Annotated in this window: 207 protein-coding genes, 1 tRNA gene and 10 pseudogenes (2 of these 218 cut by a window edge); 90 read left to right on the forward strand and 128 right to left on the reverse strand. The window is 71.7% G+C overall.

Annotation, left to right across the window (positions count from 1 at the left end; all coding sequences use genetic code 11):
- The 6 genes from QUE38_RS06730 to QUE38_RS06755 all read right to left on the reverse strand — a co-directional run.
- Nucleotides 1-582 carry the 5' portion of a LolA family protein gene (locus QUE38_RS06730; protein ID WP_286310933.1) on the reverse strand. Its footprint begins 684 nt before the window's first position, so 582 of the gene's 1,266 nt are visible here — the first part of the coding sequence; the start codon lies at nt 580-582; its stop codon lies beyond the left edge, outside the window.
- A gap of 62 nt (nt 583-644) precedes the next feature.
- Nucleotides 645-1,667 carry a glucose-6-phosphate dehydrogenase (coenzyme-F420) gene (gene fgd / locus QUE38_RS06735; protein ID WP_286310936.1) on the reverse strand — a complete coding sequence of 341 codons (1,023 nt, stop codon included), beginning with the start codon at nt 1,665-1,667 and terminating at the stop codon, nt 645-647.
- Complete coding sequence (gene cofC / locus QUE38_RS06740; protein ID WP_286310937.1) at nt 1,664-2,338, reverse strand: 2-phospho-L-lactate guanylyltransferase; 675 nt, start codon at nt 2,336-2,338, stop codon at nt 1,664-1,666. The genes fgd and cofC overlap by 4 nt, the downstream gene beginning before the upstream one ends.
- Nucleotides 2,335-3,177: a coenzyme F420-0:L-glutamate ligase gene (locus QUE38_RS06745; protein ID WP_286310938.1), complete on the reverse strand. Its 843-nt coding sequence runs from the start codon at nt 3,175-3,177 to the stop codon at nt 2,335-2,337. Before QUE38_RS06745 ends, cofC begins: the two co-directional genes overlap by 4 nt.
- The gene (locus tag QUE38_RS06750; RefSeq protein ID WP_286311692.1) at nt 3,174-4,145 is read right to left on the reverse strand and encodes a TIGR03557 family F420-dependent LLM class oxidoreductase; all 972 of its coding nucleotides are present in this window, start codon (nt 4,143-4,145) and stop codon (nt 3,174-3,176) included. The genes QUE38_RS06745 and QUE38_RS06750 overlap by 4 nt, the downstream gene beginning before the upstream one ends.
- A gap of 192 nt (nt 4,146-4,337) precedes the next feature.
- Nucleotides 4,338-5,108, reverse strand: coding sequence for a GntR family transcriptional regulator (locus tag QUE38_RS06755; RefSeq protein ID WP_286310940.1), 771 nt, complete (start codon nt 5,106-5,108; stop codon nt 4,338-4,340).
- 111 nt (nt 5,109-5,219) lie between these two features.
- Here QUE38_RS06755 and QUE38_RS06760 point away from each other — a divergent pair, with 111 nt between their 5' ends.
- Genes QUE38_RS06760 through QUE38_RS06775 form a run of 4 tightly spaced genes read left to right on the forward strand, consistent with a single transcriptional unit; the run spans nt 5,220 to nt 8,435 of the window.
- A complete protein-coding gene (locus QUE38_RS06760) occupies nt 5,220-5,813 on the forward strand; it encodes a DUF6328 family protein (protein WP_286310942.1) in 594 nt (197 codons plus the stop codon).
- Between the two features lie 10 nt (nt 5,814-5,823).
- On the forward strand, nt 5,824-6,666 hold the full coding sequence (locus QUE38_RS06765) for an exodeoxyribonuclease III (protein ID WP_286310945.1): 843 nt from the start codon (nt 5,824-5,826) through the stop codon (nt 6,664-6,666).
- A 9-nt stretch (nt 6,667-6,675) separates the two neighbouring features.
- On the forward strand, nt 6,676-7,536 hold the full coding sequence (locus QUE38_RS06770) for a hypothetical protein (RefSeq protein WP_286310946.1): 861 nt from the start codon (nt 6,676-6,678) through the stop codon (nt 7,534-7,536).
- Nucleotides 7,533-8,435: a hypothetical protein gene (locus tag QUE38_RS06775; protein WP_286310948.1), complete on the forward strand. Its 903-nt coding sequence runs from the start codon at nt 7,533-7,535 to the stop codon at nt 8,433-8,435. Before QUE38_RS06770 ends, QUE38_RS06775 begins: the two co-directional genes overlap by 4 nt.
- Nucleotides 8,436-8,495: 60 nt before the next feature.
- On the opposite strand, the gene QUE38_RS06780 is transcribed toward QUE38_RS06775, so the two are convergent.
- The 7 genes from QUE38_RS06780 to QUE38_RS06810 form a co-directional block, all read right to left on the reverse strand.
- Nucleotides 8,496-9,968, reverse strand: a complete 1,473-nt coding sequence (locus QUE38_RS06780; protein ID WP_286310950.1) for a hypothetical protein — start codon at nt 9,966-9,968, stop codon at nt 8,496-8,498.
- Nucleotides 9,965-10,849, reverse strand: a complete 885-nt coding sequence (locus QUE38_RS06785) for an aldo/keto reductase (protein ID WP_286310951.1) — start codon at nt 10,847-10,849, stop codon at nt 9,965-9,967. Before QUE38_RS06785 ends, QUE38_RS06780 begins: the two co-directional genes overlap by 4 nt.
- 59 nt (nt 10,850-10,908) lie before the next feature.
- Nucleotides 10,909-12,939: a hypothetical protein gene (locus QUE38_RS06790; RefSeq protein ID WP_286310954.1), complete on the reverse strand. Its 2,031-nt coding sequence runs from the start codon at nt 12,937-12,939 to the stop codon at nt 10,909-10,911.
- A gap of 8 nt (nt 12,940-12,947) precedes the next feature.
- A complete protein-coding gene (locus QUE38_RS06795; RefSeq protein ID WP_286310956.1) occupies nt 12,948-13,880 on the reverse strand; it encodes a carbohydrate ABC transporter permease in 933 nt (310 codons plus the stop codon).
- Nucleotides 13,877-14,758: a carbohydrate ABC transporter permease gene (locus tag QUE38_RS06800; protein ID WP_286310958.1), complete on the reverse strand. Its 882-nt coding sequence runs from the start codon at nt 14,756-14,758 to the stop codon at nt 13,877-13,879. The genes QUE38_RS06795 and QUE38_RS06800 overlap by 4 nt, the downstream gene beginning before the upstream one ends.
- 61 nt (nt 14,759-14,819) lie before the next feature.
- Nucleotides 14,820-16,097, reverse strand: coding sequence for an ABC transporter substrate-binding protein (locus QUE38_RS06805; protein WP_286310959.1), 1,278 nt, complete (start codon nt 16,095-16,097; stop codon nt 14,820-14,822).
- A gap of 156 nt (nt 16,098-16,253) precedes the next feature.
- Nucleotides 16,254-17,294 carry a LacI family DNA-binding transcriptional regulator gene (locus QUE38_RS06810; protein WP_286310961.1) on the reverse strand — a complete coding sequence of 347 codons (1,041 nt, stop codon included), beginning with the start codon at nt 17,292-17,294 and terminating at the stop codon, nt 16,254-16,256.
- Nucleotides 17,295-17,429: 135 nt separating this feature from the next.
- On the opposite strand from QUE38_RS06810, the gene QUE38_RS06815 reads away from it, so the two are divergent.
- Nucleotides 17,430-18,014, forward strand: coding sequence for a sugar O-acetyltransferase (locus QUE38_RS06815; protein WP_286311694.1), 585 nt, complete (start codon nt 17,430-17,432; stop codon nt 18,012-18,014).
- Between the two features lie 123 nt (nt 18,015-18,137).
- Here QUE38_RS06815 and QUE38_RS06820 read toward each other — a convergent pair whose 3' ends face one another.
- The 4 genes from QUE38_RS06820 to QUE38_RS06835 all read right to left on the reverse strand — a co-directional run bounded on the left by QUE38_RS06820 (nt 18,138) and on the right by QUE38_RS06835 (nt 27,835).
- Nucleotides 18,138-24,530: a DUF4832 domain-containing protein gene (locus QUE38_RS06820; RefSeq protein WP_286310964.1), complete on the reverse strand. Its 6,393-nt coding sequence runs from the start codon at nt 24,528-24,530 to the stop codon at nt 18,138-18,140.
- A gap of 56 nt (nt 24,531-24,586) precedes the next feature.
- Nucleotides 24,587-25,426, reverse strand: coding sequence for a carbohydrate ABC transporter permease (locus tag QUE38_RS06825; protein WP_286311696.1), 840 nt, complete (start codon nt 25,424-25,426; stop codon nt 24,587-24,589).
- A gap of 59 nt (nt 25,427-25,485) precedes the next feature.
- A complete protein-coding gene (locus QUE38_RS06830) occupies nt 25,486-26,433 on the reverse strand; it encodes a carbohydrate ABC transporter permease (RefSeq protein ID WP_433996953.1) in 948 nt (315 codons plus the stop codon).
- Between the two features lie 73 nt (nt 26,434-26,506).
- Nucleotides 26,507-27,835 (reverse strand): ABC transporter substrate-binding protein, encoded by a 1,329-nt coding sequence (locus QUE38_RS06835; RefSeq protein WP_286310969.1) that lies wholly within the window; start codon nt 27,833-27,835, stop codon nt 26,507-26,509.
- A gap of 291 nt (nt 27,836-28,126) precedes the next feature.
- Here QUE38_RS06835 and QUE38_RS06840 point away from each other — a divergent pair, with 291 nt between their 5' ends.
- The 6 genes from QUE38_RS06840 to QUE38_RS06865 all read left to right on the forward strand — a co-directional run bounded on the left by QUE38_RS06840 (nt 28,127) and on the right by QUE38_RS06865 (nt 34,756).
- Nucleotides 28,127-31,012, forward strand: coding sequence for an alpha-L-rhamnosidase (locus QUE38_RS06840; RefSeq protein WP_286310970.1), 2,886 nt, complete (start codon nt 28,127-28,129; stop codon nt 31,010-31,012).
- A complete protein-coding gene (locus QUE38_RS06845; RefSeq protein WP_286310973.1) occupies nt 31,009-32,031 on the forward strand; it encodes a LacI family DNA-binding transcriptional regulator in 1,023 nt (340 codons plus the stop codon). The genes QUE38_RS06840 and QUE38_RS06845 overlap by 4 nt, the downstream gene beginning before the upstream one ends.
- A 194-nt stretch (nt 32,032-32,225) precedes the next feature.
- Nucleotides 32,226-33,491, forward strand: a complete 1,266-nt coding sequence (locus QUE38_RS06850; RefSeq protein ID WP_286310975.1) for a serine/threonine-protein kinase — start codon at nt 32,226-32,228, stop codon at nt 33,489-33,491.
- Nucleotides 33,488-34,027 (forward strand): hypothetical protein, encoded by a 540-nt coding sequence (locus QUE38_RS06855; RefSeq protein WP_286310976.1) that lies wholly within the window; start codon nt 33,488-33,490, stop codon nt 34,025-34,027. Before QUE38_RS06850 ends, QUE38_RS06855 begins: the two co-directional genes overlap by 4 nt.
- Nucleotides 34,028-34,073: 46 nt before the next feature.
- Entirely contained in the window at nt 34,074-34,367 is a 294-nt protein-coding gene (locus QUE38_RS06860; RefSeq protein ID WP_286310978.1) for a hypothetical protein, read from the forward strand.
- Nucleotides 34,337-34,756, forward strand: a complete 420-nt coding sequence (locus tag QUE38_RS06865; protein ID WP_286310979.1) for a hypothetical protein — start codon at nt 34,337-34,339, stop codon at nt 34,754-34,756. Before QUE38_RS06860 ends, QUE38_RS06865 begins: the two co-directional genes overlap by 31 nt.
- Before the next feature lie 30 nt (nt 34,757-34,786).
- Here QUE38_RS06865 and QUE38_RS06870 read toward each other — a convergent pair whose 3' ends face one another.
- The 3 genes and pseudogenes from QUE38_RS06870 to QUE38_RS06880 form a co-directional block, all read right to left on the reverse strand.
- Nucleotides 34,787-36,163, reverse strand: coding sequence for a glycoside hydrolase family 3 C-terminal domain-containing protein (locus QUE38_RS06870; protein WP_286310981.1), 1,377 nt, complete (start codon nt 36,161-36,163; stop codon nt 34,787-34,789).
- 299 nt (nt 36,164-36,462) lie between these two features.
- A pseudogene (locus QUE38_RS06875) lies at nt 36,463-37,221 on the reverse strand (glycoside hydrolase family 3 N-terminal domain-containing protein); the annotation flags it as partial.
- Nucleotides 37,160-37,996: an SDR family NAD(P)-dependent oxidoreductase gene (locus QUE38_RS06880; protein WP_286310983.1), complete on the reverse strand. Its 837-nt coding sequence runs from the start codon at nt 37,994-37,996 to the stop codon at nt 37,160-37,162. The gene QUE38_RS06880 and the pseudogene QUE38_RS06875, both read right to left, overlap by 62 nt.
- A gap of 165 nt (nt 37,997-38,161) precedes the next feature.
- Between QUE38_RS06880 and QUE38_RS06885 the strand changes: the two genes are divergently transcribed.
- The 6 genes from QUE38_RS06885 (at nt 38,162) to QUE38_RS06910 (ending at nt 43,756) form a co-directional block, all read left to right on the forward strand.
- Entirely contained in the window at nt 38,162-39,031 is an 870-nt protein-coding gene (locus tag QUE38_RS06885) for an ABC transporter ATP-binding protein (protein WP_286310986.1), read from the forward strand.
- Nucleotides 39,032-39,135: 104 nt separating this feature from the next.
- A complete protein-coding gene (locus QUE38_RS06890; RefSeq protein WP_286310988.1) occupies nt 39,136-40,155 on the forward strand; it encodes an aliphatic sulfonate ABC transporter substrate-binding protein in 1,020 nt (339 codons plus the stop codon).
- A gap of 154 nt (nt 40,156-40,309) precedes the next feature.
- The gene (locus tag QUE38_RS06895) at nt 40,310-41,149 is read left to right on the forward strand and encodes an ABC transporter permease (RefSeq protein ID WP_433996968.1); all 840 of its coding nucleotides are present in this window, start codon (nt 40,310-40,312) and stop codon (nt 41,147-41,149) included.
- 106 nt (nt 41,150-41,255) lie between these two features.
- Nucleotides 41,256-43,193 carry an acetate--CoA ligase gene (acs, locus tag QUE38_RS06900; protein ID WP_286310992.1) on the forward strand — a complete coding sequence of 646 codons (1,938 nt, stop codon included), beginning with the start codon at nt 41,256-41,258 and terminating at the stop codon, nt 43,191-43,193.
- Nucleotides 43,194-43,250: 57 nt separating this feature from the next.
- Complete coding sequence (locus QUE38_RS06905; RefSeq protein WP_286310994.1) at nt 43,251-43,502, forward strand: type II toxin-antitoxin system Phd/YefM family antitoxin; 252 nt, start codon at nt 43,251-43,253, stop codon at nt 43,500-43,502.
- Nucleotides 43,499-43,756: a type II toxin-antitoxin system RelE family toxin gene (locus QUE38_RS06910; protein ID WP_286310996.1), complete on the forward strand. Its 258-nt coding sequence runs from the start codon at nt 43,499-43,501 to the stop codon at nt 43,754-43,756. Before QUE38_RS06905 ends, QUE38_RS06910 begins: the two co-directional genes overlap by 4 nt.
- On the opposite strand, the gene QUE38_RS06915 is transcribed toward QUE38_RS06910, so the two are convergent.
- Nucleotides 43,744-44,172 (reverse strand): hypothetical protein, encoded by a 429-nt coding sequence (locus QUE38_RS06915; RefSeq protein WP_286310998.1) that lies wholly within the window; start codon nt 44,170-44,172, stop codon nt 43,744-43,746. The two genes, QUE38_RS06910 and QUE38_RS06915, sit on opposite strands and share 13 nt — an antisense overlap.
- A 377-nt stretch (nt 44,173-44,549) precedes the next feature.
- Here QUE38_RS06915 and QUE38_RS06920 point away from each other — a divergent pair, with 377 nt between their 5' ends.
- Nucleotides 44,550-45,941 (forward strand): DUF6421 family protein, encoded by a 1,392-nt coding sequence (locus QUE38_RS06920; RefSeq protein WP_286311698.1) that lies wholly within the window; start codon nt 44,550-44,552, stop codon nt 45,939-45,941.
- A gap of 74 nt (nt 45,942-46,015) precedes the next feature.
- A complete protein-coding gene (locus QUE38_RS06925) occupies nt 46,016-46,663 on the forward strand; it encodes an SDR family NAD(P)-dependent oxidoreductase (RefSeq protein WP_286311000.1) in 648 nt (215 codons plus the stop codon).
- A 100-nt stretch (nt 46,664-46,763) separates the two neighbouring features.
- On the opposite strand, the gene QUE38_RS06930 is transcribed toward QUE38_RS06925, so the two are convergent.
- Together QUE38_RS06930 and QUE38_RS06935 are read right to left on the reverse strand one after the other, a co-directional pair.
- Nucleotides 46,764-47,384, reverse strand: coding sequence for a hypothetical protein (locus tag QUE38_RS06930; protein WP_286311002.1), 621 nt, complete (start codon nt 47,382-47,384; stop codon nt 46,764-46,766).
- Nucleotides 47,385-47,456: 72 nt separating this feature from the next.
- Nucleotides 47,457-48,671: an MFS transporter gene (locus QUE38_RS06935; protein ID WP_286311700.1), complete on the reverse strand. Its 1,215-nt coding sequence runs from the start codon at nt 48,669-48,671 to the stop codon at nt 47,457-47,459.
- A 266-nt stretch (nt 48,672-48,937) separates the two neighbouring features.
- Here QUE38_RS06935 and QUE38_RS06940 point away from each other — a divergent pair, with 266 nt between their 5' ends.
- Genes QUE38_RS06940 through QUE38_RS06950 form a run of 3 tightly spaced genes read left to right on the forward strand, consistent with a single transcriptional unit; the run spans nt 48,938 to nt 51,888 of the window.
- Entirely contained in the window at nt 48,938-49,783 is an 846-nt protein-coding gene (locus QUE38_RS06940) for a PIG-L family deacetylase (RefSeq protein WP_286311005.1), read from the forward strand.
- Nucleotides 49,784-49,828: 45 nt separating this feature from the next.
- Nucleotides 49,829-50,713, forward strand: coding sequence for an ABC transporter ATP-binding protein (locus tag QUE38_RS06945; RefSeq protein ID WP_286311007.1), 885 nt, complete (start codon nt 49,829-49,831; stop codon nt 50,711-50,713).
- Complete coding sequence (locus QUE38_RS06950) at nt 50,710-51,888, forward strand: ABC transporter permease (RefSeq protein WP_286311008.1); 1,179 nt, start codon at nt 50,710-50,712, stop codon at nt 51,886-51,888. The genes QUE38_RS06945 and QUE38_RS06950 overlap by 4 nt, the downstream gene beginning before the upstream one ends.
- 62 nt (nt 51,889-51,950) lie before the next feature.
- Here QUE38_RS06950 and QUE38_RS06955 read toward each other — a convergent pair whose 3' ends face one another.
- Nucleotides 51,951-52,373 carry a VOC family protein gene (locus QUE38_RS06955; protein ID WP_286311011.1) on the reverse strand — a complete coding sequence of 141 codons (423 nt, stop codon included), beginning with the start codon at nt 52,371-52,373 and terminating at the stop codon, nt 51,951-51,953.
- Nucleotides 52,374-52,579: 206 nt separating this feature from the next.
- Between QUE38_RS06955 and QUE38_RS06960 the strand changes: the two genes are divergently transcribed.
- Nucleotides 52,580-52,975: a PPOX class F420-dependent oxidoreductase gene (locus QUE38_RS06960; RefSeq protein WP_286311013.1), complete on the forward strand. Its 396-nt coding sequence runs from the start codon at nt 52,580-52,582 to the stop codon at nt 52,973-52,975.
- A gap of 76 nt (nt 52,976-53,051) precedes the next feature.
- Here QUE38_RS06960 and QUE38_RS06965 read toward each other — a convergent pair whose 3' ends face one another.
- From QUE38_RS06965 to QUE38_RS06985, 5 genes and pseudogenes are all read right to left on the reverse strand, one after another.
- Nucleotides 53,052-55,949, reverse strand: coding sequence for a glycosyl hydrolase 53 family protein (locus QUE38_RS06965; protein WP_286311018.1), 2,898 nt, complete (start codon nt 55,947-55,949; stop codon nt 53,052-53,054).
- A gap of 89 nt (nt 55,950-56,038) precedes the next feature.
- Entirely contained in the window at nt 56,039-56,965 is a 927-nt protein-coding gene (locus QUE38_RS06970) for a sugar ABC transporter permease (protein WP_286311021.1), read from the reverse strand.
- On the reverse strand, nt 56,965-58,605 hold the full coding sequence (locus QUE38_RS06975) for an ABC transporter permease subunit (RefSeq protein WP_286311024.1): 1,641 nt from the start codon (nt 58,603-58,605) through the stop codon (nt 56,965-56,967). The genes QUE38_RS06970 and QUE38_RS06975 overlap by 1 nt, the downstream gene beginning before the upstream one ends.
- Nucleotides 58,606-58,693: 88 nt before the next feature.
- Entirely contained in the window at nt 58,694-59,926 is a 1,233-nt protein-coding gene (locus QUE38_RS06980; protein ID WP_286311027.1) for a sugar ABC transporter substrate-binding protein, read from the reverse strand.
- Nucleotides 59,927-60,077: 151 nt separating this feature from the next.
- Nucleotides 60,078-62,081 (reverse strand): annotated as a pseudogene (locus tag QUE38_RS06985) (beta-galactosidase); the annotation flags it as partial.
- Between the two features lie 177 nt (nt 62,082-62,258).
- On the opposite strand from QUE38_RS06985, the gene QUE38_RS06990 reads away from it, so the two are divergent.
- From QUE38_RS06990 to QUE38_RS07005, 4 genes are all read left to right on the forward strand, one after another.
- Entirely contained in the window at nt 62,259-63,275 is a 1,017-nt protein-coding gene (locus tag QUE38_RS06990) for a LacI family DNA-binding transcriptional regulator (RefSeq protein ID WP_286311029.1), read from the forward strand.
- Between the two features lie 55 nt (nt 63,276-63,330).
- On the forward strand, nt 63,331-64,428 hold the full coding sequence (locus QUE38_RS06995) for a threonine aldolase family protein (RefSeq protein ID WP_286311032.1): 1,098 nt from the start codon (nt 63,331-63,333) through the stop codon (nt 64,426-64,428).
- A 228-nt stretch (nt 64,429-64,656) separates the two neighbouring features.
- Nucleotides 64,657-65,013: a hypothetical protein gene (locus QUE38_RS07000; protein WP_286311034.1), complete on the forward strand. Its 357-nt coding sequence runs from the start codon at nt 64,657-64,659 to the stop codon at nt 65,011-65,013.
- Between the two features lie 114 nt (nt 65,014-65,127).
- Nucleotides 65,128-65,718 carry a nitroreductase family protein gene (locus tag QUE38_RS07005; RefSeq protein WP_286311036.1) on the forward strand — a complete coding sequence of 197 codons (591 nt, stop codon included), beginning with the start codon at nt 65,128-65,130 and terminating at the stop codon, nt 65,716-65,718.
- Nucleotides 65,719-65,781: 63 nt separating this feature from the next.
- On the opposite strand, the gene QUE38_RS07010 is transcribed toward QUE38_RS07005, so the two are convergent.
- Entirely contained in the window at nt 65,782-66,249 is a 468-nt protein-coding gene (locus QUE38_RS07010; protein WP_286311038.1) for an aromatic ring-opening dioxygenase LigA, read from the reverse strand.
- A 110-nt stretch (nt 66,250-66,359) separates the two neighbouring features.
- On the reverse strand, nt 66,360-68,525 hold the full coding sequence (locus QUE38_RS07015; RefSeq protein ID WP_286311701.1) for an ATP-dependent Clp protease ATP-binding subunit: 2,166 nt from the start codon (nt 68,523-68,525) through the stop codon (nt 66,360-66,362).
- A gap of 309 nt (nt 68,526-68,834) precedes the next feature.
- Between QUE38_RS07015 and QUE38_RS07020 the strand changes: the two genes are divergently transcribed.
- On the forward strand, nt 68,835-70,010 hold the full coding sequence (locus QUE38_RS07020; protein WP_286311041.1) for an aspartate aminotransferase family protein: 1,176 nt from the start codon (nt 68,835-68,837) through the stop codon (nt 70,008-70,010).
- A gap of 65 nt (nt 70,011-70,075) precedes the next feature.
- Entirely contained in the window at nt 70,076-70,513 is a 438-nt protein-coding gene (locus QUE38_RS07025; RefSeq protein ID WP_286311044.1) for a nitroreductase family deazaflavin-dependent oxidoreductase, read from the forward strand.
- Nucleotides 70,514-70,523: 10 nt separating this feature from the next.
- On the opposite strand, the gene QUE38_RS07030 is transcribed toward QUE38_RS07025, so the two are convergent.
- The 3 genes from QUE38_RS07030 to QUE38_RS07040 all read right to left on the reverse strand — a co-directional run bounded on the left by QUE38_RS07030 (nt 70,524) and on the right by QUE38_RS07040 (nt 73,020).
- Nucleotides 70,524-71,033 (reverse strand): hypothetical protein, encoded by a 510-nt coding sequence (locus QUE38_RS07030; RefSeq protein ID WP_286311047.1) that lies wholly within the window; start codon nt 71,031-71,033, stop codon nt 70,524-70,526.
- A 56-nt stretch (nt 71,034-71,089) separates the two neighbouring features.
- On the reverse strand, nt 71,090-72,277 hold the full coding sequence (locus QUE38_RS07035; protein WP_286311051.1) for an AI-2E family transporter: 1,188 nt from the start codon (nt 72,275-72,277) through the stop codon (nt 71,090-71,092).
- A 71-nt stretch (nt 72,278-72,348) separates the two neighbouring features.
- On the reverse strand, nt 72,349-73,020 hold the full coding sequence (locus tag QUE38_RS07040; protein ID WP_286311054.1) for a GAP family protein: 672 nt from the start codon (nt 73,018-73,020) through the stop codon (nt 72,349-72,351).
- A 146-nt stretch (nt 73,021-73,166) separates the two neighbouring features.
- Here QUE38_RS07040 and QUE38_RS07045 point away from each other — a divergent pair, with 146 nt between their 5' ends.
- The 3 genes from QUE38_RS07045 to QUE38_RS07055 all read left to right on the forward strand — a co-directional run bounded on the left by QUE38_RS07045 (nt 73,167) and on the right by QUE38_RS07055 (nt 76,292).
- Nucleotides 73,167-73,562 (forward strand): SHOCT domain-containing protein, encoded by a 396-nt coding sequence (locus tag QUE38_RS07045; protein ID WP_433996954.1) that lies wholly within the window; start codon nt 73,167-73,169, stop codon nt 73,560-73,562.
- Between the two features lie 97 nt (nt 73,563-73,659).
- Nucleotides 73,660-74,022, forward strand: coding sequence for a heavy-metal-associated domain-containing protein (locus QUE38_RS07050; protein ID WP_286311058.1), 363 nt, complete (start codon nt 73,660-73,662; stop codon nt 74,020-74,022).
- Between the two features lie 29 nt (nt 74,023-74,051).
- Nucleotides 74,052-76,292, forward strand: a complete 2,241-nt coding sequence (locus QUE38_RS07055) for a heavy metal translocating P-type ATPase (RefSeq protein ID WP_286311060.1) — start codon at nt 74,052-74,054, stop codon at nt 76,290-76,292.
- A gap of 3 nt (nt 76,293-76,295) precedes the next feature.
- Here QUE38_RS07055 and QUE38_RS07060 read toward each other — a convergent pair whose 3' ends face one another.
- The 12 genes and pseudogenes from QUE38_RS07060 to QUE38_RS07115 form a co-directional block, all read right to left on the reverse strand.
- Nucleotides 76,296-76,805: a DUF2017 family protein gene (locus tag QUE38_RS07060; RefSeq protein WP_286311062.1), complete on the reverse strand. Its 510-nt coding sequence runs from the start codon at nt 76,803-76,805 to the stop codon at nt 76,296-76,298.
- Nucleotides 76,802-77,098, reverse strand: coding sequence for an ATP-dependent Clp protease adapter ClpS (gene clpS, locus QUE38_RS07065; protein ID WP_286311064.1), 297 nt, complete (start codon nt 77,096-77,098; stop codon nt 76,802-76,804). Before clpS ends, QUE38_RS07060 begins: the two co-directional genes overlap by 4 nt.
- A gap of 45 nt (nt 77,099-77,143) precedes the next feature.
- Nucleotides 77,144-78,394, reverse strand: coding sequence for an FAD-dependent oxidoreductase (locus QUE38_RS07070; protein ID WP_286311067.1), 1,251 nt, complete (start codon nt 78,392-78,394; stop codon nt 77,144-77,146).
- Nucleotides 78,379-79,098, reverse strand: a complete 720-nt coding sequence (locus QUE38_RS07075; protein ID WP_286311068.1) for a class I SAM-dependent methyltransferase — start codon at nt 79,096-79,098, stop codon at nt 78,379-78,381. Before QUE38_RS07075 ends, QUE38_RS07070 begins: the two co-directional genes overlap by 16 nt.
- A complete protein-coding gene (locus QUE38_RS07080; protein ID WP_286311071.1) occupies nt 79,095-80,240 on the reverse strand; it encodes a type III polyketide synthase in 1,146 nt (381 codons plus the stop codon). Before QUE38_RS07080 ends, QUE38_RS07075 begins: the two co-directional genes overlap by 4 nt.
- 129 nt (nt 80,241-80,369) lie before the next feature.
- Complete coding sequence (locus tag QUE38_RS07085) at nt 80,370-81,491, reverse strand: class I SAM-dependent methyltransferase (RefSeq protein ID WP_286311073.1); 1,122 nt, start codon at nt 81,489-81,491, stop codon at nt 80,370-80,372.
- A gap of 351 nt (nt 81,492-81,842) precedes the next feature.
- A complete protein-coding gene (locus QUE38_RS07090; RefSeq protein ID WP_286311075.1) occupies nt 81,843-82,262 on the reverse strand; it encodes a heat shock protein transcriptional repressor HspR in 420 nt (139 codons plus the stop codon).
- 33 nt (nt 82,263-82,295) lie between these two features.
- The gene (locus QUE38_RS07095) at nt 82,296-83,297 is read right to left on the reverse strand and encodes a DnaJ C-terminal domain-containing protein (RefSeq protein WP_286311077.1); all 1,002 of its coding nucleotides are present in this window, start codon (nt 83,295-83,297) and stop codon (nt 82,296-82,298) included.
- 54 nt (nt 83,298-83,351) lie between these two features.
- Nucleotides 83,352-84,065: a copper resistance CopC family protein gene (locus QUE38_RS07100; RefSeq protein ID WP_286311081.1), complete on the reverse strand. Its 714-nt coding sequence runs from the start codon at nt 84,063-84,065 to the stop codon at nt 83,352-83,354.
- 10 nt (nt 84,066-84,075) lie between these two features.
- On the reverse strand, nt 84,076-84,807 hold the full coding sequence (locus QUE38_RS07105) for a nucleotide exchange factor GrpE (RefSeq protein WP_286311083.1): 732 nt from the start codon (nt 84,805-84,807) through the stop codon (nt 84,076-84,078).
- A 3-nt stretch (nt 84,808-84,810) separates the two neighbouring features.
- Nucleotides 84,811-86,696: pseudogene (gene dnaK, locus QUE38_RS07110) on the reverse strand (molecular chaperone DnaK).
- Between the two features lie 236 nt (nt 86,697-86,932).
- Nucleotides 86,933-88,288, reverse strand: a complete 1,356-nt coding sequence (locus tag QUE38_RS07115) for an MFS transporter (RefSeq protein WP_286311703.1) — start codon at nt 88,286-88,288, stop codon at nt 86,933-86,935.
- A gap of 235 nt (nt 88,289-88,523) precedes the next feature.
- Here QUE38_RS07115 and QUE38_RS07120 point away from each other — a divergent pair, with 235 nt between their 5' ends.
- Nucleotides 88,524-90,026 carry a M1 family metallopeptidase gene (locus QUE38_RS07120; RefSeq protein WP_286311085.1) on the forward strand — a complete coding sequence of 501 codons (1,503 nt, stop codon included), beginning with the start codon at nt 88,524-88,526 and terminating at the stop codon, nt 90,024-90,026.
- A 43-nt stretch (nt 90,027-90,069) separates the two neighbouring features.
- Here QUE38_RS07120 and QUE38_RS07125 read toward each other — a convergent pair whose 3' ends face one another.
- Entirely contained in the window at nt 90,070-90,714 is a 645-nt protein-coding gene (locus QUE38_RS07125; RefSeq protein ID WP_286311087.1) for a pyridoxamine 5'-phosphate oxidase family protein, read from the reverse strand.
- A gap of 76 nt (nt 90,715-90,790) precedes the next feature.
- Here QUE38_RS07125 and pdxR point away from each other — a divergent pair, with 76 nt between their 5' ends.
- The 7 genes from pdxR (at nt 90,791) to QUE38_RS07160 (ending at nt 99,714) form a co-directional block, all read left to right on the forward strand.
- Nucleotides 90,791-92,314: a MocR-like pyridoxine biosynthesis transcription factor PdxR gene (gene pdxR / locus QUE38_RS07130; protein ID WP_286311090.1), complete on the forward strand. Its 1,524-nt coding sequence runs from the start codon at nt 90,791-90,793 to the stop codon at nt 92,312-92,314.
- Nucleotides 92,315-92,403: 89 nt separating this feature from the next.
- On the forward strand, nt 92,404-93,831 hold the full coding sequence (locus QUE38_RS07135; RefSeq protein WP_286311092.1) for a DUF2252 domain-containing protein: 1,428 nt from the start codon (nt 92,404-92,406) through the stop codon (nt 93,829-93,831).
- Nucleotides 93,832-94,052: 221 nt separating this feature from the next.
- Nucleotides 94,053-94,859 (forward strand): serine protein kinase RIO, encoded by an 807-nt coding sequence (locus QUE38_RS07140; RefSeq protein WP_286311093.1) that lies wholly within the window; start codon nt 94,053-94,055, stop codon nt 94,857-94,859.
- Nucleotides 94,860-94,943: 84 nt separating this feature from the next.
- Nucleotides 94,944-96,338, forward strand: coding sequence for an MFS transporter (locus tag QUE38_RS07145; protein WP_433996969.1), 1,395 nt, complete (start codon nt 94,944-94,946; stop codon nt 96,336-96,338).
- A 134-nt stretch (nt 96,339-96,472) separates the two neighbouring features.
- Nucleotides 96,473-97,030 carry a hypothetical protein gene (locus tag QUE38_RS07150; protein WP_286311095.1) on the forward strand — a complete coding sequence of 186 codons (558 nt, stop codon included), beginning with the start codon at nt 96,473-96,475 and terminating at the stop codon, nt 97,028-97,030.
- Nucleotides 97,031-97,241: 211 nt separating this feature from the next.
- Nucleotides 97,242-99,140 carry a vWA domain-containing protein gene (locus QUE38_RS07155; protein WP_286311098.1) on the forward strand — a complete coding sequence of 633 codons (1,899 nt, stop codon included), beginning with the start codon at nt 97,242-97,244 and terminating at the stop codon, nt 99,138-99,140.
- 67 nt (nt 99,141-99,207) lie between these two features.
- Nucleotides 99,208-99,714 (forward strand): MarR family winged helix-turn-helix transcriptional regulator, encoded by a 507-nt coding sequence (locus QUE38_RS07160; protein ID WP_286311099.1) that lies wholly within the window; start codon nt 99,208-99,210, stop codon nt 99,712-99,714.
- A gap of 62 nt (nt 99,715-99,776) precedes the next feature.
- Here the strand turns inward: QUE38_RS07160 and QUE38_RS07165 are convergent, their stop codons facing one another.
- Together QUE38_RS07165 and QUE38_RS07170 are read right to left on the reverse strand one after the other, a co-directional pair.
- On the reverse strand, nt 99,777-100,547 hold the full coding sequence (locus QUE38_RS07165) for a cache domain-containing protein (RefSeq protein ID WP_286311101.1): 771 nt from the start codon (nt 100,545-100,547) through the stop codon (nt 99,777-99,779).
- Nucleotides 100,544-101,272 carry a FadR/GntR family transcriptional regulator gene (locus QUE38_RS07170; RefSeq protein ID WP_286311103.1) on the reverse strand — a complete coding sequence of 243 codons (729 nt, stop codon included), beginning with the start codon at nt 101,270-101,272 and terminating at the stop codon, nt 100,544-100,546. The genes QUE38_RS07165 and QUE38_RS07170 overlap by 4 nt, the downstream gene beginning before the upstream one ends.
- A 96-nt stretch (nt 101,273-101,368) precedes the next feature.
- On the opposite strand from QUE38_RS07170, the gene QUE38_RS07175 reads away from it, so the two are divergent.
- The 6 genes from QUE38_RS07175 to QUE38_RS07200 all read left to right on the forward strand — a co-directional run bounded on the left by QUE38_RS07175 (nt 101,369) and on the right by QUE38_RS07200 (nt 111,024).
- The gene (locus QUE38_RS07175; RefSeq protein ID WP_433996955.1) at nt 101,369-102,463 is read left to right on the forward strand and encodes an ABC transporter ATP-binding protein; all 1,095 of its coding nucleotides are present in this window, start codon (nt 101,369-101,371) and stop codon (nt 102,461-102,463) included.
- Nucleotides 102,464-102,530: 67 nt separating this feature from the next.
- Nucleotides 102,531-103,715: an extracellular solute-binding protein gene (locus QUE38_RS07180; protein ID WP_286311106.1), complete on the forward strand. Its 1,185-nt coding sequence runs from the start codon at nt 102,531-102,533 to the stop codon at nt 103,713-103,715.
- 90 nt (nt 103,716-103,805) lie between these two features.
- Nucleotides 103,806-104,735, forward strand: a complete 930-nt coding sequence (locus QUE38_RS07185; protein ID WP_286311109.1) for an ABC transporter permease — start codon at nt 103,806-103,808, stop codon at nt 104,733-104,735.
- Nucleotides 104,736-104,745: 10 nt separating this feature from the next.
- Entirely contained in the window at nt 104,746-105,546 is an 801-nt protein-coding gene (locus QUE38_RS07190) for an ABC transporter permease (RefSeq protein WP_286311111.1), read from the forward strand.
- 196 nt (nt 105,547-105,742) lie between these two features.
- A complete protein-coding gene (locus QUE38_RS07195; protein WP_286311112.1) occupies nt 105,743-108,955 on the forward strand; it encodes an ExeM/NucH family extracellular endonuclease in 3,213 nt (1,070 codons plus the stop codon).
- Nucleotides 108,956-109,122: 167 nt separating this feature from the next.
- Entirely contained in the window at nt 109,123-111,024 is a 1,902-nt protein-coding gene (locus QUE38_RS07200) for a glycosyl hydrolase family 28-related protein (protein ID WP_286311114.1), read from the forward strand.
- Nucleotides 111,025-111,092: 68 nt separating this feature from the next.
- Here the strand turns inward: QUE38_RS07200 and QUE38_RS07205 are convergent, their stop codons facing one another.
- Entirely contained in the window at nt 111,093-111,449 is a 357-nt protein-coding gene (locus QUE38_RS07205) for a TetR family transcriptional regulator C-terminal domain-containing protein (protein WP_433996956.1), read from the reverse strand.
- Nucleotides 111,347-111,745, reverse strand: coding sequence for a TetR/AcrR family transcriptional regulator (locus tag QUE38_RS07210; RefSeq protein ID WP_286311116.1), 399 nt, complete (start codon nt 111,743-111,745; stop codon nt 111,347-111,349). Before QUE38_RS07210 ends, QUE38_RS07205 begins: the two co-directional genes overlap by 103 nt.
- A gap of 73 nt (nt 111,746-111,818) precedes the next feature.
- On the opposite strand from QUE38_RS07210, the gene QUE38_RS07215 reads away from it, so the two are divergent.
- A complete protein-coding gene (locus QUE38_RS07215; protein ID WP_286311118.1) occupies nt 111,819-112,739 on the forward strand; it encodes an alpha/beta fold hydrolase in 921 nt (306 codons plus the stop codon).
- Here QUE38_RS07215 and QUE38_RS07220 read toward each other — a convergent pair.
- Both QUE38_RS07220 and QUE38_RS07225 read right to left on the reverse strand, forming a co-directional pair.
- Nucleotides 112,703-113,902: a glycosyltransferase gene (locus tag QUE38_RS07220; protein ID WP_286311119.1), complete on the reverse strand. Its 1,200-nt coding sequence runs from the start codon at nt 113,900-113,902 to the stop codon at nt 112,703-112,705. The two genes, QUE38_RS07215 and QUE38_RS07220, sit on opposite strands and share 37 nt — an antisense overlap.
- Nucleotides 113,899-114,576 (reverse strand): arsenate-mycothiol transferase ArsC, encoded by a 678-nt coding sequence (locus tag QUE38_RS07225; RefSeq protein WP_286311121.1) that lies wholly within the window; start codon nt 114,574-114,576, stop codon nt 113,899-113,901. Before QUE38_RS07225 ends, QUE38_RS07220 begins: the two co-directional genes overlap by 4 nt.
- A gap of 109 nt (nt 114,577-114,685) precedes the next feature.
- Between QUE38_RS07225 and QUE38_RS07230 the strand changes: the two genes are divergently transcribed.
- From QUE38_RS07230 to QUE38_RS07245, 4 genes are read left to right on the forward strand one after another with little or no spacing between them, the layout of a single operon-like run.
- The gene (locus tag QUE38_RS07230; RefSeq protein WP_286311123.1) at nt 114,686-116,716 is read left to right on the forward strand and encodes a glycosyltransferase; all 2,031 of its coding nucleotides are present in this window, start codon (nt 114,686-114,688) and stop codon (nt 116,714-116,716) included.
- Nucleotides 116,713-117,852, forward strand: a complete 1,140-nt coding sequence (locus tag QUE38_RS07235; RefSeq protein WP_286311125.1) for a glycosyltransferase family 4 protein — start codon at nt 116,713-116,715, stop codon at nt 117,850-117,852. Before QUE38_RS07230 ends, QUE38_RS07235 begins: the two co-directional genes overlap by 4 nt.
- Before the next feature lie 17 nt (nt 117,853-117,869).
- Nucleotides 117,870-120,065 (forward strand): glycosyltransferase family 4 protein, encoded by a 2,196-nt coding sequence (locus tag QUE38_RS07240; protein ID WP_286311127.1) that lies wholly within the window; start codon nt 117,870-117,872, stop codon nt 120,063-120,065.
- Nucleotides 120,062-121,186, forward strand: a complete 1,125-nt coding sequence (locus QUE38_RS07245) for a glycosyltransferase (protein ID WP_286311129.1) — start codon at nt 120,062-120,064, stop codon at nt 121,184-121,186. The genes QUE38_RS07240 and QUE38_RS07245 overlap by 4 nt, the downstream gene beginning before the upstream one ends.
- Here QUE38_RS07245 and QUE38_RS07250 read toward each other — a convergent pair.
- The 5 genes and pseudogenes from QUE38_RS07250 to QUE38_RS07270 all read right to left on the reverse strand — a co-directional run bounded on the left by QUE38_RS07250 (nt 121,183) and on the right by QUE38_RS07270 (nt 126,205).
- On the reverse strand, nt 121,183-122,142 hold the full coding sequence (locus QUE38_RS07250) for a glycosyltransferase family 2 protein (RefSeq protein ID WP_286311130.1): 960 nt from the start codon (nt 122,140-122,142) through the stop codon (nt 121,183-121,185). The genes QUE38_RS07245 and QUE38_RS07250 overlap by 4 nt on opposite strands.
- Nucleotides 122,139-122,990 carry a glycosyltransferase family protein gene (locus QUE38_RS07255; protein ID WP_286311132.1) on the reverse strand — a complete coding sequence of 284 codons (852 nt, stop codon included), beginning with the start codon at nt 122,988-122,990 and terminating at the stop codon, nt 122,139-122,141. The genes QUE38_RS07250 and QUE38_RS07255 overlap by 4 nt, the downstream gene beginning before the upstream one ends.
- 331 nt (nt 122,991-123,321) lie before the next feature.
- A pseudogene (locus QUE38_RS17505) lies at nt 123,322-123,960 on the reverse strand (glycosyltransferase family 2 protein); the annotation flags it as partial.
- Entirely contained in the window at nt 123,957-125,051 is a 1,095-nt protein-coding gene (locus QUE38_RS07265; RefSeq protein ID WP_286311135.1) for a glycosyltransferase family 4 protein, read from the reverse strand. The pseudogene QUE38_RS17505 and the gene QUE38_RS07265, both read right to left, overlap by 4 nt.
- A complete protein-coding gene (locus tag QUE38_RS07270; protein ID WP_286311137.1) occupies nt 125,048-126,205 on the reverse strand; it encodes a glycosyltransferase WbsX family protein in 1,158 nt (385 codons plus the stop codon). The genes QUE38_RS07265 and QUE38_RS07270 overlap by 4 nt, the downstream gene beginning before the upstream one ends.
- 41 nt (nt 126,206-126,246) lie before the next feature.
- Between QUE38_RS07270 and QUE38_RS07275 the strand changes: the two genes are divergently transcribed.
- Nucleotides 126,247-127,353 carry an acyltransferase family protein gene (locus QUE38_RS07275; RefSeq protein WP_286311139.1) on the forward strand — a complete coding sequence of 369 codons (1,107 nt, stop codon included), beginning with the start codon at nt 126,247-126,249 and terminating at the stop codon, nt 127,351-127,353.
- Between the two features lie 17 nt (nt 127,354-127,370).
- Here the strand turns inward: QUE38_RS07275 and QUE38_RS07280 are convergent, their stop codons facing one another.
- Both QUE38_RS07280 and QUE38_RS07285 read right to left on the reverse strand, forming a co-directional pair.
- Nucleotides 127,371-128,423, reverse strand: a complete 1,053-nt coding sequence (locus QUE38_RS07280) for a glycosyltransferase family 2 protein (protein ID WP_286311140.1) — start codon at nt 128,421-128,423, stop codon at nt 127,371-127,373.
- Nucleotides 128,423-129,931, reverse strand: coding sequence for a tyrosine-protein kinase domain-containing protein (locus QUE38_RS07285; protein ID WP_286311142.1), 1,509 nt, complete (start codon nt 129,929-129,931; stop codon nt 128,423-128,425). The genes QUE38_RS07280 and QUE38_RS07285 overlap by 1 nt, the downstream gene beginning before the upstream one ends.
- 69 nt (nt 129,932-130,000) lie before the next feature.
- Between QUE38_RS07285 and QUE38_RS07290 the strand changes: the two genes are divergently transcribed.
- The gene (locus QUE38_RS07290) at nt 130,001-131,173 is read left to right on the forward strand and encodes a hypothetical protein (protein ID WP_286311146.1); all 1,173 of its coding nucleotides are present in this window, start codon (nt 130,001-130,003) and stop codon (nt 131,171-131,173) included.
- Here the strand turns inward: QUE38_RS07290 and QUE38_RS07295 are convergent.
- Genes QUE38_RS07295 through QUE38_RS07325 form a run of 7 tightly spaced genes read right to left on the reverse strand, consistent with a single transcriptional unit; the run spans nt 131,130 to nt 138,457 of the window.
- Nucleotides 131,130-132,515 carry an O-antigen ligase family protein gene (locus tag QUE38_RS07295; RefSeq protein ID WP_286311148.1) on the reverse strand — a complete coding sequence of 462 codons (1,386 nt, stop codon included), beginning with the start codon at nt 132,513-132,515 and terminating at the stop codon, nt 131,130-131,132. The two genes, QUE38_RS07290 and QUE38_RS07295, sit on opposite strands and share 44 nt — an antisense overlap.
- A 49-nt stretch (nt 132,516-132,564) precedes the next feature.
- Nucleotides 132,565-132,831: a PqqD family protein gene (locus QUE38_RS07300; protein WP_286311150.1), complete on the reverse strand. Its 267-nt coding sequence runs from the start codon at nt 132,829-132,831 to the stop codon at nt 132,565-132,567.
- Nucleotides 132,831-133,664: a nucleotidyltransferase family protein gene (locus QUE38_RS07305; RefSeq protein WP_286311153.1), complete on the reverse strand. Its 834-nt coding sequence runs from the start codon at nt 133,662-133,664 to the stop codon at nt 132,831-132,833. The genes QUE38_RS07300 and QUE38_RS07305 overlap by 1 nt, the downstream gene beginning before the upstream one ends.
- Nucleotides 133,665-133,711: 47 nt before the next feature.
- Nucleotides 133,712-135,523 (reverse strand): ABC transporter ATP-binding protein, encoded by a 1,812-nt coding sequence (locus tag QUE38_RS07310; RefSeq protein WP_286311155.1) that lies wholly within the window; start codon nt 135,521-135,523, stop codon nt 133,712-133,714.
- Nucleotides 135,524-135,571: 48 nt separating this feature from the next.
- Nucleotides 135,572-136,684, reverse strand: coding sequence for a glycosyltransferase (locus tag QUE38_RS07315; RefSeq protein WP_286311157.1), 1,113 nt, complete (start codon nt 136,682-136,684; stop codon nt 135,572-135,574).
- Nucleotides 136,681-137,286 carry a dCTP deaminase gene (dcd, locus tag QUE38_RS07320; RefSeq protein WP_286311159.1) on the reverse strand — a complete coding sequence of 202 codons (606 nt, stop codon included), beginning with the start codon at nt 137,284-137,286 and terminating at the stop codon, nt 136,681-136,683. Before dcd ends, QUE38_RS07315 begins: the two co-directional genes overlap by 4 nt.
- 28 nt (nt 137,287-137,314) lie before the next feature.
- Nucleotides 137,315-138,457, reverse strand: a complete 1,143-nt coding sequence (locus QUE38_RS07325) for a polysaccharide pyruvyl transferase family protein (RefSeq protein ID WP_286311161.1) — start codon at nt 138,455-138,457, stop codon at nt 137,315-137,317.
- Between the two features lie 48 nt (nt 138,458-138,505).
- Between QUE38_RS07325 and QUE38_RS07330 the strand changes: the two genes are divergently transcribed.
- The 4 genes from QUE38_RS07330 (at nt 138,506) to QUE38_RS07345 (ending at nt 141,711) form a co-directional block, all read left to right on the forward strand.
- Nucleotides 138,506-139,888 (forward strand): Coenzyme F420 hydrogenase/dehydrogenase, beta subunit C-terminal domain, encoded by a 1,383-nt coding sequence (locus QUE38_RS07330; RefSeq protein WP_286311163.1) that lies wholly within the window; start codon nt 138,506-138,508, stop codon nt 139,886-139,888.
- A gap of 110 nt (nt 139,889-139,998) precedes the next feature.
- Nucleotides 139,999-140,072, forward strand: a tRNA-Gly gene (locus QUE38_RS07335).
- A 185-nt stretch (nt 140,073-140,257) separates the two neighbouring features.
- Entirely contained in the window at nt 140,258-141,256 is a 999-nt protein-coding gene (locus QUE38_RS07340; RefSeq protein WP_286311705.1) for a TerC family protein, read from the forward strand.
- 89 nt (nt 141,257-141,345) lie between these two features.
- Complete coding sequence (locus tag QUE38_RS07345; RefSeq protein ID WP_286311165.1) at nt 141,346-141,711, forward strand: DUF2200 domain-containing protein; 366 nt, start codon at nt 141,346-141,348, stop codon at nt 141,709-141,711.
- Between the two features lie 22 nt (nt 141,712-141,733).
- Here QUE38_RS07345 and QUE38_RS07350 read toward each other — a convergent pair whose 3' ends face one another.
- Complete coding sequence (locus QUE38_RS07350) at nt 141,734-142,462, reverse strand: phosphatase PAP2 family protein (protein WP_286311166.1); 729 nt, start codon at nt 142,460-142,462, stop codon at nt 141,734-141,736.
- Entirely contained in the window at nt 142,449-143,234 is a 786-nt protein-coding gene (locus QUE38_RS07355) for a phosphatase PAP2 family protein (RefSeq protein ID WP_286311168.1), read from the reverse strand. The genes QUE38_RS07350 and QUE38_RS07355 overlap by 14 nt, the downstream gene beginning before the upstream one ends.
- Nucleotides 143,235-143,371: 137 nt before the next feature.
- Between QUE38_RS07355 and QUE38_RS07360 the strand changes: the two genes are divergently transcribed.
- A complete protein-coding gene (locus QUE38_RS07360; RefSeq protein ID WP_286311170.1) occupies nt 143,372-144,982 on the forward strand; it encodes an FAD-dependent monooxygenase in 1,611 nt (536 codons plus the stop codon).
- Nucleotides 144,983-144,989: 7 nt separating this feature from the next.
- On the opposite strand, the gene QUE38_RS07365 is transcribed toward QUE38_RS07360, so the two are convergent.
- From QUE38_RS07365 to QUE38_RS07380, 4 genes are all read right to left on the reverse strand, one after another.
- Complete coding sequence (locus QUE38_RS07365) at nt 144,990-146,156, reverse strand: DUF3179 domain-containing protein (protein WP_286311173.1); 1,167 nt, start codon at nt 146,154-146,156, stop codon at nt 144,990-144,992.
- On the reverse strand, nt 146,156-147,076 hold the full coding sequence (locus tag QUE38_RS07370; RefSeq protein ID WP_286311175.1) for a cytochrome c biogenesis CcdA family protein: 921 nt from the start codon (nt 147,074-147,076) through the stop codon (nt 146,156-146,158). Before QUE38_RS07370 ends, QUE38_RS07365 begins: the two co-directional genes overlap by 1 nt.
- A gap of 3 nt (nt 147,077-147,079) precedes the next feature.
- A complete protein-coding gene (locus QUE38_RS07375) occupies nt 147,080-147,571 on the reverse strand; it encodes a redoxin family protein (protein WP_286311177.1) in 492 nt (163 codons plus the stop codon).
- A gap of 120 nt (nt 147,572-147,691) precedes the next feature.
- Nucleotides 147,692-148,081, reverse strand: a complete 390-nt coding sequence (locus QUE38_RS07380; protein ID WP_286311179.1) for a nuclear transport factor 2 family protein — start codon at nt 148,079-148,081, stop codon at nt 147,692-147,694.
- 109 nt (nt 148,082-148,190) lie between these two features.
- Here QUE38_RS07380 and QUE38_RS07385 point away from each other — a divergent pair, with 109 nt between their 5' ends.
- Nucleotides 148,191-148,619, forward strand: a complete 429-nt coding sequence (locus QUE38_RS07385; protein WP_286311181.1) for a MarR family winged helix-turn-helix transcriptional regulator — start codon at nt 148,191-148,193, stop codon at nt 148,617-148,619.
- A 6-nt stretch (nt 148,620-148,625) separates the two neighbouring features.
- On the opposite strand, the gene QUE38_RS07390 is transcribed toward QUE38_RS07385, so the two are convergent.
- Together QUE38_RS07390 and QUE38_RS07395 are read right to left on the reverse strand one after the other, a co-directional pair.
- Nucleotides 148,626-149,801: an endonuclease/exonuclease/phosphatase family protein gene (locus tag QUE38_RS07390; RefSeq protein ID WP_286311184.1), complete on the reverse strand. Its 1,176-nt coding sequence runs from the start codon at nt 149,799-149,801 to the stop codon at nt 148,626-148,628.
- A gap of 65 nt (nt 149,802-149,866) precedes the next feature.
- Entirely contained in the window at nt 149,867-151,168 is a 1,302-nt protein-coding gene (locus QUE38_RS07395) for a serine hydrolase domain-containing protein (RefSeq protein WP_286311185.1), read from the reverse strand.
- Between the two features lie 205 nt (nt 151,169-151,373).
- Here QUE38_RS07395 and QUE38_RS07400 point away from each other — a divergent pair, with 205 nt between their 5' ends.
- Nucleotides 151,374-151,781, forward strand: a complete 408-nt coding sequence (locus QUE38_RS07400; protein ID WP_286311188.1) for a DUF4383 domain-containing protein — start codon at nt 151,374-151,376, stop codon at nt 151,779-151,781.
- A 5-nt stretch (nt 151,782-151,786) separates the two neighbouring features.
- Entirely contained in the window at nt 151,787-152,344 is a 558-nt protein-coding gene (locus QUE38_RS07405) for a hypothetical protein (RefSeq protein ID WP_286311190.1), read from the forward strand.
- A 93-nt stretch (nt 152,345-152,437) separates the two neighbouring features.
- On the opposite strand, the gene QUE38_RS07410 is transcribed toward QUE38_RS07405, so the two are convergent.
- Nucleotides 152,438-153,739: an ATP-dependent DNA helicase gene (locus QUE38_RS07410; protein WP_286311193.1), complete on the reverse strand. Its 1,302-nt coding sequence runs from the start codon at nt 153,737-153,739 to the stop codon at nt 152,438-152,440.
- 181 nt (nt 153,740-153,920) lie between these two features.
- Between QUE38_RS07410 and QUE38_RS07415 the strand changes: the two genes are divergently transcribed.
- Nucleotides 153,921-154,940, forward strand: a complete 1,020-nt coding sequence (locus tag QUE38_RS07415) for a hypothetical protein (protein WP_286311195.1) — start codon at nt 153,921-153,923, stop codon at nt 154,938-154,940.
- Nucleotides 154,941-154,989: 49 nt separating this feature from the next.
- On the opposite strand, the gene QUE38_RS07420 is transcribed toward QUE38_RS07415, so the two are convergent.
- The 15 genes from QUE38_RS07420 to QUE38_RS07490 all read right to left on the reverse strand — a co-directional run bounded on the left by QUE38_RS07420 (nt 154,990) and on the right by QUE38_RS07490 (nt 168,642).
- Nucleotides 154,990-156,981, reverse strand: coding sequence for a cytochrome c oxidase assembly protein (locus QUE38_RS07420; protein WP_286311197.1), 1,992 nt, complete (start codon nt 156,979-156,981; stop codon nt 154,990-154,992).
- A 118-nt stretch (nt 156,982-157,099) separates the two neighbouring features.
- Nucleotides 157,100-157,387, reverse strand: coding sequence for an HU family DNA-binding protein (locus QUE38_RS07425; protein ID WP_281883780.1), 288 nt, complete (start codon nt 157,385-157,387; stop codon nt 157,100-157,102).
- 235 nt (nt 157,388-157,622) lie between these two features.
- Nucleotides 157,623-157,928, reverse strand: coding sequence for a 30S ribosomal protein S14 (rpsN, locus tag QUE38_RS07430; RefSeq protein WP_286311202.1), 306 nt, complete (start codon nt 157,926-157,928; stop codon nt 157,623-157,625).
- A 3-nt stretch (nt 157,929-157,931) separates the two neighbouring features.
- Nucleotides 157,932-158,099: a 50S ribosomal protein L33 gene (gene rpmG / locus QUE38_RS07435; protein WP_021760158.1), complete on the reverse strand. Its 168-nt coding sequence runs from the start codon at nt 158,097-158,099 to the stop codon at nt 157,932-157,934.
- A complete protein-coding gene (gene rpmB, locus QUE38_RS07440) occupies nt 158,099-158,335 on the reverse strand; it encodes a 50S ribosomal protein L28 (RefSeq protein WP_136708936.1) in 237 nt (78 codons plus the stop codon). Before rpmB ends, rpmG begins: the two co-directional genes overlap by 1 nt.
- 166 nt (nt 158,336-158,501) lie before the next feature.
- The gene (locus QUE38_RS07445; RefSeq protein WP_286311235.1) at nt 158,502-159,215 is read right to left on the reverse strand and encodes a hypothetical protein; all 714 of its coding nucleotides are present in this window, start codon (nt 159,213-159,215) and stop codon (nt 158,502-158,504) included.
- Nucleotides 159,216-159,231: 16 nt separating this feature from the next.
- Entirely contained in the window at nt 159,232-160,626 is a 1,395-nt protein-coding gene (locus QUE38_RS07450; RefSeq protein WP_286311237.1) for a glutamate decarboxylase, read from the reverse strand.
- Nucleotides 160,627-160,922: 296 nt separating this feature from the next.
- Nucleotides 160,923-161,822 (reverse strand): glycine betaine ABC transporter substrate-binding protein, encoded by a 900-nt coding sequence (locus tag QUE38_RS07455; protein ID WP_286311238.1) that lies wholly within the window; start codon nt 161,820-161,822, stop codon nt 160,923-160,925.
- 79 nt (nt 161,823-161,901) lie between these two features.
- Complete coding sequence (locus tag QUE38_RS07460; RefSeq protein WP_286311240.1) at nt 161,902-162,801, reverse strand: ABC transporter permease; 900 nt, start codon at nt 162,799-162,801, stop codon at nt 161,902-161,904.
- A complete protein-coding gene (locus QUE38_RS07465; RefSeq protein WP_286311242.1) occupies nt 162,798-164,198 on the reverse strand; it encodes a quaternary amine ABC transporter ATP-binding protein in 1,401 nt (466 codons plus the stop codon). The genes QUE38_RS07460 and QUE38_RS07465 overlap by 4 nt, the downstream gene beginning before the upstream one ends.
- A gap of 376 nt (nt 164,199-164,574) precedes the next feature.
- On the reverse strand, nt 164,575-164,994 hold the full coding sequence (locus tag QUE38_RS07470) for a Fur family transcriptional regulator (protein ID WP_286311244.1): 420 nt from the start codon (nt 164,992-164,994) through the stop codon (nt 164,575-164,577).
- Nucleotides 164,991-165,833: a metal ABC transporter permease gene (locus QUE38_RS07475; protein ID WP_286311246.1), complete on the reverse strand. Its 843-nt coding sequence runs from the start codon at nt 165,831-165,833 to the stop codon at nt 164,991-164,993. Before QUE38_RS07475 ends, QUE38_RS07470 begins: the two co-directional genes overlap by 4 nt.
- Nucleotides 165,830-166,750 (reverse strand): metal ABC transporter permease, encoded by a 921-nt coding sequence (locus tag QUE38_RS07480; RefSeq protein ID WP_286311247.1) that lies wholly within the window; start codon nt 166,748-166,750, stop codon nt 165,830-165,832. Before QUE38_RS07480 ends, QUE38_RS07475 begins: the two co-directional genes overlap by 4 nt.
- 34 nt (nt 166,751-166,784) lie before the next feature.
- Nucleotides 166,785-167,528, reverse strand: a complete 744-nt coding sequence (locus tag QUE38_RS07485; RefSeq protein WP_286311250.1) for a metal ABC transporter ATP-binding protein — start codon at nt 167,526-167,528, stop codon at nt 166,785-166,787.
- A gap of 4 nt (nt 167,529-167,532) precedes the next feature.
- Complete coding sequence (locus QUE38_RS07490; protein ID WP_286311251.1) at nt 167,533-168,642, reverse strand: metal ABC transporter substrate-binding protein; 1,110 nt, start codon at nt 168,640-168,642, stop codon at nt 167,533-167,535.
- A 146-nt stretch (nt 168,643-168,788) separates the two neighbouring features.
- Here QUE38_RS07490 and QUE38_RS07495 point away from each other — a divergent pair, with 146 nt between their 5' ends.
- Nucleotides 168,789-169,361: a GNAT family N-acetyltransferase gene (locus QUE38_RS07495; RefSeq protein WP_286311253.1), complete on the forward strand. Its 573-nt coding sequence runs from the start codon at nt 168,789-168,791 to the stop codon at nt 169,359-169,361.
- Nucleotides 169,362-169,382: 21 nt separating this feature from the next.
- Here QUE38_RS07495 and QUE38_RS07500 read toward each other — a convergent pair whose 3' ends face one another.
- The 4 genes from QUE38_RS07500 to QUE38_RS07515 form a co-directional block, all read right to left on the reverse strand.
- Nucleotides 169,383-170,693, reverse strand: coding sequence for a dihydrolipoamide acetyltransferase family protein (locus QUE38_RS07500; protein ID WP_286311255.1), 1,311 nt, complete (start codon nt 170,691-170,693; stop codon nt 169,383-169,385).
- Nucleotides 170,694-170,774: 81 nt separating this feature from the next.
- Nucleotides 170,775-171,740, reverse strand: coding sequence for an alpha-ketoacid dehydrogenase subunit beta (locus tag QUE38_RS07505; RefSeq protein ID WP_286311707.1), 966 nt, complete (start codon nt 171,738-171,740; stop codon nt 170,775-170,777).
- A 173-nt stretch (nt 171,741-171,913) separates the two neighbouring features.
- Nucleotides 171,914-173,014, reverse strand: coding sequence for a thiamine pyrophosphate-dependent dehydrogenase E1 component subunit alpha (locus QUE38_RS07510; RefSeq protein ID WP_286311708.1), 1,101 nt, complete (start codon nt 173,012-173,014; stop codon nt 171,914-171,916).
- 49 nt (nt 173,015-173,063) lie between these two features.
- Complete coding sequence (locus tag QUE38_RS07515; RefSeq protein WP_286311257.1) at nt 173,064-174,164, reverse strand: histidinol-phosphate transaminase; 1,101 nt, start codon at nt 174,162-174,164, stop codon at nt 173,064-173,066.
- Nucleotides 174,165-174,254: 90 nt separating this feature from the next.
- Here QUE38_RS07515 and QUE38_RS07520 point away from each other — a divergent pair, with 90 nt between their 5' ends.
- Nucleotides 174,255-174,641 carry a phage holin family protein gene (locus QUE38_RS07520; protein ID WP_286311259.1) on the forward strand — a complete coding sequence of 129 codons (387 nt, stop codon included), beginning with the start codon at nt 174,255-174,257 and terminating at the stop codon, nt 174,639-174,641.
- A 34-nt stretch (nt 174,642-174,675) separates the two neighbouring features.
- On the opposite strand, the gene QUE38_RS07525 is transcribed toward QUE38_RS07520, so the two are convergent.
- Together QUE38_RS07525 and QUE38_RS07530 are read right to left on the reverse strand one after the other, a co-directional pair.
- Nucleotides 174,676-176,130: an alpha/beta hydrolase family protein gene (locus QUE38_RS07525; protein ID WP_286311261.1), complete on the reverse strand. Its 1,455-nt coding sequence runs from the start codon at nt 176,128-176,130 to the stop codon at nt 174,676-174,678.
- A complete protein-coding gene (locus QUE38_RS07530) occupies nt 176,121-176,480 on the reverse strand; it encodes a hypothetical protein (RefSeq protein ID WP_286311263.1) in 360 nt (119 codons plus the stop codon). The genes QUE38_RS07525 and QUE38_RS07530 overlap by 10 nt, the downstream gene beginning before the upstream one ends.
- 104 nt (nt 176,481-176,584) lie before the next feature.
- On the opposite strand from QUE38_RS07530, the gene QUE38_RS07535 reads away from it, so the two are divergent.
- Together QUE38_RS07535 and purB are read left to right on the forward strand one after the other, a co-directional pair.
- Nucleotides 176,585-177,115, forward strand: a complete 531-nt coding sequence (locus tag QUE38_RS07535; RefSeq protein ID WP_286311265.1) for a low molecular weight protein-tyrosine-phosphatase — start codon at nt 176,585-176,587, stop codon at nt 177,113-177,115.
- Between the two features lie 61 nt (nt 177,116-177,176).
- Nucleotides 177,177-178,490, forward strand: a complete 1,314-nt coding sequence (purB, locus tag QUE38_RS07540) for an adenylosuccinate lyase (RefSeq protein WP_286311710.1) — start codon at nt 177,177-177,179, stop codon at nt 178,488-178,490.
- On the opposite strand, the gene QUE38_RS07545 is transcribed toward purB, so the two are convergent.
- The 3 genes from QUE38_RS07545 to QUE38_RS07555 all read right to left on the reverse strand — a co-directional run bounded on the left by QUE38_RS07545 (nt 178,451) and on the right by QUE38_RS07555 (nt 180,162).
- On the reverse strand, nt 178,451-178,804 hold the full coding sequence (locus QUE38_RS07545; protein ID WP_286311267.1) for a hypothetical protein: 354 nt from the start codon (nt 178,802-178,804) through the stop codon (nt 178,451-178,453). The two genes, purB and QUE38_RS07545, sit on opposite strands and share 40 nt — an antisense overlap.
- Nucleotides 178,801-179,412 carry an HdeD family acid-resistance protein gene (locus QUE38_RS07550; protein WP_286311269.1) on the reverse strand — a complete coding sequence of 204 codons (612 nt, stop codon included), beginning with the start codon at nt 179,410-179,412 and terminating at the stop codon, nt 178,801-178,803. The genes QUE38_RS07545 and QUE38_RS07550 overlap by 4 nt, the downstream gene beginning before the upstream one ends.
- A 273-nt stretch (nt 179,413-179,685) precedes the next feature.
- Nucleotides 179,686-180,162 carry an ATP-dependent zinc protease family protein gene (locus QUE38_RS07555; RefSeq protein WP_286311271.1) on the reverse strand — a complete coding sequence of 159 codons (477 nt, stop codon included), beginning with the start codon at nt 180,160-180,162 and terminating at the stop codon, nt 179,686-179,688.
- A 25-nt stretch (nt 180,163-180,187) separates the two neighbouring features.
- On the opposite strand from QUE38_RS07555, the gene QUE38_RS07560 reads away from it, so the two are divergent.
- Nucleotides 180,188-181,378, forward strand: coding sequence for a RimK family alpha-L-glutamate ligase (locus QUE38_RS07560; protein ID WP_286311273.1), 1,191 nt, complete (start codon nt 180,188-180,190; stop codon nt 181,376-181,378).
- Between the two features lie 34 nt (nt 181,379-181,412).
- On the opposite strand, the gene QUE38_RS07565 is transcribed toward QUE38_RS07560, so the two are convergent.
- The 3 genes and pseudogenes from QUE38_RS07565 to QUE38_RS07575 all read right to left on the reverse strand — a co-directional run.
- Nucleotides 181,413-182,786 carry an NAD(P)(+) transhydrogenase (Re/Si-specific) subunit beta gene (locus QUE38_RS07565; protein WP_286311712.1) on the reverse strand — a complete coding sequence of 458 codons (1,374 nt, stop codon included), beginning with the start codon at nt 182,784-182,786 and terminating at the stop codon, nt 181,413-181,415.
- Nucleotides 182,783-183,106, reverse strand: a complete 324-nt coding sequence (locus QUE38_RS07570; protein WP_286311714.1) for an NAD(P) transhydrogenase subunit alpha part 2 — start codon at nt 183,104-183,106, stop codon at nt 182,783-182,785. The genes QUE38_RS07565 and QUE38_RS07570 overlap by 4 nt, the downstream gene beginning before the upstream one ends.
- Nucleotides 183,107-183,143: 37 nt before the next feature.
- Nucleotides 183,144-184,307: pseudogene (locus QUE38_RS07575) on the reverse strand (Re/Si-specific NAD(P)(+) transhydrogenase subunit alpha); the annotation flags it as partial.
- Between the two features lie 223 nt (nt 184,308-184,530).
- Between QUE38_RS07575 and QUE38_RS07580 the strand changes: the two are divergent.
- Nucleotides 184,531-184,902, forward strand: a complete 372-nt coding sequence (locus QUE38_RS07580) for a hypothetical protein (protein WP_286311274.1) — start codon at nt 184,531-184,533, stop codon at nt 184,900-184,902.
- 12 nt (nt 184,903-184,914) lie between these two features.
- Here QUE38_RS07580 and QUE38_RS07585 read toward each other — a convergent pair whose 3' ends face one another.
- Nucleotides 184,915-186,087 (reverse strand): aminotransferase class I/II-fold pyridoxal phosphate-dependent enzyme, encoded by a 1,173-nt coding sequence (locus QUE38_RS07585; protein WP_286311277.1) that lies wholly within the window; start codon nt 186,085-186,087, stop codon nt 184,915-184,917.
- 21 nt (nt 186,088-186,108) lie between these two features.
- Entirely contained in the window at nt 186,109-188,460 is a 2,352-nt protein-coding gene (locus QUE38_RS07590; protein ID WP_286311278.1) for an excinuclease ABC subunit UvrA, read from the reverse strand.
- 165 nt (nt 188,461-188,625) lie between these two features.
- Here QUE38_RS07590 and QUE38_RS07595 point away from each other — a divergent pair, with 165 nt between their 5' ends.
- Nucleotides 188,626-189,798: an MFS transporter gene (locus QUE38_RS07595; protein ID WP_286311282.1), complete on the forward strand. Its 1,173-nt coding sequence runs from the start codon at nt 188,626-188,628 to the stop codon at nt 189,796-189,798.
- 21 nt (nt 189,799-189,819) lie between these two features.
- Here the strand turns inward: QUE38_RS07595 and QUE38_RS07600 are convergent, their stop codons facing one another.
- Nucleotides 189,820-190,239 carry an SRPBCC family protein gene (locus QUE38_RS07600; protein ID WP_286311284.1) on the reverse strand — a complete coding sequence of 140 codons (420 nt, stop codon included), beginning with the start codon at nt 190,237-190,239 and terminating at the stop codon, nt 189,820-189,822.
- A gap of 76 nt (nt 190,240-190,315) precedes the next feature.
- On the opposite strand from QUE38_RS07600, the gene QUE38_RS07605 reads away from it, so the two are divergent.
- From QUE38_RS07605 to QUE38_RS07615, 3 genes are read left to right on the forward strand one after another with little or no spacing between them, the layout of a single operon-like run.
- Nucleotides 190,316-191,134 carry a helix-turn-helix domain-containing protein gene (locus QUE38_RS07605; protein WP_286311716.1) on the forward strand — a complete coding sequence of 273 codons (819 nt, stop codon included), beginning with the start codon at nt 190,316-190,318 and terminating at the stop codon, nt 191,132-191,134.
- 59 nt (nt 191,135-191,193) lie between these two features.
- On the forward strand, nt 191,194-191,772 hold the full coding sequence (locus tag QUE38_RS07610; protein WP_286311285.1) for a hypothetical protein: 579 nt from the start codon (nt 191,194-191,196) through the stop codon (nt 191,770-191,772).
- A complete protein-coding gene (locus QUE38_RS07615; protein ID WP_286311287.1) occupies nt 191,769-192,716 on the forward strand; it encodes a hypothetical protein in 948 nt (315 codons plus the stop codon). Before QUE38_RS07610 ends, QUE38_RS07615 begins: the two co-directional genes overlap by 4 nt.
- Nucleotides 192,717-192,756: 40 nt before the next feature.
- Here QUE38_RS07615 and QUE38_RS07620 read toward each other — a convergent pair whose 3' ends face one another.
- On the reverse strand, nt 192,757-193,173 hold the full coding sequence (locus tag QUE38_RS07620; protein WP_286311289.1) for a hypothetical protein: 417 nt from the start codon (nt 193,171-193,173) through the stop codon (nt 192,757-192,759).
- Between the two features lie 121 nt (nt 193,174-193,294).
- On the opposite strand from QUE38_RS07620, the gene QUE38_RS07625 reads away from it, so the two are divergent.
- Together QUE38_RS07625 and QUE38_RS07630 are read left to right on the forward strand one after the other, a co-directional pair.
- Nucleotides 193,295-194,077, forward strand: coding sequence for an HAD-IIB family hydrolase (locus tag QUE38_RS07625; RefSeq protein WP_286311291.1), 783 nt, complete (start codon nt 193,295-193,297; stop codon nt 194,075-194,077).
- Nucleotides 194,078-194,109: 32 nt separating this feature from the next.
- Nucleotides 194,110-195,081, forward strand: coding sequence for a squalene cyclase (locus QUE38_RS07630; protein WP_286311293.1), 972 nt, complete (start codon nt 194,110-194,112; stop codon nt 195,079-195,081).
- Here the strand turns inward: QUE38_RS07630 and QUE38_RS07635 are convergent.
- The 5 genes and pseudogenes from QUE38_RS07635 to QUE38_RS07655 all read right to left on the reverse strand — a co-directional run bounded on the left by QUE38_RS07635 (nt 195,078) and on the right by QUE38_RS07655 (nt 198,673).
- A complete protein-coding gene (locus QUE38_RS07635; protein ID WP_286311294.1) occupies nt 195,078-195,365 on the reverse strand; it encodes an RNA polymerase sigma factor in 288 nt (95 codons plus the stop codon). The genes QUE38_RS07630 and QUE38_RS07635 overlap by 4 nt on opposite strands.
- Before the next feature lie 174 nt (nt 195,366-195,539).
- Nucleotides 195,540-196,297, reverse strand: a pseudogene (locus QUE38_RS07640) (RNA polymerase sigma factor); the annotation flags it as partial.
- A 2-nt stretch (nt 196,298-196,299) separates the two neighbouring features.
- Nucleotides 196,300-196,662 (reverse strand): YciI family protein, encoded by a 363-nt coding sequence (locus QUE38_RS07645; protein WP_286311297.1) that lies wholly within the window; start codon nt 196,660-196,662, stop codon nt 196,300-196,302.
- Nucleotides 196,663-196,781: 119 nt separating this feature from the next.
- The gene (locus tag QUE38_RS07650; protein ID WP_286311299.1) at nt 196,782-197,594 is read right to left on the reverse strand and encodes an ABC transporter permease; all 813 of its coding nucleotides are present in this window, start codon (nt 197,592-197,594) and stop codon (nt 196,782-196,784) included.
- Nucleotides 197,591-198,673 (reverse strand): ATP-binding cassette domain-containing protein, encoded by a 1,083-nt coding sequence (locus QUE38_RS07655; RefSeq protein WP_286311301.1) that lies wholly within the window; start codon nt 198,671-198,673, stop codon nt 197,591-197,593. Before QUE38_RS07655 ends, QUE38_RS07650 begins: the two co-directional genes overlap by 4 nt.
- A gap of 62 nt (nt 198,674-198,735) precedes the next feature.
- On the opposite strand from QUE38_RS07655, the gene QUE38_RS07660 reads away from it, so the two are divergent.
- Nucleotides 198,736-199,722, forward strand: coding sequence for a helix-turn-helix transcriptional regulator (locus QUE38_RS07660; RefSeq protein WP_286311303.1), 987 nt, complete (start codon nt 198,736-198,738; stop codon nt 199,720-199,722).
- 12 nt (nt 199,723-199,734) lie between these two features.
- Here QUE38_RS07660 and QUE38_RS07665 read toward each other — a convergent pair whose 3' ends face one another.
- From QUE38_RS07665 to QUE38_RS07685, 5 genes are all read right to left on the reverse strand, one after another.
- Complete coding sequence (locus QUE38_RS07665) at nt 199,735-200,604, reverse strand: oxygenase MpaB family protein (protein WP_286311305.1); 870 nt, start codon at nt 200,602-200,604, stop codon at nt 199,735-199,737.
- Nucleotides 200,605-200,674: 70 nt separating this feature from the next.
- The gene (vapC, locus tag QUE38_RS07670; protein WP_286311307.1) at nt 200,675-201,085 is read right to left on the reverse strand and encodes a type II toxin-antitoxin system VapC family toxin; all 411 of its coding nucleotides are present in this window, start codon (nt 201,083-201,085) and stop codon (nt 200,675-200,677) included.
- Nucleotides 201,070-201,285 carry a type II toxin-antitoxin system VapB family antitoxin gene (locus QUE38_RS07675; RefSeq protein ID WP_286311308.1) on the reverse strand — a complete coding sequence of 72 codons (216 nt, stop codon included), beginning with the start codon at nt 201,283-201,285 and terminating at the stop codon, nt 201,070-201,072. Before QUE38_RS07675 ends, vapC begins: the two co-directional genes overlap by 16 nt.
- 64 nt (nt 201,286-201,349) lie before the next feature.
- Nucleotides 201,350-202,111 (reverse strand): MBL fold metallo-hydrolase, encoded by a 762-nt coding sequence (locus QUE38_RS07680; protein ID WP_286311309.1) that lies wholly within the window; start codon nt 202,109-202,111, stop codon nt 201,350-201,352.
- A gap of 59 nt (nt 202,112-202,170) precedes the next feature.
- Nucleotides 202,171-202,818, reverse strand: coding sequence for an IMPACT family protein (locus QUE38_RS07685; protein ID WP_286311311.1), 648 nt, complete (start codon nt 202,816-202,818; stop codon nt 202,171-202,173).
- Between the two features lie 77 nt (nt 202,819-202,895).
- Here QUE38_RS07685 and QUE38_RS07690 point away from each other — a divergent pair, with 77 nt between their 5' ends.
- From QUE38_RS07690 to QUE38_RS07700, 3 genes are all read left to right on the forward strand, one after another.
- Entirely contained in the window at nt 202,896-204,116 is a 1,221-nt protein-coding gene (locus QUE38_RS07690; RefSeq protein ID WP_286311313.1) for an MFS transporter, read from the forward strand.
- A 175-nt stretch (nt 204,117-204,291) separates the two neighbouring features.
- Nucleotides 204,292-204,948: a fasciclin domain-containing protein gene (locus QUE38_RS07695; protein ID WP_286311315.1), complete on the forward strand. Its 657-nt coding sequence runs from the start codon at nt 204,292-204,294 to the stop codon at nt 204,946-204,948.
- A gap of 524 nt (nt 204,949-205,472) precedes the next feature.
- Nucleotides 205,473-206,642 carry a molybdopterin-dependent oxidoreductase gene (locus QUE38_RS07700; RefSeq protein WP_433996959.1) on the forward strand — a complete coding sequence of 390 codons (1,170 nt, stop codon included), beginning with the start codon at nt 205,473-205,475 and terminating at the stop codon, nt 206,640-206,642.
- On the opposite strand, the gene QUE38_RS07705 is transcribed toward QUE38_RS07700, so the two are convergent.
- The 4 genes from QUE38_RS07705 to QUE38_RS17510 are packed head-to-tail and all read right to left on the reverse strand — an operon-like array spanning nt 206,639 to nt 208,308.
- Entirely contained in the window at nt 206,639-207,148 is a 510-nt protein-coding gene (locus QUE38_RS07705; protein WP_286311316.1) for a hypothetical protein, read from the reverse strand. The genes QUE38_RS07700 and QUE38_RS07705 overlap by 4 nt on opposite strands.
- A gap of 22 nt (nt 207,149-207,170) precedes the next feature.
- On the reverse strand, nt 207,171-207,308 hold the full coding sequence (locus QUE38_RS07710; protein WP_286311317.1) for a hypothetical protein: 138 nt from the start codon (nt 207,306-207,308) through the stop codon (nt 207,171-207,173).
- Between the two features lie 59 nt (nt 207,309-207,367).
- Nucleotides 207,368-207,559, reverse strand: a complete 192-nt coding sequence (locus tag QUE38_RS07715) for a dodecin family protein (protein ID WP_286311319.1) — start codon at nt 207,557-207,559, stop codon at nt 207,368-207,370.
- Nucleotides 207,560-207,570: 11 nt separating this feature from the next.
- Nucleotides 207,571-208,308, reverse strand: coding sequence for a TetR/AcrR family transcriptional regulator (locus tag QUE38_RS17510; RefSeq protein ID WP_350227602.1), 738 nt, complete (start codon nt 208,306-208,308; stop codon nt 207,571-207,573).
- 131 nt (nt 208,309-208,439) lie between these two features.
- Here QUE38_RS17510 and QUE38_RS07725 point away from each other — a divergent pair, with 131 nt between their 5' ends.
- Complete coding sequence (locus tag QUE38_RS07725) at nt 208,440-208,883, forward strand: DUF6326 family protein (RefSeq protein WP_286311322.1); 444 nt, start codon at nt 208,440-208,442, stop codon at nt 208,881-208,883.
- Nucleotides 208,884-209,002: 119 nt separating this feature from the next.
- Here QUE38_RS07725 and QUE38_RS07730 read toward each other — a convergent pair whose 3' ends face one another.
- Nucleotides 209,003-211,978 (reverse strand): M14 family metallopeptidase, encoded by a 2,976-nt coding sequence (locus QUE38_RS07730; RefSeq protein WP_286311325.1) that lies wholly within the window; start codon nt 211,976-211,978, stop codon nt 209,003-209,005.
- A gap of 361 nt (nt 211,979-212,339) precedes the next feature.
- Here QUE38_RS07730 and QUE38_RS07735 point away from each other — a divergent pair, with 361 nt between their 5' ends.
- From QUE38_RS07735 to QUE38_RS07750, 4 genes are all read left to right on the forward strand, one after another.
- Nucleotides 212,340-213,008 (forward strand): phosphatase PAP2 family protein, encoded by a 669-nt coding sequence (locus QUE38_RS07735; RefSeq protein ID WP_286311327.1) that lies wholly within the window; start codon nt 212,340-212,342, stop codon nt 213,006-213,008.
- A gap of 130 nt (nt 213,009-213,138) precedes the next feature.
- Complete coding sequence (locus QUE38_RS07740; protein WP_286311329.1) at nt 213,139-213,498, forward strand: Pr6Pr family membrane protein; 360 nt, start codon at nt 213,139-213,141, stop codon at nt 213,496-213,498.
- A 19-nt stretch (nt 213,499-213,517) separates the two neighbouring features.
- Entirely contained in the window at nt 213,518-214,132 is a 615-nt protein-coding gene (locus QUE38_RS07745; protein WP_286311330.1) for a hypothetical protein, read from the forward strand.
- Entirely contained in the window at nt 214,057-214,662 is a 606-nt protein-coding gene (locus tag QUE38_RS07750) for a phosphotransferase (protein WP_350227604.1), read from the forward strand. The genes QUE38_RS07745 and QUE38_RS07750 overlap by 76 nt, the downstream gene beginning before the upstream one ends.
- A gap of 55 nt (nt 214,663-214,717) precedes the next feature.
- On the opposite strand, the pseudogene dnaB reads toward QUE38_RS07750, so the two are convergent.
- The 6 genes and pseudogenes from dnaB to QUE38_RS07780 all read right to left on the reverse strand — a co-directional run bounded on the left by dnaB (nt 214,718) and on the right by QUE38_RS07780 (nt 219,885).
- Nucleotides 214,718-216,093 (reverse strand): annotated as a pseudogene (dnaB, locus tag QUE38_RS07755) (replicative DNA helicase).
- A gap of 500 nt (nt 216,094-216,593) precedes the next feature.
- Nucleotides 216,594-217,043 carry a 50S ribosomal protein L9 gene (gene rplI / locus QUE38_RS07760; protein WP_281883650.1) on the reverse strand — a complete coding sequence of 150 codons (450 nt, stop codon included), beginning with the start codon at nt 217,041-217,043 and terminating at the stop codon, nt 216,594-216,596.
- A gap of 17 nt (nt 217,044-217,060) precedes the next feature.
- The gene (gene rpsR / locus QUE38_RS07765) at nt 217,061-217,315 is read right to left on the reverse strand and encodes a 30S ribosomal protein S18 (RefSeq protein ID WP_281883648.1); all 255 of its coding nucleotides are present in this window, start codon (nt 217,313-217,315) and stop codon (nt 217,061-217,063) included.
- A gap of 78 nt (nt 217,316-217,393) precedes the next feature.
- Nucleotides 217,394-217,908, reverse strand: a pseudogene (locus QUE38_RS07770) (single-stranded DNA-binding protein).
- Nucleotides 217,909-217,912: 4 nt separating this feature from the next.
- Nucleotides 217,913-218,284 (reverse strand): 30S ribosomal protein S6, encoded by a 372-nt coding sequence (gene rpsF, locus QUE38_RS07775; protein WP_286311334.1) that lies wholly within the window; start codon nt 218,282-218,284, stop codon nt 217,913-217,915.
- A 168-nt stretch (nt 218,285-218,452) separates the two neighbouring features.
- Nucleotides 218,453-219,885: pseudogene (locus tag QUE38_RS07780) on the reverse strand (CCA tRNA nucleotidyltransferase).
- Between the two features lie 78 nt (nt 219,886-219,963).
- On the opposite strand from QUE38_RS07780, the gene QUE38_RS07785 reads away from it, so the two are divergent.
- From QUE38_RS07785 to QUE38_RS07815, 7 genes and pseudogenes are all read left to right on the forward strand, one after another.
- On the forward strand, nt 219,964-222,168 hold the full coding sequence (locus QUE38_RS07785; RefSeq protein ID WP_286311336.1) for a DUF6049 family protein: 2,205 nt from the start codon (nt 219,964-219,966) through the stop codon (nt 222,166-222,168).
- The gene (locus QUE38_RS07790; RefSeq protein WP_286311338.1) at nt 222,155-222,427 is read left to right on the forward strand and encodes a hypothetical protein; all 273 of its coding nucleotides are present in this window, start codon (nt 222,155-222,157) and stop codon (nt 222,425-222,427) included. Before QUE38_RS07785 ends, QUE38_RS07790 begins: the two co-directional genes overlap by 14 nt.
- Nucleotides 222,343-223,776 carry a murein biosynthesis integral membrane protein MurJ gene (gene murJ, locus QUE38_RS07795; protein WP_286311340.1) on the forward strand — a complete coding sequence of 478 codons (1,434 nt, stop codon included), beginning with the start codon at nt 222,343-222,345 and terminating at the stop codon, nt 223,774-223,776. The genes QUE38_RS07790 and murJ overlap by 85 nt, the downstream gene beginning before the upstream one ends.
- A 133-nt stretch (nt 223,777-223,909) precedes the next feature.
- Complete coding sequence (gene trxB, locus QUE38_RS07800) at nt 223,910-224,875, forward strand: thioredoxin-disulfide reductase (protein WP_286311342.1); 966 nt, start codon at nt 223,910-223,912, stop codon at nt 224,873-224,875.
- Between the two features lie 49 nt (nt 224,876-224,924).
- Nucleotides 224,925-225,248: a thioredoxin gene (trxA, locus tag QUE38_RS07805; protein ID WP_286311344.1), complete on the forward strand. Its 324-nt coding sequence runs from the start codon at nt 224,925-224,927 to the stop codon at nt 225,246-225,248.
- 129 nt (nt 225,249-225,377) lie between these two features.
- Complete coding sequence (locus QUE38_RS07810) at nt 225,378-226,733, forward strand: aminotransferase-like domain-containing protein (RefSeq protein ID WP_433996960.1); 1,356 nt, start codon at nt 225,378-225,380, stop codon at nt 226,731-226,733.
- A gap of 22 nt (nt 226,734-226,755) precedes the next feature.
- Nucleotides 226,756-227,561: pseudogene (locus QUE38_RS07815) on the forward strand (D-alanine--D-alanine ligase family protein); it runs 156 nt beyond the window's last position.

Here is a 227,561-nt window from a genome sequence, read left to right on the forward strand (position 1 = left end):
GGGCATGTCGGCGGATGCCTCGAGCTCGTCGCCGTGCTCGGCCGTCCACGCCTCGGACTGCGCGTCCTTCCACGCCTCGAGGCGAGCGAGCTCGGCCTCGGACGGCGGTGTCACGTGGGTCGCGGTCTCCTCGCGCGAGTCGGTGAACCAGACCTCGTCCGGGCCCGCGATGACGTCGCGCTGGCCGAACCCGTCGAGCACCTGCAGGCGCGCGAGGTCGCCGTCGAGGTAGACGCGCATGGTGTGCGAGCCGGTCGCGAACTCGAGCAGGTCGTCGATGCTCGGGCCGGCGTCGCCCGCCCCGTCGCCCCCGCCCGACGGCCCCATGCCACCGGTGAGGCCCGAGAGGTCGGGCAGCCCGAGGTCGGACGTCTGCTCGATCGTTCCCGAGAGCTCGCGCACCTCGCTCGACTCCACGAGCTCGAGCAGCTCAGAGGGCTCGAGGTCGGGCAGGTCGATCGCCGCGTTCGCCGAGACGGGCGCGAGCAGCACGCCAGCGGCGATCACCGCGGGCACCGCGACCGCGGGCGTCCAGGCGATCAGTCGCTGCTTCCGGCGCGAACCGGCATCGTTCGAGCGCATGCCCCAAGGCTACGCCCGCTTCCTGTGAGCGCGGCCGCCTTCAGGGGCATCCGCTCCCCGGGTCAGGCGGCGCGGGCGCGCAGGCGAGGGGCGAGGTCGCGCTCGAAGAGCTGCATGAAGCGGGCCTGGTCGTGGCCGGGGGCGTGGAACACGAGGTGGTTCATGCCCCAGTCGACGTACTGCCAGATCTGGTCGACGACCGCGTCGGGGTCGGTGCCGACGATCCAGCGCTTCGCGATCTGCTCGATCGGCAGCGCGTCGGCGGCCCGCTCCATCTCGACCGGGTCGGTGATGTCGTGCTTCTGCTCCGCCGACAGCGACAGCGGCGACCAGAAGCGCGTGTTGTCGAGCGCGGCCTCCTCGGTCTCCTCGTACGAGAGCTTGATCTCGATCATTCGGTCGACGTCGTCGAACGAGCGCCCACCGGCATCCGCCCCCTCCTTCACGGCGGGGATGAGCTTGTCGACGTAGAGCTCCTGTCCCTTGCCCGAGGTGCAGATGAAGCCGTCGCCCGCGCGCCCCGCGTACTTCGCGACGGTCGGGCCGCCGGCGGCGATGTAGACGGGGATGCCGCCCTCGGGCACGTCGTAGATCGACGCGTCGTGGGTCGAGTAGTACTCGCCCTCGAACGAGACCCGGTCGCCCTTCCAGAGCGCGCGCATGAGGCGGACCGACTCGCGCAGGCGCGCGAACCGCTCGCGGAACTCGGGCCACTCCTGCTCGCCCGCGCCGCGGAAGCCGGTCGCGACCTCGTTCAGCGCCTCGCCGGTGCCGACGCCGAGGAAGATGCGGTCGGGCGCGAGGCAGCCCATGGTCGCGAACGCCTGCGCGATCACCGCCGGGTTGTAGCGGAACGTCGGCGTCATCACGCTCGTGCCGATGCGGATCGTCGACGTGCGCTCGGCGACGGCGGCCATCCACGCGAGGGAGAACGGCGCGTGCCCGCCCGTGTGGCGCCACGGCTGGAAGTGGTCGCTCACGGCGACCGACTCGAAGCCGTGGCCCTCAGCGGCGACGGCGATCTCGACGAGCTCGCGCGGGCCGAACTGCTCTGCGGAGGCCTTGTATCCGAGGGTGAGTGTCACGATCTGGTTCCCTTTCCGATGGTGGTCCTGCGGTGCGGCAGCGCGCCGTCGGCGAATGCCGCGACCGCCTCCGCGGTGTTGGGGCCGACGCCGAGCTGCAGCGCGACCTCGAGCGATTCGGCGGTGTCGACGTCGCGTCGGAGGCCGACGACCCCGTCGACGTCGAGCGGCACGAAGCCCTGCTCCGCGTGGGCGGCGGCGGATGCCCCGCCGAACGCGGGTGCGAACGGCACGTCGATGCCCGCGGTCGCGAGCACGGTGCCGTGCTCGTCGGCGTCGGGCAGGAACCCGAGCGGATGCATCGCCGCGGCGTTCAGCGCACCGTCGAGCTCGTCCGGGCGCATCGCGGGCAGGTCGCCCAGCAGCACGGCCGTCCAGCCGGCCCCGGTCGCGCGGGCGTGCGCGATGCCGAGCTCGATGGCGGCGGGCAGCCCGTGCGCGCGCCCGTCGTCGATGAGCTGGATGCGCGCCGGCCCCGGCTCGATCGCCAGCTCGGCGTGCGTGACGACCACGACCCGGTCGACCGCGGGCGTCGCCGCGGTCGCCGCGATCGTGTCGAGTGCGAACGCGCGGGCGAGCGCGGCACGCGCCTCGGGCGGCACGTCGGCCCCTAGGCGCGACTTCGCCTTGCTCGGCTCCTTCACCGGGATCACGACGGTCCAGTGCGTCATGCCTCGGCCCTCCCCTCGTCGAAGCCGGCGGCGTACCCCTCGTCGAAGGTCCCCCCGCCACCGGCACCGGCCGCGGCGACCCCCGCCGCGTACCCCTCGCGCCTGCCCTGTTCGAGCGCCTCCTCGGTGCCCAGGCGGAACATGTCGCGTTCGCTCGGGCGCACGATCGAGCGCGCACCCGGAAGATCGAGCGGGCCGACGAGGCGGCCCATGCCGCGGACGACCGCCACGGGGCATCCGCTCGCCTTGCCCTTCACGAGGTCGCCGGCGGCGGCGAGCTCGTCGGCCACGCACGGCAGCGTGACCATGAGCGGCTTGCCCGCCGCATCGGTCTGCCCGCGCAGGTCGTCGACGACGTGCACCCCGGCGGCGCCGATGGCCACGTCGGTCTGCCCCTCGCGCCACGGCCGGCCGAGCGTGTCGCTCACGATCACGCCGACCTCGGCGCCGAGCCGCTCGCGCAGGCCCGCGGCGAGCGCGCGCGCCGACGCGTCGGGGTCGACGGGCAGCAGCAGCACGGTGCCGTCGTCGGTGTTGCTCGCGTCGACGCCCGCGGCCGCGGCGACCATCCCGAGGCGGTTCTCGACGATGCGCGTGACGCCGCCCGGGTACCCGCGCGTCGCCACGACGCGCACGGTCTCGGCGGTGATCGCGTCCTCGCGGTCGACGGCCGCGACGATGCGACCCTCGGCCTTGGACACGATCTTGGAGGTCACCACGAGGATGTCGCCGGCGGCCAGCGTGTCGCCCGCGGCATCCGCCACCAGCTCGACGAGGTCGGCACCGGGCCGCACCTCGGGCAGGCCGCCCAGCGCCCAGACCTGCATCGCCGCGCTCATCGGGTCACCTTCGGCAGCACCTCGCGCCCGAACACCTCGAGCCACTCGGCCTGGTTTCGGCCGACGTTGTGCAGGTAGACGCGGTCGAACCCGAGGTCGAACGCGCGCTGGATCGCGGCGCGGTGCACGTCGGGGTCGGAGCTGATGGTGAGCCGGTCGGCCAGGTCCTCGGGGCGCACGCCGCGCGCGAGCTGCTCGAACTCGAACGGCGAGCGGATGTCGCCCTTGCCGATGCGCATGCCCGCGATGGGCCACTCGCGCATCGCGTTCGCCATGGCCTCCTCGTCGGTCGGCGCCCACGAGAGGTGGAACTGCAGCACCTTCGGCATGCGCCGCGCGTCGCGGCCCACCTCGCGGGCGCCCTCGGCGAAGCGCGCGAGCAGCAGCTCGAGGCGCTCGGGCGGGGCGTCCATGGTGATGAGGCCGTCGACGGTGCGACCGGCGCGCTTGGCCGTCACCGGGCCGCCCGCGGCGACGAGGATCTCGGGCGGGGTCTCGGGCATCGTCCAGAGCCGGGTCGACTCGAGCTTGAAGTTCGGGCCGGAGTGGCGCACGTCGCGGCCGGCCGCCGAGGCCGCGAACAGCTTCCTGATCACGTCGACGGCCTCGAACATGCGGTTGATGCGCTCGGGCGCCTCGGGCCAGTAGCGGCCGACGATGTGCTCGTTGAGCGCCTCGCCCGAGCCGATGCCGAGCCAATGCCGGCCGGGGTACATCGCGGCCATGGTGGCGCTCGCCTGGGCGACCATCGCGGGGTGCCAGCGGTAGGTGGGCGTGGTCACGCCCGGGCCCACGTCGCCCGTGGTGCGCTCGGCGATCGCGGGCAGCACGCTCCAGACGAACGCCGACTGCCCGTGGCGCGGCAGCCAGGGCTGGAAGTGGTCGGCGGCCATCACCCCGCGGAAGCCGTGCGACTCGGCGAGGGCGGCGAGCTCGACCGCCTCGGATGGGGCGAAGCGCTCGAGCATCGCGGCGTAGCCGATGTGCACTGACACTCCTCCATCCTTTCACCGGTCGTCTGCGGTGCGACCGTGGCCGCCGCAGCCAGTCTGTCGGATACTGGATCCAAAAAGCAAGAAGGGCGAGCGGATGCCTCGCGCGAGGCGCCCGCACACGGCCCGGACGGGCAGCGGCCACCCGCGCATCGCGCGTCGCGCCGACTACGCCCCGACGCGCTCCTGCGCCTCGGTCTCGAGCAGCGCGAGCACGGCGTCGCGCACCGACTCGAGGTGCTCGCGCAGCACGGCGAGCGCGTGGTCGACGTCACCCGCCTCGACGGCGTCGATGAGGTGCTCGTGCGAGTGCGAGTGCTCGGCACCCTCGTCGCCGACCAGCCGCCAGCCCAGCACGTACCGGCCGACCTTGAGCTTCAGCTGCTCGATGGTCTCCCACAGCACCGGATGCCGCTCGGCGTCGTAGAGCACCGCGTAGAACTCCGTGCGGGCGTCGATGAACCCGCCGCCCTCCTGCTCGGCGTCGACGGCTCGGCTGAGCTCGCGCATGCGCGCGAGCCGCTCGGGCGTCATGTGCGCCATCGAGCGCCGCAGCGCCTCGAGCTCGAGCAGGGTGCGGATGTCGTACACCTCGCGCGCCTGCTCGACCGACACCGACTTCACGACCGCGCCACGGCGGTCCTGCAGCTCGACCAGGCCATCGGCCTCGAGCTGGATGAGCGCCGAGCGCACGGGCACGCGCGAGACGCCGATGAGCTCGGCAAGCGTCTCCTGCCGCAGCTTCTGCCCCGGCAGCAACGCACCGCTCAGGATCGCGTCGCGGATGATGTCGTAGGCCATGACCCCGACCGACCGGTAGCCGGACGAGTGCTGTCCGGCGAGGCGCCGCAGCGCCTCCGCGCCGCCATCGGAGCTCGTCGCCCCCGCGGCATCCGTCGCCTGATCGCCCGCCTTCGCCTGCCCTGCGCGTGCATTCATGCTGCGACCGTACCGGACTCGAGGCGATTCTGTATCCAATATTCATCGATTCGACGGATCGGTCGCGTCAACCCCTTGAGCCCGCACCCGGTCGCGGAGCACGATTCGACCATGACGGCGGCAGACCACGCACGCGACGGGGAGCACGACGAGCGCGGCCCGAGGGCATCCGATGCCGACTCCCGTGACGCGGAGCGCGACGAGACGCGCACCGAGCGGCTCGACCGCAACTGGGGCGACATCCTCCAGGAGGTGCGCGTCTCGCTCACGGGCACGCAGCTGATCGGCGGGTTCCTGCTCGCGGTCGCGTTCCAGCAGCGGTTCACCGAGATGGATGCCGCGCAGCTGGCGCTCTACCTCGTGCTCGTCGCGCTCTCCGGGCTCGCGACCGTGCTCGGGCTCGGCGTGGTCGCGGTGCACCGCGCGTACTTCGGCAAGCGGGTCAAGGACCACGTCGTGCGCATCGGCAACCGCTACCTCGTGGCGCACCTGGTGGTCGTCGCGCTGCTCGTGCTGGGGGTGACGACGCTGCTGTTCGACTGGACGCTCGGGCGGGTCGCCGGCGCCGTTGCGCTCGTCGCGGGCGCGATCGGCCTGGCCCTGTTCTGGCTCGTGCTGCCGCGGCTCGGCATGCGGCGCGGGGAGGCTGGGGGACGGCACGGCGAGGTGCTCGCGCAGGCCGACGAGGTCGGTCGGCGCGCCTAGGCTGGAGCCCATGCGCATCGCCACCTGGAACGTCAACTCGATCCGCGCCCGATCGGGTCGCGTCGTCGACTGGCTGGTCCGGGAGGACGTGGACGTGCTCGCCATGCAGGAGATCAAGTGCAAGCCCGAGCAGTTCCCGATCGAGGCGTTCGAGGCCGCGGGGTACGAGCTCGCGATCCACGGGCTGAACCAGTGGAACGGGGTGGCCATCGCCAGCCGCGTCGGGCTCGACGACATCGAGACCGAGTTCCCCGGCATGCCCGGCTTCCAGAAGGGGCACGAGGGGCCGGACCTGCCGCGCGAGGCGCGTGCCATCGCGGCGACGGTCGACGGCGTGCGCGCCTGGAGCCTGTACGTGCCGAACGGCCGCAGCCTCGCCGACCCGCACTACGTCTACAAGCTCGACTGGCTGGCCGCGCTCACCGAGCACACGCGCGCCGAGACCGCCGCGCACCCGGAGCGGCCGTTCACCCTCATGGGCGACTTCAACATCGCCCCGTTCGACGAGGACAACGGCGACCCCGCGGTCGTCGAAGGCGCGACCACGCACGTCTCGCCCGCCGAGCGCACGGCCTTCGCCGAACTCACCGGCGCCGGCGTCACCGACGTCGTGCGCCCGCTCGTGCCCGAGGGCTACACCTACTGGGACTACAAGCAGCTGAAGTTCCCGCGCAACGAGGGCCTGCGCATCGACTTCGTGCTGGGCTCCGAGGCGTTCGCCGACGTCGTCACGAGCGCCTCGATCCACCGCAACGAGCGCAAGGGCGACGCGCCGAGCGACCACGTGCCGGTGCTCGTCGAGCTCGACCTCGACTCCGGGGGCGACGACGACGTCCCCATGATCTTCGGATAGGACCAGCGCATGTCGGGGGGCAGGGCGGTTCGGGTCGCGGGGGCGGCGGCTGTGCTCGCGGTGGCGCTCGTCGGGTGCACCTGGCCGGGCGACGAGCAGGTTCCGGATGCCACGCAGGAGCCGCTCCCGGCGGTGCAGACCGCGTCCGCGGCCGACGTCGCGGTCGTCGATCAGGCGGACCCGGCCGAGGCGGCCGCCGCCGCGAGCGCGGCGTTCTTCGCCTCGTCGCCCGTCGCGGTGCTCGCCGGGCCGGACCTCGACGACCAGGTCGCGGCCGCGTCGATCGCGGTGGCGCTCGGCGTGCCGATGCTGCTCGGCGACGCGGCGACGGATGCCGCTGGGTCGACGGATGATGCCGGATCGACGGATGCCCCTGAGGCCGAGCCCTCCGCTTCGCCCGACGCGACCGCCGACGCCGGCGCTCCCGCCGCCCCGGCAGGCGCGGAGCTCGACCGCCTCGGCGCCACCTGGGCCGTGACCGTGGGCGCCGCCGCGCCCGGGGGCGACATCACCACCGTCGACGTGGACCCGGCGGACCCCGACGCGGCCGCGGCGGCGCTCGGCATCGTCCTGGAAGCCGCACCGGTCGACGGCGACCCGCTCGATGCGGTCGCCGCACTCGACCCGGGCGGCTCCGCGCTCCTCGCCGAACCGGGCACGCCCGCGTCACCGGCGCCCACGGCCACCGACGACGCTGGGGCGCCGCCCACCCTCCCCGACGTCACGCGCGCCGCGCCGCTCGACACCACGACGCTCGTCGCGATCGACGACGACGCGCAGCTGCCCGCGGTGGCGAACGCGCGCGCCTCCGGGGCATCCGTCGCCCTGCTCCCCCGGACGACCCGCGACTGCTCGCGTCAGGTGCGGTGATCGAGCAGCTCGCTGCGACGGGCGGTCCGGTCGTGCTGGCCAGTGCGGCGTTCGCCGCGCAGGAGTCGCTCGAGTGGCAGGTGCGCTCCGCGCGCACCGGGGAGCAGTTGCCGGGCGGAGGCCAGCTGCTGTTCCCCGAGCACATGCTCGTGCTGGAATACGGGCTGCCCGGCGAGCCCGTGCTCGGCATCCTCGGCGAGCAGGGCCTCGAGGAGTCGATCGCCCGCGCCGAGGGACTCGCGGCGGCGTACGAGCCGCTCACCGACCGCACGGTCATGCCCGGGTTCGAGATCATCACCACCGTGGCATCCGGCTCGCCCACCGACGACGGCGACTTCTCGAGCGAGCCCGACGCCGAGGGCCTGCGCCCGTGGGTGGAGGCGGCCGGCGAGGCCGGACTCTACGTCGTGCTCGACCTGCAGCCCGGGCGCGACACGTTCCCCGCGCAGCTCGCGCAGTACGAGTCGCTGCTCGAGTACCCATGGGTCGGCCTCGCGCTCGACCCCGAGTGGCGGCTCGAGCCCGACCAGCGGCACCTCGTGAACATCGGCCAGGTCGAGGCCGCCGAGGTCAACGACGTCATCGACGAACTCGCCCGCATCTGCGACGAGCACGACCTGCCGCCGAAACTGCTCATCCTGCACCAGTTCCGGCTCGACATGATCCTGAACCGCGACGACGTCGACACGACCCGGCCCGAGGTCACCGTGCTGATCCACGCCGACGGCCAGGGCTCGCAGCCGGCGAAGCAGGCGACCTGGCGTGCGCTCCACCAGAACGCGCCCGAGGGCGTCTTCTGGGGCTGGAAGAACTTCATCGACGAGGATGCCCCGATGCTCACGCCCGAGCAGACGATGCAGCAGGTCGACCCGGTGCCCGACCTCGTCTCGTACCAGTAGGCCGCCTCGATCGACGCGGGCCGGCCGCACCCGGCCGCTCTCGGGGTCCGACCTGCTGCTTCACCAGGCCAGCTCGTACCGTGGCGCGTCCTCACCCGGCGGTCCCAGGCGGGGCTGCGCACGCAGGATGTCCACCCCTCCACCGCCCATCGGGCGCGAGAGGACGTCCGGGCCGAGGTATCTCACCTTGCGACCGTCTTCCAGGAGCGTCTCGCTCGGCGTGCGGTCCGTGACGATCTCGCAGGTCGGGGACGTGGGACGAAGCTCCAGGCGACGGCCACCGAAGCGACCTGCGTGGAGGGTGACGGTACAGGCTCTGCCCTCCGGCCCGCCGAGGAGGCGCAGTACCCAGCGGTCTTCGGAACGCTCGAGGCGAACGCGCCAGGCACCCCCGGACGTCTCGACGTCGATGTCGCCGGCATGCAGCAGGTCGATCGAGACCCCGCCGTCCTCGGCCCGGGCGGTCGACTCCCGCGCCTCGGACAGGCCGACCGCGCCGCGCATGGTGCAGCACCAGCGGGCGTCGGGGTGGATCACGGCGATGACCGGGTCTTCGGGCGTGGCGATGCGGTCGAGGCCGAAGCTGCCGTCGTCCCGCTGGGCGAAGCCGAGTGCGCTGTGCTCGATGCGCTCCGCGTCGCGGAGGTAGTCGTCGTCTCCCGTGATGCGCCAGAGCGCGAGTGCGAGGCCGAGGGCGTCGACCATCGCACACGGTTCGGTCCAGGAGTCGGGGCGCCCGAACCAGTTGAACGTCGCGGCATTGAGCGTCCTGGCCGAGCCCGCGTATGCGGCGTACACCTGTCGGGCAACGTGCAGCGCACTGGCGTCCCCGCGATGCTCCGCCAACTGGGCGAGTGCCCTCGCAGCGGAGAGCGTCGCATGCAACTGGGCGCCCTCCGCCACGACGTCGAGTCCGTCCACCAGGAGCTCGAGTCCGGTGATCGCGCCCCGGATGTCCGCTCGCTCGGTCGCCAGATAGGCCGGCACCAACGCGTTCAGGGCCAGCAGCACGCACCAGGTGTCGGTGGAGACGCGCCAGCCGTCGCGCCCGTCGATCAGGTGGCCGGATGCCGCCCCGTCGGTCGTCGAGCGCCGCCCGCGCGGGTACGTGTCGAGTCGAGCGAGCGCGGGAAGCAGCAACGTGTCCACGATGCGAAGCGCTGCCGCCGTTGCTCGCGGCTCGGAGCGCTGAAGCAATCCGGACACGACCCACCCGTGGCAGGCGACCTGCTGCTCGTCGATCGTGTCGCCCAGCGGAGCGCCGAAGCAGCCGTACGGGTCGAGCGCCTCCAGAATCGCCTCGCAGAGTTCCGCAGCCCGCTCGGCGGTGGGGGCGCCGAGCCGCTCGAGGCGGCTGAGCGCGAGCAGCAATCGGCCGGCCACGTCTCCCGGCCAGTCGCTGGCCAGCGACTCGCGGATGACCGCGTCGACCGCATAGTCGTCCGCGAGGAGGCGCGATACCGATGCCGCCAGCGCACGGTCGTCGGAGGGGTTGGGAGCGAACGTTGGCGGGGCGAAGCGCACGTCTGTCATGGGAGCCAGTCCCCTGGCACGGCCTCGGCGTCGAGCACCGCCGCCTCGGCATCAGACAGTTCGATGCCGATCGCATCGGCGATACCGGCGCCGTACCTCGGCCGGCCGGCACCGGGGATCGGGATGATCGCGTCGTTCCGGTGCAGGAGCCAGGCGAGCACGAAGACGTGCAGCGGAATCCCGAGTTCGGTGGCCAGTGCCCGGGTGTTCGGCAGGGAGTCGAGGAAACGGCCGGAGCGGCCGCGTCCTCCGAAGGGCGAGTGCGCGAGATACGAGAGACCATGCTTGGCCGCATACTCGACCACCGGCTGATCAGCCAGCCGCAGCGGCGAGTATGCGTTCTGCACGGACGCGATCGCGGCGACCGAGCGCGCTCGCTCGAGTTGCTCGAGATCGAAGTTGGAGACTCCGATGTGCTCGACCAGCCCGTCGCGCTGGAAGTCGGCCAGCGTGCCGACGGCCTCTTCCACGGGGACCTGCGGATCGGGGTGATGGAGCTGGTAGAGCCCGATGCGCTCGACCCCGAGCGTCCGCAGGCTGGTCTCCAGGTGTCGCCGCAGGGTGCTCCGGTCGTTGGAGATGCGCATGCCGTCCGGTGTGCGCCAGTGCCCGCCCTTCGTGGCGACGAGAACCCGTTCGCGGTCGGGATGCGCGGCGAGCGCGGTCGCCACCATGCGCTCGTTGTGCGACTCCTCGTCGAGGGTCGTGTACGCGTGAGCGGTGTCGATCAACGTGATGCCCGCGTCGATTGCAGCGTGGATCGTCGCGATCGACCGCGCCTCGTCCGGTTCATCCACCAGTGACCACTGCACGCCGCCGAGGCCGACGGCGCTCACCTCGCTCTCGCCGATCCGGCGGGTCTTCACGCTCGTGCCGTTCATCTTTCTCCTTCGATGGTGCATGCGATTCAGGTCGGGTCGCGACACGCGCCGGGCATCCGTCACTCGACCCGGACTCCTCGGCGGTCGTGCAGCTGCATCCAGATCACGAGGTGCCAGTCCTGATCGTTCGCGAGCGGATCAGGACTGTGGGCGGCCACGCCGTCGACCGCGGTCGGGAGGACGAATGCGCAGGTGGCGCTGCCGTCCGGGAAGAAGCTGCTCATCCCGCCGTGCAGGATGGAGCGCATCGTGTCGTCGAGCTCGGGCGTGCGCAGCTCGACCGGGAGTTCGGCGATCGCCGCCGCCGTGAGTGCGCTCCAGTGATGCGGGAAGACATCGCCCCAGAGCCGGCGCGTTCCGAACCAGAACCCGTCCCAGTGGCGGATCGCGACCCGGAAGAGCCTGGCATACGGCTGGGGCCCGCTGAAGGCGAGCAGCTTCGGCAGGTCCGTACGGAGGGCGGCGACGACGTCCTCATCGCCTGTGATCCGGTGCGCCTCCGCCAAGAGCGCCACCAGGGGCGCCGCCATCGACTGCTCGTAGCTCACCTCGTGGGCCGGGATGTCGGCGCCCCGCGCGAGGAAGTGTCCGGCGCTGGCCACAACCTCGGTCCGCAGGCGCGCGGCGTCCCCGCTCCTCCCGACGCGATCGAGCTCCGCAGCCAGGTCCGCGCAGACCTCGGGCAGGCCGATGGCGAGATAGGTGCCAACGCCCAGTTCGAAGGCGCGCTCCATGATGGCGAGCGCGTCCGCCAGGTCGCCGGGCTCACCGGTCCACCGGTACCGCTCCAGGAAGAACCTGGCCAACCACGGGGTGTCGTAGAGTCGGGGACCGGTGTGGTCGTTGGATCCTCGGCGAGGCGTGTGCCGTTCGTCGAGCAGGTGCGACCGGGCGAACGCGGCCCAGCGCGCCAGGACGTCGTCGACGTCTGCGTCGAGCCATCCCAGCCGGCGCCCCAGTTGGAGCATGATCGCCATCCCGATGCGCTCGGACCCGTCCGACCAGTCCGACCAGCCGTTCCCGGTCTGCGTGAGCCGCGTCGTCGTGTCGACGGGCACGAGCGCATCGCCGAGGAGTCCGGGGCGTTCCACGCTGCGCTGATGACGGAGGATGTAGGCGGCCCGCTTGCGCACGACCTCGGCCAACGGCTCATGGAAGCCCACCTCGGTGTGGGCCGCCTCCCCGATCCGCAGCGGGAAGACCCCCGCGCACCGGCTGGAGACCGCATAGCCACCGTCGACGGGCCGCACCTGCACGGTCGACGCGGTCGACCGCACCGCCTCGCTCGAGCGCACGACGATCTCCGACGTGGTGCTCGACATCGGGTTCGGAATCTCCGCCGGCCCCCGCACGGCGGAGAGGAACGCCGCCTCGTCCGGGTACCAGTCGAGTTCCCACTCCAGCTCGTACCGTTCGCCCGGTGCGATGGCGATGACGGGCTGCCCACCGAAGGCGGAGGGGTTGCGGGCCGCGTCGGTCACGTGCAGGAGGATGTGTCCACGCGCATTCGAGGAGGTGTTCTGGTTCCTCGACTCGATCGAGTACCCGTTGAGTTCCCCACGCCGCACGATCAGGCCGAGCCGCATGCCGACACCCGACATCGGCTCGGCGAGCACCCATGCCCAACTGCCGCCAGTGAACACGTGCGCGTGCACGGCCCGGGCGACCGCGTTCGCGGCATCCTCGTATATGTCTGCGAACGGCGTCTGGATACCGAGGCTCGTGATCCGGATCTCCTGGGCCGAGGTGTTCTGCCACGTGTAGCGCTCACGGAACCCGTCGTCGAAGTCGCGTGCGACTGTGAGGCGGAGGCCGGGCAGCGGACGGAACGACGACTCGACCCGGTCCTCGGTGATGTGGAGGGTCTCGGGCGCGTTCCACCGGCCGGATCCGGATTCCGCGACCACGAAGCCGCTGCCCCACTGGTGTTCGACCGAGTGCCAGAGCACGTCGTGGTCGAGCAGGTACCGACGGTCGGGATCGGCCGGCGTGGAGAACTGCACCGGCGCACCGCTGACGGGGTCGAGCTGCACCACCCCGCGCCCGAACCGGTGGTGAAGACGGTCGGCGACCGCTGATGGCGAGGTCATGTGATGTGTCAACCCTTCAGCGAACCGGAGACGCCGCCGATGATGTGGCGCTGCATGACGAGGTAGAAGATGAGCAGCGGCAGTACGCCGAGAACGAGCATCGGGAACAGTGAGGTCCAGTCGGTCGTGAACTGGCCCACGTTCCGGCTGATCTGCTGGGTGATGACGGCGTTGTCGGACCCGCGGAGGAAGTACAGCGGTCCCATGAAGTCGTTCCAGACGTTGAGGGTCGTGAGGATGGCCACGGTTGCGACGATCGGCCGCAGCAGCGGGAACACGATCGTGAAGAAGGTGCGGAGAATCCCCGCGCCGTCGATGTGGGCCGCTTCCTCCAGTTCGATGGGGATCGTTCGCGTGAACGCGTAGAAGAGGAAGATCGCGAACGGGAGGCCGGTCGAGGCGTTGATGAGGATGACCGCCAAGTGGGTGTTCATGATCCCGAGGCGGAGCACGACGTCGTAGAGTCCGAGAATCGCCATCTGGTACGGGAACATGAGTCCGGCGAGGAACACGAGGAAGACGAAGCCCGCGAACCTGCTCCGAGCCTTCCGGCTGAGCGCGTACCCCGCCATCGATGCGACCAGGATCGTGCCGGCCACGGATCCGACCGTGATGACGGCCGTATTCAGGAACGCACGCGGGTAGTCCATCTCGACGAAGGCGTTGACGTAGCGGCTGAAGTCGATGGTCGTCGGCAGGCCCAACGGCGACTCGGCAGCCTGCTGCGTCGTCTTGAACGTGTTCACGAGCAGGTAGTACATGGGCAGCAGCACCAGAACCGCGAGGATCGAGAGCGCCGTGAATGTCAGGGCCACACGGCGCCGCGTGCCTCGGATGCGCGACCGTCGGCGCGCCGGCCGGGCCGACGTGGTGGTGGAGGACGTGTCGGTGTCGGGTTCGAGCGCCGCTGTGATCGCGGGCGGGGAGGCGTGGACGGTCATGAGAGGCGAGCCTCGATTCGGCGGGAGAGTGCGAGCAGTGTCATGGTGACGAAGAGCGTGACGAGCAGGAAGAGCACGCCGTAGGCGGCGGCGTAGCCGTAGGTGCCCGCACCGAATGCGCGGTAGAGGAGGGTGAGCACGGTCTCGGTTGCGTCGCCTGGACCGCCACCCGTCAGTGCGTAGACGATGTCGAACACCTTGAACCCGGAGATGAGCCCGGTGACGACGCTGAACTGGATGGCAGGGAAGAGGCCGGGGAGCGTGATGCTCCAGAACTGCTGCCAGCCGCTCGCCCCGTCGATCGACGCGGCCTCGTACAGGTCTGGATTGATCGCCTGGAGGTTGGCGAGGTAGATGACCATCGAATAGCCGAACCATTGCCAGACCTGAGTGAGGATGATCGACCACATCGCGATGTCCGGGTCACCGAGCCAGTTGACCGGCGGGATGCCGACGAGCGCCAGGCCGGAGTTGATGAGTCCGTACTCGTTCGAGGAGAGCAGGAAGCCCCACAGGTAGCCGACGACCAGCACGCTCAGGACCGCTGGGCTGAAGAAGATCGCCCGGAAGCCGTTGCGGAACGGGATCCTGGCATTCAGGGCGACCGCGACGGGGATGGCGAGCATGTTCACCAGCACCAATGACGCGAGCGCGTACCAGAGCGAGTGCCCGATCGCGCCGAGTACCGAATCGTCGCTGAGTGCCCTGGCGTAGTTCTCGAGTCCCACGGTGGTCGTCTCGGGCCGGAAACTGCTGTCGTCGGTGAAGCTCATCGCCACGGTGCGCGCGACCGGGAAGATGAAGAAGACCGAGAACAGCAGGGCGGCCGGGACCACCATCAGGATGTAGGCGCCGTTCCGGCGGAGTGTGGTGCGCATGTGTTCCTCGTGCTCGGAGGGAGGAGAGCGCCCGAAGGCCGCGGACGCTCGCCTCCACGGGTCAGAACCGGGCGGTGTCGGCGACCTTGTCGACGTTGTCCGTGAACTGCTCCGGTGTGATCTCGCCGAGGATGAGCTTCTGCAGCTGCGAGATCACCTCGGTCCCGACGGTGCCCGAGTTGAGGCCGGCGTCCCATCGCGCGAGCGGGAATGCGACGTTTCCCTGCTCGAGCATCGGCAGGATGAGCTCGTACTCCGCCGGCAGGTCGGGGGTGACGCCCTGGAACGAGGAGAATGAACCGGGGTTCGCATCGACGAGCGCCTTCTGCACGTCGACCTGTGCGAGGGCGGCGAGCGCCGCGAAGGCGGCATCCGGATGCTCCGTGTTGGCGTTCACGCCGATCGGCTCGCCGGGGCCACCCACGAGCCAGCGGTTGTCGGCATCGGCTCCCACGTGCGAGAACACGCCGAAGGGCACGCCGGATTCCTTGAACTGCTCGTAGTGCCACGGACCGGTGATGATCATCGCGGCGCGTCCGGTCTGGAAGGCCTCGAGCGCCTGCTGCTCGGGGATGCCGAGCATCTCGGGCGTGAGGACTCCCTGGTCGATGGTCGCGGACCATTCCTCGACGGACGGCCCCCAGATCTCCCCGAGGCTCTTCTCACCGAGCGCGAAGGCGACATCGTCCTCCGCGCTCCCGGCCCCGTTCTCGTAGTACGAGTTGTTGAGGTAGCCCTCGAGCGAGTGCATCGCGCGGTCGTTGCCCTGCGCGAGGCCGAATGCGATCGGGGTGATGTCGTTGTCGAGGAAGACCTGGTTCACGTCCGTGAGCTCTTCCCATGTGGTGGGCGGCTCGACGCGGTTCTGCTGGAACAGCTCCGTGTTGTAGAAGTAGGCCGAGAACCAGCCCCAGGTCGGGATGCCGTATACCTGGCCGTCGTCATCGGTCGCCTTGAAGAGGCCTGCCTCATTGAAGCCCTCGTAGATGGAGGCGTCCTCGATGGGGAGCAGGGCCCCGGTGGTGATGAGGCTCGGGAAGTTGCCGGACGGCGTGAGGTCCGGGCCCCCACCGGACTCAATCTGCGTGTTGAGGAACGTGTTGTACTGCTCGAACTCGACGTACTCGTACTCGATCTGGACGCCCTCGGACGCCAGGTCCTCATTGGCCAGTTCGAGGCCGGCCGCGACCGTCTCCTCGGGCCACCACGCGGCGAACGTGACGGTGACCGGACCGTCCGCGGACGATTCGGAGGCGCCGCATCCGGTCAGGCTCGCGACCGCGAGTCCCAGGACCGTGACGGCGCCGAGCGTGTTGGCGAGTACTCGTCTGTGAGTCAATGTTCTTCCATTCGTCGGCGTTGACGGGATGCCGGCCGACCGCGCTGCGGGTGCCGGGAAGCGAATCGGGCTCGCGTCCCGATGACGGTAGCATACGTATCGGTTCAACTACCGATACGTATCGATAACATTCCGGCAACGCCGAGGACCAGGTCCTCAGGAGATGCGAGCGGTCGTCTCCCGCCGCGTGATCCGACGGAGCTCGACGAGCTCGCGGCGCCCGGGGTGGGCGTCGCCTCCGATCCGGTCGAAGAGGATCCGCATGCCTCGCTCGATGAGCTCGGCGGGTTCAGCGGACACGTTGGTCACGTGCGTCTCCCAGCCCGTCGCTCGGGCGTCGGTGCACATGCTCACCAGTGAGACGTCGCGGCCGACTCGCAGCCCCTCGACATCCAGCAGCTGCAGCATCCATTCGGTCACCTGTGCGGTGCGCGCGATCACGCCGAGTCCCTCGGAGCGCTCGGCGAGTATGCGCGGTCCTGCTTCGCGGATGCCCGCCCAACCCTCCTTCGCACGATCGACGACCGTGAAGCCGATCCCCCGATCGACGGCTCGCCGACGTGCCGCCTCCTGGAACTTCGCGATGAACGGAAGTTCGGCGATCTCCTCGGCAGTCTCCCCGACGACCACGACGTGGCGGTGCCCCGTGTCGGCGAGCTCGTCCACGAGCAACTCGGAGGCGTGCGCCGTGTCGAAGTCGACCGCGTCCAACCCGTACGCCTCGGCGGGGAAGCCGACCAGCACCACAGGGAGCCCCAGCGCCGCAGCGACGGGAACACGTTCGTCGTCGCGCCGGATATCCATGAGCACGAACGCGTCGCAGACCCGGCGCCCCGCTAGGCGGCGGATCCCTTCCGGCCCTTCGTCCGCCGTGCTCAGCACCACCTCGTAGTCGCGCCGACGCGCCTGCTCGACGACCGCCTCGATGTAGGGCAACGTCTCCGACAGGTCGGCGTCCGCGCCGAGGTGGACGACGAGGGCGATGACGTTGGTCTTGGACCCACGGAGTGCACGCGCACCGGCATTCGGCTGGTAGCCGAGTTCGTGCATCGCCTGCTCGACTCGCCGGCGCGTGTCCGCGGCGATGGCCCGCTTGCCCGACATGACGTACGAGACCGTGCTCTGCGACACGCCGGCGAGCTTCGCGACATCCTTGCTCGTCGGCAGCCCGCGCGGCTCTCCGTGGTTCTTGTTCATGGCGCGCCCAGCCTAGTCAGCCACGCCACGCTTCCGTCCCGCATGATGCAGCCACCCGTCGGCCAGTGCTCCCGTGCTGACCCGTCGACGATCACGGCCACATCCCGATGCGTGCGGCCTGCGAGACTTGCTGACATGCACGACTACTTCGCCGGCGACCCTCGTACCAATCGCGAGCGCATGCTGGCGGGCGATCTCTACATCGCCGATGATCCCGAGAGCTTGCGCATCATGCACCGGGCGATGACACTCACTCGCGACTACGCAGCCGCGCTCGTCGACGACATCGACTCCGCACGCAGCATCCTCTCCGATCTGCTCGGAAGCGTCGGCGACGACGTGTTCGTGCGACCGCCCCTGCACGTGGACTTCGGCGAGAACATCCACCTCGGCGACCGCGTCTCGATCAACTTCAACCTCACGGCGCTCGACGTCGCCGACATCCGTATCGGGGACGACGTGCTGATCGGCCCGAACGTCCAACTGCTCACCGCAACCCATCCGGTCGATCCGCGACCGCGGCGCGACAAGCTCGAGTCGGCGAAGCCCATCACCATCCATGAGAACGTCTGGATCGGCGGTGGCGCCATCATCGGCCCGGGCGTCACGATCGGCGAGAACTCCGTCATCGGCGCCGGCGCCGTCGTCCTCAAGGACGTGCCCGCGAACGTCATCGCGGCGGGCAACCCGGCGCGCATCCTCCGCGAGATCCCCGATTGAGCGAGGCCGGCATCGCAGTCGGACACTCGAGGCACCTCGGAGTCGGTTCCTGCCCGTCAGCACCACGCCTGGGATGCTCTTGGTGGGCGTAGATCCACCAAGAGCATCCCCGTCCGACGTCGGCTACCCGGCGGTCGGTCCGTATGCCGCGACGAACGTGAAGTAGCTCGCAGCGTCGTTCGTGTTCGCGTTGTTGCCGCCGAGCGTGACGGAGTCACCTGCGCCGACGCCCTTCGAGAAGAGCACCATGTTCGCGAGCGACCCGTCCGCCACGATCGCGCGCAGGTCGGTCTCCTCGAAGCCCTGGGCGGCGACCCACTCGGGCCACCAGGTCCCACGACCGCGTGCGTCCAACGCCACGTAGACCACGGAGTCCTTCTCGACGGAGAACTCGAGGTAGTCCGTGCCGCCGGACACGCGCTTGTCGTCGTTGGCTCCCGGGATCAGGACCGCGCCCTCCAACGCCTCCGGATAGCTCGCGAGCGGGTAGGTGCGGTCGGAGTACGGCATCACGCCGTCCTCGACCGGCCGCACCGCCTGCAGCTTCGCGGGGGCGACGACAGTGACATCCGTCGTCTCGATCGACATGGCGTCCACATCGATCGTGAACGGATCACCGGCGACCGTGACCCGCAGGCCGCTCGCGGGGTCGTCGAACTGCGCCTCCACGCTCAACTGCAGCGTGCCGTACGCGCCGCCCGAGCGGATGACGCGCCACGTGGCCGCGACGGTCTCGCCCGGGTCGAGCGACTCGACGCCGGTGTCGGTGAGTGCCTCGGCGGTCCACCCGTCGGGAAGACGCGGGGCGAGCACGAGGTCCTCGACCGGAGCCGAACCCGCGACGCCCTCGTGTGCGAAGTTCGCCGTCACGTCGACTGATCCGCCCATCTGCGGACCGACGAACGGCTCGACGGCGACCGAGACCGGTGTGCGCTGGACCTGGAGGTGGTATACGACCGTCTGGATGTCGAGGCCATGGCTGAGGTTCACCGCCACGTAGTGCCGGTCGCGGTACCAGTGCTGATCGTCGTCGAGCGTGATCGGTGCGGTCGTGAAGGTGCCGTCCGCCTCGATGGTCGCCGCGATCGGGGACGTGTCGCGGTCGACGTAGACCCGCAGCTGTCCCTGCTCCGGGAAGTCCGGATGATCGGCGAGATCGACCTTCCCTGTGATGGTGACCACGTCCCCCGGGACCGTGTGCACCTGGCCCGGCGCCGATGCGTCGGCCGCCGTGATCGAGATCGGCTCGACGCCCGGCACCGCGACAGCGGTCTCGTCGAGGAGGTCCAGCGGCGTGGTGTCGTACGTCGAGATCGCCCCCGTCGAGCGATTCACGAACGCCGCGTCCTCGACCACGAAGTCCGCGATGAACTTGTTGCGGTTGAATGCCGCCGCCGGATTCTGCGTGGAGTGCAGCACGAGGTCGCGCACGTGCACGTTCGCGACCGGAGACCGGGACACGGAGCTGGAGAAGCGGAACATCTGCGGGTTCCGGGAGGCGGGGAGGAGCTCCTCCGACGTCGAGATCCGGTCGAACCAGACGTTCCGGATCGTCGGGTCGAACGCATCGGCGTGCTCGAGGGACACCGTCTCCGGGTAGTCCGCATCGAACTCGACGATGGTCCAGTTGACGTTCTCGAAGACGCTGTCGCGCGCGTACCAGTTCTCGATCCCGCCACCGCGGTTCGAGTTCGTCTTCAGCTTGAACCCCATGATCAGGCCGTCACCGCCGAAGATCAGGTCGTGGGCGAACACGTCGCGGATGCCACCGGACATCTCGCTGCCCGCCGACACCCCTGCCGAGTTGCCGCCGTCGTTCCGGAACTCGCTGTTCCGGATGATCACGCCACTCGTCGGTTCGCGATGCTCGCGTCCGTTGGTGTTGCGACCCGCCTTGAGCGCGACGCCGTCATCGCTCACCGTGACGTGTACGTCCTCGATGACGACGTTGGTCGTGGACTCCGGGTCGATGCCGTCGTCGTTGTTCCAGCCGGACGCCTGGTACCCGGTCGTCTTGTTGCTGTAGATGTCGATGCCACGGACGAGCACGTTCTCCGAGTTCATCGGATGCACCTGCCAGAACGGCGCGTTCCGGAGCTTCACGCCCTCGATCAGGATGTTGCTCGAGTGGTTCGGCTCGATGAAGTGCGGCCGGAACGACGACGTGAGCACCGTGGCATCCGCCGGTGTGTCGATCTGCACCACCTCACCGTCGCGGATCACGGGGATCGTCGCCGGCCGCGACCCGTCGTCGGTGAAGATGCGCGTCTCGACCGGGGTGTCGTCGAAGTTCATCTGGGTGAGGACGCCCTGCTGGCCGTAGTCCGCGTCCAGCGAGCGATCCTCGACGTCGAGTTCGCCCCAGTACCCCTTCTTCCACGGACGCCAGTTCCACATGTCCTCCTGGGCGTCGAGGGTTCCTCCGCCGGTGACGGCGATGTTCTCCTGCCCGAGCGCTCGGATGAACGACGCGAAGTTGTAGATGTCCGTGCCCTCGTAGCTCGTGAGCGTGACCGGGTAGTACTCGTTGGTCTTGTTGCGCATGAACTTGACGGTGGCATCCTCCTCGATGAGCAGGTTGACGTCGCTGAGCAGGTTGATCGACCCCGAGTAGTACGCCTCGTCGGCGTTCTCCGACTCACCGGCGGGGATGCGGACCGTGCCGCCACCCGCGGACGAGCAGTCCTCGATCGCCGCGTTGATCGCGTCGCCGTAGTACCAGACGGTGCGCTCGCGGTAGACGAGCGGGGAACCCGTGTCGGCCGCGGAGCCGGACTCGTTCCCGTCGGCGTACACCTCGGTCGCCTCGCGCACCTGGTCCGCGTAGTCGTCGTCGGTGATGACGCACTCCCGCTGCGGGAACGTCGGCGTGCCGGCGTTCACCGCGCTGTCGATCTCGTCGTACCGCGCGGCATCCCAGTACTCGCCGTCCGCCGCCTCGGCATCCGGGTCATGGATGGCGACGGCGTACGAGCCCGTCGCCTTCCCGTTCTCCGCCGTCACGCCGAGCCGGTCGCCCTCGAGGACGGTGCCGATGCGTTCCGCGCCCGCGCCGTCGAGCACGACCCGGACCTGGTCCGACCCGTCCGATGCGCGCAGTTCACCGAGTATCGACGCGGCCGAGCTCCCCGGCTCGACGGTGATCGTCTTCGTGCCGACGTTGCGCACGGCTGACGTCTCGTCGGCCGCGATCACCACCGTGCCGGTCGACAGGCCCTCGATCGCGGGGTCGTCGATCGGGCCCACCAGGTGCCACGCGTCGCGCTTCTTCGCGGCGCCCGGCTCCTGGTTGCGGGTCCACCACTTCGCCTCCCAGACGTTCCCGTCGTGCACTGCACGGTCACCGGCGAGGTACACCCACGACGCCGTCCACTCGCGGATCATGCCGTGCGAGGTCTCGACCTCGGCACCGATCTCCATCCACGAGCCGTACGGGTCGCCGGGGACCTGGTTCCGGGTCCACCACTGGGCCACCCAGGTGGAACCGCCGAACTGCACCTCGTCACCGGTGAGGTAGACGAGCGAGGGGTCCCACTCGGGGATCGGCGCCTCGTCGACGGACACGTCGACGGACGTCGCGAGCGACAGGTCGTCGGGGTTGGCGACAGCTTCGGGGAGCGTGACGAGGCCGTCGACCGTGAACTGCTGCGCCGCCTCCGAGGCCGGCTCGTACGAGCTGTCCTCGACGTTCCACGCGACGTCCGCCTCCACGGTGCCGGTGGTCGTCTCGACGACGACCTGCTCGGGGAGTCCCAGCGCCACCGCGGTCTTCTCGGTGCCGTTCGGCACGCCGGTGATCGCATCTGGTGCCTGGACGGCGACGAATCGCGCCTCCTCGGGCTCCGCCTCGGTGATGGTCACGTCGTCGAAGCTCCACGTGCTGCCGTTCGCGCCGACGCCCGCGTACCCGTAGCGGTAGGTGGAGTCCTCGGCCTCGATGATCGGTGTGTCCTGGTGGTCGATGTACACCTGGATGAGGTCACCGTCGGTGACGACCTTCAGGTGATGGGGAATGCTCCAGTCGGTGTCGACCTGGGCGGTCCCCAACCGGGTGATGCTGGATCCCGCACGGTCGAGCTCGATGAGCCCGCCGTGGTTCCACGCGACGAAGTAGCCGCTGTGGTTGATGGTGTCGCTCTGCCGCGCCTTCCGGAACAGCAGCGCCGCCCAGTTCTGGCCCGACCCGTAGGAGATGTCGGCCTCGTAGGTCGCGTCCTCCCAGATCTTGTCGCTGATGGTCGACTGGTAGCGCCAGGAGTTGCTGCCGGAGCCTGCGGACTGGGTGTACCGGCCGTCGGCGGCCGACCACGAGCCGGTTCCCGGCGTCCAGTCGCCCGCTCCGTCGGCGAAGTCGTCGAAGAAGTCGCCCCCGGTGTCGAGGTCCATCGTCAGGTCGAGAGCGGTCGTCTCACCCTTGGCGACGGCGACGTCCGCGACCTCGAGGGGGACGTAGTGCTCCTTCTCGGCGGTAAGGGCGTAGCTGCCCGACAGCGCGTTCTCGATCACGTACGCGCCGTCGCCGTCGGTCGTGGCCGAGTAGCCGCCGCCGCCGGAGGCGATCGCGACCTCGACACCGGAGACGGCATCGCCGTCGCTCGTCGTGATGCGTCCGTGGATGTTGCCGACGTCGTCGGACACCTCGATCGTGAACGGCTCGCTGGTGACCCCGTTGTAGGTCGCGGTGACGCCCACGAAGCCGACGTCGACGGGCGAGAGCATGCTGCCGTCGAGCGTCGCCGACGATCCGCCGGTCGCGATGTTCCACTCCACCGCGGCGGCGTCCATGCCGTGCGGCTTGCCCTGGGCGTCGCGCCCCGCGACCAACAGGTTCTCCAGGTCGTACCCGGTGCCGCCGATGGCGAGCAGCGGTGCGTCACCCGAGAGCTCGAGCGAGGCGAGCGCGTTCGCCGCCTGCTCCTGCTCGTCGGACGTGTAGTAGCGCAGGCTGACGTCCACGCCGGGGTCGTCGAACGATGCGGGGTCGATCTCGGTGGTCGCGGGCGCCTGGTTCACGCCGACGTAGCCCATCGGGTGGTAGCCGCCCTCGGTGTAGTTCTCCATCGCGAACCGCAGGCTCGGCACGTCGCCGCCCGGGTCGAGCACCGCGAGCTGGACGACGTAGTCCTTCGTCGGGAGGGTGTCGGGAACGGTGAACGTCCCGGACTCGGTGTGCGGCTCCGGCGCGGTCTCGTAGTCGAGCACGCCGTTGCTCCAGTTGCCGTCCTTCCGGCCGTTGAACGACGCGAAGCCGCTGCCGGGCTGCCACTCGGTGATGTGGACGTCCTCGAACGTGTCGGCCCAGACCACCTCGTCGGTGTCGGGGTCGCGCAGGCTCACCTGCACGGGCCAGTCGTAGTACATCGGTGCCGAACCCGTGTTGGTGACGGTGAAGGAGACGTCGAAGGGGTCACCGGGCACGACCTGCTCCGGGTAGCTGAACTCCGACATGACGTACCGGTAGCCGAGCTCGCGCTGGATGACCTCGGCGCGGGAGTCGATGAGCGCCTTGTTCTCCAGGTAGGCCTCGCGACCCCCGGTGGCGTCGTCAGCCGTCCACCGAGAGCCGTAGCTGTAGTCGCCGACCCATGTCAGGTACGTGGCGTGGGTGTCGCGGATGGTGTTGGCGGTGTTGTGGGTGAGGTCCTCGTCGAGGTAGGTCTCCCGCACCAGCGACCCGTGGATCACGGCACCGGCGTAGTCGTAGGCCGGCTCGCCGCCGATCGCCTTCGTCGCCCAGTTGTCGGCGGTGTTCCGGTTGCCGATCGTGTCGTTGTAGTGACCGAACTGATCGGGGTTCTCCCACTGCCCGGTGTGGTGGTACCGCACCTGCACCTGCTTGTTCTGGAAGTACTCGCTGAAGTATTGCTCGATGTGCTCGGGCTCGGCGGTGCCGTGCTGCTCGCCCCACGTGCCGAAGACGCCCATCTGGATGTAGGCGACGCGGGGGTCGTCGTCCCACAGCTCGGCGAGGCGCTGCACCATGCGCTCGAGGCGGGCGTCGAACTCCGCACTTCGGAAGTCGCCGTCGGCGAGGTCGTCGGGCCAGTGGTCGCCGCCGAGCCCGTAGAACGACCCGGTGTTCCCCGACGTCTCCGCCGGGAAGCGCAGGTAGAGCCGCGGGATGACCTTGATGTTGTACTCCTCGTAGGAGCGCCAGACGCCGTCCGCGTCCTTGCCGCGCCAACGCTGGTCGAGGTAGTCCGCGATCTTGTCGATCGAGTCGCTCTCGTCGTTCTCCAGGTGGTCCCACGGGATGTACGTCATCGCCAGCGAGCCCCACGGCATGTAGTCCAGGGTCTGGTCCTCGGGGCTGGCGGGGTCCGTGGTGTTGACGAAGAAGTCCTTCTCCGACATCCCCATGAGTGGGTTCTTGATCGCCCCCGCATATTCGGTCGGGTTGACGACGGCGATGCCGGGTTCGACCTCCTCGGCGACGGCGGCGGGAGCCACCACCGCGGACAGGAGGAGTGCGCCGAGCGCGCTCCAGGCGGCGGTACTGCGGGCACGGATGCTCATGAGCGTCCTTTCATCGTTGAAGGGTCGTGCGGAGGGTGTTGCGTCGGTCGGTTCGGTCAGCCCTTGATCGCGCCGCTGGTCATGCCGGCGACGATCTGGCGGTTGAAGAAGATGAACATGATGAGCGGGGGGATCGTGATGAGCAGGATGTCCATGAAGAGGAGGTTCCACTGGTTCAGCGACTGGCTCTGGAAGTTGTAGAGCGTGAGCTGCACGGTCGCGTTCTCCTCGCCGGGGAGGAAGTAGAGCGGGCCGACGAAGTCGTTGAAGACGGTCACCGCCTGGACCACGATCACGGTGACGATGACGGGCTTCAGCAGCGGCAGCACCACGGTGAAGAACAGCCGCAGGGGCCCGGCGCCGTCGATGATCGCGGCCTCGTCGAGCTCCCTGGGGATCGTGGCCACGAATGCCCGGAACAGGAGGATGCAGAAGGAGAGGCCGAAGGTCGCCTCGATGAGGATCATCCCGGTCATGGTCTTGAAGAGCCCGATGCCCTGGAGCACCCAGATCGTCGGAACGACCGCGGGCGGGACGATCAGTCCGGCCAGCACGAAGAAATTGATGACGTGGTTCCAGCGCGAGGGGCGGCGCTGGAGGACGTATCCGACCATGGCGGCGAAGACCACCATGATCGCGACGCTGATGACCGTGAGCGTGATGCTGTTCACGAAGGCGCGGGCGAGCACGTAGTCGCGCGCCTCCCAGACCGCGATGAAGTTCTCCCACAGGAACCACCCCTGCTGCGGCAGCGAGAACTGGAGCAGCGAGGCCTCCTGTGGCGACTTCGCCGCGGTGAGGAAGATGAACGCGAAGGGGACGATGAAGACGACAACGGATGCCACGATCGCCGCGATCCCGATGAGATAGCGCTGCGAGAACCGGCGCAGTGACATGGGCCGTCGTGCGGGGCGAGTGGCCGCGCCGTCCGCCGTGGTGAGGGTTCGAGTGAGCGTCATGCTTCCACCTGCCGGCGGTTGAGGATGTAGAAGATCGGGACGATGATCGCGGTGACGACGAGGAAGAGCACCACGTTGCCCGCGGTCGAGAGGCCGTAGAACCCTGCCTGGTACTGCTTGTAGATCACCGAGGCGATGACATCGCTGGTGAAGCCCGGCCCGCCCTTGGTCATGGCCCAGATCAGTTCGAACGAGCGCAGGCCACCGATCAGCGAGAGCAGGATGACCGTCGCGGTGGCGGGCTGCACGAGCGGCAGGGTGATGTTGCGGAAGCGGCTCCAGGCACCGGCGCCGTCCATCTTCGCGGCCTCGTAGTACTCCTGGGGGATCGCGACGAGGCCCGCGATGAAGATCAGCGTGGCGATGCCGACGCCCTTCCACACGTCCACGAGCGCCACCGAGAACAGCGCCCAGGCCGGGTCGGTGAGCCAGGCCGGCCCGTCGATGCCGATGACGGCGAGCGCCTGGTTGATGAGCCCGTCGAACGGGTCCATCAGCACCTTGAAGGTGATGCCGACGCCGATCGTGGAGACGAGCACCGGGAAGAACATGGTCGCCCGCAGGTAGCCGCGTCCGAGAAGCGGAATGGTGAGCAGCAGCGCCAAGGCGAGTCCGAGCACGACCTTCAGCGCGGAGGTCGTGAACCCGTAGACGAAGGTGTTCGTGAAGCCCTGCACGAGCATGGGCTCGTTGAAGAACGCGACGAAGTTGTCGAAGCCGATGAACTCGACGTCGAACAGGGTCCAGCGGGTGAGGCTGAAGTAGAACGACGCGAAGGTCGGGATGGCGAAGAGCACGATGTACAGCGCCGCGGTCGGGATGTAGAACCAGCTCGGGTAGTGGCTCTTCATCCGTCGCCGACGGGCTCGTGCCGACGTCCTCGGCGCGTCCGGCGCCTGCTCCGGTGCCCGCGCGGGGGCCGGAGGCGTCGCAACGGTGGTCATGCGATCTCCCTCGTCGTCGTGGGGTGGGGTCGCGCCGCCCGTCGAGCGGCGCGACCCCGAGGCATCCGGCTGCCTACCAGCCCTCGATGCCCAGCTGCTGGGCCTGCTTCTTCACGTCCTCGTCGTAGAGGGCGGCGCCGTCCTCGGCCGAGCGGATGCCCGAGCCGACCTCGACCGCGAAGTTCTCGAGGCTCGGTCCCTTGATCGGGGAGAGGAACTCGAGGGCGGGTGCGGTCGCACCGGTGTCGAAGTAGGACTGGATCTCCGCGACCATCGGCGCCGAGTCCGCCGGGACCTCGCAGTTGCTGGTCACGAACGGACCGGCCGCCGTGCCCTGCGCGTTCTGGATCTCGCAGCCCTGCTCGGAGTTGATGAACGCCACGAGCTGCTTCGCCGCTTCGAGCTCTGCACCCTCGGTCGTGTTGGGGATGTAGACCGCGTTCGGCTGCCAGACGGTCAGCGCGGTGTTCGCCGCGTCGTCGGCCGGCAGGGCGAAGATGCCCACGTCGCCGACCGCGTCGGGAAGGTTCTGCTGGATGTTCGGGAGCGCCGCGCCCGAGAGCATCGGGTACATCGCTGCGGTGCCCTCGCCGACCGCGCGGATCGCCTCGTCGTTGGTCGCCGAGGCGAAGTCCTCGTTGAGCAGACCGGCGTCGTGGACCTCCTGCAGGTGCTGGAAGCCGGCGAGCGCGGGCTGGTCGGCGTACTTCGCGGCGTTCGCGGTGTAGTCGTCGGCCCAGTCGGGGTCGGCGGTGTTCACGTTGGCGAAGTCGGCCAGGATGAACAGCTGGCTCGTCCAGGTGTCACCGAAGGCCTGCTGGACGGGAACGACCCCGTCGCCCTCGGCCTTGATCTGCTCCGCCACCTCGAGGAACTCGGACCAGTCGGTCGGCACCTCGAGCCCGAGCGACTCGAAGACGGGCTTGTTGTAGATCACGCCGCCGGCCTGCGAGGTGCTGACCGGCGCGCCGTAGAGTCCGTCATCGGTCGAGACGACGCGCTTGAAGTCGTCGGTGAGGCTGTCGACCCACTCCTCGTCGGAGAGGTCCACGAGCGTCTGGCTGGGGTTCAGCGCCTGCAGGAGCGAACCGCTGTTGTAGTAGAAGACCTCGGGCATCTCGCCGGTCGCGAGCTTGGTCTTGATCAGGTTGTCGCCCTCGGTGCCGCCGGGCTGCGCCTCGTGCGTGACGGTGATCTCGGGGTACTCGGCCTGGAAGGCCTCGATCATCCCGGTCGCGAGGTTCACGGTGACCTCGTCGTTCGGCGTCAGCCAGGTGATCTCGACGGTGCCGTCGGATGAGGCGCCGCCGCCGTCGGTCGCGCATGCCGCGAGCGATCCGGTGATGAGGGCCGCGCTCGCGAGGGCGATGCCCGTGCGCAGCAGTCGGGTGCGTGAGTGCATTGCTTACCTCCTTGTAAGAAGTTCGGTACTTGGTGCTCGAGTGGAACCGCCGACCCTCGGGTTGATGATCAAATGAACCGTTCCATTTCGATCGCTGACGCTAGCACCCGACGACCGATCGGTCAACTGTGAGCCGATCAAGTCTGCGTTTTGGCGCCTCAATGCGACGGCCCACTCCTGAGACCTCATGGATCGGCTCATTTGACACGGACTCGTGGAGCACGCATTATGAAACCGTTCATTTGCGTGTTCATCATCCACGCACCGGTCGCGATCCGTCGAAGGAGATGCATGAGCACGACCGCCACGGTGACGAGCCTGCGCCCGGAGTACGGGGGACTCGGTCGATGGACTCCGACCGCGCGCCCGCGCCTGAGCTGGAAGACCACGACCGCCGCCCGCGGGTGGGTGCAGAACGCCGCCCAGGTCGCCGTCCTCCGAGATGGCGTCGAGCACGTCCACGGGTTGCACGGGAGCGACTCCGTGCTGGTCGCCTGGCCGTTCGCACCGCTCGCAGCCCGTGAACAGGTGCAGGTGCGCGTCCGGGTGCACGGCACCGACGGCTGGTCCGACTGGAGCGATCGCGTGGAGCTGGCAGGCGCGTTCCTGCCCGACGGCGAGTGGTCCGCGCAGATGATCGGCGCCCCGGAGGGCCCGCCGAAGCAGCCGGCGCTGCTGCACCGCGAGTTCACCCTGAGCCGGCCGGTCGCGCGAGCGACCCTGTACGCGACCGCGCGAGGTGCCTACCAGGTCAGCGTGAACGGCGTCGCCGTCGACGACCAGGAGTTCAAGCCCGGCTGGACGAGCTACCGCTGGCGGCTCGTCCACGACACGACGGATGTCACGCAGATGCTCGCCGACGGGCCGAACGCGATCGGCATCGAGCTCGCCGGCGCCTGGTTCACCGAGAGCTACGTCTCGACCACGCCGGGCCGCGGGCACTTCGGCGACCACCCGTCCGTCGCCGCCCAGCTCGTCATCGAGTACGCCGACGGCACCGCCGAGACGGTGGCCACCGACCACGCGTGGTCGTGCACGACGCGCGGCCCGCTCCTGACGAGCGGGATCTACCACGGCGAAGACTACGACGCACGACGCGATCTGGACGACTGGGCGCGTCCGGGCCTCGACGCCTCGTCCCCGGACTGGACGCCGGCTCGGGTCTTCGACGACCGTGCGCCCGTGCCCGTGGCACGGACCGGGCCGCCCGTACGGGCCACCGCGAAGCTCCCGGTGGCGGAGGTCCTCACGACTCCAGCAGGGCGGGTCGTCCTCGACTTCGGCCAGAACCTCGTCGGCCGTGTCCGCTTCCGGGTCCGGGGTCCGCGCGGCACCCGCATCACCCTCCGCCACGCCGAGGTGCTCGAGCACGGCGAGCTCGGCACCCGACCCCTGCGCGGTGCACGGGCGACCGACACGTACACGCTCGCCGGCCACGAGGGCGGCGAGGTGTCGGAACCGCGCTTCACGTTCCACGGCTTCCGCTACGTCGAGGTCGAGGGATGGCCGGGCGACGTCTCCCCGCACGACTTCACGGCCGTCGTGCTCGGTTCGGACATGGAACGCACCGGCTGGTTCGAGAGCTCGAATCCGCTGCTCGACCGCTTCCACGAGAACGCCGTGTGGGGCATGCGGGGCAACTTCCTGTCGGTGCCGATGGACTGCCCGCAGCGCGATGAACGGCTCGGCTGGACGGGGGACATCCTCGCCTTCGGGCCCGCCGCCACCTTCCTCTACGAGTGCAACGGCTTCCTCGCGTCGTGGCTCGAGGACGTATGGATCGAGCAGGCGCAGAACGGCGGCGTCCCGCCGTTCGTCGTGCCCAGCGTGCTCGAACTCGATCCCGCCGCCGCGTGGGGCGATGTCGTGACCGTCCTGCCCACGGTGCTGCGCGAGCGGTTCGCCGACACCACCCTGCTCCGCCGCGCGTACCCGGGGATGCGCGCCTGGTGCGGCCGGATCCTTGCGCTCGCCGGCGACAACCATCTCTGGGAGGACGGGTTCCAGTTCGGTGACTGGCTCGATCCGGATGCCTCCCCGGACCACCCCGGCGACGGCAAGACCGACCCGGACCTCGTCGCCACCGCGTTCCTGCACCTCTCCCTGCGCCTGACCGCCGACGCCGCGCTCGAGTGCGGCCTCGATCGCGACGCCGACCGGTACCGCGAGCAAGCCCGTGCGGTGCGGTCCGCCTTCCTCACGACGTTCTCAACCGCCCGTGGGCGCCTCATGTCGGACTCCCCCGCCGCGTACGCCATCGCGATCGCATTCGGCCTCCACGCCGACGAGCGCCAGCGACTCGACTTCGGCGACCGGCTCGCGCACCTGACCCGCGCGGGCGGCTACCGGATCCGCACCGGCTTCGTCGGCACGCCCCTGATCCAGGATGCCCTCACGGACACGGGTCACGCGGCGGCGGCCGCGCGCCTCATGCTCCAGACGGAGCACCCGTCGTGGCTCCACCCGGTGACCCTCGGCGCGACGACGATCTGGGAGCGGTGGGACTCGATGCGCGACGACGGCAGCATCAACCCCGGCGAGATGACCTCGTTCAACCACTACGCCCTCGGTGCCGTCGTCGACTGGATGCATCGCCGGTTGGCCGGTCTCGCGCCTGCGGAGCCCGGGTACCGCACGCTCCGGATCGCGCCGCTCGTCATCGACGGGCTCGACCACGCCCGTGCCGCCCACGAGACCCCGTACGGCCGGGCCGAAGCCGGGTGGACCCGCGCAGGGGACGACGTGACCGTGACCGTGGTCGTGCCGCCGAACGCCATTGCCGAGGTGCTGCTCCCCGACGGCCGGAGCGCACGCGTCGGATCCGGTACCTCCGCATGGACCGTTCGCGTCGCTGGCGCGAATGACGAGTCGCCACGCCTGCACCTCGACAGCCCCCTCAGCGAATTGATCGACGACTCCGAGGCGTACCAGTACGTGCGGCGGGTCGTCGAGGCACACGCTCCCGGCGAGCTGGACGAGTACGTGCACCACACCAAGTGGACGCCGGGTCGTCGCATCCGCGACGCCTTCCGCTACGCGCCGCTCGACTTCGTCGACACTCTGGGCGACGCGCTCCGACGGTTCCGCGCAACGGACGACGCGATTCGCACGGACATCGCGACGGTGGAATCGGCCCGCACGACGGGTCCCGTACCTGCGATGCTGGAGACCTCATGAACGCGAAGATCGGCATCCGCGAGGTCGCGGCGCACGCGGGCGTCTCCCTCGGCACGGTCTCCAACGTGCTCAACGGTCTGCCGAGCGTGACCCCGCGCAACGCGGACAAGGTCCGTCGCGCGATGGACGAGCTCGGGTTCGTGCCGAACGCCAACGCGCGCCAGTTGCGCGCGAGCAAGACCAACTCGATCGGCATGGTCGTGCTCAACATCGCCAACCCCTTCTTCGCCGAGGTCGCGCACGACGCCCAGGGCGTCGCGGAGTCGCACGGCACGGACATCGTCATCGCCAGCAGCGACCAGGAGCAGTCGCGCGAGGACCGCTACCTCGGCATGTTCGAGGAATCGCGCGTACGCGGCCTCATCGTCGCACCGGTCAACGGCGTCACCCAGCGGATGCAGCAGGTGGCCGCGCGTGGAACGCCGATCGTGCTGCTCGACGAGCACGTCGATGCCGCACGCTTCTGCTCGGTCTCGCTCGACGGCACGGTCGGCGGCTACACCGCCGCTCGACACCTCATCGACCTCGGGCGCCGGCGCCTGGGCTTCGTCGGCGGGCCACTGCTGCAGGTGGCCGACCGCGTCAGCGGCGTGGGCAAGGCCATCGCAGAGTCGCCCGGCGCGATCCTGGCCATGTTCGAGACCCCGGACCTGACGGTCGAGCAGGGCCGCGCCGCTGCCCACCGCATCGCCGCCCTGCCGGAGCGCGACCGCCCCGACGGCGTGTTCGCGGGCAATGACCTCGTCGCGCTCGGGCTCCTGCAGGGGCTCGCCGAGCAGGGCATCTCGGTTCCCGACGACATCGCCCTCGTCGGCTACGACGACATCGACTACGCCCGCACCGCGGCCATCCCGCTCACATCGATCGCGCAGCCGCACTCCCGCATCGCCGAGGAGGCGATCCGACTCCTCCTCGAGGAGGAATCGGACTCCGGCGGCGCCCATCAGCATCAGGAGGTCCGCCTCACGCCCGAGCTCGTCGTTCGCGCGAGCACGGTCTCGCGACCGACCCCTCGGTGACGCTCGCCGACACCCCGCCAATGCACGGTGACGAGGGGATCGTCATCCTGGCCGCTAGCCCGAACGGGCAAGTGTAAGCCCGATCTGGGCTCGCCGCCGTCCGCAGTCCGCGTGCTGCCGAGGCGCCGCAGCAGGTCGGACAGCCGCTGTCCACCCCCTGCCGATTCTCGGGTTCGCGGAGTAGCTTCGCGCTGATGACCTCCCCAGGACCCGTCGACACGGCGCACGCCGCCGGCGACGAACCACTGCTCGACGGGCGCTACCGCGTCGGGCCGCTGCTCGGCCGTGGCGGTATGGCCGCCGTGCACCGCGCCGACGACGTCATGCTCGGCCGCACGGTCGCGGTCAAGCTCTTCGACGCGGTCGCCGGCGGCATCGACGACGCGCAGCGCCGCGAGTCCGAGATCGCGCTGCTCGCAAGCGTCACCCACGCCCACCTCGTCACGTTGTACGACGCCGGCACCGACGTGGCCACCGGCCGCGAGTACATCGCCATGGAACTCGTCGACGGCGTCGACCTCGCGACGGAGCTGCAGTCGGGCCCGCTCGCGGCCGACGACGCCGCGCGCCTGCTCACCGACATCGGCGAGGCCCTGCACGTGATCCACGGGCGCGGCATCGTGCACCGCGATGTGAAGCCGGCCAACGTCCTGCTCGACCGCACCGCGCTGCCCCCGCGTCGCTGGCACGCGAAGCTGGCCGACTTCGGCATCGCGCGGCTCACGGATTCGTCGCGCGTGACGAGCACGGGCGCACTCGTCGGCACGGCCGCATTCCTCAGCCCCGAGCAGGTGCGCGGCGAGGTGCCCGGCCCGCCGAGCGATGTCTACGCGCTCGGCCTCGTGGTGCTCGAGGCGCTCACGGGCACGCGCGCCTACCCCGGCGACGCGCTCGAGTCGGCCGCGGCGCGGCTGCAGCGCGATCCGGTGGTGCCCGACGAGCTCGGCGATGAGTGGGTGGCGTTGCTGCGGTCGATGACCGCGCGCGAGCCCGCCGGGCGGCCGTCGGCGGCCGAGGTGGCACAGGCGGGCTCGGCCCTGGCATCGTCGATCGCCGAACGCGCGGACGCGGTGGCCGACCCGACGGGGAACCCACCTGCCGGGGGCGGTGCGGATGCCACTGAGGCCCAGCCGCTCCCGACGACGGCGATGGCTTCGACGACGGATGCCACGCGCACACCTGCCACCGACGACCCGATCGCCACGCGGGCGCTCCCGCCGATCGCGGGCGAACCGGATGCGGCGTCGCGGCGACCCGCGCGCGGTCGGCGCCGCAGGCGGCAGCTGCGACCGTTCCTCTGGGCGGGTGTCGCCGCCGCGGTCGTCCTGGTCGGTGTGGTCTCCGCCCTCGTCCTGACCCGGCCGGCGCCCGAGGCGACGCCCGCAGCGCCGGACCTCCCCGCGATCGAGGGCGATCTGGGCGTGCACCTCGAGCACCTGATGGACACGGTGACGCCATGACCCGGATGCACGCACGCGGCGTGGCCGCATTCCTGGCGACCGGTGCGCTGGTCTGGGTGCTCGCGGGCTGCGCGCCCACCCCCGCCCTCGACTCGGCGACCGGCGAGACACTCCAGACCGGGGTCGTCGAGATCGCCGCGCGCGCCGACGCGGGCGACCTGAGCGGGGCGCTCGCCGAACTCGACCTGTTCGAGGAGGAGCTCGCCGCGGCGGCCGATACGGGGAGCATCGACGCCGAGCGCGAAGCCGAGGTGCGCGAGGCCATCGCGATGGTGCGCGCCGACCTCGAGTCCGCGCTCGCCGAGCAGGAGGCGGCCGAGGCGGATGCGGCCGCCGAGGAGTCGGCGGACGCCGAGCCCGCGAGCGGCGACGGGGACTCCGGCCAGGGCGCCGCCACCGAGCCCGACGTCAGCGGGCCCGACGACGGCGAGTCCGGCAACAGCGGGCCCGGCAACAACAACGGCAACGGCAACGGGAACAGCGGTTCCGGCAACAACAACGGCAACGGGAACGGGAACGGCAACGGCAACGGATGAGTTCGCCCCGGCTGCGCAGGTGCACGTCGACGGTTAACCTCGAACGGTGACGTCCGAGACCGAGGAGCCGGAGGGCGCTGCGGATCCGGCCACGACACCCCTGCCGGCGCAGGACGCCGCCGGTGCGGAGGCGGACGCCCCGACGCAGCTGCTGCCCGGGTTCTGGACCGAGGGCATGGACGAGCCACCGGCGGCCGACCCCGCCGCTGCGGCCGGCGCCGCGACCCGTCGCGAGGCGCGTTCGGGCGAGCGCCGCCGACGCGCACTCGTGGTCTGGGGGCGGCGGCCGGCGTCGCGCTGCTGGTCGTCGTGGGCTCGATCCTCGCCGTGCCCGCGCTGATCGGTTCGGTCGGCATCTCCGAGGCCGAGGGCGTGCGGGGGACGATCGGCAGTTCGGGATCCGTCCCGACCCCGACGCCCGAACCCACTGCGGAGGACGAGCCGGCCGGCGATCAGGCAGAGGCGCCGTCGGACGGACCCACCGAGCCGACGGACGACCCCGCGGATGCCGACACCGACCCGAGCACGGGCACGGGCACCGGCGGCGACGCCGGCACCGGCGGTACGGGCGACACCGGCGGCGCCACCGGCGGCTCGGGCGGGGGAACGACCGATCCCACCCCCACCACGGCGCCGGACGAACCGGCCGACGACGAACCGGGCAACAACGGCAACGGCAACGGGTGGGGGCCCGGCGGCAACCCCGACAAGGGCAACGGCGGCGGCTGAGTCGGCACCGCTCCGGGCGCGCGATCCGCGTCAGCCCAGGTCGACCTCCACCTCGTGCCGCAGGTCGCCGCGCGAGAACCCCACCTGCACGGTCAGCGAGCCGGTCGGATGCCGCATGGCGCCGCCTGAACGCGTCGCCAGCGCCGCGGTGTCGACCTCGACCGCGACCGTGCGCCGCTCGCCCGGTTCGAGTCGCACCGCCGCGAAGCCGGCGAACGCGAGCGTCTCGCCGTGCGCGGGCCGCGCGTAGAGCTGCACCACGGCCTTGCCGCCCCGATCGGGACCGCACGTCAGGTCGACGTGCACCGAGCGACCGACAACGCGCGCCCCGGGGCTGCCGATCGTCGCGTAGCCGAGGCCGTGCCCGAACCAGTAGGCGGGCTCCGCACCGACCCGCTCGAAGCCGCGGTACCCCACGTCGACGCCCTCGAGCAGCTCGAGCACGCCGTCGGCGTCGACGCGCGACTGCGGCAGCCCGGCCCGGCCGGCCGGCCACGTCACCGGCAGCCGCCCACCGGGCTCGTCACGCCCCGACAGCACGCGCGCGAGCGCCGGGGCGAACCGCTCTCCGCCGTGCCCGACGTGCAGGAGCGCCGACACCCGGTCGCGCCACGGCGCGTCGATCGGGCCCGAGCCGTGCGTCACGACCACGACCGGGCGGCCGGTCGCGACGGCCGCGGCGATGAGGTCCTCCTGGCCGGCGGGCAGGCGCAGCCCGTCGGAGTCCATGCCGGCACCGGTGGCGCGGCCCGCGAGTACCACGACGGCATCGGCAGCGGATGCCGCCTGCGACACCGCCCGCACCGCGGGCTCCCACGGCGTCACGCCGAGCGACAGGTGCGGCACCATGCCGATGGGCGGCAGCACGAACGCCGGCCCGCTGCGGTACCGCACCACCAGCATCCGCTCGCGGTCGGATGCCGGGATCGCGACGCGCAGGACGAACGCGGGCCCAGCCAGCAGCGGCGAGGCCTCGCGCACCCCCGACGCGACGACCTCCCCGTCGAGCAGCACGTCGGCCACGCCAGCGAACTCGAGCGCCGCGACGGCGGGCCCGAGCTGCGGCGGCAGCACCGCCGTCAGCTCCGCGCTCCAGGGCGCATCGGGGTCGTCCGGATCGGTCGTGAGCCGGGCAGCGTCGAGGTCGAACTCGCGGCGCCCCGAGGCATCCGTCACCACCGCCTCGAGACCCACGCAGTCCTCGGCACGCAGGGCCGGCAGCGGCACGTCGGGCAGGCCGCCCGCGTGCGACGACACGAGGAGACCCTCGGCGGCGAGGCACGCGTCGAGGTCGGGCAGCCGCCCATCGTCGAGCGCGACACCCGCCGACCCGCCCACCACGAGCCGGTGGCGCACCTCCTCGCCGCCGATGAGCGCGATGCGCGTGCCGCGCGCGAACGGCAGCACCCCGTCGTTGCGCAGCAGGGTCGCCCCCTCGACGGCGATCGTCTCGGCGGTGTCGAGCGCCGCCGGCGTACCGAGACCCGACGCATCGACTCCCCGGTCGCCGGACGCAGCCCGACCTGATCGGCCGCGGCACGCACGTGCGCGCCGATGCCGGCGACGAGTTCGTCTGACGCGGCCGACACCATCGCGGGGGTGCGCTCGGCGAGCGGCGGCGGGCCGGGCAGGTCGATCGCCGGCAGATCGATACCTGCGGCGAGCGCCGCCTCGGCATCACGCACTGCGAAGAGGAAGTCGGGCATCAGCGCACCGGCGAATCCCCATTCGGTGCGCGGCACCCGCAGCAGTTCGGGCGACTGGCTGCAGTACTCCCCGTTGACGCGCACATACGAGGCGAGCAGCATTGCGACCCCGTGGTCCTGCACCGCCCGGCGGAACGGCTCGAGGTGCACCTCGTGCAGCGCGCGCTCGTCGATGCGCACGTCGCGTGCGTCGGTGCGCGCACCGTACGGCCCGTCGCCGGTGCGGAGGGTCTCGCGGTCGTGGGCGGCGAAGTGCTTCCCGACGGCGATCGCACCGTACGCGTGCACTCCGCGTGCGATGCGCCCGCCGAGCGCACCGACGAGCAGCGGCGCCTCGCCCAGGCACTCGCCGTTCCGCCCGCCGTGCGGGTCCCGCACCACGTCGAGCACGGGCCCCAGCAGCACGTTGCAGCCGGCCGCGCGCAGCTCCGCGCCGAGCACGTCGCCGTACCGTTCGGCGAGCTCGGTGTCGAAGGTCGCCGCGAGCGTGATGCCGCTCGGCAGTGCGGTGGCGCCCTCGACCCCGCGGATGCCGCAGGGCCCGTCGGCGTACACGAACGGCGTCAGGCCGCCGCCGGCGAAGTCGTTCAGTGCGAGTCGGCGATCCTCATCGATGCTCACGGGCACCTCCCGGTTCCGGACAGCGTAGCGACCGGATGCCGCGGTCCGCACGCCCCCGAACAGGCGGCGAGCGGGCTCAGCCGCGCCCGGTGAACCGCTCCATCGAGGAGTACACGCCGAACCCGTCGCCGATGACACGGTCGAACACGCGCACCGGCAGCACGGCCCGCAGCACGCGCGAGAGCCCGACGCTCCACGGCAGCTGGACGAGCGGGCGGCCTGCGATCATGCCCTTCCAGACCCGATCCACCACGACGACGGGCGCGAGCACCGGCGCGAGCAGCGGACCGCGGGCACCGGCGAACATGCCGGTCGACACGTAGCTCGGCGTGACGGTGGTCACTCGTACGTGGTCGTGACCGGCCTGCTCCAACTCGATGCGCAGCGAGTCGCTCCAGCCGATGACCGCCGCCTTCGACGCCGCGTAGACCGCCATGCGCGGGTTCGCGAGCGTGCCCGCCGCCGACGCGATGTTCACGATGCGCGCCGGGCGCCGGGACGCGATCATGCCGGGCAGGAACTCGCGGGCGATGTACATGGGCGCGAGCGTGTTCACCCGCATGGTCGCGCGGGTGTCGTCGCCCGAGTCGGTCTCCCAGAAGTAGCGGTTGCCGCGCACGATGCCGGCGTTGTTCACGAGCACGTCCGGCGTGCCCGCTGCCCGGCGCACCTGGTGCGCGGCCTTCGCGATCGCGCCCAGGTCGCCGACGTCGACCACGTACGAGCGCACCTGCGTGCGACCGCGCGCGACGGCCCCGAGCTCGCGCGCCGTCTGGGCGAGGGCGGCCGAGTCGCGGTCCCAGAGGGTGACGGATGCGGCGCGTTCCGCGATCGCTCGCGCGGCGTACATGCGCCCCATGCCGCCCGCGGCTCCGGTGATGAGGATGTGGGCTCCGCGCGCGGTTCGAGGCATCCCCCATTCTGCCGCCGGATCGGTGCACCGGGCGCGCCCGCGACGACGAGGCATCCGCCGCATACCCCTGGCGTGTGTTACGTCGTGTTCCGGGCCGGCCTGACACGGGCGGGCCCCGCGTCTACCTTCGAAGATGTCCCGATCAACGACCTGCGGAGCCACACCATGAGCACCTCGACCGTCGCACCGATCGCCGGTCTCGGCGAGGTGCCCAACCACGCGTACGGCGTGCGGTTCGACGACCTCGGCCGGGCGTTCCCGGCGGCGGGAGGCGAGCAGCGCCAGGTGCTCCGCGACGTCGAGATCGAGGTCGAGCCGGGCGAGATCCTGGCGATCCTGGGGCCGAGCGGATGCGGCAAGTCGACGCTGCTCCGCATCGCCGGCGGGCTCGACGCGCCGACGTCCGGTTCCGTGACCATCGACGGCGTTCCCGTCGACCGCTACGACGCCCGCTGCGCCGTCGGCTTCCAGGAGCCGCGGCTGCTCCCCTGGCGCAGCGTCGCCGCGAACATCGCGCTCGGCCTGCCCCGCGGCACCGCCAAGGCCGAGGGCCGCGCGGTCGTCGAGCGCCTGATCGAACTGGTCGGCCTGGCCGACTTCGCCGACCACCGCCCGCGCGAGATCTCGGGCGGCATGGCGCAGCGCACCTCGCTCGCCCGTGCGCTCGCGCGCAACCCCGGCGTGCTGCTGCTCGACGAGCCGTTCGGCGCACTCGACGCGCTCACGCGCCTGAAGATGCAGGACCTCCTGCTCGACGTGCACGCGGCCGCCCCGACCACGGTGCTGCTCGTCACGCATGACGTCGACGAGGCGCTCCAGCTCGCCGACCGCATCATCCTGCTCGGCAACGACGGCGGTGCCCCCGGCGCCGACATCCGCCAGACCGTCGTCGTGCCGGGCCACCGCCCGCGCGACCGCGGCTCGGCCGAGCTCGCAGAACTCCGCGGCCGTCTCCTCGACGGCCTCGGCATCGACCGCCACGGCTCGGCCCGCGGCGTCGAGGTCACGAAGACCATCCCGCACTACCCCTACTGACCCGCACCACCCCACCGACCGGCGATGGAGCCGCGGGCGATCCCCGCTGCATCCGGCCGAGACGACCACACAGCACACCTGCACCCAGAGAAGGAAGCACCCCCATGGCACGCACGAAACTCCTGACCCTCGCGGCTGCGGCCGCGGCATCCGCCCTGCTGCTCACCGGCTGCGTCGCGGGCGAGAACAGCGGCTCCTCCAGCGAGGGCACCGGCGACGGCTTCGAGGGCCAGAGCCTGAACATCGACTTCGCGACCTACAACCCGCTGAGCCTCATCATCAAGGACCAGGGCTGGCTCGAGGCCGAGGGCCTCGACGTCACGTGGATCCAGTCCGCCGGCTCGAACAAGGCCAACGAGGCGCTCCGCGCGGGCGCCATCGACGTCGGCTCGACCGCCGGTTCGGCCGCGCTGCTCGCCCGCGCCAACGGCTCGACCATCAAGCTCGTCGACATCTACTCGCAGCCCGAGTGGTCGGCGCTGGTCACCCTGCCCGACAACGGCATCTCGAGCGTCGAGGACCTCGTCGGCAAGAAGGTCGCCGCGACCAAGGGCACCGACCCGTACTTCTTCCTGCTCCAGTCGCTCGAGGCCGAGGGCGTCTCGATCGACGACATCACGGTCGAGAACGTGCAGCACGCCGACGGCTGGGCCGCGCTCCAGAACGGCTCGGTCGACGCGTGGGCGGGCCTCGACCCGATCATGGCCGGTGCCGAGGTCGACGGCGCGGAGCTGTTCTACCGCAACGTCGACTTCAACTCCTACGGTGCGCTGAACGCCACCGAGGACTTCATCGAGAACCGTCCCGAGCTGCTCCAGCTCGTGATCGACGCCTACGAGTCGGCACGCGTCTGGGCGCAGGAGAACCCGGAGGAGACCGCCGAGATCCTCGCCGAGGTCGCGAGCCTCGACGTGTCGATCGCGCAGAAGGTCATCGACGAGCGTTCGAACCTCGACGTCTCGGGCATCCCCGGCGACGCGCAGCTCGACCTGTTCGCGAAGATCGGCCCGGTGTTCGTCGAGCTCGGCGACGTCGCCTCGCAGGACCAGGTCGACGAGGCACTCGCCACGCTGATCGACGCGTCCTTCGCCGAGGCCGCCGACTCGAGCCGCTTCGGCGGCTGACGCCAGCTGGCATCCTGAGGAGCGCCGAGCGATGACCACCACGACGACGACCGACCGGGCACGACCGGACGACCGCGACGGGGAGCGTCATCGCTCGGCGCATCCGCGCACCACCCCCGAACCCACCACGACCACGACCGCGAGGAGCGCCGGCATGACACAGCAGACGACGGATGCCCCGAGCCGGCCCGCGCCCGCAGCCGCGCGCCCCGCTGCGCCGACGCTCGGCCGCCGACTCGTCGACCGCAAGTGGTTCGTGATCGTCGGCGGGGCGATCATCCCCGTCATCGTGCTGCTCACCTGGCACCTGGTGTCGGAGAACGGCATCGTCCCGACCTCCCAGCTGCCGAGCCCGACGATGGTCTGGCTCGCGCTCATCGACCTCATCGAGCGCGGCCTGTTCTGGCAGTACGTCGCGATCTCGACCCAGCGCGTGCTCATCGGCTTCGCGATCGGCGCGACGCTCGGCCTGCTGTTCGGCGCGATCGTCGGCCTGTCGAAGCTCGGCGACATCCTGCTCACCCCGACCCTCGGCGCCCTGCGCGCCGTGCCCAGCCTCGCCTGGCTGCCGCTGCTGATCCTCTGGCTGAAGCTCGGCGAGGAGTCGAAGATCACGCTGATCATCATCGGCTCGTTCTTCCCCGTCTACACCGTCGTCGCGAGCGCGCTGCGCCACGTCGACCGGCAGCTCATCGAGGCCGCCCGCGCGTTCGGCCTGCACGGCACGCGCCTGTTCGGCACCGTGCAGCTGCCCGCCGTCATCCCCGAGACCATCGCGGGCCTGCGCCTCGCGCTCGCCCAGGCGTGGCTGTTCCTCGTCGCCGCCGAACTGCTCGGCGCGTCGATGGGGCTCGGCTTCCTGTTGACCGACTCGACGAACACGGGCCGACTCGACCGCACGTTCCTCGCGATCATCCTGCTCGCCGTGATCGGCAAGCTCTCCGACTCGCTCATCGGCGTGTTCGAGCGCTGGGCCGTGCGCCGGTGGACCTGATCGCCGCACCCGCACCACGCACCGACAGGACCCGCATGACCCTCGACGCCCTGCTCCACGAGGAGCGTCGCTTCGCGCCCCCGCACCGTTCGCCGACGCGGCGAACGTGACCGCCGCCCACGCCGACGCGCTCCACGCCGCGGCCGCCGCCGACCCCGTCGCGTACTGGGCCGAGCAGGCCGCGCGCCTCGACTGGGCGGAGCCCTGGCACACGACGCACACGTGGCATCCGGCCGCCCCGACCGCCGACGGCGGGCTGACCGTGCCCCGCGCCGAGTGGTTCGCGGGCGGGCGCCTGAACGTCGCCGTGAACTGCGTCGACCGCCACGTGGCCGCGGGTCGAGGGGAGAAGGTCGCGTTCCACTTCGAGGGCGAGCGCGGCGACCGCCGCACCCTCACCTACGCCGACCTCGAGCGCGAGGTGAAGCGCGCGGCGAACGCCCTCACCGCGCTGGGCGTCGAGCGCGGCGACCGCGTCGTGCTCTACCTGCCGGTCATTCCCGAGACCGTGATCATCACGCTCGCGATCGCGCGCATCGGCGCCGTGCACTCGCTCGTGTTCGGCGGGTTCTCGGCCGAGGCGCTGCGCTTCCGCGTCGAGGACACGGGCGCGAAGCTCGTCGTGACGACCGACGGGCAGTTCCGCCGCGGGGCCGCCGTGCCCGTGAAGCACGCTGCCGACGAGGCGGTCGCCGGCGTGGCATCCGTCGAGCACCTGCTGGTCGTGCGCCGCACCGGCGACGAGACGCCCGACGTGCCGTGGACCGCCGGCCGCGACGTCTGGTGGCACGACGTCGTCGACACCGCGTCGGCCGAGCACGAGGCCGAGGCGTTCGACGCCGAGACGCCGCTGTTCGTGATCTACACCTCGGGCACGACCGGCAAGCCGAAGGGGCTCGTGCACACCTCGGGCGGGTACCTCACCCACGCGTCGGCGACCCACTGGGCGGTGTTCGACGCGAAGCCCGACGACGTCTACTGGTGCACCGCCGACCTCGCGTGGGTGACCGCGCACTCGTACGTGCTCTACGGCCCGCTCTCGAACGGCATCACGAGCGTCATCTACGAGGGCACGCCGAACACGCCGCATCCGGCCCGCCACTTCGAGATCATCGAGCGCTACGGCGTCACGACCTACTACACGGCGCCGACGCTGGTGCGCTCGCTCATGACCTGGTTCCCCGAGGGGGTGCCGGCAGAGCACGACCTGTCCAGCATCCGCCTGCTCGGCTCGGTGGGCGAGGCGATCAACCCCGAGGCGTGGGTGTGGTTCCGCGAGCAGCTCGGCGCCGGCACCGCGCCGATCGTCGACACCTGGTGGCAGTCCGAGACCGGCGCCGCCGTCATGGCGCCGCTGCCCGGCGTCTCGACGCTGAAGCCCGGCTCGTCGCTGCGCGCGCTGCCGGGCCTGCGCACGCGCGTGGTCGACGACCGCGGCGACGACGTGCCCCGCGGCTCGGGCGGCTACCTCGTGATCGACGGCACCTGGCCGGGCATGGCCCGTACGGTGTGGGGCGACCCCGAGCGGTATCGCGACTCGTACTGGGCGCGCTTCGCCGATCGCGGCTACTTCTTCTCGGGCGACGGCGCGAAGGTCGACGCCGACGGCGACATCTGGCTGCTCGGCCGCGTCGACGACGTCATCAACGTGTCGGGCCACCGACTCTCGACCATCGAGATCGAGTCGGCGCTGGTCGCGCACCCCTCGGTCGGCGAGGCCGGGGTGGTCGGGGTGTCGGATCCCACGACGGGCGAGGCGGTCGCGGCCTTCGTGGTCGCCTCCGACGGGCTGACGGGCGGGGCGGATGCCTCCCCCGAGGCATCCGCTCGCATCGCCGCGCTGCGGGCGCATGTCGCCGCAGCGATTGGCCCGATCGCGAAGCCGCGCGACGTCGTGCTCGTGCCCGACCTGCCGAAGACCCGCTCGGGCAAGATCATGCGCCGCCTGCTGGTCGACCTCGCCGAGGGCCGCCCGCTCGGCGACACCACGTCGCTGCAGGACGAGGCCGCGCCGGCCCGCATCGCGGAGCTGCTCGCCCGCTGAGAGGCGGCCACGAGCTGGTTCGTGTACATCTGAGATGTGCAGATGTACACTTCGGGCATGTTCAACGTCAGCGTCGCGGACGCCCGCAGCCACCTCTCCGACGTGATCAAGCGATCGCAGCGCGAGGCGGTCGTCATCGAGCGACGCGGTCGGCGCGCCGCGGTCGTGGTGAGCCCCGAGCAGTACGACCGCATGCTCGAGGCGCTCGAGGACGCCGAGGACGCCGCCGCCTTCGACGAGGCGATGGCGGAAGAGGGCGAGAACATCCCGTGGGACCAGGTCAAGCAGGACCTGGGCTGGGAGTCGTGACCTACCGGATCGAGCTCCGGCCCGCCGCCGTCCGCGCACTGAAGCGCGTCGACCACCAGGACCGCGACCGCATCCGCGGCGCGATCGCCCTGCTCGGCACCGACCCCCGACCACCCGGGGCGAAGGCGCTTCGCGGCCGGGATGGGCTCCGCGTGCGCGTGGGCGACTACCGGATCATCTACACGATCCGTGACGACGTACTGCTCGTGGTCGTCGTCACCCTCGGTCACCGCCGCGACGTCTACGACCGCTGAGCCAGCTCACGCGTCGGAGTCGCCTCGTCGGCCTCGGCGTCCGGGGCATCCGACGCGGCGGGCTCGTCGTCGTCCCAGACGTAGTCGTCGGCCGCGTCGGCCTCGTCGACCGGCACAGGCTCCACGGCCGCGCCGCGCAGCGCGCCGAAGCCGACGAGCACCGCGAGTGCGGAGATCGCGACGACGGTGCCGATGATGCCGGCGCCGAGCACGGCCGCCCAGACGACGACCCACGACTGCCCGCCGTACACGTCGGCCGCGGTCGCGGCGCCCGTGTCGAGCGCGGTCGTGAGGGCGCCCATGGTGCGCGCGGTCATCAGCGCGCCGTACGCCAGCACGGCGATCGAGCCGGCGAGGCCGATCAGCGGCAGCGCGAGCTTCGCGGGGGACACGGGGCGTGCGGGGGTTGCGGACATGCGGGAACCTCGGCTCTCTCGGGGACTGTTGCGGCCACGGTAGGCAGCGATCCCATGAGCGGGCTATGCCTCGCACCGGCGCCCGCTGTGAGTCCGCGCGCTCCCTGCACGGAGCACGGGCACCCACCGCCTCGGACGCCGAACGGCGCAATGCTGCGCAGGCCCGCGAACTCCACCGCGGCTGGCCGCGCAGCCGCACGATACGTGCGTCAGATCGCAACCAATCGCCGCGATCTTGCGCCTAGCCTTGCTGCAAGCGGCAGATCCGCCGCTTCGCACCCTGGCCGACGACGGCCGCGAGATCGGAGGCAACCGTGTCGCAGACCCAGCTCGACCCCCGCATCGACACCGCCGACGCGCCCAGCACGGCCGCCGGCATCGAACTCGCGCACGGCGTCGAGCACGACCCCGCGTGGCTCGACCTGAAGCAGGCCGCAACGGCCCTGCAGGCGCTCCAGGCGAAGGACGGTTCCGTCCCCGAGGAGGGCGACCACCCCGAGGCATCCGCTCTCGTCGACCGTGTCGCGAACGCCGTCGACGCCCTCGCGCCGCGCTTCCCGCACGACGCCGACTACCTCGCCCAGCTGCCGCGCGACCTGCGCCGCTGGCGCGACGAGGGGCTCGGCGTGCCCGACTTCCTCGACTCGCTCGTCGCGTTCCAGCCGCAGCGGCACCGCATCGACGGGCTGCGCCACCTCGTCGTGTTCCCGATGCTCACCCAGAACGGCTCCGCCGACCGGCACCTCGAGGCGCTCGTCGTCGAGACGATCTGGCCCGAGTCGATCGCGCACCTCGAGGCATCCGACTACGGCAACGCGCTGTTCGTGAGCCTGCGCCTGGTCGACTTCACGCCCGGCTACGACACGAACTCGGCCGTGCTGTTCCCCGAGACGGTCGCGATGCGCGAGATCCCGCCGTTCACGTGGGGCGCGATCTTCCAGGACCGCGAAGCCGCGCGCTACCGCCGCGTCGTGCGCGCCGCCGCCGACATCACGAAGCTCGACCTGCCCGCCGACGCCGCCCGCATGCTCGACGACCAGCGCCTCACCGAGCGCGTGTTCGTGATGTGGGACCTCATCCACGACCGCACGCACATGCGCGGCGACCTGCCGTTCGACCCGTTCATGATCAAGCAGCGCATGCCGTTCTTCCTCTACTCGCTCGAGGAGCTGCGCTGCGACATGACCGCGTTCCGCGAGGCGGTGCGCATCCAGCGCAGGCTCGAGGCCAGGGCGGCGGATGCCTCGGGCGAACCGCTCACCGACGTCGAGGCGTACGTGCTCGACCTCGCCCGCCTCGTGCAGTACGCGGTGATCTTCGACCGCATCTTCCGCTTCGCCATCACGGGCACGCGCGTGCGCAACTACGACGGGCTCGGCGGGCAGCTGCTGTTCGCGTGGCTGCACCAGCGCGGCGTGCTGCACTGGACCGACACGAAGCTCGCGTTCGACTGGGAGGGCGTGCCCGACGCGGTCGTCGCCCTCGGCGACGCGATCGACGAGCTGTACTGGCGCTCGATCGACCGGCCGAAGACCGCGCACTGGCTCGCGGCGTACGAGCTCGTCTCGGGCGTGCTCGAGCCGAATCCGGCGTCGCAGTGGGCGCGCGGACTGCCCGACGAGGTGCTCGCGGGCGCCCCGCGCGGCTACACCGACCTCGTCATGGACGACGAGTTCCCGCTGTCGATGTTCTACGAGGCGCTCGAGAAGAAGATGCGCGACGTGATCGCCTCGACCGTGGGCATCACCGGCGCGACCCCCGACGCCTGATCAGGGGCTGGCCGACCGGGCCGCGATCGGGCAGGCTCGAAGGACGACGCCGGCCCAGGCGAGGGGAGACGCACGTGAGCACGGACGGACGCACGGTACTGATCGCGGGGGCGACGAGCGCGTCGGGGCGCGCGGTCGCGCGGGCGCTGCTCGCCGACGGGGCGCGGGTCATCGCGGTCGGCTCGAACCGGGGCCGACTCGACGAGCTCGAGGCATCCGTGCCCGGGGTGATCACCGAACTCGCCGACCTGACCGTCAAGTACGACGTGCTCGAGCTGTCGATGCGCGTGCACGCCCGCATCGGCGACGTCGACGGCGTCGTGCACCTGGTCGGCGGCTGGCGCGGCGGCGGGGGCATCCCCGGGCAGACCGACGACGACTTCCGCGCACTCGAGACGAGCTTCACGGCGCTGCGGTTCATCAGCCGCACGTTCTGGGACGACCTCACCGCATCGGATGCCGGGCGCATCGCGATCGTCTCCTCCACCACGGTCGAGCAGCCCACGGCCGGCAGCGCGAACTACAGCGCGGTCAAGGCCGCGAGCGAGTCGTGGATGCGCTCCCTCGCCGACGGCTTCGCCAAGGCCGGCGACACGGGCGCGGCGACGATCTTCCGCGTCCGCTCGCTCTCGGGGCTCGAGGGCACGCTCGCCGACGCCGTGGTCGGGCTGTGGGCAGCGGATGCCACTGAGCTGAACGGCCGCACCACGACCCTCGCCTGAGCCGGGCCGGCGGGCCCGCGCCTCCGCGCAACGATCACCCCTGAGGGCCGAATCTCGCACGGAGGGCCGGAGCTTCAGCACTCAGGCCGAGAATCGGCCCTCAGACGGTTCCCGCCATCTGCTTCGCTGCGGACGCCTTCCGCACGCCCGCGCGCCGCGCGAGTTCGAAGCACCACACCGAGAGCGCGAGCAGCACCACCCCGGGCGCGACCAGCCAGCCGGGCCCGCCGGCGAGTCCGGCCACCACTGCGGCGAAGCCGAGGTCGAACACCACGCCGACCCACCACCACGCCGCACCGCCCAGCACGACCGCCCCCGCGATCGCGGAGCCCGCGACGACCGCAGCCACGAGCACGACTCCGACGATCGCCAGCACGACGAGCGTCGCACCGAGCGCGTCGGGCCCGTCATCGAGCAGCATGAACGGCACCGCGCCGAACAGCACGAAGAGCACCCCGACGCCGATCAGCACGGTGAGCCCCATGGTCCACGCGGTATGTTCGCGCACGCGGCCCAGCACGTCGGTCTGCGCCCTGTCGAGCACCCCCGACCACGTGCCCCACACGGGCCAGAACACCGCGATGAGCACGAGACCCGACATCAGGATCGCGGCTCCGACGTTCCGATCGCCGACTCCCGCCTCCGCGACGCCGAGGACGATCGCTCCCACCACGAACAGCCCGAGCCCGGTGAGGGCCGCACCGCCGAACACCCGATTCACGCGTCGGAGGGTCCGGACCCGTCGCAGCGATCGCATGCGGTGGAGGAATCGGGCGCGGCTCACCCGCACACGTTACCCGTCGTCGCGGCGCTCCGCGGTCGTCGCCCGGTCGGCGGGGTGGTGCTCGCGCGCGCTCAGCGCGAAGAACGGGATCGCGACGGCGTGGATCACGCCGCCGATGGCCAGCGACGCGCCGTAGCTCCAGACGTCCGCCGCGCGACCGAGCGCGGGCTGCACGACCGCGCCGCCGGCGCTTCCGACGAGCGAGGAGAAGGACAGCACGGTGGCGCGCTGCTTCGAGGGGATCATGTCGTTGAGGTACGCCTGGCGGATCGGCATCTCGGCGGCGAAGAGCACGCCCCAGAGCGCGATGAGCACGAGCGCGACCCAGAAGTTCTGGAACAGCCACATGGCAACGAGCACGAGCGAGGTGGCGCCGGTGATGAGTATCAGCGCGCTCGTGCGCCGTCGCACCAGCCGCCGCACGAGCGGGGCGGCGAGGCCGCCCACGACCTGGGCGCCGGCGACCAGCGCCGCGGCGAGCCCGGCGATGGAGTAGGCGTCGTCGTCGCCGAAGAGCTCGAGCAGGTAGGGCTGGAGGGCGTAGAACGCGTAGAAGCCGACCCCCGACGTGAACACGCCCGCGAGCATGATCCAGCGCACGGGCCGGTTGCCGAGCCCGTGCCGCAGCGATTCGCGCAGGATGGTCCTCGTCGCGCGGATCGGCCCCTCGCTGCGGTCGGGCGTGAACCCGAGATCGCGCATCGCGACGAACGCGAGCACGAACATCGCGACGAGGATGCCGGCGCGGACGAGGAACGGCACGCCGAGGTCGGTCAGCTGCGCGATCACGCCGCCCAGCACCGACCCGACGAGCATCGCCACGCCGGAGACGACGACGCCGCGCCCGATCACGCCCTCGAGGGTTCCGGTGTATCCGGTCGCGGCGAGCGCATCGACGAGCCACGCCTCGACCGCCCCCGAGAAGAACGTGAAGCCGAGGCCGAGCAGCATCGACGCGAGCGCCCAGGCCCAGAACGGCGACTGCCAGAGCCACATCAGCCAGTAGAGCGCGGTGGTGACGGCGAGCGTGACGGTGCCGAGCAGGTACGACGCGCGCCGACCGACGGTGTCGGCGATGACGCCGGTGGGCACCTCGAACACGAGCATGCCGAGCAGGTAGAAGCCGTTCGCCGCGAACGCCTCGAGGTTCGACAGCCCCGCATCGAGCAGGAACAGGGTGTTGATGCCCCAGATGAACGAGGCCGCGAGCGTGTTGCCCAGCATGAGCGAGAGGTAGACGCCCTGCACCCGCCGTGCGGTCGTCACCGCGCGTTCCCCGTCGCCGCTCCCGCCGCCGAACCCACCCTCATCATGCGCCCACCGGGCGTCCGCGTCGACCCCCGCGCGGGCGAGGCCTCCGCGAATGCACAGCCGTGGTGCGCGCGATTGCAGCGAGCGGATGCCGCCGGGGTACGATTCTGCGTCGCCCCGCGCGCCGACCCGAAACGGCGCACCGGAGCATCCGCACCCCGAACCGAAGGCACCACCCCATGCGCAAGCGCACCGTCGCGCTCATCACCGTCTCCGCCGTCGTCGTCGCCGCCCTGGGCGCCGCGTACTGGGCGGGACGCGACCTGTTCCACATGCCCACCGCGACCGGCGTCGACTCGGTGATCGGGGAGGTCGGCGGCGAGCGCGTGCTCGGAGTCTTCGCCCACCCCGACGACGAGCAGACCGTGAACGGGCTGTTCTGGCGGGCGAAGCACCACGACGGCGCCGAGACCGCGCTGATCACCGCGACGCGCGGCGAGGCCGGCCACCAGGTGCCCGTCGTCGCCCGGCAGGACGACCTCGGCATCGTGCGCGAAGCGGAGGCGCTGAAGAACAGCTTCAACCTGGGCGTCGACGAGCACGACGTGTGGCACTACCCCGACGGCGGCGTGCCCGGGGTCGACGAGGAGGAGCTGGTCGAGCGCATCGCCGACGCCATGGCCGAGTTCCGCCCCGACGTGGTGGTCACGTTCTGGCCCGAGTCGGGCGCGACGGGCCACGCCGACCACATGGAGATCGGGCGGGCGACGGAGCTCGCGATCGGGCAGCTCGAGGCATCCGGCGGCCCCTACCCCGGGCCCGACACCATCGTCTACACGATCAGCCCGACGAAGGCGCTCACGATGTTCGGCGGCGAGACCGGCGCGTTCGTCGCCGCGAACCAGCCCGACCCCGACTACGCGATGCCTGCCGAGGTGGGCAAGAAGTTCGAGGGGTGGCAGATCCACGCCTCGCAGCGCGACTTCATGCCGGCGTCGTACATCCTGCCGACGTGGGTGATCTACGCGCTGTGGGACCACGAGTTCTACGCGGTGCGCGACCTCGCGGCCGACCCGCTCGGCTGAGTCGGGCGGTGCCCCGGCGCGCGTGGAACGCGTAGCGTGGACGCCATGCTCCGACTCGACCACGTGTCCAAGTCGTACGGCGAGCGCCTCGCCCTCGACGACGTCTCCTTCACCGTCGCCCCCGGCCGCATGACCGGCTTCGTCGGCGGCAACGGGGCCGGCAAGACCACCGCGATGCGCATCGTGCTCGGCGTGCTCGAGGCCGACCGCGGCACGGTGACGCTCGACGGGCGCGGGCTGACGCAGACCGACCGTCAGCGGTTCGGCTACATGCCCGAGGAGCGCGGGCTGTACCCCAAGATGCGCGTGCTCGAGCAACTCGTCTACTTCGCCCGCCTGCACGGCTGGGCGCCCGCCGCGGCGCGCCGCAACGCACTCGAACTGCTCGAGCGCCTCTCGCTCGAGGAGCGCAGGGACGACAAGCTCGAGACCCTCTCGCTCGGCAACCAGCAGCGCGCGCAGATCGCCGCGGCGCTCGTGCACCGGCCCGAGGTGCTCGTGCTCGACGAGCCGTTCTCGGGACTCGACCCGATCGCGGTCGAGTCGGTGCAGCAGGTGCTGACGGATGCCGCGGCAGCCGGCGCCCCCGTGCTCTTCTCGTCGCACCAGCTCGACATCGTCGAGCGGCTCTGCGACGACCTCGTCATCATCGCGGGCGGCCGCATCGCCGCCGCGGGCGAGCGGGACGCGCTCCGCGAGGCGCACCGCTCGTCGCGCTACGAGCTGCTGCTGAGCGTGGACGCGGGCTGGCTGCACGAAGTGCCGGGCGTCGAGGTCGTCGACAGCGACGGCGGGTGGGCGCTGTTCGACGTCGATGCGGATGCCACGAGGCAGGCCGTGCTCCGCCGCGCGGTCGAGCTCGGCGAGGTCGTCAGCTTCACCCGCGAGCAGACCACGCTCGCCCAGATCTTCCGGGAGGTCGTGCGATGAGCCGGGTCGAGCAGTCCGGGGCCGCACCGCAGTCCCGGATCGCGTCCGACGCGCGACCCGCCGCACCGGGCTTCGCGGCCAGCGCGTGGCTCGTCGCGGTGCGCGAGATCATGGTTCGCCTGCGCAGCGTCGCCTTCGTCGTCTCGACGGCGATCATCGTGCTCGCCGCGCTCGCGGCCGTCGTGATCGGCAGCGTCGTGAGCGCGAACGCCGAGCCGCCGAGCGTGGCCGCCGTCGGCGAGGCGCAGGCGGCGCTGGCCGGCACCGACCAGCTGCAGGTCGTCGACGCCGTTGACACCGCAGACGCCGAGCAGCTGCTGCGCGACGGCGAGGTCGACGCGATCGTCGCGCCCGACGCCCTCGCCGCCGAGATCGTGCCCGACGCGGAGCCCGGCGCATCGCCGATCGGACTCACGGTCATCGGGTTCGACGGCCCTCCGGGCTCGGTCGTGCAGGCGCTGTCGGTGCCGCCGAACGTCGCGGTGCTCGAGCCGAGCGACCAGGACCCGGGCCTCGTCTACTTCGTCGCCCTCGGCTTCGGACTCGTGTTCTTCATGTCGGCGCTCACGTTCGGCCAGATCATCGCGCAGAGCGTGGTCGAGGAGAAGCAGACCCGCGTGGTGGAGGTGCTGCTCTCCGCGATCCCGGTGCGCACGCTGCTCACCGGCAAGGTCGTGGGCAACAGCCTGCTCGCGTTCGCCCAGATCGTGGTGATCACCGGGCTCGCGCTGCTCGGGCTGGCCGTGACCGGTCAGCGCGTGCTGTTCGGCGAGCTGGGCCCGAGCGTGCTGTGGTTCATCGTGTTCTTCCTGTTCGGGTTCGTCATGCTGGCCGCCCTGTTCGCCGCGGCGGCCGCAATGGTGTCGCGCGCGGAGGACGTGGGCACGACCACCACCCCGGTCACGATGCTCGTGATGATCCCGTACTTCCTCGTGGTGTTCTTCAACGGCAACGAGACGGTGCTCGCGGTGATGAGCTACGTGCCGTTCTCCGCACCGGTCGGCATGCCCGTGCGGGTGTTCCTCGGCACGGCCGAGTGGTGGGAGCCGCTCGTCTCGCTCGTGATCCTCATCGCGACCACGGCGCTCGCGATCCTGGTCGGCAGCCGCATCTACGGCAACGCGCTGCTGCGCATGGGGGCACGCGTGAAGCTGCGCGAGGCGCTCGGGTCGTGACGCGGGCGTGACGAAGCGCCCGGCGGGCCGGCTGAAGCGCCCGCCGGGCGTTCCGCGCGCGATCAGGCCGAGCTGGCCGAGGCCCCGCGCATCTGGCGCAGCACCTCGTCGGTCGGCTGCATGAGCGCGATGATGTTGCCCTCGCTGTCGTCGAACCACGCTCCGCGCGAGCCCTCGAAGTCGGCGACGCCGTCGACGGTCTTGAGCCCCTCCGGGAAGTCGTAATCGTGGAAGACGACGCCGTGCGAGCGGAACTCGGCCATGTCGGCGTCGAGGTTCTCGGTCATGATCGAGAGCACGGTGTTCTTGGCGGTGCCCGAGAAGCTCGTCTCGTAGACGAGCACGCTCGTGCCGCCGATCGTGTAGTAGTCGCCGGTGACGTCGGACACGGTCGGTTCGAGGCCGAACACGTCGTGCCAGAACCGGCGGGCGCGTTCGAGGTCGGATGCCGCCAGGACGGCGGTCATCGAGGTGAGATGTGCCATGAGGATTCCTCGCTTCCTGTGACGTTCCGGAGTGTACTCCCGCCGCGCGCCGCCCACACCCCGTACGCGGTCGAGCGGCACGACCCGACCACGTCGACCGGACGCGCGTCCGGCACGGTGCGCGGGGAAGGGTCGCGGGGCATCCGTCGTTGCATCCGATCGGGACCGCCGCCCGGCGCACCCGACGCTGCAGGAAGGCTCACCGCATGACGAACCCCGTGATCCCGGACGACCTCGTCGACCTGCTCGAGCGACCCCTGGTCGGCGCGCTCGGCACGACCCGACCCGACGGCGCCGTGCAGGTGCACCCGATGTGGTTCGAGTTCGACGGCACCGACATCCGCTTCACCCACACGACCAAGCGCGTGAAGTACCGCAACCTGATGGCCGACCCGGCGATGACCCTGCTCGTGATCGACCCCGACGACACCGGCCGCTACCTCGAGCTGCGCGGACGCCTCGCCGAGGCCATCCCCGACCCGACCGGCTCGTACCTCGTGCACCTGGGCGCCCGCTACGGCAACCCCGGCATGCAGCCGCCGGCCGACCGTGCCGACCGCGTCATCCTGCGGATGTCGGTCGAGCGCGCCTCGCGCCACTGACCGGGCGCCGTCGGACGCCGGACGGGCGCGGCCGCGGAGTTCCCGCGACCGCGCCCGTCCGAGGGGCCGGTGAACCCTAGTCGCCGACGCGCACGAGCTGCACGTCGTCGAAGGTGCCCCACGCGTTCGCGGAGAGCTCCCAGTCGAACGCGACCGTGACGTCGGCGCCGCGACCCACCTGGAACTGCAGCGTCGCCGTCTGGAAGTCCTGCCAGCCGGTGAGCTGGAGCGGGGCCGAGACCGAGGTCGTGGTCGTGCGGCCGTTGCCCGCGTGGGCGCGATCGACCGCACCGCCCGAGGCCTCCGACGCGCGGCCGAGACCGACGCCGGGGGCGCCCTGCACCACGGTCGCCCGCAGCTGCAGCACGTCGCCGTCCTGCAGCAGGTCGCCCTGCGTGGTCGCGCGCAGCTCGTACGTGCCCGCGGGCAGGTCGGCGACCAGCTGCGTCAGGCTGCCGGCGTAGTCGCTGCCGAGCCAGAACGACACGGCGTTCGGCTTGTCCGACGCGTCCTCGCCGACCGCGGCGATCGCAGCGCCGTCGCCGGCGAGCTGCCAGGCGGAGCCGTCGCCGTCGAAGCTGCCGTCGACCACCAGATTGCGCTCGACCACCGTGATCGTCGCGACCGCGTCGAGCGCGCCACTGGTGCGCCCGCCGACCTCGTGCACGCCCACGCCGTCGACCGCGTGCCGGTCGGGCTGCGACCACTTCACGGCCTGCGACGAGACCGCACCGTTCCACGCGGTCACCGACACCGTCTCGGGCAGTGCGACCGGGTCGCCGTCGACGATGGTGATCGCGACCGGCGCGACCGTCGAGGCGGGCGCCTCGCCGACGAGCACGAGCGCGTCGAGCGCGTCGCGCAGCAGCGCGAGCGCCCCGTCGACGTCGGCCTGCGACGGGGCATCCGCCCCCAGCACCACGTGCGCGATCTCGAGCGGCAGGGCGAGGCCCGCGTACGACTCGGGCGTGACGAGTGCCGGGTCGAGCGACTCGGCCAGCGCCACCAGGTCGGCGAGCGCGGTCGTGTCCGCACCCTCGTCCGAGGCGAGCACGAGCTCGACGTCGTCGAACGTGCCCCACGCGCCGGCGGCGAGGTTCGCCACGATCGACACGGTCACGGTCTCGCCGGCCGCCACCGCGAGCGGCGGAGTGACCGGGTACGACCAGGCGCGCCAGCCGTCCATCGAGAAGTCCGCCGAGGCGGACGCCCCCGACGAGGTCGACACCACGAGCTGCACGCTGCTCGCGTCGCTGATGCCGTCGCCCTGCAGGGCCGCGGTCGCGACGTACTCGCCCGCCGGCACGCCGGCGACCTGCTGCGACACGGTGAACGCGTACGCGCTGCCCGAGTAGAAGTGCGTCGACTTGTAGTCGGTGTGCGGGTCGTCGTCGGTGCGCACGGTCACGCCGGTGCCGGTGGCGACCCACATGCTCGTGTCGGCCTCCTCGAAGCCGGGGTTCCGCAGCCGGTTCTCGGCCTTCACGACGATGTCGGCGGATGCCTCGAGGCCCGAAGCGGTCAGCCCGCCGACGCGGTACGTGCCGGGGCCGTGGATCCACTCCGCGGCATCCGACCACTCGACCGCCTCGGACTCGACGGAGCCGTCGTTGTAGGTCACCTCGAGCGTGTCGGGCAGCGCCCAGGGCTCGCCCGCGGCGACCATGAGCGAGACCTGCTCGACCGAGACGACCTCGCGCGGCGCGACCGCACCGGTGCGGGCGTATTCGAAGACGTTGAGCGACTCGAGCGGGTGCCCCGCGAAGTCGAACAGCGCCTGGTTCTCCCACGCCGAGCCGCCGTACCAGACGCCCGCATCGTCGGGGTCGTACTCGCCGGCGTAGCTGGTGGCCCAGCCGGAGCCGTCGCGCTCCCAGAGCACGCGGTTCTGCTCGACCTCCTCGGGCGGCCCGACCGGCAGCCACGCGGGCTCCCAGTAGTACACGCCGATGCCGGCCTCGCCCACGTCGACGACCGCCTGCATCACGTCGCGCACCGCGGTGGCCTGTCCCTGCACGCTCACCGGGTAGGCGGTGGCCTCGCTCGGCAGGTCGATCACGTTGCCGTGCCCGTCGCCGTCCTCGAGCGTGTACGCCCACGACGTCTCGGCCACCATGACCTGCTTCTGGTACTGGTCGGCCACGTCCGACAGCACGGAGGTGAGGTTCGTCAGCGAGCCGTGCCAGAACGGGTAGTACGACGAGGCGAAGACGTCGTAGTCCACCCCGCGCGCCTCGAGGGCCGCCGCATAGTTGAGGTAGCGACCGGATGACTCGGGGTTGGTGAAGTGCAGCGCGACCAGCGCGTCGGGCAGTACGGCGCGCACCGCGGCGGAGCCCGCCGAGAAGACCTGCGCCATGCCGTCCCAGCCGCTCACGCCCGCGACCGCGTTGTTCGTCTCGTTGCCGACCTGCACCATGCGCACGTCGACGCCCGCAGCGACGAACTGCTCGAGCGCGTCGGTCGTGAACGCACCGACCGCCGCCGCCGTGTCGGCGACCGAGAGGCCCTCCCACGCCTTCGGCGCGTCCTGCTTGCCGGGGTCGGCCCAGAAGTCGGAGTAGTGGAAGTCGACGAGGGTGGACAGGCCCGCGGCCGTGGCGCGCTCGCCGATCTCGACGGCCCGCTCCACGTCGACGTTGCCGCCGCCGTAGCCGTTGCCGTCGGCGTCGAACGGGTCGTTCCAGACGCGCACGCGCACGTCGGTGACGCCATGGTCGGCGAGCACGTCGAACAGGTCGGCGGGCTCGCCGGCGGCGTCGCGGAACACGACGCCGGACTCCTCGAGCGAGAGCACGCTCGAGACGTCGACGCCGTTGATGAAGTCGTCGGGGAGGCCCTCGACGCGTTCGACGAAGATGCCGGCGTCGACCGGCCCCTCCTCCGCAGCCGCGGGTGCGGCGGCGAGGAGGCCGCCGACGAGTCCCGCGACCGCGGCTGTGACCGCTCCCAGTCTGAGGCGTGAGTGGTGCATAGCGCTCCGATCTTCCTTGATCCCTCTGCGGCCGCGGATCGCGACCGCCCTTTCGTCCCGGGCAGCGACTCAGCGCGCCCGGCGGTTCGTCAGCCCTTGACCGCGCCCGCGGTGAGCCCGCCCACGATGTACCGCTGCAGCGACAGGAACAGCACGAGCACCGGGATGGCCGCGAGCACCGCGCCCGCGGTGAACAGGCCCCAGCGCGACGTGAGCTGGTCGGACACCCACTGGTACATGCCCACGGCGAGCGTCCAGTTCTCCTCCGACACGAGCACGATCTTCGCGAGCACGTAGTCGCCGAACGCCGCGATGAACGCCAGCAGGGCGACCACCGCCAGGATCGGCGTGACCAGCGGCATGATCAGCCGCCAGAAGATCTGCGCGTGGGTCGCGCCGTCGATCTTCGCCGACTCGTCGATCTCGATCGGCACCGTGTTGAAGAAGCCGTACATGAGGAACGTGTTCGCGCCGAGCGCGCCGGCCAGGTACAGCGCGATCAGCGCGATCTTCGAGTTGATGCCGAGTGCCGGGATGACCTCGCCGATCGCGAGCAGCATCAGCAGGATCGCGACGAACGCGAGGGTCTGCGGGAACATCTGGATGATGAGCAGGCCCGAGAGGCTCGCCCGTCGGCCCGAGAAGCGGAAGCGCGAGAACGCGTACGCGCCCGCCGCGCCGATGATCACCGCGCCCACGGCGGCGATGCTGCCGATGAGGAGCGTGTTGCCGTACCAGGCCCAGAAGTAGGTGTCGCCGAGCGCCAGGTAGTTCTCGACGCTCACCGCGGAGAAGATCGCGTTGCTCGCCGCGAGGCTGCCGCGCGGGTTGAGCGAGGCGGACAGGATGTACACCAGCGGGAAGGCCGCGTAGAAGATGATCCCCGCGGCGAAGAAGTACTTCCAGCCGACCTCGAGCCACCACCGGCGACGGCGGGCGGAGGTGCGGTCGTGGGGCGGGCGGCTCCCACCGGCGCCCGCGGTCTCGCGGACGGTCGCTGCGCGCGTCTCAGTCATCAGAAATTCTCCAACCTGCGGGTCTGCCGGAACACGATCGCCGCGATGAGGCCGATCACGATGAAGACGAGGATCGAGAGCGCACTCGCGAGCCCGTAGTTCGCCACGCCGCCCGAGATGCCTGCGATGTCGAAGATCGCGGTGATGAGCAGGTCGGTCGAACCGAGCCGGTAGGGCGCACCCGGTATGACGGGGCCACCATCGTTGAAGATGTAGATGACGGTGAAGTTGTTGAAGCCGACGGCGAACGAGGCGATCGCGAGCGGCGCCGTCGAGACGAGCAGCAGCGGCAGGATGATCGACCGGAAGCGTCGGAACTTGCCGGCGCCGTCGATGTCGGCGGCCTCGAGCGTGTCTGACGGCAGCGACTGCAGTGCGCCCGTGCAGACGAGGAACCAGTACGGGAACGACAGCCAGACGTTCACGAACAGCACGGCGCCCCTGGCCAACCATGGATCACCGAGCCAGTTGATGTCGGCGCCGAAGAAGAAGAGGTCGTTGATCACGCCGAACTCGGCGTTGAACATGCCTCGGAACAGCAGCGCGCTGAGGAACGCCGGGAATGCATACGGGAGGATGAACAGCACCCGGAGGAACTTCCGCGCGCGGATGCGCGGATCGTTGAACACCAGCGCGAAGAGCAGTCCGAGCGCGAACGGCAGCACCACCGAGAGCAGCGCGAACGCGAAGGTCCAGATGGTGACGATCAGCAGCGCCTCGGCGAGCGCCGGATCGGTGAAGATCGCGAGGAAGTTGTCGAACCCGACGTTCACGTACCAGCCGGTGGGCAGCGAACTGCCGTCCTCGGCGACGAAGCTGCCGCGGTCGTTCGGCGCGTAGACGGTGCCCGACACCGTGTCGGTGATCGTCTGGGCCTCCTCGTCCCAGACGAGCGTCGAGGTGTAGACGGCACCGCTCGAACCGTCGCGCGTGCGGATCGCGCCGTCGTTCGGGTCCTCGGAGACCGGCACGCGCAGGTCGACCACCGCGGCCTGGAGCTCCTGGTCGGAGAGCAGCCGGCCGCGGTCGACGACCGTCCAGCCGGGCACATCGCTCGGGGCACCGCTCGCGGCCGGCACGTCGACCGACGAGAGCGGCTCGTTCTCGGTGCCGACGAGCACCTCGCCGCCGTCGTTGATGGCGAAGCCCAGCTCGCCGCCGAGGCGCTCGACGATGGAGAGGGGGTAGGTGGGCGAGCCCTCGACTCGACGCTCGCCCTGGATGAGCGCCGCGTCCACGGCCTGCTCCATCGATCCGGCGTGGCCGGTGCCGTAGTTCGTGAACGCGATGTAGGCGGTGTAGCCGAAGACGAAGATCTGGAAGACGAAGAGGAACGCCAGCCCCGGCAGCAGGTACTTGAGCGGGAGGGCCTTCTTCGTGAAGTAGACGATGTCGGCGATGACCAGCAGTGCGAGCGTGATGCCGAAGATCCACCACGACTCCACGCGGAACGCGGAGATGAGCGCCAGCAGTCCGAGCGCGTTGATGACCGCCATGATGGCGAGCTTGACCAGGAACCCCCAGCCGAGCCCGCGCCAGCCCCGGGAGTGCGATTCCGCGGAGGGGCCGCCCCGGCGGGACGTCGACGGCGGACCCGAGGTGGTCTCGAGGTCCTGCGCCTCATCGTGCTGGACCGACATCGTGCTCCTTCGTCGACGGATGTTGTTGCGAGTATCGTGCGAGCGGTGCCGTGGGGTGGGCAGGCGCGCCCACCCCACGGCGGTCGGCTCAGCCGCCGAGCTCGGCCTCGAGGTCGCCGACCATGGTGTTCCAGGTCGGCACGGGGTCGGAACCGGCGATGATCTGGGCCTGTGCGGCGTTCCAGAAGTCCCAGACGGAGCCCATCTCGGGGATGCTCGGCATCGGCACGCCGTTCTGCGACGACGCGAGGAACCCGGCGATGATCGGGTCGGACGCGACCTCCTCGGCGACCGTGCTCCACGCGGGGATGCGCGGGTCCGCCTCGTACAGTGCGCGCTGCGCCTCCTCGGTCGCGATGTAGTTCACGAGGAACTCCTGCGCGATGAGGGCGTTCTCGCTCTGCGAGCTGAGGTAGAAGCCCTGCACGCCGACGAACGGCGCCGCGGTGCCGTCACCGGCCGGCGGAACCGGGTTGACCGCGACGTTGACGTCGGGGTACTCGCCGATCGCCCACGGGCCCTGCACCGTGTAGGCGGCCTCGCCGCTGTTGAAGAGCTCGTTGTTGATCGCGTAGTCGACGGTCGTCGAGATGTAGCCCGTGCCCGACTCGCCGTTCTCCGCGAGCCACTCCGCGAACGCATCGCCGTTGGCGCCGCCCATGCCGACCTCGTTGGTGTACGAGCCCGAGGAGTCCTGCACGAAGACCGGGGCGTCGAACGACGTCTGGAACGGGTACATGGTGTAGCCGTCACCGGTCTGGCCGGCCGTGTTGATCACGAACGGACGCTCGGCACCCGAGTCGATGCCGTTCTGGATCATCTCGTCCCACGTCGCGGGCGCCTCCTCGCCGACGAGGTCGACGTTCTGGATGAGCGCGATCGCCTCGAGCGAGTAGGGCAGCGCGTAGAGCTGGCCGTCGTAGGTCATGGCGTCCAGCGCGACCTGCTCGAACTCGCCGGTCTTGTCCGCGAGGTCGATCGTGTTCACGACACCCGCGCTCACGAGCGCACCCAGCCAGTCGTGGGCGCCGATCGTGATGTCGGGGCCCTCACCGGTCGGGACCTGCGTGATGAAGTCGTTGCGGATGTCCTCGAAGTTCTTCTGGACGAGCGTGACGGTCGCGCCCGTCTCCTCCTCGAACGTCGCTGCTGCGGCCTCGACCGCGGGCTCGCGGTTCTCGTCGACCCAGACCGTGAGCTCGACGCCGCTGGCGTCGACCGGCTCGCTCGACTCGTCGCTCGTGTCGCCGCCGCCAGCGCAACCGGCGAGCACTGCGACCGATGCGAGCGCGAGTGCGCTCATTCCGATGTGCTTTCGCATTCCTCTTTCCCTTCAGAGTTGGCCGGCGCCGCGTGCCTCTGTGAATCGCGGCGTTGCGACCGGGTGGTGGTGCGTCGGGCGGATGCCGCGGCGCGAAGGTCGTGCGGGAGTCCCGCGGGTCACGAGTCGGGGCGATCACCCCCTCGCGACCGCGGTCGGTGCGGACGACGGCGACGCCGCCGCCCGGCACACGCAGGGTGCCCGGCGCCTCGGCGCCGGTGAGCAGTTCGGTTCCGGATGCCGCGAGCTCGGCCGCATCCTCCCGATGGTTGACGAGCACCAGGTAGTCGGCGTCGTCGCCTCGACGGGTGATCGCCTCGACGCCGTCGGGGAGTGCGGGCGGCTCGATGCCGGCATCCGCGTAGACCGCGCCGAGCAGCACGTCGAGGGCGTCGCCGTGCAGTCGCGTGGAGACGTACCAGCCCGTGCCTGCGCCGTGCCGGTTGCGGGTCACCGCGGGCCTGCCCGCGCCGGGACCATCCACGTACGTCGCGATGGCCTCGGCGCCGCTCATGACGAGATCCTCCGTCCAGGCGTCCGCGGCGAGTCCATTCTCGCCCGGCCATTCAAGGGTAACTCCGTCACCCTCCCGGAGGGGCAGGAATTCCTCGACCCGAACGCCGAGCGCCGGCTCGAGCGGCGCGCCGAACCCGCCCTCGTGCACGGCGTCGTGCTCGTCGACGATCGCCGAGAAGAACGACACGAGCAGGGTGCCGCCGGCCTCGACGTAGCGCGTGAGGTTCGCGGCATCCGCCGTGCCGAGCAGGTACTGGGCCGGGGCGATGACGAGCTTGTACGCCGAGAGGTCCTGGCCGGGATGTGCGAAGTCGATCGTGATGCCCGCGCGCCAGAGCGGCTCGTAGAACGCCCGGATGCGCTCCTTGTGGTCGAGCTCGACCGAGGGGCGCCACTCGAGGTCCTGCGCCCAGAACGACTCGAAGTCCCAGAGGATCGCGACGTCTGCGAGCACGCGCGAGCCCTGCACCTCGTCGAGCCGGTCGAGCATCGCGCCGAGCTCGACGACCTCGCGCCAGACCCGCGAGCCGGTGCCGGCGTGGGGGATCATCGCCGAGTGGAACTTCTCGGCGCCCGAGCGGGATGCGCGCCACTGGAAGAACAGGATCGCGTCGGCGCCGCGACCCAGGTGGGTGAGCGAGTTGCGCGCCATCTCGCCGGGTCGCTTCGCGATGTTGCGGGGCTGCCAGTTCACGGCCGACGTGGAGTGCTCCATGAGGATCCACGGCGCCCCGCCGCCCAGCGAGCGGGAGAGGTCGGCGGCGATCGCGAGGCCGATCTCGCCCTCGGGGTCGGCGGCCCACAGGTAGTGGTCGTCGGCGACGATGTCGACCTCGCGCGCCCAGGCCCAGAGGTCGGTGGTCCAGCTCTGGTTGGCCATGAAGTTGGTGGTGACGGGCTGCGACGCGTGGGCGCGGATCGCGTCGCGCTCTGCGATGAAGCACTGCAGGAGCTGGTGGTCGGTGAACCGGTGGAAGTCGAGCCGCTGGGCGGGGTTGACCACCGAGGGGGCCGCCGCGGGCGCACCCACGTGGGCCCAGTCGGTGTAGTGCTGGCCCCAGAACGCGGTGCCCCACGCGCGGTTCAGGCCGTCGAGGTCGCCGTAGCGCTCGCGCAGCCATTCCCGGAAGGCGGCGACCGACTGCGGCGAGAAGTCCTCGCCCACGGGCACGCCGTACTCGTTGTGCACGTGCCACATCACGACCGCGGGGTGGTCGGCGTACCGCTCGGCGAGCGCACCCGCGATGCGCACGATCGCCTCGCGGTAGGCGGGCGACGAGTGGGAGGCCATGCCGCGCGAGCCGAAGCCCATCACGGTGCCGTCGGCGGTGATCACGCGCGCATCCGGATGGTCGGCGAAGAACCACGCGGGCGGGGAGGCGGTCGGGGTGCCGAGGTCGACCGAGACGCCGTTGGCGTGCAGGAGGTCGAGGAGCTCGTCGAGCCAGTCGAAGTCGAACTCGCCCTCGCGGAGCTCGATGAGGGCCCAGGAGAAGATGCCGACGCTCACGAGGTCGACGCCGGCCTCGCGCATGAGCGCGACGTCCTCGCGCCAGACGTCGCGCCCCCACTGCTCGGGGTTGTAATCGCCGCCGTAGGCGATTCCCCGAAGCTCGGGCCAGGGGTGGTGCTGCGTCATGACGCTCCGTCGGGTCGTGGGTGGTGCGGTCGTGCTTCGATCCCGTCACGTCGACCGTGCGACTGTGACCGGTCACAGTATTACCCCTGCGGGCTCCGTCCGGCAAGTCGGGGCATCCCGACCGTTACCCAACCGTGACCGGTCACAGCTCGGCGTCGACGCGGTACGATCACGGGCGTGGATGACACGACGACCGCTCGGCGCAAGCCCACCATCCGCGAGGTCGCGGCGGTGGCCGGCGTCTCCCGTGGAACCGTCTCACGCGTCATCAACGGCGGACACTGGGTCTCGCCCGAGGCGCGCGTCGCCGTCGAGGAGGCGATCCGCACCACCGGGTACACCGCCAGCCACGCGGCCCGCAGCCTCGCGCGGGGGCGCGCCGACTCGGTCGCGTTCCTGCTCACCGAACCGCAGCACCTGCTGTTCGACGACCCGACCTTCGCGCTGCTGCTGCGCGGCGCGGCCGCCGCCCTGGCCCAGCGCTCGATGACCCTCGTGCTGCTCGTGGCCGGCACTCCCGAGGAACGCAGCCGCGTCGCCGACTACGTCAAGTCGGGCCACGTCGACGGGGTGCTCCTCATCTCCTCGCACGAGGCCGATCCGCTGTACGACTCGCTGCTCGACGCCCAGGTGCCGCTCGTCTCGTGCGGCGTGCCGCTCGGACACGTGGGCCAGGCGCCCGCGGTCTCGGTCGACGAGTCGGGCTCGGCGCGCGCGATGACCCGCTACCTGCGCGAGCAGGGCCACCGGCGCATCGCCATGATCGCCGGCCCGCACGACACCCCGGGCGGCAAGTACCGCCTCGTCGGGTTCCAGGAGGAGATGGGCGCCGACTTCGACGCCGACCTCGTGGAGGAGGGCGACTACGGGCTCGAGTCGGGCGCCGCCGCGATGGAGCGCCTGCTCGCGCGCACGCGCGGGATCGACGCCGTCTTCGCCGCATCCGACCTCATGGCCGCCGGGGCGGTGCGCGCCCTCCGCGCGGCCGGCCTGCGGGTGCCGGACGACGTCGCGGTCGCCGGCTTCGACGACTCGGGACTCGCGGCCACGCACCGCCCGCCGCTCACGACCATGCGCCAGCCGTGGGACCGCATCAGCTCGGAGATGGTCGACATGCTGCTCGACGTCATCGGCGGCGCACCGCGCGAGCCGATCACGCTGCCCACCGAACTGGTCGTGCGCGAGAGCGCCTGAGCTCCGCCCCGCCCCTCGGTGCGGCGGGCAGGCCGCCGGGTGCGAGGATGGACGGGTGACCGCACGACTGCACGACCCCGCCCTGCGCGGCTTCGCCTCCGACAACTACTCCGGCGTGCACCCCGAGGTGCTCCAGGCCATCGCGAACGCGAACGACGGCCACCAGATCGCCTACGGCGAGGACGTCTACACGACTCGCCTGCAGGAGGTGTTCGCCCAGCACTTCGGCGAGGGCGTGCACGCGTTCCCCGTGTTCAACGGCACGGGCGCGAACGTCACCGGGCTGCAGGCGATGCTGCCCCGCTGGGGCGCGGTCGTCTGCACGAGCACGGCGCACATCCACACCGACGAGGGCGGGGCGCCCGAGCGCGTGGCGGGCCTGAAGCTGCTGCCCGTGCCGACGCCCGACGGCAAGCTGACTCCCGAGCTCATCGACCGCGAGGCGTGGGGCTGGGGCGACGAGCACCGCGCCCAGCCGCTCGTCGTCTCGATCACGCAGACCACCGAGCTCGGCACCGCGTACACCGTCGACGAGGTGCGCGCGATCGCCGACCACGTGCACGAGCGCGGCATGAAGCTGCACATGGACGGCGCGCGCATCGCGAACGCCGCCGCGACCCTCGACGTGCCGCTGCGCGACTTCACGACCGACGCCGGCGTCGACGTGCTGAGCTTCGGCGGCACGAAGAACGGCCTGCTCTACGGCGAGGCGATCGTTGTGCTCTCCGACGACGCGCTCGAGCTGGCGGGCACGACCGGGCCCGACTCGATCCGGTACCTCCGCAAGCTCAACATGCAGCTGACCTCGAAGATGCGCTTCGTCTCGGCGCAGCTCATCGCGCTGCTCGAGGGCGACCTCTGGCTGCGCAACGCGCGCCACTCGAACACCATGGCGACGCGCCTGCGCGCCGCCCTCGAGGCGGGCGTCGCGGCGGGCGAGCTGCCCGGCCTCGACTTCAGCCAGCCGACCCAGTCGAACGCCGTCTTCGCCACGCTGCCGACGGGCGTCGCCGACCGGCTCCGCGACGTCTTCCGGTTCTACGACTGGGACGCCGCCCGCGGCGAGGTGCGCTGGATGTGCGCGTTCGACACCCTCGCCGACGACGTCGACGCGTTCGTGGCCGCGATCCGCACGGAGCTCACGCGCGCCTGAGCGGCGCGTACCGCCGGCCGACGGGCAGCCGTCCGTCCAGTGACGATGAGCCCGGCGAGCCATCCGTCCACCCATCGCGCTGCGAGCTTCCTGAGAGCGGACGTGCTCTCCGTGCTGGCACTGGCGCGAGGCATCCGACCCGCGGTGAAGATGGGACGAACCGTCGCCCGGGGTCTCCCGGCGACGGTTCCCCGGTGATCCGGATCCGGGGCCGAGGGGGAGCGACGCATGACGACGGGAATCGCACTGGTGGACGCACGCGAGGGGGATCGCGGACGAGTCGACCCGCGAGAGGACGGGGCCCGCACGGTCGGCCCCGAGGGGCGCCAGCTCATCGTCGTCGCGGCACTGGTGTCGGCCTTCGTCGTGGTGCTGCTGGTGCTGCTCGGCACGCTGCAGCCCGTGATCGCCACCAGCGCCATCATCGGCGTGGTCGCGGTGTTCGCCGCCATGCTCGTCGTGCGCACGACCGTCGAGCGCGCACGCACCCGGGTGCGCGCGCTCACCGCCCTGCTGGGCGTGCTCATCGCCGGCTCGGTCGCCGCCGTGCTCGCCGTCTCGGCCGCGGAGTGGCTCCCCGCCTGACGCGAAACCCCATGCATCGTCATGGAATAGCGCGCCCTCCGCGCGCGTTCGGGCTCCACGTGCGCTCCGATGCTGCAGTGCGCAGTCCGCACCAGCACCATCCGGAGGGCCCCCATGACCGACGCGACCACGCACACCCGCACCGCGACCACCGACGCACCCCTACTCGACGTGCTCGCCGAGCGCTGGAGCCCGCGCTCCTTCGACGCCGACGCGACCATCGACGCGCACGCCCTCGACGCCGCACTCGAGGCGGCCCGCTGGGCGCCCTCGGCCAGCAACTCGCAGCCCTGGCGGTTCATCGTCGGCCGCCGCGGCACCCGCACGTTCGAGCAGGTCCACGCCGCGCTCGCCGACGGCAACCGCGTCTGGGCCGACAAGGCCGCCGCGCTCGTCGTGAACGTCGCAGAGACCGCCGACCTCGACGGCACCCCGCGCCCCTGGGGCCACTACGACCTCGGCCAGTCGGTCGCCTACCTCGCCGCGCAGGCGCACCACGACGGGCTGCACACGCACCAGATGGGCGGCTTCGACCGCGACACCGTGCGCCGTGCGTTCGGCCTCGACGAGCGGTTCGAGCCGGTGTCGATCATCGCGATCGGCGTGCTCGCGAGCCCCGACGCGCTCCCCGAGCGGCTGCGCGAGCGCGAGGTCGCCCCGCGCCGGCGCATGCCGCTCGACGAGATCGTGCTGCACCGCGACTGATCGGATGCCCCGGGGCCGGCCGCGCTCAGCGAGGGCGTGCCGCCCCGGCGGGGCATCCGCTCGTCACGCTGCGGCGGTCCTGCGCGACGGCGCGAGCATCAGCAGCGCGATGCCGTAGAGCAGGAACATCACGCCGACGCCGGCCGCGAACAGCGCGACGCCGAACGACACGACCGACGTGAACAGCGACGCCCGCAGGAACGACGCGTTCATCATGACCGCGCGCACCGGGTCCTCCTGGTCGAGCTCGGCATAGGTCGCTCCGCCGCTCGCCTCCAGGGAGTGGGTGTTGATGATGTCGGCCTGCACGAACGCGGTGAGCGGCCCGGCGACCTGCTGGCCCTGGAACGCCATGGCGTCGTCGGGCACGATGATGTTCTCGGCGCGGAGCTGGTTCGACACCGCGATCCACGCGACGATGCCCACGATGATGAGCAGCGCGCCGCCCACGACCCCGAGCCATCCGAAGATCTTGACGGCGGTGGTCTGTCCGCCGGTGAGTGCGATCGTGTTGGTCCCTGTCTCGGCCATGGCGATTCCCCTCGTTCGACGCCCCTGACAGGGCCGACCATAGCGAACCTGAACGTCGGTTGGGAAGAGGCCGGGTGCCGCGAGTCGGACCCCGGCCTCCGCCGATCGACCTAGGCCGCGGGCTCGGCCGCCTCGGCCCGCGCGACCACGAGCCCCTCGCCGTCGTCGGCCAGCTCGACCCGCACCGTGTCGCCGTCGCGCACCTCGCCCGAGAGCAGCGCCCGCGCGAGGCGGTCGTCGATCTCGTGCTGCATGAGGCGGCGCAGCGGCCTGGCCCCGTAGATCGGGTCGTAGCCGCGTTCGGCGAGCCAGGCGCGCGCGTCGGGCGTGACGCCGAGCTCGAGCCGCCGCTCGTGCAGGCGCCGCTCGAGGCGGTCGACCGAGAGGTTCACGATCTCGCCGAGCTCCTGTTCGGAGAGCGCCAAGAACACGACGATGTCGTCGAGCCGGTTCACGAACTCGGGCTTGAACGCCTGCCGCACCGTCTCGCGCACCGCGCGCTCCTTGTCGTCCCACGACAGCGCGGGGTCGACGAGGAACTGCGAGCCGAGGTTCGACGTGAGGATCAGGATCGTGTTGCGGAAGTCGACCGTGCGCCCCTGCCCGTCGGTCAGGCGACCGTCGTCGAGCACCTGGAGCAGCACGTCGAAGACCTCGGGATGCGCCTTCTCGACCTCGTCGAGCAGGATCACGCTGTACGGCCGGCGCCGCACCGCCTCGGTCAGCTGGCCGCCCTGCTCGTAGCCGACGTACCCGGGAGGTGCGCCGACGAGGCGCGACACCGAGAACTTCTCGCCGTACTCGGACATGTCGATGCGCACCATGGCGTGCTCGTCGTCGAAGAGGAACTCGGCGAGCGCCTTGGCGAGCTCGGTCTTGCCGACGCCGGTCGGCCCGAGGAACAGGAACGAGCCGGTCGGGCGGTTCGGGTCGCTGATGCCGGCGCGCGAGCGGCGCACCGCGTCGGCGACCGCGCCGACCGCCGTCTTCTGGCCGATGAGGCGGCGGCCGAGTTCGGTCTCGAGCGCCAGCAGCTTCTCGGTCTCGCCCTGCAGCAGGCGGCCGACGGGGATGCCCGTCCACGCGGCGATCACGGCGGCGATGTCCTCGTCGGTGACCTGCTCGTTGACCATGCGGGGCTCGTCGGGCGCCTCCTCGGCGCGCTCGGCCTCGACCAGGTCGCGCTCGAGGCGCGCGATCGTCTCGTACTCGAGCTTCGACGCCTTGGCGTAGTCGGCCGCGCGCATGGCGAGGTCGCGCTCGGTGCGCGCCTCGTCGAGCGCCTTCTTCAGGTCGCCGACGCGGTTGAGGCTCATCCGCTCGCGGTCCCAGCGCTCGCGCAGGGTCGCGAGCTCGCGCTCCTGGGTCGCGAGGGTCTCCCGCAGCGACGCGAGCCGCTCCTTCGAGGCGTCGTCCTTCTCCTTCTTGAGGGCGAGCTCCTCGAGCTTCATGCGATCGACCTGGCGCTGCAGCTCGTCGATCTCGACGGGCGACGACTCGATCTCCATCTTCAGCCGGCTCATCGCCTCGTCGACGAGGTCGATGGCCTTGTCGGGCAGCTGGCGTGCCGAGATGTAGCGGTTCGAGAGGGATGCGGCCGCGACCAGCGCGGCATCGGTGATCGTGACGCCGTGGTGCGCCTCGTACCGGCCCTTCAACCCGCGCAGGATCGCCACCGTGTCCTCGACGCTCGGCTCGCCGACGTACACCTGCTGGAAGCGCCGCTCGAGCGCGGCGTCCTTCTCGATGTACTCGCGGTACTCGTCGAGCGTGGTCGCGCCGATGAGGCGCAGCTCGCCGCGCGCGAGCATGGGCTTCAGCATGTTCGAGGCCGCGACCGAACCCTCGCCGCCGCCCGCGCCCATGAGCAGGTGCAGCTCGTCGACGAACGTGATGATGCGACCCTCGGCCTCGTTGATCTCCTTGAGCACTGACTTCAGGCGCTCCTCGAACTGCCCGCGGTACATTGCGCCGGCGACGAGCGCCGAGATGTCGAGCGAGACGAGCTCCTTGTCCTTCAGCGAGTCGGCGACGTCGCCCGCGACGATGCGCTGCGCGAGTCCCTCGACGACCGCGGTCTTGCCGACGCCGGGCTCGCCGATGAGCACCGGGTTGTTCTTGGTGCGCCGGGTCAGCACCTGGCTGACCCGACGGATCTCGGCGTCGCGGCCGATCACCGGGTCGAGCTTGCCGCTCTTCGCGATGGCCGTCAGGTTCACGCCGAACTGTTCGAGCGCCGACTGCTGCTCGTCCTGCGAGCTCGGCGCGCCCTGCATGTTCGCCACTGGGGTTCCCTTTCACTGGTTCTAAACTTGAGTCGAGTCTACTCAACTTTGCACGCGGGCGCACGTCGCGAGGCTGTGAAGTGCCTGCGGGCGAGCGGATGCCCCTGAGCTGCACGTCACGACCGCGAAACGTGCCGCGTCGTATCGTCGTGCCATGACCGACACCGCGACGGGCGCTCTCACGCCGGCACGCCTCGACCCCGCGCTGCAGCGCCACCTCGTCCGCTTCGGCGGCAGCTTCACCCCGAGCTCATCGCCCGCGCCGAGGGCAGCTTCGTCTTCACCGAATCGGGTCGCCGGGTGCTCGACTTCACGTCCGGCCAGATGAGCGCCATCCTCGGCCACTCGCACCCCGAGATCGTCGCGACCGTGCAGCGCCAGGTCGCGACGCTCGACCACCTGTTCAGCGGCATGCTCTCGCGACCGGTGATCGAGCTGTCGGAGCGCATCGCCGCGTCGCTGCCCGACCCGCTCGAGCGCGTGCTGCTGCTCACCACCGGCGCCGAGTCGAACGAGGCCGCCGTGCGCATGGCGAAGCTCGTCACCGGCAAGCACGAGATCGTCTCGTTCGCGCGCTCCTGGCACGGCATGACGGGCGCCGCCGCGGCCGCGACCTACAGCTCGGGGCGCACGGGCTACGGCCCCGTCGCACCCGGCAACATCGCCATTCCGACCCCCGACTCGTACCGCCCCGACATCGTCGGCGCCGGCGGCGAGCTCGACTGGCGCCGCCAGCTCGACCTCGCGTTCGACCTCGTCGACGCGCAGTCGACGGGTTCGCTCGCGGCGTGCCTGGTCGAGCCGATCCTGAGCTCCGGCGGCGTGATCGAGCCGCCGCCCGGCTACTTCGCCGCCCTCGCGCAGAAGTGCCGCGAGCGCGGCATGCTGCTCATCCTCGACGAGGCGCAGACCGGGCTCTGCCGCACCGGTACCTGGTACGCGTTCGAGCGAGACGGCGTCGTGCCCGACATCCTCACCCTCTCGAAGACCCTCGGCGCCGGGCTCCCGCTCGCGGCGGTCGTGACCAGCGACGAGATCGAGCGCGTCGCCCACGAGCGCGGCTACCTGTTCTTCACCACCCACGTGAACGACCCACTCGTCGCCGCTGTGGGCAACACCGTGTTCGACGTGCTCGACCGCGAGCACATGGACGAGCGCGCGACGCACCTCGGCGGCGTGCTGCGCGAGGGCCTGCTCGAGCTGCAGCGCCGCCACGAGGTCGTCGGCGACGTGCGCGGCCGCGGGCTGCTGCAGGGGCTCGAACTCGTGGCCGACCGGGAGACGAAGCAGGGGGCCGACGCGCTGGGCGCCGACGTCACCCGCCGATGCTTCGCGCTCGGCCTGCACATGAACGTCGTGCAGCTGCCCGGCATGGGCGGCACGTTCCGCATCGCCCCGCCGCTCACCAGCACCGAGGACGAGCTCGCGCTCGGCCTCGAGATCCTCGACCGCGCACTCGGCGAGGCCACCGCCTGATCGGGAATGCGAGCGGGCGTGACGCGGTTGCCAGACGACGAACCGAGCTACAGGAGGACGCCCCGATGCCGTTGACCGGAGAGTACGCACCCAGCACCGCCGAGTGGGCCCGCACGCAGGCCGAGACCTACGAGGCCACCGACGGCCAGGAGGCCGGCACCATGCGCGGGGTACCCGTGATCGTGCTCACCTCGAAGGGCGCGAAGACCGGCAAGCTCCGCAAGACCGCGCTGATGCGCGTCGAGCACGCCGGCGAGTACGCCGTGGTGGCGTCGAAGGGCGGCGACCCGAAGCATCCGGTCTGGTACTGGAACCTCAAGGCGCACCCGCTGGTCGAGCTGCAGGACGGCGCGGTCAAGCGCGACTACACCGCACGCGAGGTCACCGACGACGAGCGCGAGACCTGGTGGGCGCGCGCGGCCGAGGTCTGGCCCGACTACGACGCGTACCAGACGCGCACCGACCGGCAGATCCCGGTGTTCGTGCTCACGCCCACCGAGTAGCCGTCCGGCGTCAGCCGCCGTGGGCGAGGATCTGGATTCCGATCACGACCCCGCCGAAGACGACGAACACCGAGAGCGCGACGAGCTTCGCCCACGGCTTCAGGGTGGAGCGGCGCACCGCGAGGTAGCCGATCAGCCCGAGCGTCGCGAGGTAGATGAACGAGTCGATGCGCAGCGCGTCGTGCAGGTCGAGCCAGCCGAGCCAGGCCGCGGCGATCAGCAGCAGCGGCAGCACCGCGGTACCGAGCGCGCCCGATGCGATGCGCAGCTCGAGCCGGAACTCGAGCCGGCTCGGCAGCGCGCCGTGCACCGAGACGTGCGCGACGATGTCGGCGAGGAGCCCGGCGATCGTGATGCCCAGCACGCCGAGGGCGAGCGTGCCGAACGCGCGGCCGGGCTCGATGTGGTCGAACTCGCCGAGCAGCACGAGGGTGATCGCGAGCCCCGTGAAGGTCGCGTAGACGCGCTCCTTCAGGTACGCGGTGATCGCGCGCCGCTCGTCGTCGTCGAACTCCTCCATGGCGCGGCGGTCGGGCCGGCCACGACGCGGTCCGCGGGAAAGCCGCCCGTGCTCGGTCACGGTCGCTCCGGGTCGTCGCCGGCCTCGGCGACCGGTTCCGGTTCCGGTTCCGACTCCGGTTCCGACTCCGGTTCCGACTCCGGTTCCGACTCGTCGGGCGGCGGCTCGCCGGCGACATCCGCCTCGACCGCGTCGCGATCGCCCGACAGCCATCGGGCCCAGCCGTTGCGCGGGTCGCCCTCGAGCAGCAGCGCGCGGGCGAGCAGCGTCAGCGGGATCGCGAGGATGGCGCCGAGCGGGCCGATCACGAAGGTCCAGAACACGACCGAGAAGAAGCTCAGCGTGAGCGACAGGCTCACCGCGTCGGCGACGAACTTCGGCTGCACGAGCACCTGCAGCACCACGTTCACGACGCTGTAGATCGCGATGACCGCGAGCATGAGCGGCCAGCCGCCGACGACCAGCGCGAGGATCGCGGGCGGCACGAGTCCCAGCACGAACCCGATGTTCGGGATGAAGTTCGTCACGAACGCGAGGATCGCCCACACCGTCGGCGCCGGCACGCCAACGGCCCAGAGCGCGATGCCGTCGATGATCGCGACCACGGCGCCGAAGCTCGCGTTCACCACGAAGTAGCGGCGCACGTTCGAGGCGTAGCGCTCGAACCGGTCGAGCGTGGCATCGCGCAGCCCGCGGAACGCCTGGTGCGCGTCGCGGTAGTGCGCAGCATCCGCCGCCATGAAGATGACGTACGCGAGCACGAAGAAGAACGCCGTCAAGATGCCGAGCACCCAGCCCGAGACGGTCTCGGCGACGCCGAAGAGGAACGACGGGTCGAGCACGGATGCCACGGTGTCGGCCGCCTGCTCCTCGAGCCCGAGCGACGACAGCCACGCGATCACGTCCTGCGTGGTGTCGCTCAGCTCCGAGAAGTAGTCGACGACGAGCGCCCCGAAGCGGATGCCCGCGAAGGCGAGCATGGCCGCGAGGGCGGCGAGGATCAGGTAGGCGACCACGATGACGACCGTCGTGGCGGCCCAGCGCGACCAGCCGCGCCGCTCGAGCGGGCGGCGGATCGGGTGCACGATGATCACGATCACCGCGGCGAGCGCGAGGGGCGCGGCGATCTCGCGAGCGAACGAGACGCCCGCCAGCACGACGACGGCGGCGGCCGCGACGAGGATCGGGCTCGTCGACCGTGCGGGGGCGGGTTCGGGGCGGGCGCTCTCCGCTGCGGCAACCATGGATCGACGATAGCGGGCCCGGTCGCGACGCCCCGACCGACCCGCGTCACGGGGAGCGCCGGACGACGCGGCTAGAAGTTGCCCAGCCCCTTGCCGAGCAGCACGACCGCGAGCACGAGCAGCAGCACCGCCATGATCGACGCGTTGTGCTGCACGAGCCATTCGCGCAGGCGCCCGAGCGGCGCCGTCATGGCATCGGATGCGACGAGGTAGGCGACCACCGGCACCGCGACCGAGCACCCGGCGATGACGGTGAACACCACGATGCTCAGGACGACGGAGCCGACGTCGAGGCCCGCGCCGCCGATCTCGATGCCGCCGCCGGCCGCGAGCAGCAGGTTCTTCGGGTTGACCGCCGACAGGAGCACGCCGAGCCCGATGGCGCGGCCCGCGTTCATCTGGTCGATCGCGCCCATCCACTTCGGCAGGTCGGGCTCCTCGCCCTCGACCGGGCGGCCGCGCCACTGTCGCAGTGCGAGCAGCAGCAGCGCCACCGCGAGCACGATCTGCACGACGGCGGTGACCGGCCGCGAGGCATCCGCGTCGCCCTCGGGCAGTGCGGCGGAGAGCAGGGTGAAGACGGTCGTCGCGAGGGCGATGCCGACGATCCAGCCGACGAGGAAGCCGACGCTCGCACCCTTCGCCTTCGGCGACAGCAGCATGAGGATCGCCGCGACGATCGGTATCGGACTGATCGCGATGCCGACGGCGAGCGGCAGTATGGCTCCGATCACTGCGGCCACGCCAGGCTCCCGTCTCGCGCCGACCCGGTGCCGACGGTGGTTCCATCGTGGCGCGGCCGGGACGGCCTGTCGACCCCGACGCACGGCGCCCTACCGGTCGCCCGCCCCCGGAGAGTAGGTTGTGGAGCACGTCGACCGATGGAGGAATGCACGTGGACTACGGATTCTGGGCGCTCGTGAGCTTCCTCCTGGCGGCGTTCGTGTTCGTCGCGTACCTGTTCGTGCTGGTGGCGGTGCTGGGCGACCTGTTCAGCGACCACTCGCTGAACGGCTGGTGGAAGGCCGTGTGGATGGTCTTCCTCGTGTTCGTGCCGTTCCTTACGGGCCTGGTCTACGTGATCGCGCGCGGGCACGGCATGGCCGAGCGCCGGGCCGCCGCGCGACGGGCGACCGCGCCGCGTCAGGCGGAGTACTCGCCGCACGTGGCCGCACCGCCGTCGCCGTCGGATGAGATCGCCAAGGCGAAGTCGATGCTCGACGCGGGCACGCTCACCCCCGAGGAGTACGAGTCGATCAAGGTGCGCACGCTCGGCGAGGGCTGACGTCTCGGACGCCTCGGTCGGCTCGCCCGGACGGCTCGCTCGGATACCCTACTGGGGTATAGTGGTGCGCGTCCGCACCGCGATCCGGAAGGCAGCCATGACCGAGACCACCCGCACCGAACTCCCCCTCGTCTCCTCCGACGCATCCTCCCCCGCATCGGGCGGCGGATGCTGCGGTGGCGGCGGCTGCGCCTGCGGGCACGGCTCGAGCGCGTCGGCAGGCGCGAGCGCGAGCGGCGTCGCGACCGCCGAGTTCCTCGTCGAGGGCATGACCTGCGGCCACTGCGTGTCGAGCGTCACCGAGGAGCTCTCCGAGATCGCCGGCGTCGAGCAGGTGTCGGTCGACCTGCGCCCCGAGGGCGCCTCGCGCGTCACGGTCGCCTCGTCGGCGCCTCTCGCCGCGCACGACGTGCGCGCGGCCGTCGAGGACGCCGGCTACCGGCTCGCGGCCGGCGCCTGAGCCGCCCCGCGCACCGGGCACCCACCCGCATGAGCACCACCGCCTCCACTCCGGGCTCCGGCCCGGCCCTCGTCGACGTCGAACTCGACATCACCGGCATGACCTGCGCGTCGTGCGCGATGCGCATCGAACGCAAGCTCGGGAAGATGCCGGGCGTCGAGGCATCCGTCAACTACGCGACCGAGAAGGCGCACGTGCGCGCCCCGGCGAACGTCGGCCCCGACGCGCTGGTCGAGGTCGTCGCTGCGGCCGGCTACGGCGCGAGCGTGCCCGAACCCGAGCCCGAGCCCGGCGAGTCCGCCGACGAGCTCGGGCCGCTGCGCCGACGCCTCATCGCGAGCGCAGCGCTGGCCGCCCCCGTCGTCGTGCTCTCGATGGTGCCCGCCCTGCAGTTCACGTACTGGCAGTGGGTGGCACTCGCGCTGACGATCCCGGTGGCGACGTGGGGCGCCTGGCCGTTCCACCGCGCCGCCGCGGTCAACGCCCGCCACGGCGCGGTCACCATGGACACGCTCATCAGCATGGGCGTGCTCGCCGCGTTCGGCTGGTCGCTCTGGGCGCTGCTCCTCGGCGACGCCGGGGAACCGGGCATGCACATGACGTTCCGCCTGATCGGGCCTGCGCCGGGCGGCCACGACGAGCTCTACCTCGAGGTCGCGGCGGCGGTCACGGTGTTCCTCCTCGCGGGTCGGTACATCGAGGCCCGCGCGAAGCGCGCCTCCGGTGCCGCACTGCGCGCGCTGCTCGAGCTCGGGGCGACGGATGCCACGCAGCTCGTCGACGGCGCCGAGCGACGCGTGCCCGTGCGCGACCTCGTGCCGGGCGACCGCGTGCTGGTGCGCCCCGGCGAGAAGATCGCCTCCGACGGGCTCGTCGTCGAGGGGGCATCCGCCGTCGACCGCAGCATGCTCACCGGCGAGTCGGTGCCGGTCGAGGTCGGCCCCGGTGACCGGGTGACGGGCGCCACGCTCAACGCCGGCGGCGTGCTGGTCGTCGAGATCACGCGCGTCGGCGCCGACACCGAGCTCGCGCGGCTCGGCCGCCTGCTCGAGGAGGCGCAGACCGGCAAAGCGCCCGTGCAGCGCCTCGCCGACCGCATCTCGACGGTGTTCGTGCCGGTCGTGATCGGGCTCGCGCTCGTCGCCCTGGCCGGGTGGCTGCTCGTCGGCGGCACGCCCGAGCAGGCGTTCGGCGCGGCCGTCGCGACGCTCATCATCGCGTGCCCGTGCGCCCTCGGGCTCGCCACCCCGACCGCGCTGCTCGTCGGCACCGGTCGCGGCGCCCAGCTCGGCATCCTCATCCGCGGGCCGCAGGTGCTCGAGCAGACCCGCACGGTCGACACGATCGTGCTCGACAAGACCGGCACGGTGACCACCGGTCGGATGCGGGTGCAGCAGGTGCTCCCCGCAGCCGGCGAGGACGCCGACGACGTGCTCGCGCTCGCGGCCGCCGCGGAGGCCGGCTCGGAGCATCCGATCGCCCGTGCCGTGGTCGAGGCCGCCCCGCGCACCGAGCGGGCCGAGCAGTTCCTCGCCCACGCGGGCCTCGGCGTCCAGGCGGTCGTCGGCGGCCGCCTGACCTCCGTCGGGCGCGCCGCGTGGCTCGCCGAGGCGTGGGCGATCGAGCTGCCCGACGACCTGGCCGAGCAGGCGCGCCGCGCCGAGGCCGACGGAGCGACCGTCGTCGCGGTGGCGTGGGACGGACGCGCTCGCGGCATCATCGCGGTCGCCGACACGCTGAAGCCGAGCGCGCGCGACGCCGTCCAGCGGTTCCGCGACCTCGGGCTCTCGCCCGTGCTGCTGACCGGCGACAACGCCGGGGCGGCGGGTGCGGTCGCGCGCGCGCTCGGCATCGACGACGTGCACGCCGGCGTCACGCCCGAGGGCAAGCTCGCCGTCGTGCGCGAACTGCAGGCCGCCGGCCGCACGGTCGCGATGGTCGGCGACGGCGTCAACGACCAGGCCGCGCTCGCGGCATCCGACCTCGGCATCGCCATGGGGCAGGGCACGGATGCGGCGATGGCGGCCTCCGACCTCACCGTCGTGTCGGGCGACCTGCGGGTCGTCGCCGACGCCGTGCGGCTGTCTCGCCGCACGCTCGGCATCATCCGCGGCAACCTGTTCTGGGCGTTCGCGTACAACGCCGCGGCGATCCCGATCGCGATGCTCGGGCTGCTGAACCCGCTCGTCGCGGGCGCGGCGATGGCCGCGTCGAGCGTGTTCGTCGTGGGCAACAGCCTGCGGCTGCGCGGGTTCCGGCCGGGCGCCTGAGCCTCAGCGCTCGTTCGTCGGGTCGAGCACCTCGAGCATCGACCCCTGCACGAACCCGACCCACTCGTACGCGGCGCGCATGTAGCCGTCGCGCTCGGTGATCGGCTCGGTGACGGGGTCGTCGTCGGGTTCGTCGGCGAGGATGCCGGTGCGCTCGGCCAGGATCAGCCGGAGGTCGGTGAGGAAGGTCAGCCACCCCCACGACGCGGCCTGGTCGAGCTCGATGTCGACGATGCCACGGTCCTCCTCGGTGCTCGTCGCGTCGCGCACCGCCGCGGCGGCGTCGCGCTTCGACTGCGCGAGGTCCTCCCGGGTGTAGCGGCGGAAGTCGTCGGACGCGGCGTCGTCGTCGACGTACGCGTCGGGGAACAGCCGGTCGAGCGCCGGGTCGGTGTGCGCGTCCTGCTCGAGCACCGTGACGACCTGCCCGGCGAACTCGGCCAGCAGCATCGCCTCCTCGCTCTCGAGCACGATCCGCACCCCGCCGAGCGCCTGCGCCGCCGAGACGATCACTCGTCGGCCCTCCGAAGCGTGGCCTGCAGGCCGTAGCCGTGCATCGCGGCGACGTGCCGCTCCATGGTCTCGCGGTCGCCGGTCGCGACCACCGCGCGCCCCTCGTTGTGCACGCGCAGCATGAGTTGCTCGGCCCGGTGCTTGGGGAAGCCGAAGTAGCTGCGGAACACGTACGCGACGTAGGTCATGAGGTTGACCGGGTCGTCCCAGACGATCGTGACCCACGGCACGGCGGTGACGGATGCCTCGTCCGTCGCCTCCCGCACGTCGGGTCGCTCGATCGTCTGCGCCATGCTTCCAGCGTCGCACGAATCGCGTGCGGTGGCACCCGGGTCGGGTCAGAGGCCGCGCATCGTGAAGGCGCGGGCGAGGCGGCGGCGGGCCGGGCCCACGGCGAGCAGGCGCACGGCGGCGTTGCGCGCGGCGAGGCGGAGGCCGTGGGCCGGGGCGCCCATCGACATGTTGAACGCGGCCTGGCGTATGGCGCGACCGGCGGCCCTGTGGCGGGCGCGCTCGTACTCGGCGAGGGCGGCTGCGGCACCCGGTGGGTCGGCGAGGCACGCCGCGAGCGCGCGGTCGAGGTGCAGCGCGTCCAGCCAGCCGAGGTTCATGCCCTGCCCGCCGATCGGGCTCACCTCGTGCGCCGCGTCGCCCACGAGCACGATGCGGCCGGCGACGACCCGGTCGGCGAGGTGCTGGCGCGCGGTGAAGGCGCGGGCGTCGGGCACGTCGGTGCCGAGGTCGTCGCCCGTGCGCTCGGCGACGATGCCGATGAGGGCAGCGGATGCCCCGGGGCGATCGACGCCCGCGTCGCGCGCGCCCCACTCGGTCATCGCCACCCAGCGGCGCATTCCGCCCGGGAGCGGGAACGACTCGACCACGCCGCCCGGCTCGAAGTGCAGCAGCGCCGACCCCGGGGCATCCGTGCGGTCGGCCACGTCGCCCATCACGTAGTCCGCGCGCCCGCGGTGCTGTTGCCATCCGATGCGCGCCTGCCTGCGCACGCCGCTGCGCACGCCGTCGGCGCCGACCAGGTAGCGCGCGGCGAGCGTGGCCGGCGCGTCGATGCCGCCATCCGTCGCGCCGCCGCCCTCGTCCGCCGCTCGTCTGCCCGAGGCATCCGCCCCGGCCCCGTCGACCGCGAACTCCACGCCACCGTCGAGCTGCCGGATCGCCGAGACGCGCACGCCCCGATGCAGCGCCCCTGGACGCAACTGCGCGAGCCGTTCGGCGAGCAGCCGCTCGGTCTCCGCCTGCGGCAGCGCCAGCACGAACGGCACGTCGGGGTCGGCTTCGGCGAAGTCGAGCGCGCCGAGCACCCGCCCGCGGCACGAGACCCGCCCGTCGCGGATCGCCACCCCCGACTGCCGCGCCGCCTCGCCCACGCCCACGGCGTCGAGGGCGCGCAGCCCGGGCGGGTGCACGCCGATCGCGCGGGACAGCGGCGCCGGCTCCGCCCGCTGTTCGAACACGTCGACCCGCAGCCCACGCTGGGCGAGCAGGCACGCCAGCAGCAGTCCCACCGGCCCACCGCCGACGATCGCGACGTCGAGCGTCGGCGCGCCCTCCGGCGTCAGCCCCGCTCCCACCACACCTCCAGCCGCGACGGCACGGCCGCACGCACGCGCCAGCCGTCGGGCAGCGCCGCCGCGAGCTCCGCCACGGTGTGGCTGCGGCGGATCGACGTGAGCCCGTCCTCGCGGATGTACGAGCCGGCGAGGAGGTTCGGCTGGAACGGCGCCGTGCCGATGCCGAATCCGGCATATCCCCACCGCGACCGCGCGATGTCGGCGTGCAGCGCGAGCCCGCCCGGTCGCAGCAGCCGCTCGGAGTCGGCGAGCAGCACACCCAGCTCGTCGCCGGTGACGTGATGCAGCACATGGTTCGACACCACCAGGTCGTACCGCTCGCCGATGCGCACGAGGTCGGAGCTGTGCGCGCGGCGCAGCGCGAGGCCGGGAACCGCGGGCTGCCGCAGCCCCCAGCGGATCGCCCGCACGTCCGGGTCGATCGCCGTCACCGCGAGCGCCAGCCCGTCGCGCCGCGCCCAGCGCAGCAGCGCCCGCGGCACGTCGCCGCCGCCCGTACCGATGTCGAGCAGCGTCGTCACGCGATCCGGGCGCAACCGCGGCCGCACCCGTGCACGGTAGATCCATCGCCACCCCGACACCACGGCGTTGACCAGGTGGAACCGGCCATAGGTGCGCTCGAGCGCGACCGGATCGCAGTCCGGGTCGTCCATGCGCTCCGAGGCATCCGTCGCCCTGAACCTGAGGTCGGGGAGGCCGATCACCCCTCGCGCACCGTCATCAGGGCGGTCTCGACCGTGAGCCCGGGCCCGAACGCCATCGCGGCGACGCGGTCGCCGTCGGCCGCGGATGCCCCGTCGAGGATGTTCCGCAGCACGAAGAGCACGGTCGCGCTCGACATGTTGCCGAAGTCGCGCAGCGTCTCCCGCGCGGGAACCAGCTGCGCCTCGTCGAGCGCGAGCTTCGCGCCGACCTTGTCGACGATGCTGCGCCCGCCGGGATGGATCGCCCAGTGCGTGATGGACTCGCCGGCCGTCGACGCGGCGAGCGCGCGGGACAGCCCCTCGTCGTCGGCGAACAACGGCTCGAGCGCGCCGACGATGTGGTCGTCGATGATGTTCGGCACGTAGGTCGACAGCACCATCTCGAACCCGTGGTCGCCGATCTTCCACGCCATGTCGCCCTCCCCGACGGGCGTGATGACCGTCTCGAACCGATCGAGGTCGAACGCGCGCTCACCCGGCTCGAGCGGGCGCTGCGTCACGAGCCCCGCGCCCGCGCCGTCGGCGAACAGCGAGCACGCCACGATGGTGTCGGGATCGGTCGACGACCGCAGGTGCAGCGTGCAGAGCTCGACGCTCACGACGAGCACGACGGCGTCGGGGTCGGCCTCGCAGAACTGCTTGGCCGTGCGCAGCGCCGGCATGGCCGCGTAGCACCCCATGAACCCGAGGTGGGTGCGCGCGACCGACGGGCGCAGCCCGAGCTCGCGCACGATCATGTAGTCGGGACCGGGCTGGTAGAAGCCGGTGCACGAGACGGTCACGATGTGGGTGATGTCGGATGCCTCGAGACCCGGCGTCGCCGCGATCGCACGCCGCGCCGCCTCGACGTAGAGGATCGTCGCCTGCTCCGCGTACAGCTCGTTGCGCGCCTTCGTGCCCGGCAGCAGCAGCTCGCCCGACTCGACGTCGAAGAACTCGGGCGTCTCGGGCCGCGCCTCGGTCGTGAGCTCGGCGATCGCCGTGTGGCGCGTCTCGATGCCCGACACGTCGAACGACGTCGACACGATGCGCTGCGCGAGCCGATTCAGCCCGGGCTGGGCCTTGAAGACGTCTCGCACCTGTTCCTGGATGAGCACGGTGGGAGGGACGGCCGTCTGCAAACCCCGAAGCGTCACGGTCATGCCCCACTGTAGGCATGTCCCGCCCCGCGCCGATAGGGTCCCCGCCCGACTTCACCGAGTCGTCATGAACTGTCGCTTCGGCGCCGCCGATGGCGACACTTCATGACGACTCGCGGATAGGGGAGGCGATCAGGGGCGGGTGGAGGCCGTCACGGTGAACTTCGGGGTACGGCCGAGCTGGCGGGTCGGTCCGACCAGGCGTTCGAGCGCGGGGCGGTAGCGCAGGTGCGAGTTCCAGACGGTGACGAGCGTGCCGCCTGGCGCGAGCGCGCGCCCCGCGTCGGCGAAGAGGCGCTCGGCGAGTGCGGTCGTCACCGCGGCTCCCGAATGGAAGGGCGGGTTCAGCGCGACCAGGCGGGCGGTCGCGTCGGGCACGGTCTCGAGCCCGTCGGCGCGCTCGGCGGTGACGCGGTCGGCGACGCCGTTCGCCTCGGCGGTCGCGCGGGCCGACGCGACGGCCGCGGCGGACTGGTCGAGGGCGCGCACGCGGGCCCGGGGCATCCGCTCGGCCAGCCAGGCGGCGACGACACCGGTGCCGCAGGCCAGATCGATCACCTCGTCGATGTCGGCGGCGTCTGCCACCTCGCCGACGTGCGCGAGCAGGGCGCGGGTGCCGATGTCGACGCCCGATCCGGCGAAGACCCCACCGTGCGCGACGACGGTCAGGCCGAGCTCGTCGTCTCGGGCGCGGGCCGGCCACGGCGACGGCTCGGTGGGCCGGATCGGGTCGCGCGCGACCAGCACCCGCGACTTCTGCCGCGCGTGCGTGACGTCGAGCCGGCCGAAGTGGCGGCGCAGCACGTCGTTCATGGCGAGGGTCATGTGCTTGATGCGCCCGCCCGCGACGACCACGACGTCGTCGGCCGCGTGCGCGGCGACCAGCCCGGCGATCTCGTCGAGCGCGTCGAGCGAGCGGGGCAGGCGCAGCAGCACGAGCCGAGCGGATGCCGCGAGCCCCGCGTCGAACGGCACGATCCGCACCGCGCCGGCGAGGCCCGTACGGGCGGCGTTGGCCGCTATGGCGCGCTCCCCGAGCAGCGCGTCCTGATGCACGCGCACGTCGCGCGCCCCGCGGTCGGCCGCGCCCAGCGCGAGCGCCCCATGCGTGTCGCCGATGACGACGACCTCGCCGTCACCCGCCTCCGCGAGCCACGCGCCGGCCTCGTCCAGGATCAGCCGGTCGGCCGCATCCCACGCCCGCAGCCCGTCGCCCTCGGTGTCGGGCGCGCGCCGGAGCGCATCGAAGTCCACGCCAGCAGGCTACCCGCGTCTCGCCCCGCCCTCCGCCTCCCGCAGCGGCACGTGCCGTTCGCACCGGCCCGCCGAACTCACTCGGGCACGCCGAACTCTACGTGCCGAACCGTTCGGCACGTGCCGAGCGACCCGGCCGGCGGTCAGCGAGCGAGCCAGTCGTACACGGCTGGCCCAGTCGCGCGGCACGTGCAAGGTCACGCGGCACGCCGAACTCACCCGGGCACGCCGAACTCGACGTGCCGAACCGCTCGGCACGTGCCGAGCGACCCGGCCCGCGGTCGGCGACGCGGCCAGTCGTGCACGGCCGGCTCGCTCGCCGGGCACGTGCCGGGTCGCCACGCAACCGCGTCAGCGGCGCTGGTCGAGGGGGCGCCAGACCACGACCTGGTTCTGCCGGCGCACGCGCGTGCCGGTCTTCAGCGAGATGACCTCGCCCTCCGAGCTCGACGCGAACACGCGCGAGCCCGGACGGTTGAGCATCTCGTCGGCGAGCGCCGCCTCGAGCTCGCGCACGCGTTCCTCGAGGTGCGCGACCCGGTTCTCGAGCTGCAGCACGCGGCGGATGCCCTCGAGGCTCACGCCCTCGCCCGACAGCGCGGCGATCTCGCGCAGCTGCACGACGTCGCGCATCGAGTAGCGGCGCGACTTTCCGGGCGTGCGCGACGGCGAGACGAGGCCGAGCCGGTCGTACTGCCGCAGCGTCTGCGGGTGCATGCCCGCGAGCTCGGCCGCGACGGAGATCACGAACATGGGGCTCTTCTCGTCCATCACGTGCTCCTCTCCCGTCCGTGGCTCGGCAGCCTACTGCCTGGCGCGCGCCAGCAGGTCGGCGCGCGGGTTCTCGTCGGGCACCAGCTCGGCGAACTCCTTGAGCGCCGACTCGGCCTCGCCCGACAGGTGCGACGGCACCGCGATCTGCACGACCGCGAGCAGGTCGCCCGTGCCCTTCTTCGTCTCGACGCCGCGGCCCTTGACGCGCAGCACGCGTCCGCTCGGCGTACCGGGTGCGACGCGCAGCTTCACGGGGTCGCCGCCGAGCGTGGGCACCTCGATGGTCGCGCCGAGCGCGGCCTCGGCGAACGTGACCGGCACGTTCACGCGCAGGTTCAGCCCGTCGCGCTCGAACACGGGGTGCTTGCGCACCTCGACCGTGAGCACGATGTCGCCGGGCTCGCCGCCGTCGGGCGACGGCCGGCCCTTGCCGCGCACCTTGATCTTCTGCCCGTCGGCGACGCCGGCCGGGATGCGCACCGTGATCGGCTTGCCGCCGTCGGCGTGCAGGGTGACCTGGTCGCCGCGCGTGGCGGTCATGAAGTCGAGCGTGGTGGTCGCCGTGATGTCGGCGCCGCGGCTCGGCCCGCCGTAGCCGCGGTAGCCGCCCGTGGGCTGCCCGAACCGGCCGCTGCCGAACATGCCGCCGAGGATGTCCTCGAATCCGCCGCCGCCCGGCGCGCCCTGGGTGTACGTGTACTGCTGGCCGCGCCCGCCGCCGCCGAACATGCCGCCGAAGACGTCCTCGAATCCGCCGGCGTTGCCGCTGGCGCCAGGCGCCGTGAAGCGCGCACCGCCGCCCATGGCGCGGATCGCGTCGTACTCCTTGCGCTGCTCCGGGTCGGAGAGCACCGAGTTCGCCTCGCTGATCTCCTTGAACTTGGCCTCGGCCGTCGCATCACCCGGGTTGGAGTCGGGGTGGTACTTCCGCGCGAGCTTGCGGTACGCCTTCTTCAGGTCGGCGTCGGTGACGTTCTTCGAGACGCCCAGCACCTTGTAGAAGTCCTTGTCGAACCAGTCCTGGCTTGCCAACGGCGCCTCCCTTCGATGTGTCCGGAGGCCGTCGGCACTCCGCAAGAACCTGAGTCAACTACGCTCAAGTTTATCATGAGCGGGCGCCGCCTCCGCGCGCCCGCTGCGCCGCGATCCCGGCGGTGCCGGGGCCGCGTGGCGGCCGGGTCGTCGCGGGGGCCTCGGGGGCCGGCTGCGCGAGACGACCAGGGTCGAGGCGACCCCGACGGCGATGAGGGCGGATGCCCCGAGCGCGACGACCCCGATCGTGCCCGCCGCACCCCCAGCGCTTCCGACCGACGCCGAGGCCTCGCACCGCGGCTCCACCGAGCCCGCCGCCGCTGCCTCGAACGCCGCCGGCTCGTACGTGAACTCGATGTCGCCGCCGATTACGTGGCCCTCGATCGTCACCGAGCGCCACGTCGCCGTGTACTCGCCCGCCTCGCCGAGCGCGACCGGCGCGGTGATCTGCGGGCCGACCGTCTCGGCGCACCCGGTCTCGTAGTGCAGCCCGTCGGCGTCGGTCACGAGCACCGACGACGGGTCGACGTCGGGCCCGAAGTCGATGAGCTCCTCGTCGAAGTCGAGCACGATCTCGACGACGCGGGTCGCGGTCCCGCCGTCGGCCGGCGTCGTGCCGATCAGGAAGGCATGCGCCCACGCGGGCGCCGCGGGCACCAGCAGCGGCACCGCGGCGAGCGCGGCCGCTGCGGCGAGGGCGGCGGACATGCGGAAGCGGGAGCCGCGCGTGTCGCGCGGCTCCCGCCATCCGATCTGCGTCCCCGCCACGGGCCCCGCGCTACTGCGGGGTCTTGACGACCACCTTGGCCGCACGCAGGAGCGTCGACCCGAGGTAGTACCCGGTCTCGACGACGTCGGCCACCGTGTCGACCTCGACCTCGTCGCTCGGCTGCTGGAAGATCGCCTCGTGGCGCTGCGGGTCGAACACCTCGCCCGCCTCGCCGAACGGCGCCAGGCCGAGCTTCTCGACCGCGCCGCGCAGCTTCGCGGCGATCGTGGCGAACGGGGCGTCGCCCTCGAGGTCGCCGTGCTTCTCGGCCCGGTCGAGGTCGTCGAGCACCGGCAGCAGCACGGCGACGGCCTTGCCGACCGCGCGCTCGCGCTCGACCTCCCGGTTCGCCTCGGTGCGCTTGCGGTAGTTCGCGTACTCCGCCGTGACGCGCTTCAGGTCGGCGAGGTGCTCGCTGGTCGGCTCGTCGACCTCGGCCTGCGCGGCGTTGAGGATGTCGTCGACCGTCAGCGGCTCGTCGTCGCCCGCGGCATCCGCCTCGCCCTCGCCCTCGGACTCGCCGGCCGCGCCTTCCGGTGCGGCATCCGACTCGTCGTCGGCCGGCGGCATCGACGTCTCGACGTCGGGACCCTCGAGCGGCTCGAAGTGGGAGCCGGACTCGTCGACGCCGGCGTCCGACGCCGACGAGTCCGCGGGCTTCCGAACCTCGCCCGTCTCGGGGTCGATCCGCCGCTTGTCGCGGATGATCGGCTCTTCGCGTTCGTGGTTCTCGTCAGCCATGTCCTACTTCTTCTCGTTCTCGTCCTCGTCGTCGACGACCTCGGCGTCGACGACGTCCTCGTCGGACTCGTCGGCCTGGGCGCCGGTGGCGTTGGCGTCCTCGCCGGGCTCGCCCGCGGCGCCCGCCGCGGCATCCGCCTGTGCACCAGCGTAGATCGCCTCGCCGAGCTTCTGCTGCGACTGCGAGAGCTTCTCGAACGCGGTCTTCACGGCCTCGTCGTCCTCGCCCGCCAGCGCGGTCTTCAGCGCGTCGACGTCGCCCTGCACCTCGTCCTTGACGTCGGAGGGCAGCTTGTCCTCGTTGTCCTTGATGAGCTTGTCGGTCGAGTAGGCGAGCTGCTCGGCCGAGTTGCGGGTCTCGGCCGACTCGCGACGCTGCTTGTCCTCGGCGGCGTGCTCCTCGGCCTCGCGCACCATGCGCTCGATGTCGTCCTTCGGCAGGCTCGAGCCGCCGGTGATCGTCATCGACTGCTCCTTGCCGGTGCCCTTGTCCTTGGCGGACACGTGCACGATGCCGTTGGCGTCGATGTCGAAGGTGACCTCGACCTGCGGGATGCCGCGCGGCGCCGGGGCGATGCCGGTGAGCTCGAACGTGCCCAGCGGCTTGTTGTCGCGGGTGAACTCGCGCTCGCCCTGGAAGACCTGGATCGCGACCGACGGCTGGTTGTCGTCGGCGGTCGTGAAGGTCTCGCTGCGCTTGGTCGGGATGGCCGTGTTGCGCTCGATGAGCTTGGTCATGATGCCGCCCTTGGTCTCGATGCCGAGGCTCAGGGGGTGACGTCGATGAGCAGCACGTCCTTGCGCTCGCCCTTGAGGACGCCCGCCTGGAGGGCGGCGCCCACGGCGACGACCTCGTCGGGGTTCACGCCCTTGTTGGGCTCCTTGCCGCCGGTCTCCTGCTTCACGAGCTCGGAGACGGCGGGCATGCGGGTCGAGCCGCCGACGAGCACGACGTGCGCGATGTCGGAGACCTTGATGCCGGCCTCGCGGATGACGTCGTCGAACGGCTTCTTGGTGCGGTCGAGCAGGTCGGAGGTCATGTTCTCGAACTGGGCGCGGGTGAGCGTCTCGTCGAGGTTGGCCGGGCCGTTCTCGGTGAGCGAGAGGTAGGGCAGCTGGATGCTCGTCGACATGCTCGACGAGAGCTCCTTCTTCGCCTGCTCCGCGGCCTCCTTGAGGCGCTGGAGCGCGATCTTGTCCTTCGAGACGTCGACGCCGGTCGAGGACTTGAACTGCTTGATGAGGTGCTCGACGACCCGCTGGTCCCAGTCGTCGCCGCCGAGGCGGTTGTCGCCCGCGGTCGCGCGCACCTGGATGGTGGAGAAGTCGTCGTCCTTGCCCACCTCGAGGAGGGAGACGTCGAAGGTGCCGCCGCCGAGGTCGAAGACGAGGATGAGCTCGTCCTCCTTGCCCTTGTCGAGGCCGTACGCGAGCGCGGCCGCGGTGGGCTCGTTGATGATGCGCAGCACGTTGAGGCCCGAGATCTCACCGGCCTCCTTGGTGGCCTGGCGCTCGGCGTCGTTGAAGTACGCGGGCACGGTGATGACCGCGTCGGTGACGGTATCGCCGAGGTACTGCTCGGCGTCGCGCTTGAGCTTCTGCAGGATGCGGGCCGAGATCTCCTGCGGCGTGTAGTTCTTGCCGTCGATCTCCTGGGTCCAGTCGGTGCCCATGTGGCGCTTGACCGACGAGATGGTGCGATCGACGTTGGTGACGGCCTGGCGCTTCGCGGTCTCGCCGACGAGCACCTCCCCGTCCTTGGTGAACGCGACCACCGACGGGGTGGTGCGCAGGCCCTCGGCGTTCGCGATGACGGTGGGCTCGCCACCCTCGAGGACGCTGACCACGGAGTTCGTGGTGCCGAGGTCGATACCGACTGCACGTGACATGTGTTGCATCTCCTAACGTGTCCGATCCGGTTCGGCACGGATGCCCCGTGACCGCCGCGCTCGGACGTGATCCGGGCGTTGGCCCGGGCCGAAGTCGAGGTGCCGGGGAAGACTTGAGCCCCGACGAATCAAGTTTCACACCGGCCGAATCGGGTGTCAAATCTCGAGGCGCAAAGTTGAGTCGAACCGGCTCAACTCACGGCGGAAGCTCAGGAACCGGGCGGCAGCGGTGGCGCTCAGGCGCCGGGCCGCGCGCCCGACGCCGGCTCCTCGGCCGGTGCCGCGGCGGGGACCGACTCGGTCGTGCCCGCGAACTCCGCGGACAGCAGGCGGTACGAGCGGGTCGTGAAGGCGAACAGCGCGATCGCCACGAGGATGAGGCCGGCGAACAGGAACACCAGCGCGATGCCGCGGGCGTCCCCCTCGCCGAGCAGCCAGCCCCACGTCGCCTGGCCCGAAGAGCCCTCCATGTACGGGATCACCCAGAACTCGGCGATCGGCGCGATGAGGAACGCGGTCACCGGCGCGGCCGCCGACTCGAGTGCCATCGCGAACCCGAAGACCCGGCCCTGGCGCCGGAACGTGACGACCTTCTGGATGACCGTCTGCTCGGCCGCCTCGACCACCGGGACGATCGCCATGTACGCCCAGATGCCGACCGCGTAGAGCCACCACCACTCCCGCAGCGTGAACACGGCACCCAGCACGCCCATCGCCACGACCACGTACAGCATGGTGCGGATGGGGTTGCGACCGAGCCCGAACTTCGCGATCACCGCACCGCCGATGATGAACCCGGTCGAGGTCACGCCGAGCACGATGCCCCACACCTCGACGGCGAACAACTCGAGCCCGTACGGGTCCATCAGCGCGACGTAGGCGCCGCCGATGAGGTTGTTGAAGGTCGTGAAGATGATGAGCGCGAACAGCCCGGGCACGCCGCGGATGGTCGCGATGCTGCCGCGGATGTCGACGGCCGGGGGCCGTCCGTCCTCGGCGACGGGCTGCTCCTCGGGGATCTTCAGAAACAGCAGGTGCACGAGCACGAGCGCTGTGGCGACGATCGCGAGCAGCAGGGTCCAGCCCATGCCGAGCAGGCCGATCGAGAGCCCCGAGAACACGCTCGTGACCATGAACGCGATGCCCTGCACCGTGCCGACCATGCCGTTGGCGTTGGCGTGCCGCTCGACCGGCACCAGCAGCGTCACCGTTGTCGACAGCGCGATGTTGCGCATGTGTTCGATGACCGCGCCGAAGAGGAGGATGCCCGAGAACAGCCAGAACCACGGCCCGCCGAGATCGACCAGCGCCGCCTCCGGCTGGAACAGGTAGAGCACGCCCGAGACGGCGAACGCGACGAGCGTCACGATGCTCGAGAACACCATGACCGCGTGCTTGCGGTGCCGATCGACGATGGTGCCGAAGATCATCGAGAACACCGCGACGAGCAGCATGTACGCGCCGCCGATGATGCCGGTCGCGAGCACCGAGCGGGTCTCGAGGTACACCCAGAACGTCAGCGCGAACCAGAGGAAGCTCGTGGTGACGTTCGCGACCAGCGTGTTCGACAGCACGTGCACGAACACGCGCATGCCCCCGGGCGGCGGTTCCGGATGCTCCGCAGCAGCGCCGCGCGCGTTCGTCTCGGTGTCCGTCGGCTCGGTCGCATCCGACCCGTCTCGTTCCCCCTGCACCCGGGCATGCTAACCCCCGCTGCCGACGTCGCTCCCAGCCCTTCCGTCGCGGCAGCCCCGGCCCTAGAGTGCGATCACGCGGGCGTCCGCGGCGGGCGAGGGGAGCAGCACCATGAGGTCGAGCAGGAGACTGGTGGGCGGCATCGCCGCCGTGTCGCTGGCACTGGTGGGAGTGGGGGCCGCAGGTGCGGTCGCCGCGCCCGGGAAGCCGGGCGAGCCGGGCACGCCGGGTCCGAGGTACACGGCGGGCGCTGCGGGCGTCGGCGACGCGTACTTCCCCTACGCGGGCAACGGCGGATACGACGTGCTCCACTACGACCTCGACATCACGTACACCCCGCCGGCACCGAGCCCGGCGCCGCTCGAGGGCGAGTTCCACGGCGTCGCCACGATCGACCTGGTCCCGACGCAGGACCTCGATCGGTTCAACCTCGACCTGCGCGGCATGGACGTGCTCGCGCTGAGCGTGAACGGCAAGGCCGCGGCATCCGTCGCCCCACCCCTCGTCGGCGACGAGGTCGACGGCGCCGCCTACTGGCAGGTGCAGGACGACGCCGCGCGCGTCTGGGAGCTCACCGTGCAGCCGCGGCCGAAGCTCAAGGCGGGCGCGCAGGTGCAGGTCGTGGTCGAGTACGGCGGCACGACGACCCGCCCGCTCGACATCGAGGGCGCGCTCTACGGCTGGGTGACCCAGCGCGACGGCGCGATGGTCGTGAGCGAGCCCGAGGGCTCGATGACCTGGTACCCGGTGAGCGACCACCAGACCGACAAGGCCAGCTACTCGTTCGAGATCACGGTGCCCGAGGGCAAGGTCGCGGTCGCGAACGGCCTCCAGCCGAAGCCCGAGGAGACCGCCGACGGCTGGACCACCTGGTACTGGGACGCCCCCGACCAGCAGGCCAGCTACCTCACCACCGCCTCGGTCGGCGACTACGACCTCCGCGACGTGTACGAGTCGACGAGCGGCGTCCCGATCATCGATGCGGTCGACACGAAGCTGAGCGACTCGCGACTCGCGACCACGAACGCGAGCCTCGACCGGCAGGCGGACATGATCGACTTCTTCGAGTCGAAGTTCGGCCCCTACCCGTTCGTGGCCTACGGCGCGATCGTCGACAACGACTCGGTGGGCTACGCGCTCGAGACGCAGACCCGCCCGGTCTACTCGTCCCAGGCGAGCGAGGGCACCGTCGCGCACGAGGCCGCGCACCAGTGGTTCGGCAACGCGGTGAGCCCCGAGCGCTGGCAGGACATCTGGCTCAACGAGGGCTGGGCGACGTACGCCACCTGGATGTGGAACGAGGAGCGCGGCCTCCGCACTGCGCAGGAGTCGTTCGACACCTGGTACACGCCGACGCGCACGCAGGCGTACTGGAACGTCCAGATCGGCGACCCGGGCCCGATGGGGCTCTTCCTGACCCAGGTGTACAACCGAGGTGCGGGGACGCTGCACGCGCTCCGACTCGAGGTCGGCGACGACGCGTTCTTCGCCGCCGCGCAGCTGTGGCTGGAGCGCTACGACGACTCCGCCGGCACGTCGGAGGACTTCCAGGACGTCTACGAGGAGGTGTCGGGAGCCGACCTGGACGCGTTCTTCCAGGTCTGGCTGTACGACCAGCAGAAGCCGACCCTCTGACCCCACGACCCCCCGCAGCGCCGAGTACGGCGGGTGCGGGCGCTCAGCGACCGGCGAGCGCCCGCACCGACTCCGGCACCGGCGTGCCCGGCGGGGTCCCCTCGGCGGCGATCGGCTCGCCCCACGTCGCCGCGAGCGGCACGACGCCGGTCCACGGCACCGGCCCCGTCGCATCCGCCGGCTCGTCGCCCGGCCCGCCCGCGCGCACCTTCATGACCACGTCGTCGAGCGGCAGCCGCAGCACGCGGGTCGCGGCGCGCTCCTTGCGCGTGTTGCCGCGCACCTCGGTCGTGCGCCCGGGCAGCAGGCGCTCCGACAGCGCGAGCAGCGCTCGCTCGTCGTCGTCGACCGGCTCGAGGCATCCGTAGACCACCGCGCTGCGGTAGTTCATCGAGTGGTCGAACAGCGTGCGGGCGACGACCATGCCGTCGAGGGCGGTCACGGCGAAGGCGACGGTCGCGCCGGACGCGGCGGCGCGCAGCGCGAACCCTCCGCCGGTCGACCCGTGCACGAGCACGTGCTCGCCGTCGCGGGCGTACGCCATGGGCACGACCACCGGCTCCCCGTCTACCACGGCCGCGAGATGGCCCACGAGCTGCTCGTCGAGCAGGCGGTGCAGGGCGGTGCGGTCGACGACCTGGCGATCGCCGAGTCGACGGATGCGGCGGGGCGGAGCGGATGCGGGCATGCGACCAGCCTCTGCGTCAGACTGGTCTCGTCGACAGTCCAGTCGACGACTGTTCGAGCAGACCAGTGAGGTACCCGTGGACGGACCCATCCTCGCCATCGCGGCCGACGACGCACGCCCCGTCGGCCGGCAACTGGTCGACGGGCTGCGCGCGGGCATCCTCGGCGGCGGGCTCCGGGCGGGCGACCCGCTCCCGTCGACGCGACGGCTGGCAGACGAGCTGGGCGTGTCGCGCAGCACGGTCGTGGCGGCGTACGAGCAGCTCGCGGGCGAGGGGTACCTCGAGACGCGGCAGGGCGCGGCGACCCGCGTGGCCGACCTCGGCGCCCACCGCACGTCGGGTGCGGCGCGCCCGCGCGAACGCGAGGCGCGCGACAGGGCCCCGGCCGGCCGTGGCGCCCGCGCAACCCCTCCCGCGCCCCGAGTCGCGCCGCTGCCGGCGAGCGAGCCCCGCGTCGAGGTCGACCTCCGCCCCGGCCGGCCGTCGACCGCGCGCATCGACGCTCGCGCGTGGCGATCCGCCTGGCGCGCGGCCGCGGCGGCGCCCATCCCGTCCGATCCGCCGCCGGCGACCGGCGAGCCGGCGCTCCGCGCCGAGCTCGCCGACCACCTGCGCGTCGCGCGCGGCATCTCGTGCGACGCCGACGACATCGTGGTGACCGCGGGCACCTCCGAGGCGCTCGCGCTGCTCGCGACCGCGCTGTGCCGGGTCCGCACCGAGACCGGGCCGCGCGTCGCGGTCGAGGACCCGGGCTATCCGGACGGTGCGGCGGTACTGCGCGCGCACGGCGCGCAGACGGTGCCGGTCTCCGCGGACGACGACGGGCTCGACCTCGCCGCGCTCGCGGCCGCCGGGCCGGTCGACGCCGTCATGGTCACGCCGAGCCATCAGTACCCGCTCGGCGGCCGGCTGCCGGTGGGCGACCGGCTCGCGCTGCTCGACCAGGCCGCGCGCGACGATGCGATCGTGCTCGAGGACGACTACGACTCCGAGTACCGGCACACCGGCGCCCCGCTGCCCACGCTCACCTCGCTCGACGCCGACGGGCGCACGGTGCTGGTCGGCAGCCTGTCGAAGGTGCTCACGCCCTGGCTGCGGGTCGGGTACCTGGTGCTGCCGCCGGCCGGGGCGCGATCGGCGGCCGCACGCGCGCTGCGCGCAGCCGTGCTGGCCGTGCGGTCGGCGGAGGACGGCCCTGTGGCCGGCCCGGTGCAGCTCGCGGTCGCGCACCTGCTCGCCTCGGGGGCGCTGCGTCGCCACATCGCCGCGACCCGGCGCGAGTACGCCCACCGGCGCGGACTCGTGCTGGCCGCGCTCGACGACCTGCCCGGGGCGCGCCTGCACGGCCTCGACGGCGGACTGCACGCGGTGCTCGAGCTGCACTCCGAGGCATCCGCCCGCCGACTCGTGACGGACCTGGCGGCCGACGGCGTCGTCGTCGCGCCCCTCGCCGACTACGCGGCGAGCGCCCCGCCCCGCCGGCACGGCATCGTCGTGGGCTACGCGGGCGTCACCGACACCGCGCTCGCGCACGCGCTCGCCCGCATCCGCGCGCGAGCGGGACGGGCGGCACGGGCGGCACGGGCGGCACGGGCGTAGGATTCGAGCACTCCTCAGGAGCGCCGGCCGGCGGGGGCCGACCGGCAGCCGGGCGCGGCCACCGCGCCCACGGTCCGAAAGGGCTGACGATGACGATTCCCACGAGTCCGACGGCCGCGGCCGCGGCCGCGGCCCGGTACGGGCGGAGCGCCAGGCGAACGGCGGGACGGGCCGTCCGGCAGGGCGTGCCGCTCGCGGACCAGGCGAGCCTCGCGGCATCCGACCGCGACCCCATCGCGACGCTCGAGCGGCAGGCCGCCTCGCGGGTCGCGTCGCTCGTCGCGATCCGCCACGGGCGGATGGCCGCGTCGCCGATCGCGTTCTACCGCGGCGCGGCCGCGCTCATGGCGCACGACCTGCGGCGCGAGCCCGACTCCGGCATCGCGACGTGGCTGTGCGGCGACGCGCACCTGTCGAACGTCGGGCTGTACGCGTCGCCGGAGCGCGAGCTGATCGTCGACGTGAACGACTTCGACGAGACCGCGCCCGGCCCGTTCGAGTGGGACCTGAAGCGCATGGCCGCGAGCTTCGAGATCGCCGCCCGCGCTCGCGGGTTCGACGATGACGAGCGCAGCGGCATCGTCACGACGGTCGTCACGGCCTACGCCGGCGCGATGGGGAAGCTCGCGAGCGCGCCGCGCCTGCACCTCGCCACCGAGCGCGTGAGCGCCGCCGACCTGCTCGCCACGACCGCACTGGACCTGCCGCCCGAGATCTCCGAGCGGGTGGCCGGCGTGATCGCGAAGGCGCACCGGCGCGACAGCCGGCAGGCGGCGCGACGACTCACCGAGGTGGTCGACGGCGAGCCGCGCTTCCGGTCGGAGCCGCCGCTGCTCACCCCGCTGCGCGACGTCGCCGCCCACGCGGGCGTCGCCGAGCAGGACGCCCGCGACCTCCTCGCGTCGCTGCTCGAGCGGTACCGGGAGTCGCTCGATCCCGATCGCCGGCAGGTGCTCGACGGGTACGCGTTCGTCGACGCGGCGATGAAGGTGGTGGGCGTCGGCAGCGTCGGCACGCGCGCGTGGGTCGTGCTGCTGCGCGGCAACGGCCGGCGCGACCTGCTGATGCTCCAGGCGAAGGAGGCGCAGCAGTCGGTGCTCGAGTCGAGCGCCGGCCCGAGCGCGTTCACCCACCAGGGCGAGCGCGTGGTGCGCGGACAGCGCATCATGCAGGCGCTGAGCGACGTGCTGCTCGGCTGGCTGACCGCCGAGGGCGTCGATGGGCAGCCGCGTGACTTCTACGTGCGGCAGTTCCGCGACTGGAAGGGGTCGGCGACGCCGGAGATCATGGAGCCCGCGACGATGCACCTGTACGCGCAGTACTGCGGCGCGCTGCTCGCCCGCTCGCACGCCCGCGGCGGCGACGCGGCCACGATCGCGGGCTACGTCGGTCGCGGTCGGGGGCTCTCCCGCGCGCTCGTGGCGTTCTCGAGCGCGTACGCCGACCGCACCGAGGCCGACCACGCCGCGCTGCTGGACGCGATCGCGAGCGGGCGGGTCGACGCGGTCGACGCGTGAGCGCACTGCCCATTCGCGGGGAACGGGCGTACACTCGCGTACGGAAACGCCCACCACGGGGCATCCGGAACGGAAGGAGAGGACCATGCAGACCGTCGAAGTCGCGCGCCTCGCCGACCCCCTTCCCTCGGAGGCCTCCCGCTAGACACCGGCGGCCTCCACGTTCCTGGAGACCCCAATTGTCTGGAGAAGACCTCGCGCCCTCCGGCGCACCCTGGCCCGTGCTCGCGTTCGATCAGTTCGAACCCGGCGACGGGCAACGCTGGTCCACGTGGCCGGCGACCACCCCCACCGAGCGCGGCCCCGAGCCGCGGCCCGGCTGGATCGTGACCTCGGCCTCGGCCGTCGACACCGAGCTCGGCATCGTGAAGTCGGGCAAGGAGGCCGACGTGTTCCTCGTCGAGCGCGCCGTGCCCGGCGACCCCAGGCAGCGCGTCGTGCTCGCCGCGAAGCGGTACAAGGCCGCCGACCGCTCCGACTTCCGCCGCTCGGGCGTCTACACCGCGGGTCGTCGCGAGAAGAAGACGCGCGACACCCGTGCGCTCGCGCGCGGGTCCGCCTACGGCCGCGCGCTCGCCGCCGGTCGCTGGGCGGGCGCCGAGTTCGCCGCGCTCTCGGAGCTCTGGTCGGCCGGCCTGCCCGTGCCGTACCCCGTGCAGGTCGCGGGCACGGAGCTGCTCATGGAGTTCGTCGGCACCGACGGGCGGGCCGCTCCCCGGCTCGCGCAGGCGCACGCCGAGCCGCACGAGCTCGGCGACTGGTTCGAGCAGGTGCGCGCACTCGTGCTCGCGTTCGCGCAGGCGGGCTACGCGCACGGCGACCTCTCGCCGTACAACCTGCTCGTGCACGACGGTCGCGTGGTCGCGATCGACCTGCCGCAGATCGTCGACGTGGTCGGCAACCCGAACGGGCTCGACCTGCTGCACCGCGACTGCGTGAACGCGTGCGCGTGGTTCCAGCGCCGCGGGCTCGCCGACGCCGACCCCGAGCTGCTGTTCGGCGACGCGGTCGCGGTCGTGTTCGGGTAGGCGGGGGCGAGCGGATGCCTCGGGGCCACGCGCGCTCCGAGGTGTCCGCACCCCTGCTGCCGTTGACGCGGGTTCCGCGCTAGCCTGCACCCACCCGTACGTCACCACCCGTTCACCCGAAGCAGCGAGGCTTCCGCACATGACCCAGCCCCCGGTCCTCCCCCGAACGACACGGCCACCGCCGAGCCCGGCGCCGAACAGGCTGGGCGCCCGCGCGGCGCGCTCTCCTGGGCGCTGTGGGACTGGGGCTCCGCGGCGTTCAACGCGGTCGTCACGACGTTCGTCTTCACGGTCTACATCACGAGCTCGAGCTTCGGCGAGCCAGGCACCGTCGAGGCGCAGCTCGGGTGGGCGCTCGCGGCCGCGGGCCTGCTGATCGCGGTGCTGGCGCCGGTGATGGGCCAGCGCTCCGACAACCGCGGGCGCCGCAAGCTGTGGCTCGGCGTGAACACCTACATCGTGGTGGTGCTCACCGCCGCGATGTTCTTCGTGCAGCCGGCGCCCGAGTACCTGCTGCTCGGCCTCGTGCTGCTCGCCGCCGGCAACGTGTTCTTCGAGTTCGCGGGCGTCAACTACAACGCCATGCTGAACCAGGTCTCGACCCCCGCCTCGATCGGCCGCGTGAGCGGCTTCGGCTGGGGCATGGGCTACGTGGGCGGCATCGTGCTGCTGCTCATCGTGTACTTCGGCTTCATCTCCCCCGACGTGGGCCTGTTCGGCGTGACCGGCGAGAACGGCATGGACATCCGCATCACGGTGCTCGTCTCGGCGGTCTGGTTCGCCGTGTTCGCGTTGCCGGTGCTGCTCCGCGTGCCCGAGTTCCGCCCGCCGGCGTCCGCCGCGCGCGAGCGCATCGGGTTCTTCGCCTCGTACGGTCGCCTCGGCCGCGACATCGCACGCCTCTGGCGCGAGCGCCGCAACGTGGTGTGGTTCCTGCTGGCCAGCGCGGTCTTCCGCGACGGGCTCGCGGGCGTGTTCACGTTCGGCGGCGTGCTGGCCGCATCCGTCTTCGGGTTCTCGGCCGGCGAGGTCATCATCTTCGCGATCGTCGCGAACGTCACCGCCGGCGCGTCGACCATCGCGGTCGGCGTGCTCGACGACCGCCTCGGCGCGAAGCCCGTGATCATCACGGCGCTCACCGGGCTCGTGGCATCCGGGCTCATCGTGTTCTTCCTCCACGACGGCGGGCAGCTCGTCTTCTGGACGGCCGGGCTCGCGCTCACGCTCTTCGTCGGACCCGCGCAGTCGGCGAGCCGCACGTTCCTCGCACGCATCATCCCCGCCGGCCGCGAGGGCGAGGTCTTCGGGCTGTACGCCACGACCGGGCGGGCCGTGAGCTTCCTCGCGCCGACCATGTTCGCGCTGTTCGTCACGATCGGCGGGGAGCCCTACTTCGGCATCCTGGGCATCGTGCTCGTGCTCGCCGTGGGGCTCGCGCTGCTCATCCCGGTGAAGGTGGAGGCGAAGGCGCTCGACTGACACGCGCGCGTCGCGTCGCCGCGCCGCCTCGCGTCAGCACAGGTGGCACGGATGGGGGTTCCGCTTCGGTACTGTGAACATCCACGATCCTTCCGCGGCACCGCCGCAACGAACGAGAGGGCGGCGGTCACCTCGTGACGACGAAAGAGCTCGACGACCGGCGCAAGCAGCGCCGTCGCATCCGCACGGTCGGGTACCTGGGCGTCATCGCCGCGTGGGCCTTCTCCGTGGGCATGGGCGTGCTGCTCGAGCCGCCCGAGTGGGTGCGCATCCCCGCGCTGTTCGTGCACCTCATGTCGCTCGTGGTCGGCCTCGGCGCCGTGGTCATGGTCGAGTGGCACGGGCTGCTCTGGGCGACCGGCTGGAGCACCGTGCGCGAGGTCGTGCAGGCCGACAAGACGCTCATCCTGCCGATCTGGGCGGGGCTCGCCGGGCTGCTGGCGAGCGGGGCGCTGCTCGAGCCGTCGCTCGAATCGCCCCTGACGGTGATCAAGCTCGGCTGCGTGCTCGTGCTCTCGCTGAACGGCGTCGCCCTCACGCGATGGACGTGGGAACTCGGGCGATTGCCCGCGAAGGCGTCGTTCCACTCGCTTCCGTTCCGTCTGCGCGCATGGTTCATCGGCAGCGGCATCGCGTCGCAGCTGGCGTGGTGGACCGCGGTGTTCATCGGGATGTGGAACTCGACCGCCTGAGTGCGGGCGCGCGCTCCCAGACCTGAGAATCCGTCGGGAGCGGCTGGGAACCCCCGAGACGGGGCGCATTCCCTTTGAGCCATGGGCCGGGCTGCCGATATGCTCGCCTTCAACCCCTGCCGACCCTTCGCGAGGACCCCCCGATGCCCTCTGGCGAGACCCCCGTCCAGCACGCCGCCGCACCTGCGCCCCGGCGCTGCGAGGTGTGCGCGTGAGCGGGTCCGTTCCCACGCGGCGCGGGTCGCGCCGTGAGCAGCGCGAGGCCGCGCGTCGTCGGCGACGGCGGACGACGGTCATCATCGCGGGCGGTGTCGTGGCGCTCCTGCTGATCGGCGGCGGCACGCTCGTGGCCGTGAACCTCCTCGGCGGGGGCTCGGATGCCGTGGGCGAGCCCCAGGTCGCGGCCGACCCGGTCACCTTCCCGCAGGACGAGCCGGCGTCCGCAGACGGCGCCGGTCCCTGCACGACGCTCAACGTGCTCTCCTCGTTCGAGAACGCCGAGATGGTCCAGGAGCTCGCGAACGGCTACAACGCCCAGCCGCGCGACGTCGACGGGGCGTGCGTCGACGTGATCGCCACGAAGGACAAGTCCGGCATCTCCGCAGAGGATGCCGCCGAGGGCTTCCCCGACCTCACCGACGCCGAGCGGCCCACCGTGTGGATTCCCGACGCGGCATCCTGGCTGTCGGTCGCGCGCGACGCGGGCGCCGGCGACATCGTGCCCGAGTCCGGCACGACCATCGGTGCATCCGACATCGTGCTCGCCATGCCCGAACCGCTCGCCGACGCCATCGGCTGGGACGAGGACGCACCCACGTGGGACGAGGTCTTCACCGCGTCCGAGGACGTGCAGCTCTGGGCCGACCTCGGCCACCCCGAGTGGGGCGGGTTCCAGCTCGGCAAGACGAGCCCCGTCGTCGCCAGCTCCGGCGAGGCCTCGATGCTCGTCTCCTACGGCAGCGCGTCGGGCTCGGTCGCCGACCTGTCGGTCGCCGAGGTCGAGGACGCGGACGTCACCCAGACGGTCCGCGAGCACGAGCTCGCCGTCAGCCACTACATGGCGACGCCCGAGCACTTCCTCTGGCACGCGCGCCAGGCCGAGGAGCGCGGCGGCTCGGCCGCCGAGTTCCTCTCGGCGGTCATCGTCGACGAGAAGTCGGTGTGGGACTACAACCGCGGCATCGTCAGCCGCGACGGCGTGACCCGCGTCGAGGACGAGCCGCCCGCCGAGAAGCTCGTCGCGATCTACCCCACCGACGGCTTCTACGTGGCGGACAACCCCGCCGTCGTGCTCACCGCCCCCTGGGTCTCGGAAGCGCAGCAGGCCGCCGCTGCCGACTTCATCCGCTACGCGGGCACCGAGCAGGGCCAGCAGATCGTGCGCGACTACGGCTACCGCGACCTGAACGGCGTGCTGAGCGACGAGGTCGCCGAGGTCGGCAACCTCGAGCCCGCACCGGTCGGCGTGCTGCCGTTCCCCGAGCAGGACGTCGTCGTCGCGGTGCACGAGGCGTTCCCCGACGTGCGCAAGCGCGCGAACGTGCTCTTCCTGATCGACGTCTCGGGCTCGATGGACGACGTGCTCGAGAGCGGCCAGACGCGCCTCGAGGGCGCGAAGGACGCGATCACGCTCGCACTGGATCACTTCGCAGCGGGCGACGACATCGGCCTCGCCGCGTTCTCGTCGGGCGGCGACGGCGTCATGACCCCCGGCCTCGTGAGCCCGGTGCAGGACATCGGCGACTCGCGCGATGAGTTCCTCGCAGCGCTCGACGGGCTCGAGGCCGTGGCGTACACGCCGTTGTACGAGGCCGTCGACACGTTCTCCCGCGACCAGTCACAGGCGTACGACCCGTCACGCATCAACGCGATCGTGCTGCTGAGCGACGGCACGAACAACACGGCGGTGCCGACGACGACCGAGGACGAGATGCTGGCCACGCTCGACGAGGTCTCGCACACCCTGCTCGTCTTCACGCTCGCCTACGGTGCCGACGCCGACGTCGAGGCGCTCCAGGCGATCTCCGGTGCGACGGGCGCGCACTACTACGACGCGACCGACCCGCTCGAGGTCGAGGACGTGCTGGGCGACCTGGTCACCAGCTTCTGACCCGCTTCGCGCGGTGGCCACGTGGTGGTCGCGCGCAAGCGCATGTACAGTGACATGCATCATGGGCATGGCTGAGGACGCAGGCGGGCGCGACGCGGACGCCGTGCGCGCGGTCGAGACGGCACTCGAGGAGATCCGACTCCTCGGCGGCCGGCGTGGGCGCCTCGAGCACGCCGGCCCGAGGCACGAGCGCGGACACGACGGCCATGCCCACCGCCACGGCGGCGGGCGCCTCGCCGGTGTCGCCCGCGGCCGCGTGCTCGGCGCGCTCGCCCGCGCCGACCGCCCGCTCTCCATCGGCGAGGTCGGCGAGCTCGTGGGCGTCGACCAGCCGCGCGCGAGCCGCCTCGTGCAGGCGCTCGTCGATGCCGGCCTCGCCGAGCGCACGGCCGACCCCGCCGACGCCCGACGCAGCGCGATCGTGGTGAACGACGCGGGCCGCGAGGCGCTCGCGACGGCGCAGGCCGCGCGTCGTGCCGCGATCGCGCGAGCGCTGGAGGGATTCGACGAGAGCGAGCGCGAGCGGTTCGCCGAACTGCTCGGGCGGTTCGCCGCGGCCTGGCCGCGCGACTGAGTCGCCGGGCTCGCGTGCAGCGGTGCGGCGAGGCATCCGCTCGCCCGCCCGCGACCGCGCGCTCAGCCCTCGACGACGAGCGCCAGCGTCGTGTCGCCGCACGCGTGCACGCGCCCGACTCCGCCGAGCTCACGGGTGCCGCCGATGCCGTCGAGCACGTCTCGAAGTCCCTCGAGGCGCAGCACCGTGCCGACCGCGCGCTGCGCATCGGTGGACGCGACGACGCGCCCGCGCGCGTTCACGACGGTGCAGACGAGCCCGGTCGCGTCGATCACCGGCAGGAGCGCGGACTCCAGCTCGCTCACGTAGACGTCGGCGCCCACGACGCCGATCATCTCGCCGTCGACGTGCACGGGCACCGTGATGGTCACGGTGTAGGCGTCGGTGCAGAGGTAGTCGACGTAGGGCCCGGTCAGGTGCCGACGGCCGGTCGCGCTCGGGACGCGCCACCACTCCAGGGTCGTGTAGTCGCGGAAGCTCTCGGCTTCGGGGTCGACGACCGCCTCGAGGCGGCGGATGGCGGGCTCGCGCCCCTCCAGCCCGAACGTGTTCGCGTCGCCGAGCCACCAGGCGAGGTGCCAGGGCGCGTCGGCGAGCAGGCCCGGTGCGGCCACGAACCCGGCTCCGGTCATGAGGGAGTCGGGGTCGGCCAGCACACCGGTCGCGAATCGCTCGACCACGGCGTCGAGTCCCTCGGCCAGCGGCGTGACCCGGTCGGCGACGTGCGCGGCGACCTCGTCGCGCCAGGTTCCGATCAGGGCGAAGAGGCCGTCGACGGTCTCCGCGATGCGCGCCGCCGCGGCGTCCGTGTCCAGCGTCGTGCTCGTGCTCACGTGTTCGTCCGCTCCCGCCTGGTCTTCTCGTCGATGAGCCACGCGATCGCCTCGCCGATCCAGGCGGCGGTGATCCGCCGGGCGCGCTGGGGGTCGAGGGCCTCGATCGCGTCGATCGTCTCGTCGCGCACCACGCGGCTGCGCTCACGATAGTCGGTGTCGCGCAGGCACATCCACAGCAGCGGTCCGAACTCGGCCTGCAGGCGCAGCTCCTCGTGCACGAGGCGCGCCGACTGGCTGAGGGCGGCGACGTCGAGCCGGAAGCGCCCGTGCCCACGTCGGGCGCTCCCCGCCGAGTTCGGGTCGATGGAGGCGGCGAGCGCCCGCAGGCTCGCCACGTCGTCCTCGGTCGCACGGTCTGCGGCGAACTCGGCGGCGGTGCCGGCGATCGCGGTGTAGTGGGCGGCGAGGTCTCGGATGTCGATGCGGCTGATCGCGGCGAGCCGCTCGTCGACGACCCGATCGGATGCCGCGGGGTCGAAGGTCACGAAGCTGCCACCCTCGCGGCCGCGTCGGGTCTGCACGAGTCCGCGTTCGCGCAGCGCCTCGAGCGCTTCGCGAGCGGTCACGACGGCGACGCCGAGGCGGCGTGCGAGCTCGGCCTCGCTCGGCAGCTTCTCCCCGTCGCGCAGCACGCCGAGCACGATCGCGTCGCCGATGCGCTGCTCGACCCGGTCGGCGCGGCCGACGGCGTCGAGCGGGGCGAACACCACGGCGCGCGTCACGTCGGGAAGCCTCGTGAGCTGCGGCATCCGACCCCCATCCGGAAGATGTGACACGACCGTAACACGCAGGCCTCGCGGGTTTACATATGGCTCCATATGATTCTTTCCATCCCACCGAAGGAGGCCCACGTGGACGCAGCAACGCCCGCCATCCGGCTCCGCGCGCTGACCAAGGAGTTCGGCGCGCTGACCGCCGTCGACGGCGTCGACCTCGACATCCAGCCCGGCGAGTTCTTCTCGATGCTCGGCCCGTCGGGCTCCGGCAAGACCACGGTGCTGCGCCTCATCGCCGGCTTCGACCGGCCCACGAGCGGCACGATCGAGCTGTTCGGCACCGACGTCACCGAGCGCGCGCCGTTCGACCGCGACGTCAACACCGTGTTCCAGGACTACGCGCTGTTCCCCCACATGTCCGTGCTCGACAACGTGGCGTACGGCCTGCGCGTGCGCGGCGTCGGTCGGCGCGAGCGGCTCGCCCGCGCCCGTGAGGCACTCGCCTCGGTGCGCCTCGCCGACTTCGCCGAGCGGCGGCCCGCCCAGCTCTCGGGCGGGCAGCGCCAACGCGTCGCCCTCGCCCGGGCGACGGTCGTGCAGCCCAAGGTGCTGCTGCTCGACGAGCCGCTCGGCGCCCTCGACCTGAAGCTGCGCGAGCAGATGCAGGTCGAGCTCAAGCAGATCCAGCGCGAACTCGGCATCACGTTCATCTTCGTCACCCACGACCAGGACGAGGCGCTCACCCTGAGCGACCGCATCGCGGTCTTCAACGCCGGCCGCATCGAGCAGCTCGGCACGCCGGCCGAGCTCTACGAGCGGCCCGCCTCGCGCTTCGTCGCCGACTTCGTGGGCACCTCGAACCTGTTCGACGCCGCGCTCTCGAGCGCCCTGCTCGGGCGCGACGGCGAGCACTCGGTGCGCCCGGAGAAGGTGCAGATCGCGCGCGGCGACGCGACCCCCAGCGGTGAGCACCGCGCCGAGGGCACCATCACCGAGCTCATCTACACCGGCAGCGCGACGCGCATCGTCATCGACCTCGACGCCGGCGGGCGCATCACCGTGCTCGAGCAGAACGACCAGCACCGCGGCGACGCGGACGCGCGCGGCGACCGCGTGGTCGCCGCGTGGCGGGACGCCGACGTGGTCGCGCTCGCGGCCGCCCGCGACCCGCAGCCCGAGGCATCCGCCCGCCCCTGACCCCACCGGCCCGCACCACCCGCACCACCCGCACCACCCACCGCATCACACCAAGGAGAACGAGAGAATGACACGCATCACGCGCCGCGCATCCCGCGTCGGCATGACCGCGCTGGCGGTCGCATCGGTCGCCGTGCTGACCGCCTGCGGCACGACCTCCGGGTCGAGCGACGGCGGCGAGGCCGCGACCGAGCTCGGCGACTACGAGGGCCAGGTCTCCCTGCTCGCGTGGCCCGGCTACGTCGAGGACGGCTCGAACGACCCGAACGTCGACTGGGTCACCCCGTTCGAGGAGGCCACCGGCTGCATGGTCACGTCGAAGACCTACGGCACCTCCGACGAGGCGTTCAACCTCATGAAGACCGGGGAGTACGACGTGGTCGCTGCGTCGGGCGACGCCACCCTGCGCCTCATCGCCGCCGGCGACGTGGCCCCCGTCAACACCGACCTCATCCCGAACTACGAGGGCATCTACGACTTCCTCAAGGAGAAGGAGTGGAACTCGGTCGACGGCGTCGCCTACGGCGTTCCCCACGGCTACGGCGCGAACCTGCTCATGTACAACACCGACGAGGTGACCCCGGCCCCGACCTCGTGGGACGTCGTCTTCGACGCGGCGGCCGACTACGACGGCAAGGTCACGGCGTACGACTCGCCGATCTACATCGCCGACGCCGCGGTCTACCTCATGGCCCACCAGCCCGAGCTCGGCATCGAGAACCCGTACGCCCTCGACGAGACCCAGTTCGCAGCAGCGGTCGACCTGCTCAAGCAGCAGCGCGAGCACATCGGCGAGTACTGGAGCGACTACCTGAAGGAGATCCAGGCGTTCGAGACCGGCGACTCGGTCGTCGGCACGACCTGGCAGGTCATCCAGAACGTGCTCGCCGCGTCGGGTGCGACGACCGACGTCGTGCTGCCCGACGAGGGCGCGACCGGCTGGTCGGACACCTGGATGATCGCCTCCGAGGCCGAGAGCCCGAACTGCGCCTACGCGTGGCTCGACTACATCGCCAGCCCCGAGGCGAACGCCGCGGCGACCGAGTACTTCGGCGAGGCGCCGTCGAACGAGGCGGCCTGCGAGTTCCGCTCGGAGGGCTCGTGCGAGGCCTACCACGCCGGTGACGAGGAGTACGCCTCGCAGATCTGGTACTGGACCACCCCGATCGCCGAGTGCGTCGACGGCCGCACCGACGTCGAGTGCGTCGACTACGCGGGCTGGACGACGGCCTGGCAGGAGATCAAGGGCTAGACGGATGCCCCTGGGGCGGCCCGTCACCCGACGGGCCGCCCCACCCCGGGGCATCCGCCCCACCCCGACCCCGATCCGCTCGAGGAAACGATGACCACGACCGACGCCCCCGCCCCGGCACGCGGCCGCACGCCCGTGCCCGCGCCGCGCGACACGTTCGCCCGCCGCGGCTCCGTCTACCTGAGCACCCACCCGCGAGCACGCCTCGCGCTGCTGCTCTCCGCGCCGCTGTTCTGGCTCGGGCTCGTCTACATCGTCGCGCTGGCCGCGCTGCTCGTCACCGCCTTCTGGAGCGTCGACAGCTTCACGGGCCAGATCTCGACCGAGTTCACGCTCGACAACATCATCACGGTCGTCACCGGGTCGCTGTACCAGACCGTCACGCTGCGCACGCTCGGCGTCGCGCTCGCGGTCACCATCATCGACGTCGCACTGGCCCTGCCGATCGCATTCTTCATGGCGAAGGTCGCCTCGCCGCGGTTGCAGCGGGCCCTCGTCGTCGCGGTGCTCACGCCGCTGTGGGCGAGCTACCTGGTCAAGGCGTACGCCTGGCGCTCGGTGCTCTCGCAGGACGGCATCCTCGAGTGGCTCGTCGCGCCCCTCGGCCTGCACACGCCCGGCTACGGGCTGCCGGCCACGATCATCACGCTCTCGTACCTCTGGCTGCCCTACGTGATCCTCCCGATCTACGCGGGGCTCGAGCGGGTACCCGACTCGCTGCTCGAGGCATCCGGCGACCTGGGCGGGTCGACCTGGCAGACGATCCGGCTCGTGGTGCTGCCGATGGCGATGCCCGCGATCATCGCCGGCACGATCTTCAGCTTCTCGCTCTCGCTCGGCGACTACATCACGGTGAACATCGTCGGCGGCGCGAACCAGATGCTCGGCAACCTCGTCTACACGAACGTCGGCGCGGCGAACAACCTCCCGCTCGCGTCGGCGATCGCGCTCATCCCGATCGTGATCATCTTCGGCTACCTCTTCCTCGTGCGTCGCACCGGCGCCCTCGACAACCTCTAGGAGCGATCGGATGCGACTCTCCCGCGCCGCCCGCGTCACCCTGGGCGCCCTGACGACCCTGATCCTCGTGATCGTGTACGTGCCGCTGTTCGTCGTGCTCGTGAACTCGTTCTCGACCAGCACGAGCCTCAGCTGGCCGCCGCCCGGCTTCACGCTCGAGTGGTGGGGCCGTGCGTTCTCGAGCGCCGGCGCGCTCGAGGCGGTGCTCACGAGCGTGCAGGTCGCGGTCATCGCGACGATCATCTCGCTGGTGCTCGGCACGCTCATCTCGCTGGCGCTGCAGCGCTTCTCGTTCTTCGGGCGCGACGCCGTGAGCCTGCTCGTGATCCTGCCGATCGCGCTGCCCGGCATCATCACCGGCATCGCGCTGAACAACTTCTTCCGCACCATCATGGGCGTGCCGCTGTCGATCTGGACCGTCGTGATCGCCCACGCCACCTTCTGCATCGTCACGGTGTTCAACAACGTGATCGCCCGGTTGCGGCGGCAGGGCACGAACCTCGAGGATGCCTCGGCCGACCTCGGGGCGGGGGTGTGGACCACCTTCCGGCTGGTGACCTTCCCCCAGCTGCGCTCGGCGCTGCTCGCCGGCGGCCTGCTCGCGTTCGCGCTGTCGTTCGACGAGATCATCGTGACGACGTTCACGGCCGGGTCGGGGGTGACCACGCTGCCGATCTTCATCCTGAACAACATGTTCCGGCCGAACCAGGCGCCGATCGTGGCGGTCATCGCGGTCGTGCTGGTGCTCGTCTCGATCATCCCGATCGCGATCGCGCAGAAGCTGTCGGGGTCGGAGCAGCAGCGGCGCTGACCGGCGCGACGGGTCGCGGCGGGGCATCCGCTCGGCCCTTGCTCAGATGAGCACGGATGCCGCCTGAGCTGCGCATCGGTGCGGTTCACGCAGATGTAACTCGGCGTCTCTTCCGGACGACACGGGCCGCGGCCTAGTCTCTCCCTCGTTCGGGGGACACGCGTGCCCGCGGACTTCGGAAGCCGGAGGAGCACTGATGAGACATCCCGTTCGTCGAGCCACCGTCGCCGCCGCGGCCGCAGCATCGCTGCTGGCCGTGGGCGTCGCCGCCCCCGCACACGCGGAGGAGGTGGAACCGAGCGAGCTGATCATCAGCGAGTACGTCGAGGGGTCGTCGTTCAACAAGGCGATCGAGCTGTACAACCCGACGTCCGCGACGATCGACCTGACCGGCTACGACCTCCAGGTCTCGTTCAACGGCGGGTCGTCGACGTCCGAGTTCGACCTGACCGGGTCGGTGGCCGCGGGCGGCACCTTCGTCTTCGCCGACGAGGACCTCTCCGACTACGCCGACCAGACGACCTCGGCGAACCTCTGGAACGGCGACGACGCGATCCTGCTGCGCAACGCCGGCACCGTGGTCGACTCGCTCGGCCAGGTCGGGTTCGACCCGGGCAGCCAGTGGGGCACCGACCTCACCTCCACCCAGGACAACACGCTCCGCCGAATGGCGTCGGTGTGCGTCGGCGACACGGTCGTCGACGACGTGTTCGACCCGGCGGTCGAGTGGGTGGGCTTCGCGAACAACACGTTCGACGGGCTCGGCTCGCACACGGCGGACTGCGGCGGCACGACCGGCCCGATGACCCCGGTGATCAACGAGTTCTCGGCGAGCACCTCGGGCGACGACGTGGAGTACGTCGAGATCTTCGGGGAGCCGGACACGGACCTCTCCTCGTACGCCGTGCTCGAGATCGAGGGCGACTCCGGGTCCACCACGGGCGTGATCGACGAGGTCATCGCGCTCGGCACGACCGATGCGGACGGCCTGTACCTGGCGGAGCTGGAGAACGGCGCCCTCGAGAACGGCACGATGTCGTTGCTGCTCGTGGAGGGGTTCACCGGCGCGCTGGGCGACGACCTCGACACCGATGACGACGGCACGTTCGACGCCATGCCGTGGACGGCGCTCGCCGACGCGGTGGCGGTCTTCGACGGCGGCTCGGCCGACGTCGCCTACGGCGGCACCGCGCTCGGTCCGGACTACGACGGCCTCAGCTCGTTCGCCCCGGGCGGCGCATCGCGCATCCCCGACGGTACCGACACCGACTCCGCGGCCGACTGGGTGCGCAATGCGTTCAACCGCGCGGGTATCGCGGCGTTCCCGGAGGCCACCCCGGCCGACGGCGAGGCGTGGAACACGCCCGGCGCCCTGAACGAGGCGTACATCGCGCCCCCGCCCCCGCCGATCAACTGCGAGTCGCCCGTCGTCTCGATCGGCTCGGTGCAGGGCTCCGGTGACACCTCGCCGGCCGACGGCACCACGGTGACCGTGAGCGGCGTGGTCGTCGGCGACTTCCAGGTCGGCGGCTTCAACGGCTACTACATCCAGGACGCCGGTGACGGCGACGCCGCCACGAGCGACGGCATCTTCATCTACGCGCCAGGCGGGGCATCCGTCGACGTGGGCGACGAGGTCATCGTCGCGGGCGAGGTGAGCGAGTACTTCGGCCTGACCGAGATCACCCCGACCGAGGTCGTCGTGTGCGACACCGGCGTCGAACTGCCCGAGGCCACCGAGCTCACCCTGCCCGCCACCGAGGCCGACCGCGAGGCCCTCGAGGGCATGCTCGTGACGCTGCCGCAGTCGCTGTCGATCCTCGAGTTCTACAACTACGGCCGGTACGGCCTGATCTCGCTCGGCACCGAGCGCCAGTTCACGCCCACCGCGGTCGTCGAGCCGGGGCAGCCCGCCATCGACCTCGCCGAGCAGAACGCGCTGAACAGCATCGGCCTCGACGACGGCCGGAGCTCGGAGAACCCCGACCCGGCGATCCACCCCAACGGCGCCGAGTTCACGCTCGACAACCTGTTCCGCGGCGGCGACCTGGTCACCGACGCGACCGGCGTGCTCGACTACCGGTTCAGCACCTGGTCGGTGCAGCCGACGCAGGGTGCCGGGTTCGAGTCGGTCAACGAGCGGCCCGCGGTGCCCGAGGTGGGCGGCGAGTTCACCGTCTCGAGCTTCAACGTGCTGAACTACTTCACCACGCTGAACTCGCGCGGCGCGAACACGGCCGACGAGTTCGACCGCCAGGAGGCGAAGATCGTCGCGGCCCTCGCGGAGATCGACGCCGACGTGTTCGGGCTCATCGAGATCGAGAACAACGGCGACGAGGGTGCGGCCAGCGCCGTCGCGACGCTCACGGCGGCGCTGAACGCCGAGCTCGGCTCCGAGGTGTACGACTACGTCGACACCGGCGTGATCGGCACCGACGAGATCACCACGGCGTTCCTCTACAAGACGGCCACGGCGACTCCCGTGGGCGACTTCGCGCTGCTCGACGGCTCGGTCGACGACCGGTACCTCGACTCGAAGAACCGCCCGGCGCTCGCGCAGACGTTCGCCGACGCGGCGGGCGGCGAGGTCACGGTCGTGGTCAACCACCTGAAGTCGAAGGGCTCGGCCTGCGACGACGTCTCCGACCCCGACCTCGACGACGGTGCGGGCAACTGCAACCTGACCCGCACGGCCGCGGCCGAGGCGATGACCGACTGGCTCGCCACCGACCCGACCGGGCAGGGCACGGCGAACCGGGCGCTCGTCATCGGCGACCTCAACTCGTACGACCACGAGGACCCGATCGACGTGTTCACGGGCGCCGGCTACGCCGACCTGCTGCTGCAGGAGCAGGGCGAGTACGCCTACTCGTACGTGTTCGACGGCCAGCTCGGCTACCTCGACTACGCGCTCGCGGGCAGCGGGCTCATGACCGAGGTGACCGGCGCGGCGGCGTGGAACATCAACGCCGACGAGCCGAGCCTGATCGACTACGACATGTCGTTCAAGAAGGACGCGCAGGACGCGCTGTACGCCCCCGACGCGTTCCGCTCGAGCGACCACGACCCGATCATCGTGGGCCTCTCGCTCGACAGCACGCCGCCGGAGATCGAGGTGTCGGCCGATCCGGCGACGGTCTTCCCGCCGAACACCGCGTGGACGACCGTCGACCTGCTCATCGACGCGACCGACGACTCGGGCATCGCGCCGACCGTGGAGATCGTCGAGGTGACGGCCGAGGGCAAGAAGGCCGACATCCGCGTGACCGGCGACGCCCAGGTCGAGGTCGTCGCCCGCATGGGTGCGACCTACACGGTGACGGTCGAGGCGACGGACCACGCCGGCAACACCGCATCCGACACCGTGGTGATCTCGGTGACCCCGCCGCGAGGTCGCTGGATGCAGTGACCTGACGCCGCACCGCACGATGGCCGTCCCTTCGGGGGCGGCCATCGTCGTGTCCGGGGACGCTCCGCGACCCGTTGCGCGACCCGATGAGAATAGTTACTGTCTTGTCAGTAAGTGGGCATCTCGCCCGCGTCTCCACCACCACACCTCAAGGAAGAGGACTACGGATGAGCAGGAACGCACCACCACGGCGCGGTCGCACGGCGACCGCGCTCGTCGCCGCCGCACTCGTCGCGGGAGCCGTCGTCGCGGCGCCCGCGCAGGCCGCACCACCGCAGCAGGTCGATCCGCAGGCGCCCGACTTCGGCCCCAACGTGACCGTCCTCGACCCGTCGATGCCACTGTCGGAGATCTCCACGGAGCTCGACGCCCTCGCCGACCGCCAGCGCGACGCCGAGATGAGCGAGGACCGCTACGCGGTCTACTTCCTCCCCGGCGAGTACGGAACCGACGAGCAGCCGCTCCAGTTCGAGGTCGGCTACTACACGGAGGTGGCAGGCCTCGGGGCATCCCCCACAGACGTCTCGGTGAACGGCGCGATCGAGGTCTACAACCGGTGCCTCACCGACGGCGGCACGGGCAACTGCATCGCGCTGGTGAACTTCTGGCGCACGATCTCGAACCTCTCGATCGACGTGAACGGCACCGGGCAGGACGGCTGCCGCGCGAGCGCGAACTTCTGGGCCGTCTCGCAGGCCGTGTCGATGCGCCGGCTCGACATCTCGGGCGCGAACGTCAGCCTGCAGGACTACTGCACCAACGGCCCGCAGTACGCGTCGGGCGGCTTCATCGCCGACTCGCGCCTGCCGTTCACGATCAACGGCTCGCAGCAGCAGTGGCTCGTGCGCAACAGCGACGTGACCGCGGGCTGGAGCAACGCCGTCTGGAACCAGGTGTTCGCAGGCACCGAGGGCGCGCCGGACGACTCGACCTTCCCCGAGCCGCCGTACACGACGATCGACGAGACGCCGATCAGCCGCGAGAAGCCGTACCTGTTCGTCGACGAGGCCGGGAACTACGCGGTGCGCGTCCCCTCGGCGCAGACCGACACGCGCGGCATCACCTGGGCCGAGGGCGAGACCGCGGGCCGCACGGTGCCGATCACCGAGTTCTTCATCGCCACCCCCGACTCGTCGGTCCAGGAGATCAACACGGCGCTCGCGCGCGGCAGCAACCTGCTGCTGACGCCGGGCGTGTACGACATCGACGAGACGATCCGCGTGAAGCGGGCCGACACCGTGGTGCTCGGCATGGGCCACGCCACCCTCACCGCCACGGGCGGTGCGGTCGCGATGGACGTCGCCGACGTGCCCGGCGTCGTCATCGCCGGCGTGACATTCGACGCCGGCACCGAGCTCTCGCCGGTACTGCTCCGCGTCGGCAAGGCGAACGGCGAGCACGGCACCGGCAGCGCCGCGCGGGCCGCCGAGTCGAACCCGACCACGCTGAGCGACGTCTACGTGCGCGTCGGCGGACCGCACATCGGGAAGGTCGACACGGCGATCGAGGTGCACAGCGACCACGTGCTCATCGACCACGCCTGGATCTGGCGTGCCGACCACGGCATCGAGGGGTTCACCGAGGGCGTGAACGGCGACACCGACCGCTGGAACACGAACACCGGCCGCAACGGCATCCTCGTCACCGGCGACGACGTCACCGCCACCGGGCTCTTCGTCGAGCACTTCCAGCAGCGCAACACGCTCTGGGAGGGCGACGGCGGCACGGTCATCCTGTACCAGAACGAGCTGCCGTACGACCCGCCGACGCAGGCCGACTGGACCCAGCCGGATGGCACGCTCGGCTACCCCGGGTACACGGTCGCCGACGACGTGACGAGCCACGAGCTCTTCGGCGCGGGCGTGTACGTGTTCAACCAGAACGACCCGTCGATCGTCACCGAGAACGGCTTCTCGGTGCCCGATGTCGAGGGCGTGCGACTGCACCACGTTATGACGGTCAACCTCAGCGCTGGGACGATCCGGCACGTCGTGAACGGCGTGGGCGGGCAGGTCGACAACTCGAACACCGGGGCTCCGGCGTTCATCGTCGACTACCCGGCGCCGTAGGCGCCACGCGCGCCCGGTCCATCGGCGGGCCGGGCGCGCGACCCCTCGTGCCCGCGCGTCTCGCCGCGTCAGGTCGCGCGGAGCGGGGCGACCGCCGTGGAGTCGGCACCGAGTGCGACCAGCCGGTCGGCCACGGCGACCGCGGCGCGCCGATACGGCTCCTCGGTCTCGCGCAGCAGCGAGCGCGTGTTCGCCGCATCCAGCAACGCGGTGATCTCGAACGCGAGCTGCGCCGCGTCATCCAGGCTCGGGAGCTCGCCACGTTCCATCGCGTAGCCGATCGACACCGTGAGGTACCCCTCCCACCTGTCGAGCGCACCCATCACCCGGTCGCGCACCGCCCCGGGCTTCGAATCGAACTCGACGGATGCCGCCGAGAAGAAGCATCCCCCGAGAAGACGCGGCGCGACGAGTAGGCGATCCACCCGTCGACCAGGGCGACCACCCGCTCGAGCCCGCGTTCGGTCGCAGCGCGCGCGGGCGCGATCACCTCGTTCGTGAAGAGTGCCTGCGCGGCGTCGATCGCGGCGAGCTGCAACCGCTCCTTCGAGCCGAACAGCGCCGCGACCCCGCTCTTGCTCTGGCCGGCCGCCTCGGCGATCCGGGCGATCGAGAGCCCGTCGAGGCCCTCGATCGACGCGAGGTCCATCGCCTGCGCGAGCACCTCGCGTCGCGATTCGTCGCCGCGTGCGCGGCGTCCGTCGATGACCCCTTGCGTCATGCCCCCATCTTACCGTACGATCGTCCGTATAGTTAGTAGGACGATCGTTCGTATTGTTTCAAGGAGCCGAGAGATGTCCGCCCTCACCGCCATCGCCACCGCCACCCGCACGGTCGCCGCCGCCTCGCCGCGCGCCGGCTCCGCCCTCGCGCTGCGCCTCTTCCTCCACGTCGGTCGACGGATGCCCCTGGCCGACCGCGACCGCACCGTCATGGACCAGGCGCGACGCTCGACCGTCCGGGTGCCGGGCATCGACCGTCGCGGCGTCGACCTGGTCGCGTACGAGTGGGGCTCGGGCGACGACGTCGTGCTGCTCGTGCACGGCTGGCAGGGTCGCGCGAGCCAGTTCGCCCCGATCGTCCGCGAGCTCCGCGCCGAGGGCTATCGCGTCGTCGCCTTCGACGCTCCGGCGCACGGCGACTCCGCCGGCCGGCACGCGTACGTCATCGACTGGGTCGACGCCATCCACGCGCTGCAGCACCGGTACGGACGGTTCGAGGCGGTCGTCGCCCACTCGTTCGGCGCGCTCGGCGTCTTCACCGCCGTCGCCGAGGGCGTGACCGCCCGGCGCGTCGTCACCATCGCCTCGCCGGCCGACGCCGACGCCGTCTTCGCCGAGTTCGGCTCGGCGCTCGGGCTCGACGACCGCACGCTCGACGACATGCGCCGACGCTTCGTGGCGCGCCTCTTCCCGGGCGAGCCCGACCCGTTCGCGCGCGTCTCGGCGATCCGCCACCCGCTGCCCGAGTCCGACGAACTGCTCGTCGTGCACGACCCCGACGACCGGCGCGTCTCGTCCCGCGAGGCGGAGCGCCTGCTCGACGCCCACCCGGGCGCGCGACTGCTGCACGCGCCCGGCACCGGCCACACGCGCATCCTGCGCGACGACGCCGTGCTCGACGCCCTCGTCGCGTTCGTCGGCGGTGGCGGGCGGGCGGCGGGAAGCGCGCCCGGCGCTCAGCCGTCCGACCGCGCCGCCACGACCTCCGCGTAGAACGCCGCGTGCGCGGCGGCGACCGCGGCATCGTCGAGCAGCCCGGGCGTCGCGGCCGCGCCCGCGGCGAGCAGCCCGCGCAGCGCATCGTCGCCGGCGAGACGCCTGAGCGCGTCCGCGAGCGCGTCGACGTCGCGCGGGGCGACCACGAGTCCGTTGACGCCGTCGGTCACCCACTCGGCGGGCCCGCCCTCGCCGGCGACCACGACCGCGCGGCCGGCCGCGAGGTACTGCAGCACGTTCTGGCCGAGCGGCTCGGGGCGGATCGACGCCTGCACCGCGACGTCCCACCCGGCGAGCGTGCCGGCGATGTCGTCGACGTGCCCCGGGAACTCCACCCGGTCGGCGACGCCGAGCTCGCCGGCGAGCGCCCGCAGGTGCCGACCGTACGCCTCGTGCCCGAAGGGCGCGTCGCCCGGCAGCACGAGCCGCGCGTCCGAGTCGCCGAGCGCCTGCGTGAACGCGCGCAGCAGCAGCTCCTGCCCCTTCCACGGGTCGATCCGCGCGAGCATCCCGATCCGCAGCGGGCCGGCCACCGGCCGGGCGGCCGCAGTGCGCCGCTCGATGCCCGCGGCGCTCGGGATCACGACCGTGCGGGCTCCCCGCCGCAGGAACGGGGTGGCGGTCTCGAGGGTCGCGCGCGAGTTCGCGATCACGCCGTCGGCGCGGGGCAGCACGAGTCGCGTCATGAGCGCGTACCCGGCCCGCCCGATCGCATCCGGGTCGGTCATGTCGCGCAGGTGCACCACGAAGGGCACGCGCGACGTGAGCGCGGCGAGCGCCCCGTAGGCCCCGGCGCGCGCGGTGTTCGCATCGACGAGGTCGGCGGTGCGGAAGGCGGGGTGCAGTCGCGTCGCGGCCGCCTGGAGACCCAGTCGCGCCAGCGCCGCGGCCTGGTGCAACGCACTGCCGGCGCTCACGCCCGCGGGCTGTCGGACGCCGGCGACGCGCACCGGCACACGCGCCGGCAGCTGCGTGTAGACGCCTGCGCCCGCGGCATCCGTCGGCGCCAGCAGCACCACCGGCGACCAGGCCGGGCCGGCCCGCAGCATGCGCACGAGCGCGTACTCCGCGCCGCCGCGCGCGGTCGTGTGGTCGAGGTGCAGCACGCGCGTCGCACGCGCCGCACCGCCACGGGGCGACCGGCCGCCGGCAGCGCTCACTTGCGGCGCCTACCCGTGCCCGGCTGCCCGCCCGCGCCCTCGCGGCCGGCGAGCAGCTCCGGCCCGTAGGACGCGTCGTGGTACGCCGCGACCTCGGCCGCTGGCATCCCGAACAGCAGTCCGGCGAGCGACGCGAGCGCGGGCACCTCCTCGGCCGCCATCCGCAGGTAGTCGTCGTCGGGGCCGCCCTGGGGGTCGATGACGTCCTCGTCGCCCGCGCCGAGGGCCCGGTTGCCGGCGAGGCCGACGACGACCGATCGCAGCTCGGCCGCCGACGCCGGCGGTGCCGGCAGTCGCAGGCTCGCGGCGATGCGCCCCGCCTCGCGCATCGTGAACGCGGTGCGCAGGGTGCCGGGCACCAGCTCGATCACCCGCTCGCGGTGCCGCCGCGACGCCACCAGCACGAGGTCGGCCGCGCGCAGCTGGGCCTCGGTGACCTGTCGGGCCCGGTGGTCCCGCCCGTCGCCGCCGAGTGCGGTGGCGATCGCCCGCGCCCGTCGGCCCATCGACGCCCCCTCGGGCGCACGCGTGCCGGCGCTCGCGACCCGCACGGTGCCCGAGACGGCGGGCGGCAGGTACCAGTTCGCCCACGTGCCGAGCAGCATCGCGCCGAGCGGCGAGCGGTGCACGTTGCCGGTGCAGACGACGAGCACGTCGAACGTGTCTCCGGCCATGCCACCCCCGTCGATCCCGGACCGGCGCACGAGGGGTTCGGGCCCCGTCGGCGCGCGGATAGTGTTGCTCGCAAGGAGTCTACGAGGAGATGCGGTGCGCGTACTGAGGGTGTCTCACAGCGCCGTCGTCGACGAGTGGCGCGGACGCGAGCGGGCCCTCGGGGACGCGGGCGTCGACGTCCACCTGCTGAGCGCCCGCCGCTGGCACGCGGGCGGCACCGAGGTCGACCTCCGGCCCCGCCCCGGCGAGCGCGTGACAGGCGTCCGCACCCTCGGCCGACACCCCGCACTCTTCGTCTACGATCCCCGCCCGCTGTGGCGCGCGCTCGGCGAGCGGTGGGACGTCATCGACCTCCACGAGGAGCCCTTCGCGCTCGTGACCGCCGAACTGCTGGTGCTCCGGATGCTCCGCGGCAACCGCGCACCGGTCGTGCTGTACACCGCGCAGAACCTCTCCAAGCGCTACCCGGTGCCGTTCCGCTGGCTCGAACGCTGGGCGCTCCGCACCGCGTCCGGCGTCTCCGCGTGCAACTCGGAGGCGGCCCGCATCGTCGAGCGCAAGGGCTTCGCGGGTCGCGCACGCGTGATCCCGCTGGGTGTCGACCTCGACCGCTTCCGGTCGGGTGGGGCGACGGATGCCCCTGAGCCGCAGCCCGCACCGATCGGCGACGCCGACCCGATCACCGTCGGCATCCTCGGCAGGCTCGTGCCCGAGAAAGGTCTCGGCGTGCTGCTCGACGCGGCCGAGCGCGAACCGCGGCTGCGCCTGCGCATCGGCGGGTCGGGCCCGATGGCCGACGAACTGGCCGCGCGGGCCGCGGCCGGCTCGCTCGCGGGCCGGGTCGAACTCGTCGGCCCGGTCGACCCCGACGACGTGGTCGCGTTCTACGCCGGGCTCGACGTGGTGACGATGCCGTCGCTGCCCACACCGAGCTGGACCGAGCAGTTCGGCCGGGTCGCCGTCGAGGCGATGGCCTGCGGCGTGCCGGTGGTCTCGAGCGACGCGGGCGCGCTGCCCGACGTCGTCGGCGGGGCGGGCATCGTCGTTCCCGCGGGCGACGCGGGCGCGCTCGCGGGGGCGTTGGTCGACGCCGCCGGGCCCCGCGCGGACGAGCTCCGCGCAGCGGGCGCGGCACGCGCCGCCGAGTGCGGGTGGGACGCGGTCGGCCGGGACTACCTCGACCTGTACCGGTCGGTGCTGCATGAGGCATCCGCTGCGCCCTCGCCCCCCGTCGAGGTGGTCGTGGTCGCGTACGGGGCACCCGACCTGCTGCGTCGGGCGCTCGAACCGGTCGCCGCCCTGCCGACGACCGTCGTCGACAACTCGTCGCTGCCCGAGATCGCCGCGCTCTGCGCCGAGCTCGGCGTGCGCTACCTCGACCCGGGCCGCAACGGCGGCTTCGCCGCGGGGGTCAACGCCGCCCTCGCCGACCGGCTCGTGCCCGGAGCCGACGTGCTCCTGCTGAACCCCGACGCCGAGGTCTCGGCCGACGACGTCGCCGCGCTGCAGGCCGCGCTCCGCGCACGCGACGACCTGGCGAGCGTCGGCCCTGTGCAGGTCGACGAGCAGGGCCGGCTGGCGCGCGTCGAGTGGCCGTTCCCGTCGCCCGCCGCGACCTGGCGCGAGGCGGTCGGGCTGGGCGCGGCCCGCGGCGGGCCCACCTTCGTGATCGGCTCCGTGCTGCTGCTGCGCGCCGAGGCGCTCGCGCAGCTCGGCGGGCTCGACGAGCGCTTCTTCCTCTACGCCGAGGAGACCGACTGGGCGTACCGCGCGCACCTGCTCGGCTGGCGGCACGCCGCTGTGCCGGGCGTGCGGGCGCTGCACGTCGGCGCGGGTACGAGCGGCGACTCCGTGCGCCGCGAGGCGCACTTCCACGCCTCGCAGGAACGCTACCTGCGCAAGCACTTCGGCGCGCTCGGCTGGCAGGTCGCCCGCACCGGCCAGTGGGCCGGCTCGATGGCCCGCGCCCTCGCCCTCCCCGGCGAGCGCGGCATCGCCGCCCGTCGCCGCGCGGCGCTCTACCGGCTCGGCCCGGTGCGCGTGGAGGCGCGCTTCCGGTCGCGCGCGCCGAAGGACGGCGGCGCCCCCGTCGCATCCGACCACACCGCCCTCGCCCAGCCGAATACGATCGCCTCGTGACCCGAATCGTGCAGATCGTCCCGCACATCGGCGTGGGCACCGGCGTCGCCGGCGTCGCGGCGAACCTCGAGCGCGAGCTGGCTGCGCTCGGGGTGGAGGTCGAGCGGTTCACGTACATCCAGGCGCGGCGCGGCAAGCGCGATTCCCACCCTCGCACGCGGCTCGGTCGTCGCATCGCGGGCGGCTGGAAGCAGGTGTGGTTCAGCACCGTCGGCACGCGTCGGGCTCGCGCCTTCCTGGCGGAGCGGCCCGACGCCGTCGCGATCTGCCACAACAACGTGCTCGCCGGCGACATCTACGTCAACCACGGCGTGCTCCTCGCGTCGATGCGTGCCCGCGGCCGCTCATGGTGGCGCACCTACCGCAATCCCGTGCACGACTTCATCTACCTGCGCGACCGCATCCGCTATCGCGGGCGCACGCATCGTGCGGTCGTCGCGCTGTCGGAGGCCGAGGCGGACGCGCTCGAGGCGACGTACGGGCCCCTGGGGTCCCGAGTCGTCGTCATCCCGAACGGGGTCGACCAGGAACGCTTCCGTCCGCCCACGGCGGAGGAGCGGGCCGCCGCACGCGCCGACCTGCAGCTCGGCACCGAGGAGCGGGTCGCGGTGTTCGTCGGCCACGAGTTCAGCCGCAAGGGCCTGTCGTTCGCGATCCAGGGGCTGCGGTACGCGCCGACCGTGCTCCTGCTCATCATCGGCGGCAACGACGACATCATCACCGAGGCCTATGCGGAGGCGACGGCGGCGGGCGTCGGGGAGCGCGTGCTCTTCCTCGGTCCGCGTTTCAGCCTGGCTCCGTTCCTCGCGGCGTCCGACTTCTTCGTGCTGCCCAGCGCCTACGAGGCGAACGCCCTGGTCGTGCTCGAAGCACTGGCGAGCGGGCTGCCGGTCGTGACCACTCGCACCGGGTTCGCGCCCGAGGTGATCGTCGACGGCGAGAACGGCTACCTCGTCGATCGTGACGCGCGGGAGGTGGGTGAGCGGCTCGACGAACTCGCGCAACTGTCCGACACGGAGCTCGCGGCCTGGCACGCACGCGCTCGCGCCAGCGTCGAGCCGTACACCTGGCCGGCGATCGCGCGACGCTACCTCGACCTGGCGCGCGAGGTCGAGGCGGAACGGAGCGTCGCGTGACGGCTCGAGGCGGCGGCGTGACGGGAGCACGCGAGCGCGGCATCCGGATCGTCCAGATCGCGCCGACCATCGAGCCCGGCAGCGGCGTGGCCGGCGTGGCCTTCAACCTCGAGCGCGAGTTCCGCGCGGCGGGCGTGCAGGTCGAGCGCTTCACGGCCGCCGACGCCGGGCGCACACTGCGCGGCGCCGGGGGTGGCCCGCCGATCGTCACCCATCTGGAGCGCGCCCGCAACGTCGTCTGGTTCAGCACCGTCGGCACCCGCCGCGCGCGGCGCTTCCTGGCCGAGCGGCCCGACGCGATCTCGATCTGCCACAACGACGTGATAGCGGGCGACGTGTACGTCAACCACGGGCTCCTGCAGGCGGCAATGCGCGCTCGCGGGCACTTCGCCTGGCGGATGGTGCGCAACCCCGTGCACCTCTACACGGCGCTCCGCGACCGGGTGCGGTATCGCGGCCGCCGGCACCGGGCCGTGGTGGCGCTCACCTCGCACGAGGCCGAGCTGCTCGTCGACGAGTACGGGCGGGTGCGCGCGCCGATCCACGTCATTCCGAACGGCGTCGACCTCGACCGTTTCCGTCCGCCGACGGACGCGGAGCGAGCCACCGCCCGCGCCGAGATCGACGTCGCGGACGGGCGCACGCTGGCGGTCTTCGTCGGGCACGAGTTCGAGCGCAAGGGGCTCCCGATCGCGATCGATGCGCTCGGCGGCGCGCCGGACGTCTCGCTGCTCGTGGTCGGCGGAACGAACGACATGATCCGCCGTGCGCGCGCACACGCCCGGCGGTACGGAGTTGCCGACCGGGTGCACTTCGTCGGCACGCACGCCGACCCCGTGCCGTTCTTCTGGGCCGCAGACCTGCTGGTGCTGCCGAGCGCGTACGAGGCCAACGCGCTCGTGGTGCTCGAGGCACTCGCGTGCGGCCTTCCGGTCGTGTCCACCCGGGTCGGGTTCGCCCCCGACATCCTCGTCGACGGGGAGAACGGCTTCCTCGTCGAGCGGGATCCCGCTTCGGTCGCCGCCCGACTCGACGCCCTCGACCGGCTCGGCGCCGCCGTGACCGACGCCTGGCGGCAGCGGGCCCGCCGCACCGCGGAACGCTACTCCTGGCCGGAGGTCGCCCGGCAGTACCTGTCGCTGGTCGAGGCGCTCGGGTCGCGGTCGGATGCCTCGAGCGAACGCCTCCGCATCGTGCACGCCATCCGCTCCGACGGGTTCTCGGGCGTGGAGCAGTTCGTGCTGCGCCTCGCGCGCGCGCAGTCGGCCGCCGGCCACCAGGTGCTGGTCGTCGGCGGCGACCCCGGGCGCATGCGCCCCGCACTGCAGGGGTCGGGCGTCGCCCACGTGCCCGCCGCGCGCACGCTCGACGTGACCCGCGCGCTCCTCCGCCATGCCCGGGGCGCCGACGTGGTGAACACGCACATGACCGCCGCCGAGGCGGGCACGGCCGCCGCCTTCGCGATGGCACCGCGATCGCGCCGACCCGCGATCGTGGCCACGCGCCACTTCGCGAAGGCACGCGGTCGCGTCGGTCCACTGCCGATCGCCGCGATCGTCGGCGCGCGCATCGACGCGCAGCTCTCGATCAGCGACGCGGTCGCGAGCGCGGTCGACGGCGAGAGCACCGTCGTGCACCCCGGCCTCGACGCACGCGCCGACGTCGACGCCGACGCCCGCGAGCGCATCGTGCTCATCGCACAGCGGCTGCAGCCCGAGAAGCACACCGAGGTCGGCATCCGCGCGTTCGCCGAGTCCGGCATCGCCGCCGACGGCTGGCGGATGCAGGTGGCCGGCACGGGCCCCGAACGCGAGCCTCTCGAGCAGCTCGCGGCGTCGCTCGGCATTGCGGACGCGGTGGAGTTCCTCGGCTTCCGCTCCGACCTGCCCGAGCTCATGGACCGCGCCGGCCTGCTCGTCGCCACCTGCCCGTTCGAGCACTTCGGGCTGACCGTGCTCGAGTCGATGGCGAGCGGGCTCCCCGTGGTCGCGGCCGGCGCGGCCGGGCACCTGGACATGCTCGCGGGGCTCGACGAGCGCGCCCTGTTCCCGCCCGACGACGTCGCGGCCGCGGCATCCGCCCTGCGTTCACTGGCCGCCGACCCCGACGGGCGCGCCCGGCTCGGGAGCGCCGAGCGCGAGCGTCAGCGTCGCGACTTCACCCTGCGGGCGCAGGCGGATGCCACGGAGGACGTCTACCGGAGCGTGCGATGACCGACCTCGTGGTCATGTCGCTCGAGCGCTGGGACGACGTGTGGCGGCGCAACCAGCACCTGGTGGCGGGGCTGTTGCGACGTGATCCGGGCCTCCGCGTGCTCTTCGTGGAGCCGCCGGCCGACCCGACCAACGACCTCCGCGCGGGGCGCCGCCCCGCTTTCGGGAGCGCGCCGTCGGCGATCGGCGAGCCCGCTCCCGGACGGCTGTGGACGTATCGCCCGGTGAAGTGGCTGCCGCGCAGGCTCGACCGGAACGCCGACGCGCGCATCGCGCGGGACGTGCTGCGGGCCGCCCGGGGGCTGGGCATGGAGCATCCGCTGCTCTGGATCAACGACCCGGGCGCGGTGGGGGTGGCGGATGCCTCGGGCTGGCCCGTCGTCTACGACATCACCGACGACTGGCTCTCCGCCGACCGCCCCGCGGCCGAGCGCGAACGCTCGGCCCGCAACGAGGCCCGCCTGCTCGCGACGGCCCGCGAGGTCGTGGTCTGCTCGGCGGAGCTCGCGCGCCGGAAGGGCGGAGATCGCCCGGTCGCGCTCATCCCCAACGCGGTCGATGTCGATGCGTACCGCCGGCCCGCGCCGCGACCGGCCGACCTCCCGACCGGCCCGACGGCCGTGTACCTCGGCACGGCGCATCCGCATCGCATCGACGTCGACCTGTGCGAGGCCACCGCGCTCGCACTCGCCGAACGGGGCACCCTCGTACTGGTGGGCCCGAACCTGCTGGGCCCGGGGGCGACCGCGCGCCTCGAGCGAGCCGGTGCCGTGCTGCTCGGCGCACGCCCGCGCGACGCGGTGGTCGGCTACCTGCAGCACGCGGAGTCGCTCGTCGTGCCCCACGTCGTCACGGAGTTCACCGACAGCCTCGACCCGATCAAGCTCTACGAGTACCAGGCCGTCGGCCGCGCGGTCGTCTCCACACCTGTCGCGGGCTTCCGCGACGCCGACGACCCGCGCGTCACGATCGCAGACGCCGACCGCTTCCCGGCCGAGGTGGTCGCCGCGATCGATCGTTCCCGGCCGTTCCCCCACGGCGCCACCGGACCGGTGCCCTCCTGGGCCGACCGCTCCGACGCCATGGCCGAGGTGCTGGCCCGGCTCTCCCCGACGTCCTAGGCGTCCGTCTCCGCACGTCGCGCCCGGGTGCGGAGCTTGGAGACGAACGTCGAGGCGCCCCCTGCCAGCACACCACGCGGCGAGAGCCGCATCGAGTCCCGCACGTCGGCGGCCGCATCCCGCACCCTCCGCTGCCTGAGCAGCCCGAGCACCCGACCGGCCGACCAGGACGCGTAGGCGCGATCGAGCATCCTCGCGTTGCGTCGAAGCGCCTCGACGTGGTGCGCGTCGCCGCGGGACGCCGCATCCTCGCGGTTCACCCGTATGGCGCGAGAACCGGCGGCGTGGCGACGCCTCCAGTCGGCCGCCGTGGCATTCCGGTCGTGGCGCCGGTACTCCACCAGCACGGTGCCCGTGCCGACCAGCCGCCCGTGCCGGAGCAGGCGGAGCGTGAACTCGGTGTCCTGCGAGAGGCCGAAGGCCTCGTCGAACATGCCGGCGTCGTCGAATGCGCTCCGGCGCACGGCCAGCGTCGTGATCCTCGGAATCGGCGACGCACCGCGGAGGTACTCGGCACTCGTCGCCTGCGGCGTATTCCACGAATCGAATGCAACGCCGTCCGCGTCGATGTCGATGCCGTCGCCGAACGCGCCGACCGCGCCCGGATCGCGCTCGAGCGCCCGCACCAGCTCCTCCAGCCGGTCCGGCGGCCAGATGTCGTCGTCGTCCAGGAAGGCGACGACCTCGCCCCTTCCTGCCGCGATGCCGGTGTTGCGCGCGGCGGCCGCGCCACCGTTCTCGCGGTGCACGATGCGCGCCCCGTCGACGCGCGTGACGATCCGCTCCAGCTCGTCACCGCGCCCGGAGCCGTCGTCCACCACGACGAGTCGCCAGTTCGCGTAGGTCTGCGCGGCGACCGACGCGAGCGCGGACTCCAGGTAGGGACTCACGCGGTTCGTCGGCACGACCACGTCGACGACGGGCATGCCGGCAGGGGCATCCGCTTCGTCCGTCACGGCTCCACGTCCGCGAACTCGGGCAGCCGGGTGATCCGGAAGCGGCCGAACGGGTTCCGCGCGAACGGAGCGCCGAGCACCGTGCCCAGCGGGTGCGCGGTGCGGCGACGCCAGCGTCCCAGGTCGCGGTCCCAGTCGCGTTCCGGCGCGTAGCCCGAGACGATGCGCTTCTCGGCCATCTGCTCCTCGGTGCGCACCCAGCTCATGTGGATGATCGCGTCGTCCTCCGGGATCACGGCGTGCACGGGGGTGCCGAACGGGTGCGCGGGGTCGGTGTTGCGCGGCGACACGTCGACGCGATGCACGGGGGACCCCGCCGACTGGCGCGAGAGCGAGAGGCGCGTACCCGCCCGCACGACCACCGGACCCGGGTACCCCGCCTGCGTCGTCCAGAACCGGCCGCAGTGCTCGAGGAACTCGCCGGACGGCGTGCGCGCATAGAAGTTGCGCATCGGGAAGGCCAGCGCGTCGGCCGCCCGGCGATCGGCCTCCCGGAGCTGGGCGAGGAAGACCTCGGGGGAGCTCAGGATCTCGTCCGTGTCGAGCTGCACGACCCAGTCCGCCTCCTCGGACGCGGCGTCGAGGGCGGCCTGCCGCTGCTCGGTCTCCACCGTCATCACCGGCCGGTCGGCGTCGGAGTGGTCGCCGGGCACGAACACCATCTTCCCGTCGGGGTCGGCCGCCCGCATCCGCTCGAGCGACTCGTCGACCGAGAGCGGGAATCCCGCCCACGAACGGCCGTCGGCGGCGTACGAGACGACGATCTTCTCGACGATGCCGTAGTACGAGCCGATGCTCTGCGAGATCCAGGCGGGGTCGCCGGCGAGCACGTACGCGTGCAGCCTCATGCGGACGCTCCGTCCGCGCGCCTCGCGCGCACCCCGGGGGCGGCGCTGGCGGCCAGCCCCGCCGCGGTGCCGACGACGTCGACGGCCGCGCGCCAGCCACCGCCGACCACCCCCGCAGCTTCGCCTGCACGCCGGCGCGCCTGGGGTCGCGGATCGCCCGGAGGCCGGTGACGACCTGGTGCCCCGCCTCGGCGGCCGCCGTGCGGAGGTACTGGCGGAAGTGCGGATCGGCGGTGCCGAGCGTGCTCGCGAGCAGCACCACGTGGTTGCGGGCGCCGTAGTAGCGGTAGCGCGTGTCGAAGCGGCGCCCGCGGGCGTAGGTGCCCGCGACGTGCAGCACGACCGCGGACGGCGTGTAGACGATCCGCCAGCCGGCTCGCCGCATGCGCAGCGCGATGTCGGTCTCCTCGCGAAGGCAGGTGCCGGGGTAGAGGTCGCGGATGCCGCCGAGTTCGCGCACCACGCTCATGCGAACCGACATGTTGGCGCCGAGCATGTGGTCGACGTCGACGTCGCGGCCCGGGTCGGCTGCGAAGAACCCGGTCAGGCGACCGTCGGGCAGCAGCAGGCCGATCTCGCCGATGCCCTCCTGCTCCTCGCCCGGCTGCTCGTTGCGCGCTCGACCGCCCACCGCCGCGACCGCAGGGTCGTCGTACGGCTTCACGAGTCGTTCGAGCCAGTCGGGATCGGCGAACGCGTCGTCGTCGATGAACGCCACCACGTCCTGTCGCACGCCCTCGACGCCGATCGCGCGCGAGGTCGCGGTCGAGCCGATGCCGCGCTCGTTGCGCCGGTACTCGACCTCCGGCCGATCGGCGACGACCTCCCAGGTGCGCTCGTCGGGCGACGCGTCGACGACGATGATCCGCTCGGGCCGGAGCGTCTGCGCGTCGAGGTGCTCGAGGCAGGTCCGCACGTAGTCGGGACGGTTGTAGGTGGCGATCACGACCGCGACGGTGGGTGCGCTCACGTGGTCCTCTCCTTCGGGTGCGCGTCGAACTCGGCTCGGTAGACGCGCTCGTAGTGGTCGGCCACCGCCTGCAGGTCGAACTCGACCGCGCGCACGAGCGACGCCTCGGCGAGCTCGGCGCGCCGGGCGGCATCCGTCAGCACCTCGACCAGCGCGTCCCCGAGCGAATCGAGCTCGGCGAGCACGCCGAACCGCCCGTCGTCGGTGACGTAGCGCGAGCCGACGTTCGGGGTGGCGACCACGGGCAGGCCGGCCGTCATCGCCTCGGCGTAGGGGATGCCGAAGCCCTCGTAGGTCGACGGGAGGCAGAACACCCACGCCGAGCGGTACTCGGCGGCGAGCTCCGAGTCCGTCAGCCGACCCAGCACGCTGACGCCTTCTGGTACGTCGTCGGGCGCGTCCTGCGTGACCATCCGCAACTCGGCATCGGGCACACGGGGGCGCACCTCGTCGGCGAAGATCCGCGCGAGCTCGGCACCCCGCTTCCGGCCGCGCCACGTGCCGACGAAGAGCACGGTGGGGGCGGCGCGCTTGTCGCCGCCGGGCGCGAACGCCGCGGCATCCACCCCGTTCGGAATGACCGTGCGCACCCACGGCGTCCACTTGCGGGTCGCGGGCGAGATGAGCACCGTGCGGTCCGCGACGACGCTCGCCAGCACCTCGGTGCAGCCGAGCAGCACCATGCGCGCCTTCTCCTTGGCGCCGCGGATGCGCACGGCCTCCTCGAAGCACGAGCCGTGCAGCGTGCGCACGTGCGCGGGCACGCGCCGGCGCCACATCCAGTAGTCCTCGCCGTGGGCGTGGAGCACGTCGTAGCCCGACAGGTCGATGCGCCGCATCGCGAACGCGAACCGGAACGTGCGCATCGATCCGTCGAGCGGCACGTGCACGTGTCCGTAACGTGCGCCCTCGACCGGTGCGCAGGGGCTGTACACGTCGACCTGGTGCCCGCGATCGGCCAGCTCGTTGGCGAGCGCGTGGACCTGGTACCCCACGCCGATCTTGCTCTCGCTCGGGAGGTAGTACGAGATCATCGCGATGCGCAGCGACCGATCCGACTCGTCGAGCGGATGCCGCGGGGAACCGGTCACGACAACCCGGCCTGCAGGGCCTCGAGCCACGCGTGCCCATCGCGGAGGTCGGGTTCGAGGTGGTTGCCCTCGGCCCACTCGTTCCACGACTTGACCCAGAGCAGCCGCTCGTCGGCCGGCCGATCGGCGAGCAGGTCGACCGCGTCCGACACGTTGCGGCGGAACCGCTCGGGCGTCGCGTCGCGCACGACGAGGCCGCGGCGGCCGGCACGCGGCGTGTTGTCCCAGTTCGGGTACACGCACGGCTGCACGTGCGGATCGCGGGGGTAGTCGGCCACGATCGAGTCCGAGTACGGCCAGATCTCCGGCCCGCCCATGAGCTTGCGGCCCGCGCGCATGCGGAACCGGGTCGCCGGCGTCACCTCGGCCGGCAGCCGCATGTACACGCTCGCGTCGAACCCGTCGGCCTCGGCGTTCGCGTAGCGGGGCCCGGCGCCGAGCAGGTCGCTCGCCTCGGCGACGAGGTACAGGCCGTCCAGGCCGGCCTCGCGCGCCATCGCCTGCCAGCGATCGACGAACTCCGCGGCATCCGGCAGCTCCTCCGGCCGGAACACGTAGAAGAGCGGCCGACCGTTCACGCGCACGTACCGTTCGTCGCGGAATGCGGGGAGGATCGTCTCGAAGTGGCGCCGGTCGTCCTCCGCGCCGAGGTAGCGCTGCTCCTTGAGGATCGTGTCGGCCGCGGCGTGCCAGATGCCCGTCCAGGACTGGTTGGCCCACGCCAGCGCGAACCCGATCTCGGGGTCGCCGCGCTCGAGCACCTCGGCGAACGGCCGCTCGAGGATGCGGTCGCCGTCGCCGAACCAGTAGTGCCAGTACACGAATGCCTCGACGCCGTACGCGCGCGCCAGGTCGCTCTGCGCCTGGCGCGTCTCGGGTACGCGGAGGTCGTAGAAGCCCAGGTCGGCCGGCAGGGTGGGCTGCTGGTGCCCGGGGTACAGGCGCCGCGCACGCGCGGTGTTGGTCCACTCGGTGAAACCGGCACCCCACCACTCGTCGTTCTCCGGGATCGGGAAGAACTGGGGAAGGTAGAACGCGAGCGCACGCGCGCGCAGCCCGTTCACGGGGGCGCCCTCGGGCCCCCGGTGATCGGGTGCCTCGGGTGGCGTCTCGGTCACGCGTACCGCCAGTCGTCGTCGTTCGGGTGCGAGCACGCAGCATCCTACTGTCTCGGCCGATCCAGTAGGTTCGACCCATGAAGCCGCCGCCCGCCGGCCGGTTCCTCGCACTCGACGGCCTGCGGGGAGTCGCCGCCCTCGCCGTGCTGGTGTTCCACATGTTCTGGAACTCGGCGGGAGCCGACGCGCTCGCCGCGTGGATGCCCGGCCCCGTGATCGACGCCACGGGTTTCATGCGCAGCGGCGTGGCGATCTTCTTCGTCATCTCCGGCTTCGTGATCGCCTACACGACGGCGAACATGCGCACCTTCCGCGAGGGCGGCCGGTTCGCATTGCGCCGCCAGGTGCGGCTCGACCCGCCCTACTACGTCGTGATCGCCGGCGTGCTCCTCATCGAGTTCGCCCAGACCCTCGTGCCCGGGCTCGTCGGCCGCCAGTTCACGCCGCTCGACGTGCTGCTCAACATGGTCTACCTGCAGGACATCCTCGGCGTGCCGTCCGTGCTCGCGGTCGCGTGGACCCTCTGCCTCGAGGTGCAGTTCTACCTCGTGGTCGTGCTGCTGGCGATCGTCGCCGCCCGCACGACACGGTCGGAGGCGTGGCGCGGGAGGGTCGTCGTGTGGAGCGCAGCGGCGCTGGCGCTCGCATCCCTCGCCCTGCCGCTCGTCGGCATCAGCAGCGGGCCGTGGGTGCTCGGGGTCTGGTGGATGTTCGCGATCGGGATGCTGCTCGCCTGGCACTCGATCGGCACGGTGAGGACGTGGCACGTCGTCGCGTCGTTCGCGGTGCTGGTCGCGTGGGCGTCGCTCCGGCAGTTCGTGCTGGGCCAGGCGGACCCGTGGGGCGGCGAGTGGTTCGCGATCGGGACGGGCCTCCTCATCTGGGCCCTGCAGGAGCGCGACCGCCTGTCGGCCTCGCCGGGTCGCGTGCTGCTCTACTTCGGCCGCATCTCGTACCCGCTGTACCTCGTGCACCTCCCGGTGATCGCGGTTGTGGCCGGCGCGGGGTTCAAGGCGTTCCCGGATGCCCCGTGGGCGCAGTTGCTCATCGTGCTGGCCTCCGGCGCGATCGCGATCGGCGCGGCGGAGCTGCTGCACCGATGGGTGGAGCAGCCCGCCATCGCCTGGTCGAAGCGACTCAAGAAGGGTCGCGTCGACGCGGCGGCCGCACGCGACGGCGGCTGAGCAGCGCCCGCGACCGGTCAGCGCGCCCGGCGGAGCGACCGCACCGCGTCGCGGAGCCTCGGAAAGCGCGCGGCGAGCCCGGCGCGGCGGCGTTCGCGGCGCCGGCCGTCGGGCGGCCAGAGCAGGGCCGCGAGGTGCCCGACCGCGCCGCGGAACCTCCGGTCACGGAACTCGGGCGAGCCGAACAGCTCGCGGAGCAGGTGGCGGTGGAGCGACCCGTCGAGCCCGCCCGCGAGACCCGTGGGGATGTCGACGAGCCCGCCGCCCAGCCGCAGCGCCACCGCCGACGAGAGGAACGGGAGCCCGAGCTTCGTCGTGCGCGACGTGGCCCCGAGGTGCACCCGGTAGAACACGGTCGGCTGGTCGAGGTGCGGGATGGGCTGCAGCCGCGACACGTTGACAAGCAGCCAGTAGTCGTCCATCGCGAGCGCGTGCGGGGCGAAGCCGCCCGCGAGCCTCAGGAGCTCGGGGTCGGCGACGAAGCTCGTCGTCGTCGAGACCGGTCCGCGCAGCAGCGCCTCGAGGTCGTGGCGCTCGACGCGATCCGACCCGGTCGCATCGTGCGCCGCGACGAGTTCTGCGAGCGTGTCGTCGCTGCCGACCAGCAGCCCCGCCCAGCCGCCGACGCCCTCGTCGAGACGGGTCAGCCGTTCCTGTTCGTCCGCTGCCGCGAACGTCCGCTCGCGGAGGAAGAGGATGCGCTCTTCCGGGTGGTCGTCGAGCCAGCCGAGCGCCCGCTCCACGTGCGTGGGGTGCCACAGGTCGTCCTGGTCGAGGAAGGCCACCCACTCGCCGCGGGCCTCGGCGAGCCCGCGGTTGCGTGCGACGGCGACGCCGAGGTGCGACTGCTCGAGCACCCTCGGGGACACCGTGTGCGCCCGCGCCCGCTCGCGTCCGTCGTCGTCGGATCCGTCGTCGACCACGATCACCTCGAGGTCCGCAATCGTCTGGCCCGCGATCGAGCTGAGCGTCTCTTCGATCCAGCGTGCGCCGTTGTACAGCGGCACGACGACGCTGACGCGCGGCGCGCGCTCGGCGATGGATCCGTCGGCCCGTGCCGCCGGCGCCATCACGCCGACGGCGGGACGCGTCGACCGCGGCGCGGCGTCGTCTCCGGCTCGTCGAGATCGCTCAGGTCGGCGGGCACCGTCACACCCGAGGCCGCGGGTTCCGGCGTCGCCGGCGCCTCGTTCGAGTGGGCCACGTACGCGCGCCGGTACTCGTACGAGTACGGCGTGGCGTCGACACCACGGAGCGGCGCCTTGTTCAGCACCACGCCGAGCGCGCGCCCGCGCGCCTTCTTGAGCGTGTCGAGCGCCTTCTCGAGCAGGTCGTAGGTGGTCTTGCCGAGGCTGGTCACCACGAGTGCGCCGTCGGCCTGGTGGGTGAGCACCGCGCCGTCCGTGACGGGCAGCAGCGGCGGGGCGTCGATGATGACCGTCGCGTGCTTGGCGAGTTCGGCGATGAGCGTGCGCATGCGCTCCGAACCGAGCACCTCGCTCGGGTTCGGCGGCACGCTTCCGGCGGCGAGGACGATCAGGTTGACCGACTTCGGCGTCCGCTGGAGCACGTCCGTGAGTTCGGCGCGACCGGCGAGCACGTCGGAGAGGCCGGCGCCACCCGGGAGGCCCATGGTCTTCGCGACCATGGAGCGCCGCATGTCGCCGTCCACGAGCACGACGGCCGTTCCCGCTGCCGCGAGGGTGAGCGCGAGGTTGCAGGCGATGGTCGACTTGCCGTCGCCGGGCAGCGGGCTCGTGACCACGATGGTCCGCGGCGGGTGGTCGACGTCCATGAACTGGAGGTTGGTGCGCAGCGAGCGCAGCGACTCCGCCACGGCGAAGTTGTCGCCCTTGCCGCCGTTGCGCTCGTTCATGTCGACGAGCCGCTGCTCGTCCGTCAGCCCCGGCACGAGCGGGATCGTGCCGACGACGGCGATGCCCGTGCGCTGCTCCACATCCTCCGCGGCGCGGATCCGACGGTCGGAGACGGTCCGGATGAGGGCGAACGCGATTCCGAACCCGAGCCCGAGGATCGCCCCGACCGCGACGGCCATGCGCACGTCCGGGAACGACGGCGAGGACGGCAGCGAGGCGATGTCGGCGGGGATGACCGTGACCGGCGCCGAGCCCTCGGAGCCATCGCCCTCGATGTCGTCGATCTCGATGATCATCGCGTCGATCCATGCCTCGGCGAGCGCCCGCGCCTCCTCGGGCGACGGCCCGGTCGCGCTGATCCGCATGATCACGGTGTCCGTCGGGTTGGTGACCTCGACGCGGTTCACGACCGCCTCGGGCGTCGTCGCGAGGTCGAGGTCGTCGATGGCGTTCTGCGCGACCGATCGCCAGCTCGCGATCTCGAGGTACGAGCTCACCTTGCCGCGCGCGAGGTTGTCGCCGATGGTCGAGATGCCCACGTCGCTGTTCTGCGCAGAGGCGATGTAGCCGCTGGCAGAAGCCGTGTAGACGGGGGTCTGCAGGAGCGTCCACCCGTAGCCGGTGGCGGCACCGACGAGCGTCATCACCAGGATGGCGAGCCAGTGCCTGCGCAGGCCTCGGATGTAGTCGCGGAGCTCCATGGCACCTCCGGTCGCGTTCGTGACACCGTCCGCGGCGCGGCGGTACCCGGGACGAGTAGGCTCCATGCTATGTCATCCCCCATCACGGTGCGTGCCCTGGCGACGACGGTGTGCATCGCGCCCGACGAGACCCTCCCGGAGTCGGATCGAGCGGCGCTCGCGGTGCAGTGGAGCGACCTGCTGATCGACGACGACGCGCGTGCGGCACTGACGATCCACGTGGGCATCGGGCCGAGCGAGCTCGAGATCCTCTCGGTGGACGACCGTCGCCTCGTCGCGGGATCGTTCGAGGAGCTCGCCGACCGGCTCGCGACCGAGGTCACGCTCGCGGGGCTCAAGTCGCTGCAGGGCCAGGCACTCCTGCTGCACGCGTGCGCGGTCGACGTCGGCGATGGCCGCGTGGTCGCCTTCGTCGGGCCGTCGGGCCGCGGCAAGACGACCGCCGCCGAGGCACTGGCCCACGAGTTCGGCTACGTCACCGACGAGACGGTGGCCGTGCGCAGGGACGGCACGGTGGTGAGCTACCGGAAGCCGCTCTCGATCGGGTCGCGTCCAGGGTCGAAGCTGCACGTCCCGGCGTCGGGCCTCGGACTGAAGGCGGTGTCGGAGGACGCCCTCGAACTCGCCGCCGTCGTACTGCTCGACCGCCGGCCCGACGTGGAGTCGCCCCGGGTGGAGCAGGTGCCGCTCGCCGAGGGACTGCCCGAGCTGGTGCGGCAGACGAGCTATCTGACCCTGATGCACCGGCCGCTCCGCACCGTCTCCGACCTGCTGCGCTCCACCGGCGGCATCCGGCGCGTGGTCTACGGCGAGGCCGCCACGCTCCCGGCGATCATGGACGAGATCCTCGAGGCCACCGACCCCGAGCCGCCCATGCTCGTCGACGTGGCGACACGGTCGAACCGCGACTGCGGCTGCGTGCAGGACCTCGTGCCGGGTGAGCCGATCACCACCAACACGCCGCTCGAGGAGGCGCCTCCGGGCTCGTACCGCCGCACCGTGCACTCGGACTCGCTGATGATCGACGACAGCCTGTTCGTGCTGAAGGAGTTCGACGTCCTCGTGCTTGAGGGCCTCGGCCCCATCGTCTGGCTCGGCGCCGAGGACTCGACCGAGGACGAACTCCGCGCGACCGCCCTCGAACAGCTGCCGGAGCCGCCCGAGGGCGTGGACCCGGCGCTGGTCGTCTCGGGTGCGATCAAGGACCTGCTCGACGCTGGCCTGCTCGTCCAGCGGGCCTGACGATCTCCTCGTCGGATTCAAGGGGTTCGGCAGCGGGCGCCCGATCCGTCTCCCGCTGCATCGCCCCGAGGCACACGCCGGCGATGACGAACGGGATCGAGACCGCCGCAGCCACCCAGAACAGGTCGAACTGGGCCTGCACGATGCGCGAGAACACCACGGCGAACGCAAGGGTGCCGAACCTCGGATCGATGCGCCAGAGCACGATGAGGATGCCGAGCCACATCACGCCGAACCCGAACAGTCCGAGCAGCCCGGTGCTGGCGAGCACCTCGAGCTCCGCCTGCGGTGGCTGGAACGCACCGGGGATCTGGTACCAGTAGCGCAGTCCGTGCCCGAACGCCGGCGATTCGGTCCAGAGGTGGTAGACGTCCCGGAACCAGTTGATGCGCTGGTAGACCGAGTTGAACTGGTTCTGCGACTCGATCTGCTCGATCACCATCGAGATCACGAGCCACGTCGCGGGGATGACCAGGAGGAAGACGACGATCCGCGAACGGCCCGTGACCTTCCGCCGGATGACGCCGATGATGACGGCGGCGACGAGGCCGATCATCGCCTGCCGCGACTGGCTGAGCAGCACCCCGACCACGAGCAGCAGGAACGTGGAGGTCGCCAGCCGGCGCGACCACCCCAGCCAGTCGGGGTTGACGTAGGCGATCACGGCCGCGAATGCGAGCGTCGTCCCGACGAAGTTCTTGTGCATCGGGAACGGCCAGGTGAGGTAGATCGCCGCGAAGTCGCCGGTCGCGTACTGGAAGGCGGCATGGATGACCGTCACCACCGCGATCAACGATGCGGTCCCCACGATGAGCCCCAGCGCCAGCCGCGCGTATCCCGCATGGCCCACCGCCCACCCGACGATCAGCGCGCCGGAGATGAGCAGCCACGCGTGGAACCATTCGACGGTGTTGGCGGTGTACGGGTTCACGATGACCGTGATCAGCGTCGTGAACTGGTAGAAGAAGTTGAGCCAGAGCAGGGCACGCAACGGTGCGCTGTACGGACGATGGCCGAGCAGCAGTGCCGTGCCGAACGCGGCCGCGAGCGCGACGTCCGAGACGGAGAGATCGGTGCCGCCGAGGCCCACGCGCTGGATGATGAGGATGCCCGGCATCGACACGAGCGCGATCGCGAGCGGGACCGACGTGGTCACGGCCGCCGCGATGACGAGCACGGCCAGGGCGAAGGCCATCATCTCCGCGTTCTGCGCCCGCTGGTCGAGCAGGATGTACACGGCGACCGCGGCGCCGCCGGCCATCAGCACCCAGCGCCAGGCGCCGGCCCACCAGTCGCCGAGGCGTTCGCGCCGGACGCGCGCGCTCGTGCTCATCGGACTCATGGCGACTGCTCCTCGGGAGATGCGCTCAAGTATCGCAGGTCGCCGCGCGTCACACGGCGGTCTCGACCAGGAGTCCGCGCTCCAGCAGTTCGGTCAGGAACCGGTCGACGTCGTCGCGGATCTCGTCGAGGCCTGCCCCGGTCTCCTCCGCGACGCGACGCGGCACGTCCTCCCGAGCGCTCCCGCGGGCGACCCGCCAGATGGTCGGCGCGACGCCGTCGAGCACGACGATCGGTCCCCACGGGATGGGGGCCAGGTACGTGACGTCCTCCACGTCGACGAGGGCGACGCCGGGCGCGAGTGCGAGCAGTCCCATCACGACCTCCCTCGGCGCACGCCACGGAACGCCTCGCCCACGCCGCGCCGGATGCGGTCGACGAATTCGCCGGCCACCTCGCGTCGGGTCGGTCGTCGACCGAGGCGGTGCGTGAGCCGATCCACGTTCACGAGCGGCGCCCGGACGGCCACCCGGACGGCCGCTCCGAGGTCGGGCGCCGAGCCGACCCGCGCCCGCCACTCGTCCGTCCGCGAACCGCCCTCCGACGCGACCTTCCACATCCGGTACTCCCGACGGTCGCGATAGCGGTCGAGCCCTCCGGTCGCCGCGGCGAACGCGACCTCCGCGCCGAGCTCGTCCCGCAGCGCCAGCACCGCCGCGCGGCGCTCCGCCCCGGCGTCCTCCCATGCCGCCGCGACGTCGCGTCGGCTCCCGGCCGACGCCCGGGCATCGTTCAGCACGAGGATCAGCGCCTGCCCGACGACATCCGGCACCGCGCAGTTCCAGCCCGCGAACTCGATGGTGCCGCGGTCCCTCCAGAGCCGATCGAACGCCAGTGCGGGAGTCACCCCGAGGCCCGGGAAGAACCGATGGACGTCGATGTACCCCCAGGCGTCGTGCGTGTACGTCTGGGCATGGCCGAACGGCGAGCCAGACCGGAACGTGCTGTAGAGCACCCACCCGCCCGCGCGCATCGCGCGGTCCAGGCGCTCGACGTGCGCCGGTCGCACGAGGACGTCGACGTCGCTTCCCCGGGAGGTGGGGCGCAGTTCGTCCGCCACCGCGAGGCCCTTGATGTGCAGCAGGTCCGCTCCCACCCCGTCGGCCACGCGCTGCACCGCCGCGTGTCCGAATCGCAGGCGCACGGCCATCGGCACATCCCGTCGATGCTCCTCCGCCACGGGCCCGCCGTCCATCGTCAGCTCAGGTCTCCGAGCTCGACCAGTCGCGCGAACTCCGCGTTCTCGGCCCGCACCTGATCGAAGGTCCCGGATGCCTCGACCCCGCCCGACTTCAGGAAGACGAGCGTGTCGGCCCGGCGAACCGTGGAGAGGCGGTGAGCGACGATCAGGATCGTCATGCTGCCCTGCAGGCCCGCGAGCGTCGACGAGATCTCGTACTCGGTGGCGTTGTCGAGCGCGGACGTGGCCTCGTCGAGCACGAGCACGCGGGGCCGCCGATACAGCGCACGCGCGAGGCCGATGCGCTGCCGCTGCCCGCCCGAGAGGCGGACGCCGCGCTCGCCGACCACGGTGTCGAGACCGTCGGGCAACTCGGCGACGAGTGCGTCGAGCTGCGCCATCGCGATCACCTCGGAGATGCGGTCGAGGTCGATGTCGTCGACGCGGACGCCGAAGGCGATGTTGGCCGCGAGCGTGTCGTTGAGCAGGAACACGTCCTGCGGCACGACGCCGAGCTCCGCGTACCACGAGGCCGGGTCGTCGGCGATCGATCGTCCCCCGCACTCGATCGATCCGTCCGTGGGCGAGAGCAGGCCGAGCACCAGGTCGACGAGCGTGCTCTTGCCGGCACCGCTCGAGCCGACGAAGGCCGTGGTGCGGTTCTCCTCGATCCGGAGGTCGAGCCCCTCGACGACGTACTGGTCGGTGTCCGGGTAGTGGAACCCGACGTCGCGCAGCACGATGTCGCCTGCGTAGCGCTCGGCCGTGCGCCGCTGCTCGTCATGGCTCGGCTCCGTCGACAGGTCGGTCGCCGCCTGGGTGAGGATGCGCAGGCCGGCCCGGCCGATGCGGATGGTCGAGATGTTCGCCGAGATGCGGGTCATCGTGGGCAGCGCCCGGACGGAAGCTGCGGCGAACACGCCGAGCACGGTGATCGCATGCTCGGGCGTGCCGGTGGCGAAGAGGATCGCGGAGATGCCGAGGATAGCGAGGATGAAGCCGATCTCGAGCAGGTAGCGCGGTGCGTCCGAGACGATGCCGCCCATGCGCGAGGCCCGGGCCTGCTTCAGCTTCGCCGCGCGGAACCCATCGACGAACGATCCCGAACTCGAGGTCAGGCGCGCCTCGCGGAAGCCGTCGAGCCCGGGCAGCAGGTACTGCCACGACTGCAGGCTCGCCTCGGCGAACTCCTCGCCGAGGCGATGCTGCGTGCGCTTCAGCACCACCTGCACCCCGTAGACGATCGCGCCGAACAGCGCCACCGCGAACAGGGTGACCACCGGCGACGTGATCGCGAGCACGCCGATGATCGCGATCAGCACCAGCACGTCGGAGCCGATCGTGACCAGCGCGAGCAGTACGCTCGACCCCTGGTTCGCCGCCTCGCCGATGCTGCGGTAGACCTCGCTCAGCCGCCGCGTGCGGTGCGCGGAGTACGGCGCGAGCATGTACCGCCGCGCCATCTCGGCGGAGGTGAGCGCGGCGACCCGCGTCGTCCTGCCGAGCAGCCACCAGCGGAACGCGATGGAGCCGATGCTCTTGACGATGAAGACTCCCGCGACGAACGCCGCCACGATCGGGATCAGCTGGCCCGGATCCGTCGTGCCGAAGAACGAGGAGATCGCCCCGAGCGATCCGCTCTCCGGGTCGACACCGGTGGCCAGCTGTGTGAGCGGCACCATCGCGGCGACGCCGAGCGTGTCCAGTGCCGCGAGCACGACCGACGCGCCGATCGTGCCGGCGAGCCACCGCTTCCCGCTCGCCCCGGCGAGGGAGAGCAGCATCCGGACCTGCCCGGTCAGGCCGGGAGGTGCCTCCGCGCGCGTCATCGTCCTCCTCCGAACCCGCGTCCGGGATCCCCGCCGCTCCGCGACATCCTAACGGGCGCCGGGAGCGCGCAGAGCGCCGTCCATCGCTCGACGGAGCCCGTCGAGATGGCGGTCGATGCCGAACCGCTCCGCCCAGCCGCGACACGCTTCGGGTCCGACGTCCCGCGCCCGCCGGATCGCCCCGGCGAGCGCCGACGCCGTCGGCTCGGCGGCGCGGAAGCCGCTCTCGCCGTCGCGCACGGTCTCGAGGTAGCCGCCCGCCGCGATGGTCGCCGCGGGCGTGCCCTCGAGGGCGGCCTCCAGCACGGTCAGGCCGAAGTCCTCTCGTGCGGCGCCGACCACCACGGCCGCGTGCCGGTACACCCAGCACAGCTCGGCGTCGCTCACGCGTCCGAGGCCGTAGACCCGCTCGTCGGGCGCATCGAGCTCGGCCGATCCGGCGCCGACGACGACCACCGCGAGCTCCGCGGCGAGCGCCGCCTCGACCGCGAGCCGCACGTTCTTGTACCCGCGGTCGCGCGCGACGACGACCGCGAACTCGTCGGGCAGGTTGCGGCCGGGCGCGACGGCCTCGCTCGCGACCGGTGAGACGGGCGGATGCACCACCTCGGCGTCCACCCCGTAGGCGTCGCGGATGCGGTCGCGCGTCACCGCCGAGTTCGCGACGATGGCGTCGGCCCGCCGCATCGCGTCGCCGTCGCCACGGCGCAGCAGCGGCGTACTCACCGTGAGGCCCGCTCGCCGCACGCGGCTCAGTCGCATCCGGTAGTCGTCGGCCGCGTACAGCCAGCGGGCGGGGCTGTGCACGTAGACGATATGCGGCATGTCGAAGGCGAAGCGGTGGGCCCATCCGCTGCTCGAGACGAGGGCGACGTCGCCGCCCGTGACGCGGGTGCGGGCCGCGATCGACGGCAGCGCCGGCAGCATCCGCTCGACCTGCCCCGCGAGCGACCGTGGAATCGTGGCGCGCACGTCGGCGGCACCGAACGCGTCGAAGGTCGTCTCGGGGCGGTACGCCAGCGTCACGAGCGACTCGGGACGCAGCGCCTCCGTCCACTGCGCGACGACGCGTTCCGCGCCGCCCGACTGCACGAGGTAGTCGTGCGCGAGCACCACCGTGGCGCCGGCCGCCCCGGACCCCGACGCGGCGGGATCGGTCATCCCCCGACCGACCCGGCCTCGGTCACGGTGACATCCGTTCGGTGGAAGTGCTGGAACGAGCGCGACGCCGTCGGGCCGCGCTGGCCCTGGTAGCGGTTCGCGTACTCGGCCGAGCCGTAGGGCCGCTCGCTCGGCGACGACAGGCGGAAGAAGCAGAGCTGGCCGATCTTCATGCCCGGCCACAGCTTGATCGGGAGGGTCGCGACGTTCGACAGCTCGAGCGTGACGTGGCCGCCGAACCCGGGGTCGATGAACCCCGCGGTCGAGTGCGTGAGCAGGCCGAGGCGGCCGAGCGAGCTCTTGCCCTCGAGGCGTGCGGCGACGTCGTCGGGCAGGCGCACGGCCTCGAACGTCGACCCGAGCACGAACTCGCCCGGGTGGAGGATGAACGGCTCGTCGGCACGCACCTCGAGCAGGTGCGTGAGGTCGGGCTGGTCCTCGGCGGGGTCGATGTACGGGTACTTGTGATTGTCGAACAGGCGGAAGTACCGGTCGAGCCGCACGTCGATCGACGACGGCTGGATCATCGCGGGCTCGTACGGGTCGAGGCCGATGCGGCCGGCGTCGAGCTCGGCCCTGATGTCGCGATCCGAGAGCAGCATGCGTTCAGCGTAGCGACGTGCGCCGCGGTCAGAGCACCCGGCCGAGGTAGGCCAGTGCGTTCGAGCGCTCCTCCGCGAGGATGCGGTTCACCGACTCCCAGTCGGGATCGAAGACCCGGTCGTCGATCGGGTCGTCTGCCGCCTCGACGAGGTGGTGTCGGAGGTCGAACACCTCCAGCAGGGTGTCGAACCGCGCGCTGCCGCGACGCGCGTTCGCGTACGCCACGAACGGGCGGTTGAAGAGGATCGCGAACACGCACCCGTGGAAGGAGTCCGTCACGATGAACTCGGCCGAGGAGAACTCGGCGAGCCACCGCTCGACGGATGGGCGGTCGTACGCCGCGGGATCCTCCGCGTACGCCGAGTACGTCGACGGCGGCGAGCCGGGGAGCAGCGTGCGCGTGGACAACCCGAGGCGCCCCGCGATCGCGGACTCGACCGCATCGAGGTCGTCGCTCTCGTCGAGTCGGAACACCAGCACGGCGGGATCCCCCACGGCATCGGCCGCATCGACCGCCAGCGCCCGGTAGTCGGCGGGGGCGAGGAGCATGGTCGGGTCGACGTGCCGCTCCGCCCGCACCGCGAACTCGTCGCTGCAGATGCGCACTCCCGAGCGTTCCCGCACCGAGACCGCGTCGAAGCGCCGGAGCAGCGACGCGGACTCCACCCGAGCTGCATCCGAGTACTCGGAGAGGTCGTCGACGCCGAAGGATGCCGCGTACGAGACGCGCCTCGGGCCGCCGTCGCCGCCGGGCAGCACGTCGAACAGGTATCTCGGCACGACCGTGTAGTACGCGCGCCAGACCTGGTCGCTGCCTACCAGGAACGTGTCGAACCGCCGTGCGAGACGCGCTCGGGCTCGATCCGACCACGCGCGCTCCACGAAGCGGCCCTGACGCAGTCGGGTCGCCTCGAATCGGCGTTGACGCCTGGCGACCTCGTGCCCCGCGCGCCAGGCCCAGTCGAACCGCAGCGGCAGCATCCTGCGCACCGCCCGTCGCAGGGCCCAATAGCGGAATCGCAGTCGCCGACGCAGGGAGGCGGGCGTCGTCGTGTCGGTCACCACCTCGTGTCCGAGCTCACGGATGACCCGTTGCAACGCGTACGCCTGGAGGATCCCGCCGTAGTTCGTATGGAGCGGCAGGGTCTTGATCAGTACTCTGCGTGACACAGGGAGACGGTACCAATGCGGGTCTGGAGCCCCATGGGGAGGAGCGCAATGGCACACGGCATCGAAGAGGTCGTCTCACGGGGCATGTGCGTGGGATGCGGCGCCTGCTCGGTACGCACGTCGGGCGCGATCCCGGTGACGATCGGGCGGCGCGGTGTCTACGAGGCGCATCTGGGTGGCGTCGATTCCGGCGCCGTACGCGCCGCGAGCCGCGTCTGCCCCTTCTCCGACGACTCGCCCGACGAGGACGCGCTGACCCGCGAGCGCTTCCCCGACCTGTCGGCGGACGATCGGCTCGGCGCCGTTCGCGACATCGCCGCCGGACGCATCGCGTCGGACACCGAGGTCATGCGCAGCAGCTCGGGCGGACTGACGTCGCTGCTGCTCGTCGAGCTCCTGCGAGAGGGCCGGGTCGACGGCATCCTCCACGTGGGTCGACCGGAGGGCGACCAGCGCTTCGCCTACACGATCTCGACCTCCGCGGAGGAGGTGCTCGCGTCGCGCAAGTCGATGTACGCGTCGACCACGCTCGCCGACGTACTCGGGCGGATCCGCGGCGACGGGCGGCGCTACGCGGTCGTCGGCGTGCCGTGCTTCATCACGGCCGCGCGTCACCTCGCGCGTGAGATGCCCGAGCTCGGGGAGCAGCTCGTCGTCTTCGTCGGGCTCGTCTGCGGGCACCTGAAATCGACGTTCTACGCCGAGTCGCTCGCGTGGCAGGCGGGGGTGGCCCCGCAGGACCTCGAGCGCATCGACTTCCGCGTGAAGGCACCCGAGCGCTCGTCGGGCAACTACGACTACGAGGTGACCGCCCGTGGCGCGACCGAACCGATCCGGCGCCGTACCGGGTCGGCGTTCGACACCTCATGGGGCTTCGGGGCCTTCCAGCCCGAAGCGTGCAACTTCTGCGACGACGTCTTCGCCGAGTCGGCCGACGTCGCATTCGCCGATGCCTGGCTGCCGCAGTACGAACCCGACAGCCGTGGCACGAACGTCGTGGTGGTCCGCGACGCACAGGTCGGCGAGACGCTCCAGCGGGCGGCCGCCCGCGGCGAGGCCGACCTCGAGCCGCTGTCGGCCGACGATGCGGCCGCCTCGCAGGGCGGCAACTACCGGCATCGCAGGGTGGGCCTCGCGGTGCGCCTCGCGGACGACCTGCGCCGCGGTCGCAGCGTGCCGCGGAAGCGGGTCGTTCCCGATCGCACGGTCGTGTCCCGGCGACGAGCGGCGCTGATCCGGCAGCGGCGCCGGATGTCGGTCCTCTCGCTCGAGCGATTCGCCGAGGCGCGCGAGGCGGGCGACTTCGCGCGCTACGAACGGCCGATGCAGCGGGCGATCCGGCGCTACTGGCTGATCGATGCGGCCACCCACGGCCCCCGGGCGCTCGCGGGCTTCGTCAAGCACCGGGCGAAGGAACTCCTGCGCCGCTGAGCCGTTCCCGATGCGCGACCCGGGCGACGGTCCGGCGCACGAGCGGCCGCCACCGGTTGCTAGGATGTCCCAGTCGCATCCGCGTGGCCAGCAGCCGGCGGATGCCACGTGCCGATGTAGTTCAATGGTAGAACTTCTGCTTCCCAAGCAGACAGTGCGGGTTCGATTCCCGTCATCGGCTCCACGCAGACGCGCGTCGTTCAGGAAACGCGCGGCGAACGCCGCTACGCTGGCCCGATCCAAGGGGAGTACTCCCGCACGGTCGCTCGTCACTACGGATGCGCTTCGCATCCCGGGCCATCGGTTCCCGATCCAGGGGATGGAGGAGACCTTGGCGTCGATCCGTCCACGCCAGGTCTGGAGCACCTCCTGAACATCACCCCGCTCGTCTGGGTCATCACCATCGCCGTCACGGTGGCCTTCTTCGTCTACGAGTTCTTCGCCCACGTACGGAAACCGCACGAGCCGACGATCGGCGAGTCGGCTCGATGGTCGGCGTTCTACATCGCGCTCGCGCTGCTGTTCGGCGTCGGCATCGGCATCGTCTCCGGCTGGACGTTCGGGGGCGAGTACTTCGCCGGCTACCTGACCGAGAAGGCGCTCTCGATCGACAACCTGTTCGTCTTCCTCATCGTGATGACGAGCTTCGCCGTGCCGAAGATCTACCAACAGAAGGTGCTGATGATCGGCATCGTCATCGCACTGGTGCTGCGCGGCGTCTTCATCGCGGTCGGCGCCGCGCTCATCGAGAACTTCACCTGGGTGTTCTACCTGTTCGGCGCGTTGCTGCTGGTGCTCGCGTACCAGCAGGCGTTCTCGCACGACGGAGCGAACCCGGCCGACGGCAGGTTCATGCGCTTCGTCCGCCGGCACCTCCGGGTGACGGACGAGTACCACGGCGACCGCCTCACGGTGCGACGGGACGGGCAGCGGTGGGTGACGCCGATGCTGCTGACCATCATCGCCATCGGCTTCGTCGACCTCATCTTCGCCGTCGACTCGATCCCGGCGATCTACGGGCTGACCGAGGAGGCCTACATCGTCTTCACGGCCAACGTGTTCGCGCTGATGGGGTTGCGGCAGCTCTTCTTCCTGATCGGCGGCCTGCTCGAGCGACTGGTCCATCTCGCCCAGGGCCTCGCGGTCATCCTGGCGTTCATCGGCGTGAAGCTGCTCATCCACGCGCTGCACGAGAACGAGCTGCCGTTCATCAACGGCGGCGAACCGGTCACGGTGATCCCCGAGATCCCGATCTGGCTGTCGCTGGTGTTCATCGCGACGACGATCGCGGTAGCGACGGTCACCAGCCTCGTCACGACGCGCGGCGGCCGCCGTACGCCGACGGCCGACCGGGCGGGCGAGCGCTGATCCGCGCATCCGTCGCGATCGAGACGGAGACGGGCGTCACCCGACTGTGCGACGATCGATGCTGCACCTGCAAGGCGAGGAGGACCCGAATGGCCGAGCACCGCATCTACGGCATGAGCTTCGCGAGCATCTACCCGCTCTACGTGAAGAAGGTCGAGCGCAAGGAGCACACGAAGGCCGAGGTCGACCAGGTCATCACCTGGCTGACCGGCTACGACGAGGCCGGCCTCGAGAAGGCGATCGACGACGAGGTCGACCTGCGCACCTTCTTCGCCAAGGCACCGCGCATGCACCCGAACGTCGACCAGATCACCGGCGTGATCTGCGGCATGCGCGTCGAGGAGATCGAGGACCCGCTCATGCAGCAGATCCGCTGGATGGACAAGCTCGTCGACGAGGTCGCGCGCGGCAAGAAGATGACGTCGATCCTGCGCGGGTCGGCGGTCGACGCGTAGCCTGCCGCGCGCGCCGGCCGCGTCACTCCGGGCGGGCGCCCGCCGGCCGCCAGACGAGCGGATGCGGCATCCGGTTCTCTCGATACAACCACTCCGCGAGCGGCGCCCAGACGACCAGCGCCACGCCCGCCCCGATCAGCAGGCCGCCGATCGTGTCGCTCAGCCAGTGCGCGCCGAGGTACATGCGGCTGAGCATCATCAGCACCGTCCAGGCGATGCCCGCGACCCACACCCAGGTGCGGAGGAACACGAGTCCGAGCGCGGTGGCGATGACCGCCGCGGCGGAACTGTGGCCCGACGGGAAGGACCCGAAGTCGGGCGTGACGAGGATGTCCTCGGGGCGCACACGTCCCACGAGCACCTTCACGAGCCGCGTGACGCCGGCGCTCGCGAGCACCGCGATGCCAAAGTAGAGCGCCGCCCACGGGCGGCGCCAGAGCAGCAGCGCCACGCCGATGGCGATCGGGAGGACGACGTTCGACAGCAGTCCACCGCCCAGGAGGTCGAGCAGCAGTGCCGCCTGCGTGACCGCGGGCGTGCGCGCCGCGGCGAGCGCAGTCATGAGCTCGATCTCGAACGCGAACGGCTCCCGGGCCTCCGCGACGACGATGACCAGACCGAGCAGGGCCACGGCGACCAGCGCCAGGACGCCCGCGATCCACCACGGGTGCCGCCCGACGCGCACCGGCGCGGGAGCGTGCGAGCCGCCACCCGGCCCCGGGCGGCCGCTCCCGCCCTCACTCGCGCTCATCGCGCCCCCACGCCTCGGGCCGCCGGTCGGCCTCGAGGACCTGCTCGGGCGTGCCGACCCGCACCGTGCGGATGGTGTCGACCGCGATGACGATGCCGAGCACCACGAGCGACAGCATGATCGACGCGAGCGCGTCGGTCGCCCAGTGGTAGCCGAGGTAGATGCGGCACGCGGCCGTGAGCAGCACCACGAACGCTGCGGCGGCGAATGCCAGCACGGTGATGAGTGGCCGGCGGTGCCGGGAGAACACGAGGTAGGTGCCGATGAACAGGAAGTCGGCGACGCCCATGACGTGCCCTGAGGGGAACGACGAGGTCGGGTCGAACTCGAGCATCATCCCCTCGGCCGGCGGTCGCTCCCGCCCGATGATCGGCGCGAGCACCTGCACGATGATGACCCCGAGGATCATGCCGCCGGCGAGCAGCAACGGCCGCCAGGCGTGCTTCGCGAGCAGGCCCCAGGTCACGGTGGTGACGAGGATCACGATGGGCATGGAGATGGGCCCGAACACGATCGCGAGCACGATCATGAACGTCGTGAGCCACTCGTCGCGGCCCGAGGCGAGCCACGCCTCCACCGGGGCGTCGATCGCCGAGAGGTCGTCCGACTCGAGCGCCGAGTCGAGCACCACGAGGAACCCGGCGACGCCAGCGAAGACGAGCGCACCAGCGACGATCAGCAGCGTGCGGCGGCCGCCGGCCGGGAGGTACCGCACCTCGACGATGAACCGCTCGTGGAACCTCGCCCACCGCCCGGTACCCGATCCGCCCACTGCACGCACCTCCACACGCACCGCCCGCGGGTGCGAAGCCATCACCCTACGTCGCGCGAGGCCGTCGCCGCCCGGGGTTGCGCTCACGCGGTCGCACGTGCATGGCCCCTCCGCGGCGCCGGTCGTAGGCTGGCGGCATGGTCGCCGAAGACCCCACCACGACGGATGCCCCGGTCGACACGCCCGTGCTGATCGTGGGCGCCGGCCCCACGGGCCTGACCGCGGCCCTCGCGCTCCATGCCGCCGGCGTGCCGTTCCGCATCGTCGACCGCGCGCCCGACCACGTGCACGAGTCGCGCGCGCTCGCGGTGCAGGCCCGCACGCTGGAGGTGCTCGACGCGTTCGGCGCGGCCGACGACCTCGTCGCCGCCGGCAACCCGAACGTGAAGTTCGAGCTGCACTCCCCCGCAGGAGGCGGCCCGATCGGCATCTTCGAGGCCGGCCCGGGCATGACCCGCTACCCGTTCATCCTGTTCCTCGGCCAGGGCGACAGCGAGCGCCTGCTGCTCGAGCGGCTGGCGTCGAGCGGCGTCGCGGTCGAGCGCGAGACCGCGCTGACCGCGCTGCACGACGACGGTGACGCGGTCACGGCCTCGGTGCACGGCCCCGGCGGCGATGAGGCGATCCGGGCGAGCTGGGTGATCGGATGCGACGGATCGCGCAGCGTCGTCCGCGAGTCGCTCGGCATCCCGTTCAGCGGCAGCCGGTTCCCGCAGGCGTTCGCGCTCGCCGATCTCGAGGTCGACGGCATCGAGCCCGGCCGCGCGCACCTGTTCCTCGCCGCCGACGGGCTCGCGTTCTTCTTCCCGCTCACCCACCCCGCCACCTGGCGCATGATCGCGCTGCTCCCCGACGGGGCCTCCGCCGACGGGGTCACCCTCGACACCCTGCGCGCGGTCGTCGCCCGGTACACCGACGAGCGGCTCGTGCTGCGCGACCCGGTCTGGCTCACCGGGTTCGCCATCGCGAACCGCGAGGCCGAGTCGTTCCGCTCGGGGCGCGTCTTCCTCGCCGGCGACGCCGCCCACATCCACACGCCGGCCGGCGGCCAGGGCATGAACACGGGCATCCAGGACGCCGTGAACCTGGCCTGGAAGCTCGGGCTCGTGCACCACGGGGCATCCGGCCCGTCACTGCTCGACAGCTATGCGAGCGAGCGGATGCCGGTGGCCCGCGCCGTGCTCGAGACGACCGGCCGTGCGTTCGGGGCGGCCACGTCCGACGCGCCGGTCGCGCGGTTCCTCCGTTCCCGCGTGATCGGGCTCGCGGGGCCGGTCGTGACGCGTCTCCGCCCGTTGCGCCGGCTCGGGTTCCGCGCGGTCTCCGAGCTCGTGATCCGCTACCCCGGCAGCCCGCTCGGCGGCTCGGGCGGCGCACCCATCGTCGGCGGTCCGCAGCCGGGCGACCGCGTGCCCGACCTGCCCGTCGCGGTGGCAGGCGAGCCGATCTCCCTGCACCGCCTGCTCGACCCGGCGCGGTTCCGCCTGCTGCTCGTCGGCGACGTCCCGGCCGCCGCGCGCCAGGCCGCGCGCGACGTCGCCGCGAGGCATCCGCTCGCCGTGCACCCCGACCCGATCGTGCTCCACCGCACCGTCGACGGCGTCCGCCGCCCGGGCAGCTCCGGCGCATTCGGACGCGCACGCGGCGGCGCCGTGTACCTGCTCCGGCCCGACGGCTACGTGGCCTTCCGCGCCGGCGGCCTCGACATCGCGTCGGCCGGCCGGCACCTCGACCGCATCCTTGCCTGAGACGCCGTCATCGCAGCAGGTCGGTGCCGGGCTGGAACGCGACCCAGGCGAACCAGAACGTGTCGAGGTGGGTGACGGGTTCGAGTCGCTCGCCCGCGAGCGGTCCCGAGACGGCGTTGCCCAGCACGTCCCAGCGCGAGCCGGTCGCGTCGTCGACGAACGCGTCCCCGTCGGGCGCGAACCCGAGCACCTCGCCGTCGAGCTCGGCCCGGAAGACCGCGACCGACCCGATGTCGGCGCCATCGGCGACGCCCGGGGCGTCGAGCGACGACGCCTGCCCGGCGGCGTGGAACACGACGAGGTCGTCGCCGCCCACGACGAGCGCGGTAACGCCGTCGCGCGCGAGGCGGTCGCGGGTGATCGCGACGACCTCGCCGTCGACGTCGATGCCCACGACGCGCGTCTTCGCGGTCAGGCGCGCGTCGGTCGGCTCGGGCAGCGGGAAGATCGGTAGCGTGCTCGGGTCGTCGTAGCCGATGTAGGGGTTCGTGCCGTAGGAGCGCGAGTGCCCGGTGTCGCGGTTCAGCACGAGCGCGTCGGGCTCCGCCTCGAGGAAGTCGGCCCAGCCGACCGCGCCCATCGGGATCGCCGTGAGCTCGGTGCCCGTGAGCGCACCGACCGACGCGATGCCGGTCAGCTGCGGCCAGAGCGACTCGGTCTGGCGGTCGTACATGACGAGGTTGTCGGCGTACAGCAGCCCCGACGTGCCGAACGTCAGCTCGCGACCGTCGACTTCGCGCTCGAACGCGACGCCCGAGTTGCACAGCGGGCAGTAGGTCACTGCGACCGGCACGCCGCCCACCACGTCGTTCACGATCTCGTGCCAGGTCATGATCTGGATCGGGTAGCCGCGCGTCTCGCCGCCGACGGTGAGCGACAGCACGGCCTCGGTCGGCTCGAGCCAGTCGACCTCGCTCGCGCGGTCGAACATCGGGTCGTCGATCGCGGGGATGCCGTCGGGCGGCGGCCCGCCGCTCAGGATGTCGTCGACGTCGATCAGCGGCTCGGGGAACGACGGATGCCGCAGGTCGTCGAGCGCCGAGGGCATGCCGGCGACCAGGGCCTCCGGCGGAGCGCCCTCGGCGTCGTCCCCCGGGGCGGCGCACGCGGCGAGCAGCAGCACGCCGGCGATCAGGCCGGCACCGCCGACCCTGCCCACCGGCGCGCCGGACATCACTCGTCCTCGCGCACCAGGTCTGATTCGGTGTCGGATGCCTCGGAGGTGTCCGGTCTCCCAGCGGCATCCGCTCGCTGCGCCCGCCGACGCCACGGCACGACCGCGAACACGACGAGCAGCGCCAGCACGATGGCCAGCCCCGCGACCCCGAGGAACTCGGCCTGCGCGACCAGCCACTGCTGCACCGCCGCCGCGCCGTCCACGATCACGTCGCCGGCTGCGCTCCCCGACAGCACGCGCAGCTCCCATGCGCCGTACCAGGCGACGTAGGCGCCGGCGATGACGAGCACCGCGCCGCCGACGCGCGGCAGCCAGGAGCCGGCGCCGCGCATGCGCCTGATGAGCCCGTCGCGGGCGAGCGCGATCGCGAGCGCCGCGGCACCGACGACGATGCCCATGCCGAGTGCGTAGGCGAGGAACAGCACGACGCCCGCGCCGATCGATCCCGACCGGAACGCCGCGACGACCACGGCGAGGAACGGCGCGATCGTGCAGGTGAGCGACGCGACCGCGTAGCTCATGCCGAACACGGTCATCGAGAACCAGCTCGCCGTGATCGGCCGGTCGCCCCTGCCGAAGCGGCCGAGCCGGAGGGCGGGAAGCCTCCCGCCGAACAGCACCCAGACACCGGCGGCGGCGACCACGAGCCCGAGGGCGACGGTGAACCACGGCAGGTACGCCTGCGCCGAGGCGGCGACCGGCGCGACGGCCAGGCCGAACACGGCGAAGACGACCGCGAACCCGAGGGTCAGCGCGGCCGTGGCGCGCAGCGCCCGCAGGGCCGCGACCCGGCGGGTGCGCTCCTGCCCGTCGAGCACGAACAGCGAGAGGTAGGCGGGCAGCAGCACGAAGCCGCACGGGTTGAGCGCGGCGAGCATGCCCGCGCCGAGCGCGAGCCCCAGCGTTCCGGCGTCCACGGGCTATCCCTCGGCGAGCTCCGCCACGAGCTCGTTCAGCGCGTCGTCGTCGAGGTACCCCTCGAACACGACCTCGCCGTCAGCGGAGAGAACGGTGTAGGTGCTCTGCCGGGTGACCTCGAAGTGCCGCCAGACCTCGCCCTCGGGGTCGAGCAGGTGCATCACGTGCGGAACCTCGTTCGCGTACTCGGTGATCGCAGGGCCGTCGTCGAGCCCGCCGACCCCGATCACCGCGACCTCGCCGGCGTGGCGCTCGGCGAGCGCCGACACGTTGCTGCTCTGCGCACGGCAGGTCGGGCACCAGGGCGCCCAGAACCAGAGCACCGCGGGCGAGCCCTCGAGCTCGGCGCCGTCGAACGCCGCACCCTCGAGCGTGACGCCCTCGAACCCGTAGTCGACGACCTCGCCGGTCGTGAGCGGCTCGGGTTCGGCAGCGGTCGCGCACCCGGTCAGGGCGACGACGAGCACGGCAGCGGCGACGATGGCTCTACGCATGCTTCCAGCCTCGCTCATCCGCCCGAGCGTCGGCTGCGACAGGGATTACAGTCCGGTGACAGACGGGCGGATGCGACGGGTCGCCCCCTCGCATCCGCTCGCCACCCTTGACCGGCCGGGTCAGAACATGCCGTTGTCGTTCTTCGAGGTCTCGGGGATCACCTGGAGCACGTCCCAGTGCTCGACGACCTTGCCGTCGGCGTCGAGGCGGAAGATGTCGATGCCGGCGTACTCGAGGTCGCCGGGCCAGGTCTGGTGGCAGTGCAGCACGACGTGGTCGCCGTCGACGAACGCGCGCTTGAACTCGACGTGCTTGCCCGGGTACTCGCGCGCCATGCGCTCGAAGTACTCGATGAACGCCTCCTTCCCGTCGGCCACCTCCGGGTTGTGCTGGATGTATTCGGCGCCCGCGTAGCGCTCGATCGCCTCGCGCGGCTCCGAACGGTTGAACATCTGGTCGTAGAACGCCATCACATCGGCCTTGCGCTGCTCTGCGCTGCTCGCGTCCATGTCGGTCCCCTCTCGTCTCCGGGGCGGTCGCCCCGTCCCCCGAGTCAACTCCACGAACGGGAAGTATATTCCGGGGAATGTTCTCGACCCGGTCGCGGTTGTGCACGGCATGGACATCCTCGACGCCCTGGTCCGCCTCGAGACCGACCTCTGGAACGCCGTCGAGCACGAACTCGTGCGCGACGGACACGTGGGGCTCGGCACCCTGCTCGCCCTGCGGGTGCTCGACCGTCACGACGGAGCCGGCCGCGTGCAGGAGCTGAGCGACGAACTGGGCGTCACGATCGGCGCCGCGAGCAAGCAGGTCGACCGGCTCGAGCGGGCGGGCGTCGCCGAGCGCCGGCCCAATCCGGCGGACCGTCGGTCGTCGCTCGTGGTACTCACCGACGCGGGCCGCGCGGCACTCGCCTCCGCGGAGACGGCCACCCGCGACGTCCTGCGCCGACTGCTCGGCGACGACGCCGAACTGGCCGGGTCGCTCGCCGCGATCCGCCGCCTCCAGGGGCGCCTGGCCGCCGCATCCGCCGGTGTCGGCTGACCCGACTCAGCTGCCCGCGCCGACCGACTCGAGGTACTCGTCGGCGAAGTCGGTGTCGATGCGGATCCAGAGCGGGCTGTGATCCGACATCTGCCAGGTGCGCCACTTCTCGTAGCGCTTCCGCACCTCGTCGGGCTCGTCGGAGTCGTCGTCGCGCACCGTCACGTCGTCGCCCCAGACCGCACCGTCGTCGTCGCCGAAGACGTCGGCGAACAGGTCGACGATGCCGCCCTCGAGCACGCGGAACCGCTCGTCCTTCGTGCGCACCGCGATCTGGTCGTAGAAGTGGTCGCGGTCGGTGATTGCGTCGCCGCCGATCTGCTCGGGCACGATGAAGCCGCGGCGCACGAGCGCGTCCATGGTGCGGTGCTCGGGTGAGACCACGTTGAAGTCGCCCAGCAGGATGTAGTTCTCCACGTCGAGCCGGGTGTCGTGTCCCGGGGCCCCGGCGGCCTCCGCCCGAACGCGCAGCGCGCGGGCCTCGTCGTCCTGCCGGTCGGCGAAGAAGTCGACCAGCCCGGCGATCTCGTTGACGCGGTGCTCGAGCTGCGGGCCCGACTCGTCGCCGTAGTAGATGTGCACGGTGCAGAGGCTGAAGCGGAACCACCCCGCCTGGAACGCGACCAGGAACGGGCTCCGCGCGAACTGCTGCCGGCGCTCGGGCTCGACCGGCGGGGCGACGCCGCCCGACGCTGCCGCCGCCTCGGCCGCGGCCTCGGCGGCCTCGATCTGCTTCGCCCCCACGATCAGTTGCCCGTCGGGCAGCACGATCTCCCCGGCGATGTGCCGGAAGCTCACGCGCGAGCGCCGGTAGAGGAACGCCATCCGCTCGCCGTTGCCCGCGCGCCCCTCGGTCAGGTCGGTGACGAGCCAGTCCCACTCGCCCTCGCCGAGGATGGCGACGAGCCGCTCGAGCGGCGCCAGGTCGTCGTTCACCTCCTGCACCGCGATCAGGTCGAAGCACGCGCACACCTCGGCGAGGTAGTAGAACGTCTCGTCGAGCCGTGGACCCCAGCCGAAGCGGTTGCCGTCGAAGTCGCGGATGTTCCAGGTCGCGAGCATCAGCGATCCCTCGGTGCGCTTGTCGTGCAGGTCGCGCAGTCGTCGTCGCATCCGGAGCAGCCGCTCGCTCGTGCGCGCCGGGTCCTTCGTGCGCGCCACGCCGCTGTAGTCGATCGTCATGTCCGGTCTCCCCCGAGATCCGACGACTCAGGTCTACACGAGGGGGTCGAGCGGATGCCTCGGGGTCACCCCTCGCCTTCGGCCGACTCCTCCTCCTCGGCCGCGGGCGGGTCGCACACGCCGCGATCCCGCATGGTCTCGAGCATCTGCTCCGCCGACCAGGGCAGTTCGACGAGCGGCATCTCGCGCCCCTCTGCCGCCTCCGCCTTCGACCCGATCGACGCGAGCGCCAGGGCGGTCGTGCGTGCGAACAGGGCGCCCGCGGTGGAGTTGTTCATCGCGACGACGACGGTGAGGCCGGTCTCGGGGTCTGCGTACGCGGCCGTGAGGGAGCCCGGGATCTCCGACGACGTACCGCGCATCGGCCCGTACTCGTCGGCCCCGAGGCCGTACGACTCCCACGACTCGACCTCGGCGCCGCGCGGCACGGTCGACCACTGCGCGGTGGCGCTCTCCTCCGAGAGCAGCACGCCCGTGGCGAGCGCGCGCGACCAGACGCGCAGGTCCTCGAGGTTCGAGATCGCGCCGAACGCCGCGAAGCCCGCCGACGACGAGAGGTTGCTGACGTCGGTGGTGTCGGTGCACCGCGACTCGCCGCCCGGCGTCGAGACGAGTCCCACGGCGCTCGCGCCGGGCAGCTCCACGTCGGTGGGCGACGGCAGCGCGGTGCCGCCGAGGTCGAGCGGCCCGGTCACGTAGCGCGCGAGCAGCTCGGCGAAGCCGGTGTTCGTGGCCTCCTCGAGCGCGATGCCGAGCAGGATCGCGGCCGTGCGCGAGTACGCCCAGCGCTCGCCCGGCTCGCCGGCCCGGTCGCGAGCGAGGCCGCTCGCGAGCAGCTCGGCCGCGGGCCACACGCGCTCGGGGTTCTTGATGAGGTACTGGCGGATCGGCGCGTAGTAGTCGCCGAGGCCACTGGTCTGCTGGCAGAGCTGCGCGAACGTGATGCCGTCGAGCCCGGGCACGCCGACGATCGGCCCGACCTGCTGGTTGAGCTCCACCCGGCCCTCGTCGACGAGCTTCAGCAGCACCGTGCACGCCATGCCGGTGGTGATCAGACCCGCTCGAAACGACATGTCGGTGGTCACGGGGGTGTCGCTCTCGGGCGAGGTGGTGCCGACCGCGAGCTCCCACGACCCGGCCCACGGCGCCCATACGCCGGCGATCGCGCCGCTCGAACCCGATCGGTGCATCGCCTCGGTGAGTACCGCCTCGAGCTCCTCGGCGACCGTGCCGCCGATCTGCGCGTCGACCTGGTCGAATGGCGATTCCGCCGCTCCGCGGGCCCCCGTGCACCCCGTGGTGAGCAGCACTGCGGCCGTCGCGACGGATGCCACGACGGTACGCAACCACTTCGAACGAACAGCCACCAAGCCCCCTCAGACCTGCTCTTGCCGGATTCTAACGCGGAGCAGGTGGCCGGAACCTGAGCGCATGCCGAACACCGTGGACGCGGACCCCTCCCGATGAGGCCGCTCGGGCCGGTCGACGGCGCGATCCAATCCGGAGCGGATGCCGCGCCGAACCCCCGACGCACCCGGACACGCCGGGCGCGGAACACGTGAGGAGCTGCTCATGCGCACGTCACCGAATCGTCTCATCGGCACCGTCTTCGGTGCCGTCTACGTGCTCGTCGGCCTGCTCGGCTTCGCCGTCACCGGCGGCGTCGGGCTGTTCGCCACCGAGGGCGGGCTGCTGCTCGGCATCTTCGAGGTGAACCCGCTGCACAACGTCGCCCACATCCTGATCGGGGCGGCACTGCTCATCGCGGGCCTCGCCTCGGCTCCGGCGGCGAAGGCGACCAACACCACCGTCGGCACCGCGTACCTGCTGCTCGGCATCGTCGGGTTCTTCCTCGTCGGCACCGCGGCGAACGTGCTCGCGCTCAACACGGCCGACCACGTGCTGCACCTGGCCAGCGCGATCGTGCTGCTGGGCGTCGGGCTCGGCGCCGAGCGGCGCGCACGGGTCGCCACGGCGTGAGCACGATGTCCACCGCCACGACGCAGCGCTCGGGCACCCGCGCGGTGGCCGATGCGCTGCGCTCCTGGCCGGCGCTGGGCGCGCTCGGCGCCGGCCTGGTGCTGCTCGCGCTCGGCGCGGGCGCGGGCGGCGCACCGGGCATCGCCATGGCGGGCCTCGGCGTCGCCGCGCTCGCCCAGGGCGTCGCCGCGCTGCGCGCCGGTCGCGTGGTGCTGCCCCGCACCACCCTCGGCGTCGTCGCGGCCTACCTCGTCGTCGCCGCGGGCATCTCGGCCGCGGGCCTCCTCCCCGGGATCGGCGTCGCAGGTGGCCCGCTGGTCGCGGCATCCGCCCTCGCCGTCGTACCCGCCGCGGCGGCCGCCCACCGGCTTCGGGCCCCGTTGCAGGTGCCCGGCTCGTCCGCCGGACGGCGGAGCACCGTCGAGCGCTGGCCGTCGCTCGTCGGCCTGGTCGCCGGTGCGGTGCTCGTCGCCGGCCTCGTGACCCCGGCCCTCGCCGCGACGACCGCGGGCGAGCACGCCGTACCGCACGGCGAGCTCCACACGGAGCACGTCGGCCACTAGGCGCGGATGCCCGCGGGCCGCCTTCCATGGGGATCGACGGCGGCCCGCGGCATCCGTCTCAACCGCCCGAAGCCGTCGGACACCCCCACCGGGTCACCCCGCGAGCTGCCGCAGCGCCCCAGCCATGAACCGCTCGACGTGCTCGTCGACCATGACGTCGCTCGGCCGCAGCGGTCGCTGCAGGTACAGCCCGTCGAGCGCGGTCAGCCGGCTGAGCGCGACGTACGTCTGCCCCGGGCTGAACGCACGCTGCCCGAGGTCGACGATCGCCGTGTCGTAGCTCGCGCCCTGCGACTTGTGGATCGTCACGGCCCACGCGAGCCGCAGGGGGAACTGCGTGAACTCGGCCACGATCTCCTTCTCGAGGCGCTTGTGCACCGGATCCCAGCTGTACTTGAACTTCTCCCACGTCGCCGGCTCCACCTCGACCTCGTCGCCGTCGATCTCGACCTTCAGCTCGCGCTTCAGGTTCGTGACCGTGCCGATCGTGCCGTTCACCCAGCGCGGCGGCTCGCCGGCCATCGACACGTCGTTGCGCAGGAACATCACCTGCGCGCCGACCTTCAGCTCGAGCAGTTCGTCGGCCGGGTAGGCGCGCCCGCCGAAGTCGCCGTTCACCTCGGCCGGGTTGCCCTTCGACGTGCCGGGCAGCCGGTGCAGCCGGGCCGCGTTGATGCGGTTGACGGTGTCGTTGCGGGTCGCGAGGGTGATCGCGCCGTCCTCCGGCAGCGGCCGGCGCGCGCCGACGTCGTTGAGCACGCCCGCGATCTCGGCGGTGACCATGCCGTGCCGCACCGCGTTCAGCATGTGCTTGAACTCGTCGTCGTGCTGCCGGTGGATCTCGCCGAGCTCCACGATGCGCAGGTCGGCTTCGCGCCACACCTTCGCGTCGAAGAACCAGATCGACCGGTACGTGTCGGCGAAGTACGACCGCTCGTCGCGGTCGCCGCCGGGCACCGGCGCGAGCTGGTACGGGTCGCCGAACAACACGACCTGCACCCCGCCGAACGGCTCGTGCGGCCGCTGGCGCGCCTGCCGCAGCGACCGGTCCATCGCATCCATGAGGTCGGCGTTCACCATGGACACCTCGTCGATCACGAGCGTGTCCATGGCGTTCAGGAGCGTGCGCACGGTGTCGTTCTGCTCGATCTCGTGGTCGGCGATGACCCCGATCGGCAGCCGGAACAGCGAGTGGATCGTCTGCCCGCCTACGTTCAGCGCGGCCACCCCGGTGGGCGCGCAGATCACGATCTGCTTCGACGTGTGCCAGTTCAGGTGGTTGAGCAGCGTCGACTTGCCCGTGCCCGCCCGCCCCGTGACGAACACGTGGTCGCGGGTGCCCTCGATGAGCGCGAACACGGCCTGCTGCTCGCGGGTGAGGGTGACGGATGACACGAGCCGACGACTCCCGTTCTGCTGGCGGACGCCCCCACTGTAGCCGCGCACCGCGCCCGCACCGCACGGCGCCGCCCCGGCGCATCCGCCCGCCCCGTTCTCCACAGGCGCGCGCTCAGGATCGCGTGACCGGCGCTCCCTAGACTGGAGCGATGACGAGCGAGACCGACCGACCCCCGGCGTGTCGGTCTGGGCCGTCGTCGGGTGGTCGCTGCTCGCCGTGGTGCTCGTCGTCGCGTTCGTCGCCGCGGTCGGCGGGCTGAACCGCACCGTGTACGGCTCCTCCACGTTCGTCGAGCGCTACCTGAAGGCCATCGCCGACGACGACATCGGCCAGGTGCTGGATACGCCCGGCGTCGCGCTGACGTCGGTCGAGCTCGAGGAGCGCGGCATCGACCCCACGACCTCGACGGCGATGCTGCGATCTGGCGTGGTCGACCACGGACCCGAGGACGTGCAGATCGTGAGCGACGTCGAGGGCGACGACGGCGAGCGCATCGTCACGGCCAGCTACCGCATCGGCACCGTGATCAACGAGTCGACGTACGTCGTGCGCCCCCTCGACCCGCTGTACGGCGTGCTCAACCGGTGGGAGTTCGCCGAGAGCCCGCTCGCGGTCGTCGACGTGACCGTCGAGAACGGCGCCCTGTTCGAGGTCGGATCGCTCACGCTCGACACCCGGGTGGGCAAGACCGGCGAGGACCTCGAGGCGTTCACGCAGTCGGCGCCGTACCTCGCGATCGCCCCGGCGGCCTACGAGTTCGCGTACGACTCCCAGCTGCTGACGGCCGCTCCGGTCGAGCTGCCGGTCGAGCATGACGGCGACAACGCGGCCGTGGTGACCACCGCGCCGACCGACGTCTTCGTCGAGCGGGTGCAGGAGGAGGTCGACGAGTACCTCTCCGAGACCTGCGCGACCCAGCAGGTGCTGCAACCGAGCGGATGCCCCTTCGGCATCGTCATCGACGACCGCGTCGTCTCGGCACCCGAGTGGACCATCGTCGAGTACCCGGTCGTGACGCTGACGGCCGGCGAGGACGCGTTCGAGATGCCCCGCACCGAGGGCACCGCGCACATCTCGGTCGAGGTGCAGTCGCTGTTCGACGGCACCTTCTCGCAGCTCGAGGAGGACCGGCCGATCGTGCTCTCGCTCACCACGTGGATCAAGCCCGACGGGTCGCTGGCGATCGAGCTGCGCTGAGGCCGGGCGCCGGCACGCGGCATCCTGCGCCCCGGGCGCCCCGGGAGCGTCAGCGGCGCGCGTCGCGCTCGGCGATTGCCGCGAGCCGCGCGTTGTACTCCTCGAGCTCGGCGTCGCCCGTGCGGTCGGCGTGGCGGTCGCGGCGACGCGACTCGCGCTCGTCGCTGCGCGACCACTGCACCGCCACCGTGATCGCGAGGGCGAGCGTGGGGATCTCGCCGATCGACCACGCGATGCCGCCGCCGAGCACCTGGTCGGCCAGCGCGTCGGTGCCCCAGCCCATGGCGCCGTACCAGTCGGCGGCGAGGAGACCCGTGCCCATCATGAGCGCGACGCCGAAGAAGGCGTGGAACGCCATGGTCGCGAGCAGCAGCAGCAACCGGAACGGGTACGGCAGCCGGTACGGCACCGGATCGATGCCGATGAGCGACTGCGCGAACAGGTAGCCCGTGATGAGGAAGTGGACGATCATCCACTCGTGCCCGATGTGCTCCTCCATCGCCCAGCGCAGCAGCGGCGAGTAGTAGAACACCCAGAGCGAGCCGGCGAAGAGCACCGCCGCGACGATCGGGTTCGCGATGACGCCGGCGAACCTGGAGTGCACGGCGAGCAGGATCCACTCGCGGCCGCCGCGGCTGCCGTCCTTGCGCGCGTGGATCGCGCGGGCGGCCAGCGTGACCGGGGCTCCGGGCACGAGCAGCACGGGCACGCCCATGGTCAGCACCATGTGCGCGAGCATGTGCGCCGAGAAGAGGGTCTCCTGGTAGGCGTTCACGCCGCCGTTCGTCACCCAGAACAGCAGCAGCATGCCGCTCACCCACAGCACCGTGCGGTAGATCGGCCAGCGGTCGCCGCGGCGGCGCAGGCGCACGACGCCCGCGACGTAGAAGAAGATGCCGAACCCGCAGGCGAGGATCCACAGCGGGTCCCAGTTCCAGAGGGTCAGGTAGTTCTCGACCGACGGGGGCGGCGGCAGCGGCTCGCCCGTGAGCAGTTCGGCCGGCGTCGGCTGCGCGAGGTCGGTGGCGGGCACCTGCTCGACCGGCGTCGCGGTGCGGGCGAGGGCCGCTGCGGCGCCCGAGGCGATGCCCATGAAGGCGAGCTCGGCGACCACGAGCCACCAGAACGGTCCGCGCGAGCGGGCGGCGGGCCCGGAGGCGGCGGCACGCTGCATCCGCCCGATCAGCCACCGCCGCTGCAGCGCACCGAACCCGCCGAGGGCGAGCAGCGCGAGGAGCTTCACGATCACGAGCAGCCCGTACGGGGTCGCGAGCTGGTCGAGCGTTCCGACGCGCAGGGCCGCGCTCACGTAGCCCGAGAACGCGACGACGATGAACGAGACGAGCGCGACGGTCGAGTATCGCGCCACGACGACCGGCAGGCGGTCGGCCTCGATGGTGCCGCGCAGCAGCACGATCACGAGCAGCCCGCCGAGCCAGACGCCCGCGAACACGAGGTGCAGGCCGAGGCCCGTCACCGCCTGGTCGTGCCCCGAGGAGCCCGCGGCGTGCCCCTGCTCGGCCATCGGCAGGAGCGACACGAGCGCGAGCACGAACACGAAGACGAGCGCGGTGTGGTTGCGCACCGCGAAGCACAGCACGGTGACCGCCGCCGCGATGAGCGTGGTCGTGAGCCACGCCTGGCCGAGCTCGATGGTGGTGAGGAACTGGCCGAGCGCGGCGCCGAAGCGGTCGTCGAACGTGAGCGCGGCACCGCTCACGCTGAGGAACGTGAAGAGCGTGGTGGCGGCGGATGCCACGGTGAAGACCGCGGCCGAGGCAGCGGCCACGTCGAGGGCGGCGCCGAACTCCTGCTTCTTGGGCGTCAGTGCCCAGAGCGCCATGACGAGCCCGCCGAGCGTGCCCGCGACGCCGAGGTTGACGAGCAGCTTCGCGATCGGCAGGCCCCACCGCACGACCGGGCCGGCGTCCTGCAACGGCAGCGGCTCGGCGCCCCCGCCGACGACGAGGCCCACGAGCGTCGCCAGGACGGCGACGGAGAGCAGTACGGCAGGGCCGAACACGCGGGCGGAGCGGGGCACCAGACCAGCCTAAGCGCTGGACAGGGCGCGGATTTCCCGCGGCATCCGCCGCTCGCCCCCGACAGACGAACGGAGGGCGCCGACCGAAGCCGGCGCCCTCCGCGGAAGTCGTGCGTCGCTACTTGGCAGCGGCCTTGAGCTTCGAGCCCGCGCTGACCTTCACCGAGTAGCCGGCGGGGATGGTGATCTCGGCGCCGGTCTGCGGGTTGCGGCCGGTGCGAGCAGCACGGTGCGTGCGCTCGACGGCGAGCCAGCCGGGGATCGAGACCTTGGTGTCGGACGCGACCGACTCCGCGATCACGTCGAAGAGGCTGCCGAGCACCTTGTCGACGGCGGCCTGGCTCAAGTCCGTGTCCGCCGCGATCTTCGCGACGAGGTCGGTCTTGTTCAGCGACTTGTCAGCCATTGGATGTCCTCCTCGGACCTTCACTGTTCGGTACAGCTGTTTCAGTTGTGTCGGAGGCACCCCGAATGGGTTCCCCCGTGGCCGATCGGCCGCCTCGAATGTAACAGAGATCCGCGGAAACACGCGGATTTCCGGGGTTCGCGTCGATTCTGCACCGCGTGGCGCGCATCCGGGACGGTGCGGAGACGACGAAGGGCCGCCCCGAGAACGGGACGGCCCTTCGTGAAGCGGGTGGCTACCAGCTCGACTTGGTGATGCCGGGCAGCTCGCCACGGTGCGCCATGTCGCGGAAGCGCACGCGCGAGATGCCGAACTTCGTCAGCACGCCGCGGGGGCGGCCGTCGATGGCGTCACGCGAGCGCAGGCGCACCGGCGACGCGTTGCGGGGGAGCTTCTGCAGGCCGATGCGGGCGGCCTCGCGCTCCTCGTCGGTCGACTCGGGGTTGACGAGCGCCTTCTTCAGCTCGAGGCGCTTCGCCGCGTACCGGTCGACGATCTCCTTGCGCTGCTCATTGCGCGCGATCTTGCTCTTCTTCGCCATTGTCTAGCGCTCCTCTCGGAAGTCGACGTGCTTGCGCACCACGGGGTCGTACTTCTTGAGCACGAGGCGGTCGGGGTTGTTGCGACGGTTCTTGCGGGTCACGTAGGTGTACCCGGTGCCCGCGGTCGAACGAAGCTTGATGATGGGACGGATGTCCTGCTGCTTGGCCATTAGAGCTTCACCCCACGAGCCTGGATGTCCTTGACGACGGCCTCGATGCCACGAGCGTCGATCACCTTGATGCCCTTGGCGGACACGTTCAGGGTGACGTTACGACGCAGCGACGGCACGTAGTACGTCTTCTTCTGCACGTTCGGGTCGAAGCGGCGCTTCGTCCGGCGGTGCGAGTGCGAGATGTTGTGGCCGAAGCCGGGAACGGCTCCGGTCACCTGGCACACTGCTGCCATTGGTCTTTCCTCCAATACCGAGGGGCGGATGCCCCTCCCAAGGTCTCTTGTCTGCTGACGCACCCCCGGCCGGCGCACACGACGGATCGCGTGAATCGGTGGGGGATTGTCGCGGTCTGGGCAGTGGAAGTACCCAGCCAACGAGCCAGACTACCAGATCGGCCGGTCACGACCGAATCGGCGTCGCACGCTCCTGCTCGACGAGGAGCTCGGCCCGGCGCGAGACGATCGCCGCGACGAGGAAGCAGATCGCGCCGAGCGCCGTTCCCGCGTTGGCCCAGAGCGCGTTGACCAGCGTGGACGTGACCGGGTCGACGTAGGCGCCGACGGCGGAGATCGCGAACAGCACGGAGCCGAGCGCGCCGAGGACGCTGCCGTGCCAGGTGCGGGCGTCGGGGTCCCACAGCTCGCCGCGGTCCTTCGTCGCGGCGAGCGCGAGCCCGCTGGAGACGAGGAACGCGATCGACCCGATCGCGTCCGGCCGCCAGCCTGCGCCCAGCAGGTCGGGCTGCGCGATCGCCGCGCCGAGCGCGACGCCCGTGCTCACGTTGAACGCGATCGTGCCGCCGAACTGCACCGCCGCCGCCCACCAGTCCAGGCGGTCCGCCCGCCCGAGGTCGCTCGTGGGCTGCTGCGCGCGGCCGCTGAGGCTCAGCTGGATGAACGCCGCCAGCGTGAAGAAGATCGAGCCGACGAGGAAGGTGATCGCCGTCCACACCGGCCCCACCGCGTCGGCGTACCAGGGGAGCGCGCCGACCAGGAAGCAGAGCGACCCGATCGCGAAGCCCCACGCCTCGCGTCGGAGGCGCCGGCGGCCGGTCGGCGCCCCTCCCCGGCGGGGGCCGACCCCGTGGCATCCGTCGTGCTCACCGGCGGTCACCCGTTCCCCGTCGCGGTCAGTGGTGGAAGCCGGATCGATTGCCCATGTCGGGCATCGGCGTCTGGATCTGCTCGAGGTACTCGGTCGCCGAGCGGATGTCGGCGAGGAGCTCGTCGGCGAGGTCCATCGTGAGCCCGTTGCGCACGACGATGCGCTGCACCGTGACATCCGCCAGGTCCTCGGGCATCGGGTACGCCGGCACGAGCCAGCCCTTCATGCGCAGCCGGTCCTGGAGGTCGTAGAGGGTCCAGTTGCGGGAACCCTCGTCCTTCAGCCGCCACGCGAACACGGGGATGTCGCTGCCGTCGTTCCACAGCTCGAACGGTCCGAGCTCGGCGATGCCCGCCGACAGGTACTTCGCCACGTCCTGCGAGGCCTGCTGCACGGCGCGGTACCCGTCGCGACCGAGCCGCAGGAACATGAAGTACTGCAGCAGGATGGGTGCGCCGGGACGCGAGAAGTTCAGCGCGAGCGTCGGCATCGACCCGCCGAGGTAGCTCACCTCGAAGATCAGGTCGTCGGGCAGCCGGTCGCGGGTGCGCCAGACGACCCAGCCGACGCCGGGGTAGACGAGCCCGTACTTGTGACCCGACGTGTTGATGGAGTGCACGCGCTCGAGCCGGAAGTCCCACACGATGTCGGGCTGGATGAACGGCGCCACCATGCCGCCCGACGCCCCGTCGACGTGGAGCGGCACGTCGAGGCCGGTGTCGGCCTGCAGCGCGTCGAGCGCCTCGGCGATCTCCTGCACCGGCTCGTACGCGCCCGTGTAGGTCACGCCCATGATCGCGACGACGCCGATCGTGTGCTCGTCGACGTAGTCGCGGACGATGCTGCCGTCGAGGCACGGGTGCTCCGCGCTGATCGGCACCAGCCGCATCTCGACCTCGAAGTAGTTGCAGAACTTCTCCCAGCACACCTGCACGGCGCTCGACATGACGAGGTTCGGCTTCTCGGTCGACTTGCCCGCGGCACGCCGGGCCTGCTGCCAGCGACGCTTGAGCGCGAGACCGCCGAGCATGGCGCCCTCCGACGAGCCGATCGTCGATGTGCCGATGGTGTGCTTCGGGTCGGGCGCGTTCCACAGCCCGGCAAGCATCTTCCAGCAGTGCTCCTCGATGGCCGCGGTGCGCGGGTACTCGTCCTTGTCGACCATGTTCTTGTCGGCGGCGTCCACGACGAGCTTCTTCGACTCGTCGTTCATCCACGTGCCAACGAAGGTCGCGAGGTTCAAGCGAGCGTTGCCGTCGAGCATGATCTCGTCGTGCACGATCTGGTACGCCGTCTGCGGCAGTTCCTCGTGCTCGGGGAAGACGTCGTGGTCGGCGATCGTGGACTCGCCGGGCCTGAGGAACCTCGGCTCCATCAGTCCGGACGAGTCGTCTTCGTGAGCGGTGCGCTGGTCGGTCATCGGAGTTCCCCCTCCGGCCGTGGGCCCCCGCCCCGGCTCCCGACGCCGACCCTACTCCCGTCGCCGTCGGGTGCGCACCCCCGATTCGGGTGAGCGGATGCGACGCTTGCGCGCCCGTTCGGCACGTCGAACTCGTGTCGGCACGTCGAGTTCGACGGGCCCGGCCGATTTCGACGGGCCGGCGCGCCGGAGGTGGACGGGCCCGGACGCACGGATGCCGCGGGCAGCACTCGCCGCCCGCGGCATCCGATCAGGTGGTTCCGGGGCGCTCACGCGCCGTCCGGGTCAGCCGAGACTCACTGGGTGAGCGAGTCGACCCACTCCTGGTTGTCGGCGATCCACTCGGCCACGATGGGCTGGTAGTCGTCGGTGTCGTTCTCGTTGAACATCACGTTCTCGAGCGAGTACAGCAGCTCGCTGTCCATCTGGAAGTTCGAGAACCACTCGGCGACCTCGGGGAACTCGTCCTCGAACGACGACTTCGCGTAGGTGTGGATGCCCTCGGCGGTGCCCAGGGTGCCCTCGGGGTCCTCGAGGTCCTTGATCGGGAACGCGTCGTAGGCCCAGTGCGGACGCCACAGGGTGACGATGACGTTCTCGCCCGCGTCGGTGGCCGCGGTCAGCTCGGCGAGCATGGCCGGGGTCGACGACGTGAGGAACTCCATGTCCTCGAGGCCGTAGGTCGGGATGACCGAGTCCTCGACGGCGCCGGTGAGGCCGGCGCCCGGCTCGATGCCGACGATGCGGTCGCCGAACGCGTCGGCGTTGTCGGCGAGGTCGGCGAGCGAGTCGATCGGGGCGTCCTCGTTCACCGCGATGGTGAGGGCGGCCTCCTCGTTCCAGGCTCCGAGGTCGACGATGTCGTCGCCGTACTCCTCGATGTACGAGGCGTGGGTCTGCGGCAGCCAGACGTCGAAGGTCGCGTCGTAGTCGCCGGTCGACAGGCCCGAGAACACGGGAGCCACGTCGGCGTACTCGAGGGTGACGTCGTAGCCCTGCTCGGTCAGGATCGCGTTCCAGAGCTCGCTGGCCGCGATGCCCTCGTCCCAGCCGTTGAAGACGGCGATGGTGATCTCCTGCGAAGCGGCGTCGCTGTCGCCGCTGTCGGCGGTGTCGCCGTCCGAGGCGCAGCCGGCGAGCACGAGGCTCGCGGCGGCACCGAGGGCGAGCGCGCCGGTGAGGTGTCGCTTGTTCATGGTGTTCCTTTCCTCCCGCGTGCTGTGTGTCGCGGGTGTTGGGGATCCGCACGGGTGTGCGCGGATGACTGGGGGTGGGTCAGGCGGCGGGCGCCGGCTCCGCGGTGGGCGCCGGCTCGGAGGCATCCGCCTTCGCCTTCTTCGGGCGCTTGCGCAGCCCGCCGCCGAACGCGCCGGTGATGCGGTCGAGGATGACCGCGAGGATCACGACCGACAGACCGGCCTCGAAGCCGAGCGCGACGTCGATGCGGTTCAGGCTCGCCACGACGTCGCCGCCGAGGCCGCCCGCGCCGACCATGCCCGCGATGACGACCATCGAGAGCGAGAGCATGATGACCTGGTTGACGCCCGCCATGATCGAGGGCATCGCCAGCGGCAGCTGGATCTGGCGCAGGATGCGGCCGGGGGACGAGCCGAACGCCTGGCCGGCCTCGACGACCTCCTTGTCGACGCCGCGGATGCCGAGCTCGGTGAGCCGGACGCCGGGGGCCATCGCGAACACGATGGTCGCGACGATGCCGGGCACGACGCCGACGCGGAACAGGATGAGCGCGGGGATCAGGTAGACGAAGGCGGGCATCGTCTGCATGAAGTCGAGGATCGGCTTGATGATCTTGGACGCGAGGTCGCTGCGCGCGGCCAGGATGCCGACGGGGATCGCGATGACGACCGCGATGGTCGACGCGACGAGCACGAGCGCCAGGGTGTCCATGGCGTTCGCCCACTGGTCGACGCCGAGGATCACGAGGAGGCCCACGGCCGAGCCGACCGCGAGCTTCCAGCCGCGCGCCCACCAGGCGAGCGCCGCGACGAGCACGATGATCACCCAGAACGGCGGGGTGGAGAGCACCCAGTCGACGCCGTCGTAGAAGCCGAGGAACACGGCGCGCACCACGGCGAAGAAGCCGGAGAGCACGTCGGTCAGCACGTCGATGAAGTCCTCGACCCACTGGCCGAGGGGCAGGCGGAACTCGTTCATGCGCGGCTCCTCTCGGTCGCGACGGGCGCTTCGTCGGCGGCCTCCGGGGCGGTGGCGTCGGCGACAGCGACGGATGCCTCGGGCTCGCCGTCGGCCGTCGCGTGCAGCGTCTCGGTGAGCACGTCGATCGGGATCGTCGTGTGCGGCAGCTCGATCACGGGCTGCCCGCCGGTGTCGGTCGAGACGTTGCCGAGCGCGGCGAGGAGCGTCACGCGCGGCACGACGCCGACGAGGCGCTGCTGGTCGTCGACCACGGCGATCGGCAGGTCGGACTCGACCGACGTGCCGAGCAGGTCGGAGAGCAGTTCGTCGGGGCCGACGACCGGGTAGTCGTCGCGGATCGCCGAGTCGAGGCTGTGCACGCCGTCGCGCACGAGCTTCAGCACCTCGCGGTCGCGCACGATGCCGAGCAGGCGCCGGCCGCCGCCGACCACGTAGACCACCGAGGTCTGCAGGTCGCGCATGATGCGCAGGGCGTGGCGCGGGCCGGCCGACGCGCTCATGACGGCGCGGGCTTTCTCCATGACGTTCGACGCCGTGAGCACGCGGGCGCGGTCGACGTCCTGCACGAACTGGGCCACGTAGTCGTCGGCCGGGTCGGTGAGGATCTCCTCGGCGGTGCCGAGCTGCACGATGCGGCCGTCGCGCATGACCGCGATGCGGTCGCCCAGGAACATCGCCTCGTTGAGGTCGTGCGTGATGAAGACGATGGTCTTGCCGAGCTCCTGCTGCAGCTCGACGAGCTGCTCCTGCATCTCGCGGCGGATGAGCGGGTCGAGCGCCGAGAACGCCTCGTCCATGAGGAGGATGTCGGTGTCGGCCGCGAGCGCGCGGGCGAGGCCGACGCGCTGCTTCATGCCGCCCGAGAGCTCGTCGGGGAGCTTGTCCTCCCAGCCGGCGAGGCCGACGCGCTCGAGCACGGTGCGGGCGCGCTGGGTGCGCTCGGCGAGCGGCACGCCCTGCACCTCGAGCGCGTAGGCGGCGTTGTCGAGCACGGTGCGGTGCGGCAGCAGCGCGAAGTGCTGGAACACCATCGAGATGCGGCGGCGACGCACGTCGCGCAGGCGCTTCGGCGAGATGCCGCTGATGCGCTCCCCCGCCACGGTGATGCTGCCGCTGGTGGGCTCGAGCAGCCCGTTGAGCGTGCGGATGAGCGTGGACTTGCCGGAGCCGGAGAGCCCCATGACCACGAAGATCTCGCCGCGCCGCACGTCGAAGTCGGCGTCGATCACGGCGGCGGTGCCGAGGCCGGCGAGCTCGTCGCGGGTCGCCCCGTCGCGCAGGCGCTGGACGGCCTCGCCGGGGCGGCGGCCGAAGAACTTGAAGAGGTTGCGGACCTCGAGTGCGGGCGACTCGTCGGTCGGGATGGGGGCGTTCGGTGCAGGGGGTTGCGTCACGTGTGCGTCTCCGTGCGCGCCCCGCCGCCGGTGGTGCTCGTCGGCTCGAGGGCACGCGTCATTGCTTGCGCCCGGGGTCGGCGGCGTGCGCGACATCCGACTCCAGCGAGAGGAACGCAGACCTGTGCTCCGAGATGCTCGCGAGTCATCCGATGTCGCGGCCCGCGACCATCGGGGGCGCGGAACGCTGCTCGACCTCGTCCCCTGCGCTCTCGCGCGTGGTCCGTGGGCTGGGCGGGTGGCCCCGGAGGGCCGCACCAACCCTAGCGATCACGCTGACGAGGGCAAGTCGGATGCCCCCTCAGGCGGCCGCTCTCGTCCTCCTGCGCGCGCACCGGCCCGGCGGCATCCCCAGCAGCATGCGGATCGTGGGTCGTTACGGTTTCGTTACCTGCTCGGGCGTGCCGGAGGCCCGCGCGGTGCACTCGGCGCACAGCCCGAAGACGTCGACGACGTGCGCCGCCTCGGTGAACCCGTGCTGGGCGGCGACCTGCTTGGCCCACTGCTCGACCTCGTCGGCGGCGATCTCGACCGTGCGCCCGCACGACCGGCAGATGAGGTGGTGGTGATGGCCCGTCGTCGTGCACGCGCGGTACAGCGCCTCGCCCTCGGGCGACTGCAGCGAGTCGGCGTCGCCGGTCGTGGCGAGGTCGGCGAGCGCGCGGTAGACGGTCGCGAGCCCGATGGGCGACCCGCTGTCGTGCAGGCTCGCGTGCAGCGCCTGCGCGCTGATGAAGCCGTCGGTGCGGTCGAGCGCCTCGCGCACCGCCTCGCGCTGCCAGGTCTGCCGCTTCATCGTGCGATCGCCTCCTCCGCGGTCTCGACGGGCACGTGCAGCGAGCGCGGGTGCACGCGTCGCACGCCGTGGGCCGCGAGCGCGAGCAGGAAGAACCCGCAGGCGACCAGGGCGATCGCCGGCCCCGCCGCGAGACCGAACTCGCGCGAGATCACGAGGCCCGCCACGCCCGACGCGGCGCCGATGAGCGGCGCGACGAGCACGATCCAGCCCACGGTCGGCATCAGCAGCCGGGCCGCAGCCGCGGGCGCCGCGATCAGCGCGATCGCGAGGATCGCCCCGACCGCGGGCAGCGACGACACGACCGCCGCGGCGACGAGGGCGAGGGCGAGGGTCTCCATGGGCCATCCACGGTACCCGGCGCTCCGGTACCCCTGCGGGTCGAACGTCGAGAAGAGCAGCTCCTTGCCGAACGCGGCGAACGCGGCGACGACCACCACGAGCACGCCGCCGGAGACGAGCAGGTCGGCCTCGGTGACGGTGAGGATCGACCCGATGAGGAACGACTCGGCGCGGATCGGCAGGTCGGGCAGCAGCGCCTGCAGCAGCGCGCCGAGCGCGAACCCGCCCGTCAGCACGATGCCCGCCGCCACCTGCGCGCCCTGCGAGCGGACCCGCGACACGAGCAGCATGACGCCGACGAGCACGACGGATGCCACGGCCGCGCCGATCGGCACCGCGACGCCGAGCGCGGCGGCCGCCACGGCGCCGGGGAAGGTGCCGTGCGTGAGGGCCTGGGCGAAGAACACGCGCTTGCGCAGCACGACGAGCGAGCCGACGAGACCGGAGACCGCGCCGATGACCACGACCGCCACGAGCGCGCGTTCGAAGTAGCTCATGCGACCACTCCCCCGGCATCCGCCACCGCTTCGCGCCTGGCGCGACCGGCCGCCGATCGGCGGATCGCCCGCACCCGGTCGACGAGCAGCCGAGTCGCGAGCACGAGCGCGTACCCGGCGACGAACACCGCGACCACGGTGGACCCGCCGGGCAGGTCGACGCCCGCGCCGACCGACACGCCGAACCCGATCGACAGGCCGAGCCACGACGCGAGCGCCGCGTACAGCCCGGCGATGGGGAACAGGGCGAGCAGGCTCGTGGTCACCAGGCGCGCGACGGCGCCGGGCACGATGAGCACGGCGAGCACGAGCAGGCTGCCGACGGTGCTCGAGGCGGCGACCACCACCAGCGCGATCGCCACGTTCAGCACGAGGTCGGTCGCGAGCGGCTTGACGCCCGCCGCCTCGCTGCCGACCGGGTCGAACGCGCGGAACAGCTGCCGGGACCGGGTGCCCCACGCGAGCGCCAGCGCGATCGCGCAGACTGCGAGCAGCAGCGGGATCGTCTCTGCATCGATCGTGAGCAGTCGCCCGAACAGCAGCGTCTCGAGCTGGCCGGCGAAGTCGGAGCCGCCCGAGACGACGAGCACGCCGATGCTGAACGCGCCGGTCAGCACGATGGCGATGGCCGAATCGGATGCCACGCCGGCACGCGACACCAGGGTGAGCACGACCGCCGCGATCACCGCCGCGATCGTCGCACCGATCACGAGTCCCGGTTCGCCGCCCGCGACGAACCCGATCGCGAGCCCGGGGAAGACGGCGTGGGTGAGACCGTCGCTGATGAACTCGAGCCCGCGCAGGTTGACCAGCACGCCGATCAGGCCCGCGACGAGCGCCAGCGCCAGCATCGCGACGAGCGCCCGCGACATGAAGGGGAGTGCGTATGCCCCGAAGAGCATCTGGTCGATGCTCATCGCCCACTCCCCCGCCGCGAGCCGTCGCTCGAGGTCACTGGCGCCCCTCGTGGTCGGGCACGACCAGCGTGTGCTCGTCGACCTCGACGCCCACGTCGCCGAAGCACCGCTGCACGGTATCGAGCGTGAGCGTCTCCTCCACGGGCCCGCACGCCAGTTGCGTGTGGTTGAGGAAGAGCGCCGTGTCGCACGTCTCGCGCGCCAGGTCGAGATCGTGGGTCGAGAGGATCACCGCGATTCCGCGGGACTTCAGGTCGTGCACGGTACGGAGCAGCGCCTCGCGGTTGGGCTGGTCGAGCCCGTTGAACGGCTCGTCGAGCAGCAGCAGTCCCGGCTCCGACGCGAGCGCCCGTGCGAGCAGTCCGCGCTGGCGCTGGCCGCCCGAGAGGTCGCCGAACCGGGTGCCTGCGCGATCCGCGAGGCCGACCGCGTCGAGCGCTGCGGCGACGGCCGCGCGATCGCGCCCGCCGGGCATCCGGAGCCAGCCCATCGAGCGGTACCGCCCCTGCATCACGACCTGCCGGAGCGTGATCGGGAACTCGGGGTCGAGCTCGGCGGTCTGCGGCAGGGAGGCGACGGATGCCGCGAGCTGCATGCGTCCGCTCGTGAACGGAACCAGGCCGAGCACGCCCTTCAGCACGGTCGACTTTCCCGCGCCGTTCGGGCCGATGAGCGCGACCGCCTCACCCGGGGCGACATCGATCGTGACGCCCTGCACCCCGACCGTGCCGCCGTAGGCGAAGGCGGCCCGGTCGAGGCGAAGTACGGGAGCGCTCATGCGCTCATCCTTGCAGGGTCGACGGCACCTCGGTCGGCTCGACGCCCCACGAGGCCACGATGAGTCGCACGTTGTGCACCTGGCTGCCGATGTAGGTCTCGCCGTCGCTGCCCGCGACACCGAGGGAGTCGCCGTACAGCGCGTCCTCGCCCGAGTAGACCTCGACGCCCGCCTCGCGCGCGATCGTCTCGGCAGCGTCGGGAGCGATCGACTGCTCGGAGAAGACGGCCTGCACGCCCGTGTCCTCGATCGCGTGGATCAGCTCGTCGAGCTCGGCGGCGCTCGGCTCGGCGTTGTCGTCGAAGCCCGGGATGACGCTGCCGACGTACGTGATGTCGTAGGCGTCGACGAAGTAGGTGAACGCGTCGTGGTTGGTCACGAGCAGGCGCTCGTCGGCGGGCACGGCGTCGACGTTCTCGTGGATCCACGCGTCGAGCGCGTCGAGCTCGGCCAGGTAGTCGGCCTCGGCCGTCTCGAGGGCACCGGCGTCGATGCCGTCGACGTCGGCCAGGCCCGCCGCGATGTTCTCGACCATCTGCGCGGCACGTGCCGGGTCGGTCCAGATGTGCGGGTTGCCCTCCTCGTGGGCGTGCTCGTCCTCCGAGTGCTCGTCCTCGGCGTGGTCGTCCTCCGAGTGCTCGTCCTCGGAGTGCTCCTCCTCCGAGTGCTCCTCCTCGGCGTGGTCGTCCTCCGAGTGCTCGTCCTCGGAGTGCTCCTCTTCGGCGTGCTCGTCGGCGTGGTCGTCGCCGCCCTCGAGCAGCTCGACGCCGGTGCTCGCGTCGATCACGACGCCATCGAAGCCCGAGGCGTCGATCGCGTCGTCGAGCCACGCCTCGAGGCCGGCGCCGTTGATCACGAGCGCGTCCGCGTTCGTCAGCGCGAGCAGCTGGGCCGCCGACGGGTCGAAGTCGTGCGCGCTCTGGTTCGCGCTGACCAGCGCCGTGAGTGCGACCTGCTCCCCCGCGAGCTCGCGGGTGAAGTCGGCGACCTGGGTGGTCGTCGCGACCACGTTCGGGCCGTCGCTCCCGCCGGCGGTGCCGGTGGCCGAGCAGCCGGTGAGGACGAGGGCGCCCGCTGCGAGCGCGGCGAAGGAGATGGGCGTGACGGATCGCATGACAGTGAGCGTAGGCTTATTGATAATGATTGTCAAAATCATGCGTGCGTGCCGATCCGGGCATGCATGTCCGTTCCGTCGACGAGGAGTGACACATTGTGGAACGTTCTGGCGTGTCGCCGTCGAGGCGTGCGAGAGTGAATGACGTGGATACGACGACGACCACTCCGCTGACGTTGCATCCGTTCACCGTTTCCGAGGCGCGTCGCGTGCTGGCCGGAGACCGGGCACCGGGCGAGGGGTGGGAAGGCGGGTACGCCTTCGCCGACGAGATCGACCTCGTCCGCACGTTCCTCGAGATCGTCGAGACCGAGGGCGACCCCGCCCCGTTCGGGCCCTACCTGCTGCGCCGCAACGGCTCCGGCGCCGCGATCGGCGCGGTCATCTTCTACGGTCCGCCCGACGCGACCGGCACGGTCGAATTCGCGTTCGCACTCGTCCCCGCCGTCCGCGGGCAGGGCCTGGCGGTCGAGGCCGTGCAGCTCGCGCTCGGCGTCGCCGCAGCGAACGGAGCGGCCCGCGCACGCGCCGACGCGGAGGCCGCCAACGTGCCCGCCACCCGCGCGATGCGCGCCGCCGGCATGCACGAGATCGCGCGCGACGCGACCATGCGCCGCTACGAACGTCACCTCCCGACCACGGGCCAGCTCCAGGCGATCGTGATCGACCGCCCCGGCACGGAGCCGGCCGCCGGGCACCCCGAGCGACCCGCCGAGTAGGGGAGCTGCACGGAGCCGCGGCTACTCGAGCAGCAGCGCGGGCTCCTCGATGATCGCCGCCACATCGGCGAGGAACCGCGAGGCCACGTCGCCGTCGACGACGCGGTGGTCGAACGACGCGCCGATCGTGGTCACGAACCGCGGTCGCACCTCGCCGTCGACGACCCACGGCTTCTGCTTGATCGTTCCGAGGGCGACGATGGCGACCTCGCCCGGGTTGAGGATCGGCGTGCCGGTGTCCATGCCGAACACCCCGATGTTCGTGATGGTGATGGTGCCGCCCTGCATCTCGGCGGGCTGCGTCTTGCCCTCGCGCGCGGTGAGCGTGAGCTGCTCGAGCGCGGTCGCGAGCTCCACCATGCTCATGCCCTGCGCCTCCTTGACGTTCGGCACGATGAGCCCGCGAGGGGTCGCCGCAGCCACGCCCAGGTTCACGTAGTGCTTGACCACGATCTCCTGGTCGGTCCACTGGGCGTTCACCGTCGGGTTGCGCCGCACCGCCCAGATCATCGCCTTGGCCATGATCAGCATCGGCGAGACCTTGACGCCCGCGAAGTCGGGCGAGGCCTTCAGGCGCTTCACGTACTCCATGGTGCGGGTCGCGTCGACGTCGACGAACACGCTCACATGCGGCGCGGAGTATGCACTCTCCACCATCGCCGCGGCGATCGCCTTTCGCACGCCCTTGACGGGCACGCGGTACTCGCGGTCCGACGGCGTCTCAGGCGTCTGGATGTTGCGGAAGACGCTGGCCTGCGACGCCTCGCGGATCACGTCGTCGCGCGTGATCTCGCCGACGGGGCCGGTCGCGGTGACCCGGTTGAGGTCGACCCCGAGGTCCTTCGCGAGCTTGCGGATCGGCGGCTTCGCGATCACCGGCACGTCGGAGTCGGCGCGCGCGCCGGCGACCTTGGTCGGCGATCCGCCCGCGGGTGCGGGGGCCGGTTCGGCGAATCGCTCGTGCGCGACCGGGGGAGCGGGGTGGCGCTTGCGGCGGCTCGACGCGAGGCCCGAGCTGCCGTGGCCGACGAGCACGGCACCGGATGCCTCGGGCTCGGGCTCCGACGCGACGGTCGACGCCGTGTCCGCGGCGACCTGGGCCGCCTCCGACGGGGCGGGCGACTCGGTCGCGGAATCCATGCCGCTCGCGGCATCCGTCTGCACCGTCACGATGGGGGTGCCGACGTCGACGGTCTGCCCGACCTCGACCAGCAGCTTGCTCACGACGCCCTCGGTGGGGCTCGGCAGTTCGACGAGCGACTTCGCGGTCTCGATCTCGACGAACACCTGGTCGAGCTCGATGCGGTCGCCGGGAGCGACCCGCCACGACACGATCTCAGCATCGGTCAGGCCCTCGCCGACGTCGGGGAGGGGGACTGCATCTCGGTCATCGTGCTCCTCGGTACGTGGCGCTCAGTAGGCGAGTGCGCGGTCGACGGCTTCGAGCACGCGGTCGGGGCTCGGCAGGAAGTCCGCCTCGAGGGCGGCGGGCGGGAACGGCGTGTCGAAGCTCGACACGCGCAGCACCGGGGCCTCGAGCGAGTAGAAGCAGCGCTCCGCGATGGTCGCCGCGACCTCGGAGCCGAGGCTCGTGAAGCCCTGCGCCTCCTGCGCGACCACGAGCCGGCCGGTGCGCTGCACCGAGTCGACGAGCGGACCGTAGTCGATGGGGGAGAGGGAGCGCAGGTCGACGACCTCGAGGCTCCGGCCCTCCTGTTCGGCGATGTCGGCGGCCTGCAGCAGCGTGGCGACCATGGCGCCGTGGCCGACCACCGTGATGTCGGTGCCGCGACGCATGACCCGCGAGGCATGCAGGTCGATGCCAGCGTGGTCGAGGTCGACCGGGCCCTTCGGCCAGTAGCGGCTCTTGGGCTCGAAGAAGATCACGGGGTCGTTCGAGGCGATGGCCTCCTGGATCATCCAGTACGCATCGTGCGGCGACGACGGGCTGACCACCCGCAGGCCCGGCGTATGCGTGAAGTACGCCTCCGGGCTCTCCTGGTGGTGCTCGATCGAGCCGATGTGGCCGCCGTAGGGGATGCGGATGACGATGGGCATCGGCATGCGGCCGTCGTGCCGCAGGTTCTGGCGGCCGAGCTGTGTCGTGATCTGGTCGAAGGCGGGGAAGACGAACCCGTCGAACTGGATCTCGAGCACCGGGCGGTAGCCGCGCATCGCGAGGCCGATCGCCGTGCCGACGATGCCCGACTCGGCCAGCGGCGAGTCGATCACGCGGTCGCCGCCGAACTCGGCGTGCAAACCCTCGGTCACGCGGAAGACCCCGCCGAGCGGCCCGATGTCCTCGCCCATGAGGAGCACCTTGGGGTCGTCAGCGAGCGCCTTGCGGAGCCCGGCGTTGATCGCCTTGCCCATCGGCATCGACTGCACGCCGAGCAGTTCGGGCGCGGCGGACGCCTCGTCGAGCGCGGTCGGGGCGTCGGACGACGGCGCCGGGGAGGCATCCGCTCGCCCCTCGCCGGAGTTGCTCCTCGGGGGAGCGGGCGGCGCGACCACGGGGGGCACCTCGTCGACGCGGTCCTGGAGCTCGCTGGTCATGCGGCACCTCCCTCGAAGCCGGCCTCGTAGCGCTCGAGCCAGTCGGCCTGCTGGGCCATGAGCGGATGCGGTTCGGCGTACACGTGCTCGAAGATCGCCGGGCGGGACGGCGCCTGCAGTTCGAGCGTGCGACGGCGCACGTCGGCGGCGAAGTCGTCGGCGTCGGACTCGGCCTGCTGGAAGAACTCCGCCGATGCGCCGCGGCCCTCGAGCCAGGTGCGGTAGCGCGAGATCGGGTCGCGCGCGATCCACGACTCGAGCTCGCCCTCGGGGCGGTACTTCGTCGGGTCGTCGGCGGTCGTGTGCGCGCCCATCCGGTAGGTGAGCGCCTCGATGAGGCTCGGGCCCTCGCCGCCGCGCGCCTGCTCCATCGCGGTGCGCGTGACGGCGTAACTCGCGAGCACGTCGTTGCCGTCGATGCGGATGCCCGGCATGCCGAAGCCGTGCCCGCGGCGCGACAGCGGAACGCGCGACTGGCGCTCCACCGGCACCGAGATGGCCCAGTGGTTGTTCTGGATGAAGAAGACCTCGGGCGTCTCGAAGCTCGAGGCGAACACGAGCGCCTCGTTCGCGTCGCCCTGCGACGACGAGCCGTCGCCGAAGTAGACGAGCACCGCGGTGTCGGTCTCGGGGTCGCCGGTGCCGACGAGCCGGTCGAACCGCAGGCCCATCGCGTAGCCGGTGGCGTGCAGCGTCTGCGACGCGAGCACGAGCGTGTAGAGGTGGAAGTTGCCGGTCTCGGCCGGGTCCCACCCGCCGAGGGTCGCGCCGCGCAGCAGCGCCATGATGCGCACCGGGTCGAGGCCGCGGATCATGCCGACGACGTGCTCGCGGTAGGCGGGGAAGACGTGGTCCTGCGGGCGGGCGGCGTGCGCCGAGCCGACCTGCGCGGCCTCCTGCCCGTTGCTCGGCACCCAGAGGGCGAGCTGCCCCTGCCGCTGCAGGTTCGCGCCCACCACGTCGACGCGGCGCGAGCGCACCATGTCACGGTAGAACGTCTCGAGCGTCGCATCATCGAGGCCCTCGACGAGCGCGAGATACGGCTCCGCCTCGGCGCTCGGAGCGATCACGCCGTCGGGCGTGAGGATCTGCACCATGGGCGCACTGGGGTCGGTGTCGCGGGCTGCCACCGTTCCACGCTACCCGCTAGGTGGAGGGCCCTTCTTGTGGCATCCCGACAAGCTCATCGAGAACCGCTAGGAGCTTGTCGACACTCTCCTCCTCGCCCACGGAGACGCGGATGCCCTCCGGCGGGAACGCCCGCGTGACGAGTCCGGCGTCGAACAGGCGCTCCGCGACGGCCGCGGTGCGTTCACCCGTCGGCAGCCAGACGAAGTTGCCCTGGGCGACCGGCACGTCCCATCCCTGGGCCCGGAGCGCGGCTCGCAGCGCGTCCCGGCGCACCGCGATGTGCCGCACCCGCTCGAGCAGCGCGTCCTCGGCTGCGAGCGAGGCGAGCGCGCCGGCGACCGACTGGCCCGTGACCGAGAGCGGAATGGCCGTCGACCGTGCGGCGTCGAGCACGGATGCCCCGCCGAGGGCGTAGCCGACGCGCAGGCCGGCGAGCCCGTACGCCTTGGAGAAGGTGCGGAGCACGACGAGGTTCGGGTGGCGGTCGAGCAGCGGGAGCCCGTCGACCGCGTCCGGGTCGGTCACGAACTCGGCGTACGCCTCGTCGAGCACGACGAGCAGGTCGCTCGGCACCGCCGCCATCAGCCGCTCGAACTCCGCGGCGGTGACGATGGTGCCGGTGGGGTTGTTGGGGGAGCAGACGATGAGCATGCGCGTGGCATCCGTCACTGCATCGATGAGCGCGTCGATGTCGTGGCCCGCGTCGGGCCGGTTCGGCACCGCGCGGCTCGTCGCGCCCGCGACGGTCACGAGCCCCGGGTACGCCTCGAACGAGCGCCACGAGTAGACGACCTCGTCGCCCGGCCCGCTGGTCGCGAGGATCAGCTGGCTGAGCAGCGCGACGGAACCCGCGCCGATGTGCACCTCGTCGACGGTGCGGTCGAACCGTGCGGCGAGCGCCTCGCGCAGTGCGAGGGCCGTGGCATCCGGGTAGCGGTTGAACTCGGCTGCGGCCGTGACGGCCCCGACCACGCCGGGCAGCGGATCGAACGGGTTCTCGTTGCTCGACAGCTTGTAGCCGGCCGCCGGCGCCGGGCGACCCTGGCGGTAGGCGGGGAGCGCGGCGATCTCGGGGCGGAGCCGTACGGGTGCGGCGGGAGGTGGGGCGTCGCTCACGGCAACCACCGTACCCCGCGCGTGTCGCGCGCGACGACGCGCCTGTCAACAGGCCCGCCACGACGGGTGCGGCGGTGCCATAGTGGGGGAATGCGCTTCCTGCTGAAGATCATCGTCAACGCGGTCGCCCTGTGGCTCACCACCCTCATCGTGGCGGGCGTGAGCGTCGAACCCTACGAGGACACGACGATCGGCTGGGTGCTCACCTACCTGCTGGTCGCGCTCATCTTCGGCCTCGTGAACGGCATCATCGGCACGGTGCTGCACATCATCGCGTTCCCGTTGTACGTGCTGACGCTCGGGTTGCTCGCGTTGATCGTGAACGGCCTGCTGTTCCTCCTCGTCGGATGGATCAGCGGCCTGATGGGCTTCGGCCTCGTGGTCGACGGGTTCTGGTGGGGCGTGCTGGGCGCGATCGTGGTCGCGATCATCGCCTGGATCCTCGGGCTCATCCTCCGGCCGGTCACGCGGGACTGACAGCGAGCGGATGCCGCGCGGGCGGCGTCCGCACTCACTCGCGCGTCGCGCGCCAGAGCGTCGACTCCGGCGGCTCCCGGCCGACGTACGCGTCCATCCACCCGGTGAACTCGGCGAGCCGCGGGTCGCGGTCGACGTCGACGAGCGCCGCCGTGCGGCGGTAGGCGTCGAGGTCGTGCGCGGGCAGCGCCCCCGGGGCGTGCTCGGCGCCGTCGTCGGGGTCGAAGGCGTCGCGTGAGACGGTGACCCGGTTCGGCTCGTCGCGCTGCGGGCCGCCGAGCGCCGGCACGAGGTCGTCGTCGTGCTCGAGCGAGAGCACCCGCACGTCGTCGGGCAGGTCGACCTGCCCGATCGGCCCGCCCAGGCTCACGACCGCCGGCACGACGAGGTCGCCGGACGCCGCGAGCCGGGCCGCCACGATGCCGCCCTGCGAGTAGCCGACGGGCACGACCGGGTCGCCCGGCCGTGCGCCGGACTGCGCGAGCGCCTCGCGCACGGCGCGCTCGCTCGCCGACTCGCGCTCGGCCACGGCGTGCAGGTTCGACGTCATGTCGAACGGCTCGTCGCCCGGCACGAACCCGGCGTCGACCGTGCCGCCGATGTACACGACCCAGCGCGGGTCGGCCTCGGTGCCGAACCGCTCGACCCGGATGCGCGCGCCGTCGGCGTCGGCGGGGATGCGGTCGGCGAGCCCCGCGACGCCCACCGGGGCGGTGGGGGCCAGCGGGCCCTCGAGCGGCTCGCCGATGCGCGGGTCGGGCGCGCGACCGCCGGCGACGACGCCACCCGTCGGCGGCACGCGATCGACCCGCACCGGCGTCTCGACCAGTGCGCCGGTGCCGAACCCGCGGGTGAGGGCCGCGATCGTGAGCAGCACGGCCACCGACGAGGCCGCGCCGGCCTCGACCACCGGCACGCCGCCCGCGGCACCGATCGCGAACTCGTCGACCGAGGCGACCGCGGCGCGCACGAACTCCACGAACCGGGGGTCGGAGATCCACTCGGGGTGCCGGCCGATCGCCGCCACCAACTCGTGCAACGGCGCCGTCGGGTCGAGCCCGAGGCCCGCCGCCAGCCCCGCGACCACGGCGATGGTCGGGGCGTGCAGCGCGGCCACGACGGCGGCATGGGGGAGCGCCCGCCCGAGCGTCCAGGCAGCGAGGCGGGTGCCGGCCTCCCAGCTCGCCCGCACCTGCCGCTCGGCGATTCCGTACTGCTCGGCGGCCTCGACGAGCGACGTCCGGAGCTCCGCCACCTCGAGCACCGCCGCAGCGAGGAGCCGCTCGGCCTCGACGAGCGCCCAGCCGGCGCCGGCGTCGACGAGGGGCGACATCCACGCGTCGTCGAGCGCCCGCAGCCGACCGGCCTCGACGACCCACTCGTCGAGCACGCGCTCGGCGTGGCCGAGCAGCGCCGCGTCGGCCAGCAGGTCGCCCGTCGAGACCGCGATCGTGCCCCCGCCCGACACGGCGATGCCGGTCACGGCCACGACCCCGTCGCCGCTGCACCCACGCCGAACGCGGCGAGCACGTCGGCGCCGCCGCCCGTGCCGGTCGACGCGGCGATCGCGCGTGCCCGGTCCTCGGCGATGCGCGCGGCGAGCGCACCCGCCGCATCCGCCCCATCCTCGAGCACCGCGCGCACCGCGTTCAGCGACTGGAGGAGGCCCACCAACCGCTCGTCGTACCGGTTGCGCGCCTCGGACGCCCAGCACGCGGCGCCCGGCACGGGCAGCACGGACGACGCCGCGGCCACCCGCGCGGCGAGCGCGACGAGACCCGCCTGCTGCGCCTGCAGGTCCGCGATGCGCCGGCTCGCGGCATCCGATTCGCTCGTCATGCGACGACGATCGCGGTCGTTCGCCGCTGCGGAGACCGGGCCACCGGGAATCCCTCCCCACTTCACCCGAACCGGCGATGTGGAGGAGCCGAATCCGCGCCAGAATGGGAGCCATGTTGCGTTCGGAGCCGGGCAACCCACCGCGCTTCCGCATCTGCTTCGTCTGCACCGGCAACATCTGCCGGTCGCCCATGGCCGAAGTCGTGCTGAAGAGCCTCGCGGATCGGGCGGGACTCGGCGACCGCCTCGACATCGACTCGGCCGCGACCGGCGACTGGCACGTCGGCGAGCAGGCCGACCTGCGCACCATCGCCGCCCTCGAGCGGCACGGCTACGACGGCTCGCAGCACCGCGCGCAGCAGTTCGACGCGACCCGCTTCGGCGAACTCGACCTCGTGGTCGCGTTCGACCGGTCGCAGGCGCGCATCCTGCGCAACTGGGCGCCCACCGAGCGCGACCACGCGAAGGTGCGCATGATGCTGAGCTTCGACCCCGAGCTGGCGCCGCTGCAGGACGTGCCCGACCCCTACTACTCCGACGATGCGATGTTCGACCGGGTTCTTGGGATGATAGAGCGGTCGTCGCTGGCCCTGTTCCGCCAGCTCGCTCCAGCACTCAGACAGGGAACCCGATGAGCAACCTCCCCCGCAGCCCCTCAGCCCGCTCGACGGCCGGTACCGGCCGGCGGTCGTCGAACTGGGGGAGCACCTCTCCGAGGCGGGGCTCAACCGGGCGCGCGTGCACGTCGAGGTCGAGTGGCTGATCGCCCAGACCGACCGCGGATTCTTCGGGGCATCCGCCCTCACCGACGACCAGAAGGCCGCGTTGCGGGCCGTCGTCACCGACTTCGGGCAGGCCGACATCGACGAGCTCGCCGAGCTCGAGGCCACCACCCGCCACGACGTGAAGGCCGTCGAGTACTACGTGCGCCGCCGCCTCTCGTCGCTCGGGCTCGACGCGATCGCCGAGCTCACGCACTTCGCCTGCACGAGCGAGGACATCAACAACCTCTCCTATGCGGTCACCGTGCGCGATGCGGTGGCGGATGCCTGGCTGCCGAAGTTCGACGCGGTCATCGACGCGCTGGCCGACCTCGCCCGCGCCCACCGCGACGACGCGATGCTCTCGCGCACGCACGGCCAGCCGGCGACCCCGTCGACCATGGGCAAGGAGCTCGCGGTGTTCGTGCACCGGCTCCGCCGCATCCGCTCGCAGGTGATCGACACCGAGTACCTGGGCAAGTTCTCGGGCGCGACCGGCACGTTCGCGGCGCACCTTGTCGCGGCACCGGATGCCTCGTGGCCGGACATCTCGCGCGAGTTCGTCGAGTCGCTCGGGCTGACCTGGAACCCGCTCACCACGCAGATCGAGTCGCACGACTGGCAGGCCGAGCTCTACGCCCGCATCTCGCACGCGAACCGGGTGCTGCACAACCTCGCGACCGACATCTGGACCTACATCTCGCTCGGCTACTTCCGGCAGATCCCGCAGGCGGGCGCAACCGGGTCGTCGACGATGCCCCACAAGATCAACCCGATCCGCTTCGAGAACGCCGAGGCGAACCTCGAGCTGTCGTCCGCCGTGCTCGACTCGCTCGCCGCGACCCTCGTCACGTCGCGCCTGCAGCGCGACCTCACCGACTCGTCGGCGCAGCGCAACATCGGGCTCGGGCTCGGGCACTCGATGCTCGCGCTCGACAACATCCGCCGCGGGCTCGGCGAGATCGACCTCGACCGGGACGCGCTCGCGGCCGACCTCGACGCGAACTGGGAGATCCTCGGCGAGGCGATCCAGACCGTGGTGCGGGCCGAGGTCGTCGCCGGGCGCTCGTCGATCAGCGACCCCTACGCGATGCTCAAGGAGCTCACGCGCGGGCGCCGCGTCGGCGCGGCCGAGCTGGCCGAGTTCGTCTCGGGCCTCGACATCGGCGACGACGCGAAGCAGCGCCTGCTCGCGCTGACGCCCGGCGGCTACACGGGCCTCGCGGGCGACCTCGTCGACTTCATCTGACGCGGGCGCCGTCGCCGGCGGCCCTGCCTAGTGGGCGGGGGCTCGGCGCCGGGCTCGGGGCCCTCGTCGCGCGGGTCGATCGCCTCGTCGTCCTTGAACGTGAGGGCGAACATCGCCAGCACGACCAGCACGACGATGAACACGATGCCGGCCGAGATGCCGGCGAACTGCAGGTCGCGCGTGGTCATGAGCACGATCACGCCGACGAAGATCGCGGCGAGCGCCGAGCCGCCGACCAGCTCGACCGGGCGCAGCAGGTCGCGCCTGCTGGGCTTCGGGGTCGGCTGCTCGTCGTCGGGTCCGGTGGTGCTCATTCGTCGTCCTTCAGGGCTTCGGGGGAGGCGTCGGCCGCGGCGGGGGAGACGTCGCGCTCGAGCGCGGCCCAGCGCATCGAGAAGGCGGCGATGCCGAGGAACACGCCGATCATGGCGAGGTACGCGCCGAACAGGCCGACGGCGACGACCGGGTTGTCGGGCGGCAGCAGCACGAACACGACGGCGAGCACCGCGGTGAACGCGCCGACGGCGACACGGTCGCGCGACGCGGGGTGCGTGCCGCGCGTGCGCTGCCCGGCGAAGAGCTCGATGAAGCCGGTCACGGCGGCCCACACGCTGATCACGTAGTAGAGCATCGGCAGCACGGCGGGCACGGTCAGGGCGAGCACGCCCGACGCGGCGGTGACGACGGATGCCACGGTCAGCAGCGTGCGCGTCGAGCGATCGGTCTCGAGCCGGAGCTGCAGCGCGCCGACGACGAGGCCGGTCGCGAGCGCCCACGCGCCGAAGACGAGCAGTCCGAAGGTCGTGGAGTGGTCCTGCGAGAACGTGATGACCACGGCCGCAGCGAGCGCGAGGCCCGACCGGACGAGGGGTGCGATCCACGAGCGGTCCGCGCCGCGCGCGTCCCCGGCGGCATCCGTCACTCGCGTGCTCCGTCCCTGTTGCTTCCCGACCGCTCGAGTCTACCGGCGGCCGCACCCCGGTCCTGACGATCCGCTGGGTGCGCGGGGTTTCCGGCACGTGCCGCTCGCAGCGGCCCGCGCTGCAACCCGGGCCGCTGTCGCCGGCACGTGCCCGTCGTTTCGGCACGCCGAGTTCGACGTGCCGAAACGAGCTGTGCGTGCCGAACCGAGCGGCACGTGCCGGAACGGTGGTGGGGTGGGGGTGGGTGGGCGGGGGCGGGCGGATGCCTCGGGTCAGCGCCCGCGGTTGCGACGACGCGCCTTGCGCGGCGCGCGACCGCCGAGGAACGAGGCGCCGGAGTCGACGAGGAACCCCTGGCGCAGTGCCTCGCGGCCCACGAGCATCCGGAACCCCATCTGGTCGCGGTTGGTCAGGGTGACCTCGGCGTGCATGGTGTGGTCCATGAGCACGAGTTCCATGAGCACCACGACGCGCTCGTCGACGTGGCCCGATGAGCTGCGCACGGCGCGTCGGTCGTGCACGGGCAGCTCGACGATCACGGCGTCGGCGTCGGACTCCTGCCAGGGGTGCACGCCGAAGCGCACGTGGTCGATTCCGTCGCGCGAGAACTCCTCGACGTCGAACGCATGCAGGGCCGAGGTGCGCGCCCCGGTGTCGAGCTTCGCCTTCATCCATGCCACGTCGATGTCGGGCAGCGCAACCCATTCGCGCCATCCCGCGATGGTGATTGAATGAGGTGGTTCGCCCATCGCCCTATCCTCTCAGGTGCTCCCCATGAAGCTGGCCATCCTGTCGCGCGCCCCTCACTCGTACTCCACCCAGCGGCTGCGCGCAGCGGCCCAGCAGCGTGGGCACACGGTGAAGGTGCTGAACACGCTGCGGTTCGCGATCGACCTGTCGGGCGACGAGCCCGACCTGCAGTTCCGCGGCAAGCGCCTGAGCGACTACGACGCGATCCTGCCGCGCATCGGCAACTCGATCACGTACTTCGGCACGGCCGTCGTGCGCCAGTTCGAGCAGATGGACGTGTACACGCCGAACACCGCGAACGGCATCACGAACTCTCGCGACAAGCTGCGCGCGAGCCAGATCCTGTCGCGCCACGGCATCGGCATGCCGGCGACGACGTTCGTGCGCAACCGCGCCGACGTGCGACCGGCGATCGAGCGGGTCGGCGGCGCCCCGGTCGTGATCAAGCTGCTCGAGGGCACGCAGGGCATCGGCGTCATCCTCGCCCCCGAGGTGAAGGTCGCCGAGGCGATCATCGAGACCCTGCACTCGACGAAGCAGAACGTGCTGATCCAGCGCTTCGCGGCCGAGAGCCGTGGGCGCGACATCCGTGCGCTGGTCGTCGGCGACCGCGTGGTGGCGGCGATGCGGCGCATCGCGTCGGGCGACGAGTTCCGCTCGAACGTGCACCGCGGCGGCACGGTCGAGCCGGTCGAGCTCGACCCCGAGTACGAGCAGGCGGCGGTGCGCTCGGCGCAGATCATGGGCCTCCGCGTCGCGGGCGTCGACATGCTCGAGGGCAACGAGGGCCCGCTCGTCATGGAGGTCAACTCGTCGCCCGGCCTCGAGGGCGTGGAGACCGCCACGAAGCTCGACGTCGCCGGCGCGATCATCGACCACATGGCGAACCAGGTGGCGTTCCCCGAGATCGACGTGCGCCAGCGTCTCACGGTCTCGACGGGCTACGGCGTGGCCGAGCTGGTCGTGCACACCGGCGCCGACATCGTCGGGTCGAAGCTCGGCGAATCGGGTCTCTCGGAGCGCGACATCACGGTGCTCACCCTGCACCGCGGCTCGAACGTCGTGCCGAACCCGCGCCGCAGCACCGAGCTCGAGGCGGGCGACCGGCTGCTCTGCTTCGGCAAGCTCGAGGAGATGCGCTCGATGATCCCCGAGCGTCGCCGTCGTCGCACCAAGGTGCGCAAGCTCCCGAAGCAGCCGATCCCCGAGAGCTAGGGGCGAGCGGATGCCCCGGGGGCTTGCCCGACGGCTACAGCGCCTTCACCGCCGCGAGCAGCTCGGTGAGCGACGCCTTCGCGTCGCCGAAGAGCAGCGTGGTCTTCGGATCGAACAACAGCTCGTTCTCGATGCCCGCGAAGCCGGGGCGCATCGATCGCTTGAGGAACACGACTTGCTTCGCGTCGCCGACCTCGAGGATGGGCATGCCGTGGATCGGCGAGCCGGGCGTCGTCTTCGCCGCGGGGTTCACGACGTCGTTCGCGCCGACGACGAGCGCCACGTCGGTGGTGCGGAACCCGGGGTTCGCGCGGTCCATCTCGACGAGCGACTCGTAGGGCACGTCGGCCTCGGCGAGCAGCACGTTCATGTGCCCGGGCATGCGGCCGGCGACCGGGTGGATGGCGTAGCTGACCTCGATGCCCCGTTCCTCGAGCGCGCCCTGGAGCTCGGCGATGGTGTGCTGCCCCTGCGCGACGGCGAGCCCGTAGCCGGGCACGAGCACGACCTTCTGCGCGTACCCGAGCAGCACGGCGATGTCGGCGGCGGTCGACGAGCGCACGGGCCGGTCGGATGCCACGGTGGACCCCGCCGTCGACCCGCCGCGGAACGCGCCGAACAGGATGCCCTGCACGCTGCGCCCCATCGCCGCGGCCATCGCCCGGGTGAGGATCGTGCCCGACGCGCCGACGAGCGTGCCCGCGACCACGAGCAGCACGTTGCCGAGCACGAGGCCCGACGCGGCGACCGCGAGGCCCGTGAAGGCGTTCAGCAGCGAGATGACGATCGGCACGTCGGCGCCGCCGACGGGCAGCACCAGCAGGATGCCCGAGGCCAGGCCGATCACGGCGAGCGCGATGGCCGCCCAGGCCGGCCCGGCGACGACGAGCACGGCACCCGCGGCGAGTGCCGCCGCGGCCACCACGACCGTCAGCACCGCGAGGCCCGGGAAGACGACCGGGCGCGTGGTCATGAGCTCCTGCAGCTTGGCGAAGGTGAGCATCGAGCCCGCGAACGAGACGGCGCCGATGAAGAGCGTGAACGCGATCGCGAGGCGCACCCACGCGTCACCGGCGTGCGGCAGTTCGAGCAGCGCGACGAGTGCGGCCGCGCCGCCGCCGACGCCGTTGAACATGGCGACGAGCTGCGGCATCTGCGTCATCTGCACGCGGCGCGCGACCGGGGCCGCGATGGCGGAGCCGACGGCGATCGCCGCGAGGATCCACGGGATGTTGTCGAGCTTCGACGACAGGAACACCGTGACCACGGCGAGGAACGCACCGGCCGAACCGATGAGGGTGCCGCGGCGGGCGGTCTTGGGCGAGCTGAGGCCCTTGAGCGCCAGGATGAAGCAGACGGCGCTCACGAGGTAGAGCACCGCGGTCCAGGTGGGGTCGAGGAGGATCATCGCTCGCCCTCCTCGCCGGCGGCCGGGGGATCCGCCGGCGCCTTCCTGCGACCGCGGAACATCTCGAGCATGCGGTCGGTCACGACGAAGCCGCCGACGAGGTTGGCCGTGGCGAGCACGACCGCGATGAGCGCGACGACCAGGGTCGCCGTGTCCTCGGCCTGGCCGGCGACGATGATGGCGCCGATCAGGATGATGCCGTGGATCGCGTTCGCACCCGACATGAGGGGCGTGTGCAGCGTGCTCGTGACCTTCGAGACCACCTCGAACCCGACGAACACCGCGAGCACGGTGATCGTGAGCAGTGCGACGCCGTCCATCAGCGGCCTCCTCGGTGTCGGCGGTGCCGGGTGAAGCGGATGCCTCCGGGTGAGCCGGTCCCGCCGCGGCGAGCGCCTCGGCGGTCGGCGCGTGCCGCACCTCGCCCGCGTGGGTGAGGCACGACCCGGCGACGACCTCGTCGTCGAAGTCCGGCGCGAGGTTGCCCTCGGCGACCAGCAGGGCGAGCAGGTTGGCGACGTTCGCCGCGTACAGGCGCGAGGCGTCGTACGGCATGGCCGACGCGGCATCCGTCAGCCCCACCACCGTGACCGTGCCGTCGCCGGCAGCGGTCGGCACGGCGGTGTCGGCGCCGGGCACCGTGCCCTCGACGTTGCCGCCCGACTCGGCCGCGAGGTCGATCACGACCGACCGGGCCTGCATCGCGGCGACCATCTCGGCGGTCACGAGTCGCGGCGCCGGGCGACCGGGCACCGCGGCGGTGGTGATGAGCACGTCGGCGTCGGCCACGTGCGGGGCGAGCAGGCGCCGCTGCAGCTCGGCACGGTCCTCGCCGAGCTCGCGCGCGTAGCCGCCCGCCGCCGCGCCCTCGACGTCGAGCGAGATGAACGTGCCGCCCATCGACGCGACCTCGTCGGCCGACGACGGACGGATGTCGTTCGCCGAGACGCGCGCCCCGAGCCGCTTCGCGGTGCCGATCGCCTGCAGGCCCGCTACGCCCGCGCCGAGCACCAGCACGCGCGCGGGCGGCACGGTGCCCGCGGCCGTCATGTAGAGCGGGAAGAAGCGGGGCAGGCGCATCGCCGCCTCGAGCACCGACCGGTAGCCGGCGACGAGCGCCTGGCTGGTCAGCGCGTCCATCGACTGGGCGCGCGAGATGCGCGGGATGAGCTCGAGCGCGAACGACGTGACGCCCGCGTCGCGGAGCGCGGCGACCGTGGGCTGCTCCGCGGCGGGGGAGGCGAACCCGATGGTCACGGTGCCGGGTCGCAGCGCGGCGGCGAACGCGGGGTCGAGCGGGCGCACGTGTGCGAGCACGTCGAACCCCGAGGCATCCGTCGACGGCTCGAGACGCGCACCGGCCTCGGCATAGGCCGCATCGGGGTAGCCCGCCTGCGCGCCGGCACCGGCCTCGACGACGACCTCGAGCCCCAGCCCCACGAGTCGGCGCACGGTCTCCGGCGTGGCCGCGACGCGCTTCTCACCGGGCATCCGCTCCCGCAGCACGCCCACGGTCACCATGTCGACCCCCGGTGCTCCGGCCTCGCCGCTCGCTGCACGTCGGACTCCTTCCGGGCGTGCGGTCCGGTGCAGACCGATCGGGATGCGCCGCTGCCGCCCGACCTCAGGGTACGGCCCGCCGCCCGCGCCCGGCGCGGTGGGACGCTGGCGTGTGGACGACGGCCGGGTGAAGCATCCGTGACGCCCCTAGCCGTCGGGCGGGAACGGGCGTAGCGTTCGCCCCATGGCGAAGCTCATCGAGAACCTGGCGGAATCGGTGCCCGCGTGGGGCGCCAAGGTGGCATACGGCGAGAAGACGACCGTCGACGGGCAGGAGATCATTCCCGTCGCGCTGGTCGCGTTCGGGTTCGGCGGCGGCGAGGGCTCGGGCTCGATGCCCGAGGGCGGCAGCAACCCGGCCGGCAACGGCGAGGGCAGCGGTGGCGGGGGCGGCGGCTACTCGGTGCCGCTGGGCGCGTACATCGGCGGCCCCGACGGCCTGCAGTTCCGGCCGAACGCGATCGCGATGGCGGTCGCCGCGGTGCCGCTCGTATCGGCGATCGGCGCGGGCATCGCGATGATCGTCGCGGCGTCGAAGGTCCGCATCCCGGGCTGAATCGGCGGGCCCCTACCCTTCGGGCTGAGCGAGCTCGACGAGGTGCGGGATCGCCCGCTCCAGCATGTCCGTCGTCGCGGTGAGCGAGATGCGGAAGTGCCGCGGCTGGTCGAAGAGCGCGCCCGGGAAGACGTAGACGCCGCGCTCGGCGAGCCGGTCGAAGAACGCGTTGCCGTCGCCGCCGGGAGCCCGCCCCCAGAGGTAGAAGGTGCCCTCGGGGCGGGTGATCGCGTACCCGGCGTCCGTGAGGGCGCCGTATGCCCGGTCGCGCCGACGCGTGAGCTCGGCCATGTCGATCGACACGTGCTCGAGCTCCGGCACCGCGCGCTGCATGATCGAGTCGGGCCACCCCCAGCCGATCGCGAGCTGCAGCGAGTCCATCGCCCCGCGCAGCTCGGCCCGCTCGTCGTCGGGCACGAGCGGCGAGATCGCGAGGTAGCCGAGGCGCTGGCCGGGCGCGAGCAGGATCTTGCCGTAGCTGTAGTCGATGAGGGTCCACGGGTAGGAGCCGGCCGGGCTGGCGAACCCGATGCCGTCGAAGCGGATGCGACGGTAGGGCTCGTCCGACAGCAGCCAGATGCGTCGCCCGTGCGCGGCCGACGCCCGGTCGAGCACCTCGGCGAGCGCGTCCCAGGTCTCCTTCGGGTAGACGCGGCCGGTGGGGTTCGCGGGCGAGTTCACCACGACGATGCGGGTGCGCGGCGTGATCGCGCGCGCGATCGCCTCGACGTCGAGGTCGAACGTCTCGGGATCGAGCGGCGCATCGACCGGCACGAGGTCGGTGGCGCGCAGCATGGGCGCGTAGCAGAACCACCCCGGCAGCGGGATGACCACCTCGTCTCCGGCATCGGTCAGCGCGGCGAACGCGAGCTCGATCGCACCGAACGCCCCCTGGGTCATCGCGATGTCGGCCGGCTCGAAGTCGAGCCCGAGTTCGGCGCGCAGCCCCGACGCGACCGCCTCCTGCGCCTCGGGCCGGCTGTTCTGGTAGGCGAACCAGTCGACCGTCTGCGGCTCCACCTGTGCGCGGATCGCGTCGACCAGGCCCGGCAGCGCCATCTCGTGCGGGTTGCCGAATGTGAGGTCGACCACGTCCGGCCGATCGGCGTTCGACATCTCGGTGAAGAACGCGGACATCGCCGCGATGGAGGCGCGCGTGTGCTGCGCGCGATTCGACAGGGCCATGGCGATCGACTCCTTCTCTGATCAGGCTCCCACGTACTCGGCGAGGTGCTCGCCGGTCACCGTGGAGCGCCCGGCGACCAGGTCGGCCGGCGTGCCCTCGAAGACGACCGTGCCGCCGTCGTGGCCGGCGCCCGGCCCGAGGTCGATGATCCAGTCGGCGTGCGCCATGACCGCCTGGTGGTGCTCGATGACGATGACCGACTTGCCGCCGTCGACGAGCCGGTCGAGCAGGCCGAGCAGCTGCTCGACGTCGGCCAGGTGCAGGCCCGTGGTCGGCTCGTCGAGCACGTAGACGTCGCCTGGCTCGCCCATCTGGGTGGCGAGCTTCAGGCGCTGCCGCTCACCACCGGAGAGCGTCGTGAGCGGCTGCCCGAGGCTCAGGTAGCCGAGCCCGACGTCGGCGAGCCGCTCGAGGATGCGGTGGGCGGCGGGGATGCGCGCCTCGCCCTCGGCGAAGTAGGTCAGCGCCTCGTCGACGGGCATCTCGAGCACCTCGCTGATGTCGCGCCCGCCGAGCCGGTACTCGAGCACCGCGGCCTGGAAGCGCCGGCCCTCGCACTCCTCGCACACGGTCTCGACGCCCGCCATCACGCCGAGGTCGGTGTAGATGACGCCCGCGCCCTTGCAGGTAGGGCATGCGCCCTCGGAGTTCGCGCTGAACAGCGCGGGCTTCACGCCGTTGGCCTTCGCGAACGCCTTGCGGATCGGCTCGAGCAGCCCCGTGTAGGTCGCCGGGTTGCTGCGGCGCGACCCGCGGATGGCGGTCTGGTCGATCGACACGACGCCGTCGCGGCCGGCGACCGACCCGTGCACGAGCGAGCTCTTGCCCGACCCCGCCACGCCCGTGAGCACCACCAGCACCCCGAGCGGGATGTCGACGTCGACCGCCCGCAGGTTGTGCTCGTCGGCGCCGCGCACCTCGAGCGCGCCCGTCGCCTCGCGCACCGTCGACTTGACGGATGCCCGGTCGTCGAGGTGGCGCCCGGTGCGCGTGCCGCTGGCCCGGAGCCCCTCGACCGTGCCCTCGTAGACGACCTCGCCGCCCGCCGCGCCGGCGCCGGGGCCCAGGTCGACGACGTGGTCGGCGATCGCGATCGCCTCGGGCTTGTGCTCCACGACGAGCACGGTGTTGCCCTTGTCGCGCAGCCGGACGAGCAGTTCGTTCATGCGGCGGATGTCGTGCGGGTGCAGCCCGATCGTCGGCTCGTCGAACACGTAGGTGATGTCGGTGAGCGACGACCCGAGATGGCGGATCATCTTGGTGCGCTGCGACTCGCCGCCCGAGAGCGTGCCGGTGGGGCGGTCGAGGCTCAGGTACCCGAGCCCGATCTCGACGAACGAGTCGAGGATCTCGCGGAGCGACGCGAGCAGCGGGCCGACCGACGGCTCGTCGAGCCCGCGCACCCACGCGGCGAGGTCGCTGATCTGCATGGCGCACGCGTCAGCGATGCTGACGCCGTCGATCTTCGACGAGCGCGCCGCTTCGCTGAGCCGCGTGCCCGCGCACTCGGGGCAGGTCGTGAAGGTCACCGCCCGGTCGACGAACGCACGGATGTGCGGCTGCATCGACTCGCGGTCCTTCGAGAGGAACGACTTCTGCACGCGGGGGATGAGCCCCTCGTACGTCATGTTGATGTTGCTGAACTTCACCTTGGTGGGTTCCTTGTACAGGAAGTCGTTCAGCTCGCGCTTCGTGTAGTCGCGGATGGGCTTGTCCGGGTCGAGGAACCCCGACTCCGAGTAGAGCCGCACGTTCCAGCCGTCGGCCTTGTAGCCGGGGATCGTGAGCGCGCCCTCGGCGAGGGACTTCGCGTCGTCGTACAGCTCGGCGAGGTCGATGTCGTTGACCTTGCCCATGCCCTCACAGCGGGGGCACATGCCGCCCGTGACGGAGAAGCTGCGACGCTCCTTCGTCGTGACGCCCGCCTTCTCGAAGGTGACGGCTCCGGCGCCCGAGACGGATGCCACGTTGAACGAGAACGCCTGCGGCGAACCGACGTGCGGCTGCCCGAGCCGACTGAACAGGATGCGCAGCATCGCGTTCGCGTCGGTCGCGGTGCCGACGGTCGAGCGGGCGTTCGCCCCCATCCGCTCCTGGTCGACGATGATCGCCGTGGTGAGGCCCTCGAGCACGTCGACGTCGGGCCGCGCGAGCGTCGGCATGAACCCCTGCACGAACGCGCTGTAGGTCTCGTTGATCATGCGCTGCGACTCGGCGGCGATCGTGCCGAACACGAGCGAGCTCTTGCCCGACCCCGAGACGCCAGTGAACACGGTCAGGCGCCGCTTCGGCAGTTCGACGCTCACGTCCTTCAGGTTGTGCTCGCGCGCGCCCTGCACGCGGATGAGGTCGTGGCGGTCGGCAGTGTGCATGCGCCCACGCTAGCCCCCGCATCCGACCCCCGCGAGAGCCGAGACCCGTCGAAAGACTGCGCTCTCAGGCGCGAGAGCGCAGCTTTCTGACGGGTCTCGGGGTTCTCGGGCCGCGCGGGCCTCGCTATGCTGTGCGCGTCGGAAGGCTCGAGCTCTGGGGGAGCGATGACCTCGACCGAAGGACGGCCCCGCTCCGCACGACTGGTGATCGCCGTCGCCCTCGTCGGCTTCTGCGGGGCATGGAACGCGGGCAACGTCGGCCCGGTGGCATCCGAGCTCTCGAACGACTTCGACGTCTCGCTCGCGGCGGTCGGCGTGCTGTCGGGCACGCTGTTCCTCGGTTCCATGATCGTGGGCCTGCTCTTCGCCGCGCGCATCGGCGAGCGGGTCGGGGTGACGCGCGGCATCCAGATCGGCTGCTGGGCGATCGCCGCCGGCAACCTGATCTTCGCGCTCACTCCGATCTTCGCCGGGCTCGCCGTCGGTCGCGTCCTGCCCGGCCTCGGCTTCGCCGTCGTGAACACGCTCGGCGCGGTCTGGGCGCGCCAAGTAGGCGGCGCGCGCATCCTCGGGGTGTTCGGCGGCGCCATCCAGCTGGGCATCGCCGGCGCGCTGCTGCTCGGCAGCGGGCTGAGCGACCTCGGCATCGACTGGCGCATCGGCTTCGTCGTCGCGTCGCTGCTCGCCGTCGCGGGAGCCCTGACCGTGCCCGGCCGGCACGGCGGCCGCGTCGCACGGCCCCCGCGCGTGAAGGGCTTCCTCGGCACGGCCGTGCGGCACGTCCGCGTCTACCGACTCGCCCTGCTGTTCACCGCGCTCTTCGGCGTTCCGCTCATCCTCGGCTCGTGGCTGATCGAGTACCTGACGCGCGACGGCGACGTGCGCGCGGCGATCGCCGGTGCCATCTCGTTCCTGCTGTTCGGGCTCTCGGCGACGCTGCGGGTCGTCGGCGGCGCGCTCCTGCAACGCCGCGTGCACCACGCCTGGCTCACCGGCGCGCTGCTGCTGGCCGCGGTCGGCCTCGGCGCGATCGCGTTCGACCCGACGACCGCCGTCGCGTTCGGCGGCGTGGTGCTGCTCGGCACCGGCGTCGGCATCCCCTACGCCGCCGCGCTCTCCGAGGCGGAGGACCTCTTCCCCGACGCGCCGAGCGAGCCGCTCGCGCTGCTCACCCTCGTGTCGCTCGTGCTCCCCGTGATCGTCATCCCGATCGTCGGCCAGTCGCTCGAAGACGGCAACGGGCGGTTCGCGTTCGTCGCGCTCGCGGTCTTCCTCGTGCTGGCCTCGGTGGCGAACCTCAAGCGCGCCGGCATCGCCCTGCCGGTGAAGAGCCGGTGAGCGGATGCCTCGGAGTCGGCGCTACGCCGCGAGCAGCGCCGCGAGGCGCTCGAGCTGCACCGAGTCGGCCTTCGCGATCGACGACCGGATGGTCGGGCCGAGCGGACGCATGGCGCCCTTCGTGACCACGTCCGCGACGAGCGTGACATCCGTCTCGCCCTCGCCCGCCGCCACCAGGGTGTACGTGTAGTCGGCGACGACGCCGGGCGCCTCGCTGTGCAGCACGAGCCGCGCGCCGGGCTCGAGCACGGCGATCGTCGACGTGCGGTCGCGGCCGTGGGCGGTGAAGCGCAGGGTGGTGCCGACCGCGGTCGGCCCGTCGGGCACGAGCGCGTCGATGCCGGGCATCCACTCGTGCGCCCGCGACCAGTCGGTGAGCACCGTCCAGACGGCGTCGGGCGCCAAGCTGATGCGGTGCGTCGTCTCGAATGCGGTGACCATGGGTCCTCCTCCGGTTCGAACCCGACGCTAGTATCGGCGGCGCACGCCCGTATTGGACGAAACGCGCGAGGTGACCATGCGCTACGTGCGACGCGACCCGGCCAGTGCGCTGCGCCCGCTGGTGCGCTCGCTGTGGTGGCTGCGCGGCGAGCCCGGGTACCCCGAGGAGCGCGTGTTCCCGATGCCGCACCCGCACCTCATCGTGAACCTGTCGGAGTCGTACGGCGTGCACGATCCGGCGTCGAGCGCCTCGGCCCGGGTGATCGACGGCGCGTTCGCCTCGGGCCCGAGAAGCGGATGCCTCGCCAGCACGCTTCCGCGCGAGCTCTGGAACCTCGGGGCGGAGCTCCGCGCCGATGCGCTCGGGGCATGGGGAGTGGATGCCGTCGAGGCATCCGCCCTGCTGCTGCTCGACGAGCCGGCGTTCACGCAGCTGGTCGACCTCGCGCGCGCGAGCGACCCCGATGACGCCCTCGACGCCCTCGAACGCCTGCTCGCCGAGCGACTCGACGCCTCGTGGCGGCCCGACCCGGTCGTGATGCGCGCGCTCGACGCGCTCGTGGCCGAGCCGGCCCTCGACGTCGCCACGCTGATCGCGCGCAGCGGCGTCTCGCGCGATCGGTTCGTGCGGCGGTTCCGGCACGCGGTGGGCATCGCCCCGAAGCGGTACCGCGACCTGCTGCGATTCCATTCCCTCGTCGACGCGGTCGCGCAGGCCCTCGAGGCCGACCCCGACTGGAGCGCACTCGCCGCCGAGCACGGCTTCGCCGACCAGTCGCACCTCATCCGCGTGTTCCGCCGCGCCACCGGGTTCACCCCGCGCCGGTACCACCGCATCGTGCGCGAGTACGGGCCCGAGGCGGCGCGATTCGTGCCCATCGCGGCATCCGCCTGACCGGCGGCGCTCCGGCCCAGCCCTGATGCGCGCGGGCGTCCAGCCGCTACCGTGGCGGCATGGCCCCTCGTTCGCGAGGTCCACGCCTCGCAGCGATCGCCGCGGCGATCGTCCTGACCGGGATCGCACTCGCCGGATGCGCCGATCCCGTGGTCACCGACGTCTTCGAGACCGACACCGCGTCGCCGAGCGCGACCGCGCAGCCGACGGAGACGCCGCTCGAGACGGACGACGCCGGCGTCACGATCGCACTGCCGGGGCTGCCCGTCGGCGGGGACGGCATCGCCACCGACGCCGGCGGCGCCTGGTGCGTGTCGCTCTTCTGGAACGACACCCTCCCCGAGGGCGTGTCGCTCATGGTCGACGAGGTCGTGGTCGATCCCGAGACTCCGGCGACGGTGGTGGCCGGCGGATGCGGCGAGCTCGACGCCTGCCTCGACGCGACGATCGCGCAGCCGGGCGACGGGTGTGCCGTGGTGTTCACCCCCGATCACCCGGCCGCCGAGGTGCTGCGGTTCCGACTCGACGGCACGCTCGCGTGCGACGACCAGGCAGCGTGCGACGCTGCCGGGGTGGTGCCCGACGAGGAGTGGAACGAGGTCGAACGCCCGGAGGGCACGAGCGGGAGCGACGGGTGACCGAGGCGAGCGAGCGGGCAGGGTCAGTGGCGACGGATGCCTCCCCACCGATGCTGCAGCGCATCTGGAGCGTGGTCGGCAACGTCATCGCGCCCGCGACCCTCATCGGCGCCGTGCTGTTCTACTTCGGCTACGTGTCGTCACGCGCGCAGTTCCGCTACTTCGGCGTCGACGTCGACGTGCTCGGCTTCAGCACGCAGGAGTTCATCATGCGCAGCCCGCAGCCGCTGCTCGTGCCGATGCTCGCCCTGCTGCTGCTCTCGGCCCTGCTCGCCGCGGTGCACGTGCTGCTGCGCCGCCGGTTCGCCGGCCGCGACGACCCGCGCCTGCGCACCGCGATCCGCTCACTCCGGATCGTCGGCATCGCGCTCCTGGTCGCCGCGGTGCTGCTGCTCGCGGCGTATCCGCTGATCGGCGGCTGGCCGTACTACCCGCTGGCCACGCCGCTCGTGCTGGGCGTCGGCGCGGGACTGCTCGGCTATGCGGTGGCGTGGGACCAGCGGCATCCGCTCGCCCCGAAGACTGCACCGACGGATGCCCCCGAAGCCACCCCGACCGCCCCGCGACCGCGCGGCCGGGCCGTCGTGGTGCTGCTCGGCGCCGTGGTCGTCGTGACCGTGTTCTGGGCGACCGCGACGCTCGCCGAGTGGTCGGGTCGCGGCCAGGCCAAGGCGCTCGCGCGCGACCTCGGCAGCCTGCCCGCGATCGTGCTCGACCTCGGCGAACCGCTCGCCCCGGGCGACCCGGTCGTGCGCGAGGAGGCGCTGCCCGCGGGCGAGGGCGACGCGTACCGCTACCGGTACCGTGGCCTGCGGCTGCTCGTGGTGGGGGAGGACCGGCTGTTCCTCGTGCCCGCCGAGTGGACGCCCAGCGGATCGACCTACGTCGTGCCGTTCGACGACTCGGCGCGCGTGCGGTTCCGCTTCGTCAACGATCCGCCGTGACCCGCCGGGGCCGGCACGCGCGCCGAGCGCCCGCATCCGCTCAACAGCCCCGCGTGCCCTTCGACGCGAGCACCAGCGTGGCGTCGCCCGCGTCCTTCACCTCGAAGCGCACGGGCCCGTAGCCGTCGGCGCACCCCATGTCGATGCCGCCGTCGCGCGCGGTGCGGATCACCACGCCGAGGCGCCACGCCTCGCTCGCGATCAGGTCGGCCATGCGGCCGGTGTCGGCGCCGATCGCGATCCATGCGCAGCCCCAGCCGTGCCCCGACTCGAGGAGGTGGCCGTCGAGCACGAAGTCCGGCGGCATCCACGATTCGGAGCACTCGCGGTCCTCGATCGCCGCGGCGGGGCCGCCCGCGCTTCCCGCCCACGTGCACCCGCCGGCGCCGACCGCGACCAGGAGCGCGATCGCCGCGCCGACCGCCGGCGCGCGACCCGCTGAGAGGGTGTGGCGCATCCCGATCCCCCTGTCCCCTCCGTCGCGGATGAGGTGATCCGATACCTCCAAGGGTACGCCGGTGCGGTGTCGAGGGATCCGAGCGGGTCGCCCCCGGGCGACCGGCGAATATGCTGAGCGGATGCTCGTCGCGACGGACCTCGACGGCACGCTGGTGCCGAACGCGGGCGACGTCGTTCCCGCGTACACCGCGAGCGTGCTGCGCCGACTGGACGCCGCGGGCATCCCGGTGGTGTTCGTGACCGGCCGGCCGCTGCGCCGCATGGAGGCGTTCTGGCCGCACGTCGGCGCGCACGGGCTCGCGGTCGTCTCGAACGGCGCCGTCACGTTCGACGTGGCCGAGCGGCGCATCGTCGCGCTGTCCGGCATCGATCCGGCGCCCGGCCTCGCGCTGGTCGACGACATCGCCGCCGCCGTGCCGGGTTCGTGGTTCGCGGTCGAGTGCGACGACGGCGTGCGACTCGACCCCGAGTACGTGCAGACCTATACGTCGGGGCCGGTGCCGCGCGGGCCGCTGCCGGAGGTGTGGGACCGCGCGGCGGTGAAGGTGCTCGTGCGGCATCCCGAGGTGCCTCCCGTCGAGCTGCAGGAGCGGGTGTCGGATGCCGTCGGCCGGCGCGCGACGGTGACCTGGTCGGTCTCCGGGCTCGTCGAGATCAGCGCGGCCGGGGTCACCAAGGCGAGCGCCCTCGCGGACCTCTGCTCGCGGATGGGCATCGCGGCCACCGAGGTGACCGCGTTCGGCGACATGCCGAACGACCTGGCCATGCTCGGCTGGGCGGGCACGGCGGTCGCGGTCGCCGACGCGCACGAGAGCGTGCTCGCGGCCGCCGACCGCGTGGCCTTGTCGTGCCACGAGGAGGGCGTCGCGCGGGTGCTCGAGGAGCTGCTCGAGGGCGCGTGACGCGCGACGGTGGCCGGCGATATGGTGCGTCAATGACGACGGATGCTGCGCTGCTCGACTGGCTCCTCGACTCCGACCCCGCGCTGCGCTGGCAGGTCGAACGCGACCTCGCGGGTGCGCCGCCCGAGGTGTGGGAGGCGACGCGGGCTCGCGTGGCGACGGAGGGGTTCGGGGCGGAGCTGCTCTCGCACCAGGACCCCGACGGCCAGTGGGCCGGCGGCGCGTACTTCCCTGCCGGGTTCTTCGGCAGCCCGGAGGCCGACGAGCCCGGTCAGCCGTGGGTCGCGACGACGTGGTCGCTGAAGGACCTGCGCGAGTTCGGCGTCGAGGCGTCGGAACTCGACGGCACCGCCGAGCGGCTCGCCGCCAACAGCCGGTGGGAGTACGAGGACCTGCCGTACTGGGGCGGCGAGGTCGACGTGTGCATCAACTCGTTCACGCTCGCGAACGGCGCCTGGCTGGGGGTCGACATGTCGGGGCTCGCCCGCTGGTTCGTCGACCACCGGCTCGCCGACGGCGGCTGGAACTGCGAGGCTGAGGAGGGGGACTCGGTGCGGTCGTCGTTCCACTCCACGTTGAATGCCCTGCGCGGCATGCTCGCCTACGAGCGCATCACGGGCGACGAGTCGCTGCGGGAGGCGCGGCACGGCGGGGAGGAGTACCTGCTGACCCGGCGGCTGATGTACCGCGAGTCGACGGGCGAGCAGGTCGGGCCGTTCACGACCGAGTTCCTGTATCCGAACCGGTGGCGGTACAGCGCGCTCGCCGCGCTCGACCACTTCCGCGACGCCGCGGAGCTGGAGGGTCGCGGGCCGGACCCGCGCATGGCCGACGCCATCGACGCGGTGCGCGCCGCCCGGCGGCCTGACGGCACGTGGCTCCAGTCGAAGCGGCTGGCGGGTCGCACGTGGTTCGACATCGACGTGCCCGAGGGCGAGCCGTCGAAGTGGCTCACGCTCATCGGCACCCGCGTGCTCGACTGGTGGGACGCGACGGTCGTCTAGCTGCCCGAACCGCCGAGCCGCTGGGCGGCGACCCGCCGAATCGCACGCCGCTCGGGCTCGCTGTCGCAGGTCGCGAGCGCCCGGTCGAACGCCTCGCGCGCGGCATCCGCTCGCCCCGTCTGTGCCAGCATGTCGGCACGTGCCAGATGGAAGTAGTGGTAGTGGTCGAGGTCGGATGCCACCGACTCGAGCAGTTCGAGACCCGCATCGCCGCCCTCGGCGAGGAACGCGGCGACCGCCTCGTTGAGGGTCACGACGGGCGACGGCTCCAACGTGCCGAGCACGGCATACAACCTGCGGATGGTCGCCCAGTCGGTCTCCTCGAACGTGGCTGCGTCGGCGTGCGCGGCGGCGATGGCCGCCTGGAGCGCGTACGGGCCGACGCGGCGCGCCCGGAGCGCGCGCTGGAACAGCCGGCGTCCTTCAGCGAGGGCGTCGGCGTTCCACATCGACCGGTCCTGGTCGCTGAGCAGCACGATCTCGCCGTCGGCGTCGAGCCGCGCGGGCCGGCGTGCGTCGGTGAAGGCGAGCAGCGCGGCGAGCCCCAGGTCTCGGGCTCGTCGGGCATGAGGTCGCAGAGCGTGCCGGCGAGCCAGCGCGCCTCGTCGCAGAGGTCGCCACGGATGAGCCCGCCGGTCGGCGAGGCGTGCCCCTGCGTGAAGATGACGTACACGACCTTCAGCACGTCGTGCAGCGAGTCGCCGAGGTGCTCGCGTTCGGGCACCTCGAACGGGATGTTCGCGGCTGCGATCTTCTTCTTGGCCCGCACGAGCCGCTTCGCCATCGTCGCCTCGGCCACGAGGAACGACTTCGCGATGCCGGCCGTCGGCAGGCCGACCACGTAGCGGAGGGTGAGCGCGACCCGCGCGGGCTCGTCGAGCGCCCGGTGGCAGCATCCGAAGATCATCGCGAGCAGGTCGTCGGCGATCGCGCCACGTTCGCGCTGCGGCAGTTCCAGGGCCGCGCGCACGTCGTCGACCCGCCGGGCCCAGCGCAGGTCGCGGCGCGCCTGGTCGATCGCCCAGCGACGGGCGACCGTCACGAGCCAGGCGCCGGGGGTATCGGGCATGCCGTCGACGGGCCAGCGCTCGGCCGCCGTGGTGAACGCGTGCTGCGCCGCGTCCTCCGCGAGGTCGAGGTCGCCGAGGTCGGCACGCAGGGTCGCGACCACGCGCGGCCACTGCGCGCCGAACACCTCGGCGACGCCGGTGGGCACGGCTACCCGGCGAACGCCGTCACGTCGAAGATCGCGCGGATCTCGACCGACCCGTACCCGATGTTCGGCACCTTCTCGGCGTACGAGATGGCGGCGTCGAGGTCGTCGACGTCGATGACGTAGTACCCGCCCAGGTACTCCTTGGTCTCGGCGAACGGCCCGTCGGTCACGACGGTGCCGCCGTCGCGTACGCGCACCGTGGTCGCGGTGTCGACCGGCTGCAGCGCCTCGCCGCTGACGTAGACGCCGGCCTCCTTGAGCATGTCGTCGTAGGCGAACCACTCGCCCATCTCGGCCGCTTCCTCGGGGCTGCCGGGCTGCGGGCCGGCGTCGGGAGCGCTGGTGAGCAGGAGCATGTACTGCATGGGAGTGTCCTTCCCCTCGTGGGGTCGCCTGTTGCGACCCCTCACCCATGTGACGAACACCAGTCGACCAGATGGACAGGTCGAGCGCATCCGGTTCGAACGAACTGGCCCCGCCCGGGTCAGTTGCTGCGACGGATCGCGCGGATGCCCACCGCGAGCCCGACCACCGCGAGCACGACGGCCGCGACCCACCCCCACAGCACCGTGATGTCGCCGAGGTCGCCCGCGAACAGCGCTCGCTCGGCCTGCACGACCCAGTTCACGGGATTCACAGCGGCGACCGCGCGCATCCACCCCGGCCCCTCGTCGAGGGGGAGCAGCATGCCCGAGAGGATCAGCAGCGGGAAGATGAGCGTCTGCTGGACGCCCCAGAACAGCCACTCGCGGTCCTTCGTCTTCAGGGCGAGCGTGTACGACAGCGACCCGAGCCCGACGCCGAACACCGCGAGTAGCGCGAGGCCGATCACGAGCCCCGGGAGGTTCACGGCGAACCCGAAGGGCCAGGCGATGAGCACGATCACGAGCGCCTGCACGACGATCGGGGCGATCTCCTTGAGCGCCCTCCCCACGAGCAGCGACGAGCGTGCGAGCGGCGCGACGAGGGTGCGCTCGTGCGAGCCCGTCATCATCTCGTACTGCAGGTTCGAGCCGGTCGCGCCGGTGCCGAACAGCACGATCATCACGAGCACGCCCGGCACGAACCACTGCAGCGTGTCGGCGACGGGCGCACCGGACTGGCCGATCAGGAGCGGCGCGAACAGGCCGAGGAACACGAGGGGCTGCACGAGCGAGAAGATGAGCGTGAAGGGGTCGCGCACCACGGGCTTCAACTCCCGGGTGAGCACGTTCCACGTGTCGCGCGCGGGGTTCGCCCGTACGGCCGTGTCGGTCGTCTCCGGCCGCGCGTCGGCGCGGGTCGTCTCGGTGGTCATCGGTTCGCTCCAGTCGTCTCGGTCACTGCGGTGGCGTCGGATGCTTCGGGGGACGCGCCGCCCGAGGCATCCGCTTCGCCCTCGCCGTCGGCGACGCCCTGGTCCTTCGTGGCGTCGGCCTCGCGCAGGGTGCGCCCGGTGAGCGCGAGGAACACGTCGTCGAGCGTGGGCGGCACGCCGGTCGCGGTGCGCACCTGGATTCCGGCGGCGTCGAGCGCGCGCACCGCCGCGGGCAGGAGCGCGTCGCCGTCGGGGGCGGTGACGGTGACGGATGCCTCGCCCTCACGCCTGACCTCGCGGTCGGTCAGCCCCTGGACGACGCCCGCCGCGCGTCGCGCCTCGTCGCCGTCGCGGAACCCGAACGTCACCACGTCGCCCGCCAATTCCGCCTTCAGCCGCGCGGCCGTGTCGTCGGCGATCACGCGCCCCCTATCCATGACCATCACGCGCTCGGCGTAGCGGTCGGCCTCCTCGAGGTAGTGCGTGGTGAGGAAGACCGTCGTGCCGTGGTCTTCGCGCAGCCGCAGGATGTGCGCCCACAGGTTCGCCCGGCTCTGCGGGTCGAGCCCGGTGGACGGCTCGTCGAGGAACAGCAGGGGCGGGGCGTGCATGAGGCCGAGCGCGATGTCGAGCCGGCGCTTCTGGCCGCCCGAGAGCTGCTGCACCGACCGGTTCGCGAACGACGCGAGGTCGAGCGACTCCATCAGCTCGTCGGCACGCTGCCGGGCGGCCGCCTTGGGCATGCCGTAGAACGCACCCTGGCTGAGCAGCTCGTCGCGTGCGCGCTGCGCGAAGCTGCCGCTCGTGAGCTGCCCCACGTAGCCCACGCGTGCGCGCACCTCGGCGGGCCTGCGGAGGATGTCGTGCCCGACGACCCGCGCGGTGCCGGCCGTGGGCGGTATGAGGGTGGTGAGCATGCGCAGGCTCGTCGACTTGCCGGCGCCGTTCGGCCCGAGGAACGCGACGAGCTCGCCGCGCGCGACCTCGAACGAGAGGTCGGTGACGGCCTCGACGATCTGCTTCTTCACCGTGAAGCGCTTGGTGAGTCCCTGGGACTCGAGGATGGGTTCGTTCGCCATGCCCCCATGTTCGCGGCCATTGCGGACGGATTCTGTCCGCAATGTGCGAGAATCTTGGCGAGATGTCCGATACGACCACGCGGGCGCTGGCCCTGCTGAACCTGCTCCAGACCCACCGGCACTGGACGGGCGACGACCTCGCCCTGCGCCTCGACGTGACGGTGCGCACCGTGCGGCGCGACATCGATCGACTCCGCGACCTCGGCTACCGCATCGAGTCGACGTCGGGCACGACCGGCGGCTACCGGCTCGCGCCCGGGGGTGCCGTGCCGCCGCTGCTGCTCACGGACGACGAGGCCGTCGCGATCGCGATCGGGTTGCGCATCGCCGCGTCCGAACGCCTGCTGAGCGGATCCGAGACGGCGCTCACCGCGCTCGCGAAGCTCGAGCAGGTGCTGCCGGCGCCGCTGCGTCGGCGCGTCAACGCGCTCGCGGAGTCCGTGCAGCCCACGGGCATCCGCCCCGGCACCCCCGTGTCGACCGAGGTGCTCGGGGAACTCGCCCTCGCGTGCCGCGACCACGAGCGCGTGCGCTTCCGCTACACGTCGGCCGACGGCACCGCCACGACGCGACGCGTCGAGCCGCACGTCGTCGCTCCCGCCGACCGGCACTGGTACCTGCTGTGCTGGGACCTCGGCAGGGACGACTGGCGGACGTTCCGCGTCGATCGTCTGGCCGACGTGGAGCACACACGCGTGCTGTTCCCTCCCCGGCGGCTCACCGCCGAGGAGGTCGAGGAGTTCATCCTCGTCGCGCAGTCGTGGTCGCGCCAGCCGGTGGAGGCGGACGTCGTGATGGACCTGCCGCTCGACGAGATGCGCGCGCACTTCGGGCAGTGGGGTCAGGGGGCGACGGCCGAGGACGAACTGCGCACGCGCTGGCCGGTCGGCGGTCGCGACTGGCGGGAGACCATGTACGGCATGACCTACGTGCCGGCGGGCGTCGCGTTCACGACCGACCTCGCGGAGCCGGGGCGCTCGGAGCTGCGCGAGGTGCTCGAGCGGATGCTCCGGGCGCTCGACGACCCGGCGCCTGCGCCCCGGCCGTGAGGAGCGGATCACTCACTCGAAGAGCGGGCGCCCCTCGGCCATGCGGAGCTTCACGTCGTCGAGGATGTTCGTGAACATCGCGGTGCGTCGCTTCGGCGGCATCCGTCGCACCACCCAGGCGACCGTTCGTGAGAACCGACGGAACTTGTTCGCGTGCTTCTCGCTCCACGGGAGCTGCATCTGCTCGCGGAGCTGCGCGGGGAGGCTGCCGGCCGTGGCCAGTTCGCGCAGCCGCACGAGTGCGCGCCGCGGCGGCTTCGTCAGATACTCGAGGCGCATCACACTGGTGAGGTAGGCCCGCACCGAGTCGTCGATGTGCGCTCGCTCGAGACCGTCCTCCCAGTACTCCTGGAAGGCCGCGCGGTCGGTGGGCCACAGGTCGGCGGGCATCTGGAGCATGCCGCCGAGCACGACGCTCTCTGCGTACATCGCCTCGCGCGTGGCGTCGTCGAGCTCGCCCCACACCGCCTCGTAGGCGTCCTCGAATCCGATGTAGAGGCACGCAGCGACCCAGCGTTGCAGCTCCGGGTCGAACGCGTTGTACGCCGGCTTCGCACCCTCGGGGGAGCGCACCTGGGCGTGCGACCGGTTCGTCGCGCGGCGGAAGGCGGCGCGTTCCTCGGCGTTGCCGAAGACCGCGACCGCGAGGAATCCGATGGTCGTGCGCCGCCGCCGCTCGGGGTCGCGGAAGAGCGCGGACTCGACCCTGCTGTCCTTCACGCCGTACCCGACGGCCGGCCACGACAGCTGCATGATGATGTTCGCCGCGCTGCCGACGGCGATGAACGGCGTCGCCGCCTGCTGCAGCGTCTGCGTGGGCAGCTCGTCGAGCCACTCGCGCTCGGCGCGCCGTGTCGGCGCGTTCGTGTCTTCGATCGTCATCAGGTCGCCCTCCGGTGGCGTCGTCGCACGTTCGACGCTAACACCGGATGGCTGATAAGTGAATGGCAATTCACGCAGTTCGCGTGCGCAGTGGGCTGACCTGGGCAAGGAACTCGAAGTCGCGGTCCCGGTGCAGCACGGTCAACCCTCGACGGAGCGCAACCGCCGCGATGAGGCAGTCGACGAGGCTTCGAATCGGGTGCCCGTTCCGGCGCGAGGCGACGGAGAGCTGGGCCGCCGCACGGTAGTCGAGCGGACCGTCCACCGGCACGACGGGCAGGCCGTTCACGAGCGCACCGATGCTCCGCTCCAGTTGCGCCGAGGTCGCACCGGCGAGCAACTCCATGACGATCGGCTCGGTGATCGCCACCTCGGTACCGGACCCGATCGCTTCGGCGAGCTCCGCGACGACGGGGTCGTCGGTATCGCGAAGGAACTCGATCCACGCCGACGTGTCGACGAGGATCACTGGTCGCGCCAAGGGTCATTGTCGTCGCGGATCTCGTCGACGTCCCCACCCCAGCCGCTCCCGCGCAGCGCCAACAGCGCCTCCGTGGTGAGCTGCACCCCGACCAATCGGCGCAGCGCGAAGTCGACGGCCTCTCGCTTCGTCGAAAGATCGAACCGACTCATCGCCTCGGCGATGAGCTCGTCATCGATGTCGATGTTTGTGCGTGTCATACACCAAGAATACACCCCCGCTGTACCCAGCGGCGCGAGCACCTGCGTGCGCCCACCGCGCGGGTCAGCCGCGCACCATCTGCAGCAGGTGCTCGTACTCTTCGCGCATGCCCGGGTTGCCGATGCGGGGGTCATCGGATGCCCCGTGGCGCACCATCTCGTCGAGGTAGCGGCGGTCCGCATCCAGGCGGGCGAGCGCGTCCGCGCCGACGCTTCCGTGGCCGGGCACGACGATCTCGGCGCGGGCGGCGAGCGGGGCGAGTCGATCGAGTGCCTCGCGGTACGCCGGCAGGTCGTCCGGGAAGAACGGCAGCGGCAGCTCGGCGTCGCTCAGCATGTCTCCGGCCACGAGCACGCGTTGCCGGGGAAGCCAGACCGCCGTGTGCCCCGGAGCGTGGCCGTCGTGCACGAGCAGCTCGAGGTCGAAGCCGTCGGGCACCGAGGCATCCGGAACCTGCTCGGCGACGCCCTGCACCCGCCCCATCAGGTCGACGAGCGGCGCCGGGAAGTCTGCACCGAGGTGCTCGACGAGCACCTTCCGCTCACGAGCAGCGAAGTCCGCGGTCGTGCGCGAGGCCCAGCGCGGGGCGTCCCCGAAGCCCGGGTGCCAGAGCAGGTGGTCGTGGTGGGCGTGGGTGGCGAACCCGCCGATCACGCGCAGGTCCCGCTGCCGGAGCTCGGCGGCCAGCGCATCGAGCTCGTCGGGCAGCCAGGCGGGGTCGATGAGCAGCGACTCGCCTCCACTGGCGAGTACCGTGGAGCTGGTCGCCATCTTGCGGCTCGTGGCGACCAGCACGCCCGGCGCGACCTCGCGAAGCTTCGACACGTGGGAGCTCCTTCGTTTCGACGGGCGAGTGCCCCGACACCATCGTCGCGCGTGCGCGCTCAGTCGGACACGTCGACGACGCGCTCCCGGCCGATGACCGCCTCGATCGTGCCGCCCGATGCGGAGGCGACCTCGTCGCCCACGCGCGCCACGGCATCGGCGGGCACCCAGACTTCGAACACGGCCTGCGCGGCATAGTCGGTCTCGCCGAGCATCGCGCCTGTGCGCTGCGCCAGGTCGCGCAGCAGGTGGTCGAAGCGGCCGGCGTCGGCGTGCGGCACCTCGACGCGCACCTGCGTCAACGCCAGGCGCCGCACCAGCCGCGCCTCGTCGAGCGCGTCGGACACCGCCGTCGAGTACGCCCGCACCAGCCCGCCCGCGCCGAGCTTCACGCCGCCGAAGTAGCGGGTCACCACGGCGACGAGGTCGGTGAGCTCGCGTCGACGCAGCACCTCGAGCATCGGAACGCCGGCCGTGCCCGACGGTTCGCCGTCGTCCGACGAGCGGGCCTGGTCCGCGCGCGGCCCGGTGACCATCGCGGTGCAGTTGTGGCCCGCGTCCCAGTACCGCTTGCGCACGGCCGCGATGACGGCGTCGGCTTCGGCGACGGATGCCACGGGCTCGACCCACGCGATGAAGCGCGACTTCCGCACGACCAGTTCGCGCTCCACGGCGGCCGCGATGGTGCCGGGGTACGACGTACTCACCACTCGACGATAGAGGGCCATCGTTCGATGGGGAGCGTCGCCGCTACTGTCGAGGTGCGACGACCCGAGGAGGGCGGATGACGGACGGCCCGACCCCGCCCGGTCGCGCGGCGTTCGCCCGGTTCTGGGGCGCGGCCGCGATCAGCTCGTTCGGCACGGCTGTCACCGCGGTCGCGATGCCGGTGCTCGTCGTGCAGGTGCTCGGCGCGACGCCCTTCGAGGTCGGCCTCGTGAACGCCGCCCAGTTCCTGCCGTACGCGATCGTCGGGTTGATCGCCGGCGTCTACGCCGACCGCTGGCGACGCCGCCCGCTGCTCGTCTGGGCGAGCGTCGGGCGGGCGCTCTCGCTGGCCGCGATCGTCGTGCTCTGGCTGCTCGGCGCACTCGAGATCTGGATGCTCGTCGTCGCGCTCCTCGCCTTCGGCACGTTCGCGGTGTTCGGCTTCGCCGCGACGCAGTCGCTGCTGCCACGCCTCGTGCCGCGCACCCGCCTCGTGCACGCCAACGCGAGACTCGACCAGACGGATGCCGCTGCCCAGACGCTCGGCCCCGCGGTCGGCGGTGGCCTGGTCGGCCTCCTCGGCGCGCCCGTGGCGATCGCGGTCGACGCGGTGAGCTACCTGGTCGAGGCCGCGCTGTCGGCGAGCGTTCCGGTTCAGGAACCGAGGCCGGAGCGTCGTGCAGGCCGACTCCGGACGGAGATCCGCGACGGGCTGCGCTGGACCTACCGGCATCCGACCCTCGGGCCTCTGGCGTGGTCGACCCACGTCTGGTTCCTCGCCAACGGGGCCGCCATGACGCTGCTCTCGCTCATCGCCCTACGCTCGCTCGGGTTCACGGCGTTCTGGTTCGGCGTGCTGCTCGCGGTCTTCGGCGTGGCCAGCCTCGTCGGCGCGACCGCGGCCCCGCGGGTGGGCGAGCGCATCGGCTCGGGTCGCACGGTCGTGCTCGCCCGGGCCGCGTACCCGGGCGCTTGGCTGATCGTGCTCACCGCTCCGGCCTTCGGCGACGCCGTGGTCTTCGTCGCCCTCGCCCTGCTCGGGCTCGCCGCGGGCGTCGAGAACGCCAACGAGATGGGCATCTGGCAGGGCCTCACCCCCGACGAGCTCCTCGGCCGCACCAACGCGACCCGCCGCTCGGTCAATCGCACCGCAGCCGCGATCGGCGCCGTGCTCGCGGGCGTTGGCGCCGGCTTCGTCGGCGAGTGGCCGGTGCTCATGGCCGTGATTCTCGTGTTCGCGGCGGCGGCACTCATCGCCTGGCTCTCGCCGATCTGGTCGGGCACGGATCACATCTGACCCACGGGCGTCGTCGACCCCGGAGCATCCGACCGCCCAGCCTGCTCGGCGGAACACGACACGATCCAATCCCGATCAGGACCCGCGCCGAACCCCCTCCAGCGCACAGAGCGCAACCGCCCCGAACCGGTGGCGGACACGGCAGAGCTTCGCGCTCGAGACCTCGGAGGACATCATGCCCAGCACCACGCGCACCATCACCGGCGGCCTCGCCGCCCTCACGATCTCGCTGCTCGCCCTCACCGGCTGTTCCATGGACTCGGGCTCCGACTCCATGGAGGAGGGCACCGACGACACGATGGAGTCGAGCGAGCCCACCATGGAGGAGATGGACCCGGCGGCGAACCTCGTCGGCCCGGGTTGCGCCGCCTACGCGGAGGCCGTGCCCGACGGCGACGGCTCGGTCGCCGGCATGGCGCAGGACCCGGTCGCGACGGCCGCATCCAACAACCCGCTGCTCACGACGCTCGTCGCGGCGGTCAGCGGTGAGCTGAACCCCGACGTCAACCTCGTCGACACGCTCAACGGCGACGAGTTCACCGTGTTCGCGCCGGTCGACGACGCGTTCGCGATGATCGACGCCGACACGATCGCGACCCTGCAGACGGATGCCGACCTGCTGACGTCGATCCTGACGTACCACGTCGTCGCCGGGCAGATCACTCCCGACGAGATCGTCGGCACGCAGACGACGGTCCAGGGCTCCGACGTCGAGGTCACCGGCGGCGGCGACGACCTCATGGTGAACGACGCGGCGGTCATCTGCGGCGGCGTCCAGACCGCGAACGCGACGGTCTACCTCATCGACTCGGTGCTGCTGCCGACCTCCTGAGTCACGCCGAACGCACACCCGGGCGACCGTCGCGCCGACACGGCACGGCGGTCGCCCGTCGAGAACCCCGAGGAGACAGACATGAGCACGGATGCCCCGAGCGGGCGCATCATCTGGCCCGCGGCCGCCGGCGTGGTCGCCGCCGCCGCGTTCCTCGCAGTGAGCGAGCTGCTCGCCGTGCTGTTCGCGCGGGCCTCGACGCCGCTCCTCGCGGTCGGCTCGTTCGTCGTCGACGTCGTGCCTCGGCCGATCAAGGAGTTCGCGATCTCCGCGTTCGGCGAGGCCGACAAGCCGGTACTGCTCGGCGGGCTCGCGGTCGCCGCGCTGGTGGTGGCGGCGCTGGCGGGCGTCCTCGAGTTCCGACGACGCGGCCTCGGGGTCCTCGTGTTCGCCGCTGCCACCGTGGTCGCGACGGCGGCGGTGCTCACCCGATCCGGCACCGGTGCCCTCGCGTGGATTCCGCCGGTCGTGGGCGGTGTCGCGGGAGCAGGGGTGCTCGTGCTGCTCACGAGTCGGCTCCGTGGATGGGCGCAGCCCGAGCGGCGGGGGCCGCGACGGATGCGGCGCCGGCCGAGGCATCCGCCCGCCCGTCTGTCCCAGCGGATGCACCGCAGGCGATGGCGCGTCGCTCCTTCTTCCGGGTGGCCGCGATCGCTTCGGTCGGGGCGGTGCTCGCCGGCGCCGGAGCCGCGGTGCTCCGTGCCGGGACGAGCACGATCGGCGCGGTCCGCGAGGCGCTGCGGCTTCCGGCGCCGCGGTCTCGGGTCGCCGTTCCGGCGGCGGCCGAGCTCGACATCCCGGGCCTCGGCCCGCTCATCACGCCCAACGCCGACTTCTACCGCGTCGACACCGCGCTCTCGGTGCCGACGGTGGACCCGTCGACCTGGCGCCTGTCGATCGACGGCCTCGTCGAACAGCGGGTGGAGCTCGGCTTCGACGACCTCGTGGCGATGGGGCTCGACGAGTACGCGATCACGCTCACCTGCGTCTCGAACGAGGTCGGCGGCGAGCTCGTCGGCAACGCCGTCTGGCTCGGCGTGCCGGTGCGGGACGTGCTCCGTCTCGCGCGCCCGCGCGCGGGTGCCGACATGGTCCTCTCCCGCAGCGTCGACGGGTTCACGGCGAGCACCCCGCTTTCGTCGCTGACCGACGATGGGCTCGACGCGATCCTCGCCGTCGGCATGAACGGCGAGCCGCTGCCGCTCGAGCACGGCTTCCCCGTGCGCATGGTCGTGCCCGGCCTCTACGGCTACGTCTCCGCGACGAAGTGGCTGACCGAACTGCGCGTCACCACGTTCGCCGACGACGAGGCGTACTGGACCCCGCGCGGCTACAGCGCCCGCGCACCGATCAAGTTCTCCTCGCGGGTCGACACCCCGAAGCTCGGCACCAGCGTGCCCGCCGGCCGCGTGCCGATCGCCGGCGTCGCCTGGGCGCAGACCGTCGGCATCGAACGCGTCGAGGTGCGCATCGACGACGGCGAGTGGCAGGAGGCCAGGCTCGCCGAGGCGATCAACGCCGACACCTGGGTGCAGTGGGTGCTCGAGTGGGACGCCGAGCCCGGCACGCACTACCTCACCGTGCGCGCCACCGATCGCGCCGGCCGGCTGCAGATCGAGGAGCCCGCACCAATCGCGCCCGACGGCTCGACAGGCTGGCAGCGCACGCTCGTCACCGTGACCGACGTCGGCTAGTCGACCACCCGGAACACGAAGCGGTCCTCGGGCGACCAGATGTGCTCCTCGTCGCAGCGATACCCACGCAGCCAGGGCTCGTCGCCGACCGAGCGGAGATAGAAGCCCTTCGGGTAGGCGTCGTTGTCGCTGATGAGATCGGATGCCACGGTCAGCGCGCCGTCCGGCGCCCGGCCGGTCGACCTGAGCGACCCGGTCGAGCCCACCCGCTCGCGGACCGCCAGTCGAAGGTACGGCGCGGTGTCGGCCGGGCAGAGCGAGAACACTTGGAGCCGGGCCGCCTCGAAGATGCGCGACAGGGGAGCGCCGTCGGGCAACCCGAGATCGGCCACCGCGCACTCGCTCACCGTGATCGATCGGGCGGCCCGCCCATCGAATGCGGAGCCGGCCAGGAGCGTGTCGGCATGCTCGTTGAGGCGAACGCCGTGCGCGTGCAGGTCTGCCCGGAGCCGCTCACGCGACAGTCCGCCGATCCGTACCACGAGGCGTTCGATCGGAGCATCCACCGCTGCAGGCTACCGGCTCTCGCTACGCAGGCTCGGTCGTGCGGATCAGCCCGCAGTGCACGCACGACCAGGCGACGAGGAATCGCTCGTCGTCCAGGATCTCGAACCGGAGCGGGTCCCCGCACGTCGGGCACAGTCGCGGGTCGGCGCGCGCCATCATGCGCTCAGCCTACGACTGAGCGCCGTCACCCAACCCCCGTCCGGCGATCCCGGGGCTGCCTACTCCGGCTTGTACTTGAAGGAGAGCTGGATCCGCGAGCGGAACAGCAGCGTTCCGTCCTCGTTGATCACGACATCCTGCTTCGACACCTCCGCGACGCGGAGATCGTGCAGCGACCCCCCGGCGGTGGTGATGGCCTCCCGGGCCGCTTCCTCCCATGACGTCGCACTCGTGCCGACCACGTCGATCACTCGATACACGCTCATCGTGACCCCCTCGTCACTCGATGATGGTCACTCCAGTCTGATCGCCCGCTCACTCGAATGGAAGGGGCTGGGATGGGAGCGACCTCATCGCGTCGACGCGAGACGTTGCTCGAACCCATCGAGGATGAGCTCGAGCCCGACATCGAACTCGTCCGCGAACGAGTACCCCCACCGTTCCCGAGCTCGCTCAGCGTGCGCACGAGGTGCGGGTACTCCTCCGCAACCGGCGCGACGCCCTCGGCGAACGACATCTCCGCACCGTCGCCGGGGGTGAAGGGGAGTGTCGACTCTGTGAGGGCGAACCCGTACACGTACGCATCGATCGTCGAGAACAGGTGCGTTGCGAGCGCCGCTGAGAAACCGGAACTCAGGAGGCATCCGAGCACGCGATCGAAGTTCCGCAGCAGTGGCGTGCCGGGTCGAGGACGCCCCTCGATCATGCCGATCGCCCACGGATGCTCCACGAGGACCGAGCGTGCTGATCGTGCCCGGTCGCCCATGGCCGGCCGCCAGGGTTCGTCGACGTCGGGCGCGGAGATCTGTCGGAACGCCCAGTCCGCGAGCGAGTCCAACACGGCGTCCTTGTTCGCGACGTGGTGATAGAGCGACATCGCCTCGACGCCCAGCTCAGCCGCGACCGAACGCATGCTGACCGCCTCGATGCCGCCGCGATCCGCGACGGACACCGCCGCGGTGATGATCCGCTCGCGGCTCAGTGACTTCCGAGCATTCATGGGGATGTTGACTCCTTACGGGTGTAAGGATAGCATCCTTCCCGCAGATCCTTACACCTGTAAGGATTGCGATCGGCCTGGGCGCGCAATCGGCCCAGGGCCCATCGATCCACCACGACACAGGAGTACCGATGACCACCCAGCAACACCTCACCGCTACCAGAAGCGATACGCAGATCCCGGTACAGGGCAAGCTCGCGGCAGCATGGACGAGCTTCATGTTCCTGTACATCTACGTGGACTACTACCACCTGTACAAGCCCGGCGTCGTCGATGACCTCAGGAGCGGCGTCGTCTTCGAGTTCGACATCAGCCCGATGCTGGTGACGGTGTTCCTCGCGCTGACGGCGATCCCGGCGCTGATGGTGGTGCTCTCCGCGTCCATGCCCGCCCGCGCGAACCGCGCCGCGAACCTCGTCGTGGCGACGCTCTACGTTCCGGTCACCGTGTTCAACGCCGTCGGGGAGACCTGGGAGTGGGCCTCGTTCTACGGCCTCTCGATCGGAGTCGAGCTGCTTCTCCTTGCGTACATCCTGCGCTCTGCGTGGAAGTGGGCTCGCACCCCGCACGCGTGACCGGACCGCCTGGCCAGCCTCGATCTCGCCCGGTCAGACGCGGGAGGGTGAAGCCAGATCAGGGGCGGACCCGCTCGATCGTACGAGTGGGTCCGCCCCCGATCGGGCGGTGTCAGTCGTCAGCCGAGCAGGTGCTCGAGCGACCGGGCCATCACCTCGTTGCGCTCCGCCTCGGTCGAGATGCCCTCGAAGCCGAAGCCGAACAGCAGCGTGTCCTCCGTGGCGACGATCGCGGCGACCTCGAAGAGCACGCCCACGCGCTCCCAGTCGTTCGCGTTGCCGGCGCTGCCGTCGGGCGCTCCGGGAACCGACCATGCACCCAGGTCGCTCTCGAAGCTCTCCGTCGTCGTGCTGCCGTCGATGTCGACGACGACGTCGTCGAGGAAGACGCCGAGGTCGCCCGTCGCCCAGTCGGTGGCGTAGCTGATCGACACCTCGATCTCACTGCCCGCGTAGGCCGACAGGTCGATCGACCAGTCCTCGACTCCGTCCGATGCGCCGGTCGCCGCGTTCCACTCGCCGGTCGTGCCGACCGGGTTGCAGGCGACGTCCTGGTAGTGGAACAGGAACGGATGCAACTCGGTGGCCCAACCCGACGCGCATGAGTCGCCGGTGCCGGTGCCGGTGTGGCCGTTCGAGTCGGGCAGCGTGGTCCAGTCGTCCTGTCCCACGGTGTGGACCTCGACGAACATGTAGTCCCAGTTCGCCTCGATGCCGTACGACGTCGAGAACTCGAGGGTCGCGGCGGACGCTCCCGTGAGATCGATCGTGCGCGCGAGTCGCTTGTACGCGGCATCCGCATGATCTGTCGCCATCTGCCAGTCGCCGGAGACCGGTTCGTACGGGGTGAGGCCCCCGACGTCCCAGCTGGCGAACCGCTCGGAGGCGAACTGCGGGAACTCGCTCTCGGGGAGCACGCTCGACGTCACGATGAACGACGCGGTACCGGTGGAGACTGCGCCCGGCGCGCCCTGGTTGTCCGCGCTGTCGCCCCCGTCGAGGCCGAACGTGTAGCCGTCGAAGACCCCGCCGTTGCCGCTGACGTCGAGTGCCGAGTTGTCGGCCGCGAGACCGCCTCGTCGTGCCCGGCTGTTCGCGCCGAACCAGTACTGGTAGACGTCGTCGGTCAGCACGAGGCAGTCGCCGCTGAGGCACACCTCGTCGGGTGCGCCGTTGGTGCCGTACGTGAGCGGGAAGAACTCCTCGAACCCATGGTTCTTGCCCGTGGCGAGCACCTTGCCGCCCTCGTTGAGGTAGTCGCGCATGACCATGTTCATCTCGTGCGCGAGGAGCGTGGTGGCAGTGGCGCCCTGGTAGTCGGTGACGAGCTTGTCGCCCTCGTACCAGATCACGGCGTCGTAGTGACCGAGCACCCCGGTGGCGTTCGGCGCCGGGCCGGTGACACCGACGTCGTACACGTCGTAGCTCACGCCGTTGGCGTCGAGCGCGTCGGTGTAGTAGTCGAGGTACTCGAGCGGGGCGGACCCACCGATCGGCGTGCCCGGGCTGTTGTCCGCGACGATCAGCACGTCCCCGCCGGTCGCCTCTGCCGAGACGTCGAAGCTGAAGTGATCGCTCTCGACCTTGGTCGCCATCGCGCCGCCGCCGCCGGATGGCGTGTCGACCCCGCTGAACCACACCTCCACCGAGTCACCCGGTGCGAGCCCCGAGACGGTTCCTCGATACTCGCCGTACCAGATGTTGCCGTCGTCGCCGTAGACCTCGCCGCCGGCCCATTCGCTGATGGCCGTGGTGCTCGTCGGCCCACCGTTGACGGAGCTGTGCATGCGCAACTGCTTCAGCTCGCGCTTCGCCCACACGGCGACCTCCTGCGAGCTGCCCCAGCTCTCCGCGAACTCCTGCACCTCGAAGTCGGCCGCCTCGAGGCCGAGCGACGACACCGGATTCGCCGGGTCGGCCGCCGACTCGGCGAGCGAGAGCGCGTAGTCGAGGTTGTGCTCGAACTCGACCTGCACGAGGGTCTCGTCGTCGGGGAACTCGAACTGCGAGCGACCGTCGCAGTAGTCGTCCGGGAGCGTGCTCTCCTCGTAGCCCAGCGCCGTCTGGCATGTCGCCAGCTCGGGCGTGTAGGCCATGATCCCGTGCGCGGAGCCGGCGTGATCGGTCGTGTCGCCGTTCGTGATGTACAGCTCGGCCGAGAGGTCCGGGTCGTAGCCGTCGATCGCCGGGTTCGCGTCGTCGCCCGAGAGGGCGATGTTCACGATGTCGTCCGGAGTCGGGGTGTCGACCTGCCAGCCCGTGCCGTAGAGGATCAGTTCGGCGGCCGAGTGGTAGTTGACCATGAACGCGAAGTCGATCGACCCCATCAGGTCGTCCATCGCCTGCGTCTCAGGCTCGGACTGCGGCGACGTGCCGCGGTACGTCTGGCCGCTCGGGTTGTCGCTCGACCCCTCGTTGTCGTAGCCCCAGTTCGTGGCGAAGTTGCGGTTGAGGTCGACGCCGTCGATCGTCGTGATCTGGCCGTCGTTGTTGTTGTCGGCGAGGTTCTTGCGCCACAGGCGCTGGCCGTCCTCGAACGTCCAGTCGTATCCGTCGGGGTTCGCCACGATCACGAACCACAGCTCGGTCGAGTCGACGATGTCGGTGACCTGCGGGTCGCTCCCGTAGTTGGACAGGACGTGGTTCAGCAGGCGGCTGTTCACCTCGGGCGCGATCCACTCCCGCGCGTGTTGGGTGGAGATGTACAGCACCGCCGGGCGCGAGCCCGCCTTCTTGGTGTCGGCCTTCTCGGTCACGCGCATGGCGTAGATGTCCTGGCCCTCCACCGACTGACCGATGGTGATGAGTTCGGTCAGGTCGTCGTACTGTTCGGCGAGGTATTCCATCTCGGCCTTGTGCCCACCCGGGCTGGACCACTTGCGGAAGACCTCGAACCCGTCGTCGCCCTCCTCGAAGGCCGCGTCGACCGTGGGCACGCCGTCCTTGTTGCGCGTCAGGTCGATGTCGAGGTCGTACGCCTTGTGCGCCTTGTTGGCCTCCGACCGCGACATGACCGCCTCGACATGCACGCTGCCGTCGCCGTTCGGCTCCGTCGAGACGATGTCGTATCCGTCCGCGATCAGCGCCGCGACCACCTCTGCCGGTGCATCGAACTCGTAGAGGTCCAGGCGCCCGCCCGACTGCGAGTGCTCGGCGGCGATGACTCTGGCGGATCCGCGAAGGCGCTGGTCGGGATCACCGCCAGGCCGAGTGCTGCGACTGCTGCGACTGCAAGAACCTTCACCCGCGAACGAGTGTTCATTGGTGCTTCCCCTCCTACGCCGCTCCATTGCGGCTACGGACCCTACGGTTCGGATGTTGCACTTGGGCTTGAACGTACTCCATCGTGCGACCCCTGAACAGGGGGTCCTCGCGAGATGCGAGGGTGCCGCGTTCGGGTGGGGCGCCCGCCGCGCACCGCGACGAGCCTCCGCGCAGCGCCGCTAGGCTCCGGTCATGCCGCTGCTCCGAACCGTCGTACTGCCGGTGCTCGGCACGATCGGCGTGCTCGCTGCGGCCGGGCGGGCGATGCGGTTCTTCGGCGGCGACGACCCGACGGAAGACCAGGCCGTGCGTGCGCTCCAGAGCGCGTACGGCCACCGGCACGACGAGCTGGCCGGGCCGCGTGAGCCGATCGACCGGGTCACCGCACCTCTCTCGTGGTACTCCGGCGTGCCCCAGACCATCGCGACCGGGCTGATCTGCTGCGGCGCCACCTGGCTGGCGACGCGCGACCGGCGCTCAGCCCTTGCCCCGGCAGCGGTGCTCCTACTCGAGACCGCGTGCTTCGTCGCATCCGCGGCGCTCGTCGGACGACCTCGACCGCAGAGGGTCTGGCGCCCGGAGCATCCGCACGCGACGTCGTCGTTCCCCTCGGGGCACACGGCGGCTGCCTTCGCGCTCCACGGCACCCTCGCCGACCTGCTCGATCGCCACGATGCCCGCGGAGCGCGGCTCCTCGGGCCGCTCCTGAGGTACGGGGTTCCCGGAACGATCGCGTTCTCGCGGGTCTACCGCGGCCAGCACCACATCTCGGACACCGTCGCCGGTGCCGTACTGGGGCGGTGGAGCGCAGCTGTAGTGCGGCGGGAGCTGATGCCTATCCGACCCTCCGAGCCACAGTGACGTTCTGGCTGATGACGACGGCACCCATCTCCCACTTCCTGAACGACCACGGCGTGAACCCGATCCCCGGCCTCTTCGATCCGACCCCGTCGTCGCCATCGACAACATCTGGCTCTTCCTCCTGCACTACGTGTCGCCGATCCTCGTGCTGCTGGACTGGCTCCTCTTCGGCCCGCACGGCCTCGTCCGCTGGAGCGACACCCTGTTGTGGCTGCTGTACCCGACCGCCTACGCGATCATCATGATCACGCGCGGGATGCTGCTCCCGGCGGTGAACGACCGCTTCCCGTATCCCTTCCTCGACCCCACCGTGGCCGGCTTCGACGGAATGATAGCCGCGCTCGGACGCGTCATCCTCATCCTCGCCCTGATCGCCCTCGCCGTCGTCGCCCTCGACCGCCTCGCCCTCGCCGTCGTCGCCCTCGACCGCCTCGCCTCCGCCGTCACGCGGCGGCGATCGCGCATCCCCGTCAGCGAGCGGCAGCACTGACCCTGGCAAGACGGTTCTGATGCGGATGGACCAGCATGCATACGATTGGTGCGAGCGCCGGATCGATGTCGGGGAGGCGGACATGCCGCAGCACGTCCCGTTTCCCAGCTTCGACGCGCTGATCGATCCGTCGGTGCTGAGCTCGTTGCTTCGCCGGACGGTCAGGTCGGTTGCGACCGTTGCGGTTGAGGGTGCAGACACTTCGACGGACGCGCGATTCGTCAGCGTCGCGATCGACGACGAGCCGACGCCCAGCCTGTTCCTAAAGATCGTTGACTCGGACCGTGACTGGCTCGCGATGATCACTGCGGACGATCGGCACCGTGCCGTGACGGTGTGGTCCGAGGGTGTGATCGATCGGATGCCTCCGGAGGTCGATGCTGCGGTGATCGCCTGTGCGGACTGGGGCGACGGCTACGCGGTGCTGATGCCGAACCTGCATTCGGAACTCCTCGCGCCAGGCAAGCCGCTGACTGTGCGCGACTTCGACGCTCTGCTCGACGCGATGGCCGCCATGCACGCGACATTCTGGGGGATCCCACGCTCCCCTCCGAAGCGTTGGGGCTGTGTTCGGCGGAGGCATTCCTGTCCCACACATCGCCCGCGAGGGCTGCCGAGCACAGACATCGGTTGAACAGCTGGGTCTTCGATCTCATCGAGGAGGGCTGGGAACGCCTACCCGCGATCATGGATCCTGCGCTGGCGCGCGATCTGCGTGCACTCAACGATGACCCCGCTCCGATCACCTCCGCCCTGCAAGCCGGCCCCTCGACCCTCGTTCACAGCGACATCCGGCCGGCGAATGTCGCGATCGGCGGCCGCGGCGGAGTTCCAAGGGTGTCGTTCATTGACTGGGGTCGCCCGCTGGCGACCGCGGCATCGATTGATCTCGGGTACCTCCTCGGCTGGACCGCGCTCGAGCGCCCGTACCCGGTCGATGAGGCGGTTGGGCGTTACGACGCACTGCTTCGCCGGCGGCTGAGTGAACGACTCGATGATTCGAGCTGGCGAACTGTCCGCGACGTCGGCATCCTCGGTGGGTTTCTCAACACCATCTGCTTCCACGCACTGTCCGCCCACGGGGATGACCGACCGGCAGCGGCTCAGGCCCGCGCGCTCACTGAGTGGGAGCCGTGGTTGCGCCGAGTCGCCGACCGCTTGTGAGGATCACAGCGTCGTCCGAACTGACACGACGGCCGGAGTCAACACACCGCCGAACCTACGCCTGCACCATGTCCGCGAAGCGCGAGAAGTGGCCGTGGAAGGCCACGGTCACGGTGCGGGTCGGGCCGTTGCGGTGCTTGGCGACGATGAGGTCGGCCTCGCCGGCGCGGGGGTTGTCGCGCTCGTACGCGCTCTCGCGGTGGAGCAGGATCACCATGTCGGCGTCCTGCTCGATCGAACCCGACTCGCGCAGGTCGCTGAGCGCCGGAAGCTTGTCGGCGCGCTGCTCGGGCCCACGATTCAGCTGCGAGAGCGCGATGACCGGCACCTGCAGCTCCTTGGCGAGCAGCTTCAGCGCACGCGAGAACTCCGAGACCTCCTGCTGGCGGCTCTCGACGCGCTTGCCGCTCGTCATGAGCTGCAGGTAGTCGATCACGACCATCTTGAGACCCACGCGCTGCTTGAGCCGCCGGCACTTCGCGCGGATCTCGACCAGCGTCATGTTGGGGGAGTCGTCGATGTAGAGCGGTGCGTCGTTGATGCGGCCGCGGGTCGACGCGATGGTGGTCCAGTCGCGGCTGTCGACGGTGCCCTTGCGCATCGACTGCAGGGGCACGGATGCCTCGGCCGAGAGCAGTCGCATGGCGATCTCCGACTTGCCCATCTCGAGCGAGAAGAAGATCGTGGGCAGGTCGTTGTGGATCGACGCCGACCGGGCGAAGTCGAGTGCGAGCGTCGACTTTCCGAGCGCGGGACGCGCGGCGACGATGATCATCTGCCCGGGATGGAAGCCGTTCGTCAGGTCGTCGAGGTCGGCGAAGCCGGTGGGCACGCCGGTCATCTTGCCGTCGGTGTGCTTGGCCGCCTCGATCTCGTCGATCGCGACGGTGACCGCCTCGGTGAGCGGAACGTAGTCCTCGCTCTCGACGCTGCCGGTGACCGAGTAGATCTCCGACTGGGCGACGTTGACCAGGTCGGTGACCTCGCCCTCGCCGGCGTAGCCCATCTGCACGATGCGCGTGCCGGCCTCGACGAGGCGTCGCAGCATCGCGCGCTCGGCGACGATCTCGGCGTAGAAGCCGGCATTCGCCGCCGTCGGCACGAGGCTCGTGAGGGTGTGCAGGTACTCGGCGCCGCCGGCGCGGCCGAGCTCGCCGGTCTTGGTGAGCTCGTCGGTGACGGCGATCACGTCGGTCGGCTCGCCGTGCGAGTACAGCGAGAGGATCGCGTCGAACACGACCTCGTGCTTGGGCACGTAGAAGTCGGGGCCACGGAGCGTCTCGATGACGTCGGCGACGGCGTCCTTCGAGAGCATCATGCCGCCGAGCGCGCTCTGCTCGGCGAGGAGGTCGTGCGGGGGGTCCGCTCGGGAGCCGGACGGGCCGCACCCTGATCACGGGGTTCGGCGATGTCCAGGTGAGCGATCGTCACTCCCGGCCCTCCTCGATGTCGTGTTGTGTCCGGGTGACGCGGCTGATTGCGTCACTTCCAGTGGTAGCGGCGACCGCCGACACGGGGGCCAAGCAGTGCGGCCGGTCCCCCATCCGGCGACGGAGATTCACCCTAGGTACGGGGTCGCCCCGCCCACAAGCCAGCCTGTGGATAACGCTGTGGGGAACTTGGGCGAAACGCCGGGCGCCATGTGCAAAGGGTGTGTGGAAACCTGTGGAGAACGAGAAAGTTTTGAGCCGGAAAAGCTCCCTGACCTGCTATTCACGTTTCCCACACCTGTGTGGAGAAGAAATGTCTGGACTGTGACTTGAGGGTTACGTACGGTTCGTGGGCTGTGTACAAACATGGGGGCGAATCCGTCCCAGCGCTCTTGCGGAGAGCGCTTCCGCGGGTGTACGCATGACGGCCCCGGGTGCGCGCAGACGACGAGGCGGCGAGCCGGAAACCCGGCCCGCCGCCTCGTGCGTGTGCGGTTCGCGCTACTTCGCGGCGATCACCTGGAGGGTGACGGTCGCGAAGACCTCGTCGCGCAGCTTCACGCTGGCCTCGTACTCGCCGATCGACTTGATCGTCGGGAGGGTGACCTTGCGCTTGTCGACCTCGCCGAGGCCGGCAGCCGACACGGCGGCGGCGACGTCGGCGGACTTCACGGAGCCGAACAGACGACCACCGTTGCCGGCCTTGACGGCCAACTTCACCTTGGTCGACTCGAGCGAGGCCTTGAGGGCCTGTGCGTCCTCGAGCGAGTGCAGCTCGTGCGCAGCGCGCGCGGCCTTGATCTGCTCGACCTGCTTCTCGCCACCGCGGGTCCACGGCGTCGCGTAGCCCTTGGGGACGAGGTAGTTGCGTGCGTAGCCGTTCTTGACCTCGACCACGTCACCGGCGGTGCCGAGGCCGTTGACCTCGTGCGTCAGGATGACCTTTGCCATTGTTCCCGGCCTCCTTCTCAGCGACCCGAGCCCGCGTACGGCAGCAGGGCCATCTCGCGTGCGTTCTTCACGGCACGGGCGATGAGGCGCTGCTCCTGCACGGAGACACCGGTGATACGACGGGCACGGATCTTGCCGCGCTCCGAGACGAACTTGCGGAGGGTGGCGACATCCTTGTAGTCGATGACGCCGACCTTGATCGACTTCGCGGGGGCCGCGTTCTTCGGGCCCTTCCCGCGCTTGCGGCGGTCGCCGCTGCTCTTTCCAGCCATTGCTGTTTCCTTACCTGGGAGAAATACGTTTCGTTGAGCGGATGCCCCGTGGCGAGGCATCCGTCGGCCGATGCCGACCTAGAAGGGCGTCTCGTCGCCGTAGTTGGTACCCGGCGTGTTCCAGACGTCGCCGGACGAGGCGGCCGGCGCGCTCGGCGCCCACGCGTCGTCGGAGGAGGAGTTGCCGCCCCCGCCGCCGCCGTAGCTGCCACCGCGACCGCCACCACTCGACTGCGCACGCGTGACCTGTGCGGTCGCGTAGCGCAGGCTCGGGCCGATCTCGTCGATCTCGAGCTCGATGGCGGTGCGCTTCTCGCCCTCGCGGGTCTCGAAGGAGCGCTGCTTGAGACGGCCCTGGGCGATGACCCGGGAACCCTTGGTCAGCGAACCTGCGACGTGCTCGGCGAAGTCTCGCCAGCAGCTCGCACGCAGGAACAGTGCTTCACCGTCCTTCCACTCGTTCGCCTGTCGGTCGAACGTGCGGGGGTTGATGCGATGGTGAAGTTGGCGACCGCGAGGCCAGACTGCGTGTAGCGCAGCTCCGGGTCAGCCGTGAGGTTGCCCACAACGGTGATGATCGTGTCGCCTGCCATGGGACTAGGCGTCCTTCTTCGCTGCCCGAGCTGCCTTCTTGGCGGCGCGCTCCTCGTCGGCCTTCTTCGCGGCGGCGACCTGTGCGATCGCCTCCTCCGCGCGGAGGACCTTGGTGCGCATGACGGCCTCGCTGAGGTTCAGCTGGCGGTCGAGCTCGTTGGTCGTGGCCGACTCGGCGGTGAAGTCGACGACGGCGTAGATGCCCTCCGACTTCTTGTTGATCTCGTAGGCCAGGCGACGCTTGCCCCAGATGTCGACGTTGTCGACGGTGCCGCCATCCGTGCGGATGACGTTGAGGAACTTGTCGAGGCTGGGAGCAACGGTGCGCTCGTCGATCGAGGGATCGAGGATGACCATCAACTCGTACTGGTGCATGACAGACCCACCTCCTTCGGACTCAGCGGTCACAGACGGTCTGTGACAGGAGGGTGTACATGCGTCATCGTGCGGAGGCCCGGAATCGGGCGCGCAGACAACCGGTCTAGTGTAACGGATGCCCGGTCGCGCCGCCATTCGGCAGCGGGTGAGCGGATGCGACGGGCGTCAGCCCGCGCTGCGGGCGGCCCACCAGGCGAGCAGGCGCTCGCGCGCGGCATCCGCCCCGATGGGTCCCTCGTCGAGCCGCAGCTCGAGCAGGAAGCGGTACGCCTCGCCGACCTCGCGGCCGGGGCCGATGCCGAGCGCCGCCTGGATCTCGTTGCCGTCGAGCTCGGGCCGCACGGCCGCGAGCTCCTCTTCCTCGGCGAGCACGGCGATGCGCTCCTCGAGGTCGTCGTAGGCGAAGCCGAGCCGGTCGGCCTTGCGCCGGTTGCGCGTGGTGACGTCGGCCCGGGTCAGGATGTGCAGTCGCTCGAGCTGGTCGCCCGCGTCGCGCACGTACCGGCGCACGGCCGAGTCCGTCCAGGCGGCATCCGTGTACCCGAAGAACCGCAGGTGCAGCTCGATCAGCCGGCCGACGGCGTCGATGGTGTCGTTGTCGAACCGCAGGGCGCGCAGGCGCTTGCGGGCGAGCTTGGCCCCGACGACGTCATGGTGGTGGAACGTGACCGCACCCCCGCCTCGAGTCGCCGGGTCTTCGGCTTGCCGATGTCGTGCAGCAGGGCGGCGAGGCGCATGACGAGGTCGGGGGAGTCGAGGTTGCCGCGCGAGACCTCGTAGTCGATCGCCTGGTCGAGCACGGTGAGCGAGTGCTCGTAGACGTCCTTGTGGTGGTGGTGCTCGTCGATCTCGAGGCGCAGCGCGGGCAGCTCGGGCAGCACGCGCTCGGCGAGACCGGTGTCGACGAGCAGTCGGATGCCCGGCCGCGGCGCATCCGTCAGCAGCAGCTTCGTGATCTCGTCGCGCACGCGCTCGGCCGAGATGCGCTCGATCGCCCCGGCGAGTTCGCCCATCGCCGCGAGCGTGGCAGGTTCCACGTGAAACCCGAGCTGCGACGCGAATCTCGCCGCACGCAGCATCCGCAGCGGATCGTCGCCGAACGACCGCTCGGGCGGGGCGGGCGTGCGCAGGGTCTTGGCGAGGAGGTCCTCGACGCCGCCGGACGGGTCGACGAGCTCGAGCTTCGGCAGGCGCAGGGCGAGGGCGTTGACCGTGAAGTCGCGGCGAGCGAGGTCGTCCTCGAGCGAGTCGCCGAACACGACCTCGGGCTTGCGGCTCTCACCGTTGTAGGCGTCGCTGCGGTAGGTCGTGATCTCGACCTGCTCGCCGGCGATCTTCGCGCCGATCGTGCCGAAGCGGCGCCCGATGTCCCAGTGCGCCTGTGCGATGGGCGCGACGATCGCGAGGATCTCGTCGGGCGTGGCATCCGTCGTGAAGTCGAGGTCGTGCGTGCCCCGGTCGAGGAACGCGTCGCGCACGGGCCCGCCGACGAGGGCGAGCTCGTGCCCGGCGGCCTCGAACGCCGACGCGAGGCGCGACACGGTCGGCGACGCGGCCAGGTCGCCCAGCCTGGCGAGGGCTGCCGCGACACTCTGCATGGGCACCATCGTACGGCTCGGCGCCGTGCCCCGGTCACGCACACGAACCGCCGAAACCGACACCGTAGAATCTCGTGCATGGCGGCCGAGGCGATTCCTGAGCGACGCCTGCGCCGACTCATCGCCACCGCCGCCGTCACCGCGACGGCCGCCGCGCTCGTGATCGGAGCGCCCGACGCGCCGTCTGCCGCGGCCGCCGAGGTCGAGGGCATCTCGATGGTCGTCGGTCCGGCCGGGTCGCCGCTCATCACGTCGGCCGACGACTCCGTCGAATTCACGGTCGAGACCTCGAACACGTCCGGACGCTTCATCGGCGACGTCGACGTCGTCGTCAGCGTCGGGGTGCGCTCGCTCGGCTCGTCCGACGCGCTCGACGACTGGCTGACCGGCCCGTCGTCGGTGCCGTCGGGCACCGAGGTGGGACGCAGTTCGGTCGGCTCCATCCCGATCGGCAGCACGCTCACGACCAGCATCGACGTCGACGCGGACGACCTCGAGCGGGGCTCGACCGCCGTGCTCCCGATCTTCGTCGAGCTCGAGGACGCGGGGGAGACCCTCGCCTGGTCGACGGGTGTCGCCGTCTGGAGCGCGGGCGACGACATCGGCTCGGTCTCGCTCGCCGTCGCCGCCCCCATCACGGTGCCCCCGCAGGACACGGGGCTGTACTCGGCAGAGCTGCTCGAGGCCTGGACGAGCCCGCAGGGCATCCTCTCGCGTCGGCTCGACGGGCTGGTGGGCAGCGGTGCGGCGCTCGCGATCGACCCCGCGATCATCGCCTCGATCAGGGTGCTGGGGGCGGATGCCCCCGCGAGCGCGATCGCCTGGCTCGACCGGCTCACCGCGCTGCCGAACGAGACATTCCCGCTCGCGTATGCCGATGCCGACCTCGCCGTGCAGTCGCAAGCGGGTCTCGAGTCCCCGCTGCAGCCGCTGACCTTCGACGACGTCGTCGACGGCGACGCGGCACCCGCGGAGACCGAGGGCGCGGAGACCGGCGACGACACCGAGGCAACCGAGGCGCCGGCCGAGACGGACGACCCAGCTGCGACCGACGAGCCGTCGCCGGACCCCGACGACGACCAGGAATCCGGCTCCGCCGGCGTGCTCTCCTTCACGTACACCCGCACCGACGTCGGCTGGCCCGCCGACGACAGCCTCGTCGACGGCGACCTCGCCTTCCTCGACGCCGCGGGCCTCACGACGGCGATCGTGTCGGGCGGCAACGTCGAGCAGACGTCCGGTTCCGCGCCGACCGCGGCGTCCATGATCGAGGGGGCGACGGCGGTCGTCTCCGACCCCGACGTGACCGCTGCGCTGCGTGCCGCGGAGGCGGCGGTCTCGAGCGGCGAGGCCTCGGCGGCGAACGCACGACTCGCCGCGGCGCTGGCCCTCGTGGCATCCGACGGCGGCTCCGTCCAGCGCACCATCCTCGCGACGTTCGACCGTACGCAGCCCGTCTCGTCCGATCGCGAACGCGACGCGCTCGCCACCATCGCCTCCCTGCCCTGGGCGCAGCCGGCCACGCTGTCGGACGCGATCGGCGCCCCGCCCGTCGGCCGCACCCTCGTCGCCCAGCCCGAGCGCGACGAACGCGTCGATCGGGTGCGCACGATGATCGAGGACGACGCGGAGGTCGCCGAGTTCGCGACGATCCTCGACGAACCGGCCCAGCTCACCTCGCAGCGCCGACGCGACCTGCTCGCGGTGCTCGCAGCCGGATGGCTCGCGGACTCCGACGGGTGGGACGCCGTGTCGGCGGAGTTCGTGCGGTTCACGCGTGAGACGCTCGACGCGGTCAGCATCGTCCCGAGCAGCGAGTTCACCGTCATCTCGCGGGAGTCCGGCATCCTCGTCACGGTCGAGAACGACCTGCCCTACCCCGTCAACGTCGTCATCACGGTCGACCCGTCGAACGGACGCCTCCTCGTGGACGGCCCGGTCGAGGCCACGGTCGGCCCCGATTCCCGCGGTACCTCGACGATCCCCGTGCAGGCCGGCGTCGGCAACGGCGCGGTCGCCCTGCTGGTGTCGCTCGAGTCGCCCACGGGCGTGCCGGTCGGCGGCACGGTTCGCTACGGAGCGAACGTGCAGGCCGACTGGGAGGGCATCGGCGCCGGCGTCATCGGCGGCATCCTGCTGCTCCTCTTCGGCATCGGCTTCTGGCGCATCGTCCGCCGCAGGCGACAGGAGCGAGCGGATGCGGCTGCCGCCGCCGAGGCTGGCGCAGCAGAGGATGCCGACACCGGCATGGACGCGGACGGAGGCGCCGATGGCGAGCGGTGAGATCGGCCGGGCCAGCATCTTCCTCGCGTCCGGCACCGTCGTCTCGCGCCTGCTCGGGTTCGTTCGCTCGATCGTGCTCGCCGCGGCGATCGGCCTCGTCGGCTCCGCGAGCGCCGACGCGTTCGCGGTCGCGAACCAGCTGCCGAACACGGTCTACACGATCGTCGCGGGGGCGTGCTCACGGCCGTGCTCGTGCCCCAGATCGTGCGCGCGGGCCTGCAGGCCGACGGCGGCGCGGCCTACATCAACAAGCTGCTGACCATCGCCCTGGTCATCCTGGGTGCAGCGACCCTCGTCGCCACCCTCGCGGCACCCCTGCTCACGCTCTTGTACGGCACCCAGCTCGACCCCGACACGCTCGCGCTCGCGACCGCGTTCGCGTGGTGGTGCCTGCCGCAGATCTTCTTCTACGGCCTGTACACGCTGCTCGGCGAGGTGCTCAACGCCCGCAAGAGCTTCGGACCGTACACCTGGTCGCCGGTGCTCAACAACGTCGTCGCGCTCGCAGGCCTCGCCGCGCTCATGATCGTCTACGGCGCCGACCCCGACGGCACGCGCGACCCGAGCTCCTGGACGCCCGACATGATCGCGTTGCTCGGCGGCACCGCGACCCTCGGCGTCGCCGCCCAGGCGCTCGTGCTGTTCTGGTTCTGGCGTCGCATCGGCCTGCGCTACCGACCCGACTTCCGTTGGCGCGGGGTCGGGCTCGGCGACGCGGGTCGCATGGCGAGCTGGACGTTCGGGATGCTCCTGCTCACGACGTTCGCCGGCATCGTGCAGACGAACGTCGCCGGTATCGCGTCCGACTCGGCGGCATCCGTCGCGACCCTCGCCCCGGCGTGGCTCATCTTCATGCTGCCGCACTCGGTGATCGCCGTTTCGATCGGCACCGCGTACTTCACGCGCATGAGCGAGCACGCGGCCGCACGCGACCTGGTGCGGCTGCGCGACGACATCGGCAGCGCCATCCGGGGGATCGGCCTGCTCATGGTCGTCTCGGCCGCGATCATGATCGTGTGCGCCTACCCGATGGCCGCCGTGTTCGCCCCGGGCAACTTCGACAGCGTGTCGGCGTTCGGCAACGTCATCATCGGGTACCTCATCGGCCTCGTACCGTTCAGCACCCTGTTCCTCGTGCAGCGCTCGTTCTACGCGCTCGGCGACACCCGCACGCCGTTCTTCTTCACGCTCTTCCAGGTGGTGCTGTTCGTCGGGCTCGCCCTCGCGTGCGCAACGCTGCCGGTCGACTTCATCGCGGTCGGCATCGCCGTGTCGACGTCGATCGCCGGCACGTTGCAGCTCGCGCTCGCACTCATCCTGCTGCGCAGGCGGCTCGGGCAGCTCGGCTTCCGCGCGGTGGTCGTGAGCTTCGTGCGCGACTCCGTCGCGATCGTGCCGGCGCTGCTCGCCGGTGCGGTGCTGCTCGTCGCGCTCGGCGGCACGACGGCGGGCGGGTTCGCCGTCGACAGCCGGTTGGGCGCGATCGTGTCGATGCTCGCGATCGGCGCCGCCATGGGGCTGCTGTACATCGGCGGGCTCTGGCTGCTGCGCTCGCCCGAGCTGCGCACGTTCACCGGGCCGCTCGTCGCGCGGCTGCGCCGCCGCTGACGCGCCGCCACGCGGCATCCGTGCCCGTTCACCGCGCGTACAGACGCGCGGAATAGCGTGTCCGTACACTGTGTTGACGGTGGAGCGGTCGATGTACGGCCGTGGCACACCAGATCGAATCGAGGAGCAACGCGTGCGCGACGTCATCATCATCGGTTCCGGCCCGGCCGGATTCACCGCGGCCATCTACGCCGCGCGTGCGGAACTGCAGCCGATGCTGGTCGCCAGCTCGGTCGAGGTGGGCGGCGAGCTCATGAACACGACCGAGGTCGAGAACTTCCCCGGCTTCCCCGACGGCATCATGGGCCCCGAGCTGATGGGCAAGATGCAGGCGCAGGCCGAGCGCTTCGGCACCGAGGTCGTCTACGACGACGTCGTGAAGCTCGAGCTCGAGGGCGACGTGAAGCGCGTCACCCTCGGCAGCGGCGACGTGCACGAGGCCCGCACGGTCATCTACGCGACCGGCTCGGCCTACCGCAAGCTCGGCCTCCCCGAGGAGGACCGCCTGTCGGGCCACGGCCTCTCGTGGTGCGCCACCTGCGACGGCTTCTTCTTCAAGGCCAAGGAGATCGCGGTCGTCGGCGGCGGCGACTCCGCCATGGAGGAGGCGACCTTCCTCACGCGCTTCGCTTCGAAGGTCTACATCATCCACCGCCGCGAGGAGCTGCGCGCATCGAAGATCATGCAGCAGCGCGCCTTCGACGACCCGAAGATCGAGTTCATCTGGAACTCCGAGATCGCGGCGATCCAGGGCACGGATGCGGTGACCGGCGTCACCCTCCGCGACACCGTCACCGGCGCCGAGCGCGAGCTGCCCCTCGAGGGCCTGTTCGTCGCGATCGGCAACGACCCGCGCGTGCACCTCGTGCACGGGCAGCTCGACCTCACGAACGAGGGCACGGTCGCGGTGCAGGGCCGCTCGTCGAAGACGTCGCTGCCCGGCGTGTTCGCCGCCGGCGACGTGCTCGACCCGACCTACCGCCAGGCCGTCACCGCCGCGGGCTCCGGCACCGTCGCGGCGCTCGACGCCGAGCACTACCTCGCCGCGCACGCCGACGCACCGGCCTCGCCCGAGACCGAGTTCGCCGTCGTCAACTGACCGCGGCGGAGCATCCGCACCGCTCGTTCACCCAACCTGAGGAGACCCCATGACCGCACGCGCCGTCGACCAGAGCACCTTCGAGCAGGAGGTCCTCAACAACTCCAAGACCGTCATGGTCGACTTCTGGGCGGAGTGGTGCGGCCCGTGCCGCGCCGTCAGCCCGATCCTCGACCAGATCGCGACCGAGCACTCCGACAAGCTCGACATCGTCAAGCTCAACGTCGACGAGAACCCGCAGCTCGCGATGAAGTACCAGATCACCTCCATCCCCGCGATGAAGGTCTTCCAGCAGGGCGAGGTCGTCAAGACCGTCATCGGCGCCAAGCCGAAGCCCGCGCTCGAGGCCGACCTCGCCGCCTACCTCGCGTAGCCGGCCCGTTCGCGAACCTCCTCGACCCGCCCGGCACCAGCCGGGCGGGTCGTTCGCGTTCCACGGGGTCGCGCGCGATGCCACCTGCGGGGGATCGGCCGTGTCATCCGCCCTCCCGCCCCGAATACGATGAAGTCGACGACAACGAACGGACACCTGAACGTGACTCCCGAGGGCCTCCCGAAGCGCACCGGCAACAACCTCGACCCGTGGTACCACCACTACGCGGCCCGAGCCGCCGGGTTGAGCGCCTCCGAGGTGCGTGCGCTGTTCGCCGTCGCGTCGCGTCCCGAGGTCGTGTCGCTCGCCGGCGGGATGCCGTTCGTGTCGGCCCTTCCCGACGAGTTCGTCATGGGATCGCTCGAGCGCGTCATGCGCGAGCGCGGTCCGGTCGCGTTGCAGTACGGCTCCGGGCAGGGCACGGAGTCGATCCGCGAGCACATCCTCGAGATCATGGCGATCGAGGGCATCGAGGCCACGCTCGACAACGTCGTCGTGACGACGGGCTCCCAGCAGGCGCTCGACCTGGTGGCCAAGCTCTTCCTCGACCCCGGAGACGTGGTGCTCGCGGAAGCGCCCAGCTACGTCGGCGCCATCGGCGTGTTCCGCTCCTACGAGGCCGACACGGTGCACATGGCCGTCGACGAGCACGGACTCATCCCAGCCGCACTGCAGGAGACGATCGATCGGCTGCGGGCCGAGGGTCGCCGCATCAAGCTGCTGTACACGATCCCGAACTTCCAGAACCCGTCGGGCGTGACGATGTCGGCCGAGCGCCGGGCCGAGGTGCTGCGGATCTGCCGCGCGAACGAGATCCTCGTCGTCGAGGACAATCCGTACGGCCTGCTCTGGTTCGAGTCGCCGGCCCCGAATGCGATCCGCTCGCTCGACGAGGACGGCGTGATCTACCTCGGGTCGTTCTCGAAGACGCTCGCGCCCGGCTTCCGGGTGGGCTGGGCGCTCGCGCCGCACGCCATCCGCGAGAAGCTCATCCTCGCGAACGAGTCGGCCATCCTGTCGCCGAGCGTGTTCAGCCAGATGGTCATCGCCGAGTACCTCGACCAGGTCGACTGGCGCACCCAGATCGACACGTTCCGCGGCCTGTACCGCGAACGCAAGGAGGCCATGCTCGAGGCGCTCGACGACCACCTGCCCGAGCTCCGCTGGACCAACCCCGACGGCGGATTCTTCGTCTGGCTCGACCTTCCGCCCGAGCTCGACTCGAAGGCCATGCTGCCGCGAGCGGTGCGGGAACTGGTCGCCTACACGCCCGGCACCGCCTTCTTCGACGACGGGGGAGGGCGGCACAACATCCGGCTGTCGTTCTGCTACCCGACGCCCGAGAGCATCCGGCTCGGCGTGCGCAGGCTCGCCAACGTCGTGGGTGGGGAGCTCGACCTGCTCACCACCTTCGCCGGCACGGGTTCGCTCGCGCTTGAGGACCGCGTCCGCCGCACCTCGACGCCGCCGTCCAACCTCGCCTGAGAGAACCGGAGACCCCACGATCATGCCCGACGCACCCGCACTCGACATCGTCGTCCTCGCCGGCGGCATCTCGCACGAACGCGACGTCTCCCTCCGGTCGGGTCGGCGCGTCGCAGACGGCCTGACGGCGGCCGGGCATCGCGTGACACTGCGCGAGCCGGATGCCACGCTGCTCGCGCACCTCGCCGAGCACCGCCCCGACGTGGTGTGGCCTGCGCTGCACGGCGCGAGCGGTGAAGACGGTGCCCTGCGCGGACTGCTCGACGCGCTCGCGCTGCCGTATGTCGGGGCGCGCTCGAACGCGTCCGGTCTCGCGTGGAACAAGCCGGTCGCGAAGACCGTCGTGCAGGCCGCGGGCGTCGCAACGCCCGACTGGATCACCGTGACGCGAGACGCGTTCCGCGAGCTCGGCGCCTCGAGCGTGCTCGACGCGGTGCTGCACCGGCTCGACACCCCCGTGGTGGTGAAGCCCGCGTCCGGCGGGTCTGCCCAGGGGTGTCGCTCGTCGACGAGCGCGGCGCGCTGCCGCGCGCGCTGGTCGACGCGTTCACGTACTCGGAGCTCGCGATCATCGAGCGGCGTGTGGTCGGCACCGAGGTGTCGGTCGGCATCGTGGACACCGGCTCCGGTCCGACGGCGCTGCCGCTCGTCGAGATCGAGCCGGTCTCGGGCGACTACAGCTTCGAGGCCCGCTACAACGCGGGGGAGACCGTGTTCTACGCGCCGGCGCGACTCGATGAGTCGCTCGCGGCGACGGTCTCCGATGCCGGACTCGCCGCCCACGCAGTACTGGGCCTCCGGCACATCTCGCGCGTCGACTTCATCGTC

This window comes from Agromyces mangrovi (assembly GCF_030296695.1).
Taxonomy (GTDB): Bacteria; Actinomycetota; Actinomycetes; order Actinomycetales; family Microbacteriaceae; genus Agromyces; species Agromyces mangrovi.

Bases quoted from the DNA above. Each gene is read 5' to 3' on its own strand.
- QUE38_RS06815 (WP_286311694.1), top strand. From the start codon at position 17,430: ATGCACGACTACTTCGCCGGCGACCCTCGTACCAATCGCGAGCGCATG.
- QUE38_RS07475 (WP_286311246.1), bottom strand. From the start codon at position 165,833: ATGAGCTACTTCGAACGCGCGCTCGTGGCGGTCGTGGTCATCGGCGCG.
- QUE38_RS07105 (WP_286311083.1), bottom strand. From the start codon at position 84,807: ATGGCTGACGAGAACCACGAACGCGAAGAGCCGATCATCCGCGACAAG.
- QUE38_RS07215 (WP_286311118.1), top strand. From the start codon at position 111,819: ATGTCCGCCCTCACCGCCATCGCCACCGCCACCCGCACGGTCGCCGCC.
- QUE38_RS07560 (WP_286311273.1), top strand. From the start codon at position 180,188: ATGAAGCTGGCCATCCTGTCGCGCGCCCCTCACTCGTACTCCACCCAG.
- QUE38_RS07310 (WP_286311155.1), bottom strand. From the start codon at position 135,523: ATGACGCGCGCGGAGGCACCTCCCGGCCTGACCGGGCAGGTCCGGATG.
- QUE38_RS07425 (WP_281883780.1), bottom strand. From the start codon at position 157,387: ATGGCTGACAAGTCGCTGAACAAGACCGACCTCGTCGCGAAGATCGCG.
- QUE38_RS07315 (WP_286311157.1), bottom strand. From the start codon at position 136,684: ATGACCGATCCCGCCGCGTCGGGGTCCGGGGCGGCCGGCGCCACGGTG.
- QUE38_RS06780 (WP_286310950.1), bottom strand. From the start codon at position 9,968: ATGACAGACGTGCGCTTCGCCCCGCCAACGTTCGCTCCCAACCCCTCC.
- QUE38_RS07480 (WP_286311247.1), bottom strand. From the start codon at position 166,750: ATGAGCATCGACCAGATGCTCTTCGGGGCATACGCACTCCCCTTCATG.
- QUE38_RS06965 (WP_286311018.1), bottom strand. From the start codon at position 55,949: ATGCACCACTCACGCCTCAGACTGGGAGCGGTCACAGCCGCGGTCGCG.
- QUE38_RS06905 (WP_286310994.1), top strand. From the start codon at position 43,251: ATGTTCAACGTCAGCGTCGCGGACGCCCGCAGCCACCTCTCCGACGTG.
- QUE38_RS07195 (WP_286311112.1), top strand. From the start codon at position 105,743: ATGAGACATCCCGTTCGTCGAGCCACCGTCGCCGCCGCGGCCGCAGCA.
- QUE38_RS06785 (WP_286310951.1), bottom strand. From the start codon at position 10,849: ATGAACGGCACGAGCGTGAAGACCCGCCGGATCGGCGAGAGCGAGGTG.
- clpS (WP_286311064.1), bottom strand. From the start codon at position 77,098: ATGGCGCAGACGATCGAGCGACCCGACGTGCGGGAGGCGACGGACGAG.
- QUE38_RS07275 (WP_286311139.1), top strand. From the start codon at position 126,247: ATGAAGCCGCCGCCCGCCGGCCGGTTCCTCGCACTCGACGGCCTGCGG.
- QUE38_RS07180 (WP_286311106.1), top strand. From the start codon at position 102,531: ATGACACGCATCACGCGCCGCGCATCCCGCGTCGGCATGACCGCGCTG.
- QUE38_RS06890 (WP_286310988.1), top strand. From the start codon at position 39,136: ATGGCACGCACGAAACTCCTGACCCTCGCGGCTGCGGCCGCGGCATCC.
- QUE38_RS06855 (WP_286310976.1), top strand. From the start codon at position 33,488: ATGACCCGGATGCACGCACGCGGCGTGGCCGCATTCCTGGCGACCGGT.
- QUE38_RS07675 (WP_286311308.1), bottom strand. From the start codon at position 201,285: ATGACACGCACAAACATCGACATCGATGACGAGCTCATCGCCGAGGCG.
- QUE38_RS06795 (WP_286310956.1), bottom strand. From the start codon at position 13,880: ATGACCGTCCACGCCTCCCCGCCCGCGATCACAGCGGCGCTCGAACCC.
- QUE38_RS07280 (WP_286311140.1), bottom strand. From the start codon at position 128,423: ATGGCGCCGGCGGCACGGGCCGACGGATCCATCGCCGAGCGCGCGCCG.
- QUE38_RS06830 (WP_433996953.1), bottom strand. From the start codon at position 26,433: ATGACCACCGTTGCGACGCCTCCGGCCCCCGCGCGGGCACCGGAGCAG.
- QUE38_RS07505 (WP_286311707.1), bottom strand. From the start codon at position 171,740: ATGCCGATGGGCAAGGCGATCAACGCCGGGCTCCGCAAGGCGCTCGCT.
- QUE38_RS07045 (WP_433996954.1), top strand. From the start codon at position 73,167: ATGCACGTGGACTACGGATTCTGGGCGCTCGTGAGCTTCCTCCTGGCG.
- QUE38_RS07510 (WP_286311708.1), bottom strand. From the start codon at position 173,014: ATGGTGCAGATCCTCACGCCCGACGGCGTGATCGCTCCGAGCGCCGAG.
- QUE38_RS07255 (WP_286311132.1), bottom strand. From the start codon at position 122,990: ATGAGGCTGCACGCGTACGTGCTCGCCGGCGACCCCGCCTGGATCTCG.
- QUE38_RS07455 (WP_286311238.1), bottom strand. From the start codon at position 161,822: ATGAACAAGCGACACCTCACCGGCGCGCTCGCCCTCGGTGCCGCCGCG.
- QUE38_RS07490 (WP_286311251.1), bottom strand. From the start codon at position 168,642: ATGCGATCCGTCACGCCCATCTCCTTCGCCGCGCTCGCAGCGGGCGCC.
- QUE38_RS06950 (WP_286311008.1), top strand. From the start codon at position 50,710: ATGAGCCGGGTCGAGCAGTCCGGGGCCGCACCGCAGTCCCGGATCGCG.
- rpsF (WP_286311334.1), bottom strand. From the start codon at position 218,284: ATGCACCAGTACGAGTTGATGGTCATCCTCGATCCCTCGATCGACGAG.
- QUE38_RS07655 (WP_286311301.1), bottom strand. From the start codon at position 198,673: ATGGCGAACGAACCCATCCTCGAGTCCCAGGGACTCACCAAGCGCTTC.
- QUE38_RS07520 (WP_286311259.1), top strand. From the start codon at position 174,255: ATGCGCTTCCTGCTGAAGATCATCGTCAACGCGGTCGCCCTGTGGCTC.
- QUE38_RS07300 (WP_286311150.1), bottom strand. From the start codon at position 132,831: ATGGGACTGCTCGCACTCGCGCCCGGCGTCGCCCTCGTCGACGTGGAG.
- QUE38_RS07380 (WP_286311179.1), bottom strand. From the start codon at position 148,081: ATGGACGCGAGCAGCGCAGAGCAGCGCAAGGCCGATGTGATGGCGTTC.
- QUE38_RS06810 (WP_286310961.1), bottom strand. From the start codon at position 17,294: ATGAACAAGAACCACGGAGAGCCGCGCGGGCTGCCGACGAGCAAGGAT.
- QUE38_RS07710 (WP_286311317.1), bottom strand. From the start codon at position 207,308: ATGATGGCGCGCGCCGACCCGCGACTGTGCCCGACGTGCGGGGACCCG.
- QUE38_RS07460 (WP_286311240.1), bottom strand. From the start codon at position 162,801: ATGAACGAGTTCCGCCTGCCCCTCGGCCAGTGGGTCGAGGACTTCATC.
- QUE38_RS07360 (WP_286311170.1), top strand. From the start codon at position 143,372: ATGGTCGCCGAAGACCCCACCACGACGGATGCCCCGGTCGACACGCCC.
- QUE38_RS06945 (WP_286311007.1), top strand. From the start codon at position 49,829: ATGCTCCGACTCGACCACGTGTCCAAGTCGTACGGCGAGCGCCTCGCC.
- QUE38_RS07390 (WP_286311184.1), bottom strand. From the start codon at position 149,801: ATGACGATCGACTACAGCGGCGTGGCGCGCACGAAGGACCCGGCGCGC.
- QUE38_RS06850 (WP_286310975.1), top strand. From the start codon at position 32,226: ATGACCTCCCCAGGACCCGTCGACACGGCGCACGCCGCCGGCGACGAA.
- QUE38_RS07080 (WP_286311071.1), bottom strand. From the start codon at position 80,240: ATGACCGTGACGCTTCGGGGTTTGCAGACGGCCGTCCCTCCCACCGTG.
- QUE38_RS06895 (WP_433996968.1), top strand. From the start codon at position 40,310: ATGACACAGCAGACGACGGATGCCCCGAGCCGGCCCGCGCCCGCAGCC.
- QUE38_RS06915 (WP_286310998.1), bottom strand. From the start codon at position 44,172: ATGTCCGCAACCCCCGCACGCCCCGTGTCCCCCGCGAAGCTCGCGCTG.
- rpsR (WP_281883648.1), bottom strand. From the start codon at position 217,315: ATGGCTGGAAAGAGCAGCGGCGACCGCCGCAAGCGCGGGAAGGGCCCG.
- QUE38_RS07000 (WP_286311034.1), top strand. From the start codon at position 64,657: ATGACGACGGGAATCGCACTGGTGGACGCACGCGAGGGGGATCGCGGA.
- cofC (WP_286310937.1), bottom strand. From the start codon at position 2,338: ATGACGCACTGGACCGTCGTGATCCCGGTGAAGGAGCCGAGCAAGGCG.
- QUE38_RS07050 (WP_286311058.1), top strand. From the start codon at position 73,660: ATGACCGAGACCACCCGCACCGAACTCCCCCTCGTCTCCTCCGACGCA.
- QUE38_RS07200 (WP_286311114.1), top strand. From the start codon at position 109,123: ATGAGCAGGAACGCACCACCACGGCGCGGTCGCACGGCGACCGCGCTC.
- QUE38_RS07660 (WP_286311303.1), top strand. From the start codon at position 198,736: ATGTCCGATACGACCACGCGGGCGCTGGCCCTGCTGAACCTGCTCCAG.
- QUE38_RS06840 (WP_286310970.1), top strand. From the start codon at position 28,127: ATGAGCACGACCGCCACGGTGACGAGCCTGCGCCCGGAGTACGGGGGA.
- QUE38_RS07580 (WP_286311274.1), top strand. From the start codon at position 184,531: ATGGCGAAGCTCATCGAGAACCTGGCGGAATCGGTGCCCGCGTGGGGC.
- QUE38_RS07745 (WP_286311330.1), top strand. From the start codon at position 213,518: ATGCGGATGGACCAGCATGCATACGATTGGTGCGAGCGCCGGATCGAT.
- QUE38_RS06955 (WP_286311011.1), bottom strand. From the start codon at position 52,373: ATGGCACATCTCACCTCGATGACCGCCGTCCTGGCGGCATCCGACCTC.
- QUE38_RS07630 (WP_286311293.1), top strand. From the start codon at position 194,110: ATGACGACGGATGCTGCGCTGCTCGACTGGCTCCTCGACTCCGACCCC.
- QUE38_RS07210 (WP_286311116.1), bottom strand. From the start codon at position 111,745: ATGACGCAAGGGGTCATCGACGGACGCCGCGCACGCGGCGACGAATCG.
- QUE38_RS07700 (WP_433996959.1), top strand. From the start codon at position 205,473: ATGGGCGCAGCCCGAGCGGCGGGGGCCGCGACGGATGCGGCGCCGGCC.
- QUE38_RS07695 (WP_286311315.1), top strand. From the start codon at position 204,292: ATGCCCAGCACCACGCGCACCATCACCGGCGGCCTCGCCGCCCTCACG.
- QUE38_RS07385 (WP_286311181.1), top strand. From the start codon at position 148,191: ATGGACATCCTCGACGCCCTGGTCCGCCTCGAGACCGACCTCTGGAAC.
- QUE38_RS07015 (WP_286311701.1), bottom strand. From the start codon at position 68,525: ATGCAGGGCGCGCCGAGCTCGCAGGACGAGCAGCAGTCGGCGCTCGAA.
- QUE38_RS07470 (WP_286311244.1), bottom strand. From the start codon at position 164,994: ATGAAGCGGCAGACCTGGCAGCGCGAGGCGGTGCGCGAGGCGCTCGAC.
- QUE38_RS07810 (WP_433996960.1), top strand. From the start codon at position 225,378: ATGAAGTCGACGACAACGAACGGACACCTGAACGTGACTCCCGAGGGC.
- QUE38_RS07175 (WP_433996955.1), top strand. From the start codon at position 101,369: ATGATTCTTTCCATCCCACCGAAGGAGGCCCACGTGGACGCAGCAACG.
- QUE38_RS07345 (WP_286311165.1), top strand. From the start codon at position 141,346: ATGGCCGAGCACCGCATCTACGGCATGAGCTTCGCGAGCATCTACCCG.
- QUE38_RS06885 (WP_286310986.1), top strand. From the start codon at position 38,162: ATGAGCACCTCGACCGTCGCACCGATCGCCGGTCTCGGCGAGGTGCCC.
- QUE38_RS07135 (WP_286311092.1), top strand. From the start codon at position 92,404: ATGACGATTCCCACGAGTCCGACGGCCGCGGCCGCGGCCGCGGCCCGG.
- QUE38_RS06750 (WP_286311692.1), bottom strand. From the start codon at position 4,145: ATGCTCGAGCGCTTCGCCCCATCCGAGGCGGTCGAGCTCGCCGCCCTC.
- QUE38_RS07005 (WP_286311036.1), top strand. From the start codon at position 65,128: ATGACCGACGCGACCACGCACACCCGCACCGCGACCACCGACGCACCC.
- QUE38_RS07620 (WP_286311289.1), bottom strand. From the start codon at position 193,173: ATGCGCCACACCCTCTCAGCGGGTCGCGCGCCGGCGGTCGGCGCGGCG.
- QUE38_RS07185 (WP_286311109.1), top strand. From the start codon at position 103,806: ATGACCACGACCGACGCCCCCGCCCCGGCACGCGGCCGCACGCCCGTG.
- QUE38_RS07295 (WP_286311148.1), bottom strand. From the start codon at position 132,515: ATGAGTCCGATGAGCACGAGCGCGCGCGTCCGGCGCGAACGCCTCGGC.
- QUE38_RS07645 (WP_286311297.1), bottom strand. From the start codon at position 196,662: ATGCAGTACATGCTCCTGCTCACCAGCGCTCCCGACGCCGGCCCGCAG.
- QUE38_RS07245 (WP_286311129.1), top strand. From the start codon at position 120,062: ATGACCGACCTCGTGGTCATGTCGCTCGAGCGCTGGGACGACGTGTGG.
- QUE38_RS06790 (WP_286310954.1), bottom strand. From the start codon at position 12,939: ATGACCTCGCCATCAGCGGTCGCCGACCGTCTTCACCACCGGTTCGGG.
- rpmB (WP_136708936.1), bottom strand. From the start codon at position 158,335: ATGGCAGCAGTGTGCCAGGTGACCGGAGCCGTTCCCGGCTTCGGCCAC.
- QUE38_RS07025 (WP_286311044.1), top strand. From the start codon at position 70,076: ATGCCGTTGACCGGAGAGTACGCACCCAGCACCGCCGAGTGGGCCCGC.
- QUE38_RS07725 (WP_286311322.1), top strand. From the start codon at position 208,440: ATGACCACCCAGCAACACCTCACCGCTACCAGAAGCGATACGCAGATC.
- QUE38_RS07350 (WP_286311166.1), bottom strand. From the start codon at position 142,462: ATGAGCGCGAGTGAGGGCGGGAGCGGCCGCCCGGGGCCGGGTGGCGGC.
- QUE38_RS07030 (WP_286311047.1), bottom strand. From the start codon at position 71,033: ATGGAGGAGTTCGACGACGACGAGCGGCGCGCGATCACCGCGTACCTG.
- QUE38_RS06760 (WP_286310942.1), top strand. From the start codon at position 5,220: ATGACGGCGGCAGACCACGCACGCGACGGGGAGCACGACGAGCGCGGC.
- QUE38_RS07375 (WP_286311177.1), bottom strand. From the start codon at position 147,571: ATGCGTAGAGCCATCGTCGCCGCTGCCGTGCTCGTCGTCGCCCTGACC.
- QUE38_RS06765 (WP_286310945.1), top strand. From the start codon at position 5,824: ATGCGCATCGCCACCTGGAACGTCAACTCGATCCGCGCCCGATCGGGT.
- QUE38_RS07785 (WP_286311336.1), top strand. From the start codon at position 219,964: ATGGCGGCCGAGGCGATTCCTGAGCGACGCCTGCGCCGACTCATCGCC.
- QUE38_RS06820 (WP_286310964.1), bottom strand. From the start codon at position 24,530: ATGAGCATCCGTGCCCGCAGTACCGCCGCCTGGAGCGCGCTCGGCGCA.
- QUE38_RS07600 (WP_286311284.1), bottom strand. From the start codon at position 190,239: ATGGTCACCGCATTCGAGACGACGCACCGCATCAGCTTGGCGCCCGAC.
- QUE38_RS06980 (WP_286311027.1), bottom strand. From the start codon at position 59,926: ATGCGAAAGCACATCGGAATGAGCGCACTCGCGCTCGCATCGGTCGCA.
- QUE38_RS07650 (WP_286311299.1), bottom strand. From the start codon at position 197,594: ATGACCACCGAGACGACCCGCGCCGACGCGCGGCCGGAGACGACCGAC.
- QUE38_RS07225 (WP_286311121.1), bottom strand. From the start codon at position 114,576: ATGGCCGGAGACACGTTCGACGTGCTCGTCGTCTGCACCGGCAACGTG.
- QUE38_RS06975 (WP_286311024.1), bottom strand. From the start codon at position 58,605: ATGTCGGTCCAGCACGATGAGGCGCAGGACCTCGAGACCACCTCGGGT.
- QUE38_RS06880 (WP_286310983.1), bottom strand. From the start codon at position 37,996: ATGCCTCGAACCGCGCGCGGAGCCCACATCCTCATCACCGGAGCCGCG.
- dcd (WP_286311159.1), bottom strand. From the start codon at position 137,286: ATGCTGCTCTCGGATCGCGACATCAGGGCCGAGCTCGACGCCGGCCGC.
- QUE38_RS07035 (WP_286311051.1), bottom strand. From the start codon at position 72,277: ATGGTTGCCGCAGCGGAGAGCGCCCGCCCCGAACCCGCCCCCGCACGG.
- QUE38_RS07115 (WP_286311703.1), bottom strand. From the start codon at position 88,288: ATGCGCGTGTTCGTGCACGTGCTGTCGAACACGCTGGTCGCGAACGTC.
- QUE38_RS06825 (WP_286311696.1), bottom strand. From the start codon at position 25,426: ATGTCACTGCGCCGGTTCTCGCAGCGCTATCTCATCGGGATCGCGGCG.
- QUE38_RS07585 (WP_286311277.1), bottom strand. From the start codon at position 186,087: ATGGCCCTGTCGAATCGCGCGCAGCACACGCGCGCCTCCATCGCGGCG.
- QUE38_RS07330 (WP_286311163.1), top strand. From the start codon at position 138,506: ATGGCACACGGCATCGAAGAGGTCGTCTCACGGGGCATGTGCGTGGGA.
- QUE38_RS07595 (WP_286311282.1), top strand. From the start codon at position 188,626: ATGACCTCGACCGAAGGACGGCCCCGCTCCGCACGACTGGTGATCGCC.
- QUE38_RS07160 (WP_286311099.1), top strand. From the start codon at position 99,208: ATGGCTGAGGACGCAGGCGGGCGCGACGCGGACGCCGTGCGCGCGGTC.
- QUE38_RS06745 (WP_286310938.1), bottom strand. From the start codon at position 3,177: ATGAGCGCGGCGATGCAGGTCTGGGCGCTGGGCGGCCTGCCCGAGGTG.
- QUE38_RS07545 (WP_286311267.1), bottom strand. From the start codon at position 178,804: ATGAGCACCACCGGACCCGACGACGAGCAGCCGACCCCGAAGCCCAGC.
- QUE38_RS06755 (WP_286310940.1), bottom strand. From the start codon at position 5,108: ATGAATGCACGCGCAGGGCAGGCGAAGGCGGGCGATCAGGCGACGGAT.
- QUE38_RS06770 (WP_286310946.1), top strand. From the start codon at position 6,676: ATGTCGGGGGGCAGGGCGGTTCGGGTCGCGGGGGCGGCGGCTGTGCTC.
- QUE38_RS06835 (WP_286310969.1), bottom strand. From the start codon at position 27,835: ATGCACTCACGCACCCGACTGCTGCGCACGGGCATCGCCCTCGCGAGC.
- QUE38_RS07565 (WP_286311712.1), bottom strand. From the start codon at position 182,786: ATGATCCTCCTCGACCCCACCTGGACCGCGGTGCTCTACCTCGTGAGC.
- QUE38_RS06960 (WP_286311013.1), top strand. From the start codon at position 52,580: ATGACGAACCCCGTGATCCCGGACGACCTCGTCGACCTGCTCGAGCGA.
- QUE38_RS07190 (WP_286311111.1), top strand. From the start codon at position 104,746: ATGCGACTCTCCCGCGCCGCCCGCGTCACCCTGGGCGCCCTGACGACC.
- QUE38_RS06800 (WP_286310958.1), bottom strand. From the start codon at position 14,758: ATGCGCACCACACTCCGCCGGAACGGCGCCTACATCCTGATGGTGGTC.
- QUE38_RS07090 (WP_286311075.1), bottom strand. From the start codon at position 82,262: ATGGACGAGAAGAGCCCCATGTTCGTGATCTCCGTCGCGGCCGAGCTC.
- QUE38_RS07590 (WP_286311278.1), bottom strand. From the start codon at position 188,460: ATGCACACTGCCGACCGCCACGACCTCATCCGCGTGCAGGGCGCGCGC.
- rplI (WP_281883650.1), bottom strand. From the start codon at position 217,043: ATGGCAAAGGTCATCCTGACGCACGAGGTCAACGGCCTCGGCACCGCC.
- rpmG (WP_021760158.1), bottom strand. From the start codon at position 158,099: ATGGCCAAGCAGCAGGACATCCGTCCCATCATCAAGCTTCGTTCGACC.
- QUE38_RS07570 (WP_286311714.1), bottom strand. From the start codon at position 183,106: ATGGACGGCGTCGCACTGCTCACGATCACCGTGCTCGCGGTGTTCGTC.
- trxA (WP_286311344.1), top strand. From the start codon at position 224,925: ATGACCGCACGCGCCGTCGACCAGAGCACCTTCGAGCAGGAGGTCCTC.
- QUE38_RS07530 (WP_286311263.1), bottom strand. From the start codon at position 176,480: ATGACGAGCGAATCGGATGCCGCGAGCCGGCGCATCGCGGACCTGCAG.
- QUE38_RS07485 (WP_286311250.1), bottom strand. From the start codon at position 167,528: ATGAGCGCTCCCGTACTTCGCCTCGACCGGGCCGCCTTCGCCTACGGC.
- QUE38_RS07790 (WP_286311338.1), top strand. From the start codon at position 222,155: ATGGCGAGCGGTGAGATCGGCCGGGCCAGCATCTTCCTCGCGTCCGGC.
- QUE38_RS06970 (WP_286311021.1), bottom strand. From the start codon at position 56,965: ATGACTGAGACGCGCGCAGCGACCGTCCGCGAGACCGCGGGCGCCGGT.
- QUE38_RS07535 (WP_286311265.1), top strand. From the start codon at position 176,585: ATGGGAGCCATGTTGCGTTCGGAGCCGGGCAACCCACCGCGCTTCCGC.
- QUE38_RS07125 (WP_286311087.1), bottom strand. From the start codon at position 90,714: ATGCCCGCATCCGCTCCGCCCCGCCGCATCCGTCGACTCGGCGATCGC.
- QUE38_RS07735 (WP_286311327.1), top strand. From the start codon at position 212,340: ATGCCGCTGCTCCGAACCGTCGTACTGCCGGTGCTCGGCACGATCGGC.
- QUE38_RS07665 (WP_286311305.1), bottom strand. From the start codon at position 200,604: ATGACGATCGAAGACACGAACGCGCCGACACGGCGCGCCGAGCGCGAG.
- QUE38_RS07625 (WP_286311291.1), top strand. From the start codon at position 193,295: ATGCTCGTCGCGACGGACCTCGACGGCACGCTGGTGCCGAACGCGGGC.
- QUE38_RS06935 (WP_286311700.1), bottom strand. From the start codon at position 48,671: ATGCTGGGCAACACGCTCGCGGCCTCGTTCATCTGGGGCATCAACACC.
- QUE38_RS07400 (WP_286311188.1), top strand. From the start codon at position 151,374: ATGCGCACGTCACCGAATCGTCTCATCGGCACCGTCTTCGGTGCCGTC.
- QUE38_RS06845 (WP_286310973.1), top strand. From the start codon at position 31,009: ATGAACGCGAAGATCGGCATCCGCGAGGTCGCGGCGCACGCGGGCGTC.
- QUE38_RS07365 (WP_286311173.1), bottom strand. From the start codon at position 146,156: ATGTCCGGCGCGCCGGTGGGCAGGGTCGGCGGTGCCGGCCTGATCGCC.
- QUE38_RS07055 (WP_286311060.1), top strand. From the start codon at position 74,052: ATGAGCACCACCGCCTCCACTCCGGGCTCCGGCCCGGCCCTCGTCGAC.
- QUE38_RS07405 (WP_286311190.1), top strand. From the start codon at position 151,787: ATGTCCACCGCCACGACGCAGCGCTCGGGCACCCGCGCGGTGGCCGAT.
- QUE38_RS07285 (WP_286311142.1), bottom strand. From the start codon at position 129,931: ATGGAGCTCCGCGACTACATCCGAGGCCTGCGCAGGCACTGGCTCGCC.
- rpsN (WP_286311202.1), bottom strand. From the start codon at position 157,928: ATGGCGAAGAAGAGCAAGATCGCGCGCAATGAGCAGCGCAAGGAGATC.
- QUE38_RS07690 (WP_286311313.1), top strand. From the start codon at position 202,896: ATGACGGACGGCCCGACCCCGCCCGGTCGCGCGGCGTTCGCCCGGTTC.
- QUE38_RS07610 (WP_286311285.1), top strand. From the start codon at position 191,194: ATGGCCCCTCGTTCGCGAGGTCCACGCCTCGCAGCGATCGCCGCGGCG.
- QUE38_RS17510 (WP_350227602.1), bottom strand. From the start codon at position 208,308: ATGAATGCTCGGAAGTCACTGAGCCGCGAGCGGATCATCACCGCGGCG.
- QUE38_RS07555 (WP_286311271.1), bottom strand. From the start codon at position 180,162: ATGGGCGAACCACCTCATTCAATCACCATCGCGGGATGGCGCGAATGG.
- QUE38_RS07290 (WP_286311146.1), top strand. From the start codon at position 130,001: ATGTCATCCCCCATCACGGTGCGTGCCCTGGCGACGACGGTGTGCATC.
- QUE38_RS06940 (WP_286311005.1), top strand. From the start codon at position 48,938: ATGCGCAAGCGCACCGTCGCGCTCATCACCGTCTCCGCCGTCGTCGTC.
- QUE38_RS07450 (WP_286311237.1), bottom strand. From the start codon at position 160,626: ATGACCGACCAGCGCACCGCTCACGAAGACGACTCGTCCGGACTGATG.
- QUE38_RS07010 (WP_286311038.1), bottom strand. From the start codon at position 66,249: ATGGCCGAGACAGGGACCAACACGATCGCACTCACCGGCGGACAGACC.
- QUE38_RS07605 (WP_286311716.1), top strand. From the start codon at position 190,316: ATGCGCTACGTGCGACGCGACCCGGCCAGTGCGCTGCGCCCGCTGGTG.
- QUE38_RS07305 (WP_286311153.1), bottom strand. From the start codon at position 133,664: ATGGCCGTGCGCCTGCGATTCGGACACGCGGCGGTGCAGCGCGTGGCC.